225 protein-coding genes, 1 tRNA gene and 3 pseudogenes (2 of these 229 cut by a window edge) are annotated in these 228,917 nt (G+C 61.5%); 157 read left to right on the top strand and 72 right to left on the bottom strand.

The features are described from left to right. The 24 genes from G7068_RS03870 to dapF all read left to right on the top strand — a co-directional run. Positions 1-695, top strand: partial view of a M16 family metallopeptidase gene (locus G7068_RS03870; RefSeq protein ID WP_166289187.1) — the 3' portion only. Its footprint begins 682 nt before the window's first position; 695 of the gene's 1,377 nt are visible here — the last part of the coding sequence; its start codon lies beyond the left edge, outside the window; its stop codon occupies positions 693-695. A 10-nt stretch (positions 696-705) separates the two neighbouring features. Next, positions 706-1,458: a 4-hydroxy-tetrahydrodipicolinate reductase gene (dapB, locus tag G7068_RS03865; protein WP_166289184.1), complete on the top strand. Its 753-nt coding sequence runs from the start codon at positions 706-708 to the stop codon at positions 1,456-1,458. A gap of 2 nt (positions 1,459-1,460) precedes the next feature. Continuing rightward, positions 1,461-1,922 carry a tetratricopeptide repeat protein gene (locus G7068_RS03860; protein ID WP_166289182.1) on the top strand — a complete coding sequence of 154 codons (462 nt, stop codon included), beginning with the start codon at positions 1,461-1,463 and terminating at the stop codon, positions 1,920-1,922. Positions 1,923-2,061: 139 nt separating this feature from the next. Beyond that, positions 2,062-3,657 (top strand): APC family permease, encoded by a 1,596-nt coding sequence (locus G7068_RS03855; protein WP_205881340.1) that lies wholly within the window; start codon positions 2,062-2,064, stop codon positions 3,655-3,657. Positions 3,658-3,745: 88 nt separating this feature from the next. Further along, the gene (locus G7068_RS03850) at positions 3,746-4,549 is read left to right on the top strand and encodes a thymidylate synthase (protein WP_166289176.1); all 804 of its coding nucleotides are present in this window, start codon (positions 3,746-3,748) and stop codon (positions 4,547-4,549) included. Beyond that, positions 4,546-5,043, top strand: a complete 498-nt coding sequence (locus G7068_RS03845; RefSeq protein WP_166289173.1) for a dihydrofolate reductase — start codon at positions 4,546-4,548, stop codon at positions 5,041-5,043. Before G7068_RS03850 ends, G7068_RS03845 begins: the two co-directional genes overlap by 4 nt. A gap of 74 nt (positions 5,044-5,117) precedes the next feature. After that, positions 5,118-6,110, top strand: a complete 993-nt coding sequence (gene dapA / locus G7068_RS03840; protein WP_166289170.1) for a 4-hydroxy-tetrahydrodipicolinate synthase — start codon at positions 5,118-5,120, stop codon at positions 6,108-6,110. Positions 6,111-6,124: 14 nt separating this feature from the next. Continuing rightward, the gene (locus G7068_RS03835; protein WP_166289167.1) at positions 6,125-7,801 is read left to right on the top strand and encodes a ribonuclease J; all 1,677 of its coding nucleotides are present in this window, start codon (positions 6,125-6,127) and stop codon (positions 7,799-7,801) included. A 3-nt stretch (positions 7,802-7,804) separates the two neighbouring features. Beyond that, the gene (locus G7068_RS03830; protein ID WP_166289164.1) at positions 7,805-8,911 is read left to right on the top strand and encodes a lipid II:glycine glycyltransferase FemX; all 1,107 of its coding nucleotides are present in this window, start codon (positions 7,805-7,807) and stop codon (positions 8,909-8,911) included. Beyond that, the gene (gene murJ / locus G7068_RS03825; RefSeq protein ID WP_166289162.1) at positions 8,911-10,530 is read left to right on the top strand and encodes a murein biosynthesis integral membrane protein MurJ; all 1,620 of its coding nucleotides are present in this window, start codon (positions 8,911-8,913) and stop codon (positions 10,528-10,530) included. The genes G7068_RS03830 and murJ overlap by 1 nt, the downstream gene beginning before the upstream one ends. Then, positions 10,527-11,552 (top strand): lipid II:glycine glycyltransferase FemX, encoded by a 1,026-nt coding sequence (locus G7068_RS03820; protein ID WP_166289159.1) that lies wholly within the window; start codon positions 10,527-10,529, stop codon positions 11,550-11,552. Before murJ ends, G7068_RS03820 begins: the two co-directional genes overlap by 4 nt. A gap of 60 nt (positions 11,553-11,612) precedes the next feature. Next, positions 11,613-14,534, top strand: a complete 2,922-nt coding sequence (locus tag G7068_RS03815) for a DNA translocase FtsK (RefSeq protein WP_166289156.1) — start codon at positions 11,613-11,615, stop codon at positions 14,532-14,534. After that, on the top strand, positions 14,534-15,133 hold the full coding sequence (pgsA, locus tag G7068_RS03810) for a CDP-diacylglycerol--glycerol-3-phosphate 3-phosphatidyltransferase (RefSeq protein WP_166289153.1): 600 nt from the start codon (positions 14,534-14,536) through the stop codon (positions 15,131-15,133). Before G7068_RS03815 ends, pgsA begins: the two co-directional genes overlap by 1 nt. After that, complete coding sequence (locus G7068_RS03805) at positions 15,126-15,647, top strand: CinA family protein (protein ID WP_166289150.1); 522 nt, start codon at positions 15,126-15,128, stop codon at positions 15,645-15,647. The genes pgsA and G7068_RS03805 overlap by 8 nt, the downstream gene beginning before the upstream one ends. Before the next feature lie 95 nt (positions 15,648-15,742). Further along, complete coding sequence (locus tag G7068_RS03800) at positions 15,743-17,227, top strand: amino acid ABC transporter substrate-binding protein/permease (protein WP_244304659.1); 1,485 nt, start codon at positions 15,743-15,745, stop codon at positions 17,225-17,227. Further along, positions 17,224-17,985 (top strand): amino acid ABC transporter ATP-binding protein, encoded by a 762-nt coding sequence (locus tag G7068_RS03795; RefSeq protein WP_280116212.1) that lies wholly within the window; start codon positions 17,224-17,226, stop codon positions 17,983-17,985. The genes G7068_RS03800 and G7068_RS03795 overlap by 4 nt, the downstream gene beginning before the upstream one ends. Positions 17,986-18,199: 214 nt before the next feature. Further along, positions 18,200-18,520 carry a helix-turn-helix domain-containing protein gene (locus tag G7068_RS03790; RefSeq protein WP_166289147.1) on the top strand — a complete coding sequence of 107 codons (321 nt, stop codon included), beginning with the start codon at positions 18,200-18,202 and terminating at the stop codon, positions 18,518-18,520. A gap of 97 nt (positions 18,521-18,617) precedes the next feature. Continuing rightward, positions 18,618-18,836, top strand: coding sequence for a DUF3046 domain-containing protein (locus G7068_RS03785; protein WP_425280491.1), 219 nt, complete (start codon positions 18,618-18,620; stop codon positions 18,834-18,836). A 418-nt stretch (positions 18,837-19,254) separates the two neighbouring features. Then, a complete protein-coding gene (recA, locus tag G7068_RS03780) occupies positions 19,255-20,346 on the top strand; it encodes a recombinase RecA (RefSeq protein WP_166289141.1) in 1,092 nt (363 codons plus the stop codon). A gap of 5 nt (positions 20,347-20,351) precedes the next feature. Continuing rightward, positions 20,352-21,116, top strand: a complete 765-nt coding sequence (locus tag G7068_RS03775; RefSeq protein ID WP_166289138.1) for a regulatory protein RecX — start codon at positions 20,352-20,354, stop codon at positions 21,114-21,116. A gap of 36 nt (positions 21,117-21,152) precedes the next feature. After that, a complete protein-coding gene (gene miaB, locus G7068_RS03770; protein WP_166289135.1) occupies positions 21,153-22,688 on the top strand; it encodes a tRNA (N6-isopentenyl adenosine(37)-C2)-methylthiotransferase MiaB in 1,536 nt (511 codons plus the stop codon). Continuing rightward, positions 22,685-23,590 carry a tRNA (adenosine(37)-N6)-dimethylallyltransferase MiaA gene (gene miaA / locus G7068_RS03765; RefSeq protein WP_166289132.1) on the top strand — a complete coding sequence of 302 codons (906 nt, stop codon included), beginning with the start codon at positions 22,685-22,687 and terminating at the stop codon, positions 23,588-23,590. Before miaB ends, miaA begins: the two co-directional genes overlap by 4 nt. Then, the gene (locus G7068_RS03760) at positions 23,587-24,015 is read left to right on the top strand and encodes a GNAT family acetyltransferase (protein ID WP_166289129.1); all 429 of its coding nucleotides are present in this window, start codon (positions 23,587-23,589) and stop codon (positions 24,013-24,015) included. Before miaA ends, G7068_RS03760 begins: the two co-directional genes overlap by 4 nt. A gap of 30 nt (positions 24,016-24,045) precedes the next feature. Further along, positions 24,046-24,918 carry a diaminopimelate epimerase gene (dapF, locus tag G7068_RS03755; RefSeq protein ID WP_166289126.1) on the top strand — a complete coding sequence of 291 codons (873 nt, stop codon included), beginning with the start codon at positions 24,046-24,048 and terminating at the stop codon, positions 24,916-24,918. Between the two features lie 36 nt (positions 24,919-24,954). On the opposite strand, the pseudogene G7068_RS03750 reads toward dapF, so the two are convergent. After that, a pseudogene (locus G7068_RS03750) lies at positions 24,955-25,478 on the bottom strand (class I SAM-dependent methyltransferase). Between the two features lie 141 nt (positions 25,479-25,619). On the opposite strand from G7068_RS03750, the gene hflX reads away from it, so the two are divergent. Next, a complete protein-coding gene (gene hflX / locus G7068_RS03745; RefSeq protein ID WP_166289123.1) occupies positions 25,620-27,164 on the top strand; it encodes a GTPase HflX in 1,545 nt (514 codons plus the stop codon). Here the strand turns inward: hflX and G7068_RS03740 are convergent. After that, entirely contained in the window at positions 27,161-28,537 is a 1,377-nt protein-coding gene (locus G7068_RS03740; RefSeq protein WP_166289120.1) for a PAS domain-containing protein, read from the bottom strand. The genes hflX and G7068_RS03740 overlap by 4 nt on opposite strands. A gap of 240 nt (positions 28,538-28,777) precedes the next feature. Between G7068_RS03740 and metE the strand changes: the two genes are divergently transcribed. Genes metE through G7068_RS03725 form a run of 3 tightly spaced genes read left to right on the top strand, consistent with a single transcriptional unit; the run spans position 28,778 to position 33,207 of the window. Then, complete coding sequence (metE, locus tag G7068_RS03735; protein ID WP_166289117.1) at positions 28,778-31,096, top strand: 5-methyltetrahydropteroyltriglutamate--homocysteine S-methyltransferase; 2,319 nt, start codon at positions 28,778-28,780, stop codon at positions 31,094-31,096. Further along, positions 31,097-32,305: a uroporphyrinogen decarboxylase/cobalamine-independent methonine synthase family protein gene (locus G7068_RS03730; protein ID WP_166289114.1), complete on the top strand. Its 1,209-nt coding sequence runs from the start codon at positions 31,097-31,099 to the stop codon at positions 32,303-32,305. Further along, positions 32,302-33,207 (top strand): methylenetetrahydrofolate reductase, encoded by a 906-nt coding sequence (locus G7068_RS03725; RefSeq protein WP_166289111.1) that lies wholly within the window; start codon positions 32,302-32,304, stop codon positions 33,205-33,207. Before G7068_RS03730 ends, G7068_RS03725 begins: the two co-directional genes overlap by 4 nt. 20 nt (positions 33,208-33,227) lie before the next feature. Here G7068_RS03725 and lipA read toward each other — a convergent pair whose 3' ends face one another. The 3 genes from lipA to lexA all read right to left on the bottom strand — a co-directional run bounded on the left by lipA (position 33,228) and on the right by lexA (position 35,691). After that, positions 33,228-34,235 (bottom strand): lipoyl synthase, encoded by a 1,008-nt coding sequence (lipA, locus tag G7068_RS03720; protein WP_166289108.1) that lies wholly within the window; start codon positions 34,233-34,235, stop codon positions 33,228-33,230. After that, on the bottom strand, positions 34,232-34,930 hold the full coding sequence (gene lipB / locus G7068_RS03715) for a lipoyl(octanoyl) transferase LipB (protein ID WP_244304658.1): 699 nt from the start codon (positions 34,928-34,930) through the stop codon (positions 34,232-34,234). The genes lipA and lipB overlap by 4 nt, the downstream gene beginning before the upstream one ends. Before the next feature lie 95 nt (positions 34,931-35,025). Beyond that, a complete protein-coding gene (lexA, locus tag G7068_RS03710; RefSeq protein WP_166289105.1) occupies positions 35,026-35,691 on the bottom strand; it encodes a transcriptional repressor LexA in 666 nt (221 codons plus the stop codon). 298 nt (positions 35,692-35,989) lie between these two features. Here lexA and G7068_RS03705 point away from each other — a divergent pair, with 298 nt between their 5' ends. From G7068_RS03705 to G7068_RS03670, 8 genes are all read left to right on the top strand, one after another. Continuing rightward, complete coding sequence (locus G7068_RS03705) at positions 35,990-36,436, top strand: LysM peptidoglycan-binding domain-containing protein (RefSeq protein WP_244304656.1); 447 nt, start codon at positions 35,990-35,992, stop codon at positions 36,434-36,436. A 30-nt stretch (positions 36,437-36,466) separates the two neighbouring features. Then, entirely contained in the window at positions 36,467-37,552 is a 1,086-nt protein-coding gene (locus G7068_RS03700) for a histidinol-phosphate transaminase (protein ID WP_166289102.1), read from the top strand. 68 nt (positions 37,553-37,620) lie between these two features. Then, positions 37,621-38,397, top strand: a complete 777-nt coding sequence (locus G7068_RS03695; RefSeq protein WP_244304654.1) for a DsbA family protein — start codon at positions 37,621-37,623, stop codon at positions 38,395-38,397. Continuing rightward, positions 38,394-39,257 carry a cytochrome c biogenesis CcdA family protein gene (locus G7068_RS03690; protein WP_166289099.1) on the top strand — a complete coding sequence of 288 codons (864 nt, stop codon included), beginning with the start codon at positions 38,394-38,396 and terminating at the stop codon, positions 39,255-39,257. The genes G7068_RS03695 and G7068_RS03690 overlap by 4 nt, the downstream gene beginning before the upstream one ends. Positions 39,258-39,267: 10 nt before the next feature. Next, positions 39,268-39,876 (top strand): imidazoleglycerol-phosphate dehydratase HisB, encoded by a 609-nt coding sequence (gene hisB / locus G7068_RS03685; protein ID WP_166289096.1) that lies wholly within the window; start codon positions 39,268-39,270, stop codon positions 39,874-39,876. Continuing rightward, complete coding sequence (hisH, locus tag G7068_RS03680) at positions 39,873-40,511, top strand: imidazole glycerol phosphate synthase subunit HisH (RefSeq protein ID WP_166289093.1); 639 nt, start codon at positions 39,873-39,875, stop codon at positions 40,509-40,511. The genes hisB and hisH overlap by 4 nt, the downstream gene beginning before the upstream one ends. 62 nt (positions 40,512-40,573) lie before the next feature. After that, on the top strand, positions 40,574-41,320 hold the full coding sequence (gene priA, locus G7068_RS03675; RefSeq protein ID WP_166289090.1) for a bifunctional 1-(5-phosphoribosyl)-5-((5-phosphoribosylamino)methylideneamino)imidazole-4-carboxamide isomerase/phosphoribosylanthranilate isomerase PriA: 747 nt from the start codon (positions 40,574-40,576) through the stop codon (positions 41,318-41,320). Positions 41,321-41,324: 4 nt separating this feature from the next. Then, positions 41,325-42,218 carry an SseB family protein gene (locus tag G7068_RS03670; protein WP_166289087.1) on the top strand — a complete coding sequence of 298 codons (894 nt, stop codon included), beginning with the start codon at positions 41,325-41,327 and terminating at the stop codon, positions 42,216-42,218. A 90-nt stretch (positions 42,219-42,308) separates the two neighbouring features. Here G7068_RS03670 and G7068_RS03665 read toward each other — a convergent pair whose 3' ends face one another. The 3 genes from G7068_RS03665 to G7068_RS03655 are packed head-to-tail and all read right to left on the bottom strand — an operon-like array spanning position 42,309 to position 43,778. Continuing rightward, complete coding sequence (locus G7068_RS03665; RefSeq protein ID WP_166289084.1) at positions 42,309-42,635, bottom strand: branched-chain amino acid transporter permease; 327 nt, start codon at positions 42,633-42,635, stop codon at positions 42,309-42,311. Further along, a complete protein-coding gene (locus G7068_RS03660; protein WP_166289081.1) occupies positions 42,628-43,377 on the bottom strand; it encodes an AzlC family ABC transporter permease in 750 nt (249 codons plus the stop codon). Before G7068_RS03660 ends, G7068_RS03665 begins: the two co-directional genes overlap by 8 nt. A 20-nt stretch (positions 43,378-43,397) precedes the next feature. Continuing rightward, on the bottom strand, positions 43,398-43,778 hold the full coding sequence (locus G7068_RS03655; RefSeq protein WP_166289078.1) for a DUF1844 domain-containing protein: 381 nt from the start codon (positions 43,776-43,778) through the stop codon (positions 43,398-43,400). Positions 43,779-43,988: 210 nt separating this feature from the next. Between G7068_RS03655 and infC the strand changes: the two genes are divergently transcribed. From infC to G7068_RS03620, 7 genes are all read left to right on the top strand, one after another. Continuing rightward, positions 43,989-44,636, top strand: coding sequence for a translation initiation factor IF-3 (gene infC, locus G7068_RS03650; protein ID WP_244304652.1), 648 nt, complete (start codon positions 43,989-43,991; stop codon positions 44,634-44,636). Positions 44,637-44,706: 70 nt separating this feature from the next. Continuing rightward, on the top strand, positions 44,707-44,901 hold the full coding sequence (gene rpmI / locus G7068_RS03645; RefSeq protein ID WP_166289072.1) for a 50S ribosomal protein L35: 195 nt from the start codon (positions 44,707-44,709) through the stop codon (positions 44,899-44,901). Positions 44,902-44,945: 44 nt separating this feature from the next. Further along, the gene (gene rplT, locus G7068_RS03640) at positions 44,946-45,332 is read left to right on the top strand and encodes a 50S ribosomal protein L20 (protein WP_166289069.1); all 387 of its coding nucleotides are present in this window, start codon (positions 44,946-44,948) and stop codon (positions 45,330-45,332) included. 90 nt (positions 45,333-45,422) lie between these two features. Beyond that, positions 45,423-46,232, top strand: a complete 810-nt coding sequence (locus G7068_RS03635) for a TrmH family RNA methyltransferase (RefSeq protein WP_205881339.1) — start codon at positions 45,423-45,425, stop codon at positions 46,230-46,232. A 194-nt stretch (positions 46,233-46,426) separates the two neighbouring features. Continuing rightward, entirely contained in the window at positions 46,427-48,211 is a 1,785-nt protein-coding gene (locus G7068_RS03630; RefSeq protein WP_166289066.1) for a M14 family zinc carboxypeptidase, read from the top strand. Positions 48,212-48,282: 71 nt separating this feature from the next. Further along, positions 48,283-49,887 carry a toxin Cry1Ac domain D-VI-related protein gene (locus G7068_RS03625; protein WP_244304795.1) on the top strand — a complete coding sequence of 535 codons (1,605 nt, stop codon included), beginning with the start codon at positions 48,283-48,285 and terminating at the stop codon, positions 49,885-49,887. A 175-nt stretch (positions 49,888-50,062) separates the two neighbouring features. Next, positions 50,063-51,517: an S-layer homology domain-containing protein gene (locus tag G7068_RS03620; protein WP_166289060.1), complete on the top strand. Its 1,455-nt coding sequence runs from the start codon at positions 50,063-50,065 to the stop codon at positions 51,515-51,517. A 63-nt stretch (positions 51,518-51,580) separates the two neighbouring features. On the opposite strand, the gene G7068_RS03615 is transcribed toward G7068_RS03620, so the two are convergent. The 4 genes from G7068_RS03615 to G7068_RS03600 form a co-directional block, all read right to left on the bottom strand. Continuing rightward, positions 51,581-52,855, bottom strand: coding sequence for a Dyp-type peroxidase (locus tag G7068_RS03615; protein WP_166289057.1), 1,275 nt, complete (start codon positions 52,853-52,855; stop codon positions 51,581-51,583). After that, entirely contained in the window at positions 52,833-53,450 is a 618-nt protein-coding gene (locus tag G7068_RS03610; RefSeq protein ID WP_166289054.1) for a copper chaperone PCu(A)C, read from the bottom strand. The genes G7068_RS03615 and G7068_RS03610 overlap by 23 nt, the downstream gene beginning before the upstream one ends. Continuing rightward, positions 53,447-54,127 carry a copper resistance CopC family protein gene (locus G7068_RS03605; RefSeq protein ID WP_166289051.1) on the bottom strand — a complete coding sequence of 227 codons (681 nt, stop codon included), beginning with the start codon at positions 54,125-54,127 and terminating at the stop codon, positions 53,447-53,449. Before G7068_RS03605 ends, G7068_RS03610 begins: the two co-directional genes overlap by 4 nt. Positions 54,128-54,230: 103 nt before the next feature. Then, positions 54,231-54,836, bottom strand: a complete 606-nt coding sequence (locus tag G7068_RS03600; protein WP_166289048.1) for a hypothetical protein — start codon at positions 54,834-54,836, stop codon at positions 54,231-54,233. 79 nt (positions 54,837-54,915) lie between these two features. On the opposite strand from G7068_RS03600, the gene pheS reads away from it, so the two are divergent. After that, positions 54,916-55,971, top strand: a complete 1,056-nt coding sequence (gene pheS / locus G7068_RS03595) for a phenylalanine--tRNA ligase subunit alpha (protein WP_166289045.1) — start codon at positions 54,916-54,918, stop codon at positions 55,969-55,971. Then, complete coding sequence (gene pheT / locus G7068_RS03590) at positions 55,971-58,529, top strand: phenylalanine--tRNA ligase subunit beta (RefSeq protein WP_166289042.1); 2,559 nt, start codon at positions 55,971-55,973, stop codon at positions 58,527-58,529. The genes pheS and pheT overlap by 1 nt, the downstream gene beginning before the upstream one ends. Before the next feature lie 16 nt (positions 58,530-58,545). Here pheT and G7068_RS03585 read toward each other — a convergent pair whose 3' ends face one another. After that, the gene (locus tag G7068_RS03585; RefSeq protein WP_166289039.1) at positions 58,546-59,472 is read right to left on the bottom strand and encodes an NAD-dependent epimerase/dehydratase family protein; all 927 of its coding nucleotides are present in this window, start codon (positions 59,470-59,472) and stop codon (positions 58,546-58,548) included. A gap of 111 nt (positions 59,473-59,583) precedes the next feature. On the opposite strand from G7068_RS03585, the gene G7068_RS03580 reads away from it, so the two are divergent. Next, a complete protein-coding gene (locus G7068_RS03580; protein ID WP_166289036.1) occupies positions 59,584-60,387 on the top strand; it encodes a TetR/AcrR family transcriptional regulator in 804 nt (267 codons plus the stop codon). After that, positions 60,384-61,112 (top strand): SDR family oxidoreductase, encoded by a 729-nt coding sequence (locus G7068_RS03575; RefSeq protein ID WP_166288998.1) that lies wholly within the window; start codon positions 60,384-60,386, stop codon positions 61,110-61,112. Before G7068_RS03580 ends, G7068_RS03575 begins: the two co-directional genes overlap by 4 nt. Before the next feature lie 26 nt (positions 61,113-61,138). On the opposite strand, the gene G7068_RS03570 is transcribed toward G7068_RS03575, so the two are convergent. Further along, entirely contained in the window at positions 61,139-61,570 is a 432-nt protein-coding gene (locus G7068_RS03570) for a VOC family protein (protein ID WP_166288995.1), read from the bottom strand. A gap of 166 nt (positions 61,571-61,736) precedes the next feature. On the opposite strand from G7068_RS03570, the gene G7068_RS03565 reads away from it, so the two are divergent. Next, positions 61,737-62,639, top strand: coding sequence for a VOC family protein (locus tag G7068_RS03565; protein WP_166288991.1), 903 nt, complete (start codon positions 61,737-61,739; stop codon positions 62,637-62,639). Here the strand turns inward: G7068_RS03565 and G7068_RS03560 are convergent. Further along, positions 62,636-63,247 (bottom strand): VanZ family protein, encoded by a 612-nt coding sequence (locus G7068_RS03560; RefSeq protein ID WP_166288988.1) that lies wholly within the window; start codon positions 63,245-63,247, stop codon positions 62,636-62,638. The two genes, G7068_RS03565 and G7068_RS03560, sit on opposite strands and share 4 nt — an antisense overlap. A gap of 165 nt (positions 63,248-63,412) precedes the next feature. On the opposite strand from G7068_RS03560, the gene G7068_RS03555 reads away from it, so the two are divergent. From G7068_RS03555 to G7068_RS03525, 7 genes are read left to right on the top strand one after another with little or no spacing between them, the layout of a single operon-like run. Next, positions 63,413-64,051, top strand: coding sequence for a GntR family transcriptional regulator (locus tag G7068_RS03555; RefSeq protein WP_166288983.1), 639 nt, complete (start codon positions 63,413-63,415; stop codon positions 64,049-64,051). After that, complete coding sequence (locus G7068_RS03550; RefSeq protein WP_166288980.1) at positions 64,048-65,574, top strand: MmgE/PrpD family protein; 1,527 nt, start codon at positions 64,048-64,050, stop codon at positions 65,572-65,574. The genes G7068_RS03555 and G7068_RS03550 overlap by 4 nt, the downstream gene beginning before the upstream one ends. Further along, complete coding sequence (gene prpB, locus G7068_RS03545; protein WP_166288976.1) at positions 65,575-66,486, top strand: methylisocitrate lyase; 912 nt, start codon at positions 65,575-65,577, stop codon at positions 66,484-66,486. Positions 66,487-66,503: 17 nt separating this feature from the next. After that, entirely contained in the window at positions 66,504-67,646 is a 1,143-nt protein-coding gene (locus tag G7068_RS03540; protein WP_166288972.1) for a bifunctional 2-methylcitrate synthase/citrate synthase, read from the top strand. Positions 67,647-67,678: 32 nt separating this feature from the next. After that, positions 67,679-68,839 carry an acyl-CoA dehydrogenase family protein gene (locus G7068_RS03535; protein WP_166288969.1) on the top strand — a complete coding sequence of 387 codons (1,161 nt, stop codon included), beginning with the start codon at positions 67,679-67,681 and terminating at the stop codon, positions 68,837-68,839. After that, entirely contained in the window at positions 68,836-69,741 is a 906-nt protein-coding gene (gene mmsB, locus G7068_RS03530; RefSeq protein ID WP_166288965.1) for a 3-hydroxyisobutyrate dehydrogenase, read from the top strand. The genes G7068_RS03535 and mmsB overlap by 4 nt, the downstream gene beginning before the upstream one ends. A gap of 26 nt (positions 69,742-69,767) precedes the next feature. Further along, positions 69,768-70,544, top strand: coding sequence for an enoyl-CoA hydratase (locus G7068_RS03525; RefSeq protein WP_166288961.1), 777 nt, complete (start codon positions 69,768-69,770; stop codon positions 70,542-70,544). An 82-nt stretch (positions 70,545-70,626) separates the two neighbouring features. On the opposite strand, the gene G7068_RS03520 is transcribed toward G7068_RS03525, so the two are convergent. Next, a complete protein-coding gene (locus G7068_RS03520; protein WP_166288957.1) occupies positions 70,627-71,052 on the bottom strand; it encodes a PIN domain-containing protein in 426 nt (141 codons plus the stop codon). 16 nt (positions 71,053-71,068) lie between these two features. Then, on the bottom strand, positions 71,069-71,314 hold the full coding sequence (locus tag G7068_RS03515) for a FitA-like ribbon-helix-helix domain-containing protein (protein ID WP_166288953.1): 246 nt from the start codon (positions 71,312-71,314) through the stop codon (positions 71,069-71,071). Between the two features lie 112 nt (positions 71,315-71,426). Between G7068_RS03515 and argC the strand changes: the two are divergent. The 3 genes and pseudogenes from argC to argB all read left to right on the top strand — a co-directional run bounded on the left by argC (position 71,427) and on the right by argB (position 74,558). Next, a pseudogene (gene argC, locus G7068_RS03510) lies at positions 71,427-72,499 on the top strand (N-acetyl-gamma-glutamyl-phosphate reductase). Beyond that, positions 72,496-73,650, top strand: a complete 1,155-nt coding sequence (gene argJ, locus G7068_RS03505; RefSeq protein WP_166288949.1) for a bifunctional glutamate N-acetyltransferase/amino-acid acetyltransferase ArgJ — start codon at positions 72,496-72,498, stop codon at positions 73,648-73,650. Before argC ends, argJ begins: the two are co-directional and overlap by 4 nt. An 8-nt stretch (positions 73,651-73,658) precedes the next feature. Next, positions 73,659-74,558 (top strand): acetylglutamate kinase, encoded by a 900-nt coding sequence (gene argB, locus G7068_RS03500; RefSeq protein ID WP_166288946.1) that lies wholly within the window; start codon positions 73,659-73,661, stop codon positions 74,556-74,558. A gap of 1 nt (position 74,559) precedes the next feature. Here the strand turns inward: argB and G7068_RS03495 are convergent, their stop codons facing one another. Then, entirely contained in the window at positions 74,560-75,279 is a 720-nt protein-coding gene (locus G7068_RS03495; protein WP_166288943.1) for an MBL fold metallo-hydrolase, read from the bottom strand. Between the two features lie 125 nt (positions 75,280-75,404). On the opposite strand from G7068_RS03495, the gene G7068_RS03490 reads away from it, so the two are divergent. The 8 genes from G7068_RS03490 (at position 75,405) to G7068_RS03455 (ending at position 84,721) form a co-directional block, all read left to right on the top strand. Then, a complete protein-coding gene (locus G7068_RS03490) occupies positions 75,405-75,944 on the top strand; it encodes a prepilin peptidase (protein WP_166288939.1) in 540 nt (179 codons plus the stop codon). A 69-nt stretch (positions 75,945-76,013) separates the two neighbouring features. Continuing rightward, on the top strand, positions 76,014-76,745 hold the full coding sequence (locus G7068_RS03485) for an HAD family hydrolase (RefSeq protein ID WP_166288936.1): 732 nt from the start codon (positions 76,014-76,016) through the stop codon (positions 76,743-76,745). Further along, positions 76,742-79,324, top strand: coding sequence for a glycoside hydrolase family 65 protein (locus G7068_RS03480; RefSeq protein WP_166288933.1), 2,583 nt, complete (start codon positions 76,742-76,744; stop codon positions 79,322-79,324). Before G7068_RS03485 ends, G7068_RS03480 begins: the two co-directional genes overlap by 4 nt. 105 nt (positions 79,325-79,429) lie before the next feature. After that, complete coding sequence (fdxA, locus tag G7068_RS03475) at positions 79,430-79,750, top strand: ferredoxin (RefSeq protein ID WP_166288930.1); 321 nt, start codon at positions 79,430-79,432, stop codon at positions 79,748-79,750. A 3-nt stretch (positions 79,751-79,753) separates the two neighbouring features. Next, a complete protein-coding gene (dapC, locus tag G7068_RS03470; protein ID WP_166288926.1) occupies positions 79,754-80,857 on the top strand; it encodes a succinyldiaminopimelate transaminase in 1,104 nt (367 codons plus the stop codon). Between the two features lie 149 nt (positions 80,858-81,006). Continuing rightward, positions 81,007-82,305 (top strand): citrate synthase, encoded by a 1,299-nt coding sequence (locus G7068_RS03465; protein ID WP_166288922.1) that lies wholly within the window; start codon positions 81,007-81,009, stop codon positions 82,303-82,305. 23 nt (positions 82,306-82,328) lie between these two features. Beyond that, positions 82,329-83,093, top strand: a complete 765-nt coding sequence (locus tag G7068_RS03460; protein ID WP_166288919.1) for an ABC transporter ATP-binding protein — start codon at positions 82,329-82,331, stop codon at positions 83,091-83,093. Beyond that, positions 83,075-84,721, top strand: a complete 1,647-nt coding sequence (locus tag G7068_RS03455) for a transporter (RefSeq protein WP_166288916.1) — start codon at positions 83,075-83,077, stop codon at positions 84,719-84,721. The genes G7068_RS03460 and G7068_RS03455 overlap by 19 nt, the downstream gene beginning before the upstream one ends. Before the next feature lie 84 nt (positions 84,722-84,805). On the opposite strand, the gene dapD is transcribed toward G7068_RS03455, so the two are convergent. Further along, a complete protein-coding gene (gene dapD, locus G7068_RS03450) occupies positions 84,806-85,771 on the bottom strand; it encodes a 2,3,4,5-tetrahydropyridine-2,6-dicarboxylate N-succinyltransferase (protein ID WP_166288914.1) in 966 nt (321 codons plus the stop codon). A gap of 41 nt (positions 85,772-85,812) precedes the next feature. Between dapD and dapE the strand changes: the two genes are divergently transcribed. Together dapE and G7068_RS03440 are read left to right on the top strand one after the other, a co-directional pair. Next, on the top strand, positions 85,813-86,919 hold the full coding sequence (dapE, locus tag G7068_RS03445) for a succinyl-diaminopimelate desuccinylase (protein ID WP_166288911.1): 1,107 nt from the start codon (positions 85,813-85,815) through the stop codon (positions 86,917-86,919). Positions 86,920-86,992: 73 nt separating this feature from the next. Next, positions 86,993-87,163, top strand: a complete 171-nt coding sequence (locus G7068_RS03440; protein WP_166288908.1) for a DUF3117 domain-containing protein — start codon at positions 86,993-86,995, stop codon at positions 87,161-87,163. 76 nt (positions 87,164-87,239) lie between these two features. Here G7068_RS03440 and G7068_RS03435 read toward each other — a convergent pair whose 3' ends face one another. Continuing rightward, positions 87,240-87,872 carry an O-methyltransferase gene (locus G7068_RS03435; RefSeq protein WP_166288905.1) on the bottom strand — a complete coding sequence of 211 codons (633 nt, stop codon included), beginning with the start codon at positions 87,870-87,872 and terminating at the stop codon, positions 87,240-87,242. A gap of 161 nt (positions 87,873-88,033) precedes the next feature. Here G7068_RS03435 and G7068_RS03430 point away from each other — a divergent pair, with 161 nt between their 5' ends. Continuing rightward, on the top strand, positions 88,034-88,426 hold the full coding sequence (locus G7068_RS03430; protein WP_166292972.1) for a twin-arginine translocase TatA/TatE family subunit: 393 nt from the start codon (positions 88,034-88,036) through the stop codon (positions 88,424-88,426). A gap of 6 nt (positions 88,427-88,432) precedes the next feature. Here the strand turns inward: G7068_RS03430 and G7068_RS03425 are convergent, their stop codons facing one another. Genes G7068_RS03425 through G7068_RS03415 form a run of 3 tightly spaced genes read right to left on the bottom strand, consistent with a single transcriptional unit; the run spans position 88,433 to position 91,448 of the window. After that, positions 88,433-89,623: a P-loop NTPase gene (locus G7068_RS03425; protein ID WP_166288902.1), complete on the bottom strand. Its 1,191-nt coding sequence runs from the start codon at positions 89,621-89,623 to the stop codon at positions 88,433-88,435. Next, on the bottom strand, positions 89,620-90,168 hold the full coding sequence (locus G7068_RS03420) for a DUF1003 domain-containing protein (RefSeq protein WP_166288899.1): 549 nt from the start codon (positions 90,166-90,168) through the stop codon (positions 89,620-89,622). The genes G7068_RS03425 and G7068_RS03420 overlap by 4 nt, the downstream gene beginning before the upstream one ends. Then, the gene (locus G7068_RS03415) at positions 90,165-91,448 is read right to left on the bottom strand and encodes a magnesium transporter MgtE N-terminal domain-containing protein (RefSeq protein WP_166288896.1); all 1,284 of its coding nucleotides are present in this window, start codon (positions 91,446-91,448) and stop codon (positions 90,165-90,167) included. Before G7068_RS03415 ends, G7068_RS03420 begins: the two co-directional genes overlap by 4 nt. A 91-nt stretch (positions 91,449-91,539) precedes the next feature. On the opposite strand from G7068_RS03415, the gene G7068_RS03410 reads away from it, so the two are divergent. The 35 genes from G7068_RS03410 (at position 91,540) to G7068_RS03240 (ending at position 119,527) form a co-directional block, all read left to right on the top strand. Further along, positions 91,540-92,709, top strand: coding sequence for a YncE family protein (locus G7068_RS03410; RefSeq protein ID WP_244304650.1), 1,170 nt, complete (start codon positions 91,540-91,542; stop codon positions 92,707-92,709). Between the two features lie 46 nt (positions 92,710-92,755). Continuing rightward, positions 92,756-93,256 (top strand): YflT domain-containing protein, encoded by a 501-nt coding sequence (locus tag G7068_RS03405; RefSeq protein WP_244304648.1) that lies wholly within the window; start codon positions 92,756-92,758, stop codon positions 93,254-93,256. Positions 93,257-94,070: 814 nt separating this feature from the next. Further along, on the top strand, positions 94,071-94,337 hold the full coding sequence (locus tag G7068_RS03400) for a hypothetical protein (RefSeq protein WP_166288893.1): 267 nt from the start codon (positions 94,071-94,073) through the stop codon (positions 94,335-94,337). Continuing rightward, the gene (locus G7068_RS03395; protein ID WP_166288890.1) at positions 94,334-94,993 is read left to right on the top strand and encodes a hypothetical protein; all 660 of its coding nucleotides are present in this window, start codon (positions 94,334-94,336) and stop codon (positions 94,991-94,993) included. The genes G7068_RS03400 and G7068_RS03395 overlap by 4 nt, the downstream gene beginning before the upstream one ends. A gap of 22 nt (positions 94,994-95,015) precedes the next feature. Beyond that, positions 95,016-95,258, top strand: a complete 243-nt coding sequence (locus G7068_RS03390; RefSeq protein ID WP_166288887.1) for a hypothetical protein — start codon at positions 95,016-95,018, stop codon at positions 95,256-95,258. Positions 95,259-95,267: 9 nt separating this feature from the next. Beyond that, positions 95,268-95,477, top strand: coding sequence for a hypothetical protein (locus G7068_RS03385; protein ID WP_166288884.1), 210 nt, complete (start codon positions 95,268-95,270; stop codon positions 95,475-95,477). Between the two features lie 479 nt (positions 95,478-95,956). After that, a complete protein-coding gene (locus G7068_RS03380) occupies positions 95,957-96,517 on the top strand; it encodes a DUF6932 family protein (protein ID WP_166288881.1) in 561 nt (186 codons plus the stop codon). Beyond that, the gene (locus G7068_RS03375; protein WP_166288878.1) at positions 96,510-97,460 is read left to right on the top strand and encodes a hypothetical protein; all 951 of its coding nucleotides are present in this window, start codon (positions 96,510-96,512) and stop codon (positions 97,458-97,460) included. Before G7068_RS03380 ends, G7068_RS03375 begins: the two co-directional genes overlap by 8 nt. A gap of 214 nt (positions 97,461-97,674) precedes the next feature. Further along, positions 97,675-97,818, top strand: a complete 144-nt coding sequence (locus G7068_RS03370) for a hypothetical protein (protein WP_166288875.1) — start codon at positions 97,675-97,677, stop codon at positions 97,816-97,818. 149 nt (positions 97,819-97,967) lie between these two features. Next, on the top strand, positions 97,968-98,249 hold the full coding sequence (locus G7068_RS03365) for a hypothetical protein (RefSeq protein ID WP_166288872.1): 282 nt from the start codon (positions 97,968-97,970) through the stop codon (positions 98,247-98,249). Beyond that, the gene (locus tag G7068_RS03360; RefSeq protein ID WP_166288869.1) at positions 98,249-98,605 is read left to right on the top strand and encodes a hypothetical protein; all 357 of its coding nucleotides are present in this window, start codon (positions 98,249-98,251) and stop codon (positions 98,603-98,605) included. The genes G7068_RS03365 and G7068_RS03360 overlap by 1 nt, the downstream gene beginning before the upstream one ends. 829 nt (positions 98,606-99,434) lie before the next feature. After that, positions 99,435-99,836, top strand: a complete 402-nt coding sequence (locus tag G7068_RS03355; protein WP_166288866.1) for a hypothetical protein — start codon at positions 99,435-99,437, stop codon at positions 99,834-99,836. Beyond that, entirely contained in the window at positions 99,793-101,319 is a 1,527-nt protein-coding gene (locus tag G7068_RS03350) for a terminase (RefSeq protein WP_166288863.1), read from the top strand. The genes G7068_RS03355 and G7068_RS03350 overlap by 44 nt, the downstream gene beginning before the upstream one ends. Continuing rightward, positions 101,316-102,872, top strand: a complete 1,557-nt coding sequence (locus G7068_RS03345) for a phage portal protein (protein WP_166288860.1) — start codon at positions 101,316-101,318, stop codon at positions 102,870-102,872. Before G7068_RS03350 ends, G7068_RS03345 begins: the two co-directional genes overlap by 4 nt. A gap of 12 nt (positions 102,873-102,884) precedes the next feature. Further along, positions 102,885-103,715 carry a VG15 protein gene (locus tag G7068_RS03340; RefSeq protein WP_166288857.1) on the top strand — a complete coding sequence of 277 codons (831 nt, stop codon included), beginning with the start codon at positions 102,885-102,887 and terminating at the stop codon, positions 103,713-103,715. 86 nt (positions 103,716-103,801) lie between these two features. After that, a complete protein-coding gene (locus G7068_RS03335; RefSeq protein WP_166288854.1) occupies positions 103,802-104,332 on the top strand; it encodes a hypothetical protein in 531 nt (176 codons plus the stop codon). 12 nt (positions 104,333-104,344) lie between these two features. Further along, positions 104,345-105,301 carry a major capsid protein gene (locus tag G7068_RS03330; protein WP_166288851.1) on the top strand — a complete coding sequence of 319 codons (957 nt, stop codon included), beginning with the start codon at positions 104,345-104,347 and terminating at the stop codon, positions 105,299-105,301. 3 nt (positions 105,302-105,304) lie between these two features. Further along, a complete protein-coding gene (locus G7068_RS03325) occupies positions 105,305-105,634 on the top strand; it encodes a hypothetical protein (RefSeq protein WP_166288848.1) in 330 nt (109 codons plus the stop codon). A 56-nt stretch (positions 105,635-105,690) separates the two neighbouring features. Then, a complete protein-coding gene (locus G7068_RS03320; RefSeq protein WP_166288845.1) occupies positions 105,691-106,125 on the top strand; it encodes a Gp19/Gp15/Gp42 family protein in 435 nt (144 codons plus the stop codon). Further along, positions 106,125-106,463, top strand: coding sequence for a hypothetical protein (locus tag G7068_RS03315; RefSeq protein WP_166288842.1), 339 nt, complete (start codon positions 106,125-106,127; stop codon positions 106,461-106,463). The genes G7068_RS03320 and G7068_RS03315 overlap by 1 nt, the downstream gene beginning before the upstream one ends. Next, positions 106,456-106,854, top strand: coding sequence for a hypothetical protein (locus G7068_RS03310; protein WP_166288839.1), 399 nt, complete (start codon positions 106,456-106,458; stop codon positions 106,852-106,854). Before G7068_RS03315 ends, G7068_RS03310 begins: the two co-directional genes overlap by 8 nt. A 31-nt stretch (positions 106,855-106,885) precedes the next feature. After that, on the top strand, positions 106,886-107,104 hold the full coding sequence (locus G7068_RS03305; protein ID WP_166288836.1) for a DUF7210 family protein: 219 nt from the start codon (positions 106,886-106,888) through the stop codon (positions 107,102-107,104). Then, a complete protein-coding gene (locus tag G7068_RS03300; RefSeq protein WP_166288833.1) occupies positions 107,097-107,663 on the top strand; it encodes a phage tail tube protein in 567 nt (188 codons plus the stop codon). Before G7068_RS03305 ends, G7068_RS03300 begins: the two co-directional genes overlap by 8 nt. A gap of 90 nt (positions 107,664-107,753) precedes the next feature. After that, positions 107,754-108,083 carry a hypothetical protein gene (locus G7068_RS03295; protein WP_166288830.1) on the top strand — a complete coding sequence of 110 codons (330 nt, stop codon included), beginning with the start codon at positions 107,754-107,756 and terminating at the stop codon, positions 108,081-108,083. A gap of 80 nt (positions 108,084-108,163) precedes the next feature. After that, positions 108,164-108,442, top strand: a complete 279-nt coding sequence (locus G7068_RS03290; protein ID WP_166288827.1) for a hypothetical protein — start codon at positions 108,164-108,166, stop codon at positions 108,440-108,442. After that, on the top strand, positions 108,439-108,687 hold the full coding sequence (locus tag G7068_RS03285; protein WP_166288824.1) for a hypothetical protein: 249 nt from the start codon (positions 108,439-108,441) through the stop codon (positions 108,685-108,687). Before G7068_RS03290 ends, G7068_RS03285 begins: the two co-directional genes overlap by 4 nt. A gap of 86 nt (positions 108,688-108,773) precedes the next feature. Next, entirely contained in the window at positions 108,774-112,631 is a 3,858-nt protein-coding gene (locus G7068_RS03280; protein ID WP_166288820.1) for a peptidoglycan DD-metalloendopeptidase family protein, read from the top strand. Between the two features lie 8 nt (positions 112,632-112,639). Then, positions 112,640-113,533 (top strand): hypothetical protein, encoded by an 894-nt coding sequence (locus tag G7068_RS03275; RefSeq protein ID WP_166288817.1) that lies wholly within the window; start codon positions 112,640-112,642, stop codon positions 113,531-113,533. A gap of 9 nt (positions 113,534-113,542) precedes the next feature. Then, positions 113,543-114,613 carry a hypothetical protein gene (locus G7068_RS03270; RefSeq protein WP_166288814.1) on the top strand — a complete coding sequence of 357 codons (1,071 nt, stop codon included), beginning with the start codon at positions 113,543-113,545 and terminating at the stop codon, positions 114,611-114,613. Between the two features lie 9 nt (positions 114,614-114,622). Beyond that, on the top strand, positions 114,623-116,071 hold the full coding sequence (locus G7068_RS03265; protein WP_166288811.1) for a hypothetical protein: 1,449 nt from the start codon (positions 114,623-114,625) through the stop codon (positions 116,069-116,071). Then, a complete protein-coding gene (locus G7068_RS03260) occupies positions 116,068-117,786 on the top strand; it encodes a hypothetical protein (RefSeq protein WP_166288808.1) in 1,719 nt (572 codons plus the stop codon). Before G7068_RS03265 ends, G7068_RS03260 begins: the two co-directional genes overlap by 4 nt. A gap of 117 nt (positions 117,787-117,903) precedes the next feature. Continuing rightward, on the top strand, positions 117,904-118,215 hold the full coding sequence (locus G7068_RS03255) for a hypothetical protein (protein WP_166288805.1): 312 nt from the start codon (positions 117,904-117,906) through the stop codon (positions 118,213-118,215). 45 nt (positions 118,216-118,260) lie between these two features. After that, positions 118,261-118,938, top strand: a complete 678-nt coding sequence (locus G7068_RS03250; protein ID WP_166288802.1) for a M23 family metallopeptidase — start codon at positions 118,261-118,263, stop codon at positions 118,936-118,938. Beyond that, complete coding sequence (locus tag G7068_RS03245) at positions 118,935-119,285, top strand: hypothetical protein (RefSeq protein WP_166288799.1); 351 nt, start codon at positions 118,935-118,937, stop codon at positions 119,283-119,285. Before G7068_RS03250 ends, G7068_RS03245 begins: the two co-directional genes overlap by 4 nt. Positions 119,286-119,287: 2 nt before the next feature. Beyond that, positions 119,288-119,527 (top strand): holin, encoded by a 240-nt coding sequence (locus G7068_RS03240; RefSeq protein ID WP_166288796.1) that lies wholly within the window; start codon positions 119,288-119,290, stop codon positions 119,525-119,527. Positions 119,528-119,590: 63 nt separating this feature from the next. Here the strand turns inward: G7068_RS03240 and G7068_RS03235 are convergent, their stop codons facing one another. Then, positions 119,591-120,253 (bottom strand): hypothetical protein, encoded by a 663-nt coding sequence (locus tag G7068_RS03235; protein WP_166288793.1) that lies wholly within the window; start codon positions 120,251-120,253, stop codon positions 119,591-119,593. A gap of 370 nt (positions 120,254-120,623) precedes the next feature. Between G7068_RS03235 and G7068_RS03230 the strand changes: the two genes are divergently transcribed. Together G7068_RS03230 and G7068_RS03225 are read left to right on the top strand one after the other, a co-directional pair. Beyond that, the gene (locus G7068_RS03230; protein WP_166288790.1) at positions 120,624-120,770 is read left to right on the top strand and encodes a hypothetical protein; all 147 of its coding nucleotides are present in this window, start codon (positions 120,624-120,626) and stop codon (positions 120,768-120,770) included. Further along, positions 120,767-120,946, top strand: a complete 180-nt coding sequence (locus tag G7068_RS03225; protein ID WP_166288787.1) for a helix-turn-helix transcriptional regulator — start codon at positions 120,767-120,769, stop codon at positions 120,944-120,946. The genes G7068_RS03230 and G7068_RS03225 overlap by 4 nt, the downstream gene beginning before the upstream one ends. A 55-nt stretch (positions 120,947-121,001) precedes the next feature. Here G7068_RS03225 and G7068_RS03220 read toward each other — a convergent pair whose 3' ends face one another. From G7068_RS03220 to G7068_RS03155, 14 genes are all read right to left on the bottom strand, one after another. Further along, positions 121,002-122,222 carry an AAA family ATPase gene (locus G7068_RS03220; protein WP_166288784.1) on the bottom strand — a complete coding sequence of 407 codons (1,221 nt, stop codon included), beginning with the start codon at positions 122,220-122,222 and terminating at the stop codon, positions 121,002-121,004. Beyond that, entirely contained in the window at positions 122,222-122,473 is a 252-nt protein-coding gene (locus G7068_RS03215) for a hypothetical protein (RefSeq protein WP_166288781.1), read from the bottom strand. Before G7068_RS03215 ends, G7068_RS03220 begins: the two co-directional genes overlap by 1 nt. After that, on the bottom strand, positions 122,424-122,996 hold the full coding sequence (locus G7068_RS03210; RefSeq protein WP_166288778.1) for a hypothetical protein: 573 nt from the start codon (positions 122,994-122,996) through the stop codon (positions 122,424-122,426). Before G7068_RS03210 ends, G7068_RS03215 begins: the two co-directional genes overlap by 50 nt. A 398-nt stretch (positions 122,997-123,394) precedes the next feature. Further along, positions 123,395-123,595 (bottom strand): hypothetical protein, encoded by a 201-nt coding sequence (locus G7068_RS03205; protein WP_166288775.1) that lies wholly within the window; start codon positions 123,593-123,595, stop codon positions 123,395-123,397. Further along, positions 123,592-124,275 carry a hypothetical protein gene (locus G7068_RS03200; protein WP_166288772.1) on the bottom strand — a complete coding sequence of 228 codons (684 nt, stop codon included), beginning with the start codon at positions 124,273-124,275 and terminating at the stop codon, positions 123,592-123,594. The genes G7068_RS03205 and G7068_RS03200 overlap by 4 nt, the downstream gene beginning before the upstream one ends. Then, positions 124,272-124,619, bottom strand: coding sequence for a hypothetical protein (locus tag G7068_RS03195; protein ID WP_166288769.1), 348 nt, complete (start codon positions 124,617-124,619; stop codon positions 124,272-124,274). Before G7068_RS03195 ends, G7068_RS03200 begins: the two co-directional genes overlap by 4 nt. Continuing rightward, the gene (locus G7068_RS03190) at positions 124,619-125,341 is read right to left on the bottom strand and encodes a hypothetical protein (protein WP_166288766.1); all 723 of its coding nucleotides are present in this window, start codon (positions 125,339-125,341) and stop codon (positions 124,619-124,621) included. The genes G7068_RS03195 and G7068_RS03190 overlap by 1 nt, the downstream gene beginning before the upstream one ends. Then, positions 125,341-125,727, bottom strand: coding sequence for a hypothetical protein (locus G7068_RS03185; RefSeq protein ID WP_166288763.1), 387 nt, complete (start codon positions 125,725-125,727; stop codon positions 125,341-125,343). Before G7068_RS03185 ends, G7068_RS03190 begins: the two co-directional genes overlap by 1 nt. Before the next feature lie 329 nt (positions 125,728-126,056). Next, a complete protein-coding gene (locus tag G7068_RS03180; protein ID WP_166288760.1) occupies positions 126,057-126,239 on the bottom strand; it encodes a hypothetical protein in 183 nt (60 codons plus the stop codon). Beyond that, positions 126,221-127,057 carry a hypothetical protein gene (locus G7068_RS03175; protein WP_166288757.1) on the bottom strand — a complete coding sequence of 279 codons (837 nt, stop codon included), beginning with the start codon at positions 127,055-127,057 and terminating at the stop codon, positions 126,221-126,223. The genes G7068_RS03180 and G7068_RS03175 overlap by 19 nt, the downstream gene beginning before the upstream one ends. After that, positions 127,054-127,329: a helix-turn-helix domain-containing protein gene (locus tag G7068_RS03170; protein WP_166288754.1), complete on the bottom strand. Its 276-nt coding sequence runs from the start codon at positions 127,327-127,329 to the stop codon at positions 127,054-127,056. The genes G7068_RS03175 and G7068_RS03170 overlap by 4 nt, the downstream gene beginning before the upstream one ends. Continuing rightward, positions 127,326-127,901, bottom strand: coding sequence for a hypothetical protein (locus G7068_RS03165; protein WP_166288751.1), 576 nt, complete (start codon positions 127,899-127,901; stop codon positions 127,326-127,328). The genes G7068_RS03170 and G7068_RS03165 overlap by 4 nt, the downstream gene beginning before the upstream one ends. After that, positions 127,901-128,665: a BRO-N domain-containing protein gene (locus G7068_RS03160; protein WP_166288748.1), complete on the bottom strand. Its 765-nt coding sequence runs from the start codon at positions 128,663-128,665 to the stop codon at positions 127,901-127,903. The genes G7068_RS03165 and G7068_RS03160 overlap by 1 nt, the downstream gene beginning before the upstream one ends. A 151-nt stretch (positions 128,666-128,816) precedes the next feature. Continuing rightward, positions 128,817-129,059: a helix-turn-helix domain-containing protein gene (locus tag G7068_RS03155; protein WP_166288745.1), complete on the bottom strand. Its 243-nt coding sequence runs from the start codon at positions 129,057-129,059 to the stop codon at positions 128,817-128,819. Between the two features lie 79 nt (positions 129,060-129,138). On the opposite strand from G7068_RS03155, the gene G7068_RS03150 reads away from it, so the two are divergent. The 4 genes from G7068_RS03150 (at position 129,139) to G7068_RS16380 (ending at position 132,891) form a co-directional block, all read left to right on the top strand. Beyond that, positions 129,139-129,654, top strand: coding sequence for a helix-turn-helix domain-containing protein (locus G7068_RS03150; RefSeq protein WP_166288742.1), 516 nt, complete (start codon positions 129,139-129,141; stop codon positions 129,652-129,654). Between the two features lie 8 nt (positions 129,655-129,662). Next, complete coding sequence (locus G7068_RS03145; protein ID WP_166288739.1) at positions 129,663-130,112, top strand: ImmA/IrrE family metallo-endopeptidase; 450 nt, start codon at positions 129,663-129,665, stop codon at positions 130,110-130,112. Next, positions 130,112-131,422, top strand: a complete 1,311-nt coding sequence (locus G7068_RS03140; RefSeq protein ID WP_166288736.1) for a tyrosine-type recombinase/integrase — start codon at positions 130,112-130,114, stop codon at positions 131,420-131,422. The genes G7068_RS03145 and G7068_RS03140 overlap by 1 nt, the downstream gene beginning before the upstream one ends. Before the next feature lie 1,046 nt (positions 131,423-132,468). Continuing rightward, a complete protein-coding gene (locus G7068_RS16380; RefSeq protein ID WP_244304646.1) occupies positions 132,469-132,891 on the top strand; it encodes a hypothetical protein in 423 nt (140 codons plus the stop codon). A gap of 71 nt (positions 132,892-132,962) precedes the next feature. Here the strand turns inward: G7068_RS16380 and hrpA are convergent. Further along, positions 132,963-136,873 (bottom strand): annotated as a pseudogene (gene hrpA, locus G7068_RS03130) (ATP-dependent RNA helicase HrpA). Positions 136,874-136,961: 88 nt separating this feature from the next. Between hrpA and G7068_RS03125 the strand changes: the two are divergent. From G7068_RS03125 to argG, 4 genes are all read left to right on the top strand, one after another. Then, a complete protein-coding gene (locus tag G7068_RS03125) occupies positions 136,962-137,798 on the top strand; it encodes an aldo/keto reductase (protein ID WP_166288730.1) in 837 nt (278 codons plus the stop codon). A gap of 39 nt (positions 137,799-137,837) precedes the next feature. Further along, a complete protein-coding gene (locus G7068_RS03120) occupies positions 137,838-138,821 on the top strand; it encodes a malate dehydrogenase (RefSeq protein ID WP_166288727.1) in 984 nt (327 codons plus the stop codon). Positions 138,822-139,013: 192 nt separating this feature from the next. Continuing rightward, positions 139,014-139,376, top strand: a complete 363-nt coding sequence (locus G7068_RS03115; protein ID WP_166288724.1) for a hypothetical protein — start codon at positions 139,014-139,016, stop codon at positions 139,374-139,376. 48 nt (positions 139,377-139,424) lie between these two features. Further along, positions 139,425-140,846 (top strand): argininosuccinate synthase, encoded by a 1,422-nt coding sequence (gene argG, locus G7068_RS03110; RefSeq protein ID WP_166288721.1) that lies wholly within the window; start codon positions 139,425-139,427, stop codon positions 140,844-140,846. Positions 140,847-140,908: 62 nt separating this feature from the next. On the opposite strand, the gene G7068_RS03105 is transcribed toward argG, so the two are convergent. Beyond that, positions 140,909-141,334: a hypothetical protein gene (locus G7068_RS03105; protein WP_166288718.1), complete on the bottom strand. Its 426-nt coding sequence runs from the start codon at positions 141,332-141,334 to the stop codon at positions 140,909-140,911. Between the two features lie 193 nt (positions 141,335-141,527). Between G7068_RS03105 and G7068_RS03100 the strand changes: the two genes are divergently transcribed. Beyond that, positions 141,528-141,776, top strand: a complete 249-nt coding sequence (locus G7068_RS03100) for a WhiB family transcriptional regulator (RefSeq protein WP_166288715.1) — start codon at positions 141,528-141,530, stop codon at positions 141,774-141,776. Between the two features lie 88 nt (positions 141,777-141,864). Here G7068_RS03100 and bcp read toward each other — a convergent pair whose 3' ends face one another. Genes bcp through aroA form a run of 4 tightly spaced genes read right to left on the bottom strand, consistent with a single transcriptional unit; the run spans position 141,865 to position 145,464 of the window. Further along, the gene (bcp, locus tag G7068_RS03095) at positions 141,865-142,338 is read right to left on the bottom strand and encodes a thioredoxin-dependent thiol peroxidase (protein WP_166288712.1); all 474 of its coding nucleotides are present in this window, start codon (positions 142,336-142,338) and stop codon (positions 141,865-141,867) included. A 9-nt stretch (positions 142,339-142,347) separates the two neighbouring features. Beyond that, positions 142,348-142,953, bottom strand: coding sequence for a hypothetical protein (locus G7068_RS03090; RefSeq protein WP_166288709.1), 606 nt, complete (start codon positions 142,951-142,953; stop codon positions 142,348-142,350). Positions 142,954-142,984: 31 nt separating this feature from the next. After that, positions 142,985-144,046 carry a ribosome small subunit-dependent GTPase A gene (rsgA, locus tag G7068_RS03085; RefSeq protein ID WP_166288706.1) on the bottom strand — a complete coding sequence of 354 codons (1,062 nt, stop codon included), beginning with the start codon at positions 144,044-144,046 and terminating at the stop codon, positions 142,985-142,987. Beyond that, the gene (gene aroA, locus G7068_RS03080) at positions 144,043-145,464 is read right to left on the bottom strand and encodes a 3-phosphoshikimate 1-carboxyvinyltransferase (RefSeq protein WP_166288703.1); all 1,422 of its coding nucleotides are present in this window, start codon (positions 145,462-145,464) and stop codon (positions 144,043-144,045) included. The genes rsgA and aroA overlap by 4 nt, the downstream gene beginning before the upstream one ends. Positions 145,465-145,510: 46 nt before the next feature. Between aroA and G7068_RS03075 the strand changes: the two genes are divergently transcribed. Both G7068_RS03075 and G7068_RS03070 read left to right on the top strand, forming a co-directional pair. Continuing rightward, positions 145,511-146,179 (top strand): sigma-70 family RNA polymerase sigma factor, encoded by a 669-nt coding sequence (locus G7068_RS03075; RefSeq protein WP_166288700.1) that lies wholly within the window; start codon positions 145,511-145,513, stop codon positions 146,177-146,179. After that, positions 146,176-146,415 (top strand): zf-HC2 domain-containing protein, encoded by a 240-nt coding sequence (locus G7068_RS03070; RefSeq protein WP_166288697.1) that lies wholly within the window; start codon positions 146,176-146,178, stop codon positions 146,413-146,415. The genes G7068_RS03075 and G7068_RS03070 overlap by 4 nt, the downstream gene beginning before the upstream one ends. 21 nt (positions 146,416-146,436) lie before the next feature. On the opposite strand, the gene G7068_RS03065 is transcribed toward G7068_RS03070, so the two are convergent. The 6 genes from G7068_RS03065 to G7068_RS03040 all read right to left on the bottom strand — a co-directional run bounded on the left by G7068_RS03065 (position 146,437) and on the right by G7068_RS03040 (position 150,680). After that, entirely contained in the window at positions 146,437-146,931 is a 495-nt protein-coding gene (locus G7068_RS03065) for a YbaK/EbsC family protein (protein WP_205881337.1), read from the bottom strand. An 11-nt stretch (positions 146,932-146,942) separates the two neighbouring features. Then, a complete protein-coding gene (locus G7068_RS03060; protein ID WP_166288691.1) occupies positions 146,943-147,866 on the bottom strand; it encodes an alpha/beta fold hydrolase in 924 nt (307 codons plus the stop codon). A gap of 9 nt (positions 147,867-147,875) precedes the next feature. Further along, positions 147,876-148,580 (bottom strand): DedA family protein, encoded by a 705-nt coding sequence (locus tag G7068_RS03055; protein ID WP_166288688.1) that lies wholly within the window; start codon positions 148,578-148,580, stop codon positions 147,876-147,878. A gap of 9 nt (positions 148,581-148,589) precedes the next feature. Then, positions 148,590-148,940 carry a Fe-S oxidoreductase gene (locus G7068_RS03050; protein WP_166288685.1) on the bottom strand — a complete coding sequence of 117 codons (351 nt, stop codon included), beginning with the start codon at positions 148,938-148,940 and terminating at the stop codon, positions 148,590-148,592. Further along, on the bottom strand, positions 148,937-149,779 hold the full coding sequence (locus G7068_RS03045; RefSeq protein ID WP_166288682.1) for an arginase family protein: 843 nt from the start codon (positions 149,777-149,779) through the stop codon (positions 148,937-148,939). The genes G7068_RS03050 and G7068_RS03045 overlap by 4 nt, the downstream gene beginning before the upstream one ends. Before the next feature lie 61 nt (positions 149,780-149,840). After that, entirely contained in the window at positions 149,841-150,680 is an 840-nt protein-coding gene (locus tag G7068_RS03040) for a DUF3097 domain-containing protein (protein ID WP_166288679.1), read from the bottom strand. A 159-nt stretch (positions 150,681-150,839) separates the two neighbouring features. Here G7068_RS03040 and G7068_RS03035 point away from each other — a divergent pair, with 159 nt between their 5' ends. Further along, entirely contained in the window at positions 150,840-152,177 is a 1,338-nt protein-coding gene (locus G7068_RS03035) for an MFS transporter (RefSeq protein WP_205881336.1), read from the top strand. Between the two features lie 15 nt (positions 152,178-152,192). After that, the gene (locus G7068_RS03030) at positions 152,193-153,266 is read left to right on the top strand and encodes a 3-hydroxyisobutyryl-CoA hydrolase (protein WP_166288676.1); all 1,074 of its coding nucleotides are present in this window, start codon (positions 152,193-152,195) and stop codon (positions 153,264-153,266) included. 32 nt (positions 153,267-153,298) lie between these two features. Here the strand turns inward: G7068_RS03030 and G7068_RS03025 are convergent, their stop codons facing one another. Beyond that, positions 153,299-153,655, bottom strand: coding sequence for a VOC family protein (locus G7068_RS03025; RefSeq protein ID WP_166288673.1), 357 nt, complete (start codon positions 153,653-153,655; stop codon positions 153,299-153,301). Between the two features lie 128 nt (positions 153,656-153,783). Between G7068_RS03025 and G7068_RS03020 the strand changes: the two genes are divergently transcribed. After that, positions 153,784-154,641, top strand: a complete 858-nt coding sequence (locus G7068_RS03020; RefSeq protein WP_166288670.1) for a DNA-methyltransferase — start codon at positions 153,784-153,786, stop codon at positions 154,639-154,641. Further along, positions 154,638-156,113, top strand: a complete 1,476-nt coding sequence (gene pdxR / locus G7068_RS03015) for a MocR-like pyridoxine biosynthesis transcription factor PdxR (RefSeq protein ID WP_244304642.1) — start codon at positions 154,638-154,640, stop codon at positions 156,111-156,113. Before G7068_RS03020 ends, pdxR begins: the two co-directional genes overlap by 4 nt. Here the strand turns inward: pdxR and G7068_RS03010 are convergent. Then, a complete protein-coding gene (locus tag G7068_RS03010; RefSeq protein ID WP_166288667.1) occupies positions 156,087-156,482 on the bottom strand; it encodes a DUF488 domain-containing protein in 396 nt (131 codons plus the stop codon). The genes pdxR and G7068_RS03010 overlap by 27 nt on opposite strands. 34 nt (positions 156,483-156,516) lie before the next feature. On the opposite strand from G7068_RS03010, the gene G7068_RS03005 reads away from it, so the two are divergent. Then, positions 156,517-157,188 (top strand): metal-dependent transcriptional regulator, encoded by a 672-nt coding sequence (locus G7068_RS03005; RefSeq protein WP_280116211.1) that lies wholly within the window; start codon positions 156,517-156,519, stop codon positions 157,186-157,188. A gap of 86 nt (positions 157,189-157,274) precedes the next feature. After that, positions 157,275-157,931 (top strand): asparagine synthase, encoded by a 657-nt coding sequence (locus G7068_RS03000; protein ID WP_166288664.1) that lies wholly within the window; start codon positions 157,275-157,277, stop codon positions 157,929-157,931. On the opposite strand, the gene G7068_RS02995 is transcribed toward G7068_RS03000, so the two are convergent. Continuing rightward, a complete protein-coding gene (locus G7068_RS02995) occupies positions 157,928-158,242 on the bottom strand; it encodes a GNAT family N-acetyltransferase (protein ID WP_166288661.1) in 315 nt (104 codons plus the stop codon). The genes G7068_RS03000 and G7068_RS02995 overlap by 4 nt on opposite strands. Before the next feature lie 212 nt (positions 158,243-158,454). Here G7068_RS02995 and G7068_RS16315 point away from each other — a divergent pair, with 212 nt between their 5' ends. The 8 genes from G7068_RS16315 (at position 158,455) to G7068_RS02960 (ending at position 167,954) form a co-directional block, all read left to right on the top strand. Further along, on the top strand, positions 158,455-160,254 hold the full coding sequence (locus G7068_RS16315) for a hypothetical protein (RefSeq protein ID WP_205881335.1): 1,800 nt from the start codon (positions 158,455-158,457) through the stop codon (positions 160,252-160,254). 134 nt (positions 160,255-160,388) lie between these two features. Then, a complete protein-coding gene (locus G7068_RS16375) occupies positions 160,389-160,964 on the top strand; it encodes a hypothetical protein (protein WP_244304641.1) in 576 nt (191 codons plus the stop codon). Continuing rightward, on the top strand, positions 160,957-162,564 hold the full coding sequence (locus tag G7068_RS02985; RefSeq protein WP_244304639.1) for an adenosylhomocysteinase: 1,608 nt from the start codon (positions 160,957-160,959) through the stop codon (positions 162,562-162,564). The genes G7068_RS16375 and G7068_RS02985 overlap by 8 nt, the downstream gene beginning before the upstream one ends. A gap of 10 nt (positions 162,565-162,574) precedes the next feature. Then, the gene (locus tag G7068_RS02980) at positions 162,575-163,882 is read left to right on the top strand and encodes an amidohydrolase family protein (RefSeq protein ID WP_166288655.1); all 1,308 of its coding nucleotides are present in this window, start codon (positions 162,575-162,577) and stop codon (positions 163,880-163,882) included. 118 nt (positions 163,883-164,000) lie between these two features. Further along, the gene (locus tag G7068_RS02975; RefSeq protein ID WP_166288652.1) at positions 164,001-164,828 is read left to right on the top strand and encodes an ABC transporter substrate-binding protein; all 828 of its coding nucleotides are present in this window, start codon (positions 164,001-164,003) and stop codon (positions 164,826-164,828) included. Then, positions 164,825-165,670, top strand: coding sequence for an amino acid ABC transporter permease (locus G7068_RS02970; RefSeq protein ID WP_166288649.1), 846 nt, complete (start codon positions 164,825-164,827; stop codon positions 165,668-165,670). Before G7068_RS02975 ends, G7068_RS02970 begins: the two co-directional genes overlap by 4 nt. Continuing rightward, positions 165,667-166,431, top strand: a complete 765-nt coding sequence (locus G7068_RS02965; protein WP_166288646.1) for an amino acid ABC transporter ATP-binding protein — start codon at positions 165,667-165,669, stop codon at positions 166,429-166,431. The genes G7068_RS02970 and G7068_RS02965 overlap by 4 nt, the downstream gene beginning before the upstream one ends. A gap of 44 nt (positions 166,432-166,475) precedes the next feature. Next, on the top strand, positions 166,476-167,954 hold the full coding sequence (locus tag G7068_RS02960; RefSeq protein ID WP_166288643.1) for an MDR family MFS transporter: 1,479 nt from the start codon (positions 166,476-166,478) through the stop codon (positions 167,952-167,954). Here the strand turns inward: G7068_RS02960 and G7068_RS02955 are convergent. Then, positions 167,938-168,852, bottom strand: coding sequence for a LysR family transcriptional regulator (locus G7068_RS02955; RefSeq protein WP_244304637.1), 915 nt, complete (start codon positions 168,850-168,852; stop codon positions 167,938-167,940). The genes G7068_RS02960 and G7068_RS02955 overlap by 17 nt on opposite strands. 205 nt (positions 168,853-169,057) lie before the next feature. Between G7068_RS02955 and G7068_RS02950 the strand changes: the two genes are divergently transcribed. After that, complete coding sequence (locus G7068_RS02950) at positions 169,058-170,599, top strand: aminotransferase class I/II-fold pyridoxal phosphate-dependent enzyme (RefSeq protein WP_166288637.1); 1,542 nt, start codon at positions 169,058-169,060, stop codon at positions 170,597-170,599. A gap of 107 nt (positions 170,600-170,706) precedes the next feature. Here G7068_RS02950 and G7068_RS02945 read toward each other — a convergent pair whose 3' ends face one another. Beyond that, entirely contained in the window at positions 170,707-170,922 is a 216-nt protein-coding gene (locus tag G7068_RS02945) for a hypothetical protein (protein WP_166288634.1), read from the bottom strand. A gap of 77 nt (positions 170,923-170,999) precedes the next feature. Here G7068_RS02945 and G7068_RS02940 point away from each other — a divergent pair, with 77 nt between their 5' ends. Then, the gene (locus G7068_RS02940; protein ID WP_166288631.1) at positions 171,000-172,712 is read left to right on the top strand and encodes a DUF885 domain-containing protein; all 1,713 of its coding nucleotides are present in this window, start codon (positions 171,000-171,002) and stop codon (positions 172,710-172,712) included. Positions 172,713-172,714: 2 nt separating this feature from the next. Continuing rightward, entirely contained in the window at positions 172,715-173,122 is a 408-nt protein-coding gene (locus G7068_RS02935) for a YchJ family protein (RefSeq protein WP_166288628.1), read from the top strand. 33 nt (positions 173,123-173,155) lie between these two features. Here G7068_RS02935 and G7068_RS02930 read toward each other — a convergent pair whose 3' ends face one another. The 3 genes from G7068_RS02930 to G7068_RS02920 are packed head-to-tail and all read right to left on the bottom strand — an operon-like array spanning position 173,156 to position 176,379. Then, on the bottom strand, positions 173,156-173,959 hold the full coding sequence (locus G7068_RS02930; RefSeq protein WP_166288625.1) for an ABC transporter permease subunit: 804 nt from the start codon (positions 173,957-173,959) through the stop codon (positions 173,156-173,158). Further along, positions 173,956-174,897 carry an ABC transporter ATP-binding protein gene (locus G7068_RS02925; protein ID WP_166288622.1) on the bottom strand — a complete coding sequence of 314 codons (942 nt, stop codon included), beginning with the start codon at positions 174,895-174,897 and terminating at the stop codon, positions 173,956-173,958. Before G7068_RS02925 ends, G7068_RS02930 begins: the two co-directional genes overlap by 4 nt. Before the next feature lie 51 nt (positions 174,898-174,948). Next, entirely contained in the window at positions 174,949-176,379 is a 1,431-nt protein-coding gene (locus G7068_RS02920) for an aminopeptidase P family protein (protein ID WP_166288619.1), read from the bottom strand. A 116-nt stretch (positions 176,380-176,495) separates the two neighbouring features. On the opposite strand from G7068_RS02920, the gene G7068_RS02915 reads away from it, so the two are divergent. From G7068_RS02915 to G7068_RS02905, 3 genes are all read left to right on the top strand, one after another. Next, a complete protein-coding gene (locus G7068_RS02915; RefSeq protein ID WP_166288616.1) occupies positions 176,496-177,248 on the top strand; it encodes an SDR family NAD(P)-dependent oxidoreductase in 753 nt (250 codons plus the stop codon). Between the two features lie 20 nt (positions 177,249-177,268). Further along, positions 177,269-178,117, top strand: a complete 849-nt coding sequence (locus G7068_RS02910; RefSeq protein WP_166288613.1) for a PHP domain-containing protein — start codon at positions 177,269-177,271, stop codon at positions 178,115-178,117. 249 nt (positions 178,118-178,366) lie between these two features. Next, a complete protein-coding gene (locus tag G7068_RS02905) occupies positions 178,367-179,371 on the top strand; it encodes a DUF559 domain-containing protein (protein ID WP_166288610.1) in 1,005 nt (334 codons plus the stop codon). Between the two features lie 74 nt (positions 179,372-179,445). Here the strand turns inward: G7068_RS02905 and G7068_RS02900 are convergent, their stop codons facing one another. Next, positions 179,446-181,011: a DEAD/DEAH box helicase gene (locus G7068_RS02900; protein ID WP_244304635.1), complete on the bottom strand. Its 1,566-nt coding sequence runs from the start codon at positions 181,009-181,011 to the stop codon at positions 179,446-179,448. Positions 181,012-181,153: 142 nt separating this feature from the next. Here G7068_RS02900 and G7068_RS02895 point away from each other — a divergent pair, with 142 nt between their 5' ends. Continuing rightward, positions 181,154-181,873, top strand: coding sequence for a ferritin-like fold-containing protein (locus G7068_RS02895; protein WP_166288604.1), 720 nt, complete (start codon positions 181,154-181,156; stop codon positions 181,871-181,873). Between the two features lie 9 nt (positions 181,874-181,882). Beyond that, entirely contained in the window at positions 181,883-183,028 is a 1,146-nt protein-coding gene (locus tag G7068_RS02890) for a methyltransferase domain-containing protein (RefSeq protein ID WP_166288601.1), read from the top strand. Here the strand turns inward: G7068_RS02890 and G7068_RS02885 are convergent, their stop codons facing one another. After that, positions 183,029-183,751: an NRDE family protein gene (locus G7068_RS02885; RefSeq protein WP_166288598.1), complete on the bottom strand. Its 723-nt coding sequence runs from the start codon at positions 183,749-183,751 to the stop codon at positions 183,029-183,031. 36 nt (positions 183,752-183,787) lie between these two features. On the opposite strand from G7068_RS02885, the gene G7068_RS02880 reads away from it, so the two are divergent. Next, positions 183,788-185,104, top strand: a complete 1,317-nt coding sequence (locus G7068_RS02880; RefSeq protein WP_166288595.1) for a bifunctional phosphopantothenoylcysteine decarboxylase/phosphopantothenate synthase — start codon at positions 183,788-183,790, stop codon at positions 185,102-185,104. Between the two features lie 9 nt (positions 185,105-185,113). Here G7068_RS02880 and G7068_RS02875 read toward each other — a convergent pair whose 3' ends face one another. Further along, positions 185,114-185,338: a DUF3107 domain-containing protein gene (locus G7068_RS02875; protein WP_166288592.1), complete on the bottom strand. Its 225-nt coding sequence runs from the start codon at positions 185,336-185,338 to the stop codon at positions 185,114-185,116. Positions 185,339-185,734: 396 nt separating this feature from the next. On the opposite strand from G7068_RS02875, the gene G7068_RS02870 reads away from it, so the two are divergent. Genes G7068_RS02870 through G7068_RS02860 form a run of 3 tightly spaced genes read left to right on the top strand, consistent with a single transcriptional unit; the run spans position 185,735 to position 195,984 of the window. After that, positions 185,735-189,280 (top strand): DUF7507 domain-containing protein, encoded by a 3,546-nt coding sequence (locus G7068_RS02870; protein WP_166288590.1) that lies wholly within the window; start codon positions 185,735-185,737, stop codon positions 189,278-189,280. Positions 189,281-189,331: 51 nt separating this feature from the next. Further along, positions 189,332-192,553, top strand: coding sequence for a UrvD/REP family ATP-dependent DNA helicase (locus G7068_RS02865; RefSeq protein WP_166288587.1), 3,222 nt, complete (start codon positions 189,332-189,334; stop codon positions 192,551-192,553). Then, positions 192,550-195,984 (top strand): ATP-dependent DNA helicase, encoded by a 3,435-nt coding sequence (locus G7068_RS02860; RefSeq protein WP_166288584.1) that lies wholly within the window; start codon positions 192,550-192,552, stop codon positions 195,982-195,984. Before G7068_RS02865 ends, G7068_RS02860 begins: the two co-directional genes overlap by 4 nt. Here G7068_RS02860 and G7068_RS02855 read toward each other — a convergent pair. Then, positions 195,935-197,116, bottom strand: coding sequence for a phosphotransferase (locus tag G7068_RS02855; RefSeq protein WP_166288581.1), 1,182 nt, complete (start codon positions 197,114-197,116; stop codon positions 195,935-195,937). The genes G7068_RS02860 and G7068_RS02855 overlap by 50 nt on opposite strands. A 112-nt stretch (positions 197,117-197,228) precedes the next feature. Between G7068_RS02855 and nudC the strand changes: the two genes are divergently transcribed. Continuing rightward, a complete protein-coding gene (gene nudC / locus G7068_RS02850; RefSeq protein WP_166288578.1) occupies positions 197,229-198,173 on the top strand; it encodes an NAD(+) diphosphatase in 945 nt (314 codons plus the stop codon). Continuing rightward, positions 198,163-199,893 carry an ATP-dependent helicase gene (locus G7068_RS02845; protein WP_166288575.1) on the top strand — a complete coding sequence of 577 codons (1,731 nt, stop codon included), beginning with the start codon at positions 198,163-198,165 and terminating at the stop codon, positions 199,891-199,893. The genes nudC and G7068_RS02845 overlap by 11 nt, the downstream gene beginning before the upstream one ends. Here G7068_RS02845 and G7068_RS02840 read toward each other — a convergent pair. Further along, positions 199,868-200,737, bottom strand: a complete 870-nt coding sequence (locus tag G7068_RS02840; RefSeq protein ID WP_166288572.1) for a hypothetical protein — start codon at positions 200,735-200,737, stop codon at positions 199,868-199,870. The genes G7068_RS02845 and G7068_RS02840 overlap by 26 nt on opposite strands. Before the next feature lie 106 nt (positions 200,738-200,843). Further along, a complete protein-coding gene (locus G7068_RS02835) occupies positions 200,844-202,274 on the bottom strand; it encodes a zinc-dependent metalloprotease (protein ID WP_166288569.1) in 1,431 nt (476 codons plus the stop codon). A 137-nt stretch (positions 202,275-202,411) separates the two neighbouring features. On the opposite strand from G7068_RS02835, the gene G7068_RS02830 reads away from it, so the two are divergent. Both G7068_RS02830 and G7068_RS02825 read left to right on the top strand, forming a co-directional pair. Then, on the top strand, positions 202,412-203,494 hold the full coding sequence (locus G7068_RS02830; protein WP_166288566.1) for a YlbL family protein: 1,083 nt from the start codon (positions 202,412-202,414) through the stop codon (positions 203,492-203,494). A gap of 100 nt (positions 203,495-203,594) precedes the next feature. Further along, on the top strand, positions 203,595-206,597 hold the full coding sequence (locus G7068_RS02825; RefSeq protein WP_166288563.1) for a UPF0182 family membrane protein: 3,003 nt from the start codon (positions 203,595-203,597) through the stop codon (positions 206,595-206,597). Between the two features lie 319 nt (positions 206,598-206,916). Here the strand turns inward: G7068_RS02825 and G7068_RS02820 are convergent. Further along, a tRNA-Met gene (locus tag G7068_RS02820) sits at positions 206,917-206,990 on the bottom strand. Positions 206,991-207,169: 179 nt separating this feature from the next. On the opposite strand from G7068_RS02820, the gene G7068_RS02815 reads away from it, so the two are divergent. The 3 genes from G7068_RS02815 to G7068_RS02805 all read left to right on the top strand — a co-directional run bounded on the left by G7068_RS02815 (position 207,170) and on the right by G7068_RS02805 (position 214,034). Further along, on the top strand, positions 207,170-209,623 hold the full coding sequence (locus tag G7068_RS02815) for an LPXTG cell wall anchor domain-containing protein (RefSeq protein WP_166288560.1): 2,454 nt from the start codon (positions 207,170-207,172) through the stop codon (positions 209,621-209,623). 113 nt (positions 209,624-209,736) lie between these two features. Next, positions 209,737-211,566, top strand: coding sequence for a S1C family serine protease (locus tag G7068_RS02810; protein ID WP_166288557.1), 1,830 nt, complete (start codon positions 209,737-209,739; stop codon positions 211,564-211,566). A gap of 92 nt (positions 211,567-211,658) precedes the next feature. Continuing rightward, entirely contained in the window at positions 211,659-214,034 is a 2,376-nt protein-coding gene (locus G7068_RS02805) for a CDP-glycerol glycerophosphotransferase family protein (protein ID WP_166288554.1), read from the top strand. A 3-nt stretch (positions 214,035-214,037) separates the two neighbouring features. Here G7068_RS02805 and G7068_RS02800 read toward each other — a convergent pair whose 3' ends face one another. Next, positions 214,038-215,120: a glycosyltransferase family 2 protein gene (locus tag G7068_RS02800; RefSeq protein ID WP_166288551.1), complete on the bottom strand. Its 1,083-nt coding sequence runs from the start codon at positions 215,118-215,120 to the stop codon at positions 214,038-214,040. Between the two features lie 20 nt (positions 215,121-215,140). Here G7068_RS02800 and G7068_RS02795 point away from each other — a divergent pair, with 20 nt between their 5' ends. Continuing rightward, positions 215,141-216,373, top strand: a complete 1,233-nt coding sequence (locus G7068_RS02795; protein ID WP_166288548.1) for a hypothetical protein — start codon at positions 215,141-215,143, stop codon at positions 216,371-216,373. Here G7068_RS02795 and G7068_RS02790 read toward each other — a convergent pair. Then, entirely contained in the window at positions 216,370-217,107 is a 738-nt protein-coding gene (locus G7068_RS02790; protein ID WP_166288545.1) for an ABC transporter ATP-binding protein, read from the bottom strand. The genes G7068_RS02795 and G7068_RS02790 overlap by 4 nt on opposite strands. 1 nt (position 217,108) lies before the next feature. After that, positions 217,109-217,897, bottom strand: a complete 789-nt coding sequence (locus G7068_RS02785) for an ABC transporter permease (protein ID WP_244304633.1) — start codon at positions 217,895-217,897, stop codon at positions 217,109-217,111. A 204-nt stretch (positions 217,898-218,101) separates the two neighbouring features. On the opposite strand from G7068_RS02785, the gene G7068_RS02780 reads away from it, so the two are divergent. The 3 genes from G7068_RS02780 (at position 218,102) to G7068_RS02770 (ending at position 220,871) form a co-directional block, all read left to right on the top strand. Beyond that, positions 218,102-219,013 (top strand): ABC transporter ATP-binding protein, encoded by a 912-nt coding sequence (locus G7068_RS02780; protein WP_425280499.1) that lies wholly within the window; start codon positions 218,102-218,104, stop codon positions 219,011-219,013. After that, positions 218,983-220,554 (top strand): hypothetical protein, encoded by a 1,572-nt coding sequence (locus G7068_RS02775; RefSeq protein ID WP_166288539.1) that lies wholly within the window; start codon positions 218,983-218,985, stop codon positions 220,552-220,554. Before G7068_RS02780 ends, G7068_RS02775 begins: the two co-directional genes overlap by 31 nt. A 95-nt stretch (positions 220,555-220,649) precedes the next feature. After that, the gene (locus tag G7068_RS02770; RefSeq protein ID WP_166292965.1) at positions 220,650-220,871 is read left to right on the top strand and encodes a DUF3039 domain-containing protein; all 222 of its coding nucleotides are present in this window, start codon (positions 220,650-220,652) and stop codon (positions 220,869-220,871) included. Between the two features lie 8 nt (positions 220,872-220,879). On the opposite strand, the gene G7068_RS02765 is transcribed toward G7068_RS02770, so the two are convergent. Genes G7068_RS02765 through G7068_RS02750 form a run of 4 tightly spaced genes read right to left on the bottom strand, consistent with a single transcriptional unit; the run spans position 220,880 to position 227,938 of the window. Next, positions 220,880-222,214, bottom strand: coding sequence for a nicotinate phosphoribosyltransferase (locus G7068_RS02765; protein WP_205881334.1), 1,335 nt, complete (start codon positions 222,212-222,214; stop codon positions 220,880-220,882). Positions 222,215-222,228: 14 nt separating this feature from the next. Then, positions 222,229-225,696: an error-prone DNA polymerase gene (locus G7068_RS02760; protein WP_166288533.1), complete on the bottom strand. Its 3,468-nt coding sequence runs from the start codon at positions 225,694-225,696 to the stop codon at positions 222,229-222,231. Continuing rightward, complete coding sequence (locus G7068_RS02755; protein ID WP_166288530.1) at positions 225,696-227,291, bottom strand: DNA polymerase Y family protein; 1,596 nt, start codon at positions 227,289-227,291, stop codon at positions 225,696-225,698. Before G7068_RS02755 ends, G7068_RS02760 begins: the two co-directional genes overlap by 1 nt. After that, positions 227,288-227,938 (bottom strand): hypothetical protein, encoded by a 651-nt coding sequence (locus G7068_RS02750; RefSeq protein WP_166288527.1) that lies wholly within the window; start codon positions 227,936-227,938, stop codon positions 227,288-227,290. Before G7068_RS02750 ends, G7068_RS02755 begins: the two co-directional genes overlap by 4 nt. A 76-nt stretch (positions 227,939-228,014) precedes the next feature. Between G7068_RS02750 and G7068_RS02745 the strand changes: the two genes are divergently transcribed. The 3 genes from G7068_RS02745 to G7068_RS02735 form a co-directional block, all read left to right on the top strand. Beyond that, complete coding sequence (locus tag G7068_RS02745) at positions 228,015-228,338, top strand: DUF2469 domain-containing protein (RefSeq protein ID WP_166288524.1); 324 nt, start codon at positions 228,015-228,017, stop codon at positions 228,336-228,338. A 116-nt stretch (positions 228,339-228,454) separates the two neighbouring features. Beyond that, a complete protein-coding gene (locus tag G7068_RS02740; RefSeq protein WP_166288521.1) occupies positions 228,455-228,841 on the top strand; it encodes a YraN family protein in 387 nt (128 codons plus the stop codon). Beyond that, positions 228,838-228,917 carry the 5' end (the start) of a YifB family Mg chelatase-like AAA ATPase gene (locus tag G7068_RS02735; RefSeq protein WP_166288518.1) on the top strand. The gene runs 1,501 nt beyond the window's last position, so the window shows 80 of its 1,581 coding nt (coding positions 1-80); the start codon lies at positions 228,838-228,840; its stop codon lies beyond the right edge, outside the window. Before G7068_RS02740 ends, G7068_RS02735 begins: the two co-directional genes overlap by 4 nt.

The following is a 228,917-nucleotide window of genomic DNA, read 5'->3' as shown; positions in this document are numbered from 1 at the left end:
TGCTCACCGCCCTCAACTTTTCGCCCGAGGAGCGCTGGCACACCGACCGCACGGCAACCCCTGTGCGACGCGAGTTGCGCACGGATCTGACCGCCATCCCGCACCGCGACTCTGAAGCCGCGCGCGTGGCCGTCACTGAGCGCCCGAGCGAGCAGATCAACCTGATGATCGGTACCCCGGGGTTGCGCTCGGGTGATCCTCGTCGCTTCGCGTTTGGCATTATGAACGCGGTGCTCGGTGGTGGCATGTCGAGCCGACTGTTCCAGGAGATCCGCGAGAAGCGTGGACTCGCCTACACCGCGTATTCGTTCGGAGCGAGCTACTCCGATGCCGGACTGTTTGGCATGTACGCGGGCACTGCGCCTGAGAAGGCTGCCGAGGTTGTTGAGCTGAGCCGCATCGAACTGCAGAAGATTGCTGACAGCGGCATTACGGAAGAAGAGCACGAGCGTGCACTCGGGCAGATTGCAGGATCAACGGCGCTCGCGCTCGAAGATTCCGATACCCGCATGGGGCGCCTTGCTCGATCCGAACTCGGCAGTGGTGAGCTGTTTGATCTCGACACCTCGCTCGAGCGCTTCCGGGCGGTGACGGCGGAGGACATTCGCTCCATCGCCGCCGAGTTGGCAGCGGCCCCGACAACGGTCGTCGCGGTGGGGGACACCTCGCGCTCGACCCTCAGTGCAACGGAGTAGTTTGAGTTCCATGACTGTCAAAGTTGCTGTGGCCGGTGCGACAGGTCGTCTCGGGCGCCTCGTCTGCGAAATCGTCGAGGCCGATCCCGCGTATGAACTGGTTGCAAAACTCTCGAGCCGCTCCGGCGTCGAAGAGGGCGCGAACGCCCAGATTCTTGTTGATGTGAGCCATCCAGATGCCTCTCCGGCGATTGTCGAGCGGGCACTGGATCGTGGCCAGCGAGTGCTGGTGGGCACGAGCGGCTGGTCTGAGGCGAAGCTTGCCCCGCTACGCGAGAAGGTTGCCGAATCTGGCGCGACCGTTATCGTCGTGCCGAACTTTTCGCTTGGCTCGGTACTTGGCACGGTGCTCGCACGGATCGCCGCGCCCTTCTACGACTCGATCGAGATTATCGAAGCGCACCACCCGGCCAAGGTGGACTCGCCTTCGGGAACCGCGGTGCGCACCGCTGAGCTAATGGCTGCGGCCCGCGGCGGAGCACCCACAGCGGCGCCGTTCGCCGATCAGCCGGCGCGTGGCGAACTCGTTGCGGGTATTCCAGTGCACAGCCTCCGCCTCGCCGGTGTTGTTGCGAAGCAAGAGGTCCGCCTCGGCGGCCCGGGCGAGGTGCTCTCGATCACACACGACACCCACTCAGACGAGGCCTACCGCGCGGGCATCGTGGCGGCGCTTGCCGCGCTCCAGACTGCCAGCGGCCTGACCGTGGGCCTCGAGGGTGTGCTTGGCCTCGACGGCATCCTCGCAAATCAGAAGGGCCTGTAGACATGGGAGCTCGATCTCGCGCCATCCTCGGGGTTGTCACCATCAGCGTGTTGCTGGTGCTGTACTTCGGTTTTGTCGGAATCCGCGCGGTGGCGCTGCTGGCCTCGGGCCAGGCGATCCCGATCATCATGGGTGTGGCCATGCTGGTGCTGCCGATTATCGGGGTCTGGGCGCTGCTTCGTGAACTGATGTTCGGCAGGCAGGCAACCAGGCTTGCGGATCGCCTCGCGCAAGCGGGGCTCATGCCCGACGAGCAGGTTGATGTGTCGCCGACCGGACGGCCCGATCGGGAACAGGCCGACGCTGCATTTCCGCGGTATCAAGCAGAAGCCGAGGCCGATCCTGAATCTTGGCAGGCCTGGATGCGGCTCGGGATCGTGTACGACGCCTGTGGTGACCGAAAACGTGCCCGAGGGGCGATCCGACAAGCGATTTCTCTAGAACGCAACGAAATCCGAAGGTAATATCACGTAAATTAGGCATTTTCGCAGCTTCTGCTTACAATCGTCCGCGGGAGAAAGCATCGGGGCCCCATGACCCCGAGAATATGACTTTCTTCCCAGAGCAATGAGCGCTCGAAGCGCCAGAAAGCACGGAAGTCACGTGGCCAAATACGACCTGAATGCCCCCGCACCGGAAACCCGAACCCTAGACTCGGTCACCGGAATCAGCAAGAAGGGTCTTCCCTCCGGAACTGTTGGGGTGCTCGGCGCGCTCGTCATCGGTATCTCGACCTGCGCCCCGGCCTACACGCTGACCGCCGCCATCGGGCCCGCGGCCAGCGAGGTCGGATACCAGACCCCTGCGATCTTCCTCATGGGGTTCATCCCCATGCTGCTGGTAGCGCTCGGCTACCGCGCACTGAACTCCGCGATGCCCGACTCGGGCACATCATTCACCTGGGCTACCCGCGCGTTCGGCCCGTGGGTTGGCTGGATGGCCGGTTGGGGCCTCATCGCAGCGACCGTGCTGGTGCTCTCGAACCTCGCCGGTATCGCGGTTGAGTTCCTGTTCCAATCACTCGGAATCTTGCTCAACGACCCGTCTATTGCAGATATCGCGGGCAACAAGTTCATCAATATTGCAGTGTGTCTCGCGTTCATGGCGATCGCGACCTACATTTCCTTCCGGGGCATGACCTCGACAAAGGTGTTCCAGTACATCACCGTTATCTTCCAGATGGCCGTGCTGGTGTGGTTCATTATTGCGATGTTTATGGGTGCCGCTGACCCCGCAAACGCCGCGGGTCAGCTGCCGGAACTTTCATGGTTTAACCCGTTCGAGGTTGACAGCTTCAGCGCGTTCGCGGCCGGTATTGCCGTGTCGATCTTTGTGTACTGGGGCTGGGACACCGTGCTGACCATGGGTGAAGAAACGAAGCCGTCGAAGGGGCGTATCTCAACCGAGAGCAAGGCCGCGATGATTCTCGTTGCGATCCTCGTTGTGCTCTACGTTGGCACCGCCGCCGCGACCGTGGCCTATGCGGGCCTGGGAGACACCGGAACCGGCCTCAACAACTCAGCCATCGCGGAGAACGTGTTCGCGGCACTCGCGCACCCGGTAATGGGCCCGGCCGCGATCCTGCTGTCGCTCGCGATTCTCGTGAGCGCACTCGCCTCGATCAACTCGACCGCGATTTCGCCGGCTCGTACGCTGCTCGCCATGTCGCACTACAAGGCGCTGCCCGCGTCGATCAAGCGGATCCACCCGAAGTACAAGTCGCCCTACGTGGCACTGCTGTGGTCGTCGATCGTTGCTTCGGCGTTCTACGCGGTCATGCGCTTCATCAGCGAGGACGTGCTCTGGGACACGATTACCGCGCTCGGCATGATGGTCTGCTTCTACTACGGCATCACGGCTCTCGCGAGCCCGTGGTACTTCCGCAAGACCGCACGTCGCGAAGGCGTAGGCTCCGTGATCTCGAAGATTGTGCTGCCCGCGATTGGTGGCATCCTGCTGCTCGTAGTCTTCGTGCAGACCACAATCGACAGCATGAACCCTGACTTCGGTTCGGGCAGCAACATCGCCGGTATTGGGCTCGTTGGCATTATCGGCGTGGTTGTGCTCGGCCTCGGCGTTGTGCTGATGTTTGTGCAGGCGAAGGCGCAGCCGGAGTTCTTCCGCGGACAGGTGCTCTCGCGGGCCGATGCGAGTGACGACACCTCAGCGGTTGACGTGTTCGACGACGGTCTCAACTAGTCGCGTCCGCTAATCTGCTGACAGAGAACGGCCTGGATCCCGGTGGGGTCCGGGCCGTTTTTCACTGCATCGGAGGTACACTTGCGGGGTGGCTGCGATCCTGACTCCCTATGAAGACCTGTTGCGCGAAGTGCTGGAGACCGGCACACCGAAGTCGGACCGCACAGGCACCGGCACCCGTAGCCTGTTCGGGCGACAGATTCGTTTTGACCTGGCCGACTCGTTCCCGCTGATCACGACCAAGCGCGTGCACTTCAAGTCCGTCGCGGTCGAACTGCTGTGGTTCTTGCGCGGCGAGGGGAACGTCGCTTTTCTGCGCGAAAACGACGTGACGATCTGGGACGAGTGGGCGAACGCTGACGGCGACCTAGGGCCCGTCTACGGGGTGCAGTGGCGATCCTGGCCAACCCCTAACGGCGAGAGCATTGACCAGATTTCGCAGGTGATCGAGCAGATCAAGGTGAACCCCGATTCGCGTCGTCTGATCGTTTCGGCCTGGAACGTGGCCGAACTCGACAAGATGGCGCTCGCGCCCTGCCACGCCTTCTTCCAGTTTTACGTCGCCGACGGCAAACTGTCGTGCCAGCTGTACCAGCGCTCGGCCGACATGTTCCTCGGGGTGCCCTTCAATATCGCGAGCTACGCGCTGCTCACGCTGATGATCGCGCAGCAGACCGGGCTGGAGCCTGGGGAGTTCGTATGGACCGGCGGTGACTGCCACATCTACGACAACCACGTCGAGCAGGTCGAGCGGCAGTTAGCTCGGGATCCCTTCCCGTACCCGAAGCTCGAACTTCGCAGGGCAGACTCGATCTTCGACTACACACTCGATGACTTCGAGGTTGTGGGCTACGAGCACCACCCGGGCATCAAGGCGCCGGTGGCTGTATGACGCATCGCCTCGGCATGATCTGGGCCGAAGCCCGCGGAGGGGCGATCGGGCGCGACGGCGTGATGCCGTGGCATCTGCCCGAAGACCTTGCGCATTTCAAGCGCGTGACGCTCGGCGCTCCCGTGATCATGGGGCGCCGCACGTGGGAATCGCTGCCTGAGCGGTTTCGGCCGCTGCCGGGGCGCGCGAACATCGTGGTGACGCGGGATCCCGACTACGTTGCGGAGGGGGCGACCGTTGTTGTGTCGCTCGCCGCTGCAATCGACTACGCAGCTGCGGACGCCTGGATTATGGGCGGTGGCCAGCTGTACCGCGAGGCACTGCCTCTCGCAGATGAGCTTGTGGTGACGCGGATCGAGCTCGACGTGCCCGACGCCGACACGTTTGCGCCCGAGTTTGAGGCCGAAGAGGGGTGGCGCCTGCAAGATGCTGGGACTCCTTTGGTGGCTGCCTCCGGGCTCGGCTATCGCTTCGAACGCTGGGTTCGCAGCTAACTTCCGCCCGATCCTGACGGGGCAATCGGCGGGGCCCTGGCGGCGCGCGCAGTAATGTCCGGTAGCCTAGTACGGTGGCAAACGTAGAGAATCCCTTCGGACAGGTCCTCGTTGCACTCGTTACTCCGTTCCAGGCGGACGGCGAAGTCGACTGGGTCGCTGTTGAACAGCACATCGATAACTGCATCGTGAGCGGAGCTGACGGCATCGTCGTCACCGGCACGACCGGTGAGACGAGTACGCTCACCGACCCCGAGAAGATCAAGCTCGTTGAGGTTGCGAAGTCGGTGTCTGGCGGGCGCGCGAAGGTGATTACGGGTGGTGGCTCGAACGAGACCGCCCACGCCATCGAGCTCTACAAAGCCAGCGAAAAGGCCGGGGCAGACGGCGTCATGATCGTCACGCCCTACTACAACAAGCCGACCCAGGCCGGTCTGCTCACGCACTTCCGCATGGTTGCCGACGCGACCGATCTGCCTGTGATCCTGTACGACATCCCGGGCCGCACGGGTGTTCCGATTAAGTACGAGACGATCCTGCGCCTCGCAAAACACCCGAACATTCTCGCGGTGAAAGATGCGAAGGGTGACTTCAGCGAGGTCAGCCGTGTGCTAAACCAGACCGATCTCATGTATTTCTCGGGTGACGACGCCAACGTGCTGCCCCACCTCGCGATCGGGGCTACCGGCCTCATCGGGGTCACCGCCAACATTGCGGCGGCTCCCTACCGCGCCATCGTTGACGCGGTGAACGCAGGCGATCTGCACACGGCACGCGACGCACACCAGAGCCTCGAACCGCTCGTGCGCGCCGTCATGACGCACGTACCCGGTACAGTTGCTGCAAAGTACATCTTGCACGGCCTCGGCCGTATTGGCAGCCCGCGTGTGCGCTTGCCGCTGGTCGGACCGGAAGAGTGGGAAGCCGCTCTCATCGAAGATGAGCTGTCGCTTGTCAGCAGCCTTCCAAACGCCGATGTACTCGGCATCGATCTTTCAAACTTCAGGCCGGACCGCAACGCGGCTGCCGGCGGTGCCCTGCCGAAAATTGCAGGCACCACTCGCTAACAACAGGAGGCCCAGTGCCCAATCCGCCTTACGCACCGCCCGCACTCGAGAAAGGCACCCTGCGCATCACACCGCTGGGTGGTCTCGGTGAGGTCGGTCGCAACATGACCGTGTACGAAATCGACGGCAAACTGCTGATCGTCGACTGTGGTGTGCTCTTCCCAGAGGTGCAGCACCCGGGCGTGGACCTGATCCTGCCCGACATCACCAAGATCGAGGATCGTCTCGGCGACATCGTCGCGATCGTGCTGACGCACGGCCACGAGGATCACATCGGTGGCGTCCCGTACCTGCTGAAGAAGCGTGAGAACATTCCGCTGATCGGCTCGAAGCTGACGCTGGCGTTCATCACCGCAAAGCTCAAGGAACACCGCATCACCCCGAAGACCCGCGAGGTCTCTGAGGGTGACCGCGTGAAGCACGGCCCCTTTGATCTTGAGTTCATCGCCGTGAACCACTCGATCCCCGATGCGCTCGCAGTTGCGATCCGCACCGAGGCCGGCCTGGTTATCGGCACGGGTGACTTCAAGATGGATCAGCTGCCGCTCGACGGCCGCATCACTGATTTGCGCGCCTTTGCCCGTCTCGGTGAAGAGGGCGTAGACCTTTTCATGACCGACTCGACCAACGCCGACGTGCCCGGGTTCACGCCCTCCGAGAAGAACATCGGACCCGTGATCGAGCAGGTCATGGCGAAGACGCGCGGCAAGGTTGTTGTCGCGAGCTTCTCGAGCCACGTCCACCGTGTGCAGCAGGTGCTCGACGCTGCCCACGCCAACGGCCGTCGGGTTGTGCTGCTCGGCCGCTCGATGGTGCGCAACATGAAGATTGCTGCCGACCTCGGCTACCTCAACGTGCCAGACGGCGTGATCGTTGATCTGAAGAAGAGCGGCGACATTCCGGATCACCGCATCGTCTACATGTCCACCGGTTCGCAGGGTGAGCCGATGGCCGTGCTCAGCCGCATGGTCAACCAGGAGCACCAGGTTGAGGTCGGCGAGGGTGACACCGTCATCTTGGCCTCCAGCTCGATTCCGGGCAACGAGACCTCGATCTACCGCATCATTGACGGCCTCATGAAGCTCGGCGCCAACGTTGTGCACAAGGGCAACGCGAAGGTGCACGTCTCGGGCCACGCCGCCGCTGGTGAGCTGCTCTACTGCTACAACATCGTGAAGCCGAAGAACGTGATGCCGATCCACGGCGAGTACCGCATGCTCGTTGCGAACGCCGCACTCGCGATCGAAACGGGTGTGCCGCAGAACCGCACGGTTATTGCTGAGAACGGCACGGTTGTTGACCTCTCGAACGGGGTCGCACGCGCGGTCGGTCAGATTGACATCGACTTCATCTACGTTGACGGCAAGAGTGTCGGACGCGTGACTGACGATGACCTGCGGGATCGCCGCACGCTGGCAGAAGAGGGCTTCATCTCGGTGATCACCGTGGTTGAGACCAGCCTGGCGCAGATCGTGTCTGGTCCTGAGATCCACGCAAAGGGTGTCGCGGAAGATCAGCACGTCTTTGATTCAATCAAGCCGCAGATCGCCGATGCGCTGCAGCAGGCGATGAAGGACGGCATGAAGGATCACCACCAGCTGCAGCAGATCGTGCGTCGCACGGTCGGGCGCTGGGTCGGAACGAAGCTGCGTCGCAAGGCGATGATCGTTCCAGTCGTGGTGGTGGTGTAGCTCGTGGCTCGCGTCGTCGCGCGTACTGCGGGCGGCGGCGAGGTCGCTGCTCGACTCGCAACCGATCGTGAATACGCTGATTGGGATGCTCTCGTCGCCGCCAACCCCGGTGGCGGCGAGGTCTGGGGTGGCAGCTGCTACCTCGACGTCAAGCAGAACGAGGGGCGCTACCGGCAGTATCGGCTGATGGTGACCAGGCAGGATCGCCCAGCGATTGCCGTCGCGGTGCTCGCAAAGCGGGTGCCGTTTCTGGGGGAGTGGTGGCACCTGCCAGCAGGTCCCGCGGGTGAAGACACTGCCGCGGTGCTTGAGGTATCGGCCGCTGTGGCGGACCTTGCGCGGTCTCGTGGTGCCTTTTTGCTGAAGATCGAGCCGCGACTCGGACCTGATGCTGCGGCTGCAATTCAGCAGGCGGGGTATCTGGAGACGGTGCGCGTGATCCCGAACCCCTCAACCGTGTTGATGGATGTCTCGGGTACCGAAGACGAAGTGTTTGCTCGTCTGGGCAAGAAGGCCCGTAACGCGATCAACCGCGCCGGGCGCGACGGCATCGTCGTGACGCGTGTGATGGCGAGTGACGAGAACTGCGCGGCGCTGTACAAGCTGTTGCGGGAGACCGCCGAGGGGCGTTTTGTGCTGCGCAGCGAGAAGTACTACCGCGAATTCTGGCAGACCTTTAAGCGCGAGGGCACCGGACAGATGTTCTTTGCCCATGCTGTCGGTGCTGACGGCTCGCCTGAACTTGTCGCCGGTGCTTTTGCAATGGCGCTCGGGGCGAAGACCACCTACAAAGATGGCGCCTCGGTGCGCGCGAAGAACGCCTACGGTGCCTCGCACGCCCTGCAGTGGGGAGTGATTCGCTGGGCGAACGAGCGTGGCGCTGTTGTGCATGACTTTTGTGGTGCGCCACCGGCTGATCGCGCGGACGACAAAACGCATCCGCTGCACGGTGTGGGGCAGTTCAAACGCTCCTTCGCGCCCGAGATTACCGACTACGTTGGTGCCTTTGAGTTGCCTCTCAATCCACGCGCCTACAGCTTCTGGGTAAAGCTCGGCGACCGACTTATGAGAAGATGGTCGCTCGCTGTGCGGAAGGATCCCTACTACTAATGGCAGCTAGTTTGATGCGCTCGAGCGCGGTGATGGCATCGGGAACGATGGTGTCGCGGGTGCTTGGGCTCGTGAAGGCGGTGCTGTTAGCATTCGCCATCGGCTCTGTGGGGTCGGTGTCTGCGGATGCCTTTGCGAACGGCAATCTCCTTCCGAACACGCTCTACATTATTCTGCTCGGAGGCATGCTCAACGCGGTGCTCGTGCCTCAAATCGTGCGGGCGGCAAAAAATGCCGATGGTGGCAGCGGCTATATCAACAAGATCCTGACGTTGATATCTGTTGCGCTGTTTGGAATTACGGTCATCGCGATGCTGCTTGCGCCGTGGATTGTCTTCATCACAGCGGTTGATTGGCCTCCTTCTCAACTCGCCTTGGCGACAGGCTTTGCCTATTGGTGCCTGCCTCAGATTGTGTTCTACGGTCTTTACACTGTGCTGGGCGAAGTCCTGAATGCACGCAGTGTCTTTGGGCCCTTCACATGGGCACCCGTACTCAACAACGTGATCGGGATCACGGGCACCATCATCTTTATTCTGATGTTCGGAGCTGATCCCAAAGGTAATGTGCGCACGGAGTTTACTTGGGATCCGCTTTCTATTGGTGTGCTTGCTGGTAGTGCGACACTTGGCGTAATGGCACAGGCACTCATTCTCTTCGTAGCGTGGCGCAAAGCGGGGATTCGTTATCGCCCCGACTTCAAATGGAAGGGTATGGGTCTAGGCCATACCGCTCGCATTGCCAGCTGGAGTCTCGCAACGATCGTGGTCATGCAGCTTGGTGGCCTCATCACTAACAACGTTGTCGCCACGGGATCGGGCGACGGGCCATCAACGAGTGCGATGGGCAACGCCTGGTTGATCTTCATGATGCCGCACTCGGTCATTGCTGTTTCGCTAGCGACGGCCTACTTCACGCGGCTTGCCGAGTGGGGGCAGACAGGCCGCATCGCTGAATTTCGAGCAGACTTCTCGGCCTCTGCAAGGCAGATTTCTCTCGTGATGGTGCTCGCCGCAGTGGCTCTGTTTGCTGCCGCACCATTCGTCTCACGGATCATTAACTTTGGTGCCACGCAACTGCAGGTTGACCAGTTTGCTCAGGCGTTGCAAGCCTACGTGATTAGCCTTGCCGCTTATAGCTTTCTGTTTGTGGTTCAACGAGCGTTTTATGCGCTCTCAGATACGCGCACACCGTTTATCTTCACCAGCATCCAAATGGGGTTGGTGATCGTGTTCTCACTGTTGCTGCTGCTCGCACCGCGATCACTCGTTGGCATGCTGTTTGCCCTAGTCTGGTCTCTCGCGACCATCGTCCAAGCGTTACTTGCTACTTGGTTGCTGCGTCGCAAGATCGGTTCAATCGACGGTAAACGAATCATGCAAAGCATCGTAAAGTACGTGCTCGCCGCAATTCCTGCGCTCGTGGTTGGACTGCTTATGGCCTGGCTGCTGCGGATGGCGGCTCCCTCGGCGGGCGCTGTGATCGCGGTATTCTTTGCCCTTTCAGTTGCTGCGGTTGTTGCCGCGGTTTATGTACTCGGCCTTCGTCTCTTCAAATCACCAGAACTTGCTGAACTCACCAACTTTGTGTCCAGCAAACTCGGAAGGAACCGTTCTTGAGCTCGCTCACCGTAAACCCGTGCACCGACCGTGCCGTTTGGGATTCGACCGTCAAGGAGTTTGGCGGTCACCCGCTGCAACTCTGGGGCTGGGGAGACCTGAAGTCTGCCCACCGCTGGAGCGCGGAGCGGGTGCTTGTCACTGACGCTTCCGGTCTCGTTGTTGGTGCGTGCCAGCTCTTGACCCGCACACTGCCGGGGCCGCTCGGAGGTTTTGTGTATGCGCCCCGCGGGCCGGTGCTCGCGCGGTCGGTTCAGGATCCTGACCTTCCTGCTGCTTCACCAGCTCCCGCTGAGATCGCTGACGCCGTAGCCGATTACGTTCGTGGAAGCCGCAAGGCTGTCGCGGTGTCGATCGAGCCGGATGAGGATGCCGGGCAGTTTGAGCTGGGTTCCGGTTGGCGCGAGACGAAAACGCCCGTGCTGCCCGCGCGCACGCTGATCCTCGACCTGCGCCTGTCTGAAGACGACCTGATTCGCGACATGAGCAAGAAGCACCGCCAGTACGTGCGCAAGTCTGGCCGTGAGGAGAGCCTCGAGATCCGTGCCGTGACAACCGCCGCGCAGCTTGACGAGTGCCTCGACGTGTATCGCGAGACCAGCGAGCGGGCCGACTTCGGGCTACACGAGGATTCTTACTACCACGACGCGTTCTCGATGCTCGGCAAAGATGCGCCCGTGTGGGCGAGCTATGTCGACGGTAAACCAGTTGCGTTCCTGTTTCTGGCAAAGTCCTCGCGCACCGCGTTCGAGCTCTACGGTGGCATGAACGAGATCGGCCAGCGCCTGCGCGCGAACTATGCGCTGAAGTGGCACGCAATCTGCGAGATGAAGAACCTCGGGATCGAGCGCTACGATTTCGGCGGTTTGATCAACGACGGCGTCACAACTTTCAAGAAGGGCTGGGCCTCGCACGAGAACCTGCTCGCGGGCTCGTGGGATCGCCCGGGCCCGGGCTACGCGATCTGGACCGAGGGGCTCCCGCTCGTAAAGAAGGCTGTTCGCACGCTGCGCCGCCGCTGATATCGGGCGCGCCGCCGCCGTATGGCGTCAGTGTCAGTGGTGGGCTGTACCTTTATACGCATGGCAACCAAAGCTTCGTCGCGCGGAAAATCGGGGAAGCCCGCAGCTCGGGGTTCCCGCAGCTCGGGCACTCGGGCGACCGCAAAAACGAAGGTGCTGATGGAGGCGGAACCCGCCGAGGGTGTGCTCGTGCGCGCCTGGAACGGTCTCGCCCACGCGGTAGGTGGGGCCGCTCGTGCGTTCCGAACCGAGCCGCTCGCACCAGAAGACCGCCGCGACGGCATCCCAATGCTGCTCGTGCTACTCGCTGTTATCGGGGCAATCGTCGAGTGGTTCATGATCGGGCAGCCGATCGCCGTGCAGCTTGACGCCTGGACCTTTGGCGGGCTGTTTGGCCGTGTTGCGTTTGGACTGCCGATCATCATGGTTGGCTTCGCAATGTGGCTGTTCAATCACCCATCGAGCGTGAATGACAACCGGCGTATCGCGATCGGGCTTTTCCTCGTGATCACCAGCATCGCGGGCATCTCGCACGTGTACGGCGGCCAGCCAAAACCGCAGTCCGGCATGCCCGCACTCGCAGAAGCGGGCGGTCTGCTTGGCTGGATGGTTGGCACCCCTCTGCTCGCAATGACCATTTGGGTTGCGGCACCGATACTGTTCCTGCTGCTTCTGTTCTCAGTACTGATTGTCACAAAGACACCCCCCGGCCGCATTGTGCGTCGCCTGCAAGAGGCATATGCATTCCTCTTTGGTGTAAGTGACGCTGCAGCCGAGGCGCAAGAAGCTGAGACAGAACAGCTGCCCGCGAAGAAGTCGCGTAAGTCACGCAAAGATGACGCGCTCTTTGACCTTGAAGAAGTTGAGGGTGATGGGGAGGGCGGATCGCTGCCCTGGTGGCGACGTAACTCTTCTGGCCGCGAAGAAGATCCCGACTACTCCGAGACTCCCAATGCGATCGACGAGCTCCTGGAAGGGTCCGACAAGGAAGCCGAGGGTGCATTTGACTCGGCGCTCGAGGCTGAACCAGAAACCTCGATCTTTCCCACTGGCCTGTTCGATGACCTCGACCAAGCGGAGACCGCGGTACAGGCCGCTGCAGTGGCGCCTGCTTCGGGCCTGAGCGACGACTCGTGGGGCGAGCCAGAACAAGACGAACCCGCTGCTGTCGAGCCTGCGCCCACGACACCCTTTGCTGTCGCGCCCCCGCACGCACCCGTGCAGACCGAGTACCACTTGCCCGATCAGTCGACCCTTGCTGCGGGTGATGCTCCTAAGGTGCAGACCGAGGCAAACACCACCATCATGGCGGCTGTTGCCCGTGTGTTCGAGGAGTTCAAGGTCGACGCTCGTGTCACCGGATTCTCACGGGGCCCGACGGTCACGCAGTACGAGGTTGAACTCGGCCCAGGCGTGAAGGTCGAAAAGGTCACGGCGCTGTCAAAGAACCTCTCGTACGCCGTAGCCTCGAACGAGGTGCGCATTCTCTCGCCCATCCCGGGCAAGAGTGCAATCGGCATTGAGATCCCGAATAAGGATCGCGAGAACGTGGCGCTCGGCGATGTGCTCCGCTCAAACCGGGCGCTGCGCAGCAAACACCCCATGACCATTGGCGTCGGCAAAGACGTCAAGGGCGGCTTTGTCGTTGCGAACCTCGCCAAGATGCCCCACCTGCTTGTCGCCGGCGCGACGGGCTCTGGTAAGTCAAGCTTCATCAACTCGATGATCACGAGCATCCTGATGCGGGCAACACCCGCCGAGGTGCGTATGGTTCTCGTTGACCCGAAGCGCGTGGAACTCACGGTCTACCAGGGTGTGCCGCACCTCATCACGCCCATCATCACGAGCCCCAAAAAGGCAGCTGAAGCGCTGCAGTGGGTAGTGAAAGAGATGGATATGCGCTACGACGATCTGGCGAGCTTCGGCTTCCGTCACATCGACGACTTCAATGAGGCCGTGCGATCCGGCTCGATCGTTTTGCCCGCGGGCAGTCAGCGTGTGCTGAAGCCCTACCCGTACCTGCTGGTAGTGGTTGACGAGCTCGCCGACCTCATGCTCGTGGCACCCCGCGACGTCGAAGACTCGATCCAGCGCATCACCCAGCTCGCGCGTGCGGCAGGTATTCACCTCGTGCTCGCGACCCAGCGCCCCTCCGTAAACGTCGTTACCGGCGTCATCAAGTCAAACGTGCCAAGTCGCTACGCCTTTGCCGTGGCCTCCGGCACCGACTCACGCGTGATTCTCGACGAGGTCGGCGCCGAGCGCCTGATTGGCCAGGGTGACGGTCTGATGCTGCTCAACGGTGAATCCACACCGATGCGTGTGCAGGGAGCGTGGGTCAACGAGTCAGAGATTGCCCAGGTTGTTTCTCACGTGAAGGCGCAGGCACAGCCTGAGTATCGTGCAGACGTGGCGCAGACGGTCGAAAAGAAGGAGATCGACGAAGACATCGGCGACGACCTTGACGTGCTGCTCGCGGCCGTCGAGCTGGTTGTGTCTTCGCAGTTCGGCTCAACCTCGATGCTGCAGCGTAAGTTGCGCGTCGGGTTTGCGAAGGCCGGGCGTCTGATGGACCTGATGGAGTCCCGCGACATCGTGGGTCCCTCCGAGGGGTCCAAGGCGCGAGACGTTCTCGTCTCTCCCGAGCAGCTTGCCGAGGTGCTCGGCAAGATCAAGGGTTCACCTGCTGCCGCAGCAACTCCGCAGCCCGCAGCTTTCGTTGCGCCGGCGGCGCCAGCAGCCCCGGCGGTTGCTCCACCCGTCCAGGCTGCTCCAGTCGAGCCCCAGGACCACGCGAGCGCCGAGAACGTGACCGACGTCCTCGATCCGCTGGAGGCCCAGGCAAACGGCAGTGAATACAGCGACAACGGCTTCGGAGACGATCGCTACGACGACCCCGTCGCCAAGTATCAGGCCACGCTCGAAGAGGTCGATGACGACGAAGATGACGAAGACGCCTGGCAACTGACGGGTCGCGACTAATGGCCGAGACCGCTCGGGTGAGCAACTGGAACGCGCCGAATATCATCACCGGCGCGCGGATCATCGCAACGCCGTTTTTCCTCTGGATGCTCCTCGCAGACGGTGGAGCGCTCGGTCCGTGGCGCTGGGCCGCGGCCGCCTTTTTTGTGCTTGCCATCGCAACAGACGCCTGGGACGGCCACATCGCCCGATCCCGCGGGCTCATCACTGATCTGGGCAAACTGCTCGACCCCATTGCCGACAAGTTCTTAACCGGGGCAGCGCTCGTTGGCCTGTCGATCTTGAACGAACTGCCGTGGTGGATCACGATCGTCGTACTGGTGCGAGAGATTGGGATCACCGTTCACCGCCTGATGGTCGCACACAATGTGGTCGTCGCAGCCGCCTGGATGGGCAAGCTCAAGACGGTCGCGCAGTCCGTGGCGATCACGCTCGCCCTGCTGCCGCTCGCAAGTGTCATGGGTGATGCCGCGCCCATCGCGACCTGGGCCAACATCATCACAATGACCATCGCCGTGGTGCTGACCATCGCGAGCGGCATCGACTACATCGTTGCCTTTGCTCGTGCGCGGGCAAGCCAGGGAAACACCAATGACTGAGGTGGAGCGATCCCGCACCAGCCTGGCGGAGCAACTGATCGCACTTGCTGCAGATCGCGGGGTGAGGATCGCGGCCGCCGAATCCCTCACCGGAGGACTGCTCACCGACACACTCGTGAGCATCCCCGGAGCCTCGCGTGTTGTGTCCGGGGGAGTCGTTGCCTACGACACCTACCTCAAGCACTCCCTGCTGGGGGTCGATTTTGCGCTCCTACGCGAACACGGGCCCGTGCACGGAGAAGTTGCAAGGCAGATGGCCGCCGGGGTGAGGTTTGCGTGCTCCGTGCCCGGTCAGGATGATCTGGAGCCAGCGGACATTGGAATCGCGACGACGGGGGTTGCGGGGCCCGATGCGGATCCACAGAGCGGGCAGGCGGCCGGAACCGTGTGGCTGGGCGTGAGCGACTCAAACGGCACCGAGGCTGTTCTGCTCTCGCTCACCGGAGATCGATCCGCGATCCGCAACCAAACGGTGATAGCCGCGCTTGAACTGGTGCTGGGGCGACTCAAATAGCACGATTGGCTTACGCCGCCAATCAGCATATATTCTTTTCGGGATACGCTCGCCGGGGAAGCCTCTGGTGAGGCCAACATCCCCTAGGAGAACGAGTGCGCAAGAAACAATCCTGGCGCCGTCTGCGCGTCGGTACAGCTGCCGCGTTTGCCGCGGTGCTGCTGCTTGGAACCGCAGCCGCCGCGACCGCATCCCCGCTGAGCGCGGACGTGCAGAAAACCGCTGACGATACTCCCACCTACGTCATCGCAACCGATACAACGTTTGCACCGTTTGAGTTCCGCGACACGAAGAGTGGCGACCTCGTTGGCATCGACATGGACATGATCCAGGAGATCGCGAAACAAGAGGGATTCAAGGTAGACATCCGCTCGCTTGGGTTCCAAGCCGCGCTGTCTGCGGTTCAGGCCGGGCAGGCCGACGGTGTGATCGCGGGCATGTCGATCACTGACGAGCGCAAAGAGATCTTTGACTTCTCGGAGCCGTACTTCGAGTCGGGCGTGCAGATGGCGGTTGCCGCGAACGACAATGACACCAAGGGGTACGAAGACCTCAAGGGCAAGACCGTCGTGGCAAAGTCGGGCACCCAGGGACTGCTGGAGGCGGAGAAGCTCGCTACGAAGTACGACTTCAAGGTGAAGGCGCTGGATCAGTCGGCCACGATGTACGAGTCCGTGAAGAACAAGTCTGCGGTGGCAGTGTTCGACGACTATCCCGTGCTGGCCTACGGCATCGCGCAGGGCAACGGGCTCAAGGTCGTGACCGAGAAGATCCCGGGTGGTGAATACGGATTTGCGGTTGCGAAGGGCAAAAACTCGGAGCTGCTCGCCTCGTTCAACGACGGACTGGCTCAACTCAAGGCCGACGGCGACTACCAGAAGATCGTGGATCGCTATTTGGCGGCGCCCGAGACTGAGGCGAGTTCGAACGGCAACATCTTCGAGCTACTGCAGCAGAGCTGGCCCGCGCTGTCGAAGGGGCTTTGGAACACGCTCGCAATTACCATCGTCTCGTTTGTCATTGCGCTGGTACTGGGCCTCGTCTTTGGATTCATGAAGATCTCGGGATCGCGCATCTTGCGCGGTATCGCAACCGTCTACGTGGCGATCTTTCGGGGCACGCCGATCCTTGTCTGGGCATTCCTGTTCTACTTCGGATTGCCACAGCTGACCGGCTCGCCGGGTGACGTGTTTATGGCTGGCGTGGCCACGCTGTCGCTCAACGCCGGCGCCTACCTCACCGAGATTGTTCGTGGTGGTCTGCAGGCGGTGGATCCCGGTCAGATGGAAGCGGCTCGTTCGCTCGGGCTCGGCTGGGGCCGCTCGATGCAGCGGGTGGTTGTGCCGCAGGCGACCAAAATCACGATGCCCTCGATTATCAACCAGCTTGTGATCACGCTGAAGGACTCGTCGCTTTTGCTCACCATTGGTTTTGCCGAGTTGCTCTACCAGGCGCAGCAGATCTACGCCGCGAACTTCCGCACGACCGAGATGCTGATCATCGTTGGCCTGATGTACTTCGTTGTCATCACGCTGCTGACCTGGCTCGCCAACATGGTGGATAAGAGGGTAAACAAGTGAACGAGAATACTGTGACGCGTGAGTCCAAGCCCGCAATCATTGAGGTCGTGGGATTGCGCAAATCATTTGGCAGCAACGAGGTGTTGCGCGGGATCGACTTCGCCGTGAGCGAGGGCGAAGTGGTGTCGCTGATCGGACCCTCCGGGTCGGGCAAGTCTACGATCCTGCGTTGCCTCAACGGCCTGGAGCAGGCGACCGCCGGTCGCGTGACGGTTGACGGGTTTGAAATCACCTCGCCCAAGACCGACATCAACAAGGTTCGGCAGCATGTCGGAATGGTGTTTCAGCACTTCAACCTTTTCCCGAACATGACGGTGATCGAAAACGTGATGCTCGCACCGGTTGATCTTGGGCGCAAGACCAAGACTGAGGCTCGTGCGGCTGCCCTCGCGCTGCTCGAGAGGGTCGGGCTGTCTGAGAAGGCCGATGCCAGGCCCTCTTCGCTCTCCGGTGGCCAGAAGCAGCGCGTGGCGATTGCCCGCGCGCTCGCGATGGAGCCGCAGATCATGCTGTTTGATGAGGCGACGTCTGCGCTTGACCCGGAGATGGTTGGCGAGGTGCTGCAGGTCATCCGCGATCTTGCTGCCTCTGGCATGACCATGGTGCTGGTTACGCACGAGATGGGTTTTGCGCGTGAGGTGTGCGACCGCGTGGTGTTCATGGCTGACGGAGTGGTCGTGGAAGAGGGTGCGCCGGATCAGGTGTTCGGGTCGCCGCAGCAAACTCGAACGCAGGAGTTCCTGTCGAAAGTGTTGTGATTTCGCGGATGTTGGGATCCAGAACCTGAATATTTCGTAATAGTTGAGTCGGCTTGACTCAACTTCAGGGAAGTTTCAGGAATAGACACGATAGTCTCTGGGTTATTCCCAGTGACACCAGTCAAACTGGGTGGTGTTCCCGCAGCGGCAACTCGTTGCGAGCGGGTAGTGTGTAAGCATGACCTGGGGGTCATGCGAGCGAAGGAGGGTTCACATGGTGCTGATGCGGCAAGAGATCGGCGACGTACTGCGTGACTTCCGCTTGCAAAAGGGACGTACGCTGCGGCAGGTCGCTGGCGAGGCAAGTGTTGCGCTCGGGTACCTGAGCGAAGTTGAGCGTGGCCAGAAAGAGGCATCGAGCGAGATTCTCGCGGCGGTTGCTGACGCTCTGGATACGCCGCTGTCGATCATTATGGGTGAGGTGAGTGAGCGTCTCGCGGTAGTTGAGGGGCTTTCGATGCCTTTGCCTGGTCGGGTTCCCGACACGGTTCCTGCGGAACTCATGTCGGGTTACGCTGCCGAACTGGTTTCATAGGTTTTATGCGGCACGCGTGTAGTGCGCGAATGAGGCGCTCGGCCCCACAAGGGGTCGGGCGCTTTGCTGTTCGTGAATGGAGGATCCTGCGTTGCGTATGAGTGAGTTTCAGCGCGCCTGTGCTGAGGAGTTTGGTGAAGACTATTCGCGAGTGTTAGTGCGGGATCACTGGCTTGCGGTGCTGGGTGGCACCGCGCAGGAGGCGCTTGCCCGGGGCGTCGCGGCACGTGATGTGTGGCGGGCGCTCTGCGAAGATCTGCAGGTGCCGGTGGAGCGGCGATACGGGCGTGGGTTGCTGGATCCTCGGCGAGATTGAGGGTTCTCCTGGGGCTGGGGCTGGGGCTGGGTCTGAGGCTGGGTCTAGGTCTGGGGCTTGGGTTGGGGCCTGGGCTTGAGTGTTGCGGGTAACTTGTGGGCCGGTACTGGCATCTCAGCCGGTTACAAAAGGGCTTTTTTGACCGGCTGACTCGTGTGCGCCGGCTGGCATGTTGTGACTATGGGGTGCGACACGCCGCTGCCGTATTCGAATATGTGTTCGAATGGTGCTAACTTCGTCCACAGGTGAGTTTGTCTGGCTTTTGTCCACAGATTTGTGCCTCTGGCCGTGAATGTCAGTGGTTCGTTCTAGGGTGAAAACAGATGGCCACCAACGCCTTGTCTGCCCCTCCCGGGGTCAAGACAGTCGGTAGGCAGCAACCCAGCGGCAGCGCCGCGCACACTGAAGGAGCAAGAACATGGCAGCACCCAAGGATCGCGAAAAGGCACTCGAGGCCGCACTCGCTCAGATCGACAAAAACTTTGGCAAGGGCGCCGTAATGCGCATGGGTAGCGCGGAACGTGCTCCGGTCGAGGTGATTCCAACGGGTTCAGTGGCGCTTGACGTTGCGCTCGGCATTGGCGGACTGCCCCGCGGTCGTGTCATCGAGATTTACGGGCCTGAGTCTTCGGGTAAGACCACACTCACGCTTCATGCCATTGCAAACGCGCAGCGCCTCGGCGGCATCGCGGCCTTCATCGATGCTGAGCACGCACTCGACCCCGAGTACGCCAAGAAACTTGGTGTTGACATCGACGCACTGCTGGTGGCTCAGCCCGATACCGGTGAGCAGGCGCTTGAGATCGCGGACATGCTGATTCGTTCCGGCTCGGTTGACCTGGTGGTCATTGACTCGGTTGCGGCGCTCGTGCCCAAGGCCGAGATCGACGGTGAGATGGGCGACAGCCACGTTGGTCTGCAGGCGCGTCTGATGTCGCAGGCTCTGCGTAAGATTACCGGCAGCCTGAACGCTACCAATACCACCTGCATCTTCATTAACCAGCTGCGTGAGAAGATCGGTGTCTTCTTCGGCAGCCCCGAAACGACCTCGGGTGGTAAGGCGCTGAAGTTCTACGCTTCGGTCCGGCTCGACATCCGCCGTATTCAGACGCTGAAGGACGGCACGGATGCGGTTGGTAACCGTACCCGGGTCAAGGTCGTGAAGAACAAGATGGCACCTCCCTTTAAGCAGGCCGAGTTTGACATCCTCTACGGCATTGGCATCTCGCGTGAGGGCTCGCTGATCGACTACGGCGTGGAGCAGGGGCTCGTCAAGAAGAGCGGTGCCTGGTTCACCTACGACGGTGACCAACTGGGGCAGGGCATGGAGAATGCTCGTCGCTTCCTTATTGAGCACCCCGATATTGCGACCGAGCTTGAAGAGAAGATCCTCACCAAGCTTGGTGTGAACGGTCGCGGAGCCGATGAGGCTGCCAAGGCGGAAGACGCGGCAAAGGCTGATCCTAAGGCCGCGACTCCTGAACTCGGCGACAACCGGGCGAGCGCGTAATAATCATGGCCGTGCGGTTTCTGCCGGCTCCCAGTGAGGAGCCGGCAGCTTCGAAGCCAGATCGTAAGAACCTGGCTGAAGTGATTGAGTTGCGCTCTCTGCTGCGGCAGCAGGAGTGGAAATCATCTGCAACGGATGACGTGGCTGAAGCTCCCGCAGCGCCTGAACCGACTCGGGCGCGGATTGATGTTTCAGTGCTCGTTTCTGGGCCCTGGGCTGGAGTCGTTGCTGATCCCGCAGATGAAGATGATGAGTCTGTTGCGCAACCGGCGACGGAAGAGCCTCTTCCAGACATCTCTGAGCAGGCCGTCAAAATGCTGGCACGCAAGGCTAAGTCGAGCGGGGAGCTGCAAGAAGAGCTGCTGCGTGCGGGGTATGAGGCAGTCGACGTCGAAGTTGTCATCGGCGAGTTCGAACAGAACCTTTACCTTGACGATGCCGGTCTTGCTCGAGCCGTCACTGAAAAGCTGCGCGATTCCAAACGCGCGAGCAAGTCCCAGATCCGCGTGAAGCTGAAGGCGCGCAGGCTGCCGGACAGTGTCATTGAGGCCGCATTGGGTGAACTCGATGACGACGAAGAGTTCGCGTTGCTGCGCGCCACGGCCGTGGAGCGGGCGCGACGCATGCAAGATCTCGATCGCGCGACGGCGGAGCGTCGACTGCTTGGCTTCCTCGCGCGCCGAGGGTGGTCGGGTGAGCCCGCGACCCGCGCCGTGCGGGACGCGCTGAACGGGGCGGGAGGCGCCGGCGGTGGTGTTCGGTTTCGCTGAGCAAATCTCCACGCGTGGCGCAATACACTTGTTCCCATGAGTCTCGCATCCGCTGACCCCACAGTGATTGATCCTTCGCCCGCAGCCCTGCGGGCCGACGGCAGCCCTCGCAGCTACACGGTACGCACGCTGGGGTGCCAGATGAACGTGCACGACTCCGAGCGACTCTCCGGCTCACTGGAGGCCGCCGGTTACATTGCGGCTGAAGATGCTGACCAGGCCGACGTCATTGTGATCAACACCTGTGCTGTGCGAGAGAACGCGGCGAACAAGCTCTACGGCAACCTTGGGCAGCTCGCAAGCGTCAAGCGCGTGCGCACAGACATGCAGATCGCTGTTGGTGGCTGCCTTGCCCAAAAAGACCAGGGTGTCATCGTCGAGAAGGCGCCCTGGGTCGATGTGGTCTTTGGTACGCACAACATGGGATCGCTCCCCGCTCTGCTCGAGCGCGCCCGCCACAATCAAGAAGCCCAGGTCGAGATCCTTGAATCGCTCGAGGTCTTCCCGTCGACCCTGCCGACCAAGCGTGACTCGGCTTCAAGCGGCTGGGTTTCGATCTCCGTTGGCTGCAACAACACGTGCACCTTCTGCATCGTTCCCGCGTTGCGAGGCAAGGAGAAGGATCGTAGGCCGGGTGACGTGCTGGCCGAGGTGCAGGCACTCGTAGACGACGGCGCGATCGAAATCACGCTGCTCGGTCAAAACGTCAATACCTACGGCGTTGAGTTCGGCGACCGGCAGGCCTTCAGCAAGCTGCTGCGCGCCATGGGTGAGATTGAGGGGCTCGAGCGTGTGCGGTTCACAAGCCCGCACCCCGCTGCCTTCACTACCGATGTGATCGAAGCGATGGCGGAGACCCCCAACGTAATGCCGTCGCTGCACATGCCACTGCAATCGGGCTCGGACTCAATTTTGAGGTCGATGAAGCGTTCCTACCGCTCCAAGAAGTTCCTCGGCATTCTCGACGAGGTTCGCGAGCTGATTCCGAACGCGGCTATCACCACCGACATCATCGTCGGGTTCCCCGGTGAGACCGACGAGGATTTCGAAGACACCATGCGAGTCGTTGAGCAATCGCGGTTTGCGAGTGCGTTTACGTTCCAGTACTCGATCAGGCCGGGCACACCCGCTGCGACAATGGATAACCAGGTGCCTAAGAAGGTCGTGCAGGAACGCTACGAGCGCCTGATGGCCCTGCAAGAACGGCTTTCCCACGAAGAAAACGAGGCGCAGATTGGCCAGCAGGTCAACGTGCTCGTTTCGGTCAGTGAGGGTCGCAAAGACTCGGCCACCCACCGGCTCTCCGGGCGTGCTGAAGACAACCGACTCGTGCACTTTGCGGTACCCGAGGGTGCCGAGGTACCGCGTCCGGGTGATGTCGTGACGGTTCAGGTGACCTCCGCGGGCTCCTTCTTTGTCGTCGCCGATGAGGTGCCCGGCGTCTATTCCGTGCGCCGCACGCGCGCCGGTGACGCCTACGACCGCCGCCAGGCCGAGAGCTGCGGCGTTCCGACTCCCGGCGCAACACCGGGAGCGGTAAACCTCGGACTCCCAACCATTCGCACCCGATGACCGCGCCCCGGCTGTGGGGCATCGTTGGTGCAACCGGTACCGGAAAATCAGCGCTGTCACTCGACCTCGCTGAGGCTCTCAATGCAAATGGTCGAAGCGCTGAAATAGTCAACGCCGACGCCATGCAGTTGTACCGCGGCATGGACATCGGCACCGCGAAACTGCCCAACAATGAGCGTCGAGGGATCCCGCACCACCTTTTTGACGTGTGTGACCCCGCAGAAGAAGCGACGGTCGCCTGGTATCAGCCGGAAGCTCGCGCCCGCATCACGGAGATCCTTGAGAAAGGCGCCGACGCGATCCTCGTGGGCGGCTCCGGCCTGTACGTCTCGAGTGTTGTCTTTGACTTCCAGTTCCCGCCACGAGACAACGAACTGCGCGCGCAGCTCGAAGCCGAACTCGCCGCACGGGGTGTCGGTGCACTCCTGGAGCAGTTGCGCGAGCTGAACCCGCGTGTTGCCGACGAGGTAGACGCGCGTAACCCCCGACGTGTGGTCCGCGCGCTCGAGGTCGCCAGGCTCGGCGGTGACGCCAGTGCCACGCTGCCCGAGAGGCCAAAGCTCTGGCGCGGGGGCACGCGGCTCTTGGGTGTCGCGGCGGAGCGCGCAACCCTCGTCGAGCGACTGGACCTGCGTGTGGAGCAAATGTGGGCCGATGGGCTGCTCGACGAGGTACGAGGGCTGATCCCGCGCGGCATCGAACAGGGGCCAACTGCGAGCCGAGCCATTGGTTATGCGCAGGCGCTTGCTCAGCTCGCCGGCACTATGAGCGAGGCTGACGCGATCGCCGAGACCCAGTTCTTGACGCGCCGCTACGCGAGGCGACAGGTGAGCTGGTTTAAACGGTACCCGGGTGTCGACTGGCTCTCAGCGCCTAACATTGCAGAGGTGGATCTTACGTGAGTGTCAGCACCCGGGCCTTTGAACCTGCGGATACCGAAGCCGTAGTCGCCCTCTGGGAGGCATGCGGGCTGACTCGGCCCTGGAACGACCCCAGAGCAGACATCGCGCGCAAGCTTACTGTGCAGCCGGAGCTGTTTCGAGTCGCCGTCGACGACGCAACAGACGAGATCGTGGGCTCTGCGATGTCGGGCTACGACGGACACCGCGGCTGGGTGTACTACCTGGCTACGGCGCCCGCCCATCGGGGGAGAGGGATCGCCGCGGCACTCATGCGCGAGGTCGAGAGCATGCTTGAGGATCTCGGCTGCCCCAAATCTCAGCTGATGGTGCGAAGTGACAACACGGAAGCGCTCGGCTTCTACGATCGCCTCGACTACGAGGTCTCTGACGTGAAGGTGCTCGGCAGGCGCCTCATCGCGGATTGAATCGTCTGTTCGCCCGCATAGACTAGACGAATGACGGTTCTCTCATTCACCAAGGGCCACGGCACCGGTAACGATTTTGTGCTCTTCACTGACCCCGAGGGTGAGATTGAGCTGAGCGCTGAGCAGATTCGTTACCTCTGCGACAGGCGGTTTGGCGTCGGCGCCGACGGCGTCATCCGGGCTGTTCGGTCGCGCTCGATTGCGGAGGGCGCTGCGATCCTCGCCGAAGAGCCCGAGGCCGAGTGGTTTATGGACTACTGGAACGCCGACGGCACACCCGCCGAGATGTGTGGCAATGGTGTGCGGGTGTACGCGCACTATCTCGTAACGGAGGGACTCGTCTCCGCTGAGCGTCGCGACACACTCCCGATCGGCACAAGGTCCGGGGTCAAGGACGTGCTTGCCGGTGTGAATGGTTACACCGTAGACCTGGGGCGGTGGCGCATCGGAGGCGAGCCGCTTGTTGCCGCGAGTGGCCTTGAGGTTGCGCGCCCCGGGCTCGGGATCAACCTGGGCAACCCCCACGTTGTGACGGCGCTCGCGCACGAGGGCGAGCTTTCGGGGCTCGACCTCACCAAGGCGCCCGCGCTTGACCCCGCACCCGAAGACGGCGCCAATGTTGAGTTTGTTGTGCCAGAAGAACCGCTCGTGAAAGACGGTGTTGCTCGCATCAAAATGCGGGTGCACGAGCGTGGGGTGGGTGAGACACTCTCCTGCGGCACCGGTGTGGCGGCCGCGGCGCTGGCCTTCCGGCACTGGGGTGGCGACGGTATGCCGAATCACTGGCGCGTCGATGTGCCGGGCGGACGATTGGCTGTGCGCATGTTTCCAACGGAAGAGGGCGAGCACGTCTCGTTGAGCGGCCCCGCCGAACTTGTGTACAGCGGCACCATCGAGATTTAGCTAGGCACTGAGATCTAGCTAGGCGCTGAGTTTCAGCTAGGACGTGCGCGCTGCGCGAATCACGTGGAATCCCTTGTCGCGAGCCACACGCTCGACCGTGAGATCGGCAAACTCCGTCGCGATCCAACGCTGCAGCGAATCTGCGCCCAGGTGTTTCGCGACGACGAGGTGAGCCACACCCTCCGGTGCCAGCCGGGGGAGCCACTGCTGCAGGATCCCGTGAAGCGCCTCTTTGCCAACTCGGATCGGTGGGTTTGAGAGAATCTCGTCGAAGAGCAGGTCGGCGGGGACGTCCTCGGGCGCAGCAACGTTCACGCTCGCGACGCCGAGGCGCGAAGCATTCAGGCGGGTCAGCTCACGCGACCGCTCGTTCACGTCGATCGCCCATACCTCGCGTTCAGGGCTCTCGAGGGCTGTGTGCAGCGCGATCGGCCCCAACCGCAGCCAATATCGAGCGCGGGGCCCGATCCTGGTTCCCCAGACGTTGCGAGTGTGCGCAGCAGGATCTCGGTGCCCCGATCCAGATGTTCCGGGCTGAAGACCCCACCCGCGGTAACCACAGAGCGGGTTTCACCCGCGAGCAGCACGTCGATTTCACGCGGCTTAAGTTCGCCAAGGGGGGCCTCTGAAAAGTAGTGCTGATTCACCGTTCTAGTATCCCAGCCCGGCGAAGGGTTCGTGCGCGTAGACTGTGAGGTCAGATGACGAAGCAATTCTCAGAAGACTCAGCCCACGACGAAGATCACGCAGCAAGCTCAGATCCGCTCGATAGGGTCCTTGCGCGCGCGGAACATGCTGGATCCGCCACGGTTATTCGGGACCTCACGAGTGGTGCGCAAGCGCTGGGCGACGAGTCTCACGACTTTTTGGGTAGGGATCTCGACGCGATTCGCATGGATCGCGAGGATCGTGCCTCACTGAATCGTGTTGGTGGACTGTCCACCGAACTCGAAGACGTCACCGAGGTTGAGTACCGTCAGCTGCGGCTTGAGAACGTGGTGCTGATCGGCATCTACTCTCAGAAATCCACGGAAGACGCCGAGAACTCGCTGCGCGAGCTTGCAGCGCTGGCCGAGACGGCCGGTGCTCGGGTGCTCGACGGACTCCTGCAGCGCCGAGCGAACCCCGATCCTGCGACCTATCTCGGCAAGGGTAAGGCTCGAGAGCTGGCTGAGCTGGTGGCGGCCGTTGGTGCCGATACCGTGATCGCCGATACGGAGTTGGCGCCGAGCCAGCGGCGTGCGCTCGAGGACGTTGTAAACGTGAAGGTGATTGATCGCACAGCCGTGATCCTCGATATTTTCAGCCAGCACGCGAAGAGCCGTGAGGGCAAGGCGCAGGTTGAACTCGCTCAGCTTGAGTATCTGCTGCCGCGTCTGCGCGGTTGGGGTGACTCGATGTCGCGGCAGGCTGGCGGCCAGGTCGGCTCCGGGGGAGCGGGCATGGGGTCGCGCGGTCCCGGTGAGACGAAGATGGAGTTGGATCGCCGTAAGATTCACACCCGCATGTCAAAGCTGCGCAAGCAGATTCAAGGATTTGCGCCCGCGCGCGAGGCGAAACGTGCGAATCGCAAGCGGGGCGAGGTGCCCTCGGTCGCGATTGCCGGCTACACCAACGCAGGAAAATCGAGTCTGCTGAACCGGCTGACTGGCACGCAAGAACTCGTGCAGAACCAGCTCTTTGCGACGCTCGACACCGCCGTTCGTCACGCCGAAACCGATGATGGCCGCAGCTTTACCTACGTCGACACCGTTGGGTTTGTGCGCAATCTGCCGCACCAACTTGTTGAGGCGTTCCGCTCGACCTTCGAAGAGGTTGCAGACGCCGACGTGATCCTGCACGTTGTTGATGGTTCACACCCGGATCCTGCCGCCCAGCTGCGAACCGTGCGCGACGTGATCGCCGAGGTTGACGGGCAAGCGATCCCCGAGTTGGTGGTGTTCAACAAGGCCGACCTGCTCGATGACTCGCAGCGGTTGGTGCTGCACGGGCTCGCCCCCGACGCCGTGTTTGTCTCGGCCCGAACGGGCGACGGGATTGAAGAGCTGAAGCAGCGTATTGACGCGACACTTCCCGTTCCTGATCGGGAGGTTACTGTTGTCGTGCCCTACGATCGCGGTGAGCTTGTCGCTGAGTTGCACGAGCGCAATCGTGTGCTTGCCACCGACTACATCGAAGAGGGCACACGCGTGCACGCCTTTGTGACGGCGGAGATGCTTGCGAAGCTCGGCGATTACGTCATCTAGACGGTAGCCGCTGACGCCTCAAACGGAGCAACGGCCTGCTCGATCTGGGCAACCAACTGCAGCATGTCTGCAGGATCGTCGCCCGTGTCAATTTTGCTGCAGAGATCGACGACACGATTGAGGTCGGCCAGGATCTTGCCGACTTTGGTGATGGAACCGGTGACGTCGCTTGCGAGCGGCTGCATCGCCGGTGGCAGGGAAGTGGCGGACGCGTTGCGCTCCCAATCGAGGAGTAGATCACGCGGAATTTTGAGCACCGAGGTTGACTTGGCGATCGACTCAACGGTTTTCACCATGAGTGCCCTGTGGGTTGCGGTGAACTCGCTCGTTTCTTTCAGGCCGAGCTTGAGGGTTTGCGCGAGGAGAGAGATGGCTGCGGCCTGATCGCCCTGTCGCGCACCACCGCCGTCAATCAGCTCAGCTGCGAACGAGGCCATCATTCGTGTGTGCAGCTTTGCGAGTGCAACTCGGAAGCGAGTCTCGGCGCTGTTCTCGTCGAGCAGTTGCAGCGCCCCGATGAGGTCAACGACGTAGCCCTCAATAATCGCCTGCATCTGAGACCACACGCCGAGCGGGGTCAGAATGTCGCCGACATCGATACCCGAGGCCGCGAGATCACTGATCTGTGCTGTTGTCTGTGAGGTGTGTTCGAGTTCGTGCTGCAACTGCTCGCCAACCTCCCTCAGCGATGCTGAAAGTGTTGCGAGATGATGCTGCTGCATTGACCATGCACCGAGGGTGGTGTTGACCTGTTCGACCGCGGCAAGCATGTCGGCGAGACTGCCGGTCGCCTTGGGGCGGTGAGGAAACCCCTCTGAGCGACGCTCAAATTTTGTGACCTCTTGTGGAAGCACCTGGCGCTGCAGAGCAGCAATGGAGTCGAAGCCCGCATCGGCGAGAATCTCGCCGAGTTTGATAGCGCCCTGCTCAGCAATGCCCCTGCGGGAGAGCCCGCTTCCCGCTAGCTCGTTCTCGTAGCCCAGGAGTTCACGGTAGACCCCGTCAAGCTGCAGGGCCCGTGAGCTGTCGGTTGGGCGGATACGAACGGAGAGATAACCGCCATTGCCGAGCGGAGTAACTGTCGCGTAGACCTTATAGCTGCTGCCGTCTGCCGCGAGATTCGTGACGTGACCGGCGAAGGGTCGCCCTGACTGCAGTTCCGACCACATCGTGTGGAAGACCCCGCTGGGCATGTCGGGGTGGCGCACGATGTTGTGCGGAGAGCCGACGAGGCTTTCGCGGGAGTAGTGGGAATACTCGACGAACATCTCGTTGGCGTGCTCGATGACACCTCGAATGTCGGTGGTGGAGAAAAACACGTCGTTGATCTCGACCTCATGAGTCTTACCACTGGGCTGCACGCTGGTTGTCATGAGTTTGTACTTCCTGTCGGAACGGCTAGTTCTCCCCCTTGCAGACAAGTTGATTCTATGTCGCAACGGAAAAATCCTTGAATTTGAGCGCTTGCGAGATGAAGCCTGTGTGCCCTCTGTAATAATTCGTAATTCATACAGTGAAACATTCGGGTCGAATGTCTGAGGTGACGGATAGCTTGGGGGAGCCAGGCAGAGAGCGCGTGGCGAAACCGTTAGCCCCGATACGCAAGGATTCGAATGACTGCGAAGACGCCATTGCCCACCGCCACGATTCTCGGTTACCCCCGTTTGGGACGACGACGCGAGCTGAAGCGAGCTATCGAGTCCTTCTGGAAAGGAAACTCGTCCGAGGCCGAACTGACCGCGACCGCGCGTGAGCTGCGCGCTGCGACTCGGGCCCGCCTGGTCGAGCTCGGGCTTCCCGCCGAGGGTGGGGCTGTGCCCGAGAGCTTTAGCTTCTACGATCAGGTGCTTGACGCGACACTAGCGCTGGGCGCGATCCCGAGCCGCTTCAGCGACGTGCAGGGCAGCGACCTGGTTACGTACTTTGCGCTTGCGCGGGGCGATAAGGATCACCAGCCGCTCGAGATGACGAAGTGGTTCGACACGAACTACCACTACAGCGTCCCTGAGATTGACGAGCGCACGCCCTTTGCGGCAAACCCGGCGGCTCTCGTGGCCCAGGTCGCAGAGGCAGCAGCACAGGGGATCGAATCGCGCCCCGTGCTCGTCGGCCCTGTGACGTATCTTTTGCTCGCAAAAGCTTCAGACGACGCGGGTGAGGGGTTTAGCCCCATTGACCGCCTCGACGAGGTTGTAGCGGTCTATGTCGAGTTGCTGGGCGCGCTCGCCGCAGCCGGGGCAGGCTGGGTGCAGCTTGACGAGCCAGCGCTCGTCTCTGACTCACTCTCGGTGTCGCGCGAAGAGGCACTCGCGCTGGTTGAGAAGGCCTACGCAGCGCTCGGTGGTGCGGACTCGCGCCCACAGATTCTGCTGACCGCACCCTACGGTGACTCGTCTGCGGGGCTTACCCGTCTCGCTGCGCTTCCCGTGGAGGCCGTACAGGCAGACCTCGTGCGTGGATCGCTGCCGCAGCAGGCGCTCGCATCGGGTGAACTCGCGCGTGCATTTGGTGAGAAGCAGTTTGTTGCGGGGGTTGTCGACGGCCGCAACATTTGGCGCACCGACTTGCGGGCCGCATTCGCGCAGCTTGCTGGGCTCAAAGACGCGGGTATCAGCGTGGTCGTCGGAACCTCCAACAACCTGCAGCACGTGCCTCACGACGTGAATGACGAAACGAAACTCGATGCACGCCTGAAATCATGGCTTGCCTTCGCTGACCAGAAAGTTGAGCAGGTCGCCGTGCTCGCGCGTGGACTCGCCGAAGGTGCCGCCGCAATCGAACCCGAGCTCGCTGTAACCGAGGCCGCCCTGGCAGATCGTGCTTCAGCTCCCGGCGTTCATGTTGATGGTGTGCGCGGTCGGGTTGGCGCTGTGACCGATGCGGATCGCAATCGCGCTGATGAGGCCACTCGTCGCGAGGCCCAGGAGGGACTGAGCATCCCGAACCTGGCCACCACCACAATTGGTTCTTTCCCGCAGACCGGAGAAATCCGTAAGGCACGCGCCGCGTTTGGTCGCGGAGAGATCGACCAGAACGCATACGACGGCTTCCTGCGCGATGAGATCGCACGAGTGATCAAGCTGCAGGAAGAGATTGGGCTCGACGTGCTGGTACACGGCGAGGCTGAGCGCAACGACATGGTGCAGTACTTCGCTGAGTTGCTCGACGGGTTTGCCGTCACCGAAAACGGGTGGGTGCAGTCCTACGGCACCCGTGCGACGCGTCCGTCGATCCTGTGGGGAGACGTTTCGCGACCCGCACCCATGACCGTCGCGTGGTCGGCGTACGCGCAGTCGCTGACGCAGCAGCCTGTGAAGGGCATGCTTACCGGCCCCGTGACCATTCTTGCCTGGTCGTTCGTGCGCGATGATCAGCCGCTCGGCGACACCGCGGCTCAGGTCGCCCTCGCGCTCCGCGATGAGATTGATGATCTGGTCGACGCCGGGATCAACATCGTGCAGGTAGACGAGCCCGCGCTGCGTGAGCTGCTGCCACTTGATGCAGATCGCCAGGGGTCTTACCTTGACTGGTCTGTTGGATCTTTCAGGCTTGCGACCGGAGGTGCAGCACCCGAGGTGCAGATCCACACGCACCTCTGTTACTCCGAGTTCGGCGAAATCATTGATGCCGTTGACGGCCTCGACGCCGACGTCACCAGCATCGAGGCTGCACGCAGCCGCATGGACGTTGTGGAGCCCCTGGGCGACCACGGGTACTCGCGAGGCATCGGGCCCGGTGTGTACGACATCCACTCACCGCGTGTGCCGAGCATTGACGAGCAGTCTGAACTGATCCGCATCGCCGCCAAGCGAATTCCGGGCAAGCAGCTCTGGATCAACCCCGACTGCGGACTCAAGACCCGCGGGTACGAGGAGACCGTGGCAAGCTTGACGAACCTCGTGCAGGCTGCAAAAGCGGTGCGTGAGGCATAAATGACTCAGCTCTCTGAATCGCTAGCTCCGGCTTCCTGGCCAAGCCACACGCTGCCGACGGAACCGGTGGGTAGCCTACCGAGACCCGCGCGACTGCAGCGTGCTGTGCTTGACGCGGAGGTCGGGCTAGCGCCTCAGAGTGAGCTTGAGGCGGAGCAGGCCTTCGCCGTGCGAGACACGCTGCAGCGCATGGAAGAGACCGGCTCTCCCGTATTGAGCGATGGAGAACAACGCAGGCAGAGCTTTGCGAGTTATCCTCTCGGCACAGAAGAAGTTGATGAGGGGCCGGTGTTCGCGGTCTTTGCCGACGGCCACCACCGCGTGATCCCGAGTCTCACAGAGGGACCCTTTGGGTTTCGGGCGTGGGCCGCCGACGACGTGCGCGTCGCGAGGCAGCTCACTTCGTTGCCGCTCAAGCAGGCTGTCATCTCGCCCTCGATGCTGTCGCTCATGGTGCCTGCTGGCGGGCTCGGCGACTATACGCGATCAGAGTTTCTTGACGACGTCGTCAGCGGCTGCGCCGAAGACATACGGCGATGCTTTTCGGCTGGTGCTTCCCGGGTGAGCATCGACTTTACAGAGGGGCGACTTGCGCTGCGCCGAGATGTGCGAGCGCCCTGGGCGGGGCCCGATGCGCTCGGCGGGTTTATTGACCTCATCAATCGTGTGCTCGATCAGTTGACACCAGAGCAGCGGTCGGCCGTTGGGGTGCACACCTGTCCGGGCAATGACAACGACTCGGCGCACTCGGCAGACGTCGATTACGCCGAACTGATTCCCGAGCTCTTTCAGATCGAGGCTGGGTACTTTTTGGTGCAGTCGGCGAGTGAACACGACCCCGATCGGGTTGCGCGACTCATCGGCAAACAGCTTCGTGTTCTCTCTGCCGAGGCCACTGCGCCGCGAGTGTTGATCGGTGTGACAAATCCGACGAGCCCGAAGCTTGAAACGGCGGAAGAGGTGCGGGATCATCTCGTGCGGGCGGCTCGGTTCATTCCGACAGAGCTGCTTGGCTCGACTGACGACTGTGGATTCTCGCCGTATCTCATCGATGAGAAGCCGCGACACGGATCGCCGGATTTCGCACGTGATGTGGCGTTCGCAAAAATTGCCGCCAGGGTGCGCGGCACCCAACTGGCCGCGGAAGAGCTTTCTGGCGTCGCAGCTGGAGTGCCCGGCGGAGCCCTTGTGAACGGGGCAACCCGATGAATGCAACGTTACTCACTGGGAGCGCGCCGACGCGCGCGCGCTTTTCGTTCGAGGTGTTTCCCGCGCGCAGCGGTGCGGCGGCCCTCGCGCTTGGGCACGCGGTGCAACACTTGTCTGCCGCCGATCCCGACTTTATCTCGGTGACGTACGGCGCAAACGGATCAAATCGCGACGCCTCGCTCGACCTGCTGAAGTACCTACGCAACAACACAACAGCGCTCCCGCTCGCGCACCTCACGACCGTGGGGGAGTCGCGAGAGGCGCTTCGCCAGACCATTCACGGAATCATGGATGCCGGTGTGCACGACTTTCTCGCGCTGCGTGGGGATCCGCCGCGGGGCGCGAGTGAGAGTGATCCGAGTGTGCTTGGGTCGCCCAGCTCTGTTGAACTTTTAGAGATCATCGCGCAGGTGCGGGCCGAACGGCCGCCCCTCACGAGCGTCGGAAGAACGGTGGTGGCCGCTTACCCGAACGGACACCCCCAGTCGAGATCTCGCTCTGAAGACATCGACTGGCTCATAGCCAAACAAGGGGCGGGCGCCCAGTTCGCCATCACGCAGCTGTTCTTTCGCGCCGACGACTACCTCAGCTTTGTTGCCGAGGCGCGTGATGCGGGGCTGCACATCCCCGTGCTCCCGGGGCTGATGCCGGTGTCGACGAGTGCACAGCTGCGAAAGGTTGCCTCGCTCGCGGGTCAACCAGCACCGGCCGAGCTTGAACACGAAATGGAAGCCGAGGGTGGGTTCGCCCCAGAACTCGGTGTTGAGTATGCCGTATCGCTGGCGAGGGAACTGCTGGAGGGTGGAGCGCCGTCTATTCACCTCTACACGTTCAATCGCCACGAACAGGTGCTCGCTGTGTTGCGAGAGCTCAACCTACTGACGCCCAGCCCGGTGGGCTAGTCGGCTGCTGCGCAATCCGGTCACATTGCTTGTGCGGCAAACCCGGCAGGCGACTCTGCGAGATGCTGAAGCGACTCGGGGATCTCACGCTGTTTCGCCGTCATCGCCTGCGCCCATAGCCGGCCCGCTCGGTAGGAGGAACGCACGAGGGGGCCCGCGAGCACCGCAGTAAACCCCATCTCTTCGGCTTCCAGCCGCAGCTCGGTGAACTCCTGTGGACGCACCCACCGGTCTATGGGGTGGTGCAGCTTTGACGGACGCAGGTACTGCGTCAGCGTCAGAATGTCACAACCGGAATCAAGCAGTTCTTGCATGGTGTCGGTGATCTCGCGGCGATCCTCGCCCATGCCGAGAATCAGGTTTGACTTGGTGACCATGCCCGCGTCTTGTGCTTGGCGAATGACGTTGAGAGACCGGTCGTAGCGGAAGCCCGGGCGGATGCGCTTAAAGATACGCGGGACAGTTTCGAGGTTGTGCGCGAATACCTGCGGTGCTGTTTCAAATACCTGGGCGAGATCCTCCGGGCGTCCGCCAAGGTCATCGGCGAGAACCTCAACACCCGAACCCGGGTTGAGCTTGTGGATCTGACGGATCGTTTCGGCGTACAGCCAGGCACCCGTGTCAGGTAGATCATCTCGAGTGACTCCGGTGATCGTGGCGTAGCGAAGGCCCATAGCGCGCACGGACTCGGCGACGCGACGCGGCTCGTCCGTGTCGAGAGCGAGTGGCTTCCCCGAAGTGATGAGGCAGAAATCGCACCGCCTTGTGCAGATAGAACCTCCGATCAAAAAGGTCGCCTCGCGGTCTTCCCAGCACTCGTAGATATTGGGGCAACCTGCCTCCTGGCACACCGTGTTGAGGGCCTCTCGCTTCACAAGTGCCTGCAGGCTTTGGTATTCGGGGCCCAGGCGGGCGCGGGTCTTGATCCACTCCGGTTTCCGCTCGATTGGAGTTTCAGCATTGCGCACCTCGACGCGCAGGAGCTTACGGCCCTCTGCGAAGGGTGACCCGAGATTTCTTGCGCTCACTGTGTGACCTCCGTAAGTGCGGCTGTGAGGCGTGCAGTAAGCCTCGGCGCGACCTCGCTTGGCGCGATTGTGCGCCCTGCCAAACGACTCAGAGTCGTGACGCCGGCGTCTGTGATGCCGCAGGGCACAAACGACTTGAACGGTGCGAGGGAGTTGCTGCAGTTTATGGCCAGGCCGTGAGTGACGATTCCCTCGCTCACTCGAATGCCAATCTGCGCAAACTTCTCAGCGGGGAGACCCTCGGGCCTAGCCCACACCCCCGTGCGGCCGTCGATCAAGACACCCTCGACACCAAAGTCACCAGCGACGTCGACGATGACCTGTTCAAGAACGCGTACAAAATCCACGAGCGCAAACCGATTCCTCAACCGCACAACGGGATATGCCACAAGCTGCCCCGGGCCGTGCCAGGTTACTTTCCCGCCGCGATCCACGGGCACTACGGGGGTGCCGTCGGTGGGGAATTCTTCGGGTCGGGATCGGCGGCCCGCCGTGTAGACAGCCTCATGTTCAAGCACGATGAGCGTGCCGTCTGGTGTCGAGCTTGAAAGCCTTTCGACCGCGGCCTCTTGGAGTTCGAGCCCTCGCTCGTATGGGACGAGGCCCGGAGAAAAACCAGCGCACACGAGATCGATGTTGGCTCGGGTGATGTGTGGTGCGCTAAGGGGAGATGTGGTCGTCACTTCACTGGTCACAGTGAGAGTTTAAATGGACTCAGTCCAATAATAAAAATCGAAGAAAAAAAGCAGCTCTCCAGGGTGCCTGGAAAGCTGCATTGTGGCAGAGGTTCTTAGACGGAACGGAACACCGCAACGACCTTGCCGAGTATCTCCGCGTGATCACCAAGGATTGGCTCGAAGGCGCTATTGCGGGGGAGTAGCCAGGTGTGGCCGTCGCGGCGACGGAATACTTTTACTGTTGCTTCGCCGTCGAGCATGGCGGCGACAATGTCGCCGTTCTCGGCTTCGCGTTGCTGGCGAATGACGACGAAGTCACCGTCGCAGATTGCGGCATCAATCATCGAGTCGCCCACAACCCGGAGCATAAAAAGCTGCCCGTCTCCAACTAGCTGCCTCGGTAGGGGTACGAGTTCTTCCACCTGCTGGTCTGCGGTGATTGGCACTCCGGCGGCGATCTGGCCAACGAGCGGCACATAGGCCGTGTCTTCGGGTTGCATCTGCGGGGCGTCAGCGATGGCGCTGCTGGTGTCAGCGAGCTCAATGAGGATCTCGAGGGCCCTAGGGCGATTGGGGTCTCGTCGAATGAAGCCCGCAAGTTCGAGACGGCTCAGCTGATGCGTCACGCTTGATAGTGACGAGAGGCCAACGGCATCGCCAATCTCGCGCATGCTGGGCGGGTAGCCGCGACTCTCGACGGAGCGAGCAATGAACTCGAGAATCGCCTGCTGCTTCTCCGTGAGGGATTTTGCTGGGCGGGGCGTGGCTGCGGTGCTCATCGCTCGTCCTTTCCTTTGTCTACAGAACCTGGCCTCGGTTAACACGCGAACTGGCCTGTCGTGGATTCGAAAGTTGCGGCGAATCCGTGAATGTCAGTGGTCGGGTGTTGAGTGAAGCCGTTGTTCGAAACCCTAGCGGCTCTGATTGGAGCCTGGCAAACATATGTTCGAGTGTCGCGAGAATCCACCGAAAGATATGTTCGACAAAAAGCTTGCGATTTCGAAACATCGAAGATATCTTCGAAACAGATGTTCGATCCGAGGGTTCCCTTTCGAACATAAGCGAAAGGAAAATACCATGAGCGCACGAACGGTTGCCGGACACACTGGCACTCGCATGAACGACGCGAATGATGCATACGCTGTGGAAGCACGCGACACCGCGCGTCTACGATTGACTCGCCGGGGGCGCGTGGTTGTGGGCGGGCTCATTGCGCTGGTTCTGGCGGGGCTTCTGGTGTTCGCGGCCACCCTCCTTTCTCCGCAGGCTTTTGCTTCTGACTCTGCTTCGAGCAAGCAGCAGTTTCATTACGTTGTAGCTCAACCGGGTGAGTCGCTCTGGAGCCTCGCTTCTGAGCTTGATCCGAAGGTTGATCCGCGAGACCTCATCGCGGAGATCGTCCAGTTGAACCAGCTCCACGGGTCTGATGTAGAGGCCGGGCAGGCTTTGGCGGTGCCCCTGCGTTACTCCGACAATAAGAATGTGATCTCCGCGGACGAACTTGAGGCTGATTCCGCAGCCTAGCTGCTCGTTCTCAGCCCGTAGACTGGTCGGGTGACCAAGTTGAGTGATCTTCCCCTTCGCAGCAATCTTGTTGGCTTGGAGCCCTACGGGGCCCCGCAAGATCCAGTTCCTGTGAGCTTGAATGTGAACGAGAACACGCATCCGATCCCAGACGACGTGGTCGCAGACATTGTGCAGTCGCTCGAAGCGGCTGTTCGAGGTGTCAATCGATACCCGGATCGTGAATTTCTGGAGCTGCGCGAGTCGCTGGCGGGTTATCTCGGGGCGGGGTTGACGAGCGACAATCTCTGGGCTGCAAACGGTTCTAACGAGGTGCTGCAGCAAATCTTGCAGGCATTTGGTGGCCCTGGTCGTTCGCTGCTGAGCTTCACGCCGACCTACTCAATGTATCCGCTGCTTGCATCCGGCACGGACACGGCCTGGATTCCCGTTGCGCGTCCGGCTGACTATGCGCTCACTCCGGAAGGGGTCGTTGCCGCGCTTGAAGAGCACCGCCCAGACATTGCGATTTTGTGCGGGCCGAATAACCCGACGGGAACCCCTCTTGAGCGTGAGGTGATCCTCGCCGCTTATGACGCTTTTGACGGCATCCTCATTGTGGATGAGGCCTATCAAGAATTCGATGCTGAGCGGGAGAGCGCTGTTTCCCTGCTGCAGGGTCGACCCAGGCTGCTCATCTCTCGCACCATGAGTAAAGCGTTTGCGTTTGCTGGTGTGCGTTTGGGGTATTTGGCCGCTGATCCGGCCGTTGTTGATGCGCTCCGTCTTGTGCGCTTGCCGTATCACCTCTCTGCTCTTACGCAGGCGGCCGCAACCGCAGCGATTCGCCACTCTGTGACGATGCTCGCGACAGTGGATGACATCCGTGCGCAACGTGATCGTCTTGAGGCTGCCCTTGTTGAAATGGGTTACAAGGTGCACCCCTCTGGCGCGAACTTCTTGCTCGTGGGTGGATTCGAGAACCCGGACGCGACGTTTGAGGCGCTGCGAGCCCGGGGTATCTTGATCCGAAATCTGCACATCGATGGGCACCTGCGCATGACCGCTGGCACCGAGGCTGAGACCACCGTGCTGATTGATGCCCTTGCTGATCTTGGCCCCGGCGGCGCGAGATAACCACCCTTTGGGCTTCACGTGTCGCCCATAATGTGCGATCTTGCAACTGAGCAGTTACCCTTGTGGGTATGTCTTTACCCCCAGAAGCTTTGCCCCGTCACGAACTTGAGCGGTCGCTGCGGCGTTCCCGCATCCTGAACATCGTCTTGGGTGTCGTTGCCGTGGCCGCGCTCGTGTTCGGGCTTGTGCAACTGGGGCAGGGAGGCAGTGATACCGCGGAGAGCGCTTCGAATACCGCCGAAAGCGGCGACGATAGCGCAAGCGTCGAGAATGACACAGGTTCCGCGGCAACCGTTGGCATTGAGCGGCGCATAGAGGGTGACCCGATGGCGATTGGTGATATCGACGCCCCCGTTGTGATGAGCGAGTGGGTCGACTTCCGCTGCCCCTTCTGCGCTGTCTACTCACGAGATACCTTCGACCAGATCGTCACCGAGTTCGTTGACACCGGCAAGGTTCGCATTGAAATGCATGACGTCGCGTTCTTCGGAGATGAATCGGTGCGTGCGGCAGCGGCGGCCCGTGCTGCAGGGGAGCAGGGACGTTACTTCCAGTTCGTCAAGGCCGTGTACGACGCGGCCCCAGAATCAGGTCACCCTGACTTGCCGCCGGCGCAGCTCATCGAATTCGCCAAGACCGCTGGTGTGCCCGACATCGCGAAGTTCACCAAGGACATGGACCGCGAAGATCTGAAACAGGCGGTCAATGAGAGCACAGCGAAGGCTCAGCAGTACGGCGTTTCGAGTGTTCCCATGTTCGCCTCTAATGGGCAAGCAATCGCGGGCGCTCAGCCGATCGACGAGTTTCGTAAGTTTTTGAAGCAGGCGTCTGCCGAGGCACAGTGAGCCTGAGTCTGCTTGGCGCATTTCTGGGCGGTGTATTAACGCTGCTCAGTCCCTGCTCTGTCATGCTGCTGCCCGCCTTCTTCGCCTACGCTTTCACCAGCCCTGGGGTGCTGCTCGCGCGCACGGGAGTCTTTTTTCTGGGGCTCGCGACTGCTCTTGTTCCGCTGGGTCTGCTCGCGGGTTCGCTCGGCGCATGGGTGAATCAACACCGCTTTACGTTGGTGACGGTGGCTTCGGTTCTGGTGATGCTGTTTGGGCTGGTGTTGTTGCTCGGGATACGTGTTCCGGGCCTCGTCCAGCAGCGAGGCGCCGAGAGCGCCTCAATTGCTTCGGTGTTTGCCCTCGGAACGGTCTACGGGCTCGCGGGTGTGTGTGCTGGTCCCATGCTGGGTGCTGCACTGACGTTCGCGGCGTTTGGCGGCAACGCGCTCTTCGGTGGACTCGTTCTGCTGGTGTTTGCGGCGGGCATGACACTGCCGTTGCTGCTGCTCGCGCTCGTTTGGAATCGTGTGCCGGGGGTGAAGCGACTCTTGCGACCCAGGGAGCTGCGCATTGGACGCTGGCGCAACGCCTGGACGAACGTTATCGGCGGCGCTCTCACCATCGCGGTTGGGGCGATTCTGCTGCTCACACAAGGAACCTCCTCGGTCTCCGGGGTGCTTGGAGCGACGGACCAGGCAAGACTCGAAGCCGCGGTGATGCGTGGAACGGCTGGCGTGCCGGACTGGATCCCGGTCCTTATTTTCCTCGCGCTTGCCGCCGTGTGGGTGGCGGTCGCCATCACTCAGCGTCGGGCACGCAGAGTTCGCGCAGCCGCGGCCCCGCACACATCGGAAAATACGAGCCACAGAGCCGGATAGAATGGTGCGCATGACCGCAGCCACACGTACTGTCTCGCTTGAGCGTTCAACGAGCGAATCGCAGATCAGTCTGACTCTCGATCTTGATGGCACGGGGGAGTCTGATATTCAGACTGGCGTGCACTTCTTCGATCACATGCTGACCGCGTTTGCTCGCCACTCACTGACGGACCTGACGGTGCGTGCCCAGGGTGACACGCACATTGATGTGCACCACACGGTGGAAGACACGGGGATCCTGCTCGGACAGGCTCTCCTTGAAGCTTTGGGAGACAAGCGCGGTATCTCGCGTTACGGCGACGCATTCGTTCCGTTGGATGAGGCGCTTGCCCAGGCCGTTGTTGATATCTCGGGGCGACCCTATCTGGTGCACTCCGGCGAGCCCGAGGGCTTTGAATACCACCTGATTGGTGGCCACTTCACCGGCTCGATGGTGCGTCACTTTTTCGAAGCACTCACGCTGAACGCTCGGCTCACCGTGCACCTTCGCCTCGTTGAGGGTCGGGATCCGCACCACATCGCCGAGGCGGAGTTCAAAGCGTTTGCTCGCGCCTTCCGTCAGGCCAAGGCGCTCGATCCGCTCGTCACCGGTGTGCCCTCGACCAAGGGCGCCCTGTGAGCGCATCCCGTGCGCGGGTCGTGGTGCTCGACTATGGGTCGGGCAACCTGCACTCGGCGGTCAAGGCGTTGGCGCGTGCCGGGGCCGATGTAGAGCTGTCTCGGGATCCCGCGACGGTCGCGAGCGCCGATGGTCTGTTGGTGCCGGGTGTTGGTGCGTTCGACGCGGTGATGCAGCAGCTGCAGGCTGTTCGCGGTGATGAGCTGATCGATAAACGGCTCGCAGGCGGTCGTGCCGTTCTCGGTATTTGCGTTGGCCTGCAGGTGCTGTTTGAGCGCGGCATCGAGCGCAGCGTCGAAACAGAGGGGCTCGGGCAGTGGCCCGGAACCGTGCGCGAACTCGAATCTCCCGTTCTCCCGCACATGGGCTGGAATACCGTGCGTGCACCCGAAGATTCGGCCCTGTTTGCAGGAATTGCCGATGAACGGTTCTACTTCGTACACAGCAACGGTGCGACCGACTGGACGCTTGAGGGCCGCAACGAGGCGACTCGTCCGCGAGTGACCTGGAGCGAACACGGTGAGCCCTTTGTTGCCGCTGTCGAAAATGGACCGCTCTCGGCGACTCAGTTTCACCCGGAGAAATCTGGGGAAGCCGGAATCCAACTGCTGCGAAATTGGATCGCGACACTGTAGCGATCCTGAACCCTGTTTTGCCAGAAGACACTTCAACCCGTTATCTCGAAGGAGACCCAGTCATGAGCGAGCTCACCGAGGGCCCCAAGCTGCAGTTGCTTCCCGCCATTGACATGGTCGACGGCTCCGCCGTTCGTCTCACGCAGGGCGAGGCCGGCACTGAGACTCACTATGGCACCCCGGTGGATGCCGCCGCGGACTGGGTTGAGCAGGGCGCCGAGTGGATCCACCTGGTCGATCTCGATGCTGCGTTTGGGCGGGGCAGCAATGTTGCGGTCGCGCACAAGATCGTGAAGAAGTTTGGCCACGTCAATATTGAGTTTTCTGGTGGGATCCGAGACGATGCCAGCCTTGAGGCAGCACTCGAGATGGGCGCTCGCCGGGTAAACCTCGGCACTGCCGCACTTGAGAACCCCGAGTGGACTCGTGCCGCAATTGCTCGCTTCGGTGACCAGATCGCGGTTGGGCTTGATGTGCGCGGCGAGACGCTGGCCGCGCGCGGCTGGACGGAAGAGGGTGGCAACCTCTGGGACGTGCTTGAGCGCCTTGAAGACGCGGGCTGCCCGCGCTACGTGGTCACCGACGTCACCAAAGACGGCACGCTGCGTGGCCCGAACATTGAGCTGCTGAAGCAGGTGTGTGCCCGCACCGACCGTCCCGTTGTTGCCTCGGGTGGCGTATCGAGCCTGGACGACCTTGTCGCACTGCGTGAGATCGTGCCGCTCGGTGTTGAGGGTGCGATTGTGGGAAAGGCGCTGTACGACGGGGCCTTCACGCTGCCCGCGGCGCTCGACATCGCGGGCAGGTAACGCCGTGGCGATCAAGCGGCTGCCCTCGACGGGTGATGTGCCCCGGTCGACTGGGGTCCCTGACAGCCTGGTACCCGGCGGCGAGGTTGACTCAGGTGGCTACCCGTGGGCAGGCCGCACGTTTGACCACCACGAAACGGCGTTTGCTGGCGACGACGGGCTCACTCCGGAGGCGCTGCGTGTGGCGGTTGTCGCGCTGCGAGTCGCTGCAGCCGATTTCCGGGCCGCGGCCCCCGGCGGCCAGAGTGCCGCTCTCGAGGTGCTCGCAGAGCGCCAGATTGACGTGTTGCGAGCGATCGCGACCTCGCGCTTCTTGATCCCGCTGCTGACGGAAGCGGGGGATGTCGGTGTGACCCCGGAGGGGCGCACCGTCGAAAAGACACAAGAGCTCTCCATTGTTACCGTGGCGGGCCCCGACGGGCGCAGCGTGATGCCGGCCTTTAGCTCGGTCGAGGCAATGCAGCGGTGGAACGCTGACGCGAGACCGATCCCGGTTCCTGGCCCGCAGCTTGTGCTCGCTGCAGCTCAGGAAGAAACGGATCTTGTCGTGATCGATCCCGGGTCGCCCGACATGGAGTGTGGGGTTCGCCGCACGGCGCTCCGGGGAGTGGCGCTGGGCGATCCTGCGCTGCCCGCCTGGGCTGACGCTGAAGTGCGAGGCGCATTCACCGAGGCCCTCGGCGGAGACCCGCGGATTGAAGCGATCGCGCTCATGCCGGGCGATCCCGAGGGGCGACTGCTTGCGCCTGAGCTGGAGGTGCACATTCTGCTTGCTCCAGGCTTAGCGGGCGACGCTTTCTCTGAATTGCTCGAATCTCTGCAGCAGCGCCTTGCCGCGAGCGAGGTCATCGCGAACCGCGTTGACTCCATGAGGATCGTGCCCCGCGCTGCGGGCTAGTGCAAGTCAGCCGGTGCTCAGCCATCGGCCGGTTGGATCCGAGGTGCTTTTACCGGCTGACGTGTCAGTACCGGCTGAGCCGCGTGCTGTTCAAAACATGTTGAGCAACAGCACGTAGCAGGCCGTGCCGGCCGCGATGCTGAGCAGGGCGCGCCGCTTTGCGAGCAGGTGCACGAGAACCGTGACCGCTGTCGCGGCGGCAATCGCCCACAGGTCTCCGGGGCGGCTCAGGATCTCGCCGCGCAGCACAACCACCGCGAGAATGAGCAGGATTCCGGCGGGCATCCAGCGACCGAGTGCCTTGACGAAGCGAGACTTACGCAGCGGCTTCAGGATCGCAAACGGCAGCGCACGCAGCGCCAGCGTGATGAGTCCGGAGATCACCACCGCGGTGATGAGATAGAGGGGATCAATCATCGAAATCCTCTCCAGCGTTTTCATGTTTGCGCGCACGACTTCCCAGTGCAAATCGCAGCGTCAGTAGCACGGCGTAGAGCACCAGAGCTGCAAGTAGCGCCTGATCCGGGATGACCAGGATCGCGATGCCCACCGAGAGCCCGGCGAGCACAGCCGAGGGGATCTCTCGACGACCACGGATTGCATCGAGTGTCATCACGATAAACAACGCAACAAGCGCAAACTCGAAACCCTCGATGGGCTCGGGCAGCGCACCCGCGACCAACACGCCCACGATCCCACCAGAAACCCAGTAGGTCTGCATCGCGAGTTGCCCGGTCACGATGCGTCGCGAGGTGAGCTTCTGAGCCGGCATCAACACGTAGGTCGCGTACGCCTCGTCAATCAGCGCGTAGACGGAGTAGGCCCTTGGCAGGCCGCGTTTCACACGCTGGAGTGGAAACGAAAGCGCGTAGAACACGTGGCGAAAGTTCATCGCGAACACGGTCACTGCGATGGTGAGCAGTGGTGTTGCCGCGGCGAGCATGCTCACCATGAACAGCTCCACCGAGCCGGCAAAGATCCCGATCGACAGCGCGGGCGCGAGCCACCAGGGTAACCCCGCTTGGATGACAAGCACTCCCAGGGCGAACCCGAGCGGAAAGATGCCGATTCCGACCCCGAGCGAGTCGCGCAGGCCCGCCAGAACCTGCGACCCCTGTGGGCCACTCGCCTGTGCGGGCGCGGGGGAGTTGCTTGTCATCAGCGGTGAGTCGGGTGAACCTAGTTCACGGGGCCGGTGAACTTCTCGCCGGGGCCCTGACCAATGGCGTCGGGGATCGGCGACGCCTCGCGGAACGCGAGCTGCACAGAGCGCAGGCCGTCTCGCAGGCTGCGCGCGTGCATGTCACTGATGTCGGGAGCCGCGGCGGTGATCAGGCCGGCGAGGGCCGTGATGAGCTTACGAGCCTCGTCGAGGTCGGTTTGTGACTCAGGATCATCGGCCAGACCTACCTTTACCGCCGCCGCGCTGAGCAGATGCACTGCCGCTGTAGTGATGACCTCAACCGCGGCGACGTCGGCGATATCGCGAGTCGCTTGTGAAGCGTCAATTCCCTCTGCGCTGTCTGCGCTGGAAGCGGGGGTGGAGGTGTTGTCGCTCATGCTGTCCTGTCTCTTGTGTTGCACTTGTGGTAAGGTTTATGAGGTTCTCGTCAATTTGGCGAGATGCGGAAGTGGAGATTCTCCCACCCGGCACCGCCTCTAAGGTTACCGGGTAGTTGTCACCCCGTCGTTCACGCGACAGCTAAAGGGTGTGGATTGCACGTGTGCGGTCCCGATCTCCGTCCGCCACTCCCCAGGGAGCGGCCAACATTGAGATCAGAGGAGCAGGCGATCAGCGATCCCCGTACGAATGACAAAATCCGCGTCACCGAAGTGCGTCTGGTGGGAGCCAGCGGCGAGCAGGTTGGCGTGGTGCCTATCGAGACTGCGCTTCGCCTTGCGGCGGATGCTGATCTTGATCTCGTAGAGGTTGCCCCGAACTCGAAGCCGCCCGTGGCGAAAATCATGGACTTCGGCAAGTTCAAGTACGAGGCTGCCCAGAAGGCAAAGGAAGCCCGTCGTAACCAGGCGAACACGATCCTCAAAGAGGTTCGTTTCCGCCTAAAGATCGACAAGCACGACTACGAAACCAAGACGAAGCGTGCCGTCGGCTTCCTGGCTCAGGGTGACAAGGTGAAAGCCATGATCCTGTTCCGCGGACGCGAGCAGTCGCGACCCGAGCAGGGTGTTCGTCTGCTGCAGCAGTTCGCCGAAGACATTGCCGAGTACGGCATTGTCGAGTCGAACCCCCGCATTGACGGTCGCAACATGGTGATGGTCATTGCCCCGCTCAAGAACAAGTCGGATGCAAAGGCTGAGCAGAACGCTCGCCGCGCCGAAGAAAAAGCCACCCGCAAGGCGGACAAGTCGAACGAAGCAGCAGCTGACTCGGCCGATTCCGCCAAAGCGAGCGAATAACTGCGGCCGCTGCACACGCAGCACCGCGCACGACGCAGCCGCAAGGCGCGCACACAACAAGGAGAAATCGATGCCCAAGCAGAAGACCCACTCAGGGGCCAAGAAGCGCTTCAAGCTCACCGGTTCCGGCAAGCTGAAGAAGCAGCGCGCTGGACTGCGCCACAACCTTGAGGTTAAGTCCTCGAGGCGCAAGCGTCGTCTGGGTGCAGATCAGCTTCTCGCCAAGGGCGATGCCAAGCAGGCAATGAAGCTCCTCGGTCACTAATTCGGCCCGTCAATACCAAGACTTTTTTGTAAGGAAGAACTGAAATGGCAAGAGTCAAGCGGGCCGTCAATGCCCACAAGAAGCGTCGCGTAATCCTCGAGCGTGCCGAGGGATACCGCGGACAGCGTTCACGTCTGTACCGTAAGGCAAAAGAGCAGGTCATCCACTCGCTCGTTTACTCGTACAACGACCGTCGCAAGAAGAAGGGTGACTTCCGTCGCCTGTGGATCCAGCGCATCAACGCTGGTGCACGTGCAAACGGCCTCACCTACAACCGCTTCATCCAGGGTCTCAGCATTGCTGAGGTCGAGGTTGACCGTCGTATGCTTTCAGAGCTCGCGACCAACGAGCCCGCAGCATTCGCCGCACTCGTTGAGGTAGCCAAGAAGGCTCTTCCTGCAGATACCTCTGCTCCGAAGGCTGCTGCCTAAGCGTTATTGCTTTCACCGAACCCCCGTTTCGCATCTGCGAGGCGGGGGTTCGTTGCGTTTGTTCTGTGCGCTGCCAGATAGGGTTAGCGGGTGAACGATTCGATCCTCAGTAACCCCAAGTCCCCTCGAGTGAAGCGGGTGGCCGCGCTCGCTCGGAAGAAGGAGCGCCGCGAGTCCGGGCGGTTTATGGTCGAGGGGCCGCAGGCCGTGCGAGAGCTGCTGGCGTATCGCCCCAGGCTGGCTGAGGTAGTTTACGCGACCATGGGCAACGAGCCCTGGCAGCACGAGGTGGATCGACTCGCTTCAGATGCCGGCGTACAGCTTGAGCGGGTTACCCCCGAGGTGTTGGCAGCGATGGCCGAGACCGTGACTCCGCAGGGTGTGTTGGCGGTGGCTCGCACCTGGGAGACCCCGCTCGCAGAGGCCTTTGATGGCGCAAAGCTCATCGCGATCCTGCACGAGGTTCGGGATCCGGGCAACGCGGGAACGGTGCTTCGCGCGGCCGATGCCGCGGGAGCCGATGCCGTGGTGTTCGCGGGGGAGAGTATTGATCCGTTTCACCCCAAAGTTGTGCGTTCGACGACGGGATCACTGTTCCACCTGCCAGTTGTGGTCTGTGTGACTCTTGAAGAGGCAACCGCGGCGGCACGGGAAGCTGGGGTCGTGACGCTCGCGGCCGACGTGCGCGGCGCAGAACTGCTCGAAGCGCGGGCCGAGGGAGTGCTCGCAGGGTCGGTTGCGTGGGTCTTTGGGAACGAAGCAAACGGGTTGAGCGAGGCGGACCGTGCACTTGCAGACCGCACGCTGAAGCTGCCCATTTACGGCGCTGCTGAATCGTTGAACCTCGCGACGGCTGCAAGCGTACTGCTCTACGAAACGGCGTTCTCGCAGCGCGCTTAGTGGTGGCGCAGCCCCAGTAAAGTGTTGCAGGGCTCCATATGCCATATGGCGTTACTTGTGTCTATTTAGTGCCAGAAACATACTAAATAGTGTGCTTTGCTTGACCCCCTGCTGGGGCCCTCGTTAGGCTTCGATTGTCCAATCCGGACAACTCAAAGCAGAGTAATGACTCAATGACGAGTGAAGAGGCACAAATGTTTCGAAGAAAACTCATTGCGGGGATCAGCGGAGTGGCCGTGGCTACGATGCTGGTTTCCGCATTTGGACCGGTGGCCTACGCGGAAGAGGGCAGAGGCCCTGGCACCGAAGTAGCCGAACCGGCGCCGTTTACCGCGCAGGTCGAGGTGGCCGGTGAAGAACCAAACTATGGCACCGCCCTCGAGATGCCAAAGTCCTACCCGGTTCAACCTCAGCTGAACTACTTCCGCGATAACCAGACGGGGCCAAACGGCGAAGCGGACTACAACACCAAGGTCCCGAACCTTATCTCCCACCCGGATATCGCTCCTCGGCTGACGGACATCATGGCGAAGAGCAACCGTGTTTCTGTGCAGACGATCGGCAAGTCCACACAGGGGCGCGATCTCTATCTGGTTACCGTGACCGCTCCGGAGACCGCTGAGTTTACCGCTCAGCAGGAAACCTGGCGGAAGAAGATCCGCAATAATCCAGTGGCGGCACAGAAAGACACAAATCTTCTGGCTGGCTACAAGACCCCCATTTGGATCAGCAACAACATTCACGGCAACGAGTGGGAGGGCACCGACGCTGCGCTGCAGTACATTGAGCACCTGGCAACGGCGCCCATGAGCGAGGTCGGATCGATCCTGCGCAACAACCGCGTCTACTTCTCGCCCTCGTTGAACCCGGACGGGCGCACGAACGCGACGCGCGCCACGGCGCTCGGCCTCGATCCTAACCGTGACATGATCACGCTCACGACACCCGAGGCGACGTCGTACACGCAGACCGCGAACGCCATTCAGCCGATCTACACTGCCGACTTCCACGGCTACACGAGCGTGCTGCAGGTCGAACCAACCGGCCCTCCTCACGGCTCTAACTACGAGTACGATCTGCTAATTCCCCACAACTACGCGCTCGCGCTCGCTGTGGAGAAGCACGTTACCAAGAAGCTCATTCCGAATAACACCTACCTCACGGGCCCGCGAGGAACGGTAACGAACACTCCGACCGATTACATCAAGATCCCGTACCGCGATACCGCATCGGGTTGGGACGACTTCCCGCCGATCTTCACGGCTCAGATCTCACCCTTCTACGGCGCACTGAGCGCAACGGTGGAGATTCCGAAGGGGCGCACCACCATCTCGGGGCGCAGCTTGATGACACCGGAGAACGCGGTTATCAACCAGGCGAATGCCTACGAGACCATGGTCTCGATGGTTGACTACCTCAACAAGCCGGCGGTTTCGCAGGATCTGCTCAAGGGGCAGATCGAGATGTTTGCTCGTGGGGTTCAGGGTAAGCCAATCAAGGCACTCACGACGGACAACATTGCGAGTGTTCCCGGCCCCGATCAGTGGAAGTCCGAGTGGGACGTTTCGGACAACCAGGAGACGGTGAACCTGCCACGCGCCTACGTTATTCCAGTGGGCGACGGCCAGCGATCCGCGAGCGACGCAAACCGCCTCGTGCAGCGTCTGCTCGACATGGGTGTGCAGGTTGGCACGCTGAAGGCAGACACTTCGGTCGGGGGAAAGACCTACCCGAAGGGCTCCTACGTCGTTGACATGCACCAGGCGCTGCGTGGGCTCGCAAATGCGCTGCTTGACCTTGGGGAAGATATTTCGAACAAACTGCCGTCGATGTACGACATCTCGGCATGGAGCCTCGGCTACGTGTGGGGTGCGACGGTTGACAAAGTAGGCTCGACGACCGACGCCGCTCCGATCGGTGCAACCACCGCTGTGAAGGCAGTCACTCCGAATCTCACCATGCCTAATGGGGATACCTGACCTTCGATCTCGCCGGTGTTGCCGATTACCAGGCAGCTAACGACCTGCTCGGCCGCGGCGTTGCCGTGTCGATGCTCGAGGATGGCTCGGCGATCGTTGGAGAAGCCGACGCGGTGAATGTTGCCGAGGTCGCTTCGAAGTATGACATCGCGGTCGAGAAGGCGACGAAGGACGACCTGAAGGCGCTTGAGCAGCCGACCACTAAGGGCTTGAAGGATCTCAAGATGCTCTACGTCGGCAACCAAGACGACAAGCTCTCGCTTGAAGAACTTGGTTTTGACGATCTGACTCAGGTGACGGCGGCGAGTGTTACTGCCGATCCGAGCGTGTTGAACGGTGTTGACGTGATCTGGGTCGGTACCGCATTTACGTTCAGTGGCGCACAAGCCGCGGGCCGTGACGCAGTGCAGGCGTGGGTCGACGCGGGCGGATCGATTGTCGGTCGCTCAGCAGCGGCGAACACAGCGGCGAACACCTTCGGCCTGCTGCAGGCAACCGCGATTGCGGGCAACAGCTCGGGCAACGGCATTGTGAAGGTGGACACACCTGACGGGTCGCTGCTCAAGCCGTACCAGCAGGATGCGTCGTTTGTGTACCCGGCCGTCTCATTCACCGATCTCGGCGCGACCACCAAGGTTGAGCAGAGCTACGGAGCGAATAATCCACTGCTTGCGGGCCACTGGCGCGCGACCAACGGAACCAACGGCCCCGAGGTTGCCGCCTCGAAGGCCTCGGTCATCTCGGGTGAGAAGGCATCGGGTGGCAAAGCGGTTGTCTTCGGTACCTCGGTTGTGTTCCGTAATCACCCGAAGGGCGGACTGAGTCAGGCCGCTCGCGGTCTGTTCTGGGCCGCTTCGGAAGGCGCCAGAGTTGTGGCTCCCGCACCGCTGGATGCAACACTCGACGTTGACGGCCTGTTCAAGGCTGACAAGGTGACGCTGCAGGACGGCGTTAAGCAGGCGGATATTGATCGGGTGAAGGGTCTCGTCAATGAGATGGATGATTCACCCGTGAAGACTGCGCTGCTGCAGCGTATTGCAGAGGCGCAGCGTCAACTGGACATTCCGCCGCGGCCGTGTGTCACGCCCGGAACCGCTGCGGTCTTCCTTGACACTCCCGTGGGGCACAAGTTCTACAAGGAGATCGATTGGATGAGCTGCATGGGGCTTTCGACCGGTAACAAGGTCGCAGGCGGCAAGAACTACGCACCAAAGGACTCACTCACTCGTGAGGCCATGGCTGCGTTCATCTACCGTCTCGAGGCTCCGGCCGGATATGTTGCCCCGCCGGTATCACCGTTTGCTGATGTGAACGCTGGCGACAAGTTCTACAAGGAGATCGCGTGGATGTACGAGGCGGGTCTCTCTACCGGTACGAGGCAGCCTGCAGGTAAGCCTGTCTACGCGCCAAAGAACTCGCTGACCCGTGAGGCGATGGCCGCGTTTATCTATCGTCTGCAGGCGAAGACTGACCCGCAGGTGAAGAGCTACGTTGCTCCGGCCTCGTCCAAGCTGGTTGATATGAAGGTGGGGGATAACTTCTACAAGGAGATCAACTGGATGTACGACGCGAAACTGACCACCGGGTATGCGACGCCAAACGGGAAGGAATACCAGCCAAAGAACTCGCTGACACGCGAAGCAATGGCGGCGTTCATTTACCGTCTGCGGTACTAACCTGATTGGTTTGTGAGTGAAACCACACGGCCCGGCCTCGTTTTTCTGAGGCCGGGCCGTGTGTCATTTACGAGAGATGCAGCAGATTGCCTTTTTGACACGCATGTAAATTGTTTGGCAAGATATCAGCAGACCGCGTCCCCCAGCGGTGTATCGGCAAAGGAGTCTTTTTAGCATGCACATTTCTGCCCTCAACGGAATGAAAAGAAGGGCAGCGGTGATGGCTGTCGTGCTCGGACTTGTTCTTTCGCTTCTGACTCTGTTCGCGCCGACCGGCGCGTTTGCGACGGACGAAGATATTGACGGGTCGGGCGCACAATCTCCGGCCGCCGCCGAGGTTACTCCGCCACCGTTTGTTACTACGGCCACTGAAGGGTATGCATCCACGGCAAAGGTTACCGGCGTGATTGCAGGAACACAGAGCCTTCCGGCAGGCACGATCAAGCTGCAATTTGTCTCTAAGGAAGACGCATTATGGGGTGGAGGCCTATCTGAGGCGAACGTTAATAGGGCCACCGGAACATTTAGCGTTGATGGCGTAGCCGCTGGCAGCTATACGCTACGACTTGAAGTTGTTTCCGGCGCGGGAGATGTGGCGTGGACGCAATATTTGAACATCGGTGGCACCAAGATCATTTCGATTAAGGCTGCAGCCATAGCGAAGCTCACGTTGACGGTGGCAACGGCGGATGCGCAGGTGAGTGGCAATGTTACCTACACCGGTCCGGGGCTCAACCACGGCGCCCCAGAGCTCGGTGCGAGCATTCTGCAGAGAATCGGAGGCGAGTGGTACTACGTCAAGAGCGTCAATGCTGATCCCGCAAACGGGGCATATGCATTTGCTGGTCTCGAGCCCGGTGAGTACACCGTTAGCTTTGGTGACACTCTTCCATGCGCAGTTCCCAATGTCCCCGAGGGAACGGTTGTCGATCAGACGTTCTGGGACTATCACGCTTGCGGTATCGAAAAGCAGTGGTGGAACGGCAAGTATTCCCTCAAAACTGCAACGGTATTTAGCGTTACCGCAGGTCAGCAGCTATCGGGAATCAACGGAACGCTGAATACCAACCACATTGACGTGCGGCACGACCGCAAGTTTGCCTCGGACATTGACTGGATGTACCAGCGCAAGATTTCCACCGGATCGCAGGGCTCAAGCGGTAACGTCTACTTGGGCGATGCCCCAGTAACCCGCGAAGCGATGGCCGCGTTCATTTACCGCTACGCCGGGAGGCCCGACTTCAAGGCACCCGTGAAGTCTTCGTTCACAGACGTACCGACCACGGCGAAGTTCTACAAAGAGATCGAGTGGATGAAGAGCAGGGGACTGACCACCGGCATCAAGGACGGCAGCAAGCTCAGATATGCCCCGAAAGACAGCATCTCGCGCGAGGCGATGGCGGCGTTCCTGTATCGACTGGCGGGCAAGCCTGCACCCGACACGGCCGCGGCAAAAACCTTCATTGACGTGTCAAAGAATCAGAAGTTCGCGAAAGAGATTACGTGGATGTCTGGCACTGGCATCACGACCGGTTGGAAGACTCCTCAGGGGCTGACCTATCAGCCAAAGGAGCCAGTGAAGCGTGACGCGATGGCGGCGTTCCTGCACCGCTACGACACGAAGCACTAAGACCCAGTGAGACAGAAATGCGCCCTCCTGCAATCTCAGGAGGGCGCATTTCTGCGTTGTGGGCTATGAGGCCAGCAGCGAAGCTCCGAGCTGCTCGCCCTGCTTAAACCCGGGCAGGATCGCGAACACCGCGGAACCCACGTGAGTGACCCACTCGTTGAGTAGATCAAGCTCATCAAGTCGACGCTGGATCGGCACGAACTGGCGCAGCGGATCCTGCTGGTAACACGCAAATATCAACCCGGACTCGCCGCCCTCGTCGTAGTTCGCACCTCGCCTGAAGATGCGCTCCGACGGGTCAGTTGAGTGCGCCCGTCGAGTGTGAGCGAAGCTCGGGATCACCGGCAGCCCCTTCGAATCCTTGGCGTCGAAGTCGATGGCGGTGTGTTCGCTGCCTCCGGTGAGCGGGGCGCCATCGGAGAGTGTGCGGCCTATGGTCTGCTCTCGACCGGGGCGATCAACCATCTCCCAGGTGTCGAGTTCCATACGGATCCGGCGCACTACCAGCGCGCTACCGCCCGCGAGCCATGCGTCAGAGCCCGTCGATTCAGCCCAGATCACCGACGAAAAATCCTTCTCCTTGGGGGAGGGATTCACCGTGCCATCAACCTGACCCATGAGGTTTCGCATGGTGGTGCCGGGCTTCTCAGCGCCACGAGTTTGCCGAAAACCCTGCTGTGTCCAGTGCGGTTTCACGAAGCTGCGAATGTCTCGGTCGATCATGCGGGCTGCGTGAGCGATCGCGAGGGGATCATCGGCCTGCAAGAGCACGAGCAAGTCGCCCCCGCCGTGAATCTCGCTGAGTTTGTCCCGTTCGAAACTGGGCAGGGGAGCGAGCCACTCGGGCTTTCGTCCGGCACCAACCCGATCGACCAGAGCGGGGCCTACTCCCACCGTGATTGTGAGCGCAGAGGGCCGGGCGGCAAGCTCCGGTTCGGAATCAGCAAGCGGGGCAGCACCCGAGGTGAGCCCCTCAACGTCCCCGGTGATGATGCGGAACATGCGCTGCAGCGCAGCCTTGTCGGTCTCCGGCAGCAGCGTGTAAGCAACGTAGCGCACGTGCGCTGCGGGGGGCGTCACGATTCCCGCCTGGTGCGTGCCGTGGCAGGAGATTGACTCGGCTCCGAAACCGTCGTCTGTCGACGCGGCTGCCGGATCCTCGCCAGCTCCTTGCAGGGCCGGCACACCGAGGGCGGCACCGAGGCCGAGCACGGCCCCGATCCCAACCCCGGCTGCGCCACCCGTGAGGAGTGCGCGGCGGTCAAAGCGGCGAGAGCCGGGCTTAGCGCCCGCCGCTTTGTGGACAGCTTCGACGTTAGTGTCCGCTGTGTTCGTCATCTTGCCCACCGTGATCTTCGGTGCTCATGCTGTCGGTGCTCATGTTGTCGGCGCTGTCGCCCTCGTAGTTTTCTTGCGCTCCGGCGTAGTCCTTCGCCAGCACAGTGACCTTGAGTGTCTTACCGTCGCTGAAGTGCAGCGTAAGCGGCACCTCATCGCCGGGGAGCAGTGCCTTCGGCATATCCATGAACATGATGTGGTTGCCGCCGGGTTCGAGCGTGAATGATCCGCCCTTCGGGATCACAAACCCACCGTCGGTCTCACGCATTGTTGAAGAGCTACCGGAGGTGATAGTTTCGTGCAGCTGAACCATCTTCGCGACAGGGCTCTCGGCCTTCTCAAGCACAATATCTTTGTCGCTGCTGTTGACGAGGGTGCCGAAGACTCCCGACATTCCCTCGGCGGCTTTCGCCCAGCCGTCCTTGAGGGTAACGGCCGACTCGCTCGCTGATGCTGGTTTGGTATCCGAAGATTCAGCTGCCTTCGTCGGCTCGCTTGAGCAGCCCGCGAGCAGGGGCACAGAGACGAGGAGCGGAGCAGCGAGCAGGATCGCCGCGGTGCGAGACAGGGGTGTTGCTCGTTTTGTGCGGATCATCGCTCTTCCTCCGTGGTCTCGGTGTTACTGGTGTTTTCACTGTCAGTTGTGCTCTTGGCGCCAAACGCCTGAGCGCGGCGGCGCTGGCCGATGATCACGGTGGCGATAACGACAGCAAGAACCACAACTCCGCCGACACTGATCGCGACGATGGCACCGGTGGAGAGGCCACTCTGCTCGTTAGTTGCGTGGTCGTGGTCTTCGCCGTCGGCGTGGTCGTGGTCGGCTTCTTCGGTTTTGGTGTCGTTAGCAAAGCGCGGGTCCGGTTCGATGATCGCATCGCCGGGCTTACCGTCCTTTTCTACGGTGAACTTGAACTCACCCTCAATGGGGTGCCCATCGCTCGAGACGACGCGCCACGCTGCGGAGTACTCGCCGGGTGCGAGATCTTTCTTGAGTGGCTGCGTGACGTCTGGTCCGGAGATGACGGGAGCGCCGTCGGTTACGCTCGAGCCGTCGGCGGCCGTCGCAACAATCTCGGTGCCAACTTCAATAATGCTGTTGCTGAACGAGATCTTGAAAGATTCGAGCGTGCCATCGCTCTCATTGGTGATGAGGTTCGTGCTGATGAGCTCATCGTGGGCAAACGCGGGCGACGCGACTCCGAGCGCTGCTGCGCCCGCGATCAGGCCCGCCGTAGCGAGCGTGGTGAGTCGTCGAGTCAGTGATCGAGACATGGTCTCCGTTTTTCTTCGGCGCAGGGCCGACGTAGGGTGCGCCCGATAGACGAAGCGGTATCGGGTCGCAAAAATGTGGTGAGTGCGTATTGCGCTCAGCGCGCTAGGCGCACAGCGGTGGCCCGCGATGCGAGACGGCCGCGAATAGCCGCTCTCCGATGCGGGTTGCGAGAGGCCGCTCGGCGACAGCAAAAGCGCGGTGTGAGATCTCAACGAGCGCGACCGCGGGCAGCGCGAATACCTGACGCAGCATGCCCATCAGCGCGAGGAACGCGCGCTCGCCGCGGTATACAAGCCCAATGGTGACCAGTGCGGCTACCGCGTGCAGCGCCCACATCGTGGCGTCGGCGGAGGCAGCAGTGACTGAGGGAGTGAACGCCTGAAGCGCGGCAAGGTGCGAGGCGTGTGCCGACTCTGGGGTAACTCCCGTTGTGCCGGCGCCCGTGATCCCGAGCCCGGCGAATGACCAGTGATACAAAAACTGTGCGGCGACCACGGCGAGAGACAGGCGCCACAGCGATCCGACCCGGCCCGCGAGTGCGGTGCAGAGGGGCATCGCAACAAGGCCCGTCGCGATGACGGCCAGCCAGGTGATGGTGCCGCCCGCTAATCCGTGAGAGGCTGCCGCCAAGAGCGTTGCAACGGCAGCGCCAGCACCGCCGCGGGCGACCCGATGGGCGCGCGACAACTGTGGGGTGGCTTGACTCACGAATCTCAGTCTACAGCGTCGCCCAACTTCAGCGTCGCCGAACAGCAGACGTTGCAAGGTAGGATTGATCCCCGTGTCAGTGAGTGAAGCAAATCCCATCTCCCAGCCCGCTGTTGACGCCGCCGTCGAGGCCGCGCTTGCCGCCTTCGCAGCCGCGGGATCAGTCGCCGAGCTGAAGGCTGCTCGCACCGAACACGCCGGAGACGCGTCTGCGATTGCGCAGCTGAACGCTCGCATGCGCGAGGTTCCAAAGGACGAGAAGGCCGCTACCGGCAAACTGATGGGCCAGGCTCGCGGCCGCATCGAAGGTGCTTACAAAGGGCGCGAGGGTGAGCTTGCCGAGAAGGAGGCTCAAGCGCGCCTCGTCGCCGAAACCGTTGACGTGACGGAGGCGCCCGTGCGCCGCCGCGCGGGATCACGCCACCCACTCGCGCAGCTGCAAGAAGAGGCCGCCGACATCTTCATCGGTATGGGGTGGGAAATCGCCGACGGCCCCGAAATCGAGCACGAGTGGTTCAACTTCGACGCGCTCGGCTTTGATCCTGACCACCCGGCTCGTGCGATGCAGGATACGTTCTTCATCGAGCCAGCCGATCGCCATCTGCTGCTGCGCACCCACACGTCACCCGTGCAGGTGCGCTCGCTGCTCGGTGAGAACCTGACGAACACCGAGCTTCCCGTATACATCGTCGCTCCTGGCCGTGTGTACCGCACCGACGAGCTCGACGCGACTCACACCCCCGTGTTCCACCAGATCGAGGGCATTGCGATCGACCGTGGCCTGACCATGGCTCACCTGCGCGGCACGCTTGAGCACTTCGCGCGCCAGATGTTCGGCACCGAGGCCAAGATTCGCCTGCGCCCCAACTTCTTCCCGTTCACCGAGCCCTCCGCCGAGATGGACGTGTGGCAGCCCAATGCAAAGGGCGGCGCGCGCTGGGTTGAGTGGGGCGGTTGCGGCATGACCGATCCCAAGGTGCTGCTTGCGGCCGGGATCGATCCCGAGGAATACCAGGGTTTTGCGTTCGGCATGGGTATCGAGCGCACCCTGCAGTTCCGTCACGACATCAATGACATGAGAGACATGGTTGAGGGCGATGTTCGCTTCAACACGCAGTTCGGAGGCCTGGTCTAATGCGCGTACCACTCAGCTGGCTCGGTGAGTTCGTCTCACTGCCCACAGACACGACCCCCGAGCAGGTGCACGCCGATCTCGTGCGTGTTGGTTTTGAAGAGGAATCGATTCGCCGCTTCGACCTGACCGGCCCGATTGTGGTCGGCGAGGTGCTCACGCAGGAGCCCGAGCCGCAGTCGAACGGCAAGACCATCAACTGGTGCACGGTTCGTGTCGCTCCCGAGGGCGCGAAGGCTGCCGACGGCGGCGAAGATGTGCGAGGCATTGTCTGTGGCGCTCACAACTTCGTCCCCGGCGACAAGGTTGTGGTGACCCTGCCCGGCGCCGTGCTGCCCGGTGACTTCAAGATTGCAGCGCGCAAGACCTACGGTCACGTCTCCGACGGCATGATCGCTTCCGCGAAGGAGCTGACGCTCGGTGAAGACCACGACGGCATCATCGTGCTTTCGCGCTTTGGGTTCACGGGCGATGCCGTGCCCGAGGTTGGCACCGACGCGCTCGCGCTGCTGGGACTCGACCAGACCGCGGTCGAAATCAATGTGACTCCGGATCGCGGCTACGCGTTTTCGATCCGCGGCGTTGCCCGCGAGTACGCACACTCGACGGGTGCAGACTTCCGCGATCCCGCCCTCGCCGTATCACCCGTGGTGGCCTCGGGTTTCCCGGTCACCATTGCTGATGATGCGCCGATCCGCGGCCGTGTAGGCGCCTCCGGCTTCATTGCTCGTGTAGTGCGCGGGATCGACGCGACCCGGCCGACCCCCGCCTGGATGGTGGCGCGCCTGCAGCTCGCCGGCATCCGCGCGCTGTCGCTGCCCGTCGACATCTCAAACTACGTGATGCTCGAGCTCGGCTCGCCGCTGCACGCCTACGACCTCGCGAAGCTGACCGGTGGCATCACCGTGCGCCGCGCCAAGCCGGGCGAGACGCTCGTCACGCTCGACGAGCAGGAGCGCAAGCTTGACCCCGAGGATCTGCTCATCACGGACGAGTCAGGGGTCATCGGCCTCGCCGGTGTGATGGGCGGCCAGTCGACCAAGACCAGCGACGAAACTACCGACATTCTTATCGAGGCGGCGACGTTTGATCCCGTGTCGATCGCGCGCACCTCGCGCCGTCACAAGCTGCCGAGTGAGGCCTCAAAGCGCTTCGAGCGCGGGGTTGATCCGCTCGTAGCTGCCGCCGCAGCACAGCGCATGGTTGATCTGCTGGTCGAGTTTGCCGGCGGCACCGTCGACGCGCTCGGCGCTGACATCGTCGCGCCGTGGGAGCCCGCCGATATTCGCCTGTCGCTTGCCCGCGTCAACGGGATTATGGGGGCCGACTACACCGATGCCGAGTCGCGCGCCGCGATCGAGATGATCGGCTGCACGGTTGTCGAGGGTGCCGCAGGCGAGCTGCTCGTCACGCCGCCAAGCTGGCGTTCGGACCTGGTGCGCGACGTTGACCTGATCGAAGAGGTCGCGAGGATCGTCGGATACGACCGGATCCCGTCGTTGCTTCCCGTGGCTCCCGCTGGTCGTGGCCTGTCGCGTGCGCAGCGCCTGCGTCGTCGTGCCGCGAACGTTATCACCGCCGCTGGCCTCGACGAGGTGCAAAGCTACCCGTTTGTGGGACGCGCGCAGCTTGACGCGTTTGGTGTCGGTGCCGAGGCGATCGAAGGGACCGTTCCCGCGATCCGCCTCGCGAATCCGCTCGATGGCGAAGCACCATTCATGCGACGCTCGTTGCTGCCCGGGCTTGTGTCTGCGGCACAGCGCAACGTATCGCGCGGGCTGACCGATCTTTCGCTCGTGGAGTTTGGGGCCGTGTATGTGCCCTTCTCTTCCGCCGATGAGCTCGGCACCGAGACTGTGCCGCCGCTCGCGGAGAAGCCCTCGGATGATGTGCTGGCGCAGCTTGATGCCTCGATCCCAGCGCAGCCGCTTCGGGCTGCCGGTCTGCTGCTCGGCGACACCGTCGCAAAGCAGCCGGGCGAGGCCGCGCGCGTTGCTGATTGGGCTGACGCGCTCGACGCGGCCCGCATCGTTGCCGGTGCGGTATCGGCAGAGCTCGTTGTTTGCCAGGGCGAACACCGTGCGTTCCACCCGGGCCGCACGGCAGAGTTGTGCGTGGCCGTAGATGATGGCCTCGAGGTTGTCGGTGTCGCAGGTGAGCTGCTGCCTGAGCTGGTCGCAGATCATCACCTGCCCGGTCGTGTTGCAGCGTTCGAACTCGATCTCGACCGCGTTATTGAGCTTGCCGCGCGCGAGCCGCAGACGAGCCAGCTGTCGACCTATCCCGCGGCAACGCAGGATCTGACGCTTGTGCTGGCGGCCGACGTACCGGCCGGTGACGTGCTGGCCGTTGTTCGGGCCGGAGCGGGAGAGCTGCTTGAGGGTGCTCGCATTGTCGACGACTACCGTGGTACCGGCATCGAAGAGGGGCAGAAGGCGCTCACCTTCGCACTTCGCTTCCGCGCGCCCGACCGCACGTTGAAGGCCGAAGAGGCGAGCGAAGCTCGTCTCGCCGGTGTCGCCGCGGCCGAGCTCGCGTTCGGCGCAAAACTGCGGGAGTAGCTAGCTGGCGCCGTTCTCAAAGGTAGGAGGCGCCGGTCGTCTGAATGACGTCTTTCCACGGGGTCGAGCGTACGCCCAGCGTGCGCTCGGTCTCGGTGGAGTCAACGATAAACGGCATCTCGAACTGATAGCTGCTGCGCTCGACCTCTTTGATGTTGGCGTCGAACATTCCCGCTAGGCGGAGCATGGCTCGGGGGAGCCGGGCTGCCTTTCCGTTCGTGTTGAACGCCTCGTTAATCTCCGTGGCGATTTCGACGCGGCTTCGGGTGGTGCTCGGCACCACCCAGGCTCGGCCCCAGTCGTTACGATCCTCAACGTCCGCTGCCGCGATGAGCGTCCTTGCGATGTCTGGCAGGTAGCTCCAGGAGTGAGGGAGTTCGGGATCGCCGATAACCCTGGCGGTCTTGGAGTTCAGGATCGGCCCAAAGAACCTCTTGCCGACGTGAGAGGTCGCGTCCGCAAAGGGGCCAATGTAGTCGCTCGCCCGAACCTCGGCCGCGGTGATGTCGCCGCGCTCGTGGGCTTTGAGTACCTGCCGCCAGCCCTCGGTGCGCACTTCTCCCTTGGTGTCGACCGGGTGAAAGGGCGTGTGCTCTGTCATCGGCATCGTTGCTTTTCCGTAGCCGTAAAGATTGCCCATGGCTACGAGGCGGGATCCCGACGCTTTGGCCGACGCGATAGCAGCTGCGAAGATGGGCGGCCAATCGGTGGGCCAGCTTTTGTAGGGCGGGTTTGTGCACAGGAACGTTGTGGCGGTGCCGAGCTGAGCCTCGGTGACCGCCGCCGTGTCGGAGGCATCGAGCGAAATTGCGTGTGCTCCGGGGATGACCGTGCCGCTGCGCGTTGCAACGGTTACGGTGTCGCCGCGCTTGAGGAGCTGACGCGTGAGCTCGGATCCGATTTGACCCGCGCCGATGACGAGGTGGTGAGATGTGTCGTTCATGATGTCTTTTCTGGGTCGAGAGAGCGGTGCTCTCTCGATAGTAGGTTAGGCTGGCCTGAATTGCAAGAGCAGTGCTCTCTGAAATTGGGTTACCGGTAGCGAGGAGGCATAATGGAACCCGTGACTACACCAGATCGTGCGGGTACTGACACTGGTGATCCTGCCGGAGACACAACCTCAAGTGCGCCGCGCACACCGCGACAGCTCGCGCGTGAACAAACCGAGCGTGAACTGCTTAATGTTGCCCGGCGGCACCTGGGTGAGGTCGGTGCCGCGGGGCTCTCGTTGCGCGCGATTGCGCGTGAGTGCGGACTCGTTTCTTCAGCGGTCTATCGTTACTTCGAGAGCCGAGACGCACTTCTCACGGTTCTGATACTCGAAGCGTATGACGGACTGGGGGAGTTCGTTGAGCAGGCCGAGCGCGGGGTCGACCGTGCTGATCTTCGGCAGCGTTTTTTGCGGTCCGCCGAAGCGATGCGCGTGTGGGCGCTGCAGCATCCCCACCAGTACGCGCTGATATATGGCTCGCCTGTTCCCGGGTATGCCGCGCCAGAGTTAACTGTTATCTCGGCGGCGAGGGTTGGCACTGTTCTGTTTGGGGTGCTTCGTGACGCGTATGCCAGAGGTGCCCGGCCGCATCTCACCCCGGCTCTCAAAAAAGCTGGACCCGCGGTGTTGCAGATGCAGCGAGATTTTTGCCCGGAGATACCTGAATCGCTCGTGGCTCTGGGGATTGAGTCCTGGGTTCGCCTGCACGGGGCGATTTCATTTGAAGTGTTCGGTCAGTTCAATCAGATGGTCACTGCCCCGGCCGACCTCTACGCGTTTATCGTCGATGAGGAACTCACTAGGCTGGGTCTCGTCGCGGGTCTGGCCAGTTCGGGCGACCTGAAATCGATGGGGGGATCCGCATGAGAATCGCAATTGCAGGTGGCACCGGTGCTGTCGGTAGGCACGTTGTGTCGGCGGCTGAAGCGGCCGGGCACGAGGCACTTGTACTGTCGCGGGCAAACGGTGTCGATTTAGAATTCGGTGTCGGACTGGATCTCGCCGGCGTCGACGTGGTTATCGATGTCTGCGGAACACAGACCACTTCTGAGAAGCGCTCACGAGAGTTTTTCGAACGCACAACGACGAGCTTGTTGCGGGCCGAGCAGGCAGCGGGGGTGCGACACCACGTGGCCCTGTCGATTGTTGGCGCCGCAGGGTCTGCGCACGGGTACTACGCTGGCAAAGCGCTGCAGGAGCGGCTCGTCTCGTCGGGAGAGGTCCCTTGGACGATCCTGCGCGCCACCCAGTTCTTCGATTTTGCGCACCAGGTGGCCACGAAGGTCGGCCCGCTGGTGCTCGTTCCCGCAATGCGCTCGCAGCCGCTCGCCGCTGAAGATGTCGCGCGGCGCCTCGTTGAGCTTGCTGGCGCTGCACCCGCAGGCAACGCGCGCGATCTCGCGGGCCCTGCTGAGCGGCGCATGGTTGAACTGACGCGCGCGTGGTGGGCAAAAACTGGCGCAAGCGGTCGTGTGGTTGAGTTCCCGTTGCCGGGTGGTTTTGGGCGCGCGCTGCGCGACGGTGGGATTCTGCCCGGTCCGGATGCCCAGCTCACGTCGCAGACGTTTGAGGAGTGGTTGGGGCAGCAGTAGTTGACTGCCGCCCCCAGAACCCTCGTCTATTCCGCAGGCCCGTCCGCCAGGCTGAACATCCAGTTCACTCCGTAACGATCGCGCAAATCGCCGAAGGTGTCACCCCAGGGTGCCTTCTCGAACGGCATGTTGATCTTTGCTCCCTCTGAGAGAGCGGTCCAGTAGGCCCGGATCTGCTCGCCATCCTCGCCCCACACGCACACCGAGCTACCGCCAACGGTTACATCGGGCATGTCTGCCATGCTCTCTGGCATGTCTGCGCCCATGAGCGTGAGGCCGTTCGGAGTGTCGAGCTGGCCGTGCATAATCTTGGAACCCTCGTCACCGTCTCCCATGACGCCCGGGATCGAGTCGTAGCGATTCAGTCGAAGCTCGCCACCAAAGATCGAGTGGTAGAACTCCATCGCCTCACGTGCGTTGCCGCGAAAGCTCAGGTAGGGATTTAGATGGATAGACATACTCGCTCCTCAGTGCTGAATGTGCCGAACTCGGCCACGTGTCTTATTCTCCGCGCACCGAAGACTCACGGCAAGCCCTGGGTTCGGCCTTGCGGGCGCGATCTTCTGGATCGATACTGAATGAGGTGCAACGATGCGGTTGCGAGCACAAGTTGGAAGGAACGTCATGCAGAAGATCGTCACAAACATCTGGTGTAACGGGAACGCCGAAGAGGTGGGCGCCTACTACGCTGACTTGTTCCCAAACGCACGAACCTGGGTGGAATCGAGATACCCACTCGAGGGGCTGCTCGAATTTCAACAACCACTGGCGGGCGAACCGCTTACGGTCGGTGTTGAAATTGGTGAGGCACGTCTCACCCTGATCAATGCGGATGACACGTTTTCGCCAAATCCCTCTGTCTCGCTGATGCTGAACTTTGATCCGCTGGACTTCGACGGCGACGCGGTTGCGGCGCGCGCTCAGCTCGACACAATCTGGGAGGTCTTCGCGGAGGACGGATCTGTTCTGATGCCCCTGCAGGAGTATCCGTTTAGTGCTCGTTACGGCTGGGTGCAGGATCGCTACGGGGTGAGCTGGCAGTTCATGCTGACGGATCCGGCGGGGGAGTCGCGTCCCTTTGTGGTTCCCGCGCTCATGTTTGGCGGTCCGGCACAGAATCGTGCGACCGCTGCGGTTGACCGGTATCTCGAGGTGTTTGAAGACGCTGAACTGGGGCAACGGGTGCTCTACGGTGAAGCAACCGGACCGGCCGAGGCGACCTCCGTCATGTTTAGTGACTTCAGGATCGGCGAGCAGTGGTTTACGGCAATGGACTCCGGGCGGGAGCAAGACTTTTCGTTTACCTGCGGCATGTCGTTTGAGGCGCACTGCGAGGATCAGGCCGAGATCGACCGCCTGTGGGATGCCCTCTCAACCGTTCCGGCGGCGGAGCAGTGTGGTTGGCTCGTGGATCCATTCGGTATGAACTGGCAGATCGTCCCCAAAAATATGGGTGAGTTGATGGAACGACCCAACGCATTCCAGCACCTGATGCCGATGAAAAAGATTATTATCGCTGATATCTAGAGCCGGGGTGGAAACTGCGCCGGTGGACCCATGTGGTGCAGTTGTGATCCCAGAACATACATCGTGACCAGTAGTAATACTCCCACGGTGCCGATCAGCATGACCCTAAGCAAGACGGTGTCGGTGCGATTGCGGAGTGCGCGCTTCGCGGCGACACACAGTACGACACCGATCAGGCCGCCCAGGTTGTTGTTGATCACGTCGGCTGTGTCGGTCACTCCGATGGCCAACAGGTACTGGATCGCCTCAAACGAAACGCTCGTGCCTGCGATAAGGCTGACGATCCCGACCGCAGACCATTTTGGTGCAAGGAGCCTGAGGTAAACACCGAAGGGAATGAACAGCGCGATGTTCAGCAGGACCTCGCTGGTGGGGTTGGCCCCCGCAGAATCAGTGGCAACGTAGGGTATGAGTTTCAGCACGCGGTCGGAAGCGTGGCCGATCCAAGGTGCTTCCAGCTCCCAGAGTATGGTCCAGCTCAGCACCGCCATGTACACGGCAAACAGCACAACGAGGGCGCCTCTTGCGCGATCCTGCGGGCTCGCCAACGTCTTGGACACATAAGCCACGTGAGTGCTGGCTGATTTTGGGGGAGCGATGGTTGACATGACTCCAGTCTTGAGGTGTCCGTGTTGCCGGGGTGTTTGCGGAAATGAATATCTTGACGATATGTCCCGCTAGCGGCTATTTGTATACACAGCTGGCATTTCTGGGGCAACCCTGTACTTATTGCTCCTTTATGTATACATTGGAGTTCAGTCAAGGGAGGTGTCATGCGAGCGAGTGACCGTGCGTATGCCGTGCTTCTCGACGAGATTCAGCGGGGGATCCTGCCGCCCAGCACCGTTCTTGGTGAGGTTGAGCAGTCCCAGCGGCTCGGGGTGAGTCGTACTCCCATGCGGGAGGCAATGAAACGCCTGGCCGCCGACGGGCTCATCGCTCAGCAATCGCCTCGAGTGACGGTCGTCACCGACTTCGACGTCGATGACATTCGCAAGCTCTTTATCGCTCGCCGTGCTCTCGAAGAGATGGCCGCGAGGATCGCCGCGACGCAGCCGAGCCGTGAAGTGTTTCGTGGGCTGGCCCGATCCTTCGAGCAAACGGTCGTTGACGACGAGAGCGCGATTGATGCGTACTACGCGTTGATCGCAAGCTTTGACGTTGCCGTCGATGCCGCCTGCGATAACCCGTACCTGACTCAGGGCCTGCGCGCGATCCGCACCCACCTCACAAGAGCACGCCGTCTTGCGCGCGACAATCAGACTCGGCTGCAAATGTCGGTGGCTGAGCATAGCCTCATTGCGCGCGCGATCGCCGACGGTGACGCCGAACTCGCGGCCCACGCCACACACGTCCATCTTCACAATGCCCTCACCTCGATTCTGGAGTCAATCCGGGAAGGATCACAATGACTGTTAGCCACCACGTTCGTGTGTACAAGAGCGAAGAAACCCTGCTGCGCGAAGACCAGCTTGCCTGGAAGATCGCGGAGGTTGCGGCTGATCCTGTTGCCGTTGATGCTGACGTTGTCGACATGATCATCAACCGCATCATCGACAATGCTTCTGTTGCCGCGGCCTCGCTCACACGCGGACCGATTGTGTCGGCTCGGGCGCAGGCTCTCTCGCACCCTGTGTCGACGGGAGGATCCGGCTCAACGGTCTTTGGCTGCGCCGTGACTGAAAAAACGAGCCCTGAGTGGGCAGCCTGGGCTAACGGAGTCGCCGTGCGTGAGCTTGATTACCACGACACCTTTCTTGCGGCAGAGTACTCGCACCCCGGTGACAACATTCCGCCGATCCTCGCCGTCGCGCAGCACGCGGGTAAAGACGGGGCAGCACTGATCCGGGGAATCGCGACCGGCTACGAGATTCAGATGGATCTTGTGCGCTCGATCTGCCTGCACAAGCACAAGATCGATCACATTGCCCACATTGGGCCGTCGGCGGCCGCGGGCATCGGTACGCTGCTCGGCCTCGATGTCGAGACGATCTATCAGGCGGTGGGCCAGGGGCTGCACACGACAACAGCGACCCGGCAGAGCCGCAAGGGTGAGATTTCGACGTGGAAGGCGCACGCCCCCGCATTTGCGGGCAAGATGGCGGTTGAGGCAGTTGACCGAGCGATGCGCGGGCAGACCTCGCCGAGCCCCATCTATGAGGGTGAAGACGGCGTGATCGCGTGGATGCTCGACGGGCCTGACGCCTCGTACGAGGTGCCATTGCCCACTGCGGGGGAGTCGAAGCGTGCGATCCTCGATTCTTACACGAAGGAGCACTCGGCCGAGTACCAGGCGCAGGCCTGGATTGACCTCGCGCGCAAGCTGCACAATGAGCGGCCGGAGCTCGGAGATCCCGCGCAGGTTGCGAGCATCGTGTTGCACACGAGCCATCACACGCACTACGTCATCGGATCCGGAGCAAACGATCCGCAGAAGTACGATCCGAAAGCGACGCGCGAGACGCTCGACCACTCGATCCCTTACATCTTTGCGGTGGCGCTGCAAGATGGCGGCTGGCATCACGTTGACTCGTACACCCCAGAGCGCGCGGGGCGCGCCGACACCGTCGAGCTGTGGCACAAGATCACCACTGCAGAAGATGCCGAGTGGACGCGTCGATACCACTCAACCGACCCCAACGAGAAGGCCTTTGGCGGTCGCGTTGAAATCACGCTCACTGACGGCTCGAAGGTTGTCGATGAGATCGCGGTTGCTGATGCGCACCCGCTCGGGGCCCGGCCGTTCGCACGTGCGAACTACGTTGCGAAGTTCCGCCTGCTGGCAGAGCCGGTTCTTGAGGCGGCAGAAATCGAGCGCTTCCTCGAGCTTGTGCAGCGGCTGCCTGAGCTGACCGCGGCCGAGGTAAACGAACTCACCATCATCGCGAAGCCGGGACTGCTTGAGTCGGTTGCGGCGCCGAAGGGACTGTTCTAAATGCTGTATTCGAAGACTACTCCCGCTGACAAGCGGCGGCTGTTTCGCGAGCGGCTCGCGAGCGGTGAGCTGCTGCGCTTTCCCGGGGCGTTCAACCCGCTTTCGGCTCGGCTTATCGAGCGCAAGGGCTTTGACGGTGTGTACATCTCGGGTGCTGTGCTCTCCGCCGATCTCGGTCTGCCTGACATCGGCCTAACCACGCTCACCGAGGTTGCGGGTCGCGCTCAGCAGATCGCACGCATGACCGAGCTGCCCGCGATCGTTGACGCTGACACCGGGTTTGGCGAGCCGATGAATGTGGCGCGCACGATCCAGACTCTCGAGGATGCTGGCCTCGCCGGTACGCACATCGAGGATCAGATCAACCCCAAGCGCTGCGGTCACCTCGACGGCAAGGCGGTCGTTGACGAGGCCACAGCGCTGAAAAGAATTCGCGCCGCGGTCGACGCGCGCCGCGATCCTAACTTCCTGATTATGGCGCGCACAGACGTGCGGGCCACGCAGGAGGGGCAAGCCGGGCTCGATGCGGCAGTGGATCGGGCGAAGGCACTCGTCGACGCGGGTGCCGACGCGATTTTTCCCGAAGCGATGCGCACGCTCGAAGAGTTCGCCGCTATGCGTGCTGCGCTCGATGTGCCGATTCTCGCCAACATGACCGAGTTCGGTAAGAGTGAATTGTTCTCCTCGCAGCAGTTGGCCGACATCGGCGTCAACATCGTGATCTGGCCCGTTTCAATGCTGCGCATCGCCATGGGGGCAACCGGTCGCGCGCTTGACACGTTGAACGTCGAGGGGCACCTCGCCGGGAAACTCGGTGAGATGCAGCACCGCGCTGACCTCTACGACCTCATCGACTACGAGGCCTACAACCACTTCGACACGAGTGTCTTCAACTTTGAGGTTGAACGCTAAAGAGCTAGGGAGCCAACATGTCAGAAACAGAAATCAAGAAGGGGCTCGCCGGAGTCGTCGTCGATTACACGGCGGTGTCAAAGGTTAATCCCGAGAGCAACAGCCTGCTGTACCGTGGCTACCCCGTGCAAGAGCTCGCGGCGACGCAGCCGTTTGAAGCGGTGGCCTACCTGCTGTGGAACGGCGAGCTGCCGACTGCCCAGCAGCTTGCTGAGCTGCGAACGGAGGAACGGAAGCATCGTGCGCTCACAGAGCAGGTGCGTGCCGCGATCGACCTGTTGCCGCTTGAGGCGCACCCGATGGACGAGGTGCGCACCGCAGTGAGCGTCATTGGCGCGGTTGACATGGGAGGGTCGGGATCGGTGCTCGACGCCTCGGGCAGTCCAGAGCAAAACCTGCAGCGCAGCATCCAACTTTACGCTGCCTTGCCCGCCATCGTTGCTTACGGGCAGCGGCGTCGGCGCGGGCTCGAACTTATTGAGCCCCGCGATGACCTGGACTACTCGGCAAACTTCTTGTGGATGGCGTTTGGTGAGGAAGCGGATCCCGTGGTGATCGATGCGTTTAACCGCTCAATGATCCTCTATGCGGAGCACTCCTTTAACGCCTCGACCTTCGCAGCGCGCGTGATCACCTCGACACTCTCTGACCTGTACTCCGCTGTGGTCGGGGCGATTGGTGCGCTGAAAGGACCCCTGCACGGCGGGGCTAATGAGGCCGTGCTGCACATCATGAATGAGATCGGTTCAGCCGACAACGTCGAGGCCTGGCTCGACAAGGCGCTTGCCGAGAAGCGCAAGATCATGGGCTTTGGTCATCGGGTGTACAAAAACGGTGACTCGCGGGTGCCAACAATGAAGGCGGCACTCGACACCCTCGTCGAACACTACGATCGCCCCGATGTAGCAGAGCTGTACTCCAAGCTTGAAAGTGAATTTGTCGCGCGAAAGGGAATTTATCCGAACCTCGACTATCCGTCGGGACCGGCCTACAGCCTCATCGGCTTTGACACACTGACGTTCACGCCACTGTTTATTGCGGCGCGAGTGACCGGGTGGACGGCGCACATTATGGAACAGGCAGCCTCGAACGCACTGATTCGCCCGCTTTCGGCTTACAACGGTGTCGAAGAAAGACACGTTGAGGGTGGGCAGGCGTAACACATAGACTCGAGCATGAAGGCAGGGTAGCCATGAACAACACGTCATCAGAAGAGCGAAACGCCCTTGTACAGGCGGTTCGTGATTTTTCCCTGGCGGAACTCGCCCCCTACGCGTTGAAGCGAGACGCCGAAAAGATCTTTCCGGTTGAGGCGCTTCGTCTGGCCGGCGAGGTTGGCCTCGGTGGCATCTACGTGGGTGAGGAGTACGGCTCCGACCTATCGCGAGCCGATGCTGTCGCCATTTTCGAGGAACTGGCAAAGGGCGACACTGCGATCGCCGCATACATCTCGATCCACAACATGGTTGCGTGGATGATAGATGCGTTCGGAAACAGCGCGCAGCGAGCGGAGTGGCTCCCCGATCTCGTCTCCATGGAGCAGCTCGGCAGTTACTGTCTGACCGAACCAGAAGTTGGCTCAGACGCGGCTGCGATCTCAACGAGCGCCCGCCGCGACGGCGACCACTACGTGCTGAACGGTACCAAGCAGTTCATTTCAGGGGCCGGTGCGACTTCCGTGTACCTGGTGATGGTGCGCACGGGCGAGGCGGGGTCGCACGGCATTAGCGCGGTCATCGTGCCCAAGGATGCACCTGGGCTCAGCTTCGGACCAAACGAGCACAAGATGGGATGGAATGCGCAGCCTACCCGCCAGGTGCACTTCGAGAACGTTCGAGTGCCGGTCGCCAATCGCCTGAGCCACGAGGGCGACGGGTTTCGGATCGCGATGAGGGGGCTCAACGGTGGGCGCGTGAACATCGGCGCCTGCTCGCTCGGTGGAGCCCAGTGGGCGTTTGAGCGCGCTCTCAGCTATGTGCAAGAGAGACAGGCATTCGGAGCGCCCCTCGTTGCGAATCAGTCGGTCGTGTTTGCGCTCGCCGACATGGAGACTGACTTGCAAGCTGCCAGAAGCCTGCTGCAGCGGGCCGCACAAAAGCTCGACAGCGGCGCCGCCGACACGGTGGCGGCGTGTGCACTCGCCAAGCGCTTCGCGACGGACGCGGGGTTTAAAGTTGCGAACCAGGCATTGCAGCTGCACGGAGGGTACGGATACCTGCACGAGTACGGCATCGAGAGAGTCGTACGCGATCTGCGGGTGCACCAAATCTTAGAGGGCACCAACGAAATCATGCGCTCGATTGTTGGGCGTTCGCTGCTGCACGATCACCCACAACAGGGAGGTACACGATGACCACGATCGCTTTCATCGGGCTGGGCCACATGGGGGGTCCCATGGCGGCAAATCTGGCACGAGCGGGCATCCGGGTACTCGGTTTTGATCTTGTCCCCGCCTCCCTTGATGCTGCCAGGGCAGCCGGTATTAAGGTTGCTGATTCTGCAGTTGCGGCGGTGGCCGAAGCCAACACTGTGATCACGATGCTGCCGAACGGACCCGACGTTATCGCCGCCTACGGAGACTCGGGCGAAAACGGCTCGGGGCTGCTGGCCGCCGCGAAACCTAACACGCTGTTTATCGACTGCTCAACGATTGCGGTCGACGATGCCCGCGTCGCAGCCGGAATGGCGGTTGCCGCCGGACACCGCGCGCTTGACGCGCCGGTATCGGGAGGTGTCGTGGGTGCGGAGAACGCCACACTCGCGTTTATGGTCGGTGGCGAAGACACCGATTTTCATGAGGCGCAACCATTGCTCGATCTTATGGGGCGTCGAATTGTGCACTGCGGCGGAACCGGACTCGGCCAGGCCGCGAAGGTGTGCAACAACATGATTCTCGCGGTCAGCCAGATCGCCGTGGCCGAGGCGTTTGTGCTGGCAGAACGACTCGGCCTCTCAGACCAGGCGCTCTACGATGTCGCGAGTAACGCGTCGGGTGAGTGCTGGGCCCTGACAACAAACTGCCCGGTGCCGGGTCCCGTGCCAACGAGCCCAGCGAATCGCGATTTTCAGCCGGGCTTCGCTGGTTTTCTCATGAACAAAGACCTCGGTCTCGCCGAGCAGGCGATCGCACTCACCGGAGTCGATGCGAGGCTTGGACTGCTGGCACGCGAGATCTACGCCGATTATGCGGCAGGGGAGGGCGCTCATCGTGACTTCTCCGGAATCATCGAGACAATACGGTCCCGTGTAGCGTAGGGATCATCGCAGTGAAAGGACACTCAATGACCGAGTACACCAGCATCGTGACCGACGTGCAGAACCGCGTCGGTTACATCACCTTGAACCGGCCGGAAGCGCTGAACGCGTTGAACTCTGAACTCTTGACTGAGCTTGTCGAGGTCGCGCTCAGGTTTGATGCTGACACCGAAATCGGGGCGATCGTGATCACCGGTTCGGAGCGGGCATTCGCCGCTGGTGCCGACATCAAGCAGATGGCTGAACTCGGTTTTAGTGACATGTACCTGGGCGGACCCTTTCCCGGCTGGCAGGGCTTCGAGCGCATGCGCACACCGGTGATCGCAGCGGTAGCCGGTTTTGCGCTCGGTGGCGGGTGTGAGCTCGCGATGATGTGCGACATCATCATTGCGGCAGACACCGCAAAATTTGGGCAGCCAGAGATCAACCTGGGTGTCATTCCCGGGTTCGGCGGATCGCAGCGGCTGCCGCGCGCGATTGGTAAAGCGAAGGCCGCTGAGATGGTGCTGACCGGCCGTATGATCGGCGCGGAAGAGGCCGAGCGGTCGGGGCTCGTATCGCGGGTCGTGCCAGCTGCCGATCTGCTCGACGAAGCTCGCAAGACCGCGGAGACAATCGCTTCCAAGTCTCTGCTGGCTGTGTACGCCGCCAAGGATGCTCTGCAGGCTGCCCAAGAGATGCCGCTTTCGGAGGGCCTGCGGTTCGAACGCCACGCCTTTGCGGCTGCGTTCGCGACGGAAGACCAAAAAGAGGGCATGCGCGCCTTCGCGGAAAAGCGGGAGCCTCACTTCAAGAATCGCTGAGTCGAGTAGGTCCGCTCGAGGGCTTGTGGCTTTTAAAGCTGCGGTATGGCCGCATTCTTATCGTTTTGAGCGCAACCCGGGGTTATGCGGCAGTTTGCTTCAGCCAAGGATCAATGATCTCGACCCCAAACCCTTCAAAATCGCGCACGTTGTGCGTGGCAATTTTGCAGCCGTTCGCCGCGGCGATTCCGAGGAGTTGGCCGTCTTCTCGGCTGAGGGCGCGGCCGTCAACCCGTGCGCTCGCTGCGAAGCGGGCGTGTGCGGTGGCAGCGGTTGCGTCGTAGTTGAGTGTGCGGGCAGACATCGCTGAAATCATGCTGTCTATTTGAGTTTGTAACTCGGTTTGGCGGGAACCTGGCGGGAGAATGCTCGCACCGTAGCGCATCTCAAACACAGATACTGCGGTCAATGTTGCTTCGTTGGAGTGCAGGCGAAGCCATTCGAGAACTGTCTGGTTTGGTTCGGGCTTGAGTGCTTCAGACCAGACATTTGTGTCGACAATAATCATGATTACCTGGACGCCACTACTCGAAATCGACCGGGCGTGGGGCCTGTCGCTCGGGCAAATGGAGATCCACGCCTCCGTGGTGGCTACGGAATCGCTCACTGCTGCCGAGCCAAGAGAGCACCGGGTCCTCGTGACTGGCTGCGACGAGGTCGACGAGAATCTTACGAACCTCGGCTTCAAGTGACCTACCGTTGTCGCGCGCCCGCTCTCGCAGCTCTTCTTTTACCGGCTCGGGAAGGTTTCGAATGAGAAGCTGTGCCATTGTGGATCCCTCCTTTTTCACGTGATATCAATGATATCGGTAAGGCGGGAATAGCAACACCCCAATGAGGTGCCAGAATAGGAGGGGTTTGCTGCGGATTTGAGGAGCGTCGATGAGCTACAGCGTTGCAGTTGCGGGAGCCAGCGGGTATGCGGGTGGCGAGCTGCTGCGCCTGCTCGCACAGCACCCGGATTTTGAGATCCGCACGGTTACGGGGCACTCAAGTGCCGGGCGACCGCTGATCGAATCTCAACCCCACCTTCGATCTCTTGCGCACCTGACGCTGCAGGAGACGACACCCGCCGTGCTCGACGGTCACGATGTGGTGTTCTTTGCGCTGCCACACGGTGCCTCGGGCGAACTCACAGCGCAGCTCACAAACGTGCGCCTCGCAATTGATTGCGGGCGGATCACCGTCTCACGAGCTCAGCAGACTGGGCCGAGTTCTACGGTGGCGAACACCACGAGGCCTGGAGCTACGGTGTCCCAGAGCTCATCATCGCCGAGCGTGCCGCCGACGGAGCACCCATCTGGACCCGTCAGCGCGAGTACCTCGCGGGCGCAACAAGGATCGCGGCGCCCGGCTGCAACGCCTCGACCGTGGCGCTCTCGCTCGCCCCCGGCATTGCTGCCGACGTGATCGAAGCACAAGACATTGTGTCGGTGCTCGCGGTGGGCCCCTCCGGTGCCGGAAAGGCTGCGAAGACCCACCTGCTCGGCGCCGAGCTTATGGGAACTGCGAACCCCTACGCCGTTGGTGGCACACACCGCCACATTCCCGAGATTCGCCAGGCACTGCGCGGGGCCGGGGCCACAGGCGAACCGAGCATCAGCTTTACGCCGGTGCTGGTGCCCATGAGCCGCGGCATCCTCGCTACCTCCACAGCCCGCCTCGTACCGGGCACAACCGCCGCTCAAGTTCGGTCTGCGTGGGAGGACGCCTACACCGCCGAGCCGTTTGTGCAGGTGCTGCCCGATGGGCAGTATCCTCGCACGGCCGACACTCTCGGCGCCAATACCTGCCTCATGGGGATAACGGTTGATGAGGCGGCGGGCCGCGTTGTGGTAGTTGCCGCCCTCGATAACCTCGCCAAGGGCACAGCGGGTGCCGCGATCCAATCGGCCAACATCGCACTCGGGATCACCGAAACCACCGGACTCAGCGTGAATGGAGTAGCACCGTGACCGTAACCACCCCTCAGGGGTTCCGCTCGGCGGGAATTGCAGTCGGCCTCAAGAGCACTGGTAAGCCGGATCTCGCGCTCGTCGTCAACGACGGGCCCCAGCACGCGAGCGCAGCCGTTTTTACGAGCAACCGTGCGCAGGCGAACCCGATCCTGTGGAGCCGCAAGGTAGCGCAGGAAGGCCCGGCCCGGGCGATCATTCTGAACTCTGGCGGCGCAAACTGCTTCACGGGTGACTTCGGCTACGAAACAACACGACTGACGGCGGCGGCCGTCGCGGCGGAGCTCAACGCCGATCCCGAGCAGATCCTTGTGTGCTCGACCGGCCTGATCGGCACGGGGGACCAGGCATTCCGCGACAAGATCGTCGGCAATGTGCCCGCGCTCGCCGCCGCCCTCAGCGGCAGTGACACCACGGCGCCCGCGGCGATCCTGACCACCGATTCAGTGGAGAAGACCGCGGTGCACCGTGGCGACGGCTGGACGATCGGTGCGATGGCAAAGGGCGCAGGCATGCTTGCGCCCGGGCTCGCCACGATGCTCGTCGTGATTACCACTGACGCGCTGCTCGATGACGCAGCGCTCGACAGTGCGCTGCGCGGCGCAACCGCTACCAGCTTCGATCGTCTCGACTCAGACGGCTGCATGTCGACGAACGATCAGGTGACGCTTCTCGCGAGTGGTGCTTCCGGAGTTGCTCCCGACGAGACCGAGTTTGCGAACGCGCTCGCCGCCGTCTGCGACAGCCTCGCGGCTCAACTGCAGGCCGACGCGGAGGGCGCAAGCCACAACATCGACATCGAGGTGCTCGGGGCCGCCAGCGACTCGGACGCGATTGAGGTGGGCCGATCCGTCGCCCGCAACAACCTGTTCAAGGCGGCGATCTTCGGCAACGATCCCAACTGGGGGCGTGTGCTCGCGGCGATCGGCACAACCGAAGCAGCGTTTGATCCTTACCAGGTTGATGTCAGCTTCAACGGGGTCAGGCTCTGCCACGCGGGTGCCCCTGATCGTCCCGTTGACGAGTGCGATCTGACCCCGCGCAAGACCCACGTGCGCATTGAGCTGTTTGCGGGGGAGCACTCCGCCACGATCCGCACCAACGACCTCACGCACGACTACGTGCACGAGAACAGCGCTTACTCAAGCTAGGGACGCTCTTGACACTGACTAGAGAAATCGACCACGAGCAGGCCGCAGCAAAGGCCGGGGTGCTCATTGAATCGCTGCCGTGGCTGAAGAAATTTCGCGACGCGATCATGGTGATTAAGTTTGGCGGCAACGCCATGGTTGATCAGGACCTGTTGAAGGCCTTCGCCGAAGACGTGGTGTACCTGCGCCACACCGGCATTCGCCCCGTCATCGTGCACGGCGGTGGCCCGCAGATCAATGCTATGCTCGCGCGGCTCGGCATCGAGAGCGAGTTCAAGGGCGGCTACCGGGTGACGACCCCCGAGGCGATGGACGTTGTGCGCATGGTGCTCACCGGCAAGGTGAACCCGGAACTCGTCGACGAGATCAACGCCCACGGCCCCCTCGCCGCGGGCACGACGGGCGAAGACGCGGGCCTGTTCATTGGCAAGCGACGCCCTCCGATTGAGGTCGACGGAGAGGTTGTGGACCTCGGTCTGGTCGGTGATGTGGTTGGGGTGCGGGTTGATCCCGTGCTTGCGCTACTTGAGGCAGGCCTGATCCCGGTCGTTTCTTCGATCGCCCCCGATGTTGATCGGCCCGGCGATTCGCTGAACATTAACGCTGATGCAGCGGCGGGAGCGCTTGCTGCGGCTCTCGGCGCAGAGAAGCTGGTGATTCTGACAGACGTTGCGGGGCTCTACGCAAACTGGCCGGATCGCGACTCGCTCGTATCTTCGCTCACAGCTGATGAGCTTGAGCGAATGCTGCCGAGCCTGGAATCGGGCATGATCCCGAAGATGAGGGCGTGCCTCGACGCCGTGCGTGGCGGGGTCAATAAGGCCGCGATCATCGACGGCCGTGAACCCCACTCGGTGCTGCTCGAGATCTTTACCGAAAGCGGGATCGGCACCGAGGTTACAGCCTGATTCAAGCAGCGAATGGATCCTGTGCTTCTCGAATGAACCGATAGGCATCTTTCAAGATTGGATTACCGTGCCCAAAGCCGGCAATCTGAGCCTTTGTCTCCGCTATTTGTGCGAGTGATTGTCGAGCTGCCTCTCGATCGGTGTTGAACACACCAAGGATCACCTCACCGTTGAATTCTGCGACTGCGTCGCCGGTAAGAACCGTGTTTGCGGCAGGCAGATAGAGTGCGATGCTCCCCGGCGTGTGCCCCTGTGCTTCGATGACCCTGGCACCGCCCGCAAAATCTAGGACGTCGCCGCCGTGAACCTCACGGTCGACACGACACGGTGGACCCTGCGGAGGGTCTTCTGAATCGGCGTGGATCGTTCGTTCTGAGTCGGTAAGTTGGGGAAGCGGGCCGGGTAGGGTGCCCGAAACGAAGGGTGCGTCTGCGGCGCCAGCGATGATCTCGACGTCTCCCCAACGAGCGATCTCGGCGGCGGATCCTGCGTGGTCCTCGTGGAAGTGTGTCAGAACGATGCGTTTGACGTCTGACCGTGATCTGCCAAGTTGGCGTAGTGCTTCATCAAATAGCGGGGCGCTGCCCGCCCAGCCGGTATCTATGAGCGTGATCTCTTCTTCCTCGCGCCACAGATACGCGTTGAGTAGATGCGCTGGACCGCCGGGGATTGGCAATCGATACAGGTCGTTGGCGAGCCGGGAGAGATTCAGGTCAGGCATTTGCTCATGGTAACTTCACGGTTCGTGGGTTTGGTCGGGTTTCGCTCGTGCCGTAATCTCCGCAGACCTGGGCCAGGCTGTGGATAACTTAAACGAGAAATAGCGACGAGTGGCAGCCTTGAGGCATGATCCCTTCAGCAACATTGAACCCGCCCGTCTCGGCGCTCGCGCTCCTGTGGTTCTTTGTTCTATCCGTTGTGGTCGTGGTCACAGATGTGAGGTGGCGCAGGATCCCGAACAAAGTCATGCTGCCTGCGCTGCTGGGGCTGTGCGTTCTGTTTACCTTTCCCTGCGCTGTTGCGTTGTTTGTGCCCTCTGGCTTTTCAGCGGGCCTGCAGTTTCATGCTCTGCTTTCAGGGCTTGTGAGCGCGGCCGCGCTGTTCTGCGTCTATCTGCTGCTCGGATGCTGGTGCGGAGTTGGTGGTGGGGACGTGAAGCTGGCTTCGGCGGTCGGCCTGACCCTGGGGTTCTTTGGTGGCTGGACTGCAGCGCTGCTGGCAACTGCGCTTGCGTGGACTGCCGCGGGCGTGTGGGCTCTGGGACTGGCTGTCGCGCGGCGTGTCCAGTCGATTCGGGGTCGGTATGGCTCCCGTTCTCCGCCGAGTATTCCCTTCGCGCCGTTTTTGGTCGGAGGTGCCTGGGTCACGCTGCTCTTCGCTGTCTGATCCCAGATACTCACCTCCCGCTCAGGCGATGGAGTATCGCGCTGCCAACGGGGTGGCTAGCCTTGAGGTGTGACCAGAGACTCCTTACATCAGTTTGAGCCCGCAGCGTTCGATGCGTTTCTCTTTGACCTTGACGGGGTGATTACCCCGACGGTTGAGGTGCATCGGCGCGCTTGGCAGCAGACCTTTGACGCTCTGTTTGAACAAATGGGTCTGCCGCCTTACCGAGAGGCAGAGTACTTCGAGTCGCTCGATGGGCGTGCGAGGTTTGAGGGAGTCGCGACACTGCTTTCAGCGAGGGGCATCTCGCTTCCGGAGGGCGACACCGGTGGTGAATGGCAGGCGAGCATCCAGGGGATTGGCAATCGCAAGAACCAAGCGTTCACCGAGGTTCTTGAACGCGACGGCATCGCTGCCTACCCGGGGAGTGTGCACTTGCTCGATCAGCTGAGGGATCTTGGGAAGCCACTCGCCGTGGTGTCGAGCTCGCGTAACGCTGAACCGGTGCTGCGGGCGGCGGGGCTACGTGATCGGTTTCTCGCGGTGGTTGACGGGGTGGTGGCGGCTAGGGACCAGCTGCCAGGAAAACCCGCTCCCGATACCTTTCAACGGGCAGGGGAGCAACTCGGCGCGAAACCCGAGAACACGGTTGTGTTTGAGGATGCGATTTCTGGGGTCGAGGCGGGCCGAGCCGGTGGCTTCGGACTTGTTGTTGGAGTTGATCGCGGAGCGGGAGAGACCGCGCTTCGCCGGGCCGGAGCGCACCTTGTGGTGCAAGATCTTGAGGAGCTGACACGATGAGCGCTGAATGGCTGAGCCCTGGGCTCTCGGGTTCGGGGTCGCCGGTTCTCGGCCCCGAGGTATTGGATTCGCCAGTGAACGAACTGCATCGTGACTTTGGTGACGACCCCTGGCGATTGGTGGTGCCGGGAATCGATCCCGCTCTTGCGGGGCAGGACGAAACGATCTTTGCGCTCGGAAATGGCTATCTCGGCATGCGAGGCAACCACGAAGAGGGGCTACCTCTCGGCAGCCACGGCACATTTGTGAATGGGCTCCACGAGACCTGGCAGATCAGGCACGCCGAGATGGCCTACGGGTTTGCCGAGCAGGGCCAGACCATCGTCAACGTGCCCGACGCAAAGAGTATCCGCATCTACATCGATGATGAGCGTCTCAACCTTCAGTCCTCCGACATCCTCGACGTGCAGCGAATCCTCGACCTGAAAAACGGCACCCTCACAAGGTCGCTCCTGTGGCTTACCCCCACGGGAAAACGAGTGCGCGTGGAGTCTCGCCGGATGGTGTCGTTTGACTCACGACACATGGCGACGATCGAAATGCGCATTACCGTGCTCGACGCTGACGCAGAACTCACTGTGAGTAGCCTCATCATCAACCGGCAAGACGTCGGTCGGGTGCAGAACGAGGAGCCTACAAAACCCGGCATCGCGGACCCCCGGAAGAGCGAGGCCGCGAGCGACCGAGTGCTGGATCCGGGCCCCACCCACAGCGACGAAAATCGAAGCGTGTTGAGTTTCCGTGTGCACAATTCAAGCATGGGGCTCGGCATCGGCGTTGACCACCTCTTCGAATCGGAGGACGGTGGCGAGTGGCGGCGCCAGGTCGAATCGACGGGCGATCGTGTTCGCCATATGTTCCAGGGGATCGCCCGTCAGGGGCAGACCGTGCGGCTCGTGAAGACCCTGGCCTATCATTCCTCGGCAACGGCCGTGCTTTCAGAGCTGATTGACCGCTGCGTTCATACGCTCGACAAGGTTGCAGCCGAACCCGAAGAAGACCGTTGGGACCGTCAGCGTCATTTTCTTGACGCGTTTTGGGATCGCAGTGACGTGCGTGTTGACGCGGAACCAGGGGTGCAGCAGGCGATTCGGTGGAACCTGTTTCAGCTCGCTCAGGCCTCAGCGCGCGCAGACGGCAGGGGGATCGCGGCCAAGGGTCTCACTGGCTCAGGGTACGGCGGCCACTACTTCTGGGACTCGGAGATCTACGTGCTCCCGTTCCTCACGTACACCTCACCCTTCTGGGCGAGAAACGCCCTGAGATCACGCGAGCGTATGCTGCCGCAGGCCCGACAGCGCGCCATCACGCTGAACGAAGAGGGGGCGCTTTTCCCATGGCGCACCATTAACGGCGAGGAAGCGAGCGCCTACTACGCGGCGGGCACTGCTGCGTACCACATCAACGCAGACATCACCTATGCGCTCGCGCGCTACGTCTCTGCAACGGGAGACCTCGAGTTCATGCGATCCGACGCCGGCGATATTCCAATCGAGACCGCAAGACTCTGGTGCAGCCTTGGCTTTTGGAGAGACAACCTCGACGGCTCCCGCAGCTTCCACATTCACGGCGTCACAGGCCCCGATGAGTACACGGCGGTTGTGAACGACAACCTCTTTACCAACGTGATGGCGCGATTCAACCTGCGTTTTGCGGTTGAGGTTGTGCGCAGGCTACAGCTCGAAGAACCGGAAACCTACGCTGCAATGATCGAGCGGCTTAACTTCGATCCAGCTGAGGCCGACGAGTGGGAGCGCGCGGCCAACGCGATGTGTGTTCCGTACTCCGAAGAGGTGGGGATTCACCCGCAAGACGCCCACTTTCTTGAGCGTGAAGTGTGGGACCTTGAGGCCACGCCGCCCGAACAAAAACCGCTGCTGCTGCATTTTCATCCGCTCGTCATCTACCGTTTCCAGGTGATCAAGCAGACGGACGTCGTATTGGCGCTCCTGCTTGCGAGTGACGAGTTCAGCCGCGCCGAGAAGCGCCGAGACTTCGAGTACTACGACGCGCTGACAACGGGTGATTCGACACTCTCAGCGGTCGTGCAATCCGTTATCGCGGCAGAGGTCGGTTACCGCGAGCTCGCTTATCGCTACTTCACGCACTCGTTGCGAGTCGATCTCGATGATCTCCACCTGAACTCAGCTGACGGCGTGCATATCGCTTCCACCGGTGGCGTCTGGATGACCCTGGTACAGGGCTTCGCAGGAATGCGTGATGCTGGCAGGCGGCTTCGCTTCGATCCCCGCTTGCCCGCGCACTGGGGAGCGTTGTCGTTCAAGCTGGAGTGGCGAGGTTCGCGCGTCAGCGTCACAATCGAGCAGCAGCGCATCACTTTCGAGCTGGTGGAGGGCACTGAGCCGGTCACCGTCGAGGTGCGCGGAGAAGTTGTTGAGATTCGTCGGGGGAGCCCCCGCGAGGTGCTGCTCGACGACCAGGGACCTGATCTGGGCGCATTCCGTGGCCTCTCGGCGGGTATTCTGCCGCGCGAGGGCGACACTGGTGTCGTGCCCGAGCTGGCGTCAGAAGTACCCATCGTCACAACCTCTATCCCGATTCGTGTGCCCGAGGAATGATGTAACCGTGTCGCGCTCAAACCCTCACCCGCCTGCGCGGGTAGACTGGGTCCATTCGCTCCGCGTTTGCCGCGGGGCCCGAAACGAGACGAGAGGTGGGGCGTCGTGACCTATGTGATCGCACTTCCATGTGTGGACGTGAAGGATCGCGCGTGCGTGGATGAGTGTCCGGTGGACTGCATCTACGAGGGTGAGCGATCGCTGTACATCCACCCCGACGAATGCGTTGACTGCGGTGCCTGCGAGCCCGTCTGCCCCGTCGAAGCGATCTACTACGAAGACGACCTGCCGAGTGAGTGGTCTGACTACTACAAGGCCAACGTTGAGTTCTTTGACGAGATTGGCTCGCCAGGTGGCGCCGCCAAGGTCGGCATCTACAACTTCGACCACCCTGTCATCGCGGCCCTTCCGCCGCAGGGGGAGTAGCCCGTGCGGGAATCGCTGCCCGATTACCCGTGGGACGCGATGGAGCCGTACCTCGCTGAGGCTGCACGCCACCCGCAGGGCCCGCTAAACCTCTCCATCGGCTCTCCGGTCGACCCGACCCCCGAGAGCGTGCGTGAGGAGCTCGCCGCCGCAACCGACGCCCACGCTTACCCGGCGACCGCAGGCACCCCAAAACTGCGTGAGGCGATCGCTGAGTGGTTCCTGCGCAGGCGCGGTGTGACGGTTGCGCCCGAAGCCGTGCTCCCCACGATCGGTTCAAAAGAACTGGTGGCGCTGCTCCCATTTTTGCTCGGGATCGAGCGCGGCGAAGCCGTGGTGTTCCCGCGAATTGCCTACCCAAGCTACGCAATGGGTGCTGCGCTCGTTGGGGCCGACGCTGTTGCAGCGGATGACCCCGCTGAGTGGCCAGCCAATACGCGCCTGGTGTGGATCAACTCACCCTCGAACCCTGACGGTCGTGTGAAAGACATTGCCGCCTTGCAGGCCGCCGTCGAGCGAGCTCGAGAACTCGGAGCGGTGATCGCTGGAGACGAGTGCTACGCCGAGTTTGGGTGGGAAGCGCCCTGGGATGTCGAGCGGATCCCGTCGATCCTTGATCCGCGTGTCGTGGGCACAGACCACAGCAGCGTGCTCAGCGTGTACTCACTCAGCAAGCAGTCGAACCTCGCGGGGTACCGGGCGGCCTTCCTCGCTGGAGATCCCGAACTCGTCGAGAAACTACTCACCGTGCGAAAGCACGCGGGACTCATGCAGCCCGCCCCGGTGCAGGCAGCGATGATTGCGGCGCTGGCCGACGAAACCCATGTCTCGGATCAGCTTGCCCGGTATCGAGCACGGCGCGAGATCCTCGCCCCTGCCCTGATCGCGGCCGGTTACCGCATCGAGGGGAGCGAAGCCGGGCTCTATCTGTGGGTGACCCACGGCGTCGATGCCTGGGACAGTGTCGCTGAGTTCGCGAAATTGGGCATCGTGGTGGGCCCCGGACACTTCTACGGAGATGATTCTCCGCAGCATGTGCGTCTCGCGTTGACCGCGAGCGACGAACACGTCGCGGAGGCTGCCTCGCGCATCTCGGCGAGTCTCTGAATCGACATTTTGCTCGACGTCAAGATATTCTAGGTTGAGCACAGGTCGGAACGGCAGTGCGGCCTAGTGCTCTCTCGGGAGCCGATATGGTGTAGGAATGGCGGTGTCGCACCCGACACGTCGCCAGTTGAGACCCACAAGGAGACGACGTGACTGAATCGACTCACGGCCAGGATGCCGCGACCGCGAAGCTGACGTTTCCCGGTGGATCAGCAGAGTTCCCGATCTCGCAGGCGGTAGACGGCAACTCCGCAATTGATGTGAGCTCGCTCACTCGGCAGAGCGGTTTGACCGCACTTGACTACGGCTTTGTAAACACAGCTTCCACGCGATCCGCGGTTACATACATCGATGGCGATCAGGGCATTCTGCGCTACCGCGGCTACCCGATTGAGGAGCTCGCACAGCAGTCGACCTTCCTTGAGGTTGCCTACCTACTTATCTACGGAGAGCTGCCGACTCCCGATCAGCTCTCTGAGTTTGACAACGAGATTCGTCGTCACACTCTGCTGCACGAAGACATGCGCTACTACTTCGAGGGAGTGCCCCACACGGCGCACCCGATGGCGGTGCTCTCCGGCGGCCTGCAGACCATGTCGACCTACTACGAGAACTCGCTCGACACCGCGGTGCCCGAGTTTGTAGAGGTGAATACGATCCGCCTGCTTGCAAAGCTGCCGATTCTTGCCGCTTACGCGCACAAGAAGTCGATCGGCCAGGCGTTCCTGTACCCCGACAACAACCTCAGCTTTGTCGAGAACTTCTTGCGTCTCAACTTCGGCAACAAGGCCGAGAAGTACGTGATGAACCCCGTGCTCGTCGATGCGCTCGACAAGCTGCTGATTTTGCACGCTGACCACGAGCAGAACGCCTCTACCTCTACGGTGCGTCTCGTAGGATCAACCGGCGCCAACATGTTCTCGTCCGTTTCGGCCGGCATCAACGCGCTCTCGGGTCCGCTTCACGGCGGCGCGAACGAGGCCGTGCTCGACATGCTCGCGCAGATCCGCGACTCCGGTCAGAGTGTGGAGACCTTCGTTGAGAAGGTGAAGCGCAAGGAAGACGGCGTGAAGCTTATGGGCTTCGGGCACCGGGTCTACAAGAACTACGATCCGCGTGCGCGTATCGTCAAGGACAGCGCCGCCAAGGTGCTGCAGGAGCTCGGTGTCAACGACCCGCTGCTCGGCCTTGCGCAAGAGCTCGAGCAGATCGCCCTCGAAGATGACTACTTCAAGGAGCGCAGGCTCTACCCGAACGTTGACTTCTACACGGGTGTCATCTACAAGGCCATGGGCTTCCCGACGCGTATGTTCACCGTGCTGTTTGCGATCGGCCGCCTACCCGGCTGGATCGCGCAGTGGCGCGAGGCGCGCGAGGATCCGCAGACCAAGATCGGTCGCCCGCAGCAGCTCTACATTGGCAGCCCAGAGCGCCACATTAACCGCTAGGACGCAGCAGGGTGAATGACGGGATGGTAGCCACTGCGCCCGCGTTAGAGTTTCGTGGTCTCGTCAAACGATTCGGTGAAAAGATAGCTGTTGACGGCATCTCGCTGGCTATTCCGACGGGTTCGTGTTTCGGCATCGTTGGCCCAAATGGCGCTGGCAAAACCACCACGCTCTCGATGGCCACAGGACTATTGCGGCCGGATGCTGGTCAAGCGCTGATCGCTGGGAACGATGTCTGGCAGAGGCCCACCGAAGCGAAGGAGCTCGTCGGTGTGCTCGCGGACGGTGTGAAGCTGTTTGATCGGCTGACGGGCGAACAGCTCATCACCTACAACGGTCTGCTAGCCGGTCTCAGCGCCGAGGTTGCGGCTCAACGCTGTGCTGACTTGCTTACGATGCTCGACCTTACGGGAGCCGGTGGCACTCTCGTCGTTGATTACTCAGCGGGCATGACCAAAAAAGTTGCTCTGGCGTGCGCGCTTGTGCACGCGCCTCGACTGCTCGTTCTTGATGAACCGTTTGAATCGGTCGATCCGGTCTCGGCGGCAAATATCCGCGACATCTTGGACGGGTTTGTGCGCGGTGGTGGCACCGTGGTCGTGTCGAGCCACTCGATGGATCTCGTGCAGCGAATGTGCGACCACGTTGCTGTTGTGGCGGAAGGTCGAGTGCTCGCAGCGGGAACGGTCGACGAGGTGCGCGGCACGTCCACTCTCGAAGATCGATTCGTCGAGCTTGTCGGTGGTCGCCAACATTTGCAGGGGCCGGCGTGGCTGAATCATTCCTGACGACCGCCGGAGCGCTCGCACCTGAGTCTCAAAGCCAGGCACGAACCGGCGCGCTCGCGCGCATTCGTGTGCTTGTTGCTCTTCGATTCGTGGTGATGTGGAACACGCTGAGACGGCATCCGTGGCAGCTCGTTGGGGCGATCCTCGGAGCACTCTACGGTCTCGGCATTCTGACGAGCGCGGTGTTTGGGCTCATCGGGCTCACGTTGGTGCCAGTCGAGGTCGCCCGAACCGTGTTGGTACTGGTTGGTGTAGCCATTGTGCTCGGCTGGATAGTGGGTCCGATCGTTTTTTCGGGGATGGACCGCACTCTCGACCCTGCAAGGTTGGTGGCCATACCCATCACCCCCGGCGTGCAACTTGCTGGTGTTGCCGCAGCGAGCCTGTTCGGAATTCCCGGTATTGTCACCCTTTTGGTGTCTGCCATGACGGCGGTCGCGTGGTTCCGCTCGCCGGCGGCGGCGCTCACAGCTGTTTTGTTAGCTCCGGTAGCAGCCATCACGTGTGTGCTCGGATGCCAGATGGTGGTCACCGCCCTGTCTCGCGCGACGGCAAGCCGCAGGTTCCGCGAGGTGATTGGCGGCCTGCTGATTTTACTGCTCATGATGCTCGGTCCGATCTTGCTGTCGATCGGGGATGGCATAGCGCGCATCGCCGATCGTCTCCCCGCGATCGCAGAGGTGTTCTCGTGGACTCCGCTTGGTGCGGTGTGGGCGGTACCCGCTGAAGTCGCTTCGGCCAACTGGCTTCCGGCCGCTGCGAAGTTTGTGATCGCTATCGCCACAGTGCTTGTCCTGGGAATCGCTTGGCGGGCGCTCTTCCTCGCAAGCCTTGGCACTGTTGGCTCTGGATCTCGCGCTACCGCGCGCTCCGGGACGGGCTGGTTCGGAAAGTTTCCCGATACGCCTCGCGGTGCAATAGCGGCGCGCGCGTTTACCTACTGGCTTCGAGACCCCCGATACCTGCAGAGCCTCATGGTCGTGTTTGTGATGCCAGTCGTGCTTGGGTTCGTCTCCGGTCCAACCGGTGCCGCGATCCTGCTCCCGGGGTCAACCATCGCGGTCGCTGTTTTGCTCTCGCTCAGCACCTTTACCGACATCTCCTATGACGGCACAGCATTCAGTACGCACGTGTTGCGTGGGGTACGTGGGATTGATGACCGGCTTGGGCGAATCTGGGCGAACGCGATCGTCGCGGTTCCGCTGATTCTGATTGTTGCGGTGGTGACCACGGCGATTGTCGATCGGTTTGACCAGTTGCCAACCCTGCTCGGGCTTACTGCCGCAGTAACACTCGGCGGTTTTGGTGTCGCGAGTGTCTGTTCGGCACTGTTTGTGATGCCCGTGCCACAGTCGGGAGAGAACCCGTTTACGTCAAAACCGGGAGCGGGCATGTTGAGCATGCTCGGAATGGCGGGGTCGTACGGTTCCCTCACTCTGCTTTCCCTTCCGGCCATTGGCTTCGCAATCGCGGCAGGAATCACAGAAGAACCTTGGCTCGCTTGGACAACGCTCGCGGTTGGACTCGTCGGGGGAGCCGTGGTGTTTGTGATCGGGATTCGCTGGGGTGCAGCAATCTTTGACCGTAGGGCGCCAGATCTGTATGCCCGAGTGGTTGCTCAGGGGTAGCGGCGCATCAGAGGCAGCGAACGAGGAGGCCTCGCTGCCGGGGTGCCAGCTCCGTCGATGAACGGGCACCCCTACGGGGTGCTGCTAGGCGTGCAGGGCCGCGTTCAGCACGATGCCCGAGCCCGCGCGGGGGATGGCCTCGACCGCGCCAGTGCGCGAGTTGCGGCGGAAGAGCAGATTCGGCAGGCCCGACAGATCCACGGCCTTCACCTCGACCGGCTCGCCGTCCGAGCCAGCGTCTCCGACCGTGCCCTTGGGCAGCAGCACCTTGGTGCCTGCGGTCACGTACAGGCCCGCCTCAACAACGCTGTCGTTACCGATCGAGATGCCGATCCCGGAGTTTGCACCCAGCAGCGCGCGCTCACCGATCGTGATGCGCTGCGAGCCGCCGCCAGAGAGCGTACCCATGATGGATGCGCCGCCGCCAATGTCTGAACCGTCGCCGACGACGACACCCTGCGAGATGCGGCCCTCAACCATGGACGCGCCGAGTGTGCCCGCGTTGAAGTTTACGAAGCCCTCGTGCATGACCGTCGTACCGGGAGCCAGGTGAGCGCCGAGGCGCACACGTGAGCTGTCAGCGATGCGCACCCCGCGCGGTACAACGTAGTCGGTGAGGCGAGGAAACTTATCGAGGCCAACCGCTGTGATCCCGGCGCGCTTCAACTCGGGGAGTCGGGCTGCGTAATCTTCGGGCAGCATTGGGCCTGACGTCGTCCACGCGATATTGGGCAGCAACCCAAAGATGCCGTCAAGATTGATGGTGTTGGGTTCAACAAGGCAGTGCGACAGCAGGTGCAGGCGCAAGTAGGCGTCTTCGGTGCTGGCCGGGGCCTTGTTCAGATCGATCTCGATGTTCACGAAGCGCAGCTCGACCCCGCGTCGCTCGTCTGTGCCGGTCAGTTTGGCGAGTTCCGCTGGTGCGATCCACGGGTCCCGATCGTCAGGGCGCCTGCCCAGCAGGGGGGAGGGGAACCAGGCATCGAGTGTGGTGCCCTGGGTAGTGACGGTGGCGAGCCCTGCAGACCAGGCGAAGCGTGAATCAGTCATGGGAACCATCGTATCTGTGCCAAGCCTCTAGGCTTGCTTGTGTGACTTCTTTAGCGACGCAGCCCCTAGATCCTTCAGTTGGCCCGGTTGAGCTCACCCGGCAGCTGTGCAACATTCCATCGGTTTCAGGCGACGAGCGCGCCATTGCCGACGCGGTTGAGGCAATGCTGCGCGACCACGCGCCCCACCTGAGCGTGACGCGCGACGGCGACACGATCATCGCGCGGACGGAACTCGGCCGCGTCCGCCGGGTGGCGATCGCCGGACACCTCGACACGGTGCCGATCAACGAAAACCTGCCCGTGCGCGACACCGTTGATCCTGAAACAGGAGAGGCGATGATCTGGGGGCGCGGCACCGTCGACATGAAGGCCGGCGTTGCGGTGCAGCTGGTACTCGCGGCCGAGCTGACCGACCCCGCGGTGGATCTCACCTGGGTTTGGTACGACCACGAAGAGGTGTCCGCCGACCTGAGCGGTCTGGGGCGCGCGATGCGCAACCATCCGGCGCTGTTTGAAGCAGACTTCGCGATTCTGGGCGAGCCATCCAATGGCACGATCGAGGGCGGCTGCAACGGCACCCTGCGCGCACGCGTCACCATGCGGGGCAAACGAGCCCACACCGCTCGCAGCTGGATGGGGGTCAACGCGATCCACCGCGCGGGAGCGCTGCTTGAAAAACTTGCTGCCCACGAACCCGAGCGGGTAGTGGTCGATGGCCTGGAGTACCGCGAGGGATTGAATGCCGTAGGCATCGAGGGTGGTGTCGCGGGCAACGTGGTTCCGGATCACTGCAGCTTCTTGGTGAACTACCGCTTTGCCCCGAGTCGCAGCATCGACGAAGCCGCCGCCGTGGTGAAGGAGTTCTTTGCTGACGCCGACGAGGTTGAGATCGTTGATCAGGCGTCGGGGGCGCGGCCGGGGCTTGACGCACCGCTCGCTCAGCGCTTTGTTGAGGCCGTCGGAACCGTGCCGACCGCAAAGCTCGGTTGGACCGACGTGGCGCGGTTCTCAGCTCTCGGAATCCCCGCCGTGAACTTCGGCCCGGGTAACCCGTTGTTGGCGCACGCTGACGACGAGCGCGTCGCAATTTCACAGATCGAAGAGGGTGCAGAGGCTCTCAAATCGTGGCTAAACGGTGCCATATGACGCAACGCGATTTCGCCGAATCTGAAAGCTATCAGATAATAGAAGAGATTGACCAAACTTGCGAGGAGGCGCCATGGCTGCAATGAAACCGAGGACTGGGGATGGACCCATGGAAGCGGTGCGTGAAAGCCGGGTGATCGTCGTGCGTGTGCCGCTTGAGGGCGGCGGACGCCTGGTGGTATCTGTGAACGATCAAGAGGCTGGGGAACTGCGCGACGTGCTCGCGTCAGTGCTCGACAAGTAGTCGACTCCTGATTTACGACAAGTAAGGGCCCTGCAGAAGCAGGGCCCTTACTTGTGTGTTGTGGTGGTTGGTTTTGTTAGCCGTCGAGCCGCACGATGGTGAGCACCCCGTCACCCGCTGGTGACAGCATCGAAGCGATCGCAGGTGAATCGGCGACAAGGGCGAGCAAGTCGCGCATCGTTTGAGTTGCCTCGTCGCGCGCAGCGGGATCCGGAACCTGACCGTGAGCGAACGCACTCGGAACGATGACGCAGCCACCGGGGCGAACGATGCTGAGCGCGTGCTCGAAGTAGTCGAGCAGCTGCGCCGTGTTCGCGTCGAGCAGTACAAGATCGTAGGCGCCCAGGTTGAGGCGCGGCATCACGTGGAGTGCGTCACCCTCGATCAGGCGGAGTCGGGCCGCAGGGATTCCTGCCTCGGCGAAGATCGTGCGAGCCTCACGCAGATGCTCGGGCTCGATCTCGATGGAGGTGAGGGTGGCGTCTGGAAGGTGGCGCAGCAGCGAGAGTCCGCTGACACCCACGCCGGTGCCGACCTCGAAGATCGCCTCGGCCTTGTTCAGGGCGGCGATCCCAGAGAGGTACGCTCCAACTGAGCGGCTGACCGGCTCAATGCCGAGTTCCAGCGACAGCCTGCGAGCGCGCACAAGCGCGTCAGTCTCGCCCGGGTACTGCTCGGCGTACTGCCAGTTGCGTTCGAGCTTGCTCACGTTCTCCTCCGTAGTGTGTGCGGCGGCGCGTCTTGAGTGCACCGTGTGCCGCTCACATAAGAGTAGGGCTTCGTGGTGCTGCCGGTGGTCTCACACGCGTGACACTCGCCAAATGCACCGCTGTGTCATCACTTTCACCTTCGGCGACTACGATGGAGAAGATGGGCCTGACGTTTGACAAGATTCTGGTGATCCTCGTGATCGCCATGTTTGTTGTGGGTCCGGATCGCCTCCCGGTTTACGCCAAGAAGCTCGGTGAGCTGGTGCGCAGCATCAAGCGCATGTCTGAGGGCGCGAAGGATCGCCTCAAAGAAGAAATGGGCCCCGAGTACGACGAGGTGGATTGGCGTCAGCTTGATCCCCGTCAGTACGACCCGCGAAGGATTATTCGTGACGCGCTTCTCGAAGACGAGCGCGAGACCCGGGTCGCTGAGCGCAGGGCGGCTCGCTCAACCGGAGTTGCGGCTGCCGGGGCAGTTGTTGCGGGTGCGGCGGTCTCCGATACTGACTCGAGCGCCCCTGTCGGCCTCGCCTACGACGAGGAAGCCACGTAGCCCGAGCTAACGAGGCGTGACCGTGAGCGGTCGACCCGCCAGGCCGCGGCCGTGACGTGAGAGCTCGTGCGCGATCCGAAGCACCTCCGCTGCGGCGGGATCATTGGGTTCGGTGAGCACCGCGGGGTCACCGCTGTCGCCCGCGATCCTGAACCCTGGGCTGAGCGGCACGCTGCCGAGCAGCGGCACCACACCGTGTTCTTCGTCACTGAGGCGCTCGGCGACGAGTTTGCCGCCCCCGGCCCCAAACAGATCCAGTACGGTGCCGTCGGGCTGCACGAAGCCCGACATGTTCTCGACCACTCCGAGCACCTTCTGGCCGGTCTGGCGGGCTACCAGGGCGCTGCGCACCGCTACGTCCGCTGCGGCCTCCTGGGGGGTCGTCACGACGAGAACCTCTGCCTGCGGCAGTAACTGCCCGACGCTGATCGCAACATCGCCTGTGCCGGGCGGCAGATCGAGCAGCAGCACGTCGAGATCGCCGAACCAGACATCACGCAAGAACTGCTCGATGGTGCGGTGCAGCATCGGGCCGCGCCAGGACACCGCGGTGGTACGCGGATCCTCGTCGCCCAAAAACATGCCAATTGAGATGACCTTGACGCCGTGCGCCACCGGGGGGAGGATCATGTCGCCCACCTGCGTCGGCTGAACGGTCTGACCGTCACGGCTCAGCCCCATGATGCTCGGGATCGAGAAGCCAAACACGTCAGCGTCGATCAGGCCAACGGTGAGTCCCTGCGCCGCGAGAGCGGTCGCGAGGCCCGCCGTCAGCGAGGACTTGCCGACACCGCCCTTGCCGCTTGTGACCGCGATGACGCGGGTCAGCGAATCGGGGCCAAACTGCACCGGTCGGGAACCCCGGTCGCCGCGCACCCGCTCAATGAAGGCCTTGCGCTCGCTCGGAGTCATGACGCCGACCTCGACGGAGGCCTGCGTGACGCCGGTGGCTGCCGCTGCCGCTGCTTGAGTGTCAGCTTCGATGCGGCGTGCCGCGGGGCAGCCGGCGATTGTGAGCAGGATCGAGACCTCCGCGTGGCCCGCCTCGTCGACCGAGACCCCCTGCACCATTCCGAGCTCGGTGATAGGTCGCATGATCTCGGGATCCTGAACGCGGTCAAGCTGCTCCCAGACGGCGCGCTCGGTTGTGTTTGCCTGATCCCGAGCCGATTGTGGCGTGTTGGGCCCGTCGGTCATCGCTGCAAACCCGGTGCTTCGGGATCCTGATCTGCCGTGTTTCGCTCGAGCTCGAGATCAGCGAGCAGCGCCCGCAGCTCGGCCCTCACAAACTCGCGGTCAGGTAGCTCCTTCATGGCGAGCCGCAGGGCGACAACCTCTCGGGCGAGGTACTCCGTGTCTGCGAGATTGCGCTCGGCGCGCTGGCGATCCTGCTCGATCTGCACGCGGTCACGGTCGTCCTGTCGGTTCTGGGCGAGCAGGATCATTGGCGCAGCATACGAGGCCTGCAGCGAAAGGATCAGCGTGAGCGCGGTGAAGCCGAGCGCCGCCGAGTCAAAGCGCCACTCCTCGGGGCCGAACGAGTTCCACGCGAGCCAGAGCACGCAGACGAGGGTGAGGATCATCAAAAACCACGGTGTGCCCATGCCTCGAGCGATGCCCTCGGTCCAGCGGCCGAAGCGTTCGTTGCGCCCGTTTTCGCGGCTGCCGCGTGTCTGACGGGCGGCGCGTGTGCCCGAGGCGAGAGGTGCGTCGAGATTCAGATCCCGCTTGAAGAGGTTCATCGTGCGGCCTCCGCGGTCGTTGTGTTCGATTCTTCGTTGTCTGCGTGGCGCCAGTCATCGGGCAGCAGGTGGTCGAGCACGTCGTCGACCGTGACCACTCCGACGAGACGATCCTGGTCGTCGATGATGGGCATCGCAACGAGGTCGTAGCTTGCGAGTCGGCGTGACACCTCGGCCGCGCTTGCGCTCGCGGAGAGCGGCTCAATTTCAGCGTCGAGAAGCGCGCTCAGGCGCTCGTGCGGCGGGAAACGCAGCATGCGCTGGAAGTGCACCATGCCCAGGTACTCGCCCGTGGGGGTCTCGTACGGCGGGTGAGTGACGTAGACGGCCGAGGCCATCGCCGGCGGGATCTCGGCGCGGCGGATCATTGCGAGGCCCTCCGCGACGGTTGATTCACCCGAGAGCACGATCGGCGAGGGGCTCATGAGGCCACCCGCGGTGTCGGCGTCGTACTCGAGCAGGCGGCGCACATCTTCAGCCTCTTCCGGCTCCATGAGTTCGAGCAGCTCTTCACCCTTGGCGGCAGGCAGCGCAGCGATGAGGTCGGCCGCGTCGTCGGGCTCCATGCGGTCGAGCACGTCGGCGGTTCGGTTCGGTGCAATCTGCGCGAGCAGCGCAAGCTGATCCGGTTCCGTCATCTCTTCGAGGGCGTCGGCAACACGCTCATCCGGTAGTTCTTCAACCACCCTGAGCATGCGCTGCCGGGGGAGTTCAAGCAGCGCCTCTGCGAGGTCGGCTGGCTTGAGATCGACCAGGGTCTGGATCAGCAACTCTGCGGACTGCTCCGCCGCGTTGGCGCTGGGCAGCTGGATGTCGGCCCACTTCACGATGCGAGCGTCACCCTTGCTGAAGGGGCCGGCTGGCTTTGGCAGTCGCACAAACACGTTTGACACTAGCCACTCGCCGCTGCGCGCTCGTTCGATCGCGGCGTCTTCGATCGTGGCTTTGATCGGGGTGCCGCCAGCCTGTTCGCTTGCGAGCCACACCTCACGGCCGACGAGCTCCGCAATCATGCGGGTTTCGCCGCCGCGCTGCTCGAAGCGGCGAACATTGATGAGCCCGGTCGCAATGACCTGGCCCGAACCGATCGAGGTGACACGACTGATGGGCACAAAAACTCGGCGTTTACCCGGAATCTCAACGATGAGGCCAACAACCCGCGGCGCGCTCGACGCGCGATACACGATCAGAACATCGCGCACCTTGCCGATGCGGTCGCCAGCGGGATCAAACACACCGCGCCCGGCCAGACGCCCCACAAAGACCCTCGTAGTACTCACACCTCTAAGGTAGCGCCCCGAGCCGGGTGGCGCGCGCGGTCTGGCTGAGACTGCTCAGGCATTGTTGAGGCGAGACCGGGACACTTGTCTGATGACTGCGAAGAGATTTGGGATCGCCCGGCGCGTAGCCCTTGGGGCGTCGGCGCTTGGGCTGGTGCTCGGGTTGGCCGCGTGCGCATCTGAGGCGCCGCGATCGAAGCCATCCGCCGATCCCGAACCGAAGTCGACCGAGGTTGCCGAGACTTTTCCTGAGCCCGAGGCCGCCCCTGTGTTGCTGCTCGCGTCACTCGCGAAGAAAGCTGAACTCGCGGTGATTGATCCTTCGCTGCCCGACGCAGACGCTGGCGTTCGCACCATCTCGGTTGGTGGTGCACCGTGGGGAGTCGGGGTGCACAACGAGACTGGAACGGCATATGCCGCGACGTCCGAGGGGCTTGCCGTGGTGGACCTTGCCGCCGGAAAACGCACCGCGCTTGTGCAGTATCAGCACCCAGCCCCGATGCAGTCGGTGGGGGAGTATCGACCGGGTGGGCTCGGACTAGCGGTCGCCCCCGATGGCAGTCGCGTGTACGTTGCCGTGACGACCGGTGATGGCAAAGACAACCTTGAGGTGTTCGATACGGCAGAGGGAGCGTTTATTGGTTCCGTGCCCGTTGGCATGCGCCCGTTTGATGTGCTGGTCGCCCCCGACGGATCGTGGGCCGCAACGGTCGACCACGATGGCTTCACCGTGACCGTGGTCGACGCCGCGACGCTGAAACCAACGCAGCACACAGTGGCGCCCTTTGGAACCGAGGGTGGCCTCGCGTCGTGGGAGAAGCCGCACTACGGTGCCGTTGATGCCGACGGTACGATTCTGCTGCCGTACCAGGGGCTCGTGGTGGCTCGGCTTGATCCGCTAAGCGGTTCGGTGACCACTCTGAAGAGTAAGGCGAACTCGCACTCGCACGGCACCGCACTGGCGGGGCGAAAGCTGCTGACGGTTGGAACCGGTGCCTTTGGCAACGCGAGTGGAGAGCCGAACCTGTCGATTCTGGATCTTGATAGTGGCAACGAACAAGTCGTCCCAGTGTCGCCGCCGCACGAGACGGTCGCCGTGTGGACCGATGCCGCGGGAGGCGAATTCGCGGCCCTTGGCGGCGGTAACACCCGAGATGAGGGCTGGGACGGCCTGACTCTGGTGTCGCTCGCGGACCTGTCTGTGCGTTCGATCCCGGTGCCGGGGTACCCGCAGGTGGTCGTGCCGTTCGCCGCGCGCTGAATCGTCTAGCAGCCAGAACATAGCCGGGCTGTGGAAGAATCGTGACATGAGCACACCGAACCCGGGCAATTCCCGCCGCCAGATGCAGACGCCGGAACTGCCGAAGGGTGAGATCATCTCAACCTACGATCGCTACGAAGACGCGAAGCACGCGGTCGACGTGCTTGCACGCGCGAGCTTTCCCGTGCAGCAGATCAGCATTCTTGGCAACGATCTGCGCAGTGTTGAGCGGGTCACCGGCCGTCTCACCTACGGGCGGGTTGCGTTGATGGGCGCTCTCTCGGGCGCGTACCTTGGCTTGTTCCTGGGCCTCTTGCTCTTCATTTTCCAGCCCGATAACGCAGCGATTATGGGTGTGTTTATTGCGGCGTTGGCGATCGGTGCGGGTTTCGGCATGCTCTTTGGTGTGCTGTCGTACGCGATGAACCGTAACCGCCGCGACTTCTCGTCGGTCATGCAGATGGTCGCGACGCGATACGACCTGATCGTAACGCCTGACTTGGTTTTCGAGGCACGCCGCATTCTCACCGAGCACGCCCAAAAGTAGGTCAGGCAACATTCAGGCAACATGACTTCGATTGATGTTGCCTGAGCCGTTGAAAGACGCGCTCGCCGCAGGAGTGTGCCGACTCCGCAGACCCTTCAGCCGGTGCAAAGTTTGCACAGGGTAATAACCTCGGCAAACTTTGCCGCGGTTACCTTTCCCTGTTGGGGAAGCTGCCGCCGATATTGGAAGATTCTCCAATAGCTCGAGCCCATCCGCGGGAGTTCCCGCAGATGACGGAAACTCCCATGAGCGTGGATCCGGCTATTCCGTGATTCCCGTTTATCGCAACTTTTCGGGTCGGAACAATTCGGACTGCTTCAATTACGTGTCCCGATTTGGGACAGCTGGTTCAGGTCGTTGGGTGTTAGGTTTCTCACACCAGCGAAGGGGTGCGCGGTCAGGTGTGTCAGATGACACGGGTGCGCAAAGTTACTTACCTTAGGTCTTTGCCGCTCTCGTAGATGTGTTCGATCTCTGTTAACATGGATCTCAGTGGAGGGTACGACTGTACCCTCTTGAGCCTCCACGGTGACGTGGGGGTTTTCGTGTTTCTAGGGCTTCACCTTCGGGTGGAGCCCTTTCGTGTTTCAGGGAGGAACAGATGACGTGGATGCTGTGGGTTGTAGTTGGGTGGATCGTTTTTGGAGCGCTCTCATTGGTGTCTCTTGTTGGGAAGTCGCGTGAACCGGTCACACCTGCGGGGGCCGCAACTGGGGTGGGAATTGCGTTGGTGTTGGTCGTTCTGATTGTTGTCGGCGGCATTCTTTGACCGTAGCGGCTGCGCCGGTAATCAGGATTGCGAAGGGGGAAACCGATGGTGTCGAAATTGGCGGAGTTTGAGCGTGAGCGTGGCCGCGTAGTTGAGGCTGAGCGTTGGCTTTGTGTCGCGCGGGATCTTCAGTGTGCGTTTGATACTGGGAAGCTCGTGATTGCGGTGCAGGGCTCTTGGAATCGTCAACGCATGAGGCCGCTGAGTAAGGAAGAAGCCAAAGCGCTCGATGAAGCGTTGTTGCTGTTGAAGCGGAATGCGCTGAACGATGTTGCTGACCGCAAATCGAGGCTTGAGGGGATGCTGAAGTGAATTACGGGGTTGCAGCGCGCGCGGTGGAGCGTTTGACGCAGGTGCATGAGGTGTCGCTGGGGGATCGGCAGGCGGTGGCGGATCCGCTGCTGTCGATGCTGTGGGATGCCCGGTATGCGTCTATCGGTGCTGGTGGTACTCGTGGTGGCGGGGACGGGTCGATGCTCAACTACAAGGCGTTTGACCTGTACGAAGAGATCGACGGCTACGTGCGAGCGCAACTCAACGAATACCGGCAACCGCACACGGGCGACCTACTGCAGCTAGTCCCGAAGATGCTCGCCACCGTTCAGGCCGAGCTTGCGGGCAATCGCATCGAGGAAGACTATGCCGAGCGCCTGCTTGCGAAGTTCGATCAGTGGGTGTGGAAGATCGAGGATCTGTTTGATCCACCCCACGAGAAAGAGATCACGGTGAACTGCCCGGACTGCGGCGAGCGCTACCACGCGACTACCACCTACGAGCGCCGCGGGAATGAAGATGTGCCCATAACGACAGTGCAGGCCGCTATCCGCATCCCAGTCAAGGCAGGGCGCGCGTTGGTGGCTGAATGCCACTGCTGCGGGCGCATGTGGGCAACCCAATCCGACCTTATTGAGCTCGCGCAGGCTGTCGGGCATGAAGTCGATTTCGTGGCGCTACACGCAGCCACATAACCACCAAACGAAAGGAAGGGCGATGAGCAATACGCCTATGGAAGCAAGCGACATTGAAAATGAGATAGCCAAAGCGCTGATTTACGAAGCTGATCTCACGACGAAAGGAGCACCAAACGGCTTCGAGATAGACACAGTTGGGCCACTAGACGGAGACCAGATCCCCGTTTCTGGCTGGTGTAGTCGAGGCGGCAAGCGATATTACTTTGCTGCAAGTCTCGTCATTGCCGTTGAAGAGTATGACACGATCCCGAAGAAGGAATGAAGGCGAAAAGTGAGCGAGTTTCCATACGTGAGCGGATACAAGCAGGCGTGGCGAGACACAGCGGTGGTGCGAATAGTGAACTGGGTGATCAACACGTTCGCAACTAACGCTTACCGCAATTTCGTGGCCGATACGATGCGCCTTGGCCGAACTGAAATGCAGAAACGGCTAGACGAAGAGAACCGAGTGGACCCCGACAAATTCCTTGGGGAAGACTAGAACTAGTCGAGTCGCCGCATCGGTCCATGTCCGCGGCTGATGCTATGTCGCGGACAATCGTGTATGCTGGGATTACGCGCTAGAAGTGTGTCCCAAGCCCTACTCGATTGAGTGGGGCTTTTTGTGTTTCTAGACTCGATACGGAGGTGCGGGAATGCGGGAGTTCATCATTAAACTTGAGCTCAACTTGCGCATAAGACTCAACCGGTGGACCGGTGGCGTGAATGCAGCATGCAACTACGGGCGTCCCGCGCGAAAACTCAAAACAGATACACCGATCTCAGGTGATGCGCTCGCACGCACCCGCAAATATGGACCCCCAGATTTCGGACGGCTCTGGCAGAGCGCGTCAGGATCGCACCCTGCCGCTAAATAACGGTTCTTCATACGTGCTCGTGGTCACCCGAGACTCATACGGTGACGGTATGAAACGTAGCTTTGCGACGCCTTAGCTTGTTGCGTGCGCTAGAGTCGGTGAAATGGAGAGCTTGGTCGCTACCAAGCAGCAGACCTTGATCCAGGTGGACCCCGCTACTGGACTGCTGCTTTACAAGGCATCACCCTATGAGTTGACCCTAGACGAGATGCACCAGGCGTTCGTCGTGAATGCCCCTTTTCCTGAAGACCGAAGCCTGCTGTTCGAGGCGTTTGTTGTCTACTTGAAGCAAACCCGGTCGATTGTTCCAGATCGCAGAGTATGGGTGGACGGCAGTTTTGTTTCACTGCGGCAAGACCGACCACCTAACGACCTAGACCTTGTTCTCATCATTAACCAGCCGACAAGACTTCAGCGACAGGAGCTAGCGGGGCGCGGACTGCTAACAATGTCTGAGGCTAGCTTCAAGATTGATGGCGTGGACATCCCAGTACGTCAGAAGCTTGCTCCGTATGGTGGCATGCTTGACGCTTACCAAGCTGATGCCTCCAAACAAAACGACGTTGCCCGTTGGGAAGTGCAGTGGTCCACCCCTAAAGACGATGACGGACACCTTGATTTTAGTCGCGAGAAGGGATTTGTGGAGGTGGATGAGCGTGGCTAACTCACGTGAGGTGCTTTTTGTAGAAAGCTTTAGGCGCACGCTTCGCGATACTCTTTCAAGCGGAGACAAGTTTGCGTTAGGCTCACTGCTTGCCTCTGCCGAAGGAATTAGGGTTCTCGCACCTGTGGTTCGAGATGAATTGGCTCCAGTATCAGGAGAACTCGAACTTCACTTAACGGGTAAGAGCGTGATTGGACATGCTGCAAACGCGGAAGCGTTTAGCGAGTTGGTCCGTCGAATCGCCGCTTCGACTAAACATTTTGTGAAAGATAGGGCGAATTCCGTTCGCCAGACGTCAGAGCTGCTTGTTGACACTGGCCCTGGCTCAGTGCGAGTGACCTTTAAAGCCCCAAGCAGAACAATCGATGGTGCTGTCCCACTTGACATGGAACTTGAAAACGAGATTCTCCACGTAGATGACACGTTCTCGGAAGCGCTACGCCGGATCGCAGTGGTTCTAGCGAATAGCGACCCCGAGTCTCCGGGCAATGAAGCCCTTGGCGCAGCAATCGAACAGTTACCTCCCAGTGCGCGGAATGAGCTTGCGCACGCCCTTGACCCCATCCGCAAGCAGGGATGGGACGTAACTGGGACTTTCGCGCAACGTGGATTGGGAACAAGCGAGCTCAGCTTTGGAAAGAGGCACGCTGAGTATCTCAAGAAGCAGCTAAAGGCCGTCTATACAGAGACGGAAACCTGGACGTCAACGGGTCGTCTTGACGGGCACCGATGGTCTAATGGATTGGCGTACTTCTCGCCTAGCGGACAACCGCGCACCATTCCTGCTTCATATGCAAGTGCAGAGCTTCAGAGCCGAGCGGCCGAAATCGCTGCGGACGAAAACAATAAGGTTGAGGCAAAGTTTAACGTCCACATAAAACGCTCAATGTCGAATTCGACGGCCAAACGAAGTTATGAATTGATTTCAGTTCGAACGATCTAGTTAAGACTAAAACCCCCGGCGCATCGTCGGGGGTTTTGTCGTTAACACCCTCATTCTTGCCCGCTTCGTGACGGGTTCTCCTGCATAGGGGTAAGCGGTACGACCGTGCTCACGACCTTGTGTGGCAGGCACACGATCACTATTCATGCGTACAGAGCAAACAGACGCGTGTCGACCTGCCACACACAGACCTACCCACCAACACGGAGGCAAGATGACCAGGCAAGTAACGGTCGTTCTCGCAGACGGCACTCAACAGGGCGTCGAGGTAACACCTGATGGGTGTGGCGGCTTCACATTCGAGGTGCCACCAGATGCCGTGCGGATCATCTCGACCCCTCACCACAAGCGGAGGTAAACCAGCATGTATGCCTGCCCCGAGTGCCAAGCCCAATACCCATCAGCGCTCGCAGCCGAGGAATGCGGCGAGCAAGACCGGACAGACCAGCTTCACGCACGGCAGCAGCTACGAGGCCGAGCACGCGCCGTTTGACAAGGAGTCACACCATGTTTATTGCACCAACCACCCGAGAAGCCATGAAGGACGTGCCCCCAACTGTTCGGGTCGTGACGACCGTCGACCTGTTTGACCGCCGACAGAACCCCGAGACCGGGGCCGAAGAGTTCGCAGAAGCAGCTGACCTTGCACTTACCGAAGCACTCAAGAACGGGTACAGGTCAGTCTCGTTCGACAGCGTCTCCCAGTTCATCAAAATGATCGACAACGAGACAGTCTGCGAGTACGTGTGGATGTTCTCTGCATGGGATAAAGATGAGGAGGGCAGCTGATGGACCCACTTCTGAGAGCCGTTATCGAAACAGCCGCACAGGGCGGTAATGTCGCCATCATCGCGGGAAGCATGGAAGAAGCTCGTGCCTTTGGGATGCAGATCGTTCGTTGCCAGGACGCCCAGCCGTGCCGCATATATCGAACAAACGGGGAGGAACGAATCAGCCTTCCCGCGGGCGGAACAGTGCACCTGACGAGCGCCCGGTCACTGAATACTCGACTGCGCGGGCTAACCCTAGACCTCGCGGTGTTCACCGACCTCTACCCACTCACCGTGCCAGAGATCATGAATACCGTCACTGCTTGTTTCTTCGGCGCTAAGGGGACGCGAATAGCAGTGCTTCAGCAGCGATAACCCCGCCCCCTCTGAAGTAACCCCCGGGGGTCAACACATACCCCGGGGTGTCCCCAAACAAGGGGGAGGGGGTCTTACAGTCCGGGGGTGTGCTGCAAGCCCCAGGGTGTCAGCACACGGGACACGCTCACCTCACCAGTAACGGATGGACGCCCAATCAGGTGAGGGCACTCGCGCTATCAAGGGTCACCCTCATGCACGAGAGAGCCAAGCAGGGGCGGACGGCAAGGCGGCAGGCAGGTCACACGATGGTCACTCAGGCACACAACGCCAACGGACACAGACGCCGCGAGATCGTCAAGCGCGTCAAGGCAGAAGAGACACGCTGCGCACTGTGTGACAAGACAGTCGACAAGACGTTGCGTTACGAGTCTGGCAAGCACGGAAATAAGTGTCACAAGCCTGACTGTAAAGGCTGTGTGCCTCACCCAATGAGTGGTGAAGTCGATGAAGACGTTCCACGCGTGCGAGGTGGATCACCATACGACCGCAAGAACACTCGTTTGATGCATCGCAAGTGCAACAACTGGAAAGGCCGCATGACGCTCGCAGAAGCACGAGCCAAGCTCCACGGCCAACAGCAACACGGCAAGCCACTACCCAAGCCCCGGACACTCGGACGCTACTAGCCAGGCCCCGCCAAAGTTATCCACAACCCCGGGCACCCCACCCCCACCCCCTCACACACAGGCCCACCCCAGGCGTAGGGCCTCTCCCTCCCCACCAATTTTTTCCACATAGGCGGACGCCGGAACCCGCTGAAGCCGTTTCGTAGTGAGGGATCGGCGGTGTTCGTATTTGCCCGGATTCTTCCCGGGAGGTGATCGGCATGGCAAAACGCACTTGCAAGGTCTGTAAGAAGCGGTTCGAGGGCGACAAACGCCGCCGCTATTGCTCGGCTCAATGCAAGACCGGGAAGCAGGAAGTTCCCGTATTGCGCGCGGTGGAACCCGGCGAGGTTGTTGAACTCGATACCCCTGATCCTCTTAAGCCTCGAACGATGTCCGTTGCTGAGGCGTTTGCTGAAGGCACCGATCTAGAGCAGCTTCTCGCTCTCCGTAATCATCTAGCAAAGCTCATGGCTGAGGCATCACCGCGCGATGCTTCCGCACTCTCCCGGCAGCTACGCGACTTGCGCCGCGAAATCGCGTCGCTTGAGCTCTCGCTGCGCGAGGAGGTTGAAGAAAGTGAAACAACCCCCGACGAAGCATGGGTCGAAGAAGCTCTCTGAGGTCGCCAAACATCTTGTGCTCCCTTCGGGGATCGCCTCGACCGGATGGCCTGCCGTCAGAGACAAAGCGAAAGAGTTCGGCGTTCTGTTCGACCGTTGGCAAGACGGGCTCGGGCGGGGGATCCTCGCGAAACGATCGAACGGGCTCTACGCCGCAGGTATCGGCGGCATCATCATCTCGATCTGCCGTCAGGTCGGTAAGACATTCTCCATCGGCACGATTATCTTCGCACTGTGCATCCTGTTCCCTCGCCTCAAAGTGCTATGGACGGCGCACCTCTCGCGAACCTCTGACGAGACTTTCAAATGGATGCAGGGTTTCGCTCGACGCCGCAAGATTGCCCCTCATATCGAGCAGGTGCGGCAAGCCAACGGGCAGCAAGAGATCCACTTCAAGAACGGATCCCGGATCATGTTCGGGGCGCGCGAGCGAGGCTTTGGGCGTGGCTTTGACAGCGTAGACATTGAAGTGTTTGACGAGGCACAGATCCTCACTCAAAAAGCGCTCGATGACATGGTGCCCGCCACCAACGCATCCAAGAACCCGCTCATCATCTTCATGGGCACCCCGCCGAAACCAACCGACCCGGGCGAAGTATTCCGCACCCGCCGAAACGAAGCACTCGCAATCAAGAAGCGCCGCGCAGATGGCGAAGTAGTTGAGTGTGACATGTTTTACACGGAGCTCGGCGCGGATCCCAAGGCTGACCTCGAAGACAAGATGCAGGTCGAAAAGGCGAACCCGTCTTTCCCTCACCGCGTGCCGTGGGAGTCGATTCTACGAATGCGGAAGATTCTTGCCGACGATGAATCGTACCGACGCGAAGGGCTCGGGATCTGGGACGATGACCGCGAATCAAGCGGCGCAATCACGGAAACCCGCTGGGCTGAACTCGCCGTAAACGTAGCGCCGGAAACGGACCCGGTTTACAGCATCTCATTCTCAATTGATGGAATGCGGATGGCGCTCGCCGCCGCGAAACTCAACGGCGAAAACGTGTTTGTCGAACAGCTGCACGATGACGCGGGCGCGCTTGAGGACGGCATGAAGCGACTCGCTGCATGGTTCGCAGAGAAAGACGAGAACGGCATCACGAGGTGGCGGCGTTCGCGCGGCATCTTCATCTCGGGGAGCTCACACGCCCCGACTCTGGCACAGATGCTTCGCCGCGCCGGGGTCGCTTCGAAATGGGTCACTGTACTCAACACGCCGCAAGTGTTCGCGGCCTGCCAGATGCTCGACAACGAGTTGAAGGCCGGAACTGTGGAGCACCCCAGCGAGGGGCAAGAACGCCTTGACGCTTCGGTGTCCACGGTGATGAAAGAGCCCCGTGGGAAGCAAGGTGCGTGGGCGTGGGCATCCGTCACGCCAGACGGTGACGAGACTCCCACCGAAGCAATCAGTTTTGCCCTGTGGGGCGCACGGACAACGAAACTCTCCGCGAAGAAACACGCGGAGGGAGAAGGAGGGGCGATCCTGTGAATATCGCAACACGACCGCCTGTCGATCTCGGCGCTGACACCGACCTACTGGGCGACCTGATGGCAGTCTGGCAGAAGCGCCGCCGCATGAACCTCGAACGCTCACTTTATTTTGACGGCGAGCAAGCCCTGAAGGACTTCGGGATCTCGCTGCCTCCGCAGATGACCGACATCGGTGCAGCACTCGGCTGGATCGGCAAGGGCGTAAAGGCGCTCACGAACCGATCACAGTTCGAGCGATTCGTCACGATGAGCGGGTCCGAAGACGCGCTCGCCGTCGAGGGGCTGCTCTGGGATAACCAGTTTCGTACCGAGTTTCCGGCGGCGTGTATTTCGTCGGCGGTTCATGGGTGTAGCTTCCTCACCGTTAGTCACGGCGATCTTGAAAGCGGAGAACCTGATGTACTCGTGACGGCGCGTGCTGCCGAAGACTCAGCCGCGATTTACGACCGCCGCAAACGCGGGCTGAGAGGCTTCCTCTCGATCATTGCGACTGAGTACGGACACCCGGTTGAGATGGTGATGTACACGCCAGAACTCGTTTACATGATCTCGAAGACCGGGCCGCGCTGGAACTACCACGCGATTCCACACCATCTTGGCGAAACCCCGGCATACCCGCTCGTGCATGGCTTCGAGCTGCGTCGACCACTGGGGCATTCCAGGATCACGCGCGCATCAATGTACTTTGCCGATGCCGCGCTGCGAACGATCATCCGGTCAGAAATCTCGGCGGAACTCTACGCCGCTCCCGAATACTACCTATTCGGCACCGACGTGCAGAGCTTCATTGGCGATGACCGATGGACTGCTCTCCTGGGGCGAATCAAAGCGCTCAACGTTGACACTGCCGCTGATGAGAAGTTCCCCGAAGTTCACCGTTTCACCGGTGAATCTCCGCAGCCGCACGTTGATCAACTGCGAATGTTCGCGAGCCAGTTCGCGGACGAGATGGATCTTGATGTTCGCTACGCAGACTCTGCAAACCCGTCGAGTGCTGAGGCAATCTTTGCCGCCAAAGAAACTCTGATCACGGGAACGAAAAACGTGAACGAGTCTTGGGGCCACGGTGGCGTGAACGCGATCAACGGTGCGATTCGTTTGCGCGATGGGTTGGACGAGAATACGGACGAGATGAAGAGCTTGCGGGCTCAGTTCACAGATCCCGTGCTGGTGTCGCCGTCTGCGCGAGCTGATGCGTTCTCGAAGTTCGTGAGCGCCGTTCCCGAGTTCGGTGAATCTGAAGTTGGGTTGGAGTATGGCGGGCTGTCGAGTGAGCAGATTACTCGGTTCAAGGCAGAGCAACGCCGCAAGGGGAGCGCTCTACTTCACGAGCGGATCCGCGAAACCGGCATCCCTGCCGATGGCGAGGGCGCTACTGCTTCTGATGAGGAACTGAAGCAAGCTCAGATCGCGAAAGCGAAGGGCGACGCCCTGGGCGCTTACCGGCGCGCGGGTGTAGAAGGTCAAGCGGCGGCGAAGCTTGCCGGAATCACTGAACCGGTCGACTTCATTCCGGGTAACCCGATCACGATTCGCGAGACTGAACAGTAAGCGAGGTGGCTCATGTCGGTTGCCATCGTTGAGGATCACCGGACGGACCTGAACGCGCTTCGGCGGCTCGCGGTCGCGGATCTTGCCGCTGTCGTGGCGGCTATCCGAGGTCTCGATCCCGCAGAGGCGCGTGAAGTGCTGAAAGTGGCGATCCCGGATCTGATGGATCCGTTCATGGGAGCCGCATCCGACAGTGCCGCCGTCCTGCTCGAGGAACTGTACGCGCAGGCACGGCAGCGTGTCCCCACCGTTGCACCGGCTGCACTGCTTGAGCCCGCCAGAGTGGATTCGCTCGCGCGATGGGCGGTTGCGCCGATAGTTGAGGAGTCGCTGGATTCTTCGATGCTGAGCAGACTTACCGGAGCAGCAACTCGGATGATCTTCGATTCATCCCGTACCACGATCTCAGAGGGTGTGACTCGTAATCCCGCTGGCGGGCTAGTCGAGTTTCAACGGATGCCGCGCGCGGGCTGTTGCGCGTTCTGCGGAATGCTCGCCTCCCGACCTGCCCGTATGGCCTACCGCACGAAGTCTTCCGCGAGCGAGGTCGTGGGACGCGGGTCTACTCGCACCGGGCTCGACTCGACCGGGAAACGGCTTGCTGGCGGGGTCGGCAGCGGCGTGAAGTCACGAGGCACCCAAGCGATCAGTGAGAACTACCACGACGATTGCCGATGCTTGGCGGTGCCGATCCTGCACGGTTCGACCGGTGACGCTATTCGCGCATCTCGCGAAAAGTACGAATTCATGTACCAACAGTCGATGACTGATGAAGACGGGAACCGGCTCACAACCCCCAAGGGCGTCTTGGCCGAGTGGCGCAGGTTGCACGGCACTTCCTAACAAACTTCCACAGCTTTGTGGCTGTACGCGACAGTTTCGCGGCTCAATGGGCGCACGGCCCGAAAACGGATGAATGGAGACTCCACATGACGGAGCAGACGAACCCCGCCGCGGGTACGGAAGTAAACAACGAGCAGAACCCGAAGCCGAAGGAGTTTCAGGCGATCACATCGCAGGAAGACTTCGACAAGGCAATTCAGGGGCGTATTGCTCGGGAGCAGGCGAAGTTCGCGAACTACGACGAGTTGAAGGCAGCAGCCGACAAGCTCGCCGAGATCGAGGAATCGCAGAAGACCGAAGCGCAGAAGCAGCAGGACGCCCTCACCGCGTCACAGGCGCGCGTTGCTGAGCTCGAAGCTGCACAGTTGCGCGTAACGGTCGCGGAAGAGAAGTCAGACCCCACTAAGGGGATCGTCGTGCCTGCCGCGCTGCTCACCGGGACCACCCGGGAAGAGCTCGAAGCGTCTGCCGACAAGCTCATTGCATTCAAGGGCGAGGCGGCACCGAAACAGCGTCTTGTCATTCCGAAAGAAGGCACCACGCCTTCCAACAAATCTGAACCGGTTTCGCCAGGCCTCGGCACACTGCGTGCGGCCTACAGCGAGTCGGCAAACTGAAAGGACTAGCTCATGGCTATTACTCTCCCGGAGGCTGCAAAGCTCTCCACAACAACCCTTCAGCGCGGCGTCATCGAGACATTCGTGCAGGCGGGCTCGATCCTTGACCGGATCCCCTTCATGGAAATTGAAGGCAATGCCTACGCCTACAACGAGGAAGGCACGCTCCCCGGTGTTGAGTTCCGTGCAGTAAATGACGGATACTCCGAGTCCACAGGCACGGTCAACCAGAAGTCTGAATCGCTCGTCATCCTTGGTGGCGATGCAGACGTTGACCGTTTCATTGAGAAGACTCGCGGCAACCTGAACGATCAGCGCGCAGTGCAGACCAACATGAAGGTCAAAGCAGCGTCTTACAAGTTCCAAGAGACGTTCTTCAACGGAGATGTTGCCGTTGACCCTAAGAGCTTCGACGGGCTGCGGAAGCGACTCACCGGCGCTCAGGTCATCTCGGGCGGCACCAACGGCATCCCGATCCTGGGTAGCTCGGTGAACGATATTCACGCGTTCTTCGACAAGCTGGACGAGCTGGTGGCATCAGTCCCCGGGCTCGACGGCTCGAACGGCGCGCTCTACACGAACGCTGGCCTGATCGGAAAGATCAAGTCTGCCGCTCGCCACATCTCCGCTGACGTGTTCGTGGAGAAGGACATCAACGGGAAGCGCCAGGTCGTATGGAACGGTGTCCCCATTCTTGATGCAGGCGCGACCGCGCAGGGTGCCGCGATTATCTCGCAGAACGAGACCGCGGGCAGCGCTACTGACGCGTCTTCGATCTACGCGGTGCGCTTCGGGCAGGATGAGGGCGATCAGGCCGTGACTGGCCTCACCAACGGCGGCGTTCAGGTCGAAGACCTGGGGCAGCTTCAGGAGAAGCCCGCCTACCGTACACGTATCGAGTTCTACACTGGCGTGGCCGTGTTCGGTGGCAAGGCCGCTGCACGCCTCACCGGAGTGAGGAACGCATAGATCATGGCGAACGTGAAGAAGACTCCCGAGAAGGAGCCCGCACCTGAAAAGGTGGCGGAAGAGCCGAAGGCACCTGAAACAACCGACGTGGCCGTGACCCCTCCCGCAGGGGATGATCCTGTGACAACGGAACCAGCAACGGAACCAGCAACGGAACCGCCCGCAACGGTGGAACCCGAACCGGACCCGAAGCCCGCCGCTGAATCAAAGCCAGCAACCAAGCGGAAGCCTAAGCAGCGGTTCGAGAAGCTTGAGGCGACCCGCCCTGACGGGGTAGCGGTTGTGATCGAGCGCAACATCGACACCGGCGAACAGACGGTAACCGAGAAGTAGTAACCAGCGTGAGGGGTAGGCGGAAATGCCTACCCCTCACCTTTGGGGAGGCCCGCATGTCTTGGACGAAACCAAAAGATGTGACAGATGCATGGATCGGTGACGACGCACCAACCGACGAAGGCAAGCTGCAAATCTGGATCAACAAAGCCGAGCGCGAGATCCGCAACAAGGTCGAAGACCTACAGAAGCGGATCGACGCGGAAGCCGACGAAGAACCGGCCCGGAAGGATCTCGAAGCGACCGCGATAGATGTTGTCGTGGCGATGGTGACCCGAGTGTTTCGAAACCCTCGCGGGGAGCGCAGCGTGTCGGAAAGCATCGGCGCGGGACCACTCACTGAGACCGCCTCAGCCACATTTGGTGGTGACAACCCTGGCAGCCTGGAGCCCACCAAATCCGAGTTGGAAAAGCTGCAAGGCGCTCGCCGCGGGGGAGCGTTCGAGATCAGTTTGATCCCGGCGAACTACGGCGGAATGCGGAGCGTCTAATGATCAAACGCCCGATAACCGATTACGTGACGTGGTTCAAGTACGGTGTCACTGGTGAAAGCTCTCAAGGCAACGATATTGAAGGGTTTCGCCCGGGCGTACGTCTTGGGATTTTCGGCTTTGATCCGGCAGGATCCGCGGAAGCGCACCCACCAGGCAGGGACGTGGTGATCACCACACCACGACTGTTCATGCCGTATGGGTCCGGGATCGGCCCGCACGACGAGATCGAAGTGTTTGGGGTGCGGTACAAGGTTGAGGGTGAACCGAAGCCGTGGAAGCATCCGAAGCACGGGCCAATGGGGGATGAAGTGAACCTGCGGAGGGCTGATGGATAAATATCTGTTCGATCCCGCTGAGGATGCGTGGGTGGCCTACCTCAAAGATGCACAAGATGAACGGGTTTTGACGAACGTGCCGAAGAGCACGGACTCGAAACCGCGCCCGGTGAAGTTCATCGAGGTGGAACACAACGGCGGTGCTGCGGGGCTCGTGTCGCAAGACGCAATGATGACGTTCCGTTGCTGGGATGAAACCCGCGAAGCTGCTGCGGTGTTCGCGTCCGAGGTGCAGCGCCTTGTGACGCTCGCGCGTGAGCTCGGCGGGCGCCCGGTGAAACGCGTTCGCATCGTGGGCACTCCGGTGTTTTTGCCGGATCCCGATACCCACGCGGCGCGCTATCAATTCACTATTCAGGCCGCGATCCGTGGCCGATTTCCAACCCCCTGAATTGGGGGTTTTCTCATTTGAAGGAGCAGAGATGGCAACCAAAGTTGTGATCGCAAACGGATGGACCGACCCCAGTGGGAAGGACCATAAGGCCGGGGCATCCGTCGAGGTCGATCCGGGCACCGCCCGTGACCTCATCGCCCGTGGGAAGGCCCGCAAGGCTGACCCCGAACAGAAGCAGAGCACGGCGGATCCGAAACCGGAAACGCCCAAGCCCGCGTCAGTAGTGAAGGAGTCCAAGAATGGCTAAGAACCAAGACAACATGCGCGAATGGAACGCCGAGGAATCAGGCGTTTGGATCGCCCCCAAGGGCTCAACACTGCCCGCAACAGACCTCACCATTCCGCCTGAGTTCATGGAGGTGGGATGGATCACTGATGGCGGTATCGAAGAGTCGGTCGAGGTGGAATCGAAGGAAACAAAAGCGTGGCAGGGCGGCGCAATCGTGAAGCTTCGCAACACCTCCACAAAGAAGAGCCACAAGTTCGCGGCGCTCGAGGATGACCCCGAGGTGACCGGCCTCTATTACGGCCACGGCAAGCCAACGCTCGTCGGCACCGGCACGGACAAGATTGCCCGTGTTGACATGCCAAAGAGCATCCCGACCATCGAGCGCACCGTAATCATCAAGCTCGTGGACAACGCGGGTTACACGCGTCTGAAGTGCATCGAAACCGCTTCGGTGTCGGAGCGCGGCTCGTACGTCACGAACCTTGAGGACGATTCGGTGTATGAGTTTGGACTGACGGAGACCGGTAATTCCTACTGGCTCTCCAACGAGCCTGCCTTCCTCGAAGCGGCAGCGTAACAAGCCGGGTGGGGCGCGTGGTGACTCCGCGCCCCACCCTCACACCCTTCTTGAGTCACATCACCAATACACACGAAATGGAGTCACCCCATGACTGAAGCAATGAATCACGGCTACCCTTCCACTCGCGAGCAGTCGCCCGCGAAGCCACAGGACTACCAGCGCGGCGCACACGAGGTGTACACCGTGGACTTTGCGGGCGAACACTTCGAGATCGATGCGCGCGCCCCGAAGCACACACCAACGATGTTTGCACTCCGCAACAACGACATCGAAACCGTGCTCAAGAACCTGATCGGTGAAGACGCACTCGCCCGCGTCATCGAGGCGCTTGAGGATGAAGACGGGTATTCCGACTTCGAGAAGCTGACCGAGCTCGTCAACGTGATCTACGAGAAGGTCGGCGCAAAAAACTCCTAACGCTCGCCTACCTCCTTCGAGAGTGCCCGGACCGAGTAGCTGCCGATCTACGGCGGTTCTACTCGGTCCGACTCTCGGACATGTGGGCGGGCACCGAAGACCCTGCAGACATTGCCTTGTACGTGATGCACATGCCGCGCGGTGGTGCGCTTGGGGCATGGCTGGGCGGCGCGAGCGCGGTCACCGCGGAAGAAGACATGCTGCGCTGGGTTGAGCACGCGGTCTGGGCGTCACAGTCCTCGAAGCCGAAGCAGATGAAGCCGCGCGACTATCCCGAAGGCGTGCAGGAACAAGAACAGCGGATCGCCCGCATCAAGCAGGCCGCACGCCGCTTCAAGAACCGGAGGCGCACCACATGAACGATGTGCGAGTGAAACTCAAGCTCTCCGGTCTCAACAAGGTCATGCGTTCACCTGCCGTCCAAGCGGAAGTGAACGCCCGAGCCGCCCGAGTTTCAGCAGAGGCAGGCCCAAAGTATCGGATGGTCGTGTACCCGCACCGCTACTCTGCTCGCGCATTTGTTGAGCCGGTGGCGGGCGCAAAGATTTCAGACGCCGATAACGCGCGTCTACTTCGCGCACTCAACGCCGCACGCGCCAAATAACTGTCCACGAGTCACCACAACATTTCGATCCGAAAGCGCCCCTGTGCATTTTTGCCGGGGCGTTTTTGCGTGTCAGGAGGTAGCACATGGCGAGCACTGGCGCTGAGATTGCTCAGGGGTTTGTCGTTGTCCGGGTGAAGATGCCAGGCGTCAAGAACGACGTTACGAAATCACTTGGCGGCGTTGACCTTGGCGACACCGGTAAGAAGATGGGCTCCAAACTCGGGGACGGTATCAAGAAGTCCCTCAAGGTGGCTGGTGTGGCCGCGGGCGCGCTCATCGCTACGGGGGTCGGTACGGCCCTCTTCAAAGGCTTCTCGCGGCTGAACTCCATCGACCAGGCGACCGCGAAGCTTCGCGGGCTCGGGAACTCGACGGAAGCTGTCGACGCGATCATGAAGAACGCTCTCGCCTCGGTGAAGGGTACTGCGTTCGGGCTTGACGCTGCGGCAACCACTGCTGCCGGTGCGGTCGCTGCCGGGATCGCGCCGGGTGAAGAGCTTGAGGGCGTCCTGAAGTCGGTTGCGAACTCTGCCGCTGCCGCGGGTATCGGCATGGATGAGATGGGGTCGATCTATAACAAGGTCGCCTCGCTCGGCAAAGCCCAAAACGACAGCTTGCAGCAGGTCGCTGACAAGGGCATCCCGATCTATCAGGCCCTCGCTACGCAGCTTGGTGTGACGACTGAAGAAGTGTTCAAGATGGCTTCGAAGGGCCAGATCAACTTCAAGCAGTTCGAGCAGGCCATGACCTCCGCAGCCGGAACGGTCGCGGATGAGATGGGCGGAACAGTAAAAGGCTCGTGGGCTAACTTCATGGCGTCCGTGGGTCGTATCGGTGCCGGAATGCTCAGCGGCGTTTGGACCTCCCTCGCACCGCTACTCAAGTCGACTACTGATGCGTTGGGGCCGCTTGAAGAGGTCGCGGCGAAGACTGGCGAGAAGATCGGGCAGAAGCTCGCGCCCGCTATCGACTGGCTCATGAAGACACTCGATAAGGGTGTCGACTTCTCCATGTTCACCCCGCTCGGCATCGTGTTCGAGACCCTGAAACCGGTGTTGCCGGTCATCTCGGAGCTCGTGAAAACCCTCACTGGGGCCTTCGGCGCGATGCTGAAAGAGGTGTTGCCACCGCTCATTCCGGTGATCAATCGCCTTGCGCTGCTGTTCACATATCTGGCGATGTCGGTATTGCCGCCGCTCATGCCCGTCATCGAGCAGCTAGCCGGCCTATTCACTGATGTGCTTCTTGCCGCGCTGCCGCCACTGGTGACTCTCCTGGGTCGACTCTTCCCAATCGTGGGGTCGCTCAAGAACGTGTTTGCAGAAATGGCCCCCACTATCGAGCCGTTCGTGACCGCTATCGGGACGAACCTCAAGGGCGCGTTCGCGTGGATTGGCGAAAACATCGGGGTCGTACAGAACATGGCGCTGGCCATCGGAATGATGGTCGCGACCTATTACTCGATCCGCGGTGTGATGGCCGTGATCAACGGACTGAAAGCGGCTATCGCGGTCGCGAAAGCCGTTCAGATCGGCTGGACCGCATCCACGTACGGTGCTGCCGGTGCGTCGTACGCGGCAGCGACCGCGACAAAAGCGCAGACCATCGCGGCCAAGGCCGGAATGGTGACGCAGAAGCTCTGGAACGGCGTTGTCGTGATTGGCAAGGGCATTTGGGCGCTCATGAACGGCAGCTTGATTAAGTCGGCGGCGCTCTGGACCGCGAACACGGCGAAGGTGACCGCGCATAAGATCGCCACGATTGCGAACAACGCGGGTGCATCCATGTGGCTCAAGATCGCCGCGGGAACACTCGCGACGGGCTGGAAAACGTCGGCCATGTGGGTGAAGAACACTGCCGGTGTTGTGGCTCACAAAACCGCCGTGATCGCGGGGGCCGTGGCCTCGAAGTCGGCAGCGGTCGCTCAGCGGCTCTTCAATGCGGCCATGAATGCTAACCCCATCATGATGATCGTGACAGCGGTCGCCGCGCTCGTGGCGGGCCTAATCTGGTTCTTCACACAGACCGACATCGGTCGGGAGATATGGGAGAACTTCACCCGCTTCTTGAGTGAGGCGTGGGCGAATATCCAGAAGTTCTTCACCGACGCGATCAACAACATCGTGTCATTCGTGACGGACAACTGGGGCTTGCTGCTCTCGCTCCTGATCGGCCCTATCGGGCTCGCAATCCAATGGATCGTTGAGAACTGGGACGGGATCGTAAAGTTCTTCACCGACTCGTACAACACGTATCTCAAGCCGGTGTTTGAGTGGATCGGCGCGTTGTTCACGGGGCTATGGGAAGGTATCCAGACTGCCGTTCAGTGGATTCAAGATGTCTGGAACAAGCTGGGTCTCGCGATCCAGTTTGCCTACCAGCAGTATTGGAAGGCCACGATGGATGGAATCGCGGCCCTGTTCAATTGGATCTGGGCGAACATCATCAAACCGGTTATTGACTGGATCCAGAACTACATCGAACTGTTGGGGCTCGCCTTCCAATACCTCTACGTTACGTATATCAAGCCGTACCTTGAGGCGGTCGGCGCGCTCTTCGACTGGATCTGGGTCAACCTGATCAAGCCGATTGTTGACGGGATCAAGGAGAAACTCGACCTGTTGGGGTTGGGTTTCAAGATCCTTTACGAACAGTTCATTAAGCCCGCGTGGGACAACATTTCGAACGCGATCCGCAACGGCTGGAACATCATCAAGGGCATCATCGATAACCTCGTGCGGATCGTGACGGAGAACCCGAAAAAGGCGTTCGAAGCGGCGCGCGATGGCATTGGCAAGGCGTGGAGTGCGATCCAGGATCTTGCGAAGGAGCCCGTCAGGTTCGTGATCGAAACCGTTATTAACGGGCTGATCGAGAAGGTCAACGGGATCTTGCCGGACGGGATGAAGATCCCTAAGGTGCCGCTTCCCAAGGGCTTCTCTGAAGGTGGCTACACCGGCAACATCGGCACGACTGTAGTCGCGGGTGTGGTCCACGGCAACGAGCACGTGATCCGGGCGCAGTCTCGGGCGCGCATTGAGCGCACTCACCCGGGCTTGCTTGACCACATGAACACGCACGGCGACATTCCGGGCTACCGGACGGGTGGCCTCGTGACGCCGCTCCCGCAAGGCTCATTTAGTGTGTCTCAGCAGTGGGGCAACCAGGGCCATAACGGCATCGACCTCGCGGCCCCGATGGGCACGAAAGTGTTCGCCGCGGGTGATGGTGTGGTCCAGTTGGCCGGGGTTGTCCCGATGGGCGGCAACGAGGTCTACATTCAACACACGAGCGGCTTGGGGACGCGTTATTCACACCTGAGTCGTTTCGGCACGCAGGTCGGGGCGCAGGTCCAGGCAGGCAACGTTATCGGTTATGTCGGGTCAACTGGTATGTCGACGGGGCCGCATCTGCATTACATGGTGCATAACCCTGGCGGTGGTCCAGGCAATTACGGGGCCAACGTGAACCCGGCACCCTATATGGGGTTGTACGGTGCTGATCTGGGCGAAGTTGGCGGGGCCGCGTCCATCCTTGACGGACTCGTTGACTGGGCGGTTGGGCAGCTCAAGGGCGCATTTCCGGGCGGCGGCATGTTTGTTGATGTCGCGACTGGGCTTGCACGAAATGCCGCCGCAGCGATGGCGAAAGCGTTCAATCCATTTGGTGCCGCTGACGGGCACACCGCGACCCTGTACGACAACGGAGGTTGGCTCCCCACCGGGCTCTCGCTCGTGGAGAACCGCACGAGGTCTCCTGAGCCGATCCTGACGGGATCGCAATGGGACGCCGTAAAACAAGGCGGTGGCATCTCCGGCCCGGTGACCGTTCGCATTGGTGATCGAGAGTTCGAGGGATGGATGGATGAGCGCGCTGATGGTGCGGTGCAGCGCGGTTACGAGGATGCCGCTCAGTATGGCCGACAGGTCCAGTATGGATAGGGGAATCGATGACCGATCGAACCGATCTCAATAGCGGTTCTCTCACCTATGAGGGCGTGCGCTTCCCGTTTGGGGAGGGCACGCCCTTTGCGTTGACGGACTTCAAGCGCGGCACCGCGGGCATTCGCGCGAACGATGCTGCGCGCCCGGGCCGCGACGGGACCGCGCTCGGAGTCTCCTACAAGGACGGCCCCAAGCACGAACTCTCCATTGCGGTGATCGGGCGCGGAGACACCCGCACCGAACAAGAGGCCGACACGAGAGCGCTTCTGCAAGACCTCGCAGGCGTGTGGTCTGCCGATACGCTCAGGTCTCGAAGCGGTGGGCTCGCGGCCCTCACTATCGGCACTCTGACCGCGTACGGGCACCCGCGCGAGTTCGCGCCGGATGACTCCGCGCTCTGGTCCGGGCTCGCAGAACCGACCCTGACATTCCAAGCGGTTGACGATCTTTGGTACGGACCTGAGCAAGTATCCCGTGTTCACTTGATTACGGGCTCGACGGGCGGCTTGCCGATCCCCGCCGATGTGCCATTCGTGCTCGACGGCGGCGACGGCGTATCTGATCATGTCGTGACAGTCGACGGCTCGGCCCCAGCATGGCCGGTATTCAACGTTCGTGGCCCCATTCAAGACCCGTTTATCGAGGTCGTGGGGGTAGGCCGGCTCAACTTTCGTGGACAACTGGCCTATGACCAAACGCTGACTGTAGATACACGTCCGTGGGCGCGCTGGATCTTGCGCGACGGCAACCCATTCCCGGGCGCGCTGTCGCCTTCAGGCGCACGCCTGTCAGACATGAGCCTCAATCCAGGCCAACACCGGGTGTTCTTTGGCGGGTACGACCCCACGAACACCGCGGTTCTTGAAGTGCGGATCCAGGCCGCGTACCGAAGTTTGTAAGGAGTAACGATGGTTGATTTTGAAGCGCCCTACGCAATGGACGGCACCCGCATTCCCGCCGAAGGGCTTCGCCGACAGCTGCAGCGCGAGGCGGGCACCGGGTCCGGTGTGGTGCGTCCAGGCGATCTGAGAATTTCACAACTCGACGTTCCCGGCACCGGCGTGAAGATCGCGGCAGGGGACGATTTGATCCAATCCCGGGAAAGCGGGCGAGGCCGTGAAACGTACGGCATTCCGCTTCTGACTGCTCAGAACTATATGGGTGACGGCGGGCAGGGGATCCCCGGCACCGGCTCCACCGCTACCCGCCGCGACATGATCATTCATGAAATCCTTGATCCGATCTTCGCGAAAACATACACGCCGCGGGATCAGTGGCCCGAAGGTGCCACCTCAAAGCTTTCGGTAGTGCCGGGAGTGCCCGCAACCGCGAAAACCGTCGCCGAGGTGCCCGCACTCGCTGGCGTGACGGCATACGAGCTCGCCGCAATTAATTGGCCGAAGAGCACGGGGACAATCACGAACGCGATGCTCGAGGATCTTCGCAGGCTTCAATCACCACGAACTGACACTGCGGTGCGATCCATAAACCTGACCGCAGCAGGCACCGGCGACCGGGTGCCAATCACGGACACGCAACCCTATCCAGGTGGGGGCCAGACCTATGGGAAGACTGGCGGGCAAACCTGGCCGGTTGAAGCAGAAACGTCTGGGCGTCTGGACATCGCAATCCCGGACTGGGCCAACTACATGGCCTACACGATCACATGGTCACAACTCTCGGTACTCAGCGGTAACGGCAACGCATACGGAAACATGTGGCTACAGGTCGGCGCAAACGTCGACCCGACCGTATGGCGGGGCGAAGCAAGCTCGTGGGATATAGCCGAGACCGCTGGCAGCCACACGATGATGATGCGTGTCGCCGACACAAACTTCATCCCCGCAAACCTCCGGGGCCGGACCATGCGTTTCTATCCTCGAGTGAATCTCACAGGTGGGAAATCGGCGGCGTCACCGCGGCTCACGTGGGCAACTTCATTCGATCTCACCGTGACGTTCTTGGAGCGCGCAGTATAAGGAGGTGTCATGCTTCGCTACATCGTTGAACGCATCTCAGACGGCGCATTCCTCGAACTCGAACTACCCATCAACGTGTCCAGTGCGGGAAAGAAAAAGTGCGGGCCGGGGAAGTTCTCGGGCGAGATTATGCCGGTCGTGGAGGCTTACCGCTACGCAGGCACGAACGCGTTGATCGAACCGCGCGGCACGTTCATTCATGAAGAAGCTGACGGGCAGATCCGCGGAACTTGGATTGTTACTCGGAGTGAGTTCGAGGGAGCACGCTGGCGGATCGAGGGTGCGGGGTATTCGTCGTACTTCAATGGCTACCCGTACGAGGGCGAATACTGGGGCGTGCAGGTCGACCCCATTGCCGCCGCCCGCCATGTCATCACCTACATTCAGGGACGCAACGCCTCGAATATTGGCGTCACGCTCACGGGTTCATCTTCGAAGCGAGTCGGCACGGATTCGGACTTGAAAGCCGATGCAGCGAAAAAGGTCATGGATGCGAAGAAGAAGGCGTGGGATGAGTTCGCGAAGCCCCGCAAGACGTTAGAGGCCGAAGTCAAGAAGATTTCGAAGCCCTACGATGACGCGATTCGCATCATGAATCGTGACCGAAGAATCTTGTTTGATGATTACGCGGCAGCGGTCGCAGCGAAGAAACCCAAGGCCACCATCGACGCCAAGAAAGCGCCCGTGGATGCGAAGGACAAGGAGATCAAGACGAAGCGCGACGCGAAAGCGAAAGCCACCAAGACGCGGCGAGACAAGATCGATGACCTAAAGATCACAGAAGAGCCGCTGGAAACTGCCTTCGACGCGGCGAAAGAGGATTACGAGGCAGCGAAAGACAAAGCCACTGATGACGCTGGGGCATGGAAGATGCTGTGGTGGGACACTCCCGATGCGGGCAAGCTCATGACTGAGGCCATCGAGGAAGCCGGATACGAATGGGTGGAATGGTCAGGGTGGAACGCTGACAAAACGAAGATCCTCAAAGAGATCCGCTGCGTCCCCACAGTCGGGCGCAAGCGTGAAGACCTCTCATTTATTGAGGGCGATAACGTGCTCGAAGTCGTTGCGATCAAGGACGACTCGGCAGACTACGCCAACTCCGTGACCGTGATCGGTGCCGGTGAAGGGAAGTCCGCGCTTCGGTTCGAGGTGGGAATCGCTGATGGTCGCCGCCGCACTCCGGTCGTGATCGACGCAAAGCATCTCACACGGCAAACTGCAGTCGAAAACCTCGCCCGAGTGGAGCTTGCAAGACGGCAGCAGAAACTCAAAGTCGCTGCGGTTCGGGTGGACGCCTCGCACGCCAACGCACCCCGCGGCACCTTCGACGTGGGCGACATCATCCCGGTTGATACAGACGGCGGATGGACCGGCAGACGAGTGTTCTGGCGGCGCATCGAAGAAATCGAATGGATCGGACTCGAAACCGCAGACCTAATTTTGGAGGACGCATGACAACGCCACTTTCACTGAAGCTTTTGCATCGCGCTCAAGCGCAGCAAGCAGTCACCGCTCAGCAGGCCACAAGCCAACTCGCGCGCACGAGCCAGATCCCATACTCGAGCATCGAAGCGGGTGAAGAGTCCGTGCCCGTGCAAGATGTCCTGGCCGAGCTCCCCGATGTCACAAACGCTGTAAGCGACCATGCGGAGGATCTGAGCACCCTCGATCCTGGGCTTGACGTTGCAGACGATATTTTCGATGCCGCTGATTCGGATTTCGCTACTTCCATGCGTCTTGTGGAAGTCAACGCGGAGGTGCAAGTGGCTCAAGAGATCGCAGACGCCGCCGCTCAGAAAGCATTGGAAGCAACGGAGACCGCTGACGGCAAGAACCGTATCTTTGCTTCCGAGGTCGAACCTCCGGCTGACGAAGACAAGCCATTTACCCAGGGTGACATGTGGTTTGTGAAAGACACGGCTGGCAGTTTTGCGGGCGTGAAGGTGTGGAATGGGTCGGTTTGGAATCCGTTTCAGCTCGTTGCTGATTCTCTTCTGGTGCCGAGCTCTATCGGGACAGCATTGATTAAGGACGGGGCTATGACAGCAGAGAAAATGAACGCGAACTTCTTCTACGGACGAGAGTTCTACGGGGGCATGTTCACAGGTGGCGAGTTCCGCCTCGCGGATGCGATGGCAGATGTGATCGCCTACTCTAACACCGGCACTACTGCTGCCGGATGGTACTGGGAACCGAACGTAAACCCACCCACGGTTGACACCACGAAATACCACTCGAGCCCGTCAAGCCTGAAGGTTGCGACCATCGCATCCGACATGCGGCGAATGCAGCACAACACCCTCAATATCAACGTGCCTCAGGACGCGGAAGGGTTTGCCGAGTTTTGGGTGTACGCCGACATCTCGACCACGATTTACGTGTACCTCGGGACCGCTAGCGATCCCTACAGCATGGGGTCCGCGAGCGTTGATGTGGCGGCGGGGACGTGGCAGAAGATCACTACTCCGTTTCTGAAGAGCGGCATCACGCTCACCCGCATGTCCATAACCGCGGTGCGGGGCAGTAGCGGAGTACGGCCTACATTCTGGGTAGATGACATTCGTATAGTCGTGCGAACCACCACACCTGATATGGGGATCTCGATCAAGCGCGACAGTGCGGGCGTTGGGGTTGTCGAATCGAGTGGGCAGCTTGGCAAATCAGCAGTGCTGCGTGGCGGCGATGTTGTTGTTGCAGATGCTGACGGCATAGGCACTATGACCCGTGACGGCGGCACCAAAATCACCGACCCGACGAAAACGGTAATCAAGGCACCACTCATTGAACTCAACGGGGTAATCCACTCTGATCGTGCTCAGAAGGTGCTTTGGGCCGGTGCGTTGTACATGCACGGCACTCAGACCGTGCTTTTGAACGAGTTAGTGAGTGAACAACTGACGGGGGTCGTTCTTGTCTGGCAGGCATTTAACAAGACCACAAATCAGGCCGACAATTCTGGCATCGTTGAGCAATTCATCCCGAAGCAGTCAGTGACGGACCTACACGGCTGCGGTCACTACGAGCTTGTGCCGGGATGGCGAGCTGATGGGCTCGCGCCTTCACTGTCACTCAAATACGTGTACGTCTTGCAGGACAGGATCATTGGACACGCGATGAATTCTTTAGGCAATGCGACATCACACGTACTTACCAAAGTCTATGGAGTGTAGGGAGAGGCGAAGATGACGTTTCTTACTCAAGCCAAAATGGTCGAGGATAGCAGGCTCGTTATGCGAGTGGCGGCGTGTGCTGCAAGTCGCGGTATTGCCGACCCACATACGTGGGCGGTGCAGAATATGTGGGCGCTCGGCGCGCGGCCCGGTTGGGGCGACGCGTACACGGAGGCACTTGCAAAGGAAGCGCCCGGTGATCCCGCCGCCTATGTGGCGACCGCGGGTGCCGATCCTGATGTGATCACCGACCAGATGATTACAGAAGGCGTTGCCGCTGTGCTCGAGCACACCAGCACCGCGACGCTTAGCGGTGTCGCCGAGATCGAGGCCGTGAAAGTCGCTGCGGTGGAAGAGATCACCACGCTGAAGTCTGAAGTGATCGCGCTCACCAGGCCACCGGATCCATCACAAGTCGAAACCAACTAAACCCCGCCAAGTAGCGGGGTTTTTGCATGTAAGGAGGGGAAACACATGGCGCAACTTTATTACCCGCTCGATCCGGCGCTCGTGTCCGAGTGGCCTGGGCCTCGTGACGGCGGCAGTTGGTGGCATTACGGCACCGACTTTGCTGTTGGGGTTGGGACACCGCTCGCGGCGAGCTTTGATGGCCAGGTCGTGTTTGCTGGCGGCGACGGCGCGCGAGGCCAGATCAATGGGGTCTGGGCGAACGGTGAAGGCCTCACCGTTGATATTCGCCGTTCTGATGGCCTGATCGCCAGGTACGGGCATCTGTCACGTATCGATGTGCAGTACGGGCAGTGGGTAACCGCTGGCCAGATCATCGGCCTTTCCGGGAACACGGGCTACACGACCGGGCCGCACTGCCACTGGGAACTGCGGTGGGATCGTGCATGGTCCGGCGGCGCGTGGGCTCACCCACACGACCTCGGCGCGATTGCGCTACCCAAACACGCTGCACCGGCAAAGCCCGCAGCATCAACACCGAAACGCAAGGAGCACAACATGTTGATGGCATATTACGCACACGCTGGCGGGAAGAATGTGGGCCAGTGGCTCATCTTTGGTCCCAAGTTCCAGATGATTCTTAAGACGAGTGTCGCGGCTGACGCGTTCGCTAAGCAGCTCGGGGTCACCCCGTTCGTTACTGACGGCGGCGGGTGGGCCAAGTTCTTGAAGGTCTCGAAATGACCGCAGCCCCGCCCGACGGAATCGGGATGGCTGATCTGTGGAAACAGGGTCAGAGCACCCAGGAACGACTCGCGAAGCTCGAAGTCATCGTAGAGCGCCTCGCTAAAGTCGACGAACGACTCGACTCGCATTCCAGCAGGTTGCGCATGATCGAAGGGGCAACGATTCGGCAGGAGGGCGACGCTGCTGACATTCGTTCACTCGATGCTCGCGTGACCTCTCTCGAGACGCAGCAGGGCGCGCTCGGGAATCAGGTGTCTCGCCTGACCTGGCTGCCGCCCATCATCGTCGGCGTTATTGGCGCTGGCGGTGCAACTCTCGTCGGACGACTCATAAACGGAGGTTAGATATGCGTACGAAACAGTTTTGGCTCGATGTGTTCGAGCGTGCAGTGAAGACGTTTGCTCAGGCCGCGGTGGCTCTGCTCACCGCGGGCGCGACTGGGCTACTCGGGATTGACTGGCTACAGCTTTTCTCGGTAGCCGGCCTAGCGGCGCTCGTGTCGATCCTCACTTCGGTGGGATCCGATTACGTGGGCGACCGCGGCACACCCTCGCTTGTCACTCGCGACGCTGAAGACAGCGTGTAACCAAGACACCCCCTCTTGCTCAATGCAAGAGGGGGTGTCTTTTGCGTTTGCCGCGGTGATCTACTAGGAGTTGCTCTTCTTCGCTGGTGTGGCGTCACCCGCAGGCGTTCCGAATTCGCCCGCTGTCACGGCCACGCGAGTGAATTCACTGGGCAGGTCAACATCCTTGGAGACAAGAACAACAGTGCCCTGCTCAGCCGGGGCAGGGCCTTTCAAGAACTTGTTGTAGATGTCGATGCCGCGGTTGTAGAGTTCGGTCCCCACGTCTTCGGCTACCTTGCTGCCGTCTGGCATCACGTACTCGTGATCCTCTGAGTAGTAGGGCTGCCAATCACTAATGGTTTTGAATACTTCCGTGAACTCATACTTGCGGCCCTCTTTGTCGAACGCAGAAACGTTCGTCAAGCCCGCGTAGTCGGTTCCCTTGCGGTTGTCGACGTTGGCGATGACGTAGGTGACGGGGCTCGCGTTGGTGTCGACCCGGTACTTTTCAATGTCTGCGATGCGCTCGTCATCTGCCGCTGAGGGGAGATCGAAAGTGATCTTTGCCCCTGTCTCAGTGGTGAACTCGAACGGACCCGCGGGGAAGAGTGTGGGTGCTTCCGCTTCGGCTTGGGTTGCGTCGGTGCCCGACTTGGGTTCGTCGGCGTTGTTTGCGCCCCCGCTGCAGGCCATTAGGGAGATTGACATGGTGAGTGCGGCAACAATGCCAAGAGTACGCTTCATGGCAAGATTCTCTCTTGCTTTATCTTTGAACTCAAATGCAGTCCGATTTCGGTTTTCTGAACTGAGGAATCGGGAAGCGGAGCGCCGTGGCGATCCCACCCCCTTGCTTGATCCTTTACGGGATCGGGTGAGGGGGTCATTTTGTGATTTAGGTCTGGTTGCTAATACACCCGAACGGGTGTATAGTTGGTTATAGAAAGGAGGTAACAATGGGAAAGAAAAAGCAGCGAGATAGCCCGGCAGCTATCATCAGCGCCATTGCAGCACTGGTATCAGCCATAGCCGCAATGATCGCACTGCTCAAGTAGCGGGCGGGCCGGAGATAGACAAAGTATCTCCGGCCCTAACCCCGATTTTCCCATACATCAACATGAATCAGATCATCAAGATTGCTGCAGGCGTCATCATGGTTGCCGTCGGCATCATGGTCGTGAAGGACAATCCGACTGCGGGTGTGTTCTCGTTCGTTGCTGCCGTGTTCGCATTCATTCCACCTTTCAAGAAGCGGAGTGAATGATGCTCGTGTTTCTGAGTGTCACTGAGGTTGCTGAACGCCTTGGGGTGTCGGTGAACTCGGTGAAGCAGTACAAACTGCCAGAGCCGGATGCGCTGATCGGGCGCACCCGTGGATGGTTGCCAGAAACGATCGACGCCTGGAACGCAACAAGGCCCGGTAAAGGCAACTGGAAGTAAACAAGTGGCCCCCTCTAAATCGAGAGGGGGCCACTTGCTGCTTCACGCAGGCAAGTTAGCCGATCTCGAAGGGCCACCAATCCCGCCCACGCCTGAGATTCTTTGGCCACATGTGGTTAGTGTCTCGGGCACCGCGCCAATGGATCAGCGGGGCGATCTCGTCATTTTGTTCGCCGCCAATGCCGATGCCGAACTCCGGCCATCCCGTGAGCGCTGCTGAGCCTCGCGGGCGAAGATCCCGGGTGTCGGGGTTCCCTTCACCCTTTTTCGCGTGACCTTCCATAATGAGCGCCAGGCCGCGTTCTCGCAGCGAGTCCAGAGCCTTGATTAGCGGTGATGCATGGTCGTCGTTAGTGATAGCCCCGTCCGTTGCCTTGTAGAGCGGGCCGATGTAAAGCAGGTCAGGCTTATGCTCGTCAACAAGCCGGTGAATGTCCGCGAGGTCTGACCCTTTAGTGAGGTTGATCCGTCGACCGGCTGCAATCCGAATTTCTTCACCAGGATCCGCATTGCCGATCCGCTTCGCTTCTTCCACCATTTTGCGGACCGCCCGCCGCCATTGCAGCTCCGAGTTCTCGGCATCGATCACCAAGACTCGAACAGGTGAAATGAGTTGAGGTGAGAACCACTCACGACTGTTCTTGATCTCAACGTCTCGTAAGAGAGGGTGCAGTCCTGCGGATGACATAACCACTATCTGTCGCGCAAAGGTGCTCTTGCCAACCCCCTCGCCCGCGGTGAGGATCAGACGGTCCTGCCGCTCGAGCATCCCTGGAATCACCCAGTCTCGGCGATCCTCCATTTCCAATAGCTCACCTAAAAGTTTCGTCTTGATGCGGTTCGATGACGCACCATCGATTGCGGCGTCTAACAGTCCGCGCGCTTTCGTGATGAGGTCAGCGGGCGACGAACCACCATCACGAGTCTCATCCATCAGATATTGCGCCACGAACTGTGCTGACCGATTCAGCGCATCGGTACGCACGGTTCGCGCGTATGTCTCTGCAGCGCCCGGGTATACCTCTTGTGGTTCCGCCCAGGTCATCAACTCGACCATGCTCAAGCCGCGCACGTCCCATTCGGGGAACGCGTCCGCAACCGTGATGGAGTCGACATGGTTCCCGGCGCTACGCATCTGCCCGATGCCTTCGTAAATGATCCCCAAGCGATCATCAGTGAAGTCAGCGCGGCTAACTTCTTCGGTGGTGAACGGGTACATCTTCGGTGAAAGCAGTAGCGCCCCAAGGAGCATTTGCTCTGCTTTAGTGCCTGCCATTAGTCGTCTGCCTCCCACTTTGCCCGCTCGCGCGGGGCGTTGCTGTGCTGCCTTCTAACGAGCTCAATGATGTGCGCCGGGCGAATGTGTTCCGTGGAGGTTCGTCGGTGCTCTGCGAGGGCTTGGCGGGCCTCCTGGTAGTCAAGATCGCTCAATGCTTCGTACCACGCCTCCACGGTGAGCTCCGTTACCGCGATCGGGTCAATAGACGCCGCTACCGTCAGTAATCTCGCGGTTTGCGGTTTGTTCATTTCTGGCCTCCTGTTCTTCGTAATGACTAATCAGAGCAAGAGCGCGGTTCTGATTTGGGGGCAGTGCGTGCTGGGATCCACGTTTCTCACGTTCAGCGGCCAAGCGCAGTTTGTCGTACTGGGCGCGCAGTTTCGAGGCTGACAAAATGTTTCCTCGCCAGAATTCGTCTTGCTGGGACCATCGAATCGCGTTCTCTACTTGCTGGACCGTGCGCCCATCTTTTTCAACAAGTAGTCGGATTGCATCGCTATTTCGTTTCGTGCGAGTGGGTTTCTTGGAGCCGTTCTCAACGATCAGGTCATCGAGCAGATCAAGGAGTTTTTCGTAGTCGGGTCGGATGGTCGCGATAGCGACTTCCGACGAAGAACTGTTCCTCTGTTCCTCTGTTCCCCTATTACCCTGTTCCCCTGTTCCAATACCGGCTTTTCCGGTGACAGTGGCGGAGTTTCCGCCGTTCGATTCAGAAACTGTGTCGTTGGGCAGGGGCGTTGAACTGGATGGAAAAGCGTTTCCGCTGGTCACATCGAAGATTTCACCCTCTTCCAGTAGTGGGTACCGAGACTCGGCGCGGTAGTCCTTGGACTGGTGTGTCTTGAAATTCGAGATTTCGTAGTAGGGGCGACCGGCAACGCGATAGAACGTCACTTGATACGCCTCAGAAACCTCTCCGCAAATCTCCGCGAAGTTCCGCCAAGCTCCGGGGGCACCTGCGGAAGTTCCGCGCCTACTTCTTGGGAGATCCTGAACAGTGTCATTCGGGAACACAAACGCCTCAAGCTCTTTCAAGTTTGCGGTGCCATGTCCAGAGTCATCCGCCCAATTCCACATGGCCATGAACGTTAGACGTACTGCAAGGTCGGCTTGGGCAGTTGACGGCGAGCTCCAAAACTCAGGTTTCAAAGTCCGTATGCGGGCCACAACTATTCCTCCTTCTCTTCACGATGGGCTTCAACTTCTTCCGGTGTAAGCCCGGTATGGTCGGCAACTTCTTCGACGCTCAGGCCCGCTTTGAGTGAGGCTTGGACGATGTGCCGGGTACTGCGTTCAAGGCGCGCTCGTTTCTCGCGTGTCATTTCGCAGAACTCGACCGCGAACGCCCGCTTGCGCTCGATGCTCGTCATGCTGCCTTCTCCCTCTGCCACTTGGCGGAAAGCAGGTCTAATTCATGGAATGAGAGGTGTTCGCGTGGTAGCGCTCGCCGCGGCCACGGCATCACCCATTCGTGCTCGTCGCGCACGTTGAAGTGCGCGAGCGGCAACCACCACGGGCACTTATCCGTGTCGACCTTCACGACTGCAGTCGTGCTCGAGTCGAGGTATCCGAATCTGCGATTTCGGCACGCAAACCAGTACGCGGTTTCAAGGTCACTGGTCCAAGACATTCCCGGCATGTAGTCGGGGTGTGCCGACCGGTACAAGGTAGCCGGCCTATCGAGTTGATCTACCTGCGCGGCCTTTTGGTTTGGTGTCGCGTCCGACAGGAATCCGGTGTGCGTGAAGAGCGTTTCCCATGCTGATTCGTCAAGGGCATGAAGCGGCCACTCGCACATTGTCCACGCTTGAGAGACCCCCTTAGTGACTTCCTCGGGGTCGTGCAGCACTCCCGACGTGAACGCCGCCCAGAGTGCCTGGGGAAGGTCGTTGCGTCCGAGGTGGTAGCCGTCCGGGTAGCGAACGCAGTCGGCCCATGTCGGCATTACGAGCCCGGGTCGACCCACTGGGTTGAGGATCTGCTGCAGCGCTTCTTGGTCGCCCTCGTTCGCGCGCGCAACCAGTTTTTCAAGTTCCTTCGTGTTCGTCATGACTCCCGACCTTTCGGGAATCTGTTGAGCGCGTCGCAGTGCTGCTGCACGGCCCGGTAAGCGAGCCGGAATTGTTCGATGAGAGCTAGCCCCTCGATACCGGAAATCTCGTCTAGATCGGCGTTTGCGAAAGGTTCCCAGAGCCCGGAATCGTCGTTGCGGAAACCGGTTACGAGAAACCTCTCATTCAGTGGTGCATCGCTGCCGATGTTGATTGAGCGATGTTCGTCATCCATCACCCCATCTACGTAGGCATGCTGGGTTTCGAGGCACCCGAACACTTCACAAGGGCGGGCTTCACGCGTACGAGCGGGAACGATGCCCTCTGCAATTTCCGCGGCCATTATGCAGCCACCTTCCCGACGCCTGCAGCGGCATTGAGCTTGTCGCACTCAATCTGCATCCAAGCCATGTCGTTCGCGGAATCTCGAAGCGTTTTGACTCCCTCAGCGCCTGATAAGTAGTCGCCGTCGAGGTCAACATCTAGCCAGGCGTTCCATCCGTCGCCATCCTCATAGTTCGAACCGTGAACCATGTAACGTCCTTCGGTATCGTCAATCATGTCGAGCTCGTGGGAAGCGTTGAAGTCCCCATTTCGGTAGGGATGGAAATCCTTGATACATCCGGGGGTAACGCAGGGCTTGAGAACATCACAATCCCGCTCGCCATCCCACTCCCAGTAAGGGTCAAGGATGAATCCTGGACCCGATTTCGGATAAACGTGTGGCTCCCAAATGTCAGAGTTAAACCAGCCACTCTTAGCCCGCGCAACGAGCCGTTGAGCGTACTCAAGGTCGGATGGTGAAGCGCCTACATACAGCTGGATGCTGAAATGCTTGTTGGGGATGACAACGATGACGAACGCCTTTCGCCAAAACGTTCCATCGGCGCTCTTGGCTTCCTTGACCGGGTGCTCGTTGAAACGAATCGCCACAGGAAGTTCAGCCAGGACTGACGCGGCCCACAACTTTTGATCTTCAGTAACCTCTTTAGTCGGCTTGAAAGACGGCTTAAGGGCGGGGTCGACTGGGATCTGATCAGGTTCAAGCACTGTTCCGACAGACATTAGATTGACTCCTCGAAACTCGGTGCGCCAGGCTCAGTGCGTCGAGCCAGTGGCTTTACCTGACTAACGAAACGGTCAAACCGTCGTTCAGCTTCATCGATCGACGCACGCAGCTTCGCGAAGAACTCAGATGATTCCTGGGGCTCAATCGTCCAGTCGAAGGTTTCTGCGATTGAGAGATGGGCAGCCCCGTTCTCGTCAAGCACATGATCCGTTCGGAGTACGCCTGGCTCGATAGCCGTCATGCCCGCCTCGCGGTGCCAGTCACCAAAGCCCTCTTCAACATGGTCAACATCACACCAGGTGAAGCAGGGGCAGGGGGTCGGCTTGGAATCTGTCGGTGTCGACGGCGTTGCTTCCGTTCGGGTTTCTGTCAGAATAGACATTGGTTTCAACTCCTTGTCAGGGGGTAGTTATCAGGCTCCCGGCGTGAGTAACGATCACGCCGGGAGTATTGCTTTGTCAGGGGTGTTCTTCGCCCGGTGGCTGCTTGCTCCTGCCGGGTGCATCAAACGTTAGCGAGAGGGTGTCTCACCGCCTCTAGAACGCGAGCGCTCGCCGCACCCGTTCAAGCTCAGTAGGGGTGAGATCCTTCCACCGCTTCACCCCAAAATCGGGATGAGATACTTCTGTGTTCAGTTGTTCGTCGGTCGCTGTGCCTGCCGTGATCGCCGCCAGAACCTCCCAATCTGGGCTCCCATAGCAGGCGGGTGTCTCATCGGAACGGGGCACGCATCGCATCCCGTAACTCCTTGGCGCTGACTCTTCTGCGGATCTGGTCATCGTCGTGTTGATCTTCGGCCTGCTCGACGGTGCGGGCGGTCACGGTATCTTGCGAGCCAAGGGCCCGCGCAACCGCCCACACCGTCCCTTCAGGCGCTATTCCTTGCTGATGCACGATCCCTCATAATCGGCCTCTTCAGCAAAGACAGCTAGACACCTCGCAAGCTCACGAGCCTCTTTGGGCGAAAGCAAGCACCTAGTGTCTTCACCGGAATGCACTGAAATTTGGAGAACCGTCGCGCCGCCAACGGAATCCGGTCGGAGTATCACAAGCCCATCCGTTGTGAAAGACTCGGCCTCAACACTTCGCTCGGTGGGAGTCCACTTAGTCTCGGACTGCTCCTCGAATCGGTATCGCGCTTCAGTGAACAGAATGCGCTCAATTCCATCGCGTAACTCCTTAAGTTGCGCGAGATCCAGGATGGTCCATGCAGAATCGTCATCGTTGTGGATGGTGGCGTGGAATTCTTGCCCAAGGATGCCACGATGCTCGATACCTAGACCCCCCGCGCTCACGTAGTTGGCATGCGTGTCCGCTTTGTAGAGGTCAGCCGCATTGCGCGCCCAGGCCATGAACTCAGCCCGGGGCTTGTCATGTCGTGGTCGATAAGTGAACGTGTACCCCGGAACGTCAGGAAAGGTGAAGTGTTCCACTAGAGGAGTGCCATCGTCGTAGGTTCGCGTCGCCTTAAACACTTCCTCATTTGCGTAGAGGGGGAGCCCGCTGTCTCCGTAGCTGAGGCCCGGGAGGTGTTTTGCGAGGGCATCAATCGCTGACTTGCGGATCTCGTCAAACGCCCACATTTCAGGATCTACGTCAACGTCGCGACCGCTCATGAAATCGAGTGCGGTACTGATGCGTTCCTGCGTGACCCACATCTGATCCTTGAGGTCATCGAGCATCGTTGGCTTGGTTGTGTTTGTGCTTGTCATTGTTGTGACTCCTTCTGATATTCGTTGTTTTCTTGGATTTGTCGGTTCGAGATGATCCAGGCCACTACGTCAGACTTGAGGTAGTAGACGCGTCGTGTGTCTTCATCACGCACGAAGATGGGGCCAATACCCTTGAATCGCCAGTCTTCGAGCGTTCGGGGCGACACGTCCGGTAAATGGTCAGCCAACATGGTCGTGGACATGATCGGCGGCATCGAAGCGAAATCATCCGCGCTCGCCGCCTCAAGCGATACCGGTTCGAGGGCCATCATTGTTCACGTAGCGCGAGAAAGAAGAGCAAGTCAATGAGGTCACGGGATCCACACTTGGCGGCAAGCTCGTCAGTCTTGAGGCGGGCCGCGGCCCGCCTGTCCGCGTCTAGATCGGTGAGCCTGCTGTCTCCGATGCCAAGGTACGCATCCAGCCGGGAAATATTCACATGCGGGCCGCTGGGTCTGATCGTAAGGTCACCCCAAGCGCCAAGTCGAGCTAGCTTCTCGTCGCGCGTGAACTCCGATGGCTTGACGCACCACACTTGCGCCCGTCGCCCCGAATCGGTTTTGCGATACTTGCCAGTGAACTCAACGCGCTCATCTTCAACAAGGTTTGCGCGAGCCGTGCGGAGGCGCTGCGGAGAGAACCTGCCGAAAGCCTTGTGCCCAAAGGTGTCACCCTCGTGAAGCTCCACGAGCTCGTGGTCTGCCATTGGACCGAACACCTTGAGTGCCTGAAAGACATACTCTTTCGAATGCACGAGGTTCACCGACCGGCCAGCATCAACACTCGTAACCGGATCCGTCGCGCGTGAGTTCGGAGTAACGCCGTCAATAGCTGCGATAGCCATTAGATACCCCCAAGATCAAGCTCGTTGCTGCGAAGGGTGGAGAATACCCGGTGTTCCGAAAAAGCTTTATCGAGAATGGGGCGATGCGCTTCGGTATAGCCGACAACCTTGATTAGCGCTCCATTGACGATGCGGTCGACCTTCTTCGGTCGCTCACCAAATTCGGCGAGATAGAGGCGGGATGCGATAGTTCCGAACCCTGAACGGAAGCTCTTGATGAGGGACATGGGCACCCCGCGGCCCTCCAAGTAGCTCTGAACATCGAGAGGGCGGTTTCCCTCATCGACCTCGGGCTCTTCGCCCATGCCGCGAGCAAGAATCAAGCGGGCCTTAGCATCGGCATAGTCGGGTTGCAGGCTCGTGCGAAGGGTGCGAAGAAGAGCGGCCTGCTCCTTGACGCTGAGAACTTCCGGCGCTTTGTGTGGAGCTGGTGCGAGAGCCTTGCCGGCGTCGTAACTTCCGGTCTTTCGAATCTGAGGAAGCACCTCAGATGTGATCCACTTTTTGAACGCCTTCGCTTCTGGCTTGCGTGATCCGAGAATTAATGAGTACAGACCTGACTCGTTCACAACTGTGGCGTCACCCTGACGCCCTAAGTTGAACTTAGCCCGTTCGTCTTCATCGAGTCGACCGACCGCAACCGTGGGGTTACTATGCCCCAACACGTTGCAAAGGTCGGCAGCGACGAACCAAGGCACCCCCTCGATGGTGATTGCTCGCACTGGTGTTTCTTCGAAGTTGAAGGGTACAATCTGATTGGACATTGAATGCCTTTCTAGTTTTCTGTCTTCGCCCGTGGTTGCAGCCACGGGCTTTTTCTTTGTCTGGGTGGTCATGGTCTGGGCCTCCAATGCCGGACGATCTTCAACGTGTAGAAGATCCCGACCGCGATCAGAAGCCAGTCGATGAGGCCGTTCACGCCGCAATCCTTGACTCGCGCGGATCGAACTCAAACGCGCTGATGGGGACGTTCAGCCATTCAGAAACGGTTGCAATCTCATTGAGGTTGAAGGGCACATCGCCATTCATTCGCCGATAGACACTGTTTCGACTCAGATGAAGGACTTCCATCAACTGATTCGCATCCTTCCGCTGGCGGGCCATCTCGGCACGTACGCCACCTGCTATCCGTTGCCAGTAACTCATATTCGAACTCATATGGGTACAGTAAACCCATCCAAGTAGATTCCGCAAGCTTGATTGCGCACAATGGACCCATATGGGTACTATTGACCACATGGCATCAGGTACAGAAGGGGCTGCAGACGGGCTAGCTCTAGAATTCGTGAAATTCATTCGCACTCAGGCTGTAGTGCGTGGGTGGCGTGTCGATGACATCGCTGAAGGTATCGGCATGTCGAAGAACTACGCGGCGAAGAGATTAAGGGGCGAGGGGCTCTTTAATCTTCGTGACGTTGAGCGGCTCTCGAATATGCTCGGGTTGAGTCCAGTAGAAGTCTTCGCGCGTGTTGAGTATTCGTTTGCGGGGAACTACGAGGGGCGGCTTGTGCCGACTTACGGCATCCGTGGGGACAAGAACGGGATACAAGTTCTTCGCGTCGATGATGCTGACCCTCCCGCCTTTGACGCGTTGATCGAGTATGAGGGTGAAGCCCCATCTTCCGTCTTTGTCGGAGGTGGCGGGGAATATGTGGGTAAGAATGATGACTCCCGCAAGCAGCAAGACTATGGCCTCGTTGCTAACCGGATCACCGAAGACGATGAAACCGGCGAAGACGTGGATACGATTTAGGAGGTATCTTGCAACGTTTGTTTGACTACGCAATGGAGCTAGGCGTTCGCGTGGAGTTCACCGACTTGAGCCACCTCAAGCACAACGGGGACTACTGCCATAAGCGCAAGCTGGTCCGCATTCAGGACGGCATGCAGCCCCGTAAGACACGCTGGGTTTTTGGGCACGAGCTCGGCCATGCGACCGTGGGCGACGAACCTTCCATGTTCCCTTGGATCCAGCAACGACAAGAAGACAAAGCCGACGAGTGGGCCGCGCATTTCTTGATCGATCCAAACGATTTCCGCGAGGTAGAAGAACAGCACAACGGGCACATTCCCTCGATGGCCGTCGATCTCTACGTCCTTGAGAAAAGCGTTCGGGCCTACATGCGCACCTTGAACCGCATCGGTGATGAACTCTACATTGCCCCCAAAATGGGCGTCGGTCAGTGGGCCGCGAAACTTGAGGTCGCCTGATGGCCAAAGCATGGGTGAGTGACCTCTGGGTGAAGGATGCCGACGTTCAGCTACCCGATGGAACCACGGCAAAGGTGAGCCCGACTGCAGCCGAGCTGAAGGCCATTACGAAGCTCCCCGAGCGGTTCCGCACTGCCCGATTCGGCAAAGGGAAGCGTTGGGCTGTCGGCTGGTATGAACTGGCCGGGGGAGTGAAGAAGCAGCGGAGGAAGCTGTTCGAGTCGAAGAGGGACGCCGAAGAGCTCGCCGCGAGTCTCGAGGAAGATATTCGGGTTGGTCGCTATTTGCAGCCCGAAGACCAAGACCGGGTGTTTCGTGAGGTTGCCGAACTGTGGCTGAAGTCCAAGCGGATCATCAAGCCTTCGACGTACTTCAACTATCGGAAAATCTTGGACGCCTATGTGCTCCCGCGTTGGGGCGACGTGAAGATTGGTCGGATTAGTCGCGCTGCAGTTGAAGAGTGGGTGTCTGCCCTGCAAGACGGTACTGCTACCGTGCAGTTCGATGACGGCTACAACAAGGATCAGCGACCGTTGGGGCCATCGGCGCTCAAGAACATCGTCAGGACGGTGCTCGGGGCGGTCCTCAACTTTGCGATCAGTCAAAAGTGGATCGCTGAGAACGTTGTTCGCGAGGTCGAGCTACCCAAGGTGCCGCGCACGCCCGTGCAGGAAACCCTCACCCACGAAGAAGTGGAGCTGATGGCGAAGGCGGCGCAGGAAATCAGTGGGGAATATCGTGACTATGTGGCGGTACATGTACTGACTTATGGTGCCCCTCGAATTAACGAGCTTCTGGCGTTTCAAGCGATGCATATCGACCTCGACGCTCACCGCGCGCGAGTCGAGCAGACTTGGACCCGCGCCAAGGACGGCGGGCGAACACTCGGCACACCTAAGAATGGTGACACCCGTGTTATCCCGCTCGTTGACCACCTGATCCCGCTCCTAAAGCCACTGGTCGATGGAGTTCCCCCAACCACGTACGTGTTCCGCGTAAAGGACACGGGAGCGCCTCTGTGGGACCGAAACTGGTTCAATCGGGTATGGGTGCCCGCGGCCAAGAAGTCGAAGCTTGCGAAGCGATACACGAAGTTCTCACCCCATGTGCTCAGGCACACGGGGATCACGTTCGCAATCGCGGCCGGTGCTGACCCGAAGATCGTGCAGCTGATGGCCGGTCACAGGTCGATTGAGGAAACGATGAACCGGTACGGGAAGTTGTTCCCGGATCGTCTTGAAGAGGTTCGAAAGCTGATGGCTGAACACCGTGAACGGTCGGTCAAACCCCGTCTTGAAATCGTCGGCTAGGCAACATTCAGGCAACATGACAAACAGTGATTCTCGAATCTCGTCCGAGCTCGTCCGTAAGTGAAAATCGAAAGATCGGCATAATCTCAACGAAGTAGCGGGATAACCAGAGGTAGTCCGAACACGTCCGTAACCGTCAGAAGTGATTCACCATACCGCCGCGACTTCTCGTCGGTCATGCAGATGGTCGCGACACGATACGACCTGATCACGGAGCCCGAACTGATCCACCAGGCTCGTCAGATTTTGACTGCGGCGGTCTAGCTGCCGCACCGCCCGGCTCCTGAGCCCCGCTGAGAGGCCATCATCTCGTCGAGAGGCCATCATCTAGGGTGGCTTGTCGACGAGATGATGGCTTCTCGGTAATTGGTGGTGACTGAGGGGTTCGCTCACAGGGTGAGTTTCCGGAGAAGTTATTCACAGATTTCTGGATTGTGAAGTTGTCGGCCCTGCTTCGGTGGCAATCTGGCCACGTGAACCTTCGACGTATTGATGCCACTCGCGAACTTATCCACTCGCGGTCTGAGCTGCTCAGTCTCGGGCACTCTGAGAGCAAAATCTCGCGCGCCGTGAGATCCGGAGAACTCCTGCGCCTCAGCCGAGGCCACTACGCAATAGCGTCGCACCTGAAGCAGCTCACACCTGAAGAGCGCCATTTGCTCTACGTTTTCGCCTGTGCAGCGACGAAACACACCGACAGTCCCTTTTCTTCCCACTCTGCGGCTGTTCTCCTGGGACTGCCTCTGTACAACTTCAGGAGTGCACGACCGCAGATACTTATTTCTCACCGAGCTAGTGCAACTAGTACGAAGTATGTTGATCGCAGAGTTGCCGAGTGTCTGGATTCTGAGCTTGTCGAAATCTGTGGAGTGCGATGCACGGATCTTGAAAGAACGGTTCTTGATATTGCCAGATTTCATTCGGCTGAACGCGCGTTGGGGTGTGCGGACGCGGCTATCCGACTGAGGTTTCCCGTTGAGCGCGGTCGAGCCATGGCTCCTGAGGCTATGGCTTGGAGAGAATCCTGGTTGGAAAGGCTCGCAAACATGCCGGGCGCACGTGGTGTTGGCCGTGCCACTAAGGTGCTTCGTCTTGCGGATGGCAGTGCCGACTCGCCGCTTGAGAGTGTTGCCAGGCTGCGGTTTCACGAGGCCGGATACGACATTGCGACGCAGGTCAAGGTGGAGTCTCCTTTTGGGGGATTCTATTTCGTTGATCTTGAAATTCTCGGATTGGGCGTCTTGTGTGAAGTTGACGGAAAAGTGAAGTACACCAATGCTGAGATTCGGCAAGGTCAGACAGCTGACGAGGTTGTTTACGAAGAAAAGCGGCGCTCGAATTGGATCGAAGGCAGAACTCAGAAGCGGCTTCTGCGGCTAGGCGCCAGGGAGTTGGCGACGCCTGCAACCTTCGCTAAATGGCTTCGAGATTTTGAAGTCCCTGCCCCGGGACCTACCCCTACGCGCTGAGAAGCCATCGTCTCGTCGAGAGGCCATCATCTAGGGTGGCTTCTCGACGAGATGATGGCCTCTCGACGGGGCTACCCCTCGCGCAGCAGCTTCTGGATGCGCTGCGACGAGACCGGCTCGGCTGTGCGTAGCTGCTGGGCGAAGAGGCTGATGCGCAGTTCTTCGATGAGCCAGCGTGCGCGCACCAGGTGTTCTGGTGCATCTTCGGGGAGGGGGATCTTGCCGCCCGCCTCCGTGAAGAGCGTCGAGACGCGGTCAACCTCGTTTTGCCAGGCGCGATCCCGACCAGGGTTTTCCGTGAGGCCCTTCATGCGGAGTTGCACGGCCTCGAGATACACCGGGAGACGGTCGAGCTGCGCGATGCCGGTACGGGAGACAAAGCCGTCGAACACGAGTCCGTCGACCTGCCCCGCGGCATCGGTGACCTGCCCGAGCACCTGCAGCGACTTCGCGTTGTCGATCGCCTTGCGAGCGAGTCGCGCGCCGTCGAGCACGCGCGCAGTGAGGGCGATCGCCCCATAGATCTCGTCGATGAGAAACCGCGAGTAGTCGTCGGTGATGCGCTGGAACACCTCAGCGCTCCACACGAGCCCGTCGGGAGCGTGCTTGCGGATCATTCGGTCGGCTACCGCAAGAGACACGTCTGCGATCGCAAGATCGAGGCTGCGATACGGACCCGCCCGAGCAGCAGCTTCTCCTGGTTCGAGAGGTGATCCCGAATGTAGCTCGCTGGTGATGGCGAACTCAGTGAAACAAGCCGCCGGATGCCGCGTCGGGACACGCGTGCTTGCTCCGCCTCGTCGGTCACGAGTGCCAGGTCGACGCTCGTGCGACGGTCGACGATGGCGGGGTAGGCGCGCACCACTCCGGCACCGCTCGCGCGGCCCTTTGCGTACGCCGTATCGACGTGGCGCGGCAGGTCGCCGAACACCCAGCTCGTCGCGCCCTTCTGCTCGAGCTCACTCTTCGGCAGCGCCGAGGCAGCAACGCGAGCGACACCCTTCGTTGCCTCTGCTTTATGGGCGGTCTGTAACTCGGTGAGATTCTTACCGGTACCGATGGTGCGACCGCGGCCGTCGATTACTCGGAACGTTGGCGTCAGGTGCGCTGGGAGGCGATTTGTGTCGAAGTCCGCTGCGGTAACCTGCACGCTGGTGGCGCGGCGGATCTCGGTTGCCAGTAACGCGGTCAGCGGAGTATCAACCGAGGCGTCATCGAGCTGCGGACCCACGGTGGCCAATAACTTGCGGGCCCAGTCCGCCGCGGGCACCACGTGCTTGCGGATCGCCTTCGGCAGCGTCTTGATGAGTGCAGTGACGAGTTCTTCGCGCAGCCCGGGCACGAGCTTCTCGAAATCGGATCCGTCAAGGCGGGGGAGCAAGGGCAGCGGCACATTGACGGTGACCCCGTCGTCCTCCGCGGTCGGGTCGAAGCGGTAGCGCAGCTTCAATGATTGATCGCCGTGTCGCCACTGCCTCGGAAACTCGGTCTCGTCGACCGGCTCGGCTTCGTCCTCGAGGAGATCCTCTCGGCGCAGCGTCAGCAGATTCGGCTGGGTCAGGCGGGTCTTTTTCCACCAGCCCTCGAAGCTGCGGGTTGAAGCAACGTCTGCCGGGATCCTGGCATCGTAAAAATCAAAGATGGCGTCGTCATCGCTCACAATGTCGCGGCGACGGGTGCGCTCCTCGAGCTGCTCCAGTTCGCGACGCAGCTGGCGATTTGCGCGGTCGAAGGCCTGCGGTGACTCCCACTCACCCTCAACGAGAGCGTGGCGAATGAACAGCTCTCGGGCCTGCTCGGGATCGGTGCGGGCGAGTTGCACGCGGCGGCGATCCACGATGGCGACGCCGTACAGGGTGACACGCTCGTAAGCGACCGCAGCGCCCTGCTTTTTCTCCCAGTGCGGCTCGCTGAGCTGGCGCTTCGCGAGAGGACCCGCGAGTTCTTCGGCCCAGGCCGGGTCAACGACGGCGTTGTTGCGCGCGAAGAGCCGACTCGTTTCGACGAGTTCAACACTCATCACAACCTCGGGCGGTTTTTTGGCGAGCACCGACCCCGGGTAGAGCACAAAGCGGGTGCCGCGGGATCCGAGAAACTCCTGCGCAGCCTTGCGCTTGCCGGCGCCGGGGGCGTTTGAGTTGGCGCGCCCGGGGGTGCCCCGATCCTGCCGGTCATCACGCACGCCGAGCTGCGAGAGCAGCCCAGCGAGCACGGAACGGTGGATGAGTTCGAAGGATCCGCCTTCGGTGGTGTCGGTGTTACCGCCCTTCGGTCCACCGGCGATGCGTGAGATCTGCCGATTCAGGTCCATCCACTCGCGCACGCGCAAGAAATTCAAATACTCCTTTTTGCACAGCCGCCGAAATGCGCTTGACGAGAGCTCACGCTGCTTCTCTTGCAGGTAGTTCCAGAGCTTCAACAGCGTCATCAGGTCGCCCTGTGGATCAGCAAAGCGCGAGTGCAGTTCGTCGGCTCGCCCCCGCTCGGCCTGCGGCCGCTCGCGCACGTCTTGAATCGTGAGCCCCGCGACAATCGCGAGCACCTGCGGTACGACTTCGTGCCTGCGCGCTTCAATCACCATGCGGGCAAAGCGCGGCTCGATCGGCAGTCGCGAGAGTTCGCGGCCCACCTTCGTGATTCGGGGGTCCGCAGATTTCCCGGCTCGCTTCTCCACCCGCACGGCCCCCAGCTCGGCGAGCAGCCCGAGGCCGTCAGCGATCCCGCGCTGGTCGGGAGGCGTGAGGAAAGGGAACTTCGCGATGTCACCGAGGCCGAGCGCGAGCATCTGCAGGATCACGGAGGCAAGCCCCGTGCGCCGCACCTCGGGTTCGGTGTATTCGGGGCGGCTCTCGAAGTCGTCCTCGCTGTAGAGGCGGATCGCGATGCCCGCGCTGGTGCGGCCCGAGCGGCCGGAGCGCTGGTTGGCGCTCGCCTGCGAGATCGCCTCGATGGGCAGCCGCTGGACCTTGCTTCTCGCGCTGTAGCGGGAGATGCGGGCGGTGCCGGCATCGATCACGTAGCGGATTCCGGGCACGGTGAGCGAGGTTTCTGCGACGTTCGTGGCGAGCACAATGCGGCGCACGCCCGCAGATCCCCGTTCAAAGACGCGGTGCTGCTCGGCTGAGCTGAGGCGGCCGTAGAGCGGTAGGATCTCGGTTCGCGCTGCGCGGTTCGAGGATCGCAGCCGACCGTTCAGCGCGTCCGCGGCATCGCGAATCTCGGCCTCGCCCGAAAGGAACACAAGCACGTCGCCGGAATCCTCGCGCGCGAGCTCGTCGACCGCCTCGCCGATGCCCTCGAACATGTCGCGTTCGATCTTGCGGATCTTCGGGACACCACCCTTCGGGTCAGGCACTTCGATCTCTTCAACGAGCGGCCGATACCGAATCTCTACTGGGTAGGTGCGCCCCGAGACCTCGATGATGGGTGCGGGTTTGTTGGTGCGAGGATCGGCGAAGTGCTTTGCAAACGACTCGGGGTCGATCGTTGCTGAGGTGATGATGACCTTGAGGTCGGGCCGACGGGGGAGCAGGGTCTTGAGGTACCCGAGCAGGAAGTCAATGTTGAGGCTGCGCTCGTGGGCCTCATCAATGATGATCGTGTCGTAGGCCTTCAGATCGCGGTCGCGGTGGATCGCGTTCAACAGGATCCCGTCGGTCATGAGACGAATCTTCGTGTCCGCCGAAACCTTGTCGGTGAAACGAACCTGGTAGCCGACGAGACCGCCCATCTCAGAACCAAGCTCTTCGGCGATGCGCTCCGCAATCGTGCGAGCGGCGATCCTGCGCGGCTGCGTGTGCGCGATGCGCTCGCGGCCGAGGGTCAGTGCGATCTTCGGAAGCTGGGTGGTTTTACCCGATCCAGTTTCGCCAGCGACAATCACGACCTGGTGATCCCGAATGGCGTCGGCGATGTCTTCCCGCATCTGTGAGACGGGAAGATCCTCTGGGAACTCGATGCGGGGCGCTGTGTTTCGGGACATGACCACCCCATTATCCTCTCAATCGCGCGGGCATAGAATGAGGCTGGAACTCGAACCCGGTTTTCAATCACTGACGCTAAGGGGAAACATGACTGCGCTGCCCATCCCGAACATCACTCTGAATGACGGGAAGCAGATCCCGCAGCTTGGACTCGGTGTCTTTCTGGTTGAACCGGGTGAGACCGAGCGAATCGTGATCGACGCGCTTGAGGTCGGTTACCGTCACATTGACACCGCGCGTATTTACGACAACGAGGCCGAGGTTGGCGCCGCGATCGCGAAGAGTGGCATTCCGCGCGACGAGCTGTTCATCACAACAAAGCTCTGGAACTCTGACCAGGAGGATCCGCTCGGCGCGTTTAACGCGAGCATGGACCGACTCGGGCTTGAGCGGGTCGATCTCTACCTCGTGCACTGGCCGGTTCCTGAGTTTGGCACCGCGCTTGGCGCTTGGAAGGGGCTCATCGAGATCGCCGAGTCGGGCCGTGCAACCTCGATTGGTGTCTCGAACTTCGAGATTCCGCACCTGCAGGAACTGCTCGACAATACCGGGATCGTGCCCGCCGTCAACCAGATCGAGCTGCACCCGCTGAACCAGCGTCGTGAGCTGCGCGCGTTCTGCCGCGAGCACGGTATCGCTATTGAGGCGTGGGGCCCGCTTGCTCAGGGCAAGAGCGACCTGTTCGAGCGTCCCGAGATTACCGCGGCCGCTGCGGCCCACGGAAAGACCCCCGCACAGGTGATCCTGCGCTGGCACCTGCAGCACGACACGATCATCTTCCCGAAGACCACCCGTCGCGAGCGCATGGTCGAGAACGCCGACATTCTCGACTTTGAGCTGACCGCTGCAGAGATGGCCGCCATTGACGGTCTCGACGCGCAGCACAACTTCGGTCCAGACCCGAGCACTTTCAACCGGCGTTAACCTTTGGCCGCCGACCAGGACCACCCGAACGGAGTAGATATGTCACGCACGCCAGTCACAATCACCATTACCGGAGCGGGTGGCCAGATCGGCTACGCGACGATGTTCCGCATCGCATCGGGTGCAATGCTCGGTCAGGATCAGCCAGTGCGCTTGCGCCTGCTGGAGATTCCGCAGGGGATGCGTGGTGCAGAGGGGGCGGCGCTCGAACTGACGGACTGTGCGTTTCCGTTGCTAGAGGGCGTTGAGCTGAGCGATGATCCCGCTGTCGGATTTGAGGGCGCGAACATCGCGATGCTCATCGGATCCCGGCCGCGCACCGCGGGTATGGAGCGCGGGGATCTGCTGGCCGCCAACGGCGCAATCTTTGGGCCACAGGGGCGCGCCATTGGTGAGCGGGCTGCCGACGATGTGCGCGTGATTGTGGTGGGCAACCCCGCGAACACCAACGCGCTGATCGCACAGCAGCACGCGCCCGATCTGCCCGCGGAGCGCTTCACCGCGCTGACCAGGCTCGACCACAACCGCGCGGTTGGGTTGCTCGCCGCGGAGGTGGGTGCTTCAGTGAAGGGTGTCGACGGCATCACGATCTGGGGTAATCACTCGGCCACGCAGTATCCCGATCTGAGTCACGCAGTAGTTGCGGCTCAGCCCGCGCTTGATGCGGTTGACCGTGAGTGGGCTCGGGGTGCCTACATCGATCGTGTCGCGAAGCGCGGCGCCGAGATTATCGAGGTGCGTGGCGGATCCTCCGTGGCATCCGCAGCGAACGCGGCGATCGACCACGTGCGCGACTGGGTGCTGGGCACGGGGGATCGCCGCACGAGTGCAGCCGTGGTGTCTCGCGGCGAGTATGGAGTGCCCGAGGGGCTCATCTCGTCGTTCCCGGTGCGTTCGAGTGGCGGTGACTGGAAGATCGTTGAGGGGCTTGAGGTTGACGAGTTTTCGCGGGGTCGCATTGACGCCTCCGTTGCTGAGCTCGTCGCTGAGCGCGATGCGGTTCGGGAGCTCGGTCTGATCTAGCCCGACTGTATTGCCTGATGGCTGGGGTGCGATCTTTATCGCGCCCCAGCCATCAGTGTTTATAAAGGTTTAACTTCGCTCACAAGTGATCATTCTGTGGAAATCAGCGAGAGTTATTCACATTGCTGAAATGTTATAGATAGAAACTTCATTTGCATGGCATTCTTGCTGAATATAAAGCACAATGGAGGGATGATTAACGTGACGGAACCGCAAGTCTGGACGCTTATCGGGGTGCTCGGCGCCGCCCTGTTTGGCATGATTACGCTTATTGTTCACTTGACCACCCGCACACTCTCCAGCCAGATTGAGGGGCTGCGCACGGAGATGGTGTTGCGGTTCGAAGCAGTGGACTCGAAGTTTGACCGGGTTGAAGAGAAGTTCGACCGGGTTGAAGAAAAGTTCGACCAGATGGGAGAGCGGTTCGAGCGCCTTGAGGGGCGAGTCGGCCTCATCGAAGTGCGCATGGGAAAGCTTGACTCACGGGTGCACGACATTGATCGTGACGTGCAGGCAATTTCGCGAAACGTCTTTCCAGAGAGCACGTCCTCTTGAGCGGGCTCGCGGCATTCGCGAGGCCAATCAAGCCATAGGATAGAAACCATGTCTAAGGTCCTCTCTTCTCTCCCTGTTGGCGAGCGCGTCGGTATCGCATTTTCCGGTGGCCTCGATACCTCATGCGCTGTTGCATGGATGCGCGAAAAAGGTGCGATTCCTTGCACCTACACCGCAGACATCGGACAGTACGACGAGCCCGACATTGACGGTGTTGCCGATCGCGCTAAAGAATACGGCGCCGAGATCGCGCGCCACGTCGACGCAAAGCTTCCGCTCGTAGAGGAGGGCTTTGCCGCGCTCCAGTGTGGTGCGTTTAATGTTCGCTCCGGCGGCAAGACTTACTTCAACACAACCCCGCTCGGCCGCGCCGTGACCGGAACGCTCCTCGTTCGCGCCATGAAAGACGATGGCGTCGACATTTGGGGCGACGGTTCAACCTACAAGGGCAACGATATTGAGCGGTTCTACCGCTACGGCCTCATGGCAAACCCCGCGCTTCGCATCTACAAGCCCTGGCTTGACGCTGACTTTGTGACAGAGCTGGGCGGCCGCCACGAGATGAGTGAGTGGCTGCAGGAGCGCGGCTTCCCTTACCGTGACGCAACCGAAAAGGCTTACTCCACCGATGCGAACATCTGGGGTGCGACACACGAGGCGAAGACGCTTGAGTTCTTGAACGAGGGCCTCGACATCGTCGAGCCGATCATGGGTGTCGCTGCATGGCGCGAAGACGTCGAGGTTGCGACTGAAGAGGTCTCCGTGCGCTTCGAGGCTGGTCGCCCGGTTGCGATCAACGGCGTCGAATTCTCTGACCCCGTCGCGCTTGTGCTCGAAGCCAACACGATCGGTGGCCGTCACGGTCTCGGTGCTTCCGACCAGATCGAAAACCGCATCATTGAGGCGAAGTCCCGTGGCATCTACGAGGCTCCCGGCATGGCGCTCCTGCACATCACCTACGAGCGTCTCGTGAACGCGATCCACAACGAGAACACGCTCGCGAGCTACCACAACGATGGCCGCAAGCTCGGTCGCCTCATGTACGAGGGCCGTTGGCTCGACCCAGAGTCACTCATGCTGCGCGAGGCGCTGCAGCGCTGGGTAGGGTCCGCGATCACCGGCGAGGTGACCCTGCGCCTGCGCCGCGGTGACGACTACACGATTCTCAACACCACTGGACCGAGCCTCAGCTATCACCCCGAGAAGCTCTCTATGGAGCGCACCGTGGGTGCCGCGTTTGGTCCCGAGGATCGCATTGGTCAGCTCACTATGCGCAACCTCGACATCGCTGACTCACGCCAGCGCCTCGAACAGTACGCGCAGCTCGGACTCGTTGGCGGTGCCACGGCTGAACTCGTTGGCAAGCTGGAAACCGGCGGAGCCGCAAAGATCGCCGATGCCGTCACCGGAATCGATGAAGAGGGCGACGCGCTCGGCCTCGCGGCAGCGTTTGACGCGGGTACTGACTAACGCCTGAACTGACTAACGTCGGTACTGACTAACTCTGCGTAACTGAAACGCGGGTGGGGCCTCTAGCTTGAGGTTTCACCCGCGTTTTGGTTTGCGGGCACAGGGCGCGCAATGATCGCAGCCACGAACCCGAGTACTGCGAGCGCAAGAAGTGCCCACCCGAGCGGTGCGGCATCACCCAAGATGCCCTGCAAAACGCCCGTCGCCGCTGGGAACATCAAGATGTGAATGGTGAGCGCGGATCCGCGCACCCAGCTCGCCCGGCGAGTGAGCGCGCCCCACAGCGTGATCCCGATCCACAGCCAAGAAAGAACAACGGCGAGTAGCAAACTCAGTCGCGACCCGAGCGGCTCGTTGCTCGCGGCAATAAACGCGAGCACCACGTTCCACAACACCACAGCACCGCCAACGAGCTCAACGATAAGCAGAATTCGCAGCATCGCCCACCCAATGCGAGCGGGTGTGTGAACAGTGGGTTGCGGTTCCATAACAAGAGCCTTTCTGAACAATTGCAAATTAACTATTGATTTGCTTCTGTATCCGTGTCACTATATATTCCGTCGAGTTTCGCGCACACCGAGGTGGGCACTCTCAGCCACGTTAGGTAACTGCGGCGCGAGATCTAGGCTATCCGGCCTCCGGTCTATTCGCGTGCGTAAACAGCACATGAGGAGAAACAAAATGGATTGGCGCGAAAAGGCTGCATGTCTCACGGTAGACCCTGAGCTCTTTTTCCCGGTAGGCAACACGGGGCCAGCGGTTGATCAGATCGAGCGCGCAAAGTCCGTGTGTGCCCGCTGCACCGTCACTGAGATGTGCTTGCAGTACGCCATGGACACCGGCCAGGATTCCGGCGTCTGGGGTGGCCTTAGCGAAGACGAGCGCCGTGCGCTCAAGCGCCGCGCAGCTCGTGCGCGCCGTGCTTCCTAGTCGCTAGCCAAGCTTCAAGAAAGGCCTCGGGATCAGTTCGTTCTGATCCCGAGGCCTTTTGGGTTTTGTGGGCCGCTACACGACCGGGTTATGCGTCGAGCAGTTTGCGCACGCGCGCAACGTGACCGGTTGCCTTGATGTTGTAGAGAGCGTGCTCGATCTTGCCGTCGGCGCCAAGGACAAATGTTGAGCGAATCACACCCTCGATGATGCGACCGTAGCTGTTCTTTGTGCCAAACGCACCGTAGGCCTTGTGCACCGTGGTTTCGGGGTCGCTCAGCAGCGGGTACTCAAGCCCGTTACGATCGGCGAAGCGGCGGAGCTTCTCGACAGCATCGCGTGAGATACCGAGCACACGGTAGCCCGCGGCCGCAAGCGGAGCCGTTGACTCCTGGAACTCGCAAGCCTCCATTGAGCACGCCGGGGTCATCGCCTCGGGATAGAAAAACAGGATCACGCGCTCACCGCGATAGTCACTGAGGTTTCGGATCGTGCCGTCTTGATCCGGAAGCGAGAAGTCGGGGGCTGCCTGTCCAGGCTCAAGAAGGGTGCGCTCAGTCATAGATCAAGCCTACTGGGGTGGGGAAGCGGGATGTAATGGGGCTGCAGGGGGTGCCTGAAACTGTGCGAGGTACTGCATCTGCTGTTCGACTTGCTGGTGCTGAAAGTGCCAGAGCGGCATAACGGCTGCCGTTCCGTAGCGGCGCACCAGGCCAGAAATAGCAATTGCGGTCTGGAGCAGGGCACCGCTACCGGAAACCGTGAGAACCGGAAATAAGACGAATAGATACAAGGGAATCTGCGTGCTTACGTTACTTGTGAACAGCATGAGGCAGATCAGCCAGAGGGTGAGCGCGATGATTGTGGGTGCGATGCAGAAGAGGAGAACGTATTTGACCATGCCCTGTGAGTGCGGATACTTTGAGAGCAAACGACGCCCGATGCTGAACTGACAGATCGGTCCAACCAGGGCGAAGAGCAGGCCCCCAAAAGTAAGAAGATACGCGAGCCCCGGTGCCGTATTGATCAGCAGGAAGAGGTTGAGCACTGCGAAGCTCGATATGAGCACGAACAGGCTTAAAACGAGGGTAGTCGCTGCCCTCCGCTGTGTCTGAGTGAGTAAGAGGTGTAACCGCACAAGATCGGGGGCGACATAGGGTTGGCCGTTATTTATCACCTACACAGCCTAGTCAATGGGCGGCAATCGCTCACTTCAGGAGTCGCCGCAGCGACTCCACGCGCAGAGCACCGATGGCATCGAGGCGACCGTCAGCGATCGCCGCATCGAGCTCGCAGTCGGGAGCGTCGTCCTGGTGGCTGCAACCGCGTGGGCAGGCGTCTATCAGTTCTGCAAGGTCCGTGAAGCCGCGCAGGATGCCCTCGCTGGTCACGTGCCCAAGCCCGAAAGATCGCACGCCAGGGGTGTCAATGACCCAACCGCTCTCGCCAGCCGGTGCCCCCGGTGTCTTGACGCGCAGTGCGACCGAAGACGATGACGTGTGGCGCCCGCGCCCGGTGACCTCGTTGACGTGTCCCGTAGCGCGCTCTGCCTCGGGCACAAGTGCGTTAATGAGGGTCGACTTGCCGACCCCCGAATGCCCCACAAACACCGTTGTCTGCCCGGCCAGTGCTTCTCGAATTGCTGCGAGCGGCTCGTCACCCCTGGCCGAACGGAACACCGGCACCTCGAGCCCCGCAAAGTGCTTCAGAAACGGCTCAGGATCGGCCAGGTCGACCTTGGTGATGCACAGTAGCGGGCGAATCCCCGCGTCGTAGGCCGCGACCAGATATCGGTCCACGAGTCGCACACGCGGCTCGGGATCTGCCGCGGCGACCACGATCAGCATCTGATCGGCATTGGCCACCATGACACGCTCAACCCGGTCGCTGTCGTCGGCGCTGCGACGCAGCAGCGTGCGCCGCTCCTCTAAGCCAACAATGCGAGACAGGGAGCCCTCGCCACCGCTCGTGTCGCCAACCAACTGGACGCGATCGCCTGTGACAATCGAAGTCTTACGAAGCTCGCGCGCGCGGGCCGCAGTGAGCTCGTGCTCTTCGGGGGACTCGGGATCTGCCCCGGCCGCGATAAGGGCGCTGTAGCGGCCGCGATCCACACCCGTGACCGTACCGATCACCGCATCGGCGTGCTCGGGCCTGCGCTTCGTGCGGGGGCGGTTCGCCTTCGGGTTTGGCCGAGACCTCACCGTGTGGTCTGCGTACTCGCCGTACGGGACGTCATCGTCGTCATCGTCGGGGGTGAGCCAGCTCATTCGGGGGTGTTGCTCTCGTGTGAGGTTGGCAGTGTCAGGAAGAGTGACGTTGAGGCTGCGGGTTTCTGCTCGGTTTCGAGGCCGAGCATATTGCGCCACAGTTCAGGGAACTCTGGAAGCGTTTTTGCGGTGCTCGCAATGTCTTCGACCTCGATGCCCGCGACTCGCAATCCAATGAGCGCGCCGGTGGTTGCCATGCGGTGGTCGGCGTAGCTGTGCCACACGCCGCCGTGAAGGGCGGCCGGGCGGATTCGGATGCCGTCTTCGAGCTCGTCCACGTCGCCACCAATGGCGCGAATCTCGGCGACGAGTGCGGCGATCCTGTCGGTTTCATGGTGACGAATGTGACCGATACCGGTGATCTCACTGGGGCCGTCGGCAAGCGCGGCGAGACCAACGAGCGTCGGCGCAAGCTCACCCGCCTCGGGAATATGCAGCTTCACTCCCTGAACGGTGCCGTTCCCCGACACCGTGAGTGAGCCGTCTGCGGAGAGTTCAACCGTCGCACCGAACTCAGGAAGCAGCTGTCGCAGCTGGTCGCCAACCTGGGTGGTGCTACTCGGCCAGTTCGGCACGGTGATACTGCCGCCCGCAACGATGGCCGCCGCGAGGAAAGGCGCAGCATTAGAAAGGTCGGGTTCGATCCTGGATTCGATTGCCCGGATCGGTCCGGGAGTGACCCGCCACTCGCCGGTAGCTGGGCTGTCGACCTCTACTCCGCGGGCACGTAGTGCAGCGAGCGTCATCTCGATGTGGGGGAGGCTTGGCAGCCGTTCGCCCGTGTGAACGACGTGCACGCCCTCCTCAAAGCGGGGCGCGGCGAGCAGCAGACCAGATACAAACTGGCTTGAGAGTGAGGCGTCGATCTCGACGCGGCCACCGCGCAGTGATCCCGTGCCGTGCACGGTGAAGGGGAGTGCGCCGCGACCCTCGTCAGCAATGTCTGCGCCGAGTGCGCGTAGCGCGTCGAGCACGGGGCGCATGGGACGCTTGCGGGCGTAGGGATCGCCGTCAAAAGCGACCGGCCCGAGCGCGAGGGCTGCGACGGGGGGCACAAAACGCATGACCGTGCCCGCGAGGCCGCAGGCAATGGTGGTCGATCCGGTGAGTTCGTCTGCGGGGGTGATGCGGAGGTCTGCGCCCTCGGCCTCGATGCCTGTGCCCAGGACCCGCAGGGCATCGATCATCAGTGACGAGTCGCGTGAGTGCAAGGGGGCCCGGAGCACTCCCTCATCGTCAGCGAGTGCAGCAAGCACAAGCTCGCGGTTGGTGAGCGACTTCGAACCGGGGAGTGCGACCCTGGAGGTCAGCATGCCACCTGCCTGCGGGGCAGGCCAGAGTTCGGCGGCCTCAGTGCCACCGTCGGCGGTTCCAGTCTCGTCGCCGTCTTTGCCATTGTTAAGCTTCGCGATCAGCATCACCATCGAGTCTAGCCGGAGTTGCTTCTGAGAGAGCCGCACTCGAATGCTGGAGCGCGGATCAGCGAACCCGGCATCGCTCAGGGATAGGATCGTGGGTGTGAGTGAAACCGCGGCGCAGGCGAAGCTGGAAGAGCGATTCAAGCAGGAGGCGTTACCCCTGCTTGATCAGCTGTACGGGGCTGCCATGAAGATGACCCGAAACCCTCCCGACGCACAAGACCTGGTGCAGGAGACATTCCTCAAGGCATACTCGGCGTTCTCCTCGTACGAAGAGGGAACGAACCTCAAAGCCTGGCTGTATCGCATCATGACGAACAGCTACATCAACACCTACCGCAAGCGGCAGCGTGAACCCTACCTGGGCGCGGTTGAAGAACTCGAAGACTGGCAGCTTGGCGGGGCTGAGTCAACGACCGCGATGTCGGCGCAGTCGGCCGAGGCCGAGGCTATCGACCGCACTCCCGATGCCGTGGTCAGTGGAGCGCTCAACGAGCTTCCCGAAGACTTCAGGATCGCTGTGTACCTCGCCGACGTTGAAGGCTTCAGCTATCAAGAGATCGCGGATATCGTGGGGGTACCAATCGGGACCGTGATGAGCCGCCTCCATCGGGGTCGTGCGAGATTGCGTAAGTCACTTGGGGAATACGCACGCGAGCAGGGCGTTGGGCTAGATGTAGGCGTGAAGAAAGAATCGAAAGGAGCAGCACGGTGAGTGATTGCGGATGTGACAAAGCACAGGCCAACATTTACGAGCTGCTTCGTGGTGAGCTCTGCTCTGAAGAGTCAGCACCGATTCGAGAGCATCTTGATAGCTGCCCGAACTGCCGCGACGAAGAAACCGTCTGCATCAGTCTGACCGATGTTGTGCGGCGCGCGTGCGAAGAGGAACGCGAAAACTGCGCCCCCGCAGATCTGCGTGACGCGATCCTTCGCGGGCTGAACGCCTGATCCAGATCAGCTCACTGATCTCTACGCGGCATCCTCGTCTTGCCAACCGGTGCACACGTCGACCCAGCCGCCAGAGCCACTGAACTGTTCAAGCTCGGGGATCGCGAGTTCGACGGCTGAGCGGGCGGTTCCAGCCGCGGGAAACACCGTGGTGAACCGCTGCAGCGACACATCGAGAACCACTCTGGTGCCGTCGGTCACGGCGAACGGACACACCCCGCCCACAGGATGCCCCGTCAGTGGCAGCACATCGTCCCCGGTAAGCATGCGCGGTTTGCCGCCGAACGCACGCTTGAACTTGCCCCCGTTGACCTTCGCGTCGCCCGCAGCGACAACAAGCACGGCTCTCGTGGGGTCCTCGGGATCGTAGAAACCGAGTGTCTTGGCGATGCGGCGGGGCTCCGTGCCGGCCTGCGTCGCCGCGAGTTCGACGGTTGCGCTTGATTCTTCAAACTCGAGGATCGTGCCCTGCCACCCGAAAGACTCGAGGTGGCTGCGAACATGTGTGGTGGTCACTGCGGTCTCCTTCAGGGGGTGAGGGTGCGGCGCACGACGTCCGCGAGTTCTCGGGGTGTAGCCTCGTGCAGGTTGTGAGGGCCGTCGATTGTGATGATCGAGCTGTCGGGGAGCTGATCCTGCCATTCCGCTGCAAGCTCCTCTGACACGACGCCAGCACTCGCCTGCACCAGGGTGACCGGAACATCTAGCGACTGCAGCGAGGCCCAGATGGGTGCGTAGGGCTGAGGATCGTCCGCGGCCCCGGCGGGAAGAGGCCCTTCCAGATGTGCGAAGTGGTGCGTCCACTCGAGGCGACCATCGGCGCGCTGTCGTGTGTTGAGGCTCACACCGCGAGTGAGAGCTGCGCGATCCGATCCGATGCCAAACTGAATAGCCCGATCAACGATCTCTTCGACACTGCCGTAGTCGCGCTGCCCGGTGATGAACTCGGTGACGCTGCCCGCATCACGGCTGGGGGAGATGCCTGGGGTGATGTCGACGACGATGAGCTGCGACACCAGCTCTGGGCGCGCGGCAGCCACGAGTGATGCGGTGAGACCGCCGAGGGAGTGACCCAGCAGCGTGACGGGTTGTGAGCAGAGGGCTTCGAGTGTCGTGACCACATCGACGGCAAGATGATCGGGTCGGTAGTCTGCGTCCTCGCGCCAGTCACTGCGGCCGTGGCCGGGGAGATCGATGGAGAGCGCGGGCACGTCGAGCGCGAGCAGCATCGGATCGAAGCTGTGGGCGTTCAGCCCCACGCCGTGCAGCGTGACAAGCTGCGGGGGATTCTGAGGGGCGAAGCGAAGCGCGCTAACGCGACGACCATCACCAACGCTCGTCCAGACACGCTCGACCGCGGGAAGCGGAGCCGTGCGCCCCACTCGGGCCGCATCACCCTCAAGAAAGCGAAACTCCGCTGTGGTTGCTGAATCCGTTGCCTCGTTGCTCACCCGTTCAGCCTACTTGCTCTCTGCGGTTGCCTCGGCGTTGGTCGCATCGGTGGAGGTGACTTCGGGGGAGTCAGTCAGGGGCCTGAGGTGTTTGGCCTCGCGACGGTGAATCAGCTGCTTCGCCAGAAACACGAGCACCAGAAACAGCACGATGATCCCAACAAAGATGTAGCCGGCGTAGTGCAGCTCTTTGGAAAGATCGCGGTAGTAGTTCGCTGCCGAGGCTGTCGCCGTGACATAGAGCGCTGACCACAGCGCGCACGCGGGGGCCGTCCACGCCAGAAAACGACGGTATGAGAAACCGCTCATGCCAACGGTCAGCGGCACGAGCGAGTGCAGCACGGGCAGGAACCGCGACAGGAAGATCGCGGGGCCACCGCGTCGACGCAGGTACGCCTCTGCCCTGATCCAGTTGTGCTCGCCCAGTTTGCTGCCGAGGCGCGAGTGCCGAATCTTCGGCCCGGCCCAGCGCCCCAACCAGAATCCAACGCTCTCCCCGATAAGGGCCCCGACCACTAGCACAAGCCCGAGAAGCACACCCTCCTGCACAGAGGTGACCGCTGTGCCCGCGACCATCACGACGGTGTCTCCCGGCACAATGAGACCGATCAACACGCTGGTTTCAAGCATGATCGCGATACCCGCGATAACAACCCGCAGCGTTGGGTCGACGTTTTGCACCGTCTCAAGCACCCACGAGATGAAGTCGTTCACGGTTTGACTCTAGTGCCCCAGGTAACCACCGTCTGAGAGTCCCGCCTCAATTTCAAAGCGGTTTTTCAGCGGATCCTGACCGGCGATCGCGTAGAGGAGCGGCAGCGCGAGGCCGTACCGCTGCCACTGCGCGCGGTGCACAAGTTCGTGGCGAAGAACCGCGGGAGATGCATTCTGGTCGGTGAAATAGCAGGATCCGACGCAGCTGCCGCCGCGGCGAAACGCCCAGCGCGGCATCCCTCGAAATACCCAGAGTCCCTCGTGCCGCTCGATTTTGCCGGTGCTCAGCATAGTGCCCCACACGAGTGCGACGGCGGTCGCATACAGGTACCCAAGTCGTGCGAACGGCCAGGCCTTCACTCTTTGCTCCCGGAGGTGAGCGCGGCGAGCAGCCGCAGTACGGTTGGCTGTTCTTCGGCCGCCATGCTGGCGTCGGCGGGAGCGAACTCGCAGATTGATGCACCAGCAAGCGGCAGTGCCGCTACGGCCGCTCGGATCGCAGCCGTGACCTGGCTCACACCCAGCCCAAAGGGAACGGGCTCGTGCACCGCCATGAACTCGGCCGGGTCAAGCACGTCGAGATCAAGATGAATGTACACGTGGCTCGCGTCGAGTTCGCTGAGTCGGGTTGTAATTGCATCAGCCAGATCCGACTCGCTGGCAGGCAGCACGGAGATCTTCAACTGCTCGATTTCTGACTGTTCCTCCGGATCGACCGCGCGCGTGCCGACAAGAGTGAGGTTGCTGGCCAAGATCGGATGGGCCGAGGCGAGCTCGGGCGATCCGCCACCGAGGGCGTGACGCAGTGTCATGCCGGAGGCCGCACCCGACGGAGAAGTGCTGGGGTGCTGTAGATCTGGATGGGCGTCGAACCACAACACGGCAAGACCATCACCGTGTTTCTGAACGGCGGCTTCCAAACCCGGCAGGGAAGTGGCGCAGTCGCCGCCAACAATGATCGGGATGCCGTCGGCAGTGGCGAGTGTTTTCTGTGCGGCCTCGTGAGCCTGCAGAACACTGCTCAGCCTCGCCACGGGAGTGCCGAGTGCATCACCCGCCTCAAGCGGTACTGACACCTCGTGCAACACGGAACGCGGAAGATCTTCCCGCAGTATCGAGGCCCCCTCGGCCAACTGCATGGCTCGTGAGGATGCTGATCCCTGCCACTCAGGCATGAGAAGGAAGACTGGCTTTGACACTCGCGACTCCTCGCTTTCGAGAGTTACCCACTGCTCCCAATGCTACTCGCCGGGGTCGGGATCAGGGTGAGAGCGTGACAAAATCGATGAGGTGTTCGACCCGACCGACCAGCTCGGGCTCAAGGTCACGGAAGTTGCGAACGCGGCCGCGGATCCTCGCCCAGGCGTCAGCGATGTCAGCCGGTTCTTCGCCCGGCCAGCCGAGTGCGTGGCAAATGCCGCGCTTCCACTCGATGTTGCGCGGGATCGTAGGCCACTGCTTGAGGCCAACACGCTCGGGCTTAACTGCTTGCCAAATATCCACGAACGGGTGGCCGACGATGAGCACGTTCGCGCCGTGCGGGCCGCGGGCGATGGCATCCGCGATCCTCGTTTCTTTGCTGCCGGTAACGAGGTGGTCGAGCAGGATCCCCGCGCGCCGTTTGGGCCCCGGACCAAACTCGGCGAGCACCTCGGCCAGATTGTCGGCACCCTGCAACAGCTCAACGACCACACCCTCAACTCGGAGGTCGTCGCCCCACACCTGTTCCACGAGCTCGGCATCGTGCTTACCCTCAACGAAGATGCGGCTCGGCATTGCCACGCGGGCGCGCTGTTGCGGGGCGGCGAACGAGCCTGAAGCCGTGCGCTGCGGCCCTGCGGGCTTGCGTTTTGGCATGACAAGGGTGACTGGCTTGCCGTCAATGAGGAAGCCGTCGCTGAGTGAAAAGGCGCGGACCTTGCCCGAGAAGTCCTCAAGCTGCACGAGCCCCTCACGGGCCCCCACGACCGCGCCGCACCACTCGGTCTCGCTGTGCTCAACAACGAGCCCCTTCGCGAGCACAACCTCGGCGCGCTGCACCGGGCCGCGCCGGGGTTTCATGTCGGCGAGAACGTCGCGGTCATATCTTTCATCAAACACGCACTGAGCCTATTAGAAAAGGTCGCATATCAGCCGGTACTCGCGCTTCAGCCGGTCGAAATGCCGAGTTGCTGACCGGCAGGATTGCCAGTGCCGGCTGACAGGTGTGCGTTCGAGTGTGGTGAACTGCGACATACAGCGACCCTATAGTCTGGCGCGGTGGAGAGTGATGAGGCGCGTGAAGAACACCAGCGAGAGAAAAAGCGCGGACTCAGAGCGCTGCTTGTTGATGTAGCGCCGCTACGAAGCAGCCCCGCGTTTGCAAAGCTCTGGACCGGAACCTCCATCGCGCAGATTGGTGCGCAAGTCACCATCGTTGCCGTGGGACTGCACGTATACGAGCTCACCCAGTCGACGCTTGCGGTGTCGTTTGTCGCGCTGTGGGCGCTGGGGCCCATGATTCTTGCGGGCTTCGTCGGCGGCGCCCTCGCCGACACGTTTGACCGTCGTAAGGTTGCGCTAGCCACGGCGAGTTGTGCCTGGCTCAGCATTGGCACCATGACCGTCATCGCCTTTCTCGACGTGACCGCAATCTGGCCGTACTACGCGCTCGCCGCAGTGAATGCGGCCTCAGCGACGATTTTGGGGGCGACGCGCGGTGCGATCCTGCCCCGTCTGCTGCCGACCCAGTTGCTGCCGGCTGCGGCGGCGCTCAGCGGAATCACAATGGGGCTCGCCATCACCGTAGGCCCCGCGGTCGCGGGCGTGATGGTTGCTTCGGTTGGTGTGCCGTGGACGTATCTGCTTGATGTTGTACTCTTCTCAGCGGCATTTATCGGCATTCTGAGCCTGCCCCCGATGCGACCGGAAGGAACTCGGGCTAGCCCCGGTTTTTCCTCCGTTGTCGAGAGCATGCGATTTTTGCGAACCGCACCAAACGTGCGTGCGACGTTCATTTTTGATCTTGTCGCCATGATCTTTGGTAATCCACGTGTGGTGTTTCCTGCTGCGGGAGCGCTGGTGCTTGGTGGCGGCCCGGTAACGGTTGGTGCACTCACCGCTTCATTTGCTGCGGGCGCACTGCTCTCCGGCATCGTTTCTGGACCGCTCGGCCAGGTACGCAGGCAAGGGCGGGCCGTAACGCTCTCGATTGCTGCGTTTGGGGTATTCACCGCGCTGTTTGGTGCAGTGCTTCTCACGACCATGCTGGTGTCGGGCGGCCACCCGCCAGACGGGGTGATCATGCCAGCGATCGTGCTCGCGGGCCTGGCGCTTGCGGGAACGGGCGCCGCCGACAACGTGAGCGCAGTGTTCCGCACGACCATCTTGCAGGCCGCGGCGCCCGACGACGTGCGCGGCAGAATGCAGGGGCTGTTCTACGTGGTCGTGGCGGGTGGGCCACGCGTGGGTGACCTGCTCGCCGGTGTGCTCGCGACAACGATCGCGCTCTGGGCACCGGCGCTCATTGGGGGCGTGTTGATCGTTGCGATCATGCTCATGATGCTGCGTTTTGCCCGCGGTTTTCAGCGGTACGACGCGCTACACCCAACGCCGTGATGCTACGGTGCTGCTATGAGCACTGACGCACTGGTGCTGGTTCGCCGCGAGGGCGCTATCAGCCACATCACTCTGAACCGGCCGCGCGCGATCAACGCACTGAACCTGGAGATGTTCGAGGCGCTGACCGTTGCTGTGGCTCCTGAAGCGGTGGGGGATGCCACCGCGATTCTGCTCGATGGCGCGGGAGAGCGCGGCTTTTGTGGTGGCGGCGACGTGAAAGAGATTGTGTCGGGGGACTCCTTCAAGATCCTTTCGACCGAGTACCGTCTCGACTACGCGATTGCGCAGTCCGCGGTGCCCGTTGTTGCCATCATGGACGGCATCGCGATGGGCGGTGGCATCGGCCTGGGAGGGCACGCGGCCCACCGGATAGTGACCGAGCGCAGTCGACTCGCGCTGCCCGAGGTTCGAATCGGGATCGTGCCCGACGTTGGCGGACACCTTCTGCTGGCTCACGCCCCGGGGCGTCTTGGTGAGCTGCTGGCGATTACCGCGGGCGAGCTGACCGCTGGTGACGCGATCGCGCTCGGGTTTGCAGACCACTTTGTGCCGTCAAACAAGCTTGAGGCGCTTCGCGTGGCCCTGAGCGAGGGAGTGGATCCCGCGGCGGCGATCGCGGAGGTTGCCGAGACCGCACCCGAGAGTGGGCTGTTGGCTGCACGTGGGTGGTGGGATCCGATCGCAGAGGGTGCGCTCGAGGGTGCGGAAGCGAGCGCCGAGGCGGCCCTTGACGCCACGATCCGTTTGCTCCGGGTGCTTGAAGCCGACGGCGGGGCCGAGGCGACGCAGCTGCTCGAAACTGTGCGCGGCATGTGCCCGACCTCCGTGGTGGTGACCCTCGCCCAAGTCGCGCGCACGCGCGCTCTCGGTCTGGACCTCGCGGAGGTGCTGGAAGACGACCTGCGAGTGGTTGTACGCATCGGGCAGTGCCCCGACTTTGCCGAGGGGGTGCGGGCCCAGGTCATCGACAAGGATCGCTCACCGAAGTGGCAGCCCTCCCGCATCGAGGACCTCGACCCCGCCGAAGTCGCGGCGATCCTCGCCCCGCACCATCCCGACGAGGGCAAGCTCGGGCTCGCGCCGTAAACAATGAAGCGCCCGCGCGGGTGCGCCCCCGCCTAGTGCGGATCTCCGATGCAGAACTCGTTGCCGCCGGGGTCTGTGAAGGTGTCCCAGGAGAAACCTGCCTCGCCGCGCTGGCCCAGGTGCGTTGCCCCGGCCGCGACCCACTCGGAAACCAGCTCTTCGCGGTTCGAGTCGGCGCTTCGATTGAGGTCGAGGTGCAGCCGGTTCTTGCCGGGAGTCGGTTCTTCGACCTTCTGAAAGCCCAGCGCAACGGGAATATTCGGCGTATTCACGACGCAGAACCAGCCATCAGCGTCCATGACAATTTCTCCGCCTAAGCGCTCTGCCCACCAGGCCGCGAGCGTGCGGGGAGACTCAGTGTCGAGAGTGATCATGCCCAGCGAAATCATGTGAAGCCTTTCAATAGTGCGGTTAGTGTCTCGTTTTACACGCTAGCCGCAACCACCGACAAAGCGCAGAACACGTGCAATCTCGCCGCCGATCCGCGCTGCGCAGCAGCGAGCGCTACGCTGGTCGGATGAGTGAGCGATGGGAACCGGCCGGCCCAGATCTCGTGTACCTGGGAGACAACCTGCCGATCCTGCGGGGCCTGCCCGACGGCGCCTTCACGCTTGTCTACCTCGACCCGCCGTTCAACACCGGACGCTCTCAGCAGACGGAGCGTGTGCGTGGGATTCCCACCAAACCGGGAGAGGGAGGGCGGCTGGGCTTCCGCGGCCAGGGCTACGCCATCACGCGCGAAAAGACGCTCGCCTACGATGACCGGTTCGGGGACTACTGGGATTTCCTAGAGCCGCGCCTCGAAGAAGCCTGGCGATTACTTGCCGATGACGGCACCCTCTACCTGCACCTTGACTACCGCGAGGTGCACTACGCCAAGGTGCTGCTTGATGCACTCTTCGGGCCCGACTGCTTTGTCAACGAGATCATCTGGGCCTACGACTTCGGGTCGCGCACGAAAAAGCGATGGCCAACGAAGCACGACAATATTTTGGTGTACGCGAAGAATCCCGCTCGACAGTTCTTCGATGCGGAAGCAGTGGATCGCGAGCCCTACATGGCCCCCGGCCTCGTGACGGCCGAAAAGGCTGCGCGGGGCAAACTGCCAACGGACACATGGTGGCACACCATCGTGTCGCCGACGGGCAAAGAACGCACGGGCTATCCGACTCAGAAACCAGTTGGAGTGCTGCGCAGGATCGTGCAGGCGTCATCGCGACCTGGAGACTGGGTGCTCGATGCGTTTGCGGGCAGCGGCACCACCGGGGCCGTGGGGGTGGAACTCAACAGGCGTTTTGTGCTGATCGATGAAAACCCCGAGGCCCACGAGGTGATGCGTAAGCGCCTCGCGAAGCACCCCGTGGAGTACCGGTGAGGCAGCCGCGCCCACACGGCGGGGCAGACGCGATCCCCGTTCACCTGGATCGCGCCGCGGATGCACCGCTGCCGGTCCAGCTGGCGGCAGCGCTGCGTGAAGCCATTGATGCCGCGACGCTTCGCCCGGGTGAGGGGGTGCCAGCAACTCGCGACTTTGCGCGCAGGCTCGGGGTCGCACGCGGGGTTGTGGTCACGGCGTATGAGCAGCTGATTGCTGAGGGGTATCTCACGGCCACACACGGGCAGGGGACCCGCGTGAATCCCGCGCTTGAGGCTGTTCAAGCAGTGCAGGCGCGGACACCCCACACCGACCGCGGCGCGAGCGACACGGGTGCACGCGCACTGGGCAAACGGGAGACCCCCGGCCCGCTCGCTCCCGGCAAACCGATTACCGACGCCGTAGACAGCCCTGCGTGGCGCGCCGCGTGGCGGGCAGCAGCTGGCCGCGCGCACCTTGAGGCCCCCGAACTCGGCGATCCGAGACTCCGTGAAGAAATCGCGGACCACCTCCGGCGCATGCGCGGCACGGCCCGCTCGGTGCAGGACGTACTTGTGACCGCGGGAACTCGCGACGGGCTTGGGCTACTGCTCACGGCGCTGGGCACGACCCGCGGGCACGGACTCGTCGTTGGGGTTGAGGATCCGGGCCTGCCTTCGCTGCGCGGTGTGGCCGCACGGTACGGTGCCAGCGTGGTTGCACTCCCCACGGACTCCGAGGGTCTCGAAACCAGCAGGCTGCCCGAGGGTGTGCTCGACGTGGTTATTGTGACGCCGAGTCACCAGTATCCGCTTGGCGGTTCACTGCCGCTGACCCGCCGCCGTGAACTCTTGGCGTGGGCGACGCGCACCGGGGTTGTGGTTGTGGAAGACGACTTCGACTCTGAGCTGCGCTACTCGGGAAGCCCGCTGCCAACCCTCGCCGCTCTCGACGCGGCTGACGAGGGTGTTGTTGTGCTGCTGGGAACGTTCTCGCGCACCATCGCACCCGGGCTCTCCGCCGGATACCTGTTGGCCCCGGCTGGTCTGCGCGCGCTCATCGAACCGATTCGTTTCGAACTGGGCGGTCCTGTGTCAACGGTCGTGCAGGAAGCGCTGGCACAGTATCTGGCGAGTGGTGAGCTGCGGCGCCACACCGCGCGTATGCTGCGTCGCTACGCTGAGCGGCGAGATGCGGTGTCCGATCAGCTCGCGGGGCTACCCGGCGTGCGAGTGCGGCCGATGGACGGCGGGTTGCACGCCGTGCTGGAGTTCACCGGTGCCGATTCCGAGGCAAAACGCGAGCGGGAGGCAGCTGTTATCGCTCGTGCGAACGCAGCAGGACTTGGTGTTGAAGCGCTCGGAAACTACTGGCACCGCCGCGACAGCTCGGGAAGTGGGGTTTCCGGTCTCGTTATCGGTATGGGCGGCCCCGACAGTGCGGAGTTCGAGACAGCTCTCGGAACGCTAAAGCAGATTCTCATTCAGAGCTGACGGTGTATCGGACAGGCGCTCCAGGAGCGCGTCACGAAGGACAACAGCGTGGTTGTGGTCAAGATCCTTCGCCCCAAACACGAGGGTGAGACGATCCGCCCGCCGCGCGAGTTCAGCGAGCTCCCCGAGTGCAGCGGCGGCAGGGTCAACCGCCAGCTCGGCGCGGTACTCGGCGGCATAGGCTGCGAAGTGATCTGGATCGGCGTGCCAGCGCTTTCTCAGTTCGGTGCAGGGGGCGACCGATTTCGCCCAGGTGTGCAGCTCGGCTGAGTCTTTAGAAATGCCGCGTGGCCAGAGTCGATCAACGAGCACGCGGCAACCGTCGTCGGGGGAGACCGGGGAGTAGACACGCTTCAATACGATTTCCACCCCTCCAGTCTCTCATCTGCCCTATCCTTGTGGGGTGAGTGTCGACCAGCTATCGCCGAGTATGCAGAACTACCTGAAGGTGATCTGGAGTCTGCAGGAGTGGTCGGATCAGGCCGTCTCGAACTCCGCGATTGCCGAGGCCGCCGGGGTGCGGCTCTCGACGGTTTCTGACGCGCTCCGCAAGCTCTCCGATCAAGAACTCATCGAGCACGTGCGCTACGGCACCGTGACCCTCACCGACATCGGTCGAGAACACGCGGTGTCGATGATCCGGCGCCACCGTCTGCTCGAAACCTTCCTCGTCCAGATGCTCGGATACGAGTGGGATGAGGTGCACGAAGAGGCCGACCGGCTGGAACACGCCGTGTCTGACGGGCTCATTGACCGTGTGGATCGTGCCCTGGGGTATCCCACACGAGATCCGCACGGTGACCCGATCCCGAGCGCGGAAGGCCTCGTGCACAGACCGGACGCGGTGCTGCTCGCTGATGTTGTTGCACCCTGCCGCACGCGAGTCGAGCGCATTTCAGACTCGGATAACGAGATGCTGCAGTACTTTGCGAGTCGGGGGATAGTGGTTGACGCCGAGTTGCAGGTGCTGCCGGGCGAGCCCTATTCCGAAACAGTAACCGTGAAGATTGGTGACACCGAGGTGCGGCTCGGACCTGCGGCGGCTGCGGCAGTGCGAGTGTCAACACTGGGGTGACAGACACGTCACGAAACCGATGCGTGTCTTTGCCGCCAGATACGCGATAATTGAAGCCGGGTCATTGCCCACTCAGAAGGAGCACAATGTTTGGCTGGTCGAAGAAGCGGAAGAAGCGGGGATCGCGCCCCCAACGCCGCTTGCCTCGGCGTGTGCTCGCGCCCGTTGAAGAAATCGTAGAGCAGGGACTGCTCGTAGCCGATGTCGCGGTGCGTATGACGGTCAAGAACGCGATCATTATGAACGCGCTGCAGAAGCAGATTGACTACAACGAAGAGCAGATCATGGAGATGGTGCGCAGCGCCACCGAAGACCTTGCTACGGAGCGCGAGCGCGACGCGACTCACATTTCGCGCATGCGTAACGAGATCCGTGACACCGGGCGCAGCTCGTGGAGTGAGTCCGATTACGGCAATGACGACAACCGCACCCTGCGCCACCGCCAAGAGGTGTACGAGGGGGTCGCAAAAGAACTGCGCGAGCGCGCAGCCGATCCCGAGTACCTCAAGGCCACCGCGAAGCGAGCGCACGCCCTCGCGTGGGATGAGATTGGCGACTCCCTCAAGGAGCGAGCAACTCACCCCTATTACAGCGGTGGAGGATCCGAGGAGTACCAGAATGCGCGCGACGACCGCATTCAGTTGCTCATTGAAAAGGACCTGACCGCACTCATGAAAAAGAGTCGGCCAGAGAAGCCCTCACTGCTCAAAAAGCTGCGTCGCAGCGATTCGGACGACGACTAACGCTTCAGTAGTTCTGGGTGGCGTTTGAGGTAGGCCTGAATAAACGAGCACGAAGCCGCGATGCGGCGCTCGCCGATGACGTCGTCGGTGAGGGCGTGCTGCGCGAGTACGCCTGAGAGGCCAGTGCCTCGCAATTCTGGCACAACGAGCGTGTGATCGAAATCGATGACGTCCTCGCCGAGCAAGCTGTAGTGTGCCTCGCCAAAGAACTGCTCGTTGGGCCCGTACAGCGCGAAGCGATGCCGGTCGGGCTCGTGTACCACGCGGAAGCCGTCGGCTGCCGCCTCTGTCTCATTTGCGTAATTGGCCATGGTGCCAGCCTAAATCGAATTTCTCCCCCTGGCTTCTTTGCGCTGAAAAAAGATTTTGTAAACACCCGTAATGGAGCGGGCTCATTTAGATCATTTACTGACGTACATCAGTACAGAAGAGGCTCTCCGCAGCGCGCCATGGCGAAATGCTCGGGGAGTTATTTCAGGGGAATGTCGGCTTCGGCCGGCGAATCAGTCAGGAGTGAATGAGTTTGGCTAAGAAAAGAATTACAGGGGGCATCGCAATTGTTGCCGCCCTGGCAATCCTTGGCACGCCAGGAATGGCGCTTGCAGCGCCTTCCGGAACCGACACCTACGTGGAGGGCGTCAACGTCACGCCCACCCAGATACTAAAGGCATCTTCACCGGTCGAGCTGACCTACACCTACGGTGCCAGTGACCAGAAGTCGTCTGTTGTCTCCTTCGAGATTCCGACGCCGCTCGTTTACAACGCTGATTCGATCAAGCTGGACGCCGACAACTTGCTTGCCGGTAGCCTGCAGATCACGCTTGTGGGTCGCGCATTCGACACCGACACCGATGGTGACAACTGGGACGGCAGCTTCTACCGCGTCAGCTACCAGACGGTTCCTGCAAGCGGTGCGCACGAGTACCCATCGACCCTGTACTTCGAGACATCGCGACTGCGAGTGAATACGGTCATGAACGACCTGCCCATCACCGTCATGAACGACGGTGCGCTTGTCGACACCAAGCACGTGTCAGTCAAGATTCCGGGCACAAAGCCAACGGTTATCAATACTTCCGTTGACAACGGCAAGTATGCCGATGGCGGAGCCGAAGTGGCTGCTGCTCACCAGTCAGGCGACCGGGAGTCGGTGACCTTTAACGAAAAGCAGGGCATCGGCACGATCGACCTGATGAACGCGAACCAGAACATCATTCGCACCAGCATCAACCCCGCGATGATGAGTGGAACGGTTGACCCCACGGGTGTGCGCGTCGATGCGACGCTGCCGTACCAGAACAGCGTGTTCAAGGCTGACAAGCCAGTGATGGCGGCCACCGCGTCCGGTCTGATGTTCGCGATCCAGAAGATCGATCTTACGCAGCCGAACCTGCCCAACATTCCCGGCATTACGGTTATCTCGAGCCAGTTCACCGAGGTCGGTGGAAACTACGGCGATCCGCTCGGAAACTACGAGGTTCGCATTTCGACCGACCCCGCGACCAACCAGACCCACATCGAGTACTACCTCGACAGTCTGCCCCGCGACTCGAAGCTGTTCCTTGTGTACAACCAAAAGGTTGAGAACATGCCCTCCGAAATTTCCGGGTTCCCCGATTTCCTGGGCAAAACGTCCGTTACCTGGGATCAAATGGATGCCAACACGGTCAACGAAATTGGAACCTGGCAGACGCCGTACCGCATCTCTGCTGCATCCGTTGACACGGTGAAGTCGGTCGACAAAGACAGCATCCACCCGGGTGATGCTCTGAACTACAGCTTTGACTTCACCGCAACGAAAGACGCTACAAGCTTCTGGGTGAGCGATACCATCGACTCGCGCCTGCCCATCAAGCCTGAATCGGTCGTGTCTGACAACGCTAAGTGCGTGCCAACCGTGAAGGCCGAAACCAACGTGGTTCGTGTGGACTGCGCCGACCTGATGACCGGAGACAAGGTCAAGATTTCGGTTGGGGTTGACACCAATAAGACGGTAGACGGTGACAAGATCGACAACACCTACTACCTGGGAACCGCGCTTGGGTTCTTGAAGGGCAACGATGTGAGCACCGCCGTAACGGCAGCGACTCCTCCCGTCGTGCCGCCGACGACTCCGCCGGTGCCGCCGACCACACCTCCAACAACACCCCCGGTCACTCCGCCGACCACAACGGTCCCGACAAACGGCACGTCAAACACTGACGAGACGCTGGCGCAAACGGGAGCTCCGGCTGCCGGTCCAATCGCCGCGGCTGCTCTCGCTCTCATGGTGCTCGGCGCTGTTGCGCTGCGCCGTAAGCGGAACGCACGCTCCGCCAGTTAGTGCATCAACCCGCTACGCGCTCGTGAGAGTGGCAGCGGTCTGAAAGGAATCCCGGTCTGACCTTCGTCAGGCCGGGATTCCTTTTTGGGCGCAGAAATGACTGGGGTGAAGCAGGGCAGACTATCCTCGAGGGTGTGGGAAATTTGTTGCGTCGTGGATCAGGCGCCGTCGTTATCGTGGCGATTGCGCTGACTGCCGGTTGCGCCGCGCAAGATCCCAAACCCCAAAAGCCCGAGGTGCTCACGGCCAGTAGGGCCGGCGGGGTGTACCTGGACGCGGTGTGCCCGATCAATGAGGCCTGGGACAGCGCTGACTATGAACTTGACCGGCTCCGACTTGTTGTTGGCAGGGGTGGCTCAAACTCCAAGGCGTTTGCGGCTTCGATGCAGGGTGTTGCCGAGGCGAGCGCAACGGCTGCCAAGCAGCTTGCCCCGAAGGATCAAGCCTGGCCTGAAGAGGCAAAGGCCCACATTGCCGAGGTCAGAGACACACTGCTGGCTGACCAAAAGCAGGCACTCAAGGTTGCGAAACTCCCCGCGAAGGACGCCGTTGTCTATACCTGGCAGGACAGAGAAGACATTGGTGTCGCGGCAGCAGAAGCCCGCGCATCGCTGGGGCTTCCCGCCGATCCTGAACTCGCCTGCACGCAGTGGGCCGAACAACAAAAGTCGAAAAAAGACGCCAAGCCAACGAAGGACTCCAGTGACTGAGCCGCACGAAGTATCCGCATTGAAGATCGAGCGGGCGGTTCGTGCGGCGGCGCGGGCGGGCAACCGTCTGCTTTCTGGCGGTCGCGCTAGGGTGCGTCTGGCTGATCCTGCACAGCAGCGTGAATGCGAGATCGTGCTTGCCCGGATGGGTGCAAGACTCACCGACGACGCGGCTGTCGCAGAGTTTGAGTTTGTTGATGAGCTTGACGCCGAGGGGAAGCTCCACGACGGGGCTCGCGTGCTACCGCCCGTAACGGTGGCTCTCTCTGGTGAGGTGCGCTCGTTTCGCGGCGAGAGCGCCGAACGGCGAATCAACTGGGCTGCGCAGGGCATGCCTGTGACTGCATACCTCGCAACTCTGCTTGGCGAGCTGCAGAAACAACGCGGAGAAACTCTCGCACCTCCGCGCATCGCGGTTAGCCTGGTGCTTGAACCGAAAACGGCGGCCCTCACGTTTGCGCTCGCGGATGCCGGCTGTGAGGTTGCGCTATTTAGTGCCGTGAGCGAGACCGATCCCGAAGTTGCGCGCGCGGTTGCCGACGATGGCAGAGTCGCAGTGTTTGCGCCAATTTCTAGCGGTGACGCGCAAGCCGATGCTCGTGAGCAGGCCCGCATCGATGCAGAGCATGCGGCTGCGGTGCTCGACTGGGGTGCCGACTACCTGATCGACGATGGCTCGCACCTGATTCGACTCGCACACACGGAGCGTGCCGAGGCGCTGCTGCGATTGCGTGGTGCAGCGGAAGAAACAACGAGTGGGGTGCGCCCACTGCTCGAAATGGTGGACGAGGGGAGTCTGCGGATCCCCGTCATCGCGGTGAACAACGCGCGCACCAAGATGGATTTTGACAACCTGATTGGCACGGGTCAGTCTTGCGTTTTTGCGATCGCGGACGCGCTTGAAGCGCACGCGGTGGCAACGGGCAGCCCCTACGGAGCAATTTCGGGCGCTCGCTGGGTTGTTATCGGGTATGGCCCCGTCGGGGTAGGGGTCGCCCGGTTTGCGGCCGCTCTTGGCGCCCACGTGACCGTGGTCGAGCGAGATCCGGTGCGCGCGCTTTCCGCGCTCCACGATGGATTTGAGGCCGGGAGCACAGAGCAAGCGCTGCCGACCGCCGATGTTGTTGTGAGCGCTACTGGTGTGTGGCACACCGTCACCGCCGCTGGTTTTGAGCTGCTGCGCGCGGGAGCCGTTGTGGCCGTCGCGGGCGGAATTGACGATGAGCTCGCCATTGACGACCTCGCGGCCGCGGGCTGGCGGGTTGAGGCTCGAAGTGAACACTCCGCCGAGTGGATCAGCCCGGGAGCAGACCGCGGGGTCATCGTGCTCGCGGGGGGAGGCGGTGTGAACTATTCCGCTTCTGAGGGCAATCCGATCGAGGTGATGGATCTCTCGTTTGCGACTCAGCTTGCGGCGCTCATCCGGCTCATGGGCGAGGATCTTGCGCCGGGCGTGCATCCGATCCTCACGGCTGACGAAGATCTGGTTGCCCGAACGGCACTGACATTTAGGGGTGGATCGGCAGATCCTGCCCCCACGTCGGCCAGGCCGGGTGGGGCAGCCCAGCCCTGGCAGGTTCACCGCTACCGCGCCATCTAGACTTGTCAGAGTGAGTAACGATTCGCAGGTCACTGTCTACAGCGCCGCCCTAGTTTTTCCAGTGACCAGCCCCCGCATTGCCGACGGCGCCGTGGCGGTGCAAGACGGGCGGATTCTGCACGTTGGCGACAGGCAGTGGGTTACCGAGACACTCGCCGCCCGCGGTGTGACGTTTGAAGAGGAGCACTGGGACGGCGTGCTGGCTCCCGGGCTGGTAAACGCCCACACGCACCTGCAGTACACACACATGGCCGAGGTGGCAACGCGCAACTATCGCGGTTTTGACGACTGGGGTGACGCCTTCGACGTGGCCTACGAGAAGAGCGGGCACGACTGGGCTGCGGCCGCCGCGGAGGGTGCACGGCTCAGTCTCGCGGCCGGTGTCACCGCCGCCGCTGACGTAGTGACCGACCAGGCCGCGTTGAGTGCCCTCCATGACGCAGGCATGCACGGCATCGCCTACTGGGAGGTCTACGGTAAGAGCAACGCCGACTGGAGCCGTGAGGCGCGGGAAGAGGTGCGCGCGCAGATCCGCAGCATTCCGACGCCACCCGGAGCCGGCGTCTCGCCGCACGCTCCCTACTCGCTTGAGGTGCAGCCGCTGCTTGAGATCCCCGACATCGTGCGCGAGGAGGGACTGCGCCTGCACATTCACCTCGCCGAGGCGCACATGGAGCGCGAGTTCGACGGCATCGACGGGTACGCGGGGCCTGCCGGTCACGGCTCCTGGCCAGAACTCGGCGCCGACAGCTTCCGCGCCCTGCGCTCGCACGGCATTGGCGTCTCGTCGACCCAGTTCGTCGATCACCTCGGGGTGCTCGGCCCGGACTGCCACATCGCCCACGGCGTGTACGTGAACGCCGAGGATCGTGCGCTGCTGCGTGCCCGCGGCACGAGCGTGGCGCTGTGTCCGCGATCCAACGAGGTTATTGGTCTCGATATGCCACCCGTTGCCGACTACCTGCGCGAGGGCAACCCCATCGCGGTCGGCACTGACTCACTGTCGTCTTCGCCATCACTCGACCTGCTCGCCGATGTTGGCATGCTGTACCGCGTGGCTCGGGATCAGGGTTACCACGCGGCAGACCTGCATCAGCGACTGTTCATCGCCGCAACCCTCGGTGGGGCAGCCGCGCTTGGCCTGCACGTTGGCCCGGATCGCATCGGACAGCTTGGTGTGGGGGCGGTCGCGGATCTTGCTTTCTTCGATGTGCCCGCGAAGGATCCCGATGTTGCCCTCGCCGACCTCGTTGAAGACGGTGCGGGCCGGGCTGTTCGCACGATCATCGCGGGGGTTGAACGCTACCGAGTCGTGTGACGCTGCGTTGCGCGCTCGGTCACACGTTGCGCGCACGATCCCGAGTCACAGTTACACTAGAGAACGGCTTTTCGGGAGAAGCCCGCGCACTGCTCTACCTCAGTTTCAAGGAGTACACATGTCACGCACGTCTCGTCTTGCCGCCGTCATTGCTGTCGGCGCCGCTGCGATCCTCGCACTTTCCGGTTGCACCAGCGGTGATACTGGCAGCGAAGGCCCCACGAACGTTACAAAGGGCAAGCTGACGATCGCCACGGGCGAGCCGGCCTACGCACCCTGGGTGCTCGACAACGACCCCGCGAGTGGCAAGGGATTCGAGGCCGCTGTGTCGTACGCGGTTGCTGAGGAGCTCGGTTACAAGAAGAGCGATGTTGTGTGGGTTCGCACCACGTTTGACGCGGCGATTGCGCCGGGGCCGAAGGATTTTGACCTCAACGTTCAGCAGTTTTCCGTGAGCCCCGAGCGCGAAAAGGCCGTCGACTTCTCGTCACCGTACTACGAGACGACGCAGGCCGTGGTTGCCGCCGCTGGCACCAAAGCTGCAAAGGCGAAGAACATTGCCGACCTGAAGGATGCCGCAATCGGCGTTGCCTCGGGCACCACATCGCTCAAGGTCGCCGAAGACGTGATCGCGCCGACCCAGCAGCTGCAGGTGTTCAACTCGGTCGACGACACGGTTGCGGCGCTGCAGAACGGCACCATCGACGCAATGGTCACCGACCTGCCGGGCGCGTTCTACGTGCGTGACGCGCAGCTCGAGAACGGTGTGATCGTGGGCCAGCTCGACTCGAAGGAGGGCGGCGACGAGTTCGCGTTTGTGCTGCCGAAGGATTCCCAGCTGACTGCAGATGTCTCGAAGGCAATCGACACGCTCCGCAAGAACGGCACGCTCGACAAGCTCCAGGCCGAGTGGATCGCTGACCAGGGCGCGCCCGTTCTCAAGTGATCGATTCCGTCAGCACGATTGAGCTTGAGCGCCGGGCCTTCCGGCGCACACGCAAGCGACGGTCGATTCTTGTAAGCGTGCTCAGCACGCTTGTCTTTGCCGCGGTGATCGCGGTCATTCTGGTCAACAGTCCCGGGTGGAGCCGGGTGAGCGAGACCTTCTTTGACCCGGCCGTTGCCATTGACGCGTTCCCGCGCGTAATCGAGGGACTCTGGCTCAACATCCAGGTGCTGTTTGCCGCGGTGATTGGTGTGGCGATCCTCGGCACGCTGCTCGCGGTGACCCGCACGCTCAAGGGGCCCGTCTTCACCCCGCTCCGCTTGCTCGCCGCGGGTTACACCGACATCTTCCGGGGCATTCCCGTGCTGCTGGTGTTGTACCTGGTGGGCTTCGGCATCCCGGGTCTGGAGCTGACTGGCCGCATGCCGGCGCAGTTTTGGGGCACGATCGCGCTGATCCTGTGCTACTCGGCCTACGTGGCTGAGGTGCTGCGCGCGGGCATCGACGCCGTGCACCCTTCGCAGCGACTCGCGGCTCGCTCGCTCGGTCTGAGCCACGGCAAGACGCTGCGGATCGTTGTGCTGCCGCAGGCGGTGCGAAAAGTGACGCCCGCGCTGATGAACGACTTCGTGTCGATGCAGAAGGACGTTGGCCTGATCTCGGTACTGGGTGCGGTCGACGCCGTGCGCGCAGCGCAGATTGAGGTCGCGTCGAGCTACAACTTCACGCCCTACGTGCTGGCCGGAATTCTGTTTGTGCTGCTGTCGTGGCCGTTCATTCGACTGACCGACTGGATGACCGCGCGTGCGCAGAAGCGCGAGCAGATCGGGGGAACGGTATGACCGCGGCTACTCAAACCATCGCACCGGTTCTCGAACTGGAGAATGTGTACAAGCGCTTCGGCGATCAGCCGGTGCTGCGCGGGATCAACCTGACCGTTGATCGCCACGAGGTTGTTGTGCTGATCGGTGCTTCAGGATCGGGCAAGTCCACGCTGCTGAAGACCGTCAACCTGCTGGAGCAGGTCGATGACGGCCGGATTCTGCTCGCTGGCGAAGACATTACGGACCCGCGAGTGAAGGTTGATGCCGTGCGGGCGCGGATCGGCGTGGTGTTTCAGCACTACAACCTCTTCCCGCACATGAACGTGATCGACAACGTCACGCTCGCGGCTCGTAAGGTCGTTGGCACCTCTCGCGCCGATGCCGAGCGCACCGGGCTCGCCCTGCTCGAGCGTATTGGTCTGGCAGATAAGGCGAAGGAGTTTCCGGATCGCCTGTCTGGCGGTCAGCAGCAGCGTGTGGCGATTGCGCGTGCGATTGCAACGGATCCCGAACTTCTGCTGCTCGACGAGATTACGAGCGCGCTTGATCCTCAGCTGGTCGGTGAGGTGCTCGACCTGGTGCGCGAGTTGAAGGCCGCTGGTTCAACCATCATGATGGCCACGCACGAGATGTCGTTCGCTCGTCGTGTTGCTGACCGCGTGGTCTACCTCAAAGACGGTGTGATCATCGAGTCGGGAACCCCCGAGCAGATCTTCGAGAATCCGGAACGCGAAGAGACTCGCGAATTCTTGAGTCGCCTGCGCGATCCTTTCGAGTAGGGCGGGTTATCTCGGCGGGCCAGCTGGGCTAAGATTGAAACCTTATGTCTAAATCCGCCGATGGCTCTTCTCAACCCTCAGGTTCACCCACCGATAAGGTGTTTGGTGCGCGCGAACAGCTCGCCATTTGGCTGCTGCTCATCTCCGCCTTTGTGGTGATTCTGAACGAGACCGTCATGGGTGTCGCTCTGCCGCGACTGATGGAAGACCTGCACATCACCGCTTCGGCGGGCCAGTGGCTGACGACCGCGTTCCTGCTAACCATGAGCGTCGTGATTCCGATCACCGGCATGCTCATTCAGCGCGTGACCACTCGAACGCTGTTCATCACCGCGATGACGCTGTTCTCGCTCGGCACTCTGATCGCGGCCGCCGCGCCGGGGTTCGGTGTGCTCGTCATTGGGCGTGTGGTGCAGGCGTGTGGCACGGCAATCATGATGCCGCTTCTCATGACCACGGTTGTGACGTTGGTGCCCGATAACCAGCGCGGCAGGTTGATGGGGCGCATCTCGATCGTCATCTCAGTTGCTCCCGCGCTCGGTCCGACACTTTCGGGCTTGATTCTGCAGGTGCTCGACTGGCGCTGGCTGTTTATTGTGGTGCTGCCGATCGCGCTGGTGGCGCTATTGCTTGGTATCTTGCGCATGCCGAACGTCGGCGAGCAGCGTAAGGCGAGGATCGACGCACTCTCCGTTGTGTTGTCGGCTCTCGGATTCGGCGGCATTGTGTACGGGCTCAGCCAGATCGGATCGGCCGCGAACGGTGATGCCATGATCCAGCCGTGGATTCCGCTGGTGGTTGGTGGCCTCGCGCTCGGAACCTTTATCTGGCGGCAGCTGTTGCTGCAGAAGCAGGATCGCGCACTGCTCGATCTGCGCACGTTCCACTCGCGGCCATTCGCGCTCTCGGTAGTGCTCTTTGTGTTCAGCGCGATGGCGCTGTTCGGCTCGCTGATTCTGCTGCCGATTTACGTGCAGAACGTGCTCGGCCACAACACACTCGAGACAGGTTTGCTGCTGCTTCCGGGTGGCCTGCTGATGGGCCTGATGGGTCCGATCGTCGGGCGTATGGTCGACAACCGTGGCGCTCGCTTCGTGCTGATCCCTGGAACGATCCTCACAGCCATTGCGCTGTGGAGCATGGGACTGTTCACCGACACCACCTCCGTCTGGCAGGTGCTCGCGACGCACCTGCTGCTGAGCCTGGGACTTGCGGGTGTGTTCACGCCGCTGTTTACGGTGTCTCTCGGTTCACTGCCGCAGCAGCTTGCTTCGTACGGCAGCGCAACGATTGCCACGGTGCAGCAGGTGGCCGGCGCCGCCGGAACCGCGCTGTTTGTGACCGTCATGACGATTGTCTCCACGAGTGCTGCGGGATCGCCCGAGGCCGTGGACGCGCACGCACTCGCCGAGGGAACCCGAGCTGCGTTCCTGATCGGGGGAGTCGCGGCAACGATTGGTGTTGTGATCGCCTTCTTCGTGCGAGACTCAGCGCCGGTTGAGGCCTCTAGCCAAGAGCTGTAATTGAGCGGCGCACGACCTCGGCGAGCTGACGCACGGCCGCCGAGGGACCGCCCGGCCCCGCGGGCGCCGCGAGCAGAAGCTCGCGGGTGAAGCGCGGATCCTCGATCGGGCGAAGCGCCACACCCTCCGGGGGGTTATTGGTCGCGAGGCTCGGTACGAGGGCGACCCCCATGCCCGCGGCCACGAGTCCGAGCACAACGGAATAGTCGTCGGTGCGGATCGCGACGTTCACCTTGTGGCCGTCTGCCTGGAATGCCTCCCTCACCAGGTCGTCTAGTGTGTCGCCCGGAGTCGAGCCGGTCACCCAGTTGTCGTTCGAGAGCGACAGGAAATCTTCGCGGTTGAAGCTCTGATGTTTTGCTGCCGGGTGGGTGGAGGGGAGCGCAAGGAGCATCGGGTCGGTGAAGAGGTGTGTGGTGTGCACCTCGGCTCGGAAGGGGAGCTGGTAGCCGCCCGCTGCGTAGACGAGCGCCGCGTCGAGTGTGCGCTGGTTCACTCGCGTGACCAGTGGCGTGAGCTCTTCGAGCATGGTGTCGAGCTCGATGCCCAGCTCGGCAGTTCGTGCCGCGATACCGGGCAGTAGGCGAGCAGCGGCGGTGGGAAAAGTGCCAAAGCGGAGCCGGATCCTCCCCAGCTTTGAGAGGTCGCGCACGTCGGTGAGTGCGCGATCCGCGAGGCCCAGTATCTCTTCTCCCCGCTCAAGCATGAGCGCACCGGCGGTCGTGAGTTTGCTGCCGCGTGTGCTGCGAGTTGTCAGGTCGGCACCGACGAGTCGATCGAGGTTGCGCAGGTGATAATCGACCGTGGGCTGGCTCCAGCCGAGGCGCGTCGCTGCGCGGGCCACGGATCCTTCAGCAGCAACCGCGCTGAGTGCTTGTAACTGGCGAAGATCGATCACGAGCGAACCTAACGTGGTATGGAACGAGGACGGTGTATCCACCATAACTGTTCAATACTCTATATGGTTCCCGAGAGCGCAATAAGGGGTTCTGTTTCGGCCTTGATACGGGCATTCTTACTTCATGCTTCATCAAGACACCAGTGCGCCTCATTTTGGGGGCGACCAGGGCTCAGCAGGTAACCATGGCTCCGAAGGCCCCGCCATGGCCGCGATAACCGTGGGGGCTTCCTCGAGCCCGCTGTCCCACCCCGTCTCGGCAGCGCAACAGCGCGCGCCCTACGCGGAGGCTCTTATCCGGTTTGGTGATTCTGCGCCGCTGTCGCTCATGGTGCCGGGCCACGGCAACGATCCGGATCATGGATCGCGGCACATCGTCGACCTCTTTGGGGCCCGCGTCGCCGAGCTGGATGCCCCGCTGATGCTCGAGGGTATCGATCTGGGTGATGACTCTCCACTCAGAGAAGCCCAGGCTCTCGCCGCCGAGGCCTGGGGAGCGAAGCGCACCTGGTTTCTCACGAACGGCGCCTCGCAGGGCAACCGCACCGCCGCAATCGCGGTTCGTGGCTTGGGGGAGCGAGTGCTTATTCAGCGCAGCTCGCACTCCAGCTTCACAGACGGTGTGCTGCTCTCAGGGCTGAACCCGGCCTTTGTGTCTCCGACGGTTGATCTGCAGCACGGGATTGCTCACGGGCTCACACCGGACGCCCTGAACGAGGCACTCACGGCCGAGGCCGAGGCTGGCCGCGCTGTTTCGAGTGTCTACGCGGTTTCGCCGAGTTACTTCGGCTCAGTGGCCGATGTTGCCGGTCTCGCCGCGGTCGCGCACGCACACGGCGCAGCGCTCATCGTCGACGGCGCTTGGGGGGCGCACTTTGGATTCCACCCGGAGCTGCCCGAGTCGCCAGCTCGCCTGGGCGCCGACCTCGTCATCTCAAGCACCCACAAGCTCGCCGGATCGCTGACGCAGTCCGCGATGCTGCACCTCGGAGAAGGGCCCTTTGCTGAGCGACTTGAGCCGCTGGTCGAGCGCGCCTATTCGATGACCTCCTCAACCTCTGCGAGTGCCATTCTGATGGGATCGCTCGACGTGGCCAGGCAGGCGCTCGTCACGGGCCAGGATCGAATCGGCGAGGCCATGAAGATCGCGGCCGAGATGCGTGAGCGACTGCGTGCAGATTCGCGCTTCTCCATCATCAGTGACGATTTTGGACAGTTCCCGGATATCGTGCACACTGACGTGCTTCGTGTGCCGATTGACGTCTCGGGACTCGGGCAAAGTGGCCACTGGGTGCGCAACCGCATGATCGAGCAGCACGGTGTCTACCTAGAGATGTCGACCGCGACGTCAGTTGTCGCCGTGATTGGTGCGCTCAACGCGCCGAACCTTGACCGTTTTATGGACGCGCTCATGGCTGTCGTCGCTGAGGCGGAGGCACTGCGAGAAGCCGCGACTGAAGAGGTCTCTCTCGAGGCCTTCCCCGCGCTCCCCGCTCCGGGCATGCTCCGTATGCTGCCTCGTGAGGCCTACTTTGGTGAGAGCGAGGTTGTCTCGTTTGAGCACGCGGTCGGCCGCGTCTCGGCTGACACCCTCGCCGCCTACCCACCCGGAATTCCGAACCTGATTCCAGGCGAAGAGGTCACAGCCGAAACCGTTGCGTTCCTGCGGGCTGTCGCCGCATCGCCGACCGGGTACGTGCGCGGGGCGGTTGACGCGGAGGTCGGCGGGTTCCGCGTGGTGCGGTAGCAGCTGGCTGGTGCTGAGGCGGATACACTCGCTGGCAGCGACACGTTCACACAAAAAGGGCGGTGCCGATCCTTTCGGATCAGCACCGCCCTTTGAAGTTCTCGAGGTTACTTCTTCTTCTCGAAGAGGTTGCCGATGAGTGTCGAGCCGATCAGCACGATCGCGAGCAGGATGACGCCCACGATGGAGATCGCAACGACGTTCAGCGGATCGCCCGCGTACGAGAACTGGACGTCGCCAGTGGTAGCGAATGCGGGTGCTGCAACAAACACCGAAGCGAGAGCTACGGTCACAGCAGTTGCGATGCGGGTGCGGATCTTCACGTTGTCTCCTCGCGGTACCTGATGATGTTGGCGCCGAGCGCCGATCCCTATCATCCTATCCCTAATAGGGTAGAGGCATGACCGCACCACGCACACGTACCCCTATCGATGCCGCCGCAGAGGCCTGGGTCGACACCCTCGTTGACCTCGCGCCCACCCTTGGAACGTACATCGGTCGTAGCGAAGCTAACAATCGGCTTCCTGATTACTCGCCTGAGGGAGCGGCGGCGCTCGCGAAGGCCGAGCGAACGACGCTCGACGCGCTCCTCGCGGCACCGGTCGCCGACGCTGTTGACGCGGTAACGCAGGCTGATCTCTCTGCAGAGCTGCGGCACGGAATCGAGAGCTACGAGGCTGGCGAACACCTGCGTGACCTCAACGTGCTTGAATCACCCCCGCAGCAGATCCGAGACATCTTTGATCTCATGCCGACCGACTCCGAACAAGACTGGAGCGTGATTGCTGAGCGCCTGAGCGCCGTTCCGGCCTCGCTCGAGGGGTACCGGGCTTCGCTTGCGCAGGGTGTTGCGCGCGGGCTTGTCCCGGCGATCCGCCAGTTGCGGGAGGTGTCTGAGCAGTCGCGACGGACTGCAGGATCGGGCGGCTCCGCCGATAGCGGCACCTTTTCCACGCTGGCCGCGAGAGCCAGTGGTGTGCCTGCGTCTTTGGCGCAGGATCTTGCGGAAGCTGCGAAGGGTGCTGAGCGCGCCTACGCCGAACTCGCGGAGTTCTTGGACCGTGAGGTCGCGCCGCACGCCCCCGAAGCGGACGCGTTTGGACGCGAGCGTTACGAGCGGGCATCAGAGGGCTTTTTGGGCAAGCGCGTTGACCTCGATGAGACCTACGAGTGGGGTATCGAAGAGCTTGCACGCATGGTCGAGGAGCAGCAGCGGATTGCCGCCGAGATTGTGCCGGGAGGTAAACCCGGTCCCGGGATCATTGCTGAAGCGATTGCCCTGCTCGAAAACGACCCCGCGCGTAAACTGCACGGCACCGACGCGTTGCAGCGCTGGATGCAGGAGACCAGCGACCGTGCGGTTGCGGAGCTGGGTGAGACTCAGTTCGACATCCCCGCCGAAATTCGCACGCTCGAGTGCATGATCGCTCCCACGCAAGAGGGCGGCATCTACTACACCGGCCCCGCTGACGACTTCTCGCGCCCGGGTCGCATGTGGTGGTCGGTGCCCGAGGGGGTTACCGAGTTTGATACCTGGCGTGAGTTGACGACCGTGTTTCACGAGGGTGTTCCCGGCCACCACCTGCAGATCGGTCAGGCCGTTGTGAACCGTGGCCTGCTCAATGAGTGGCGTCGGCAGCTCGCCGGCACCTCGGGTCACGCCGAGGGCTGGGCGCTGTACGCCGAGCGCCTGATGGAGCAGCTGGGGTACCTCGATGATCCCGCCGACCGCCTCGGCATGCTCGACGGGCAGCGGATGCGCGCGGCACGCGTGGTGCTCGACATCGGTGTGCACCTCGGCAAGCAGCGACCCGACGGCGCTGGTGTCTGGGACGGTGAATATGCCCTTGAGTTCATGCGCGACAACGTCAACATGAACGACGGTTTTGTGCGCTTCGAAGTGAATCGCTACCTGGGGTGGGCGGGTCAGGCCCCCTCCTATAAGATCGGGCAGCGCATCTGGGAGCAACTGCGAGATGATGCGGCTCAGAGTGCCACCGCACGCGGAGAGAGCTTCGACATACGCGACTTCCACCGCCGAGCGCTTGCCCTGGGTGGTGTGCGTCTCGACACGCTTGAGCGCGCACTGCGCGGAGACTTCGACGGTCGCTAACGATGGCGACGAGCGACGTTACCCCTGCCGCCGGATCGCTTTGCCCCTGCGGCAGGGGTGAACCGTATGCGAGCTGCTGCGGGTCGTTGCACTCTGGTGGTGCGGCGCCCACCGCAGAACGATTGATGCGATCCCGCTATAGCGCCTTTGTGCTGGGCCTCGACGCCTATCTGCTGCAGAGCTGGCACTCGTCGACGCGGCCGCAGTCGTTGGAGCTTGATCCTCAGGTTGAGTGGCGCCGCCTGGTGATCGAGCAGACGACAGCGGGTGGTCCGTTCGACAGCGACGGTGAGGTGACCTTTACCGCGATCGCGCGAACCCCAGACGGTCGGATGGAGCAGCGCGAACGCAGTCGGTTCGTGCGGGACGAGCAAGGGCGTTGGAGCTACCTTGACGGGGTGGCGCTGTGACCTGAGGGTCAGCCGTCAGCGCCGTTCATTGAATTACCGCCCAATATCGCGCGCCCGGAAGCGCAGCACACCCGCGACGAGCAGCACCACGATGCAGGCGAGCAGCAGCCACATGCCGCTGCCCAGCCCGTGAAGCAGCGGTTCGTTGCCGTATGCCCAGTGAATCGGGGAGTAGTCGAGCAGGCTCTTCATGGAGTCGCCCTGGTTACCGACCGCGTTCAGCACGTAGCCAAGTACGGCCACCCCCGCACCGCCCAGCAGGGCCACGGTGCGTCTTCCGATGAGTGCTCCCGCGACGACCGCAGCTGTGCCAGAGAGAAGCGCTGCCGTGCACAGCGCCAGTGTGCCCGCGGCAATATTGCCGACACTCAGTTTGAGCTCGCTGGGGCCGTTGAGAATCGTGATGACCACAAACACGATCAGCCCGAGCCCCAGCAGCCTGACCGCTAGCGCGGCCCAGCGCTCAAGCAGCAGCTGCACGCGGCTGACTCCGTGGGCCAGTGTCAGCTCGAGGGTGCCGCGTTCTTCGTCGGCGCCGATCGCCTGGGATCCCCAGGAGATGGCCGCGATACTGAACAGCAGGTAGCCGAGCAGTCCAAAGAAGGTACTCTGCGCGTAGCCCGCGCCCGTTGCGATGTTCTGATACCCGATGGCCGCGGTGAGCTCCGAGGGAAGCTGCTTGAGAAGGTTTTGCATCTCGGGGCTATTGCCGAGGGACGGGAAGAGCGGCAGGTAGAGGCAAAGCGCCGCAACAATGCCAATTGACCAGCCGACAAAGGATCGCCAGGACTCTTGCAGGCTGTGACGCAGGATCGGCAGAACCGGAACTCTGTTCATGACGCATCTCCGTTGTCATCGTGAAGGCCTTGGCCGTAGAGGCTCAGCACGGCGTCTTCAAGGTTCGGCGCCTCGATGCTGATGTCGTTGAGAGGGTAGGCGGCGAGAACCTTTACGAATCTGTCGGGATTACCGCCGAGTAAGCCAGTCAGACTGAGCGTTGCCTCGCCAGGGTGCTGGGTGACTCGCAGTTCGCTGAGATCCGGGATCGCCTGCAGCGCTGCGGTGAGTGTCGCCGCGTCGGCTTCACGCACCTCTGCGCTCACTCTGCGCTTTGCGGTCTCGCGCAGCTCCGAGACGGTGCTCGTTGTGATGATCTCGCCCTGCTTGAGGATCGCGACACCCGCCGCGACCTGTTCAACCTCGCTGAGCACGTGCGACGAGAGTAGAACTGTCGCACCACGATCCTGTGCCTCGCGCACGAGCGCGTGGAACGTCTGCTGCACGAGCGGGTCTAGGCCGCTTGTCGGCTCGTCGAGGATGAGCAATCGCGGATCGTGCATAAACGCCTGAATGATGCCGAGTTTCTGCTTGTTGCCCTTGGAGAGGCTGCGCACCGGCCGGTGTAGATCCACGCCGAGCCGATCCGCAAGCTCGGCAATACGGCCGCTGCTGACGTGACCGCTCAGCCTCGCATAATGCGCGAGCAGAGCCGCCCCCGTGACACGTCCCTCGAGGATGAGCTCACCCGGCAGATAGCCGATCTGCTGCCGCAGCATGGTGCCCCCGGCACGAGGGCTCATGCCGAGCACCTCAACACTGCCCGAGTTTGGCTGCATGAGGTCGAGCAAAATGCGCAGTGTTGTTGTTTTGCCGGCGCCGTTGGGGCCGATGATGCCAAACACTGACCCACTGGGGATCTGTAGGGTGACCCCACGAAGCGCTTCGGTTGAACCGAAGCGCTTCGTCACTGAATCAAGAGCAATTGCTGCTGTCATAGCCTCAATGTAGACCTCTTGGAGGCCTACAAGCAAGACGTATGACTGGGCCTATTGCTGTGCGTTTTTGATCCAGCTCTCAACGTCGTCTGCGGTGCGCGGGATGCCCGCCGAAAGATTGACACAACCATCGTCGGTCACAACGATGTCGTCTTCGATTCGCACGCCGATGCCGCGGTATTCCTCGGGCACCGTGAGGTCGTCGGGCTGGAAATAGAGACCGGGCTCGATGGTGAACACCATACCCGCGCGGAGCACACCGTCGAGGTAAAGCTCGCGGCGAGCTTGTGCGCAGTCGTGTACGTCCATGCCGAGGTGGTGGCTTGTGCCGTGCACCATGTAGCGGCGGTAGTAAGCGGTCGGATCGTTTTCGGCGCTGGGCAGGAAGCCCCACTCGCGGGTGTAGCGCTCGATGACCTTCATGGCCTCCTCGTGCACGTCGCCAAAACGAATGCCCGGCTTGACGATCGCACGAGCGGCGTCGGCGGCCTCAAGAACAGCCTCGTAGACGCGGCGCTGTACCGGGCTGAACGTGCCCGAGATCGGCACGGTGCGAGTGATGTCTGCCGTGTAGAGGCTGTCGAGTTCGACACCCGCGTCGAGCAGCAGCAGGTCACCCTCGCGCACGTCGCCGTCGTTGCGAATCCAGTGCAGGGTGCAGGCGTGTGATCCTGCTGCCGCAATCGTCTCGTAGCCGACGGTGTTGCCGTCGAGCCGGGCGCGCTGGTTGAAGACACCCTCAACGATGCGCTCTCCGCGCTTGTGCGCGCTTGCCTTGGGGAGCGCCGCGAGCACGTCTTCGAAGCCCTTGGCCGTTGCGTCGACCGCGGCCTGCATCTCGACGATTTCGTAGGAGTCTTTCACGAGTCGCAGTTCAGAGGCCGCTCGGGCCAGCTCTTCGTTCTCGAGTGTCAGCTCGCCCTCAGTGGACTCGAACGCTTCGAGTGGTGCCGTTGGTACGTCGAGCGCCGCTGCAACCTGTGCGAGTGAGGGGCGGGGTCCGATCCAGAATTCACCGATCTCGGGGTTAGCGAAGAACTCGTCGCTGTCGCGTCCGGCGCGCTCGCGGAAGTACAGGGTGGCCTCGTGCCCGTTGGGCGTGGGATCGAGCACCAGAATCGCGCCGGGTTCGCTCTCTGAGCCCCAACCGGTGAGGTGCGCGAAGGCACTGTGGGGGCGGTACTGGTAGAAGGTGTCGTTTGAGCGCTGCTTCATTGCACCGGCGTGAATGACAAGGCGCTTGCCAGTGAACAGCGCCGAGAGCGCGGCGCGGCGGCCGCCGGTGTGAGCGGTGACCGGCAACGCTGCGGGCAGCTCTTCGGGGCGATCCGCCCAGTGGCTTGAGATGTAATCGAGGAAACGATCGGACTGCGGAGTGGTGCTCCGGTTGCTGTTGTCGATCTTCACGTCGTGGGTATCGGGTACCTGCGTGTCGGTGTTGCTCAGATCAGCGGCCGAGTCCAGGTTATCTAGTGCGGTCATCTCCCCATCCTCTCACTTTCTTTTGATTCTGGGCTGTTCGTGAGGTCAGCGAGCGGGCGTAGTTTGTTTGTTAGAGACAGCGGATCGGCTGCCTTGCAGATGAAAGGAAGCGCGTAATGGCAACATATGATGTCGCAGATCGTTCTGCGGTGGTTACTGGAGCAGGATCGGGGATCGGCCGAGCCGTTGCCCTGCTGCTTGCCGCAAACGGGGCAAAGGTTGTGGTGCAGGATCTCAACGCCGAACACGCTCAGGCGGTCGTGGCCGAGATTGAAGCGGCGGGCGGTGTGGCAGTTGCGGTCTCTGGTGACGCTGCGGCGACCGATGTTGTCGCCGAAACGATTCGTGTGGCCGAAACGCTTGCTCCTTTGGGTATTGGCGTGAACAACGCCGGCATCGGTGGTCCCATCGGGCCAACCGGTGACTACAGTGATGCCGATTGGGAAAAGGTCATCAGCATCAACCTCAACGCCGTATTCAGGGGCACCCGCGCGCAGGTTTCTGCGATGTCTAAAAATGGCGGGGGAGCAGTGGTCAACATTGCATCGATCCTCGGAAGCGTTGGGACTGCCTACTCTCCGGCCTACGTTGCGACAAAACACGCTGTGGTCGGTCTCACAAAAGCCGCCGCGCTTGAATACGCCACGGCGGGTGTGCGAGTGAACTCGGTCGGACCCGGATACATCGACACCCCACTGCTCGCCGGAGCGGATGCCTCAGTGCGCGAGGGACTCGTTGAAAAGCACCCGATCGGCAGGCTGGGCCGCGCCGACGAGGTGGCAAACCTCGTTGCATTCCTTGCGAGTGACGCCGCGTCATTCGTGACCGGAAGCTATCACCTTGTCGACGGCGGGTACACGGCGCAGTAAGCGCCCAATACTATTGAGGGATGACTGCTGAGGCGATGCCGGGAGGGTTTGACCTCCATACCCACTCGGTGTTCTCTGATGGCACCACAACCCCGACTTCGATTGCGTTCGAGGCTGCCGCCATCGGGCTAGACGGCTTTGCCCTGACCGACCACGACACGGTGGCCGGCTGGGAAGAGGCGCGGATCGCGGCAGCCTCCGTAGGGGTCGATGTTCTGCCGGGCATCGAACTCACCACCCATACGGGGGCCCGATCCGCGCATCTGCTTGCGTACGGGCCCGATCCTGCGCACCTTGGACTCGGCGCAAAGATGACGATGCTGCGTGATTCCCGGGTGGCCAGGGCTCGCGCGATGGCGGATCTGCTCGCCCCCGACTTTGCTGTTGACTGGGACGCGGTGCTGCTCGCGGCAGGCAGCAGCGTCGGGCGGCCCCATATCGCCGATGCGCTCGTTGCCGCCGGGTACGCCGAAAATCGAAGCGCCGTGTTCGAGACGATCCTGAGCCCGCGGGGGCGTTATTACATGCCGATCTACGCGCTCAACACCGTTGAAGCTGTGGAACTTGTGCGCGCCGCGGGAGGCCTGCCCGTGTTGGGGCACCCCGCGGCGAACCGAATGCGCACTCCGTTCTCTGCTGCTGAGCTCGGTGAGCTCGCCGACGCGGGCCTGTGGGGCGTCGAACTCGATCACCCAGAAAATCGCGCTGACTGGGTCGCTCCATTGCGCGAATCGGCTGAGGCGCTCGGTCTTGTTGTGACCGGTGCGAGCGACTATCACGGCGCAGGCAAGGCGAACCGCCTGGGTGAGCGCCGCACGAGCTCAGACGTGGTCGCGGAAATCCGCGACCACGTGGCTGTGCCGCGCTAGACCTGCGCTGTCTCCTCTGCGCTGCGGTGGTCCTGCGCTGTCCCCTCTGCGCTGTCCCCTCTGCGCTGCGGTGAACGCATTTCAACATTATGAACTCGCATAATGTTGAGACGCGTTCACCGTAGGAGAGGGAGCTTCGTCCACAAAGGGCGTAACGACAAGTTTCCGCCCTATTATTGAGTTTCATTGTGGATAACCCGCAGAGCACCACGAACCTCGCGTTGAATGAGATGCATGGTGAGAGTCCCAATGCAACTGTCGGAAGAACTGCAAACGTCGGCGTTTACCATTTCTACGGGAATGAGAGCGGGCCTGACCCCGCGTGCCGCACAGCATTCGCGTTTCGCGCACCCTCATCACGGAGTGCGCAAGCTCAAAGTGGATAGGCCACGATTTGAGTTTGACGAGATTGCGGCGAGACAGCTTGCCAGGGACTACCTTCCCCTACTTCGCCCGAGGGAAGCGTTCAGCCATACAACTGCGCTGCTACTGATGCAGGTTCCTCTTCGAACTCCTGCTCAACTGCACGTGACAGCGCCAAAACCAATGGGGCAGGCAAGGGGACGCAACGTAAGAGGGCACCGTGTCTCCCGCGAGTTCACGCCTATCAAAGACCTTGAGGGATTGCCATGCGTGCCGTATCTTCAAGCGCTCTTGCAATCGATACCCATGTTGAGGTTTCGCGAACTCGTTGTCGCACTTGATCATCTCAGGTTGTTGCGGGGGCCACCGGGAGTTGCGAAGGCCTTGTTGCCCCAAGAAGAGGTTATGAGGCACCTGCAGGAACACTCCGTTATTGGGGCGGCGAGACTACGTGCAGCGATTGAAGTTTCGCGAGTTGGTGCTGAATCCCGAATGGAGTCGTTACAGCACTTCGAACTGGCACGGATGGGGATCGACACCCTCGAAATGCAGGCCGAAATTTTCAGCGAAGCCGGTGTTTTGATTGGCCGCTTTGACCTTGTTGATCGTGAGACGAAGCGGATTGTTGAATACGACGGCGAGCAACATCGCACCGATCGTCTGCAATATCTGCGAGACGAGGAGCGTTTGGAGAATGCGCGCGAAGAAGGATGGAAGATCCTTCGCCTCCGCAAAGAGAACTTTCACGACAGGGAGCTTGCTGCGACTCGTCGCATCCTCTGCGATTTCTTGCTTCGCGTGCCAAAGACGCTACCGCCGCGCCTCACGAAGTACTTTGCTGAGCCGCTCTATCTCTCGAGCCTAAGGCCCCGAACCCAAGCCCTGCGGTGAACGCATCCCAACATTATGAAATCGCATAACGTTGAGACGCGTTCACCGCAGGGGGAGAAAGGATGGTGAACTAGCTACTCGGTCGCGGTGGACTCAGTGGCCTGGGCGTCCGTATTGGACGCGCCGGATGCCTCGCCCGAGCCTCCCGTGCGACGACGACGGCGCCTGCGACGCGGGGCCGTCGTGCCCTCTGACTCGGGAGCGGGATCGAGCGATGCACCGGGCTCGCTGCCGCCCTCAAGGTCGTGACCGTGCTGCTCGTGGCCGTGGGTTTCGTGGCGGCCGCTGCCGCGTGGGTTCGCGCTGCGGGTGCGGCGACGCGTGCGGGTCGAGCCCTCGCGCTTTTCGCCCTCACCCGAGTCTGCGCTAGATCCGGATGCAGAACCCCGTGAGGATCCGCCGCGGCGATCAGCACCGCCGCGCCCGCCGCGAGGTGGGCCGTCCTTCACGGGAGTCGCCTTCAGACGGCCCTTTGTGCCCTCGGGAATGTTTAGATCGGTGAAGAGGTGCGGCGAAGACGAGTAGGTTTCAACGGGCTCGGCGATGCCGAACTCAAGCGCATTGTTGATGAGCGCCCACTTGTGCATGTCGTCCCAGTCAACAAACGTGACTGCGATGCCGGTACGACCTGCGCGGCCGGTGCGGCCGACGCGGTGCAGGTAGGTCTTGTCGTCGTCAGGAACGGTGTGGTTGATGACGTGGGTGACGTCGTCAACGTCAATGCCGCGCGCGGCGACCTCGGTCGCGACCAGGATGTCTTTTTTGCCTGACTTGAAGGCGGCCATTGCGCGCTCGCGCTGATCCTGATTGAGATCACCGTGTACGGCGGCGGCGGGGAAGCCGCGATCTGACAGCTCCTCCTGAAGTTTCGCTGCGGCGCGCTTGGTGCGCATGAAGATGACTGTTTTGCCGCGCCCTTCGGACTGCAGGATGCGCCCAATGATCTCGTCTTTATCGAGCGAGTGTGCGCGGTAAATGATGTGTTCGATGTTCGCCTGTGCCGCGCCCTCGTCGGGATCGGTCGCACGAATGTGGATTGGGTTCGACATGAAGCGGCGCGCGAGCGTCACGATGGTGCCCGGCATGGTCGCCGAGAACAGCATGGTGTGGCGCACCGCGGGGGTCATCGAGAACAGCTTTTCGATGTCGGCGAGGAAGCCCAGGTCGAGCATCTTGTCGGCCTCATCGAGCACCATCTCGCGAACGTTCTTGAGATCAAGAAGACGCTGGTTGGCGAGGTCGAGCAGGCGTCCGGGAGTACCGACGATCACCTGAGCGCCAGCCTTCAGCTGATCGATCTGGCCCTCGTATGCCTTGCCGCCGTAGATGGGCACAACGGTCGCGTTGCGGTTTTTGGTGGCGAGTTCAAGGTCTTCGTATACCTGCACGCAGAGCTCGCGAGTCGGCACAACAATAAGCGCCTGCACGCCGGGCTCGGGATCTTTGCCGATGCGCTGCAGCACGGGGAGACCGAAGCCGAAGGTCTTGCCGGTGCCCGTTTTGGCCTGGCCGATGATGTCCTGCCCCGAGATCGCGAGCGGAATGGTCTGCTCCTGGATCGGGAATGCCTCGGTAATGCCGCGCTCTGCGAGCGCGTCGACCATGTCTTGGTCAACGCCGAGTTCAATGAAAGTCGTCACGTTGCGTCCTGTTCGAAATGTTGATTGCTGCGCACACATTACTCACAAGCGCAGCGGCCGACGCTCCAGTGGCGCCGACGATGAATACTTACGGCGTTCAGTCTATGCCGACCATCGCCGCAACCGACGGTAAGCTGACAGAGTGTTCGAGTGGATCAAGGGGCTGCGCAAAAATAGGGCGCCCGTGCGTAAGGTGCGTTCGCGCGGTGACGGTAGTGATACCGAGCGCGTTGAACTCGCAGAGTTTGCCCCCGGAATACTGCCGTTTTTGGGGCTGACCGCCTACCTGCAGCTTGAGCTGTACGAGGCCGCAACACGCGCCGTTTCTGGCGCCCCAACCCTCGAAGCAAAGGATGTACTCGCCCGCGTGGCGGGGCAGACGCTCTCGAAGCACCAGCGGCTCACCGCCGAAATTCGCAAGCGCGGGCACGAACCCCACACCGTGATGGCGCCGTTCACGCAGGTCATCGATGAGTACGTGGAGCGGATCGATACTCCAGACTGGCACCAGTACGTGCTCTCCCTCTTTCTCGTTGGCGGACTCTTTGACGATTTCTTTGCGACGATCGCTTCGGGCCTTAAAGACAACTACCGCGGCGAAGCAATTGCGATCCTGAGCGATGACACCGGTCGCGACGAGGTGAAAAAGCTTCTTGAGCAGGCGATTGCTGATGATGAGGGGCTTTCGAGCTGGCTCGCCCTCTGGGGTCGACGACTCGTCGGAGACACCCTGTTGGTTTCGCGGGCGGTGCTGTCACTGAGCGAAAACCGCCCATTTGTCGCCAGCGAGGTTGAGCCCGTGTTCACCGAGCTCATCGCTGACCACATTCGCCGCATGGACGGGTTGGGCCTCACGGCCTAGGCCACACGCATGAGCCTGCCGCATTGCAAGTACTTTGAGGCGGGGCGCTGCCGATCCTGCGCCCTGATCGAAACCCCCTACGAAGCTCAACTGCGCAACAAGCAGCTGCGCTGCCGCGACACGCTGCCCTCTGTACCCGATGCCGCCTGGCTGCCGCCCGTGCGCAGCGAAGACCACGACTTTCGCAATAAAGCGAAACTGGTGGTCGGGGGCGTCGCCGGAAATGTGACGCTCGGCATCCTGGGGCCAGACGGGCGAGGAGTCGACCTGCGCGACTGCTTGATTCAGTCATCAGGGATCCGCAGCCTGATCCCGAGGCTTGCTGAATTTCTCGAGGCCACGGGTCTTGAACCCTACGACGTGCCAAAACGACGCGGTGAGCTGAAGTTTGTGCACGTGACCGAGGCTCCCGGCGGCGAACTGATGTTGCGGTTTGTTGTGCGCAGCGAGCACGCGTTAGATCGGCTTCGACGAGGGCTGGGAGAACTGCGCAGTGTCGTACCGAACGCCGTTGTTATCTCCGTGAATTTGCTGCCCGAGCACAAGGCCGTGCTCGAGGGGGATCGCGAAGAGCTGCTGCTGGGGTCGTCCCTCTCGATGCAGCTGGGCGATATAGCGCTGCACCTGCAGCCGCAGAGTTTCTTTCAGACAAATACCGCCGTGGCGCGAGCGCTCTATGCGCAGGCAGCCGAGTGGGTAGACCGGGTGGATCCCGCGTCGCTGTGGGATCTCTACTGCGGAGTTGGTGGTTTCGCGCTGCACTGCGCGTCCGCTCCCGGAGCGCCCGTTCGTGATGTGCTCGGTGTGGAACTCAGTGAAGCGGCGGTGCGATCCGCTCGGCGCAGTGCGCAGGAGGCGGGAATCGAGGCGCGCTTTGAGGCCGCTGATGCGACCCGGTTTGCGCTCGGGGCTGCAGCGGACACGGTTCCGAACCTCGTCATCGTGAACCCGCCGCGACGCGGGATTGGTGCCGACCTTGCTGCCTGGCTCGAAGACAGCGGCGTTCACGATGTCATCTACTCGAGCTGCAACCCCGAAAGTTTGGCGCGCGACCTCGCTGCCATGCCCTCGTTTGAAGTGAGTGAGGCGCGCGTCTTCGATATGTTTCCGCACACCACCCACCTCGAAGTTGCGGTGCTGTTGCGACGGCGTTGATTACCGATCGAACTGTGGCGGGTTCCAGTGCCCTGGCTCGGTGAAGTCGGCGGACTTTAGGTCCACCGCGTGCGAACTAACCTCCGCGATACAAACGAGTAGCGAGAGTGTCGGATACCCGTGAACCGTATTGTCGCGAACGATGGCGCGATCATCGTCAGGACCGAGCTGAGCGCTGCGTTCGAGCACGGCAAGCCAGCGGTCGCGCCAGTCGCCGTCTGAGCTGAGCTCCGCCGCCTCTGCGAACTCAGGCATCCAGCGCTCGATTCGAGCGGTGCCTGGATCGTCAACGAGGTGGTGCGCAATCATGTGGACCCCGGGGGAGAGCGTCTCGGTTTTCACCTCGGCGCCGTCCCAGCTGGTCACGCGGGTTGCTTCGGGCGACACGTCAACGAGGTTGAACGGGCCCGTGCGAGGGGGATCCGTGACCCCGCGGCCGCGAACCGCGTCGAGAACGATCGCCCCGCGTGATTCGAGCTGAGTAGCCTCTGCGAACGCTCCCTCGGCCGGTGCCCGGTTGAGGATCACGGCGAGTCGCCCAGGATCCCGCCTTGCAGCGAGCCAGGCCCCGTTCGCACGGCGATCCCGAACCCCACGAACCCCCGGGAAAGTCGAGGGCCACCACTCACCGGGGCCGTCCCAGGCGCGGTTGGGATCCTCGTCGCGCACCGCGAGCACCCGAGTAGATTTGCCAGGTCGAACCTCAACGACGACGGTGCACATACCCTTCCCTTCAACGAAAAGTGCGAGGATGGACGTGTGAACATCGTACTCGGAGTAACCGGCGGCATTGCCGCGTATAAGTCTGTAGCGCTCGCGCGCCTGCTGGTTGAGGCCGGTCACGAGGTGCACGTGGTGCCGACCGATGATGCACTGCGATTTGTTGGGAAGCCTACCTGGGAGGCGATCAGCCGCCATCCCGTCACGACCTCGGTGCACGAGGACGTTCCCGAGGTGCGGCACGTGGCTCTTGGTCAGCGGGCTGATCTCGTGGTCATTGCACCCGCCACCGCTAACACTCTCGCGCGTATGACCGCGGGCCTCGCCGACGACCTTCTCGGCACAACGCTGCTGGCAACGCGGGCCCCGGTGCTTGTGGCTCCGGCGATGCACACGGAGATGTGGCAGCACGCCGCCACACAAGACAATGTGGCGATTCTGCGCAGGCGTGGTGTGCTCTTCATCGGGCCGGAGAGCGGCCGTCTCACCGGCAACGACAGCGGGCCCGGGCGCATGAGCGAGCCCGAACAGATTTTTGCCCGGGTAGCGGAGCTGCTGGCTGATTCTGATTCTGATTCTTTGGCGCAGGATCTGGGCGGGCAGGATCTGGGGACGCAGGATCCGGGCGCGCAGAATCCGGAGCCCACCACCGCACTGTCAGCAGACACATCGGGCCCCCTTGCGGGGTTGCGCATTCTGGTGAGCGCTGGCGGCACGCGCGAGCCGATCGATCCGGTGCGCTTCATTGGCAACCGATCGAGCGGGCGACAGGGAGTTGCAGTCGCCGCTGCCGCTGCCGCGCGCGGTGCGAAGGTTGTGCTGCTCTCCGCGAATATCGACGATTCAGTGCTCGCCGAGGTCGCCGACAATCCCGCGGTGCGCGTGGTGCCGGTTGGCACCGCAGCCGAGCTGGAGTCGGCCGCACACGCGGGCTCGGCGGGCGCAGAGGTGGTGATTATGGCGGCCGCTGTGTCGGACTACCGTGTTGCGGGGGTCTCGGAGGAGAAGATCCGCAAGGAAGACAGTGATGGGCCGCCAACGCTCACGCTGCTGGAGAACCCCGATATCTTGGCGGGATTGGTTCGGGATCGTCGCCCCGGTCAGGTGCTTGTCGGCTTTGCAGCCGAGACTGCGGCTGATGAAGTTGAACTGATGGAGCGTGGCCGTCGCAAGCTCGCGCGAAAGGGTGTGGACCTGCTCGCCGTGAACTCGGTTGGCTGGAGCGAGGGCTTCGAATCGAGCGACAACACGCTGCACATTATTGAAGCGTCGGGCGCACTTGTGGAGCGAATTTCTGGCACAAAACAACAAACCGCGGACGCACTGCTCGATGCAGTGGCCGCGGTGCTGAGGTAATCCGAGGGACTAGCTGATAAAGCCGACCTTGCGGCCAGCGTCTCCACCGAACTCGACGTAGGTGATGGATCCTGCGTCAACCAGGTACTGCTTGCCCTTGCTGTCGGAGAGCGCGACGAGACCGCCATCTTTTGCCGCGGCCTCTTGGATGAGCGCGCGCAGTTCGTCTGCGGTTGAGTCGGTCTCGAACGACAGTTCGCGAGGTGAGTGCTTGATGCCGATACGAACTTCCACGGGTGCCTCCTTCAAAACGGTGGCAGGGTGCCACGGCTGATTCTGCTTCGAGTCTATGGTGGGAGCGGTGACTCGGTGTTGGAATTGGGGGCCCGTTCGCCGTGAGCGCAGTGTGTAGCGGCAAGATTCTCGCACTGAGATCTCACAAGCGCTGCACGTAGAGGTACTGAGCTGGCGTCGATTTTGTCTTGCCCCCTCTCAGAACCGTACTGAGCTTTTCTCGTTCGTCACCTATTTGCCGTCGTTGGAGGGGTGAGGGGCTCTGCGGCTCGATAGCTTTAGGGTGCAGTTTTGTCTGGCGGTGTTCACTGCCAGGAGTGCGCTAACGAGGGCGGGGGTCGCACTGCCGTGCGACCGGCGACAGCCTGTTGAAGTATCTGGGGGGGGATTATAGTTTTGAGCGCTGATTTGCGGGGGAACGTCGAAAGTCGAATGCGACTGCGGGATCGTGCGGGACGAATCGCACGGCGAATCGCTGCGGGTGTTCTCGGCACGGTACTTGTCGTTGGTGGGTTGACGCAGACCGCGCAGGTAGCGCAGGCCGACAGTGGCACGATTCAGAGCTTGTCGATTGTGACCGAATACGACGGGCAGGTCTCGACCCCGTTGGACCCCTCACCAAACAACGGGGTTGTCGCGAGCAATGATGCGGTTGGCTTCAAGTGGGAGCTCACCGCGGTAGATCTGCACGACGGTGTGCTGTCACAAACGCTCCCGGTCGGCTGGACGTGGGACGAGCAGAGCCTCGTTGTTCTTAATTCCACCGGTGCGTTTACGACCTCGAGCTATGAACTCTCGAACGACGGTCGCACCGTCACCTCAACCGTGACGGCCGCGAATGGTGAGTCGAATCAAGTGCTGGCGACGTTCGCCACCCTCCGAGCGATTCCCTCGGGCGCGGTTGCGAATGAATCGGTGTACACGCCGAAGCTGACCGGCACAGTTGCGGGGCAGACAACCACGGCGAGCACGGACCCCATTACCGTGGTGAACGAAGCCAAGGTTGAGCTTTGGAAGGGTTACCTCAATTACGACGCGAGCACCAACGGTTCAAGCCACGACTTCGGTGATGGCCTTGGCTCGGTAACCGCCCGTTGGATTGATTTCCGAGTGAGTGCGCTGCAAGCTCGCAATGCTTTCGCCGTTGGAGCGCGAGACACCCAGCTTGCGCAGCCCTTTGTAGTCAACGACACCTACACGGTCTCTGGCACCGGCGCGGCTGCCGCCGACTACCAGGCCGCCGTCAAACGCACCTCCGAGGCGGGCGGCACGGTCGGCCTTGTACAGACGGGGCGATCCATCGAACTGACTTTCGACGGGTTTACTGACGCTCCCGAAGCCTGGGTTGAACTGCGATTCTGGATCCGCGACAACCAGTTGCCGGCAAACGGCAGCAACCTGACGATCAACAATAAGGTCACCCCGGTTGACTGGAAGTCGGTTGAGGGTGATCCCGTAGCCGTAGACACCAGCAGCGCGAGTGTTTCGCGCACAATGAGTCGCCCGGCAACGCGCACAAACGAGACCGCCGAAAAGAGCATGTATCTCTTCTCGAACCAGGCCTCAAACGGCGACGTAAAGACCGATCCTCCCCAGTGGGGAAACAACGTTAAGAACATCGCAAACCTGACGAGCAAGGAGGTCGCACCGGGCAGCTTGGTTATCGCTCGTCTGTCACTGCGCCCAGCAGTTGAAGACAACATTACGAAGGGTGCGACCGACCTGGTCGTCTATGACTTCTGGGACACCAGCGAACAGCAGATCGTTGATGCGCGCATGTACGTTGGCGCTCGCATGGGCACGGCGGGTATTTCCGCCTCGAAGTACACCGTGCAGTACACCGACGGTGTGCTGCGTAACGAGCCCGAGAGTAACACTTGGTACTCGAGTATCGAAGAGGCCGGTGGGCCAGAGGTGGTCTCGGGAATTCGGGTGGCCTACACGGCGGGTGTTTGGGCTGACAATGAGTCGGCAACAGCGAACGCGGCGTATTTTGTGGTTGACACCCCCTTCAGGATCGTGGGCCAGGCTGCCACGACGGCAACGGATCATGCGCGCTGGAGCCTCGCAGAGCGGCCCGTGCTTCTGACGTCGAGCTACGTTGTTAATGTCGGCGACTACCGACTGAGTGTTGGGGCACTCGTTGACCACAGCGCAACTACGACAAAATCGGACCTGGTGTACACCCTGAACCCGACGATGACGGCACCTCCCGGTGCCGAATACGTCGCGACAGCGCAGAACCTCAAGGTTGTGGCAACGGTTCCGAAGGGAATTGACACTGTCGATCTGACCGGTCTCGATCCGCTCTGGGAGAGTGAGATGACGGGAGACGCCGAAACCGGATTCACGATCACTTTCACCTATAAGGGAATCGCGAGTACCGACACTCAGCTGCCGCCGATCGTGTACGGCGCAAAGACCTCGAGGTTTGCGCCCACCGGAAACGAGATGGTGACGAACGCGGTGATCAGCGCCACCGGTAACACACAGTCGGTGAGCACTCGCAGCGACAAAGTCTCCGTCATCGTGCAGCAGATCGCCGAGGTCACCCAGGAGAAGCGAGTTGTTGGCCCAAGCGCTGTTGAGGTTGGTGAGTCGATCACCTGGGAGTCGAACTGGTACAACACGACAAGCCAGTCCCAGGGGTTGAGCTACTTCGTTGACGTACTGCCCTGGAACGGCGATCCTCGCGGCTCGACCTTCGCGGGCGAACTGAAATTGACCGCTGCAGAGCTCACGGGACCGAGTGCGGCCGGATCCTCGCTTGAGTACACAACCGCTGACCCTCTGACCGTGTATTCCGCCGAGGCAAACGACGATTCGCACGGGTGGATCAGCGCAGCGGGTATTAATCTCGCCGAGATTGACGGCATTACAGCGCTTCGTGTTGTCGATGCCGACTTCGACGCTGGGCCAACCGGAGTTGGCGGTTTGAAGCTTACGGGGACCGTGAACGGGCAGGAATCGGGTGACGTGCTCGTGAATGCGACTCGTGCCTGGCTCGGACTGAACGGCGCCTTTGGGTTCTCAAACAGGGCCGATGCAAAGGTGCTTTCAAGCGCGATTACAGGGCAGGTCTGGGCAGACGGAGACTCTCTGCTGCGTGCGCGAACCGGAATCGAGGGCGCAACTGTGTCGCTCTACAACGATGCCGATGCCAAGGTGGCTGAGACGACTACTGACGCGAATGGAAACTACAGCTTCACTTCACTGCACTCGGGTGACTACCGAACCGTTGTTGATACCGAAACTGTGCGGGTGGCATCTGATGAAGTTCTGCGCAACGTGTATGACCTTGATGGTGACTTGAACAGCGACTCGGGTGCGATTGCGCTAGGCGTAGACACCGTGATCCCGGATGTTGATTTTGGCTACCGCTTCGACACCGTCGCAATTTCGCTAACGAAGACCGGGAAACTGGTTGGCGAGGCGACCGTCGGCGCAAAGATTGAATGGTCATTTGTGATCACGAATACCGGAGAAACATCGCTTGAAGACGTTGAACTTGTTGATCACCTTAGTGGCGTCAAAGACCTTGTCGTTGAGTGGCCCGTCGCCGGGGAACACACGCTTTCTGCTGGGGAATCAGTGCGGGCACATGCGACCTCCACCGTCACCGCGGCTGATATGAAGCTGGGTAAGGTGAACAACACCGCCACAGCAACGGGCAACGGAACGCTGCAGGTCACAGCAACGGCAGATGCAAACGCCACAGTGGAGCTCGCGGGCAATGAAACTTCAACACCACCGACAACACCTCCGAGCGCGCCCCCGACAATTGATCCACAGGGCGGAGTAGGGGAGGGTGGTGCCTCGGACACACTGTCGACAACGGGAGCTGAAGCTGACGGATGTATTCGAGGGGCAGTCTTGCTTCTCGTAGCTGGCGCTGCGCTGGCACTTGTGGCACGCCGCCGCAGGAGTGCATCGCAAGCCTAGGCGCGGGGCGTCGCGAGCCTCAATGTCGGAGGTGCTCACTAGGCTAATCGCATGACCCATTTTGACACCTCCCAAGCGCGGGCGCTGGCACTCGATCCCGAGCGCCACGCCCGCGTTTTGGGGGCTCCGGGCACGGGTAAAACTGAGGTGCTTATCGAGTCATTTCGACGCGCTCAGCAGCTGCCCGGATGGGACGAACTTGATGTTTTAGTGCTTGCGCCAAACCGCTTGGTTGCGGCTCAGCTGAGGCCTCGGCTTGAGCGCGCTGTCGGCCGTGCCTTCGGGGGAACCCCGGTGCGCACGGCAGCCTCTTTCGCCTTTGCCATCCTCACACGGGCCGCGGCTATAGCGGGCGAGACCCCACCCCGGTTGCTCACGGGAACCGTGCAAGACGAGGTCGTCGCCGAGGTGGTTGAGGATCGCCTGGCTTCTGGCCAGCCCACGGTCGCGGGCCTCGTGCCCGAGGTTGTGCAGAGCCCCACCTATCGTGCGGAGCTTCGTGAGCTATGGCGAGTGCTCGACGATTTTGGTGTGACGCCGCAACAGTTGGCTGCCGAGCTGATGAAGGCACGAGACCAGTCCCAGCGCGAGGCTCTTACCAGGGCCCCAGACAGCGGACTTATCGAGCGTTGGCTTGAGACGCTCGAAATTATTGCAGCGGGAGCTGACCGTTTGAGGGCCGAGCGCCCGACAGAGCTCAGCTCAAGTGCCCTGCTACGTGACGCGGCTATCGCCTTGTGCGGCGACACTGCGGTTCACCAGCCGGGTGCCAAAGACGCAGGTCGGCTACGCATCCCCAAGCTGATTTTGGTCGACGATGCCCAAGAACTCGGGGAAGGCGAGCTGGCGCTGCTCGCGGGGTGCGTTCGTGCGGGCAGCAGTGTTTGGGTGTTTGGCGACCCAGATCTCGCGACGGGCACGTTTCAGGGAGAACGCACGCGTGTGCTTGCTGGACTCAACGTCGAGCTTGGGCGGCGAGGCGCGTTGAGTTCGCCGACGGAACCGGAGCAGGTTGCAGTGCTGAGCACCGTGTATCGGCACAACGCCGAGTTGCGCGGGTTCGTGCGCGACCTGACGGCGCGAGTGGGTGCTTTCGGTGCGGTCCAGCAGCGGGAAGCCCTCACCTCAGAGGAAGGCGTGCCGGCGGGCGAGGCCCCCGCCGTGCAGTTTGCCGCAGCGGCTTCCCCCGCGGAGCAAATTGGAATCATCGCACACCGACTGCGCGCGCGAAAGCTCGGCTTGGGTGAAGTCAAAAAGGTTCCTTGGACTGAGATGGCGGTCATCTGCCGCACTCGAGGTGAGGCGAACCGGGTCGCTCGAATTCTTGCGGGGCACCAGGTGCCGACGGGAATCGCTGCGGGAGGAGTGATCCTTCGCGAGCACCAGATTGTGCGAGAACTCATTCGGCTACTGCAACACGCACTCGATGTTCGGCCCCTCGATGCGCATGAGGTGCTGCAACTCGCCGGAGGTGTCATCGGCGGTCTCGACCCCGTCGCTGTTCGACGGCTGCGAGGTGCCCTGCTCCTGCTCGGGCGGCAGGGGGACCGTGAGGCCGGACAAGACGATTTGCTCGTTGAAGACCTTGTCGCGGAAGCCTTCACTTACCCCGGTGAACAACCAATCGTTGACAGCGCCGGAGGGCGTGCGCTTCGCAAGCTCGGTCGCACCGCGGCAGCCGGCGTCAAGGTGCGAGAGGCCGAGGGCTCTCCGCGTGAGGTGTTGTGGGCGCTCTGGGAGAAAACCGGGCTTGCTGAGCGCTGGCAAGAGGATGCGCTCGACGGGCGCGGGTCTCGCGCAGATGAAGCCCATAAGTCACTTGACGCGGTGATGGGGCTCTTCTTTGCCCTGCAACGTCATGAAGAACAAGACAGCGAGCAGCCTATTCAGATTCTCCTTGAGGAACTTCTCGAGAGTGCCATTCCCGAAGACTCGCTCGCTCAGCGCGCCGAGCGCGAGGCTGTCACGGTGACGACACCGCAGGGGGCGATCGGGCGAGAGTTCCAGACTGTGGTGGTGATTGGTGCGCAAGACGGATCCTGGCCCAACTTGCGAGCACGCGGGTCACTGCTCGGAGCGACGACACTCGAACGGTGGCTACGTGGCGAGGAGGCCGTCGCACCGTCGCGCAAAGAAACCATCCACGACGAGTTACGTCTGTTTGTGCAAAGTTGCTCGCGCGCACGCGGTGAACTGCTTGTGTGTGCGATTGCGGACGAGGATCAGCACCCGAGCGCCTTCTTTCGCTTCGGAGAGCCCCACCTCGTCGCGGAACTGCCGAGCGCTCGGCTCACGCTGCGGGGCGCGACCGCTCAGTTGCGACGCAGCGTGACGGGGCAACCGGATGATGCATCTTCGCTTCGTTCCCTGGTCGCACTCGCTGCAGAAGGGGTTCCCGGGGCCGCACCCGACGACTGGTACGGAGTGTTGCCCGCGAGCACCTCCGCGCCGATATATGACCTCGCGGCAGATGCTGAACTGCGTGTGCCGGTGAGTCCCTCTCAGCTCGAGCGAGCGGAGGAGTGCCCGCTCGACTGGGTGATTGCGAGCCTCGGAGGTGGAACCGGAAGTGTCCAGGCAAGTCTTGGCACCCTCGTGCACCACGCGCTTGAGACAGCGCAGGATCCCGATCCCGAGGCTTTGCTTGCCGCTGTTGAAAGAGAATGGCACAAGCTGCCGTTTGACGCAGAGTGGGAATCAGAGAGAGGTCGACGCTTGGCCGCCGCAATGACAGCGGGGCTCTCTGACTACCTGCGTGAGTTTGCCGCGTCAGATCGTGAGCTCGTCGGTCGCGAGACCCTGTTTGAAATTCCGATTGAGCGTGCGGTGTTGCGTGGCATGGCCGACCGCCTCGAGCTACGCAGTCTCGCCGATGGATCGGTCGAGGTAACGGTGGTTGACCTCAAGACCGGGCGCACCCCGCCCACGAAAGCCGCCACCGAAACGCATGCGCAGCTGCAGGCCTACCAGCTCGGTGTGGTGCTCGGCGCGTTTCAGCTTGCTGAGGGCGAAGAGCTGCCACAGAATGCGCACAGCGGCGGGGCAAGACTTCTCTATGTGCACCCCGACGCGACCCGGGGCGGTGGCTTCGTTGAGCGAGCGCAGGGTCCGATGTCTGAAGAGGCCGCCCAAGAGCTATCGGAGCGTGTGGTGAAGGTCTCGCACGTCATGGCCGCGGGGGAGTTCACCGCGCGAGTCGAGCATCATTGCTCGGATCCACACAAACCCGGAAACTGTAGGCTCCATATTGTTCAGGCGGTGAGTCACGCGTGAGTAGCACGACATTGAAGTCACAGCCCCCGGTGTTTTCTGCGACCCGCATAGCGGAGATTCTCACGGTTCCTCCCGCGACGCCGCTGACCCCGACGGCTGAACAGCGCACAGTCATCGAGCATCCTCTCGGTGCCAGCACGCTTGTTGTTGCCGGGGCTGGCAGCGGAAAAACCGAGACCATGGCAAACCGCGTGGTGTGGCTTGTTGCAAACGGATTGGTCGCGCCAGATCAGGTGCTCGGTCTTACCTTTACCCGGAAGGCCGCTGGCGAGCTGCGTGAGCGCATATCTTTGCGGCTCGCGCTCTTTGCGGCTCGGCTACAGGAGCACGCTGAGCTCGGGCAGCTGGGTGACACCGAGGCAACTCACGCGGCGAGGCTGACAGAGTTGCTCGCAGACGGGCTTGAGCTGCCCGAAGTGAGCACCTACAACGCATTTGCGGCGGGGGTGCTGCAGGAGTTTGGGATCGCGGCCGGGGTTGCTCCCGGGGCCGTGATTATTGATGAGGCGACGGCCTGGCGCATTGCGCGTGAAACCATACTTCAAAGCACCGACAGCGCACTTGTGCAGAGCGAATTGCGATTGCCCCAGATCGTGAACTACGTGCTCAACCTTGACCACGCTGTTGCCGACAACCTCACCTCGTTTGACCGCGTTGACCAAATCGTCTCAGAATTTGCGCGGGTACTCGAGCTGCCCTACTCCGAAAAGGAACTGGGGGGAGAGCGCAGCGGCAAGGTCTACGCACCCGTGAGGGACGCCGTTGCGGCGTTGAAGGAGACACCCCTCATCACGCGTCTCGCGCGCGAGTTCGCTGAAGAGAAACAGCGTCGCGGGGTGCTCGAATTCTCAGACCAGTTGGCGTTGGCCACACGGGCGATCGAGAGGTCTCGCGACGCGATCCCGCTTCTGCGGCAGCGGCACCGTGTGATTCTGCTCGACGAGGTGCAGGACACCTCGGTTGGGCAGACCCGATTCCTCTCCCGCATTTTTGCGGGCCACTCAGTGATGGCGGTCGGCGATCCACACCAGTCCATCTACGGCTGGCGAGGCGCATCGGCTGAGGGCCTGCAGTCATTCCACGCTGACTTTCGGGGCAGAGGAGAAACGCGCACGCCACCGGCGACGCTGACTCTCTCGACAAGCTGGAGAAACCCGGGCAGGGTTCTCGACGTTGCGAACACCATTGCGGCTCCGCTGGCCGCCGAGGCGGCCGTGGCCGTTCCAAAACTTGCACCCCGACCGGGTGCGAGTGAGGGAGGCGTCGAGTGGGTCTTTCCCGAGACCGTGCATGAAGAGAGATACGCCGTTGCGACCTGGATGCGGGATGCCCGCGAGGCGCATCTCTCGGCCAACGACGAATTGCCGAGCGCAGCCGTGATCTTTCGCAAGCGCAGCGCAATGGCTGGATTCGCCGCTGCTCTGACAGAGCTTGGCGTGCCAAACAGAATCGTCGGTTTGGGTGGCCTGCTCTCGACACCCGAGGTGACTGACGTCGTGAGTGTGCTGCGCTGCCTTTGGTATGCAGACGCCAACTCCGAACTTATCCGGCTGCTTTCGGGGCCGAGATTTAGGCTTGGCGCGGCCGACATTGCCGGGCTCAGCAAGGCCGCGCGTTGGTTTGCATCTCGCGATGTGGCTCAGCAGCCCCTGAGCCCCGAAAGTCTTGCTGCTGACAGTGTGCTGCCGGATCCCGACCGCGAGTTCACCCTGGTTGACGCGCTCGACCAGGTCGCCACAATGCGCGACCTCAGCCACGTTGCTCTGAAACACGTCAGCCCGGTGGGGCGTGAACGACTCCGCGAGGCCGGACGCATGCTGGCGGCGCTTCGGCAGGGCGTTGGCGGCAACATCAGCGAACTCATTAACTCGACGGTGCAGGCGCTGCGACTCGACATCGAGCTCGCCGCGAACGAGGCCCGGCAGTACCTGGCGGCGGCCGACGCGTACGCCAACCTTGACGTGTTCACGGAGCTTGTCGAGGGGTATCTGGCGATCGACACCCGAGGCACACTCGCCTCGCTGCTGGAATGGATCGAGCGCGCAACAACCGCCGACGAAACCGCGGAGCATGTTGCCGCCCCGACTCCCGGCACGGTCCATTTGATCACCGCACACGGCTCCAAAGGCCTTGAGTGGGATCTGGTCGCGGTGCCGCGTCTGGTAGCAGGGGAGTTTCCTGGGCAGGCCCGCGCAGGCGCGGGGTGGCTGCGCACGGGCGAGATTCCTGACGAGCTCCGCGGTGATGCCGCGGCCAGGCCCGAACTGAATTGGCGAATTTCGGAGACCCAGCAGGAGCTTCGCGACAGGATCGCTGACTACCGCGAGGCTCTGAAAGATCGGCACGCCGAAGAGGAGCGCCGCCTTGCCTATGTCGCGGTGACTCGCTCAGCTGGCCGGCTGCTGCTGAGCGGCTCGTTCTGGGGAGGGCAGACCAAGGCCAGGCCACCGTCGCACTTCTTGACCGAACTTGATGACGAAGGGTTGCTTGGAGAAAACGCCCTCGGAAAACGTCTGCCGCGCGAGAGCGAACACGAGAGCGACCCCAGCGAACTCGCGGAGATGACCCTGCAGTGGCCGCTGGACCCTCTGGGTGCTCGTGCGGATGGAGTGATGCGGGCCGCGGATACCGTGCGGGACGCCATTGCGAGCTGGGACGGTGACACCCGCGAGGTCGATGAGGTTGTGCAGCTGTTGCTCGCCGAGCGTCAGGCTTCCCTGCAAGAGGCAAACGGCCCATCAGCGTCGGCCAAACTTCCCGATCGAATTACCGCCTCCACGTTCCATGAGTTTGTCGAGGACTCGACCACGGCTGAACGGCGACGCCTCCGTCCCGTTCCGCAGCGACCTTACCGTCGCACTCGAATCGGCAATCGTTTTCACGAGTGGGTGGAGCGGCGCGCAACAACCGCTCTCGGCACCGCGCTTCCACTTGCCTGTTTTGAAGAGGCGGACTTCGCGGAGCTCGATACCGAGGCCGAGCTGCAACCCCTCATTGAGCAATTCGAGCGCTCCCGGTGGGCGCAACTGCGGCCGATCGCGGTAGAGCAAGAGGTCACGCTACCGTTTGCGGGGCGCAGCCTCGTGTGCAAACTTGACGCGGTGTATCTGCTGGAGAGTGAGGGCTCAGCTGATGCCGGGCAAGCTCGCTACGAAGTTGTCGACTGGAAGGCTGGCAAGTCGCCGCGCAACGACGAGGAGCGGCGAAACCGGTTCTTCCAGCTTGACCTCTACCGGCACGCGTACGCCCAGTGGGCGCACGTTGATCCCGAACTCATTGATGTCTCACTGTTTTACGTTGCCGAGGGAGTGGAACTTCGTGGTGAGGCGCCACGAAGCCTCGACGAACTGGAACAGATTTGGTTAGAAGCCGCTGACAAACTCAGCGCGGAGTCGAACCAGAAGACTCGGGAAGGTCATCCTCGTCGATAGGCTCCGTGAGCTGCTCGTCGCTGTCTGCGGGCGGCTCCGACTCGCTGGCCGGCTGCTCTTGCAGCGGTTCAATGAAGTCTGTGTCCATGCCGAACATGCGATCCTCGTCGAGGGCTTCATACGCCGCCGTATCTGAAAGCACATCATTAACTTCGGGGGTTTCGTCGAGAAGCGCGCTCACCTCGTCCTCGCTCAGCGGAGTCTGATGCTGCGCGGGGCCGAGCCTTTCGCCGAACACACCGATCGAATCAACGAGCCTGTCGAGCATGCCAACGGCATCGTTCACAATGGTCTCGTCGTGAGTGTCGATGCCGTGGAACAACCAGCGTGCAATTTCGAGTTCGGCATAGAGTGCCGCCCGAGCTCGAACGTGGGGGAGGGAACTCGAGTTGTGTAGCTTGGCGTACCGAGCCAACACTCCATCGAGCACTTCGGATCCTGCGTTCATCAGCCACGCCATGTCGGTCGCCGGATCGCCAACTGAAAGCTCAGACCAGCCGACCACTCCCGTGATCTGCTCGGAAGAGATTCGCAGGTGATCCGCGTCGAGAGAACCGTGCACCATGGCGGGAGCGAAGTCCCAGAGCTCACTGGTCTCAACGACGTGTTTCCAGCGATCCAACACGGTCTGCGGCAGCAGTCTCGTGGCCTCAGCGCGGTCAATGACGCGGGTCGCCTGCAGCCTCAAATCTTGCGCCGATCGAACCGGCAGTCCGCCCTGCTGTGCGATGCTCAGAGGGAGCCCGTGGATCGCCGCGAGCATCTCCGCAATCGGTTGAAGAAGCAGGGAATCCTCTTGCAGGTGGTCAACCTCAAACTGGTCACCTCCGATGTAGGTGGTGACCACAGCACGAGTGTCACCTGCCCTAGTCATTCCGAGGGTTTCGGGAACCTCAAATGGAAGAACAGCCCGTGATCCTTCGCTGAGTGCAGCGAGGCCCAGCAGCTCCGCAGACTGTCTCACTTCAGCGAGTTCAGTGCGTGGCACTCTGACGAGAAACTCAGCAGTACCATTGGTGATTACGGCAGAACGAAACGCCTCACCTTGCTCATCCGAACTCACTCCGAGTACCTCCAGGTCGGGGACCGCAGAGGTAGCGAGCGCGGCTAGAGTAAATGGAATGCTGGCCATGTAGATCAGCGTAGGCACAGGCGTGACGTCGGCAAGTGCGCCACGCGCAGCAACGCACACTCTGCAGCGTTTTCACACGGCCAGAACACGAAGTAACACCGAGGGAGAAATTATGGGGCTGACGCAGCCACCGTTTGCGACAGGGCAGCTAGACAGGGATGCCGCTACGCGATCGACTCCGGAGTTGTTGCGTGACGCATGGCAAAACCCAGCAGCCAAGGTCTTGCGACTGCGCGGAAACGAAGTTCCCACCGTAAGTGACTCTGCGGAGCGCATGCGACTGTCATGGGTGCCCGCACGCGGCAGTTTCAGCCCGGTCGTTGCCGAGCGAAGTGTTGGAGTGGTGTACCTCGGGAGAATTGACTCGGCGCCCGTGTTCGCTGCGACCGAGCAGACCTGGGAAGGTTTGAGCGGCGTGGAGGGCAACGTTGCCGGAACAGATGAGAGCTGGCGTCATCCGTTTGAGATCGGAAGTGAGCTTTCCGCTGTCGAGTGCGAAGCGATCGCCGTCGCGTCGGCGCTTTTGCACTGGCACGAGGCTGAGGAGTTCTCACCGCGTGACGGAGAAGCCACGGTCCCCGAACTGGGGGGCTGGGGCCGCCGCGAGGCACGCGGGGGTGAGCTCTTTCCCCGCACCGATCCAGCCGTCATCGTGCTGATCGAGCACGATGGCAAGGTGCTGCTTGGATCGAACGCGCTCTGGGAGACCGGACGCTTCTCACTGCTCGCTGGTTTTGTCGAAGCTGGTGAGTCACTTGAGCAGACGGTTCTGCGTGAGGTGTATGAGGAAGCTGGCGTGCGCCTTGACCATGTGACCTTCGTGGCTTCTCAGCCGTGGCCGTTTCCTCGCTCCCTGATGGTGGGTTTTCGCGCGCAACTCAAAGCAGGATCGGACCCGGAGGATCTGCGGCCCGATACTGAAGAGATCTCTGAGCTGCGCTGGTTCAGCCGCGAGGAATTGAGACAACCGGCCCCGGGAATTCGGCTGCCCATGCCGCTGTCGATTGCCCGCTGGATGATCGATCGTTGGGTTGCCGAGGAGAGCAATGGTGTCTGACGGCATCGAGGAGATACTGACCGCGCTGGATCCGGAGCAGCGCGAGATTGCGGAGGCCCTTCGAGGTCCCGTGTCGGTGCTTGCCGGTGCGGGCACAGGCAAGACCCGCGCCATCACGCATCGGATCGCCTACGGGGTTCGAAGCGGGGCGTACGATCCGGCGCGTGTGCTGGCGGTGACATTCACGCGCAAGGCTGCCGGGGAACTCCAAGGACGCCTGCGTGCGTTGGGGGCGGAGGGTGTGCGGGCGCAGACCTTTCACGGGGCAGCACTGGCGCAGCTGAGTCACTTCTGGCCTGAACAGGTTGGTGGGGCTGCGCCGCAGATTCTTTCCGGGAAGGTCGCCGCGATTTCTCAGGTGGTGGAATCACTCGGCAAACACACGAGCGGAGAAGCTCTCAGAGATATCGCCTCTGAAATTGAATGGCGCAAAACCTCGATGCTGAGCATCGACGGCTACGAATCGGTGGTTGACGAGCGACCGATTCCGCAGGGGTTTACAGCTGAGCAGGTCATCGACGTACAGCGAGGGTACGCCGCACTTCTCGAGCAGCGACGTCAGATTGATTTTGAAGATGTGCTGGTGTTGCTCGCTGGCATGCTTGAAACAGAACCGCGTGTGGCCTATCAGGTGCGCGAGCAGTACCGCTTTTTTACCGTTGATGAGTTTCAGGACGTTTCCCCGCTGCAGCACGCGCTCCTGAAGCTGTGGCTGGGAAATCGCGATGATGTGTGCGTTGTGGGCGACGCGAGCCAGACAATCTACTCATTCGCTGGGGCCTCGAGCTCTTATCTGCTTCGCTTTGGGAAGGAGTTTCCGAATGCGAGGGAGATTCGGCTTGAGCGAAACTATCGCTCGACCGAACCGATCGTTCGTGTCGCAAACAAACTGATGCGGGATCGCCCGGGTGCTCTGACGCTGCGGGCCTCTCGCCCCGATCTCGCAAACAACGTACCCCTGGAGAACAGCTCCGAACCCGTCGCTGGCGACGTGGTTTTTCCCACCTTCGAGTGGTTCGCGAGTGAGCACGATGAAGCCATTGCGGTCTCGGGATCCGTGGCCGCGGCAATCGCCGCCGGAACGCCCGCCTCTGAAATTGCCGTGCTGTATCGCACCAACGCCCAGTCAGCCCAGTTCGAGGAGGCACTGCGGCAACGGGGCATTAGTGTTCGCGTTCACGGCGCCCAGCGATTCTTTGACCGGGCCGATGTGCGAAAAGCTGTCATGCTCGTGCGAGGCGAAGCGAAGGTCAACGACTCTAGGCCGCTTTTTCAGATCGTCAGTGACGTGCTCCGTTCGAGTGGTTGGAACTCGAAGCCCCCTGAGAGCCCTGCCCAGCTTGAAAGCTGGGAAGCTCTCAACGCGCTTCTCTCACTCGTGGATGAGATGCCTCCCGGGGCCGGCATGCGCGAGTTTAGCGAGGAACTCCTGGCGCGACAGCGCGCGCAGCACGAGCCCACTCTCGAAGCGGTCACGCTCAGCGCTATTCACGCGGCAAAGGGTCTCGAGTGGTCGTTGGTGCACGTCGCTGGCATGAGCGAGGGCGTCCTTCCCATTGCGCACGCAACTGATGAGGCGGGTATTTCTGAGGAGCGTCGCCTCTGTTACGTCGCCTTCACGCGAGCCCGTGACGTGCTTCGCCTCTCGGGTGTTGCCGGGACAACTCGGTCCGGACGCACTCCCTCAAGGTTTATTACGGAGGCTGGGATTGTGGGCTGAGCGAGTTGCACGCGCACTCCGGGTGAGGCTTCACATGCCTGGCTTGGGCAGCCCCTGAGACCACACCGGCCGTTATCGGGATTTCGATCTGCGTGGAGTGCGCGCTTGTGTCGTGATTCTTCCACCTGCGTATGAGCACGGCCGCCCAAGCCGCCGCCATGTGAGACCCGGCTTCGGTCTCGCTCGCGGGGATTCTCCCGTAGAGCTGCGCAGCGAGGGTAGGGAGCGCCTGATCTGCCTCGAGCAACGCGAGGGTCACGCATGTGTGGCAGGGATTGCCGTCGGCGCTAATAAGCGGACCCACGACGATACTCTGATCGCTGAAGCGCACGGGAAGCAGGGGACACTCCTCAATAAGCCACTTCTGCGCCCGCTCGAGAGGTTCCAAAAATCGTTCCACCAGCACCACAAGGTCTATCGACCTGGCGGAATGGCGACTGAGCAAAGCACTGTTCTGCGTTGAGGATCTGCCCTCGAAGCTGCACAGCTTTGTTGCGAGCAGAGCATCACGAAGACCCGCCACTTCTCGACCGTCATCGGAGAGGAACGTTCGCATACCCATACTCCTGGTGTGCGCGGAGACGGGTACCCGATCCGACCGCAGTACCGGCCCCAGCGTGGCGATCAGTGCGTGCGCTTCTCTCGGGGTGACCCCAACTCTCTTCGCTTCAGCGACCACCTTGTTTCGATCGACGCCCCGCAAAAGCGAGGCAATGAATCGTTGCTGCCCGGCGGAGGGCTGGTGGACCCTCACCTCGGCTCGTTCGAAACCGAAACGAAGCGTATCGACGTCTTCCCACGCCATCGGAAAGGTGGTGTCTATTCGGGCGAATGCTGAACTCATGAATCGAGTCTGGCGTCACCGGTGTTGCCCTCGGCGGTTTTCCACAGTGCAACGGCAAATTGTTTCGAAGACCATTCGAAACGGGTGCTGTGGAGGAAACGAATCCCTACTTGTCAGGTTCGGATGGATCCTCGTTGTCACCCGAATCGGCTTCACCCGAACCATCACTGTGAGGCGGGAGAGTGCCGTCGAGCAGCTGAGCTAGCGCCGCATCGAAATCGTCGGCTTCGCTGTCTGGTGATGCACCGGCAAGCCCCAACCGCTCAAGCAAACGAGCGGGGTGATCGAGCTCCTCCATCGTCGGCAAAAGATCAGGGTGCGCCCATAGCCCGTCACGCATTTCGGGCGAGCCACGCTCTCCGACGAGGCGCCACAGAGCGGCCGCATCGCGGAGGCGCCGTGGTCGCAGCTCTAGGCCGATCAGGGCACTAAACGCGTGTTCTGCTGGACCGCCCGTGGCGCGGCGTCGACGCACCATCTCGGCGATCGCGTCTGACCCGGGGATTCGCACTGCAGCGTTTGCAGTCACCACGTCGACCCACCCCTCGATCAATGCAAGCATTGTTTCGAGGCGGGCGTGAGCAGCTTCCTGCGCGGGACTCTTCGGCGGAATCAGGGCCCCGTTTGAGAGGAGTTCCTGCAGTTGCTCGGGCTGCGAGGGATCGATCTCGCGAGCAACCTCTTCGATCCGATCCGTGTCGATGCTGATGCCGCGGGCATAATCTGTGATTGCAGAGAGCAGGTGCAGCCGCAGCCACTTGGAATGGCGGAATAACCGGGCGTGTGCGAGCTCACGCACCGCGAGGTAGAGGGTGACCGCCTCTGTGTCTTGGTCGAGCCCCTCTGCGAACGCAGCGACTCCGCTTGGAAGTAGAGCTCCGCCCTCGCGTCCGGGTCCGGAAAGGAGCGGGATCCCGATGTCTCCCGCGGAGACAACCTCGCCCGAGAGCTTGCCGATAATCGTGCCGAGTTGCACTGCAAACAGTGCTCCACCAACACTTCGAAGCATCGGAGCCGCGCCCTGCAGAGCTGAACTGAGCTCCTCCGGCATTTGCGACTGCAGTGCCTCCATGAGTGCCTGGGTTACTGACTCCGCAACGGGCTCCGCAAGGCTGATCCAAGTGTCGACCGACTGCTGTACCCACTCGATGCGCGAGAGTGCGCGGGGCGCATCGGGTGTCGCACCGATCTCTGTGACTTCATCGAGCCACAGCGTCGCCACTGGAAATGCGCGCAGCGCAGGTGCGGGATCACCGGCAGCGCTTCCGTCGCTCGCCACCTCAATTGCAGTGCGCCGCGCAGCTGACCAGTCGATACCGTCTGTCGGCTGTTGCATGGCACCGCGCAGGGTATTGAACAGTCCCTGCATCGTGGCGGGATCGGCTGGGATTCCAGCGGCCTTCGCGAACTGCTCGGGGCTAAACGATTCGTTGGGCTCTCCGTTGCCAGAGAGCATGTCGCGCAGAATCTTCTGCAGATCCTCGAAGTCGTTGTTTTCGCTCTGGTCGCTGGCGTCGTTCTGATCGTTCGCGCTCATTCAGCTCTCCTCAAAATGCTTGGTATCAACGGTACGGCAACACACTCGAATCCGCCTGCTAGATTGACCCGGGCGGCGCCAAAACTGTTGCGCCGACTGCGAACACGATTCAGGCCCGGCACGAAAAGAGGAACGGCATGTACGACGAGCGGCGCGAACGGCGCAAGATGCGGGTGTTGCTCGGGATCGCGATCCTGGCCTCGCTCACCGTTCTAGCTGCGGTGATTCCGTCACCGTATGCCATTGAGCGGCCCGGCCCGGTTGTTGACACCCTTGGTGACGTCAAGATTAAAGATGAAACGATGCCGGTCATCAGCATTTCAGACGCGAAGACCTACCCGACATCTGGTGAGCTCAACCTGCTCACGGTGACCATTGTCGGTGGGCCGGAGCACCCGGCGAGTTGGCTCTCATTGGTGCCGGCACTGGTCGATCCGTCGCAGCGGATCGCGCCGCGGTCCGAGTTTTTCCCGGAGGGGGAGAGCGAAAAGGATCGCGAAGCCGCCAACACCGTAATGATGGATAGCTCACAAATGCAGGCGGCAGCCGCAGCATTCCGGCAACTGAAGCAGCCCGTCACCGTACATCTTGATGTAGCTGGGGTTTCGGAAAAGGGCCCCGCGGAGGGGGTGCTGCGCAAGGGAGACCGACTCGTTAAAGCCAACGGCAAGGACATTGTCGATTTTGTGGATCTTCGTAAATCGATTGTTGCCGCTGGAGCAGATAAGCCATTGGACCTTGTCATCGAACGTGACGGGAAAGAGCAGACGGTTTCAGTGACCCCGCGGGTGCCTGACGGGGGAGAAGAGCCGATGATCGGGGCAGTACTCGCAACCAGTTACACTCTGCCGGCCAAAGTGGATATTAGTCTGTCGCAGATCGGTGGCCCAAGCGCAGGAATGATCTTTGCGCTTGGAATTTACGACCAACTCACGCCCAAACCACTGCTTGACGGTCTGACTGTGAGCGGAACAGGAACAATTTCCGACACCGGCGAGGTCGGCGCAATCGGTGGACTCACTCAAAAGATGTGGGCTGCCGCTCGAGCTAAGAGTGATCTGTTCATCATGCCGATGGAGAACTGTGCGGATCTCCCGTCAACGATTCCGTCAGACATGACTGTTGCGCCGGTGAAAAACCTTGATGAAGCTATTCACGCGATCGAAACTGTTACTGAGGGAGGAAAGCCGGCCGGTATCGAACGGTGTGAGACTCCCTAGATTTTTCGCTTCTCGGTCACCTTGTCAGGGGTGAACGATACAGTAGTTCGAAACCCTCTCAGCACAGCACTGTGCATTTTTGGACAGGAAGTAATACGACGTGACCGACCAGACCGTAGGTGCGCCGGACGCCCGTAAGCGCCGAGTATCACCCCTCGCAATCACCGTTGTGATTGTGGTCCTCTTGATTCTCGGCTTTTTAGCGGTTGCCTCCGTTCTTACTGAGGTGCTGTGGTTCCAGCAGGTCGGGTACCTTCCTGTGCTTTTGACGCAGTGGATCGCCGCGGCTGTCATGTTTGTCATTGGCTTCTTGGCCATGGCAGTGCCCGTGTTCCTTGCGATTGAGATCGCTTACCGCAAGCGACCGGTGTACGCGCGGCTCACCGCTCAGCTTGATCGTTACCAAGAGCTTTTTGAGCCGCTGCGCCGGCTCGTGAAGTGGGCTCTTCCCGCGGTCATCGGCCTGTTTGGTGGTGTGAGCGCTGCCTCGCAGTGGCAGCAGGTTCTCCTCTGGATCAACAGCAGCCCTACCGGCAAAACCGACGCGCAGTTCGGCATTGACATCTCTTTCTATCTCTTTACGCTGCCAATCTTGCAGGGTGTTGTTGCGTTCGCCTCTGCCGTTACGCTTATTGCGCTGATCGCTGGGGTTGCAACGAGTTACCTCTATGGCGGAATCTCGTTCTCCGGGCGTGATGTTCGAGTTTCAAAGTCCACTCGCATCCAGGCAGCGATTCTCGCAACCGTGTACCTGCTGCTGCAGGCCGTGAGCCTGTGGCTCGATCAGTACAGCAAGCTGAATGACTCAAGCGGGTTGCACACGGGACCCATGTTCCAGGACGTGCACGCGGTCATTCCGGGTAAACAGATCCTCGCGGGGATCGCACTCATTGTTGCGGTGCTGTTTTTGATTACCGCCTTTACTGGAAAGTGGCGGTTGCCGGTTATCGGAACGGCGCTTTTCCTCGTGTCAAGCATTGTGATTGGGATCGGGTACCCGTGGGCTGTGCAGCAGTTCCAGGTCAAGCCAGACGAGAAGAGCCTCGAAGCGGAATACATCTCCCGCAACATTGACGCAACCCGCGAGGCTTACGGGGTGAATAACGTTCAGGTTGAACGCTATGACGCCGTCACCAATGCAGAAAAGGGTGCTCTGCGAGACGATGCCGTTGCAACTTCAAACATCCGCATCATGGACCCCGAGGTAATCTCTCGCACGTTCGCGCAGCTTGAGCAGAGCAAGCAGTACTACCAGTTCCCGAAGTCACTCAACGTTGATCGATACGAGATCGACGGCAAGGTTGAAGACACCGTATCGGCTGTTCGTGACATCGATATCTCCGCTCAGGACGGTTGGTACAACCGCAGCCTCGTATATACCCACGGATACGGGCTAGTTGCCGCCTACGGAAACCAGCGCTCACCAAGCGGTGAGCCGGTCTTCCTTGAGGGTGGGATCCCGACAACGGGTCGCCTCGGCGAGTTTGAGCCGAGGGTCTACTTCGGTATGGACTCACCGAAGTACTCCATCGTGGGTGGCAAGCGCGATAAGGCTATCGAGGTCGATTACCCCACCGACGCCGAGAGCAGCGCAGAGATCACCGCTGAGGACGATGCGAAGAAGGACTCGGCGGCAAAGCCAGCCGAGGCTACGACGGACTCCAAAGACACGAAGAAAGACGCCAAGACAGAAACGAGTGCTGAGCGCCAGAACCTCACCACGTTCAAGGGTGATGGCGGTCCCGTGCTCAACAACATCTTCACGAAGCTCATCTATGCGCTGAAGTTCCAGGACATGGAGGTGCTGCTCTCGGGCGCGGTTGTTGACGGATCACAGATCCTGTACGACCGGAATCCGCTCGAGCGGGTGCAGAAGGTCGCGCCGTACCTGACCCTCGACGAGTCACCCTATGCCTCTGTCGTTGACGGTCGCATCGTCTGGATTATTGACGGATACACCACTTCTGCGGACTACCCGTACTCGGAGCAGAAGGATCTCAATGAGTCTCTTGTTGACGCGGAGAACCCGCGCACAAGCCTCATGACAAAACCGATCAACTACATTCGTAACTCCGTGAAGGCGACCGTCGACGCCTACGACGGCAAGGTCACCCTGTACGCGTGGGACGCTGAGGATCCACTCTTGAAGGCGTGGGGCAAGGTTTTCCCGGGCACACTCAAGAAGGCATCTGACATGAGCGGTGACCTGCTCAGCCACGTACGGTACCCGACCGATCTCTTCAAGGTGCAGCGCGAAATCTTGGGCAAGTACCACGTCACTGACCCGGGTGCGTTCTACTCCAAGGAGGACGCGTGGCGTACACCAAACGACCCGGTGAAGACCGTTGCTGAGGGCGTGACCCCGCCAGCGCAACCGCCATACTATTTGACGCTTTCTGCGGGCGATAAGGTCGAGCCAAACTACTCGATCTACTCGACGTACATTCCCGACGCCAGCGGTGCGACAACCCGAGACATTCTTACCGGGTATCTCGCCGCCAATTCAAACGCGGGCTCCACTGCTGGCAAAGTCTCGAAAGACTACGGCGTGCTGAAGCTGCTCGTTCTGCCAAAGGGCGACACGATTCCGGCTCCCGGCCAAGTGCAGAACAGCTTCAAGTCTGACCCGAAGGTGTCCACGGAGCTGAACCTTTTGAAAACCGGTGACACTCGTGTCATCAGCGGTAACTTGCTGACGCTGCCCGTTGGCGGGGGACTGCTGTACGTGCAGCCCGTCTACATTGAGGCTGCCGAGGGCACGCGTATCCCGCGACTACAGAAGCTGCTGGTGTCATTCGGTGACGACATCGCGTTCGAAGACACCCTCGATGGGGCTTTGGATGCGCTGTTCGGCGGTAGCTCGGGGGCCAGCGCCGGCGACGGTGACACGGCCAAGCAAATCGACTCGGGTAATACCGATGCCAAGAACACGGACACTGGTAATTCGTCGAAGACTAACTCGACGCTGAAGGCCGCCCTGAAAGAAATGCAGAGTGCGCTGAAGGATCGCGACCAGGCTATGAAAGACGGGGACTGGACCGCCTACGGCGCTGCAGACAAGCGCCTTGAGGAGGCTGTCGACGCTGCGCTAAACGCAGAGTAGAGCTCCCCGCGTGAGTTGAGGGGGAGTAGTTCACCTTCGCTCACAGGCGGCTATCTCGGACGTTGAGATGGCAGAAAAAGAAGTCCCGGCCTCACGTGAGGCCGGGACTTCTTTTTGCATCCACTTCTCAACCCACAGCACACGATTCAACGCTGCTGAGCGGCTCTGCCAGCGCGTAGGGCGGCAAGATCGAGAATCCCTGACACCATCCACTCTTTTTGGCCGGTAACCCTAATTTTGGCCAAGTAGGTCTGGTGCAAAACAAAAGTCCCGGTCTCTTTCGAGACCGGGACTTTTTGTGCCGCAATGCGACTTTCCGTTGCGGGGGCAGGATTTGAACCTACGACCTCCGGGTTATGAGCCCGGCGAGCTACCGAACTGCTCCACCCCGCGGCACAAGAGATAACACTAGTCCGGACTTTGCCGCAATGCAAATCGAGGTGAATTGGGTGTCTGTGGATAACTTTTTCACGAACCTTGCACGCTCGCCAGCATTGATGCACGGACGGAAATTCCGCCGGGGCAGCACGCTGAAACTGGTGTGTGCTGCCGTGATTCTGATCGGAGCAAACATGGGTAAAGCTGGGCCGAGTGCCCTCGCGATCGTGCGAGGGAAAGTAAGCAGCGGGGGAGTAGTTGTGGTGCTGCTCGGAGTTCTTGTCGGACTGCTACTGATCGGTGGGCTCCCGTTTGGCAGCGCGATGCTTCCCGCCGCGCACGCCGCTACACACGGGGCCGGGCACACCTACGGTGGTGTGTTTGTTGGGGCGTTCATCACATCGTCGACTCAATCGAATGCGTACTGCGTAGAGCCTGACGGTGACAATCCCGCATCTGAGGTGCCGCCCAAGGTGATGTCGAGTTTGCGTGGGTACCGTATGCAGTCCACAGGGCACTGGGTCGCACCCTATTCAAACGAGCGAGGCCTCATGCAAATGAACTACATCACCTCGACATACGGTGGCCTCGCGCTCGGGCCCGGCTGGCACGACGATCAGGCCGCTGCAGTGTCACTCGCTATCTGGACGATCCGGGGCGCAGAAGATGCGGTGGTCGCATCCTGGGTCGCGAACATTCGGGCTATTGCGCCAGCGCACGTTCAGAACCAGGTCGATTCGTTTCTCGCACAGTCGGCAGCAGCGATTGTGCCTCCCGTGCTCAAAGCTCCGGCTGACCCGGTTGTGACCTGGAAGACCTCGGGGACGGGCGTGGTTGACGTTCCCGCCGGATACGAGCGGCTGCGGATTGAATCGGGTGGGCGACTGACGGGCGCCGCACCCACTGGCGCGACATTCGGTTCGGCAGCAGATACCGCCACCTTAGACGGTTCGCGAGCTGTTTCGCTCACATTTGAAACGGTCCCCGAACTGGGCTCATCCAGGCTTCAGGAAGTGAAGTTATCGGCAAACTGGACAAAGACCGGGAAGAGGTGGCCTGCTCGTGTCTGGGGATATCAGCCGGCCGCTGATGACGCGGATCAGCTCTTGCTCTACGGAGGTGGTTCCGAGGACTTTTCGCAATCCGGTACCTGGCGCAAGACATCAGTAACAAACCAAGAGAGTCGTTTTGCCCCGGTCGTGACGACCGAGGTGCCCGAGGTGCGGCTGGCGAAGAGCGCGCCCTACACGGATCAGGTGACGTTTGGGATAACAGAGCGTTCTGACCCCTGGCCCGTGTATTCAGACAAGGGTGTTCAAAAGTACCGGCCCGTGCGAGCCACCGGAACGCTGTATGGTCCGTTCGCTTCACCGCCAGAAGAGAGCGAAGAGGTGCCGCTTGATCCTGCGCCTCCCATTGCAGCGACAGCCGAGGTGATTGCGGTGAACGGGCCGGAAACCTATGCGGTTGAGGTTTCTCGAGATTCCGAGGCCGACGCTTCCGGATACTTCACCTGGGTGTGGCAAATCGACGCACAGAATCAGGGACCAGAAATTCAAGTGGGGTCGCCGGAAGAGTGGCATCTTGATCCCGGGTACTCGTTTCGTGATCGGTTTGGGATTCCGGAGGAGACTCAGTTCAGCCCTATGGAATTCGGGATCACAACACAACTCAACGATTCGGAGCTTGCCCCTGGCGCGAAAACGATCGATCGAATTTCTCTGAAGAGTAAGGGGAGGTGGTTCGAACGAGACGGCAAGCCCGTGCCGATCTTGGTGAGGGCATCGGTCTATGAAACAGATGGAAAGCCGGATCGAGCGGCGGCGGCACCTCAGGGTGCACGTTTGCTGGCAACGGAGAAGGTTGCGGTGAAATCCGCTGAAGCTCCAGGTGAGATCGAGGTCGTTGCGCCATTTCCCGAGGATCGGCAGAAGCTGATTGATGGAGTCGTTGGCTTGACCATTCAGGCGTGTGTTGTGGCTGAGGATCAGGAGGAATGGGCGAGGGATCTGATCGAGGAAAGTTGCGACGATTGGGGTATTCCTGAGGAATCGGCTCGTGTTGTGTTCCCGAAGATCGCGACGGTTGCGCAAGAGGCTGGGCAGGTGGGAGACAGGATCGCTGACACTGCGAGTGTGAAGGGACCCGTTCCAGAGCGGGCGACACTGGGCTTCACCGCCTATCTCAAAGTTGAAGTCGGTGCGCAGAGATTTGATGAGCATTGGCGGCCGATGCTCTCTGAACGTGGAGAGCCACTGCGTTGGACAGATGAAGATCTTGCTGGTCTTGACGAAAAGGCACTGTGTGAGCTGCAATCGGTCGCGAGAACGGCGAGGGTAGCGATTTCTGCTCCTGGAAAAATCACCTCTCCCGCAGTGACGGCGCGCTCGGAAGGAACGGTCCACTGGGTGGAAGATCTCGCCGTGGAGCGGCCGGGAGGGGGCGCTCCGTTTGAATTACACAGGGGAGCCTGTGGTCTTGTTGAGGAGACAACAGTCGTGACGGATTTGGAGGGCAACGAATGGTTGCCGCAGACGGGGGCCACGAGGAGTATCGTGATCACAGTGTCAGGCGCAATCGTCGTTGCGGCTTTGGGAGCGGGACTGATTCTTCGTCGCCGCTCCAGGAATGTCGGAGCTGCCGAGTAGGTTTTCGAGTCGAAACACGGTACAAAAACCGGGACCCGCAGAGGTTATGCAGCACAACCAAATGGTTTTCATAGATTCGCACGACATGCTGGTACAACACGAAGGGAGTCTCCATGACCACCACCCCAGACCAGAATCCTGAAAACTCGAACGCTGAGAATCCTCAGAGCGGCGAAGCTCAGGTAGATCCGGCAGTTGCGAACCCGGCTATGCCTGATCCCGCTCCGAGCGCGCCACTGGCCCCGCCGGTTGCACCAGCTCAAACGGTTCCTGCTGCGCCAGCCGCTCCAGCCGCCCCGATCGCACCCGCGATTCCAGCTGCTCCCGCGACCCCAGCAGCCTCGGTGACCCCCGAGGAGCCAGCGACGCCCGCAGCCCCTGCGGTTCCTTCCTTCCTGGAAGAAGCTCAGGCTCCGGCGGCGCAACCGACTACTCAGTTCGCGCCGGTTCCCCCCGCCGCTCAGGGTCAACCAGTGCAGCACCCAGTTGCTCCTGCCCACGCGCCAGCACAGCCAGCGCAGCAGTATGCGGCGCCGACCCACGCGCCTCAGCAGGGGTTCTCTGACTACTCAGGGCAGCAGCCACTAGGGGGTGACTACTCAGCGCCGTCAGCGCAAGCAACACAGCCGACGGCTGAGTACCCCGCGTTCCAGCAGGCCGCGACGACTGAGGCACCGGTTGCGGCGGCAACGTCGAAGAGCCGAACCGGAGTGCTGCTTGCGGGTCTCGCGATTGGTGCCCTGTTGGGCGGCATCGTGGGCGGTGGAGTTGCGGCGGTTGTATCGTCGAACTCCTCGAACCACTCCAGTTCTCAGGCAAGCGGAACACTCACGCTCAACAACCCTGACTCGGCCTCCACGGTCTCCGGGGTCGCCGCCGTAGCAACCCCGAGCGTCGTAACGCTTGAGGTGAGCGGAGCTAGCGCAAGCGGCTCGGGCTCTGGTGTGATCTACCGAAAAGACGGGTACATCATCACCAATGCCCACGTCGTCACCCTTGACGGCGCAGCAGGAGACAGCGCGAAAATTCGCGTCAAGCTCAGCGACGGACGGATCCTCACCGGAAAGGTTGTTGGGGTTGACCCCTATGCCGACCTTGCTGTTGTGAAGGTCGACGCGGATAACCTCCCCGCGATCAAGGTTGCGGACTCTACCAAGCTGAACGTTGGCGACACGACGGTGGCAATTGGTGCACCGCTCAACCTCTCCAACACCGTCACGAGTGGCGTTGTAAGCGCTATCAACCGAGGTATCTCGGTGGGTAGCCCGCTGATCCCGCAGGATGGATCAGACCAGCAACAGCAGCAGCCGAATGACCAGGGTGACCAGAACGGTCAGGGGGGCCAGGGTACCTTCCCGTGGGACTTCCGTTTCGGCACCCCCGATGACGGCCAATCTGACGAGTCGCAGCAGCAACAGCAGTCCACCGCGGGTACGGTAACGCTGCCGGTCATTCAGACCGATGCGTCCATCAACCCGGGTAACTCGGGCGGTGCGCTGCTGAACGCGGACGGTGAGCTCATCGGCATCAACGTTGCGATCGCCTCCACGTCGAGCAGCAGCGGTACCGCGGGCAGCGTCGGTCTCGGGTTCGCCATCCCGTCGAATCTTGCAGTGCGGGTAGCTGACGCGCTCATTGACGGAAAGCAGCCGTCGCACGGTTTGCTTGGTGCTTCAGTCGTGGATTCCAGCCAAGACACCGACGCAGACCAGAACTTCGCGGGCGGGCTCGTTGTCGATGTCGCTTCTCAGGGAGCGGCAGAGAAGGCTGGGCTCAAGGCTGGCGACGTTATCACTAAGGTCGCTGGAGTGCCGGCTGTTGACGGCACCTCGGTATCAGCGCTCATCCGCATGAATGGCGGTGGCAGCAAAGTCACCATCGACTACATGCGGAACGGAAAAGCCGCTCAAACCGAGGCAACACTCGGCACGCTTGAGTGGTAATTTTCTAGACTCCCTTTGACGGTGCCGCAGCGAATCTCTCGAATTGAGGTTTGCTGCGGCACTGTTGCGTTGAGTGCCCTACAGTAGTTGTAATGAGTACCGGTGGATTTAGCTTCGCCCAGGGCAACCTAAGTAAACTGCTTGCGCTTCCGAAGTATTTGCTTTCTGTGATCGTGTCCTGGTTTGTGCCGCGATCCGAAAAAAAGTGGGTGTTCGGCAGCGGAATCGGGGTGTCCGAGGGTGCGCTCGTGGTTGCTCGTCAGCTGCGACTGGAAGAACCGGACGCGTCGATCAGCTGGCTTGTTGCAAACGACGAGGAGGCTGAGGCCGCTCGCACCGAGGGGTTCGTACCTGTCGTGCGAGAGAGTGCTGCCGGTTACTGGGCAACACTGCGGGCGGGCCGGATCATCGTCACCCACGGGCTCGGCGATGCCAACAGATTTGGAATTATGGGCGGTTGCATCGTGCAGCTCTGGCACGGCGCACCCCTCAAACGACTCCACCTGGACTCCCAGGTCACGACCGCCGTGCGTGGACCGGCTCCGCTGCGGGCAGTGCTGCGCCGCATGTATCTCGCTGGATCGCGGCAGGTCTCCCTCTACGTTGCGGGATCACCCCTTGCAGCCGAACGGCTCCGCTCGGCCTTCCGGGTTGCGCCCGGCAAGGTGCGGGTGCTGGGAGATCCCCGAGACGACACACTCTCGTTGCAGGCGGCCGATCCGGCCCAAGCCGAACAGAGCAAGGAACGGCTTCGTGAGCTGCTAGAAGCCGCGGGGGCGAGCATTTCTGACCAGGACATGCTGATCCTCTACGCACCGACCTGGCGCGACGGAGATGCTGATCCGGCTGCTCCAACAAAAAAGGAAGCAGCCCGCCTGCGCACGCTGCTGAAGCGGTATGACGCACACCTGCTCATCCGCTCACACCCGCTCGGTGCGGGAGCCTACGAGGGGATGCTGGGGGATCGGGTTCACCTGCTCGGAGCGGATACCGTTCGCGAGATCACCCCGCTGCTGGGCGGCATCGACGCGGTAATTACCGACTATTCCTCCATCGCCGTTGACTTTTCACTGCTGGGTCGACCAATTGTCTGGTTTGCCCCCGACCTTGAGCACTACGAAAGCACCAGGGGCCTCTATGAGCCGCTCGTCGTAACGAGCGCTGGCAGGGTCGAGCGGACCTGGGGTGAGGTTCTGGACCGACTCGAGCAGTTACAGCGTGGAAACCCCGCCTGGCGAGCTGCTGAGGCGGACACACGAGCGTTCGCGCGCCGCTTCCATCGGTTCCCCGAGGGAGGCGCTGCTGCTCGAGTACTCGCGGAAATTCGTCGATTGCGGTTACGCGACAAAGAACTCGTGCCGCCCGGTGGAATCTTCTTCGAGAGCTTCTATGGACGCCAGGTGAGCTGCAACCCGCTCGCCATTGATCGAGAGATTACGCGGCGCTACCCTGAAACTCCTCGCTACTGGAGTGTGACGAGCGAGCTGCAGCAGGTGCCCGAGGGTGCAGTTCCGCTCTTGGTCGGCGGCCGTGAGTGGTTTGCCGCGCGCCGCACAGCAAAGCTGGTCGTGGTGAACGACTGGCTGCGTTACTCATTCCGCAGGAGGCGAGGGCAGACGGTCCTGCAGACCTGGCACGGCACCATGCTGAAACACCTCGCCCTCGGTCGCCCCGGGGTCGGGCTTCGCACCAGGTTAGCCATTCGACGTGAGAGCCGCCGCTGGAGCATCATGCTCTCGCAGAATCCGCACTCAACGAGCGTCTTCAAATCGAGTTACGCGTTCCGCGGTGACATTCTCGAGCTCGGGTATCCGCGCGACGACCGCCTCGCCCGCGCGGTCATCGCTGAGGGGCGCAACCCCATCGACGTGCTCGCCGCGCGCGCAGCTCTAGGGATCCCTGCAGGGGTTTCCGTGCTCAGTTACGCGCCGACCTGGCGAGACGGCGGCATCACGCTCGTGGACGACCTCAATGTTCAGCAGCTTGCCCACGAACTCGGTGAGAACTGGGTTGTTGTGGCCCGCGGTCACACTCGAACGCACACCTTTGGCCGGTATCCGGGGAGTGCCTCCGGCACCGTCATCGATGCATCCCAGCACGACGATGTGAACGACGTGATCCTGGCCGCCGACGTGCTGGTAACCGACTACTCGTCGATTATGTTTGACGCTGCGGTTGCTCGAGTTCCACAACTCTTTTTTGTGCCGGATCTTGCCGCCTATCGGGATCGCGAGCGTGGGTTTACCTTCGACTTCGAACGCTTGGCGCCCGGGCCGCTGCTGCAGCAGCGCGACGAGGTGCTGGCCCACGCGCGGGCGCTTGGCGAACTCGGCCACGACGCCGCCTGGGTGCAAGAATTTGCTGAAGCGCGTGAAAACTGGCGTGAGCAGTTTGCTCCGAACGACGATGGCTACGCCGCTCAACGGGTTGTTGACGCGTTGAGTGAGCGAGGCGCGCTACCTGGGTGAGGGTTAGGCTCGCGAGCGATCAACGACGCGGCCGCCGCCGAACAGCAGCCCGCGCAAGAACCCCGTTCCCCAGCTCAGATGCATTGTGATGAGCGTCGCACCCGTGAGCAGGCGATCCCGAACTCCCTGCTGCTCGGGGATGCGTAACACCGCAAAGAGGATTCCCGCCGCATACCCGGCGAGTGGAAGCAGCAGCAGCGGCCACCAGGAGGCCCAGGACAGCACACCAAGCAACAACAGCACCAGACCCACCACACTCACCGCAAGTGAGGTTACAAGCGCTCCTGGCGCAAAAAACCGCCACGGGTTTGCTCGACCGTAGCGGCGAACGAGCACGGCCCGCCAGGTGCCCGTCGCAAAGAACTGTTTTGAGAGATCACGTAGGCTCGCACGTGGCCAATAAGTCACTTTGAGTGCGGGTTCAAACCAGATTTTACCACTGGCGCGGCGGATCCTCAGATTGAGTTCCCAGTCTTCGCCCCGAAGGATGCCGGGATCGTACCCACCGACGGCCTCGATCGCCTCGCGGCGGAAGATGCCGAGGTAGGCGGACTCGGCGATTCCCGGTGTCCCGTCGCCGTGGTAAGCACCGCCGCCGAGGCCGTAGGGGCTGTTGTATCCGCGGGCAATCGCGCGCTGCACGGGGGAGCGTCCGGCGGCGCGCATGATCCCCCCAACATTGGCGGCCTCCTCGCGCCGCAGCGCAGCGACACCTAATCGGGTGTAGTCGGGTGTCAGCTCAGAGTGCGCATCAACGCGCACCACAACCGGATGTTTGCTCTCAGCAATCGCCAGGTTGAGGCCGACGGGTATGTCGCGTGCAGGGTTCTCTACGAGCCGCACCCGAGAGTCTTGAGCCGCCAGTCGGGCCGCAATTTCGTTGCTGCCGTCCCGCGACGGGCCAAGGGCCAGAACGATCTCCTTTTCACCCGCGTAGTCCTGGGCGAGAATCGTGTGAACCGCAGCTTCGAGAAACTCCTCTTCGTTGAGCACCGGCATCACATAACTGACAGCGGGGAGTTCGGAAAGCTTGGAGAGGATCACCCCAGCATCTTCCCACGCGAGCACACGGCTTCCAAGCGGCATGCCGCCAGTAAACTGAGAAGGTGCAACTGGTGAAAGATGGAAAACGTGCGGTACGGCTCGCAAAGCGAGTACTGAAGGGACGGCGCGCGTTCTTTGAACTGCGTGACCTGCTGGCGGATCGAGCACCGCTTCCAGAACAGCACTTTCGTGTTGGCGTGTACTTCGCCGACAGTGACGTCAACATCTACCAAATGCGACAGTGGTACGCGCCGCTCCAAGAACTCTCCAAGCGCTGGCCCGTGCTTGTGCTTGCCCGAAACGCGGCCGGTGCCCGCCAGCTCATTCGGGAGAGTGGGCTTGCCGTTTCGTTCGTACCCAAGGTCACCGACCTTGAGCGGGTGCTGGAAGAGCAGCAGCTCGATGTTGTTCTGTACGTGAATCAGAACACCCGAAACTTCCAGATGATGCGCTACGGCAGCCGCTGGCACGTCTTTGTCAATCACGGTGAGAGCGACAAGATGTACATGACGAGCAATCAGCACAAGTGCTACGACCTGGCTTTGGTGGCGGGCGACGCCGCACGGGCGCGGCTCTCAAACGCGCTCTGGGATTACGATGTTGAGCGCCGCACCATGGCGATTGGACGTCCCCAGACAGATCACCTGAGTGGCAAGCCGCCATTCGTTCCCGACGAGCGCACCGTGGTGTTCTACGCGCCGACCTGGGAAGGGGATCGCCCTGCAGCGTGTTATGGCTCAGTCGCGACGCACGGTGAAGCGCTGGTGCGGGGTCTCCTTGATACTGGCAGGCACCGGGTCGTGTATCGCCCGCACCCCCGCAGTGGTGTCGTCGATCCCGAATTTGGTGCCGCGAACAAGCGCATTATTGAGATGATCACCGAGGCCAACGAGCGTGATCCTCAGGCCCACCACGTTTACGACCAGTCCCCGTCGCTGGGCTGGCAGCTCAGCTTGCCTGACGTGGCGATCTGCGACATCTCCGCGATGGTCTACGACCGGCTCGCCACGGGTAAACCGCTCATGGTGACACGCCCCGTCGCCCCCGAGGCGTCCGTTGACGAGAACGGTTACCTCAGCGTGTGCGAGTGGTTGGAAGTTGCTGACAGCGCAGACTCGGCGAGCGTCTTGGACCGTGTTATCGGAGACGACGATGCGCGTGAGCGCCTCGTAACCTGGTCGCAGCACTACTTTGGCGATACGACCCCGGGCTCACCAACAAAACGCTTCCACGACGCGATCGACACCCTCATGGAGCGCGCAGAGCAGCAGCGGGGGATCAAAGCCGAGGCTTAGGCCCCGTGGTCTGCATCGTAGCGTTCGAGGACCTCGTCGATGGTCCCGTCTAGCACGAGTTTTCCAGCATTGAGGTAGAGTCCGCGGGTGCAGAATCTGCGCAGATCGCGCTCGTTGTGTGACACGAGAAAGAGTGTTTTCTCCTCTTTGAGGAGCTCCTCGATGCGGTCGTAGCACTTCGCGCGAAACGCCTTGTCGCCCACAGCGAGCACCTCATCCACCAGCAGGACGGGCTCGTCCAGCTGCGACACCACGGCGAAGGCAACACGGACTTTCATGCCGCTCGAGAGGTGCTTGAACGGGGTGTCAATGACATCAGCCGCCCCAGCAAAATCGATGATGGAATCAAAACGAGCGGCAATCTCGCGTTTGCTCAGGCCGTGAAGACCAGCTGTGAGCTGCACGTTATCGCGCACCGTGAGATCGCCGACAAACCCACCGGTGATCTCGATGAGGGGAGCAACTCCGCCGTGAACACTCACGGTGCCCTCGTCGGGAAACAGCACTCCGGCGACAAGTTTCAACAGCGTCGACTTGCCCTGGCCGTTACGGCCAACAACCCCGATGGCCTCGCCGCGTCGCACGTCAAAGGAGACGTCGCGCAGGGCCCAGAACTCTCCCGGACGAGCGCGGCGCGCGCCTCCAGCGAAGAGGTCTTTGAAACTGCGGCTGGATCCGCGATTCCGACGGAACCTCACTCCGAGACCGTTTGCGGTAATGATCTTGTCGGTCATGTCACAGCTCCTTGAGAACGCCAGCGATGGAGCGACGGAACACCAAAGCGCCAATGATGAGGATAATCACACACTCAATCGCCGAGACAGCCATGAGGTGCCAGTTGATTTGATCCGGGAAGAATCCCGCACGGAACATCGCGAAGATTCCTGAGAGTGGGTTGAGCCAGGCGAGCGGCTGGGCGAACGGCGGCAGATCCGAAGCGCCATAAATGATGGGTGAAGCGTAGAACAAGACACGCAGCAGCAGTTTGGAAGCACGCTCCAGGTCGCGGAAGAACACCACGAGGGGTGAAATGAGGAGACCGGTACCCAGCGTCAAAATTGCGAGCAGCACCACCGCGACGGGGAAGAGCAACACGCCCCACCCGATGTGGGCCCCAGAAAAAATTGCAAACACGATGAGCACGGGCATGCTCAGGAGAAATTCGATCCCCTTTGAGCAAATGATGCGGCCCACCCAGATCCACCGCGGCATCGCGATGGATCTCACGAGTCGCACATCACGTAAGAACGCGCGAGTTGAATCGGAGATCGCACCGTTGACCCATACCCAGGGGAGTAGGGCGGTCAGCAGAAAGATGATGTAGGGCGTTTCGCCGACAGTGCGGTGAAAGACCTGCGTAAAAACGAACCAGTAGATGAGGCTCATCAGCAGTGGATCAAGGATCGACCACAGGTATCCCAGCATTGAGGTCGAGTAGCGGACCTTTAAATCGCGGCGCGTGAGTAGCCACAGCGATGACCAGGCACTCGCGCGCAGAGGTCGGCGCTCAGATGAAAAATTCACACTGTCTATTCTGCCGGTTTCCGAGCGCGCCGGGGCACACATACTGGTTTCTCTTAAATTTGCTAAATTAGACGGGTGCCGCCCGAAACCTCCTCAACCGTGCCCGCTTCCGAATCATTAGCGGGGTCGACGTCGACTGAACCTGTTTCTGGGAATGTTCCCGGTGCGCCGCGTGTTCGCCCCAGTCGCACCACCGTCGAACCCGTGGCCCCTGAGGCCACCCCAGTTCCTGCGGAAACCGTTTCCGCGGAACAGGCCTCGGCTGAGTCTTCCCCGAGAACTGGTCGTATCCAGGTTCCTGTTCCCTCCGTCGTGCGAGCGCGCGAGCGAGGTCGTATCGCCGCGCAGAACCCCGTGGTGCTTCATGCAGAGATGCTGACCAAGCGGTACGGATCGGTGATTGCCGCAAACGAGGTGTCGCTTGCGGTGCACGCGGGATCGTTCACCGGTGTTGTCGGCCCGAACGGCGCGGGTAAGACCACAACACTCTCCATGCTTGCTGGGTTGCTTCGGCCAACCTCGGGTCGGGTCACGGTCAACGGTGTCGACGTGTGGTCAGACGGACCCGCAGCGAAGCGCCTGATTGGCACCCTTCCAGATCGCCTGCGTCTCTTTGACCGGCTCACGGGTGCGCAACTGCTGTACTACTCGGGTGTGCTTCACGGGGTTGAGGGCGCCGCGCTAACGCAGCGATCCTCCGAGCTTGCCGAAGCTTTTGGCTTGGAATCCGCACTCGGCCGTCTGGTGTCTGACTACTCCGCCGGCATGCAGAAGAAAATTGCGCTGGCGTGCTCAATGATTCACGCACCCGAGGTGCTTGTGCTTGATGAGCCGTTCGAAGCGATCGACCCGGTATCCGTGTCGAACGTAACGGAGATTCTCGAGAAATATGTTGCCGGCGGCGGCAGCGTTGTCATGTCGAGCCACAGCCTTGATCTGATTCAGAGGGTCTGTGACCACGTATCGATCATTGTCGATGGTCGAGTGATCGCAAACGGCACCGTTGACGCGGTGCGTGATGGTCTCAGCCTTGAAGAGCGCTTCACTGCGCTCACCGGCTCCAGCGACACGAAGAGGGGGCTGGAATGGTTGCACGGCTCTTCCGACTCCGAGTAGCGCTGCTCGGCAGTGCGTTTCGCGGGTCGTTTTCGAAGGGCCTACGTTCCGCACTGCTGATTGTGTTGCTCGCGGTGATTGCTGCTTCGCTGGCTATTCTGCCGGCGTGGGGGATCGCCGACGCTGCTGACCGCGCTGCCGTCGACACGGTGGCTGGTGCGTCTCTGCTCATAGCGGTGTTTGTGATTCCGTTCTTCGAGAACCGGCGCAACCTTGAGCCTAGGCAGCTCGCCAGTTTTCCTGCGGGGCCAGGATCCGTGAGTGTCGCGATGCTAATCACCTCGATCGTCAGCTGGCCGTTCTTTTTGCTCGTTGTGTGGCTGGTGGCACTCGGTGTTTTCCGCCCCGAGTGGAACACTCCAGCGTGGATCGCGCCCGTTGCGCTCGGTCTCGCCGCTGTTCTGGCGGTGTGCAGCGTTCGTGTGATGTCTGCGCTCTCGAAGCTGATCGCTGGGCCGAGGTTTGCCGGGGTACTTCGTACGATCGGCGCGCTGCTGATCGTGGCGTTTTTGCCCGTTGCCGTGTATGCGGGAGCAACGGCATTCGGCGCGGAAGATAGCTCGATCATTTCGGACACGGCTCAGACGCTCGGGTGGACTCCCTTCGGGGCCCCGTTCGCGGCGCTGGCGGCTGCAGCGAGCGGCGACCAGGCTCTTGCGCTGATGCACCTGGGTATTTTGGGGGCCGCAATTGTGTTCCTCATTGCCGTCTGGGTGCCCGTCGTGTGGGTCTCGAACCAGAGAATTGATCGTCCGGTCGGGCAGAGCATGGCCTACAGCGGCCTCGGCTGGTTCGAGCGCTTTGGTGCGCGTCCCGCGCAGGTTATTGCGGCTCGTCAGCTCACCTATTGGGCACGAGATCCGCGTTACCGGGTTGCGTTGTTTGCGATCCCGATCGCTCCGATCTTGATGCTGCTTGCCTTTTGGGTCGCAGGCGCAGACGTGACGTCGCTTGCGCTGTTGCCACTTCCCATCATTTTGTTGCTGCTCGGATGGTCGCAGCACAATGACGTAGCGATGGACTCAACCGCGATTTGGGCGCACGTCGCGAGCGGCACCCGCGGTCGTGCCGATCGTGCTGGCCGCCTTGCTCCCGTGCTGATGCTCGGTGTTCCGCTGATTCTGATCGGATCAAGCATCACGGTCACCGTCATCGGCGACTGGCGCGTGCTGCCCGCTGTGATCGGTATGAACACCGCCGTACTGCTGGTGTCGAGTGGCGTGGCGAGTGTGTTCTCTGTCATGACTCCCTACCCGGCAACTCGGCCGGGAGACAGCCCCTTTGCTCAACCGCAGTGGTCGGGAACCGGATCGGGCCTTGCCCAGACAATCTCGATGCTGCTTGCGCTGCTGTTCTCTGCCCCCGCTGTATGGGTGGCCGTGTTGGCGTTTACTGACGTCGAGTTCATGCAGAACATTTGGGCGCTTGCGTTCGGGATCGGGTACGGAGCGCTGATTCTGTGGCTGGGAATCTTGATTGGTGGTCGTATTTTCGATCGCAGCGGACCCGAGCTGATCGCTGTAACTCAGGTTTTCGACTGATTTTTCGCCGCATTTCGGAGGTACAATTACCGCATGGCTATTTTTGCGCGTGATTCTGACCCGGTGGGTGGCGGTTCTGGGGAGGAACCGGTCTTCTGGATCGTGAACTCGAGAAAATCCTTGAAGACGCTCAAATTGAAGACGGCGACCACGAGCGTTTTTCGCACTACGTGCCAAAAGACAAGATCCTGGAATCTGCCGTAACCGGTAAAGCGGTTCGTGCGCTGTGCGGAAAGAAATGGACGCCGTCGCGGGATCCCGAGAAGTTTCCGGTCTGTCCTGATTGCAAGCGGGTTTACGAACGCATGAAGAAGTAGCGCTCGCGCTACACGTACTCGGTCGGGATCGCGGGATCCCCACGAGTGAGGCTCATCGCAACGGCGGGGAGTTCTGCAACCCGCTGCCGGTGACGTTCGCGCGCTGCTGCGATACCGTCTGTGCCGGTGTGCTCGCGCAGAACCTCGCCGTTTGTGACGAGCGGGACGAGAATCTCACGGCCCTCAACCGCTTCAGCCGCAGCGTTGTTGCCGGGCAAGCCGGTGGCGTGAGAGCCATCGTTCACGACGATGGTCTCGGCTACAGCAACATCGCGCGCGTTGAACCTGCGGTAGACACTCTTGCGGCCACCAACCGACACCTTGCCGGCTGACTTTTTCGCCACGGAGACCCAGTTTCCCTGTTCGTCCTCGTGCGCAACAAGTTTGTACACCATGCCCATGGTTGGTGATCCCGAGCCGACGGCCACTGACGTGCCGACGCCAAAGCTGTCAACGGGTGAGGCCGCGAGTACGGCTACCGTGTGCTCGTCGAGGTCGTTGGTGACGGTGATGCGAGTTTGTGTTGCCCCCAGTTCGTCGAGGAGGTGGCGCACTCGGCCAACCACAACGGGCAGGTCGCCAGAATCGATGCGAACAGCTCCGAGACTGGTGCCCGCAACTTCAATCGCGGTGCGCACACCCTGCTCAATGTCATAGGTGTCGACGAGCAGCGTGGTGTCTGTTCCGAGCGTTGCAATTTGTGCCTCGAACGCCGCGCGCTCGCTGTCGTGCAGCAGCATGAAACTGTGTGCTGCTGTGCCCATGGTTGGGATGCCGTAGCTGCGGCCCGCTTCAAGGTTTGAGGTCGCGCTGAATCCTGCGATGTAGGCGGCGCGCGCAGCGGCAACGGCGCTGTACTCGCTGGTGCGGCGCGAACCCATTTCGGCGAGCGGCTTTCCCTTGGCCGCGTGGCTCATGCGGGATGCTGCCGTGGCGACCGCCGAGTCGTAGTTCAGCACACTGAGCGCGAGTGTTTCGAGTAGCACTCCCTCAGCGAAGCTTGCCTCGACACTGATGAGCGGTGACCCGGGGAAGAAGACCTCACCCTCGGGATACCCCCAGATGTTGCCGCTGAAGCGAAAATTAGCGAGCCAGTCGAGGGTCCCGTCACTGACGACACCACGCGACTTCAGAAAGTCGAGTTCGGTGTCTGTGAATCGGAAACGGTCGATGGCCTCAAGTAGTCTGCCGGTGCCAGCGACAACACCGTAGCGGCGGGCCCCTGAGAGACGGCGAGTAAACAGCTCGAAGACGCTGCCACGGTCTGCTGTTCCCGCGCGGCGCGCGGCATCGACCATGGTTAGCTCGTAGTGGTCCGTGAGGAGCGCAGTTGAGAGATGCACGAGTGCCAGCATAACTAATGGAAGTCCCGAGAGGATACTCCGGCGGGCGCGGCGAGCGGTTCGAAGTTGTTCGCGATGACATTGATCACCCCCTCTGGAGAGCGCTCAAGCACTCCTCTGATGATAAGCGCGGGCGAGGATCGGGCAACGAGACGGTGACGGGCCCAGACGTTTGCCCAGGTCACCACGTTGACGGATCCCGACTCGTCTTCAAGCGTGATGAAGGTGATACCGCTGGCGGTGCCCGGGCGCTGTCTGTGGGTCACCAGGCCAGCGATCTTTACCACGGTGCCGGGCTGAACATGGCGTGTGCGGTCGGAGCGAACTACCCCCTGCGCGTCGAGGGTGTCGCGCAGCAGGGCGAGCGGGTGTGCGTCTAGAGCGATCCCCGTTGTCCAGAGATCGAGTGCGGTCTGCTCGGCCGGGTTCAACACCGGGAGCAGTGGTGGCTGCACGTGCACGGCGATGCCGGGCAGAAAACGTTCGCGGTTATCCGCGGCGGGTGCGGCAGCCCAGAGTGCCTCCCGGCGATCGAGGCCGAGACTTTTGCAAGCCCCCGCCGCTGCCAGAGCTTCGAGCTGAGCACGATCGAGATCTGCCCGGCGGGCGAGGTCGGTGAGATCGGCGAACGGCCCGTGTTCTCGGGCCCGCACAATACGCTCGGCGGTGCTCTTCTCGATACTGCGGATTTCGGCGAGACCAAGGCGCACGGCGAAGTCACCGTCTTGTCGGTGCAGTGCACTGGTATCTGGACCACCGGGCACAAACGGGTGCACGGGCGGCGGATTCTCCTGGCGCGGTAGGTGGGCGGTGCATTCGGTTGCAGCTTGGGGTTTGGCCGTTGGCCTGCGATCGCTAACAAGCTCAAGATCTGCGAGGACAGCAGAGCGCTGAACATCCGCTGGGCGCACCTCCACGCCGTGTCGACGAGCGTCTTCAACAAGCGTGCGAGACGAGTAAAAGCCCATCGGCTGCGATCGCAGTAATCCCGCGAGGAACGCTGCCGGATAGTGCAGTTTGAACCAGGAACTCACGTAGACGAGCAGCGCGAAACTGATCGAGTGGCTCTCCGCGAAACCAAAGTTTGCAAACGCTTCGATCTGTTCGTACAGGTGGGTCGCGGCATCTCCTTCAATGCCGTTTTTAGCCATGCCCGCAAACAGTTTTTCTTTGAGAGACTCGATGCGCTCCTGGCCACGCTTGGATCCCATGGCCCGCCGCAGCAGGTCGGCATCCTCTGCGGTGCAGTCGGCTACCGCCACGGCCATCTGCATGAGCTGCTCCTGGAACAGGGGCACACCCAGTGTGCGCTCGAGCACTGGCCGCAACTTCGGGTGAAGGTAACTCACCTCTTCAGCCTTGTTCTTGCGGCGCAGATACGGGTGAACGGCGCCGCCCTGGATCGGCCCCGGCCTGATGAGCGCAATCTCGATGACCAGGTCGTAGAAGCTGCGGGGAAGCAGGCGGGGCAGCGTGTTGAGCTGAGCGCGGCTCTCTAGCTGGAACACGCCGATTGCGTCAGCCCGGCAGAGCATGTCGTACACACCCGGTTCTTCTTTCGGGATGGTGCCGAGCGTCCACTGCTTCTTGGTGTGCGCGGCCACGATGTCCATCGTTTTTTGCAGCGCGCTGAGCATGCCGAGCCCGAGTAGGTCGAACTTCACGAGTCCCATCGACTCGCAGGAGTCTTTGTCCCACTGCAGCACGGTGCGGCGATCCATGCGGGCGTGTTCGATGGGGCAGACCTCTCCCACTGGGCGCTCGGTGAGCACCATGCCTCCGGAGTGGATGCCGAGGTGGCGCGGTGCGCGCATAAACCGCATGGCGAGTTCTTGCACGGGAGTCGGGATGGGGCTGGCTGTGTCGACCTCCAACTTGTTCCATCGCTCGAGTCCCTTGGTCCAGGCGCGCTGCTGACCCGCGCTGTACCCGAGCGCTTTTGCCGCGTCTCTGATTGCGGCTTTGGGGCGGTAAGTGATGACGTTCGCAACCTGGGCCGCGTTACGGCGACCGTACTTTTCGTAGACGTACTGAATGATTTCTTCGCGACGCTCGGAGTCGAAATCGACGTCGATGTCGGGTTCTTCGTCGCGCATGCTCGACAGGAAACGTTCGAAGGGGAGGTTATAGAAGATCGCGTCGACCTCGGTGATGCCCAGTACGTAACACACCGCAGAAGCGGCGGCTGATCCTCGTCCCTGGCACAGGATATTTCGCTCTCGTGCTTCACGCACAAGGTCGTGCACGATGAGGAAATAGCCGGGGAAGTCTTTGCGCTCGATGATGTTCAGCTCGCTCTCGAGCCGATCTCTGCGGTGGCTGCTGAGGTTCGTGCCGTAGCGTCGTTCCGCTCCCTGCCACACGAGATGTCGCAGGTATTCCATTTGGGTGTGCCCAGGGGGAAGCGTGAGCTTGGGCAGTCGCGGGCGAGCTGCCCGCAACGGGAACGCCAACTCGGCGGCGAGCTGTGCTGTGCGGGTCACCGCGTCAGGGTAGTGAGCAAAACGCCGCAGCATGGCGGCCCCGCTGCGGAGGTGGGCGGTGCCGGTCGCTGGCAGGTGGTCGTCGAGTTCGTCGAGGCTGCGGCGTGCTCTCACCGCAGCCATTGCCTCAGAGAGCTGCGCGTGGGCAGGGACCGCATAGTGCACGTTGCCGGTGGCGAGGGTTGGGAGACCCCGTTCCGCGGCGAGCGAAGCGAGCCTTGCGTTCCGAGGATCGTCACCGGGGTGGCCATGGTGTGTGAGCTCGACGTAGACGTTGTCTGGGCCAAAGAGATCGGTGAGGCGGTCGAGTTCTGTGAGCGCCAGTGAATCGCCTGTTTCTCGGGTGGTGGCGGTTTCAAGCGCGCGGCGGACCGATCCCTTGCGGCAACCGGTGAGAACCGCCCAGGTGTCTTGCCCCGCCGCTGCGAGTTCTTCGAGGTTGTATTGCGGGCGTCCTTTTTCTCCGCCGGTTAGCTGAGCCTCGGTGATCGCGGAAGCGAGCCGGTGGTACCCGTCGGTGCCGCGAGCGAGGAGCAGTAGGTGTGTTCCTTGCGGATCGGCAACCCCCAGCTGCGGGGCGTCCAGTCCCAGTGAGAGTTCTGCGCCGTACACCGTCAGTGGGGCGGTGTGCCCCGTCGTTGCTGCCATCCGATCAGCAGCTTCAGCGGCCTCGGCAAAGGCGGCTGCTCCGTAGAACCCGTCGTGGTCGGTGAGGGCGATGCCGCTGAGCTGTAGACGGGTCGCTTCTTGTACGAGTTGTTCGGGGGAGGAGGCGCCGTCGAGAAAACTGAAGTGTGAGTGCGCATGGAGTTCTGCGTAGGGCACAACCGGGGAGTCCGCGAGCTCTTGCGCACTCCGTGCCTGGGTTGGTTGCGTCTGAGGGGTCTCATTCGGGCGGGCCTGAGGTCGCGCGTCGGAACCCCTCGCTTGCTGCGGGGCGTGCGCGGAGAGCCTTCGCTCGAATTCGCTCCACGGAATGGGGTCGTTGTGCCAGCCCATCAGTCGTAGTGCCCCTCGGCGAACCAGTGTTCGCCCTCTTGGAACAGCAGCCAGGCATCGTCTCCGGCAAGTTGGACTTGCAGCCTGAACCGAGGTGCGGTGCTTTGCCACCACCGTTCCCGTATCACCCACGGTGTCGACCAGTGAAGCACGGGCGCATTTATTGCATACTGCCTGATTTGCAACCTGTGCGGTGCGCTGTCGAGGAGATCCTCGGCATTGACGCGCACGGGGTGTCCTGAACCGTCGAGAAGCTCTGCGGAGAGTGGTTCAGGGAAGACCTGGCTGGGAGTGGGGCCGGTGAGTGCACCAGGCCAGGGGCCGGCGGCCGAGGCACGAGACCCCGGTCGCTGTGCCCGTGTTGTGCTCCAGGGAACAAAGCGCTGGCGTTCAGCGAGTAGCCGCCCGCCCGCGAGCTCTATGGTGCCGACCCCGGTGTGCCCGAGCCTGCTTTGAACGCGGCTGAGGTGATGGTGCACGCGCGCGTCTGGCTCGTTGCTCCAGAGACCGGGCTCGTGCGCGGCGGCGCGGTCTGTGTGTGTTGGTGTGACGCGCACGCGTGTAACGCCGGCTCCGGTGCGCTCGGATGCTCGCGCTATGGCGGCGGCCTGCCACCGGATGCGGCCGACGGTATCAGCCGCGGTGAAATGGCGAGGATGCAGCCACTCGCGCTCGTGGCGCGCACCGATGTCGTCAGTGAGCTCAACACGAAGCGCGGTGCACACTAAACGCTCTGCTGTGAACCCTGCAACGAACCGTTCAGCGATTGCCGCGCACGCAAAACCGAGCTGCTCAGCGGTGTCGATTGGTGGCTCGAATTCGATCTCTACGCTGAACTCTCGGCCGGGAGTGCGCGGTTGTGTTTTGTCGCTGTTCGTGGGGTGTGCCGCACGAGCGCGGCGATGTACGGCAACTCCTTCCGCGCCGAAACGCTGTTGCACGGCCTCCTCTGGCAGGGCAGCCAGTGCTCCCAGAGTTCTAATACCGAGCCCCACGAGTAATGTGGTGAAGCTTTCACTTGCGGCTCGGGAGACCGGGAGCGGACTGAGAAACGCTGCGGAGCTGCCCGAGGCCACGATCCTCACCCCTTCACTCGGTGACGTAACCAGGGCGGAATCTGCGGTAGCCCGGACAGCCTGTTCCGCCGCAAATAACCCGTCAGCAATTCCCACGCGCGCATCGGGTAAATCAAGGTCTGCAGCCAGGGCGAGCAGCGCATCTGCTGCCTGCTCTTCGCTGCCGTAGTAGCGGGCTGGTCCGCGTGCTCGCATTGCGCACAGGCCGGGGCGACGCACCTCGATTCCTGGCACGAGCCGTTCGAGTGCGGTGGCTATGGGGGCAAAACGACGCCGGTCAACTTCTGGGTCGTGTGGATGGACCGCGAGGCGAGGGCAGCGGGACTGTGCCTCGCGTTCTCGAAGACCGGTTCGCACACCCTCCGCGCGGGCAGCAGGCGAACACGCCGCCACACGGTGCTGGGCAATGAGCGCGATTGCGGGATCGCTCACCTTGTCTGCATCGTCCTGATCTCGCAAGAACGCCTGAATCGGCCAATCGGGCACCCAGAACACGAGCGTGCGCTCCGCGGCGGTCATTGTGGCACCAGCCTGTGGAGTTTTGCGAGGCCGGGGTCTACGAGACTGCCGTGCGCAAAACGCACGGTGTGCGAGGTGAGGCCGCGCCGATCCTGAGCCTGCACTGTGATCTCACGATCTTCGAGCGCCCCGAACCCGTCACCCAGACCGCTCCAGCGAGACGCGGTCACGCGGAAGGTGCTCTCGGAGTTTGGCCACTCGTGTGTGACGACCAGGGCGGCGCCGTGCTCGCGTAGTCTTGCGGCGATGCGTGCCACATCGCCGTGTCTGGGGGAGTTTGTTGGGGCGAGTAGCAACACGGTGAGGATCTCGCTCAACGCCCCGCACAGCCCGAATGCATCGGCCCCGGGTTCGGGGATCAAAATGCAGCGTTCGAGTGCGATTCCGAGTGCCGCGGCTGTTTCGGCCCCGAGGGTCGGGTAGCCGATGATTCCGCACCAGGCCCCGGATGCTGATGAGGCTGCGAGCATGGAGAGCGCGAGCTGTGCGGAGCCCTGGACCGAGTAGCTGGCGCCCTTTCGCAGAGCCCCACCGGGGAAGAGTGAGCGTAGTCCCGGAGCAGTTGGAAGCGTGCTGTCATCGAGCCGCAGCGGCTGCATCTGGGTGATGCGCTGCTGAAGCGTGCGGACGGTCGATGAGGAATGCATGAAGCAATATTCGAACATATGTTCGAATAAGTCAATCCCGGATCGATTACCCGGTGACGGGGATAGGATGGTCAGGATGAACGAGGAAGAGCTAGACGATTACGAGCGTGAAGCCGAGCTGACGCTGTTTCGCGAGTACCGCGACATTGCCAGCCAGTTTCGGTATGTCGTTGAGACGGAGCGCCGGTTTTACCTGGCCAATGAGGTCGAGCTTCAGCGCCAAGACGCGGGTAGCGATTTCTATTTCGAGCTTTCCATGACCGATGTTTGGGTGTGGGACGTGTACCGTGCTGATCGGTTTGTGAAATCGGTTCGTGTGCTCACGTTTAAAGACGTGAACGTCGAAGAGTTGTCGGCACGCGAGTTCTCGCTGCCGCAAGAACTCGCGCTCGACGAGTAGTCGCCCTTCGCTCACAGAACGCGTATTCGGAGATTGCGTTAACTACTTATCCACATTCCGGGTTCTGAGCCCCGTGAGTCACCTTTTCACCCGACGATGGGTGCAGGAGGTGCACCATGAATCGCACAGCAACACACCCACCCAGAACTTCGCACAACCAGCAGTTGGGCGCCAGAGGCGAGACCATCGCTGCGGGGTACTTGGAAGGACTGGGATTCCGCATCCTGGAGCGCAACTGGCGCAACAGCAGTGGAGAGTTAGACATCATCGCCCGGGATGGCGGCACACTCGTTGCGGTTGAAGTAAAAACTCGTAGCGGCACGGGGTATGGCAACCCGTTAGAAGCGATTACCGTGCAAAAAATGACGCGACTCAGGCGGCTTCTGCTCGATTGGGTGCGGGCTGCTGGGATGCGTGGTGCGGAGCTGCGGGTTGATGCCGTCGGTATAACGCTTCGTGGAGACGAGCGGCCTCGAATTGATCACCTGCGGGGGATCTCGTGAGGGGCGAGGTATGCAGGGCGGCGTCGATTGCGCTGACGGGTGTTGAAGGAACGGTCGTTACTGTTGAAGCGGCCGT

This window comes from Leucobacter viscericola (assembly GCF_011299575.1).
In the GTDB taxonomy this organism is placed as follows: Bacteria; Actinomycetota; Actinomycetes; order Actinomycetales; family Microbacteriaceae; genus Leucobacter; species Leucobacter viscericola.
The sequence above is the reverse complement of the archived record's forward strand: the minus strand, read 5'-3'. Positions and strand labels throughout refer to the sequence as shown.

Coding starts and splice junctions, on each gene's coding strand:
- dapB (WP_166289184.1), top strand. CDS start 706: ATGACTGTCAAAGTTGCTGTGGCCGGTGCGACAGGTCGTCTCGGGCGC.
- G7068_RS03860 (WP_166289182.1), top strand. CDS start 1,461: ATGGGAGCTCGATCTCGCGCCATCCTCGGGGTTGTCACCATCAGCGTG.
- G7068_RS03845 (WP_166289173.1), top strand. CDS start 4,546: ATGACGCATCGCCTCGGCATGATCTGGGCCGAAGCCCGCGGAGGGGCG.
- murJ (WP_166289162.1), top strand. CDS start 8,911: ATGGCAGCTAGTTTGATGCGCTCGAGCGCGGTGATGGCATCGGGAACG.
- G7068_RS03815 (WP_166289156.1), top strand. CDS start 11,613: ATGGCAACCAAAGCTTCGTCGCGCGGAAAATCGGGGAAGCCCGCAGCT.
- pgsA (WP_166289153.1), top strand. CDS start 14,534: ATGGCCGAGACCGCTCGGGTGAGCAACTGGAACGCGCCGAATATCATC.
- G7068_RS03805 (WP_166289150.1), top strand. CDS start 15,126: ATGACTGAGGTGGAGCGATCCCGCACCAGCCTGGCGGAGCAACTGATC.
- G7068_RS03790 (WP_166289147.1), top strand. CDS start 18,200: ATGGTGCTGATGCGGCAAGAGATCGGCGACGTACTGCGTGACTTCCGC.
- G7068_RS03785 (WP_425280491.1), top strand. CDS start 18,618: ATGAGTGAGTTTCAGCGCGCCTGTGCTGAGGAGTTTGGTGAAGACTAT.
- recA (WP_166289141.1), top strand. CDS start 19,255: ATGGCAGCACCCAAGGATCGCGAAAAGGCACTCGAGGCCGCACTCGCT.
- G7068_RS03775 (WP_166289138.1), top strand. CDS start 20,352: ATGGCCGTGCGGTTTCTGCCGGCTCCCAGTGAGGAGCCGGCAGCTTCG.
- miaB (WP_166289135.1), top strand. CDS start 21,153: ATGAGTCTCGCATCCGCTGACCCCACAGTGATTGATCCTTCGCCCGCA.
- miaA (WP_166289132.1), top strand. CDS start 22,685: ATGACCGCGCCCCGGCTGTGGGGCATCGTTGGTGCAACCGGTACCGGA.
- dapF (WP_166289126.1), top strand. CDS start 24,046: ATGACGGTTCTCTCATTCACCAAGGGCCACGGCACCGGTAACGATTTT.
- hflX (WP_166289123.1), top strand. CDS start 25,620: ATGACGAAGCAATTCTCAGAAGACTCAGCCCACGACGAAGATCACGCA.
- G7068_RS03740 (WP_166289120.1), bottom strand. CDS start 28,537: ATGACAACCAGCGTGCAGCCCAGTGGTAAGACTCATGAGGTCGAGATC.
- metE (WP_166289117.1), top strand. CDS start 28,778: ATGACTGCGAAGACGCCATTGCCCACCGCCACGATTCTCGGTTACCCC.
- G7068_RS03730 (WP_166289114.1), top strand. CDS start 31,097: ATGACTCAGCTCTCTGAATCGCTAGCTCCGGCTTCCTGGCCAAGCCAC.
- G7068_RS03725 (WP_166289111.1), top strand. CDS start 32,302: ATGAATGCAACGTTACTCACTGGGAGCGCGCCGACGCGCGCGCGCTTT.
- lexA (WP_166289105.1), bottom strand. CDS start 35,691: ATGAGCACCGCAGCCACGCCCCGCCCAGCAAAATCCCTCACGGAGAAG.
- G7068_RS03705 (WP_244304656.1), top strand. CDS start 35,990: ATGAGCGCACGAACGGTTGCCGGACACACTGGCACTCGCATGAACGAC.
- G7068_RS03695 (WP_244304654.1), top strand. CDS start 37,621: ATGTCTTTACCCCCAGAAGCTTTGCCCCGTCACGAACTTGAGCGGTCG.
- hisB (WP_166289096.1), top strand. CDS start 39,268: ATGACCGCAGCCACACGTACTGTCTCGCTTGAGCGTTCAACGAGCGAA.
- priA (WP_166289090.1), top strand. CDS start 40,574: ATGAGCGAGCTCACCGAGGGCCCCAAGCTGCAGTTGCTTCCCGCCATT.
- G7068_RS03665 (WP_166289084.1), bottom strand. CDS start 42,635: ATGATTGATCCCCTCTATCTCATCACCGCGGTGGTGATCTCCGGACTC.
- G7068_RS03660 (WP_166289081.1), bottom strand. CDS start 43,377: ATGACAAGCAACTCCCCCGCGCCCGCACAGGCGAGTGGCCCACAGGGG.
- G7068_RS03655 (WP_166289078.1), bottom strand. CDS start 43,778: ATGAGCGACAACACCTCCACCCCCGCTTCCAGCGCAGACAGCGCAGAG.
- rpmI (WP_166289072.1), top strand. CDS start 44,707: ATGCCCAAGCAGAAGACCCACTCAGGGGCCAAGAAGCGCTTCAAGCTC.
- rplT (WP_166289069.1), top strand. CDS start 44,946: ATGGCAAGAGTCAAGCGGGCCGTCAATGCCCACAAGAAGCGTCGCGTA.
- G7068_RS03630 (WP_166289066.1), top strand. CDS start 46,427: ATGTTTCGAAGAAAACTCATTGCGGGGATCAGCGGAGTGGCCGTGGCT.
- G7068_RS03625 (WP_244304795.1), top strand. CDS start 48,283: ATGCTCGAGGATGGCTCGGCGATCGTTGGAGAAGCCGACGCGGTGAAT.
- G7068_RS03620 (WP_166289060.1), top strand. CDS start 50,063: ATGCACATTTCTGCCCTCAACGGAATGAAAAGAAGGGCAGCGGTGATG.
- G7068_RS03615 (WP_166289057.1), bottom strand. CDS start 52,855: ATGACGAACACAGCGGACACTAACGTCGAAGCTGTCCACAAAGCGGCG.
- G7068_RS03610 (WP_166289054.1), bottom strand. CDS start 53,450: ATGATCCGCACAAAACGAGCAACACCCCTGTCTCGCACCGCGGCGATC.
- G7068_RS03605 (WP_166289051.1), bottom strand. CDS start 54,127: ATGTCTCGATCACTGACTCGACGACTCACCACGCTCGCTACGGCGGGC.
- pheT (WP_166289042.1), top strand. CDS start 55,971: ATGCGCGTACCACTCAGCTGGCTCGGTGAGTTCGTCTCACTGCCCACA.
- G7068_RS03585 (WP_166289039.1), bottom strand. CDS start 59,472: ATGAACGACACATCTCACCACCTCGTCATCGGCGCGGGTCAAATCGGA.
- G7068_RS03580 (WP_166289036.1), top strand. CDS start 59,584: ATGGAACCCGTGACTACACCAGATCGTGCGGGTACTGACACTGGTGAT.
- G7068_RS03575 (WP_166288998.1), top strand. CDS start 60,384: ATGAGAATCGCAATTGCAGGTGGCACCGGTGCTGTCGGTAGGCACGTT.
- G7068_RS03570 (WP_166288995.1), bottom strand. CDS start 61,570: ATGTCTATCCATCTAAATCCCTACCTGAGCTTTCGCGGCAACGCACGT.
- G7068_RS03565 (WP_166288991.1), top strand. CDS start 61,737: ATGCAGAAGATCGTCACAAACATCTGGTGTAACGGGAACGCCGAAGAG.
- G7068_RS03560 (WP_166288988.1), bottom strand. CDS start 63,247: ATGTCAACCATCGCTCCCCCAAAATCAGCCAGCACTCACGTGGCTTAT.
- G7068_RS03555 (WP_166288983.1), top strand. CDS start 63,413: ATGCGAGCGAGTGACCGTGCGTATGCCGTGCTTCTCGACGAGATTCAG.
- G7068_RS03550 (WP_166288980.1), top strand. CDS start 64,048: ATGACTGTTAGCCACCACGTTCGTGTGTACAAGAGCGAAGAAACCCTG.
- prpB (WP_166288976.1), top strand. CDS start 65,575: ATGCTGTATTCGAAGACTACTCCCGCTGACAAGCGGCGGCTGTTTCGC.
- G7068_RS03540 (WP_166288972.1), top strand. CDS start 66,504: ATGTCAGAAACAGAAATCAAGAAGGGGCTCGCCGGAGTCGTCGTCGAT.
- G7068_RS03535 (WP_166288969.1), top strand. CDS start 67,679: ATGAACAACACGTCATCAGAAGAGCGAAACGCCCTTGTACAGGCGGTT.
- mmsB (WP_166288965.1), top strand. CDS start 68,836: ATGACCACGATCGCTTTCATCGGGCTGGGCCACATGGGGGGTCCCATG.
- G7068_RS03525 (WP_166288961.1), top strand. CDS start 69,768: ATGACCGAGTACACCAGCATCGTGACCGACGTGCAGAACCGCGTCGGT.
- G7068_RS03520 (WP_166288957.1), bottom strand. CDS start 71,052: ATGATTATTGTCGACACAAATGTCTGGTCTGAAGCACTCAAGCCCGAA.
- G7068_RS03515 (WP_166288953.1), bottom strand. CDS start 71,314: ATGGCACAGCTTCTCATTCGAAACCTTCCCGAGCCGGTAAAAGAAGAG.
- G7068_RS03495 (WP_166288943.1), bottom strand. CDS start 75,279: ATGCCTGACCTGAATCTCTCCCGGCTCGCCAACGACCTGTATCGATTG.
- G7068_RS03490 (WP_166288939.1), top strand. CDS start 75,405: ATGATCCCTTCAGCAACATTGAACCCGCCCGTCTCGGCGCTCGCGCTC.
- G7068_RS03480 (WP_166288933.1), top strand. CDS start 76,742: ATGAGCGCTGAATGGCTGAGCCCTGGGCTCTCGGGTTCGGGGTCGCCG.
- G7068_RS03460 (WP_166288919.1), top strand. CDS start 82,329: ATGGTAGCCACTGCGCCCGCGTTAGAGTTTCGTGGTCTCGTCAAACGA.
- dapD (WP_166288914.1), bottom strand. CDS start 85,771: ATGACTGATTCACGCTTCGCCTGGTCTGCAGGGCTCGCCACCGTCACT.
- G7068_RS03440 (WP_166288908.1), top strand. CDS start 86,993: ATGGCTGCAATGAAACCGAGGACTGGGGATGGACCCATGGAAGCGGTG.
- G7068_RS03430 (WP_166292972.1), top strand. CDS start 88,034: ATGGGCCTGACGTTTGACAAGATTCTGGTGATCCTCGTGATCGCCATG.
- G7068_RS03425 (WP_166288902.1), bottom strand. CDS start 89,623: ATGACCGACGGGCCCAACACGCCACAATCGGCTCGGGATCAGGCAAAC.
- G7068_RS03420 (WP_166288899.1), bottom strand. CDS start 90,168: ATGAACCTCTTCAAGCGGGATCTGAATCTCGACGCACCTCTCGCCTCG.
- G7068_RS03410 (WP_244304650.1), top strand. CDS start 91,540: ATGACTGCGAAGAGATTTGGGATCGCCCGGCGCGTAGCCCTTGGGGCG.
- G7068_RS03405 (WP_244304648.1), top strand. CDS start 92,756: ATGAGCACACCGAACCCGGGCAATTCCCGCCGCCAGATGCAGACGCCG.
- G7068_RS03400 (WP_166288893.1), top strand. CDS start 94,071: ATGGTGTCGAAATTGGCGGAGTTTGAGCGTGAGCGTGGCCGCGTAGTT.
- G7068_RS03390 (WP_166288887.1), top strand. CDS start 95,016: ATGAGCAATACGCCTATGGAAGCAAGCGACATTGAAAATGAGATAGCC.
- G7068_RS03380 (WP_166288881.1), top strand. CDS start 95,957: ATGGAGAGCTTGGTCGCTACCAAGCAGCAGACCTTGATCCAGGTGGAC.
- G7068_RS03370 (WP_166288875.1), top strand. CDS start 97,675: ATGACCAGGCAAGTAACGGTCGTTCTCGCAGACGGCACTCAACAGGGC.
- G7068_RS03365 (WP_166288872.1), top strand. CDS start 97,968: ATGTTTATTGCACCAACCACCCGAGAAGCCATGAAGGACGTGCCCCCA.
- G7068_RS03360 (WP_166288869.1), top strand. CDS start 98,249: ATGGACCCACTTCTGAGAGCCGTTATCGAAACAGCCGCACAGGGCGGT.
- G7068_RS03355 (WP_166288866.1), top strand. CDS start 99,435: ATGGCAAAACGCACTTGCAAGGTCTGTAAGAAGCGGTTCGAGGGCGAC.
- G7068_RS03340 (WP_166288857.1), top strand. CDS start 102,885: ATGTCGGTTGCCATCGTTGAGGATCACCGGACGGACCTGAACGCGCTT.
- G7068_RS03335 (WP_166288854.1), top strand. CDS start 103,802: ATGACGGAGCAGACGAACCCCGCCGCGGGTACGGAAGTAAACAACGAG.
- G7068_RS03330 (WP_166288851.1), top strand. CDS start 104,345: ATGGCTATTACTCTCCCGGAGGCTGCAAAGCTCTCCACAACAACCCTT.
- G7068_RS03325 (WP_166288848.1), top strand. CDS start 105,305: ATGGCGAACGTGAAGAAGACTCCCGAGAAGGAGCCCGCACCTGAAAAG.
- G7068_RS03320 (WP_166288845.1), top strand. CDS start 105,691: ATGTCTTGGACGAAACCAAAAGATGTGACAGATGCATGGATCGGTGAC.
- G7068_RS03315 (WP_166288842.1), top strand. CDS start 106,125: ATGATCAAACGCCCGATAACCGATTACGTGACGTGGTTCAAGTACGGT.
- G7068_RS03310 (WP_166288839.1), top strand. CDS start 106,456: ATGGATAAATATCTGTTCGATCCCGCTGAGGATGCGTGGGTGGCCTAC.
- G7068_RS03305 (WP_166288836.1), top strand. CDS start 106,886: ATGGCAACCAAAGTTGTGATCGCAAACGGATGGACCGACCCCAGTGGG.
- G7068_RS03300 (WP_166288833.1), top strand. CDS start 107,097: ATGGCTAAGAACCAAGACAACATGCGCGAATGGAACGCCGAGGAATCA.
- G7068_RS03295 (WP_166288830.1), top strand. CDS start 107,754: ATGACTGAAGCAATGAATCACGGCTACCCTTCCACTCGCGAGCAGTCG.
- G7068_RS03290 (WP_166288827.1), top strand. CDS start 108,164: ATGTGGGCGGGCACCGAAGACCCTGCAGACATTGCCTTGTACGTGATG.
- G7068_RS03285 (WP_166288824.1), top strand. CDS start 108,439: ATGAACGATGTGCGAGTGAAACTCAAGCTCTCCGGTCTCAACAAGGTC.
- G7068_RS03280 (WP_166288820.1), top strand. CDS start 108,774: ATGGCGAGCACTGGCGCTGAGATTGCTCAGGGGTTTGTCGTTGTCCGG.
- G7068_RS03275 (WP_166288817.1), top strand. CDS start 112,640: ATGACCGATCGAACCGATCTCAATAGCGGTTCTCTCACCTATGAGGGC.
- G7068_RS03270 (WP_166288814.1), top strand. CDS start 113,543: ATGGTTGATTTTGAAGCGCCCTACGCAATGGACGGCACCCGCATTCCC.
- G7068_RS03265 (WP_166288811.1), top strand. CDS start 114,623: ATGCTTCGCTACATCGTTGAACGCATCTCAGACGGCGCATTCCTCGAA.
- G7068_RS03260 (WP_166288808.1), top strand. CDS start 116,068: ATGACAACGCCACTTTCACTGAAGCTTTTGCATCGCGCTCAAGCGCAG.
- G7068_RS03250 (WP_166288802.1), top strand. CDS start 118,261: ATGGCGCAACTTTATTACCCGCTCGATCCGGCGCTCGTGTCCGAGTGG.
- G7068_RS03245 (WP_166288799.1), top strand. CDS start 118,935: ATGACCGCAGCCCCGCCCGACGGAATCGGGATGGCTGATCTGTGGAAA.
- G7068_RS03240 (WP_166288796.1), top strand. CDS start 119,288: ATGCGTACGAAACAGTTTTGGCTCGATGTGTTCGAGCGTGCAGTGAAG.
- G7068_RS03235 (WP_166288793.1), bottom strand. CDS start 120,253: ATGAAGCGTACTCTTGGCATTGTTGCCGCACTCACCATGTCAATCTCC.
- G7068_RS03230 (WP_166288790.1), top strand. CDS start 120,624: ATGAATCAGATCATCAAGATTGCTGCAGGCGTCATCATGGTTGCCGTC.
- G7068_RS03225 (WP_166288787.1), top strand. CDS start 120,767: ATGATGCTCGTGTTTCTGAGTGTCACTGAGGTTGCTGAACGCCTTGGG.
- G7068_RS03220 (WP_166288784.1), bottom strand. CDS start 122,222: ATGGCAGGCACTAAAGCAGAGCAAATGCTCCTTGGGGCGCTACTGCTT.
- G7068_RS03215 (WP_166288781.1), bottom strand. CDS start 122,473: ATGAACAAACCGCAAACCGCGAGATTACTGACGGTAGCGGCGTCTATT.
- G7068_RS03205 (WP_166288775.1), bottom strand. CDS start 123,595: ATGACGAGCATCGAGCGCAAGCGGGCGTTCGCGGTCGAGTTCTGCGAA.
- G7068_RS03200 (WP_166288772.1), bottom strand. CDS start 124,275: ATGACGAACACGAAGGAACTTGAAAAACTGGTTGCGCGCGCGAACGAG.
- G7068_RS03195 (WP_166288769.1), bottom strand. CDS start 124,619: ATGGCCGCGGAAATTGCAGAGGGCATCGTTCCCGCTCGTACGCGTGAA.
- G7068_RS03190 (WP_166288766.1), bottom strand. CDS start 125,341: ATGTCTGTCGGAACAGTGCTTGAACCTGATCAGATCCCAGTCGACCCC.
- G7068_RS03185 (WP_166288763.1), bottom strand. CDS start 125,727: ATGTCTATTCTGACAGAAACCCGAACGGAAGCAACGCCGTCGACACCG.
- G7068_RS03175 (WP_166288757.1), bottom strand. CDS start 127,057: ATGACAAGCACAAACACAACCAAGCCAACGATGCTCGATGACCTCAAG.
- G7068_RS03170 (WP_166288754.1), bottom strand. CDS start 127,329: ATGATGGCCCTCGAACCGGTATCGCTTGAGGCGGCGAGCGCGGATGAT.
- G7068_RS03165 (WP_166288751.1), bottom strand. CDS start 127,901: ATGGCTATCGCAGCTATTGACGGCGTTACTCCGAACTCACGCGCGACG.
- G7068_RS03160 (WP_166288748.1), bottom strand. CDS start 128,665: ATGTCCAATCAGATTGTACCCTTCAACTTCGAAGAAACACCAGTGCGA.
- G7068_RS03155 (WP_166288745.1), bottom strand. CDS start 129,059: ATGAGTTCGAATATGAGTTACTGGCAACGGATAGCAGGTGGCGTACGT.
- G7068_RS03150 (WP_166288742.1), top strand. CDS start 129,139: ATGGCATCAGGTACAGAAGGGGCTGCAGACGGGCTAGCTCTAGAATTC.
- G7068_RS03140 (WP_166288736.1), top strand. CDS start 130,112: ATGGCCAAAGCATGGGTGAGTGACCTCTGGGTGAAGGATGCCGACGTT.
- G7068_RS16380 (WP_244304646.1), top strand. CDS start 132,469: ATGCCGGGCGCACGTGGTGTTGGCCGTGCCACTAAGGTGCTTCGTCTT.
- G7068_RS03125 (WP_166288730.1), top strand. CDS start 136,962: ATGACTGCGCTGCCCATCCCGAACATCACTCTGAATGACGGGAAGCAG.
- G7068_RS03120 (WP_166288727.1), top strand. CDS start 137,838: ATGTCACGCACGCCAGTCACAATCACCATTACCGGAGCGGGTGGCCAG.
- G7068_RS03115 (WP_166288724.1), top strand. CDS start 139,014: ATGATTAACGTGACGGAACCGCAAGTCTGGACGCTTATCGGGGTGCTC.
- argG (WP_166288721.1), top strand. CDS start 139,425: ATGTCTAAGGTCCTCTCTTCTCTCCCTGTTGGCGAGCGCGTCGGTATC.
- G7068_RS03105 (WP_166288718.1), bottom strand. CDS start 141,334: ATGGAACCGCAACCCACTGTTCACACACCCGCTCGCATTGGGTGGGCG.
- G7068_RS03100 (WP_166288715.1), top strand. CDS start 141,528: ATGGATTGGCGCGAAAAGGCTGCATGTCTCACGGTAGACCCTGAGCTC.
- bcp (WP_166288712.1), bottom strand. CDS start 142,338: ATGACTGAGCGCACCCTTCTTGAGCCTGGACAGGCAGCCCCCGACTTC.
- rsgA (WP_166288706.1), bottom strand. CDS start 144,046: ATGAGCTGGCTCACCCCCGACGATGACGACGATGACGTCCCGTACGGC.
- aroA (WP_166288703.1), bottom strand. CDS start 145,464: ATGCTGATCGCGAAGCTTAACAATGGCAAAGACGGCGACGAGACTGGA.
- G7068_RS03075 (WP_166288700.1), top strand. CDS start 145,511: ATGCTGGAGCGCGGATCAGCGAACCCGGCATCGCTCAGGGATAGGATC.
- G7068_RS03030 (WP_166288676.1), top strand. CDS start 152,193: ATGAGCACTGACGCACTGGTGCTGGTTCGCCGCGAGGGCGCTATCAGC.
- G7068_RS03025 (WP_166288673.1), bottom strand. CDS start 153,655: ATGATTTCGCTGGGCATGATCACTCTCGACACTGAGTCTCCCCGCACG.
- G7068_RS03020 (WP_166288670.1), top strand. CDS start 153,784: ATGAGTGAGCGATGGGAACCGGCCGGCCCAGATCTCGTGTACCTGGGA.
- G7068_RS03000 (WP_166288664.1), top strand. CDS start 157,275: ATGTTTGGCTGGTCGAAGAAGCGGAAGAAGCGGGGATCGCGCCCCCAA.
- G7068_RS02995 (WP_166288661.1), bottom strand. CDS start 158,242: ATGGCCAATTACGCAAATGAGACAGAGGCGGCAGCCGACGGCTTCCGC.
- G7068_RS02975 (WP_166288652.1), top strand. CDS start 164,001: ATGTCACGCACGTCTCGTCTTGCCGCCGTCATTGCTGTCGGCGCCGCT.
- G7068_RS02965 (WP_166288646.1), top strand. CDS start 165,667: ATGACCGCGGCTACTCAAACCATCGCACCGGTTCTCGAACTGGAGAAT.
- G7068_RS02960 (WP_166288643.1), top strand. CDS start 166,476: ATGTCTAAATCCGCCGATGGCTCTTCTCAACCCTCAGGTTCACCCACC.
- G7068_RS02950 (WP_166288637.1), top strand. CDS start 169,058: ATGGCCGCGATAACCGTGGGGGCTTCCTCGAGCCCGCTGTCCCACCCC.
- G7068_RS02940 (WP_166288631.1), top strand. CDS start 171,000: ATGACCGCACCACGCACACGTACCCCTATCGATGCCGCCGCAGAGGCC.
- G7068_RS02935 (WP_166288628.1), top strand. CDS start 172,715: ATGGCGACGAGCGACGTTACCCCTGCCGCCGGATCGCTTTGCCCCTGC.
- G7068_RS02930 (WP_166288625.1), bottom strand. CDS start 173,959: ATGAACAGAGTTCCGGTTCTGCCGATCCTGCGTCACAGCCTGCAAGAG.
- G7068_RS02925 (WP_166288622.1), bottom strand. CDS start 174,897: ATGACAGCAGCAATTGCTCTTGATTCAGTGACGAAGCGCTTCGGTTCA.
- G7068_RS02920 (WP_166288619.1), bottom strand. CDS start 176,379: ATGACCGCACTAGATAACCTGGACTCGGCCGCTGATCTGAGCAACACC.
- G7068_RS02915 (WP_166288616.1), top strand. CDS start 176,496: ATGGCAACATATGATGTCGCAGATCGTTCTGCGGTGGTTACTGGAGCA.
- G7068_RS02910 (WP_166288613.1), top strand. CDS start 177,269: ATGACTGCTGAGGCGATGCCGGGAGGGTTTGACCTCCATACCCACTCG.
- G7068_RS02905 (WP_166288610.1), top strand. CDS start 178,367: ATGCAACTGTCGGAAGAACTGCAAACGTCGGCGTTTACCATTTCTACG.
- G7068_RS02890 (WP_166288601.1), top strand. CDS start 181,883: ATGAGCCTGCCGCATTGCAAGTACTTTGAGGCGGGGCGCTGCCGATCC.
- G7068_RS02885 (WP_166288598.1), bottom strand. CDS start 183,751: ATGTGCACCGTCGTCGTTGAGGTTCGACCTGGCAAATCTACTCGGGTG.
- G7068_RS02865 (WP_166288587.1), top strand. CDS start 189,332: ATGACCCATTTTGACACCTCCCAAGCGCGGGCGCTGGCACTCGATCCC.
- G7068_RS02855 (WP_166288581.1), bottom strand. CDS start 197,116: ATGGCCAGCATTCCATTTACTCTAGCCGCGCTCGCTACCTCTGCGGTC.
- nudC (WP_166288578.1), top strand. CDS start 197,229: ATGGGGCTGACGCAGCCACCGTTTGCGACAGGGCAGCTAGACAGGGAT.
- G7068_RS02845 (WP_166288575.1), top strand. CDS start 198,163: ATGGTGTCTGACGGCATCGAGGAGATACTGACCGCGCTGGATCCGGAG.
- G7068_RS02840 (WP_166288572.1), bottom strand. CDS start 200,737: ATGAGTTCAGCATTCGCCCGAATAGACACCACCTTTCCGATGGCGTGG.
- G7068_RS02835 (WP_166288569.1), bottom strand. CDS start 202,274: ATGAGCGCGAACGATCAGAACGACGCCAGCGACCAGAGCGAAAACAAC.
- G7068_RS02830 (WP_166288566.1), top strand. CDS start 202,412: ATGTACGACGAGCGGCGCGAACGGCGCAAGATGCGGGTGTTGCTCGGG.
- G7068_RS02815 (WP_166288560.1), top strand. CDS start 207,170: ATGGGTAAAGCTGGGCCGAGTGCCCTCGCGATCGTGCGAGGGAAAGTA.
- G7068_RS02810 (WP_166288557.1), top strand. CDS start 209,737: ATGACCACCACCCCAGACCAGAATCCTGAAAACTCGAACGCTGAGAAT.
- G7068_RS02805 (WP_166288554.1), top strand. CDS start 211,659: ATGAGTACCGGTGGATTTAGCTTCGCCCAGGGCAACCTAAGTAAACTG.
- G7068_RS02800 (WP_166288551.1), bottom strand. CDS start 215,120: ATGCCGCTTGGAAGCCGTGTGCTCGCGTGGGAAGATGCTGGGGTGATC.
- G7068_RS02790 (WP_166288545.1), bottom strand. CDS start 217,107: ATGACCGACAAGATCATTACCGCAAACGGTCTCGGAGTGAGGTTCCGT.
- G7068_RS02775 (WP_166288539.1), top strand. CDS start 218,983: ATGGTTGCACGGCTCTTCCGACTCCGAGTAGCGCTGCTCGGCAGTGCG.
- G7068_RS02760 (WP_166288533.1), bottom strand. CDS start 225,696: ATGGGCTGGCACAACGACCCCATTCCGTGGAGCGAATTCGAGCGAAGG.
- G7068_RS02755 (WP_166288530.1), bottom strand. CDS start 227,291: ATGACCGCCGCGGAGCGCACGCTCGTGTTCTGGGTGCCCGATTGGCCG.
- G7068_RS02750 (WP_166288527.1), bottom strand. CDS start 227,938: ATGCATTCCTCATCGACCGTCCGCACGCTTCAGCAGCGCATCACCCAG.
- G7068_RS02745 (WP_166288524.1), top strand. CDS start 228,015: ATGAACGAGGAAGAGCTAGACGATTACGAGCGTGAAGCCGAGCTGACG.
- G7068_RS02740 (WP_166288521.1), top strand. CDS start 228,455: ATGAATCGCACAGCAACACACCCACCCAGAACTTCGCACAACCAGCAG.